203 protein-coding genes (2 of these 203 running past the window's edge) are annotated in these 230,686 nt (G+C 53.9%); 98 read left to right on the top strand and 105 right to left on the bottom strand.

Translation table 11 applies throughout. The features are described 5' to 3' along the window. On the bottom strand, nucleotides 1-983 hold the 5' portion of the coding sequence (gene pspF, locus ACPXSQ_RS06790; RefSeq protein ID WP_426143219.1) for a phage shock protein operon transcriptional activator. Its footprint begins 31 nt before the window's first position; the window shows 983 of its 1,014 coding nt (coding positions 1-983); its start codon is at nucleotides 981-983; the stop codon falls past the left edge of the window. A 162-nt stretch (nucleotides 984-1,145) separates the two neighbouring features. Between pspF and pspA the strand changes: the two genes are divergently transcribed. The 7 genes from pspA (at nucleotide 1,146) to tyrR (ending at nucleotide 6,989) form a co-directional block, all read left to right on the top strand. After that, a complete protein-coding gene (gene pspA / locus ACPXSQ_RS06785; protein ID WP_014605758.1) occupies nucleotides 1,146-1,811 on the top strand; it encodes a phage shock protein PspA in 666 nt (221 codons plus the stop codon). Nucleotides 1,812-1,848: 37 nt separating this feature from the next. Beyond that, the gene (pspB, locus tag ACPXSQ_RS06780; protein ID WP_013025903.1) at nucleotides 1,849-2,076 is read left to right on the top strand and encodes an envelope stress response membrane protein PspB; all 228 of its coding nucleotides are present in this window, start codon (nucleotides 1,849-1,851) and stop codon (nucleotides 2,074-2,076) included. Beyond that, the gene (gene pspC, locus ACPXSQ_RS06775; protein ID WP_013025902.1) at nucleotides 2,073-2,423 is read left to right on the top strand and encodes an envelope stress response membrane protein PspC; all 351 of its coding nucleotides are present in this window, start codon (nucleotides 2,073-2,075) and stop codon (nucleotides 2,421-2,423) included. Before pspB ends, pspC begins: the two co-directional genes overlap by 4 nt. Nucleotides 2,424-2,480: 57 nt before the next feature. Next, on the top strand, nucleotides 2,481-2,729 hold the full coding sequence (gene pspD, locus ACPXSQ_RS06770; protein ID WP_014605759.1) for a phage shock protein PspD: 249 nt from the start codon (nucleotides 2,481-2,483) through the stop codon (nucleotides 2,727-2,729). After that, complete coding sequence (locus ACPXSQ_RS06765; RefSeq protein WP_013025900.1) at nucleotides 2,710-4,107, top strand: YcjX family protein; 1,398 nt, start codon at nucleotides 2,710-2,712, stop codon at nucleotides 4,105-4,107. The genes pspD and ACPXSQ_RS06765 overlap by 20 nt, the downstream gene beginning before the upstream one ends. Further along, complete coding sequence (locus tag ACPXSQ_RS06760; protein WP_013025899.1) at nucleotides 4,104-5,171, top strand: YcjF family protein; 1,068 nt, start codon at nucleotides 4,104-4,106, stop codon at nucleotides 5,169-5,171. Before ACPXSQ_RS06765 ends, ACPXSQ_RS06760 begins: the two co-directional genes overlap by 4 nt. Before the next feature lie 252 nt (nucleotides 5,172-5,423). Continuing rightward, nucleotides 5,424-6,989 (top strand): transcriptional regulator TyrR, encoded by a 1,566-nt coding sequence (gene tyrR / locus ACPXSQ_RS06755; RefSeq protein WP_024471800.1) that lies wholly within the window; start codon nucleotides 5,424-5,426, stop codon nucleotides 6,987-6,989. A gap of 37 nt (nucleotides 6,990-7,026) precedes the next feature. Here the strand turns inward: tyrR and tpx are convergent, their stop codons facing one another. Continuing rightward, complete coding sequence (gene tpx / locus ACPXSQ_RS06750) at nucleotides 7,027-7,530, bottom strand: thiol peroxidase (protein WP_013025896.1); 504 nt, start codon at nucleotides 7,528-7,530, stop codon at nucleotides 7,027-7,029. 150 nt (nucleotides 7,531-7,680) lie between these two features. Here tpx and ycjG point away from each other — a divergent pair, with 150 nt between their 5' ends. Further along, nucleotides 7,681-8,664 (top strand): L-Ala-D/L-Glu epimerase, encoded by a 984-nt coding sequence (gene ycjG / locus ACPXSQ_RS06745; RefSeq protein WP_013025895.1) that lies wholly within the window; start codon nucleotides 7,681-7,683, stop codon nucleotides 8,662-8,664. Here ycjG and mpaA read toward each other — a convergent pair. Further along, complete coding sequence (mpaA, locus tag ACPXSQ_RS06740) at nucleotides 8,615-9,346, bottom strand: murein tripeptide amidase MpaA (protein ID WP_426143213.1); 732 nt, start codon at nucleotides 9,344-9,346, stop codon at nucleotides 8,615-8,617. The genes ycjG and mpaA overlap by 50 nt on opposite strands. A 152-nt stretch (nucleotides 9,347-9,498) precedes the next feature. On the opposite strand from mpaA, the gene ACPXSQ_RS06735 reads away from it, so the two are divergent. From ACPXSQ_RS06735 to ACPXSQ_RS06725, 3 genes are all read left to right on the top strand, one after another. Beyond that, nucleotides 9,499-11,118: a peptide ABC transporter substrate-binding protein gene (locus ACPXSQ_RS06735; protein WP_028715186.1), complete on the top strand. Its 1,620-nt coding sequence runs from the start codon at nucleotides 9,499-9,501 to the stop codon at nucleotides 11,116-11,118. 117 nt (nucleotides 11,119-11,235) lie between these two features. Further along, nucleotides 11,236-12,219 (top strand): zinc transporter ZntB, encoded by a 984-nt coding sequence (gene zntB / locus ACPXSQ_RS06730; protein WP_013025892.1) that lies wholly within the window; start codon nucleotides 11,236-11,238, stop codon nucleotides 12,217-12,219. Between the two features lie 290 nt (nucleotides 12,220-12,509). Next, on the top strand, nucleotides 12,510-12,638 hold the full coding sequence (locus ACPXSQ_RS06725; RefSeq protein ID WP_022623200.1) for a hypothetical protein: 129 nt from the start codon (nucleotides 12,510-12,512) through the stop codon (nucleotides 12,636-12,638). Nucleotides 12,639-12,692: 54 nt separating this feature from the next. Here the strand turns inward: ACPXSQ_RS06725 and ttcA are convergent, their stop codons facing one another. Together ttcA and ACPXSQ_RS06715 are read right to left on the bottom strand one after the other, a co-directional pair. Next, a complete protein-coding gene (ttcA, locus tag ACPXSQ_RS06720; RefSeq protein WP_028715185.1) occupies nucleotides 12,693-13,628 on the bottom strand; it encodes a tRNA 2-thiocytidine(32) synthetase TtcA in 936 nt (311 codons plus the stop codon). A gap of 440 nt (nucleotides 13,629-14,068) precedes the next feature. Further along, a complete protein-coding gene (locus ACPXSQ_RS06715; protein WP_013025890.1) occupies nucleotides 14,069-14,725 on the bottom strand; it encodes an MgtC/SapB family protein in 657 nt (218 codons plus the stop codon). Between the two features lie 182 nt (nucleotides 14,726-14,907). Here ACPXSQ_RS06715 and ACPXSQ_RS06710 point away from each other — a divergent pair, with 182 nt between their 5' ends. Further along, on the top strand, nucleotides 14,908-15,183 hold the full coding sequence (locus tag ACPXSQ_RS06710; protein ID WP_014605765.1) for a putative hemolysin: 276 nt from the start codon (nucleotides 14,908-14,910) through the stop codon (nucleotides 15,181-15,183). Nucleotides 15,184-15,216: 33 nt separating this feature from the next. Here the strand turns inward: ACPXSQ_RS06710 and ACPXSQ_RS06705 are convergent, their stop codons facing one another. Next, nucleotides 15,217-16,209, bottom strand: a complete 993-nt coding sequence (locus ACPXSQ_RS06705; protein ID WP_015700235.1) for a 2-hydroxyacid dehydrogenase — start codon at nucleotides 16,207-16,209, stop codon at nucleotides 15,217-15,219. Nucleotides 16,210-16,351: 142 nt separating this feature from the next. Here ACPXSQ_RS06705 and ACPXSQ_RS06700 point away from each other — a divergent pair, with 142 nt between their 5' ends. From ACPXSQ_RS06700 to ACPXSQ_RS06690, 3 genes are read left to right on the top strand one after another with little or no spacing between them, the layout of a single operon-like run. Beyond that, nucleotides 16,352-18,985 (top strand): YdbH family protein, encoded by a 2,634-nt coding sequence (locus ACPXSQ_RS06700; RefSeq protein WP_105079470.1) that lies wholly within the window; start codon nucleotides 16,352-16,354, stop codon nucleotides 18,983-18,985. Continuing rightward, the gene (locus ACPXSQ_RS06695) at nucleotides 18,982-19,170 is read left to right on the top strand and encodes a YnbE family lipoprotein (RefSeq protein ID WP_014605768.1); all 189 of its coding nucleotides are present in this window, start codon (nucleotides 18,982-18,984) and stop codon (nucleotides 19,168-19,170) included. Before ACPXSQ_RS06700 ends, ACPXSQ_RS06695 begins: the two co-directional genes overlap by 4 nt. An 11-nt stretch (nucleotides 19,171-19,181) precedes the next feature. Next, on the top strand, nucleotides 19,182-19,502 hold the full coding sequence (locus ACPXSQ_RS06690) for a YdbL family protein (protein WP_105079471.1): 321 nt from the start codon (nucleotides 19,182-19,184) through the stop codon (nucleotides 19,500-19,502). Nucleotides 19,503-19,572: 70 nt separating this feature from the next. Here ACPXSQ_RS06690 and azoR read toward each other — a convergent pair whose 3' ends face one another. After that, the gene (gene azoR / locus ACPXSQ_RS06685) at nucleotides 19,573-20,172 is read right to left on the bottom strand and encodes an FMN-dependent NADH-azoreductase (RefSeq protein ID WP_013025884.1); all 600 of its coding nucleotides are present in this window, start codon (nucleotides 20,170-20,172) and stop codon (nucleotides 19,573-19,575) included. 247 nt (nucleotides 20,173-20,419) lie between these two features. Between azoR and hrpA the strand changes: the two genes are divergently transcribed. Then, entirely contained in the window at nucleotides 20,420-24,319 is a 3,900-nt protein-coding gene (hrpA, locus tag ACPXSQ_RS06680) for an ATP-dependent RNA helicase HrpA (protein WP_116219754.1), read from the top strand. An 89-nt stretch (nucleotides 24,320-24,408) separates the two neighbouring features. Here the strand turns inward: hrpA and ACPXSQ_RS06675 are convergent, their stop codons facing one another. From ACPXSQ_RS06675 to rstA, 5 genes are all read right to left on the bottom strand, one after another. Then, nucleotides 24,409-25,218, bottom strand: coding sequence for a trypsin-like serine peptidase (locus tag ACPXSQ_RS06675; protein ID WP_013025882.1), 810 nt, complete (start codon nucleotides 25,216-25,218; stop codon nucleotides 24,409-24,411). A 278-nt stretch (nucleotides 25,219-25,496) separates the two neighbouring features. After that, on the bottom strand, nucleotides 25,497-25,994 hold the full coding sequence (gene asr, locus ACPXSQ_RS06670; protein WP_013025879.1) for an acid resistance repetitive basic protein Asr: 498 nt from the start codon (nucleotides 25,992-25,994) through the stop codon (nucleotides 25,497-25,499). 167 nt (nucleotides 25,995-26,161) lie between these two features. Continuing rightward, complete coding sequence (locus ACPXSQ_RS06665; RefSeq protein ID WP_013025878.1) at nucleotides 26,162-27,649, bottom strand: carboxypeptidase M32; 1,488 nt, start codon at nucleotides 27,647-27,649, stop codon at nucleotides 26,162-26,164. A gap of 18 nt (nucleotides 27,650-27,667) precedes the next feature. Then, the gene (gene rstB, locus ACPXSQ_RS06660; RefSeq protein WP_013025877.1) at nucleotides 27,668-28,969 is read right to left on the bottom strand and encodes a two-component system sensor histidine kinase RstB; all 1,302 of its coding nucleotides are present in this window, start codon (nucleotides 28,967-28,969) and stop codon (nucleotides 27,668-27,670) included. Further along, nucleotides 28,966-29,691, bottom strand: coding sequence for a two-component system response regulator RstA (gene rstA, locus ACPXSQ_RS06655; protein WP_022623195.1), 726 nt, complete (start codon nucleotides 29,689-29,691; stop codon nucleotides 28,966-28,968). The genes rstB and rstA overlap by 4 nt, the downstream gene beginning before the upstream one ends. 174 nt (nucleotides 29,692-29,865) lie before the next feature. On the opposite strand from rstA, the gene ACPXSQ_RS06650 reads away from it, so the two are divergent. Further along, nucleotides 29,866-30,276, top strand: a complete 411-nt coding sequence (locus ACPXSQ_RS06650; RefSeq protein ID WP_013025875.1) for a hypothetical protein — start codon at nucleotides 29,866-29,868, stop codon at nucleotides 30,274-30,276. On the opposite strand, the gene ACPXSQ_RS06645 is transcribed toward ACPXSQ_RS06650, so the two are convergent. Both ACPXSQ_RS06645 and ydgH read right to left on the bottom strand, forming a co-directional pair. Further along, nucleotides 30,273-31,661, bottom strand: a complete 1,389-nt coding sequence (locus tag ACPXSQ_RS06645) for a basic amino acid/polyamine antiporter (protein WP_105076981.1) — start codon at nucleotides 31,659-31,661, stop codon at nucleotides 30,273-30,275. The genes ACPXSQ_RS06650 and ACPXSQ_RS06645 overlap by 4 nt on opposite strands. A gap of 210 nt (nucleotides 31,662-31,871) precedes the next feature. Continuing rightward, a complete protein-coding gene (ydgH, locus tag ACPXSQ_RS06640; protein WP_013025873.1) occupies nucleotides 31,872-32,825 on the bottom strand; it encodes a DUF1471 family protein YdgH in 954 nt (317 codons plus the stop codon). A gap of 533 nt (nucleotides 32,826-33,358) precedes the next feature. Between ydgH and pntA the strand changes: the two genes are divergently transcribed. Both pntA and pntB read left to right on the top strand, forming a co-directional pair. Further along, the gene (gene pntA / locus ACPXSQ_RS06635; protein ID WP_028715180.1) at nucleotides 33,359-34,891 is read left to right on the top strand and encodes a Re/Si-specific NAD(P)(+) transhydrogenase subunit alpha; all 1,533 of its coding nucleotides are present in this window, start codon (nucleotides 33,359-33,361) and stop codon (nucleotides 34,889-34,891) included. Nucleotides 34,892-34,894: 3 nt separating this feature from the next. Beyond that, nucleotides 34,895-36,283 carry a Re/Si-specific NAD(P)(+) transhydrogenase subunit beta gene (gene pntB / locus ACPXSQ_RS06630; RefSeq protein WP_426143199.1) on the top strand — a complete coding sequence of 463 codons (1,389 nt, stop codon included), beginning with the start codon at nucleotides 34,895-34,897 and terminating at the stop codon, nucleotides 36,281-36,283. A 48-nt stretch (nucleotides 36,284-36,331) separates the two neighbouring features. Here pntB and uspE read toward each other — a convergent pair whose 3' ends face one another. Together uspE and ACPXSQ_RS06620 are read right to left on the bottom strand one after the other, a co-directional pair. Then, the gene (uspE, locus tag ACPXSQ_RS06625) at nucleotides 36,332-37,285 is read right to left on the bottom strand and encodes a universal stress protein UspE (protein WP_013025870.1); all 954 of its coding nucleotides are present in this window, start codon (nucleotides 37,283-37,285) and stop codon (nucleotides 36,332-36,334) included. Between the two features lie 119 nt (nucleotides 37,286-37,404). Continuing rightward, a complete protein-coding gene (locus ACPXSQ_RS06620; protein ID WP_013025869.1) occupies nucleotides 37,405-38,145 on the bottom strand; it encodes an FNR family transcription factor in 741 nt (246 codons plus the stop codon). Nucleotides 38,146-38,463: 318 nt separating this feature from the next. On the opposite strand from ACPXSQ_RS06620, the gene smrA reads away from it, so the two are divergent. Beyond that, nucleotides 38,464-39,030 (top strand): DNA endonuclease SmrA, encoded by a 567-nt coding sequence (gene smrA, locus ACPXSQ_RS06615; RefSeq protein WP_014593778.1) that lies wholly within the window; start codon nucleotides 38,464-38,466, stop codon nucleotides 39,028-39,030. Here the strand turns inward: smrA and ACPXSQ_RS06610 are convergent. Further along, complete coding sequence (locus ACPXSQ_RS06610; protein WP_013025867.1) at nucleotides 39,027-39,947, bottom strand: LysR substrate-binding domain-containing protein; 921 nt, start codon at nucleotides 39,945-39,947, stop codon at nucleotides 39,027-39,029. The two genes, smrA and ACPXSQ_RS06610, sit on opposite strands and share 4 nt — an antisense overlap. A 318-nt stretch (nucleotides 39,948-40,265) precedes the next feature. Between ACPXSQ_RS06610 and ACPXSQ_RS06605 the strand changes: the two genes are divergently transcribed. Together ACPXSQ_RS06605 and hglS are read left to right on the top strand one after the other, a co-directional pair. Next, complete coding sequence (locus tag ACPXSQ_RS06605; protein ID WP_013025866.1) at nucleotides 40,266-41,606, top strand: MFS transporter; 1,341 nt, start codon at nucleotides 40,266-40,268, stop codon at nucleotides 41,604-41,606. 67 nt (nucleotides 41,607-41,673) lie between these two features. Beyond that, on the top strand, nucleotides 41,674-43,014 hold the full coding sequence (hglS, locus tag ACPXSQ_RS06600) for a 2-oxoadipate dioxygenase/decarboxylase HglS (protein WP_426143195.1): 1,341 nt from the start codon (nucleotides 41,674-41,676) through the stop codon (nucleotides 43,012-43,014). 33 nt (nucleotides 43,015-43,047) lie between these two features. Here hglS and ACPXSQ_RS06595 read toward each other — a convergent pair whose 3' ends face one another. After that, the gene (locus ACPXSQ_RS06595; RefSeq protein ID WP_022622822.1) at nucleotides 43,048-43,482 is read right to left on the bottom strand and encodes a DoxX family protein; all 435 of its coding nucleotides are present in this window, start codon (nucleotides 43,480-43,482) and stop codon (nucleotides 43,048-43,050) included. A 172-nt stretch (nucleotides 43,483-43,654) separates the two neighbouring features. On the opposite strand from ACPXSQ_RS06595, the gene ACPXSQ_RS06590 reads away from it, so the two are divergent. Both ACPXSQ_RS06590 and ACPXSQ_RS06585 read left to right on the top strand, forming a co-directional pair. Continuing rightward, nucleotides 43,655-45,175: a carboxylesterase/lipase family protein gene (locus ACPXSQ_RS06590; RefSeq protein WP_426143192.1), complete on the top strand. Its 1,521-nt coding sequence runs from the start codon at nucleotides 43,655-43,657 to the stop codon at nucleotides 45,173-45,175. 196 nt (nucleotides 45,176-45,371) lie between these two features. Then, nucleotides 45,372-47,042 (top strand): methyl-accepting chemotaxis protein, encoded by a 1,671-nt coding sequence (locus ACPXSQ_RS06585; protein WP_029568806.1) that lies wholly within the window; start codon nucleotides 45,372-45,374, stop codon nucleotides 47,040-47,042. Between the two features lie 56 nt (nucleotides 47,043-47,098). On the opposite strand, the gene pepT is transcribed toward ACPXSQ_RS06585, so the two are convergent. Then, on the bottom strand, nucleotides 47,099-48,325 hold the full coding sequence (pepT, locus tag ACPXSQ_RS06580) for a peptidase T (protein WP_014605778.1): 1,227 nt from the start codon (nucleotides 48,323-48,325) through the stop codon (nucleotides 47,099-47,101). Between the two features lie 127 nt (nucleotides 48,326-48,452). Between pepT and ACPXSQ_RS06575 the strand changes: the two genes are divergently transcribed. Next, the gene (locus tag ACPXSQ_RS06575) at nucleotides 48,453-50,048 is read left to right on the top strand and encodes an ABC transporter substrate-binding protein (protein WP_013025860.1); all 1,596 of its coding nucleotides are present in this window, start codon (nucleotides 48,453-48,455) and stop codon (nucleotides 50,046-50,048) included. Nucleotides 50,049-50,150: 102 nt separating this feature from the next. Continuing rightward, nucleotides 50,151-50,417, top strand: a complete 267-nt coding sequence (locus ACPXSQ_RS06570; RefSeq protein WP_014605780.1) for a DksA/TraR family C4-type zinc finger protein — start codon at nucleotides 50,151-50,153, stop codon at nucleotides 50,415-50,417. A gap of 1 nt (nucleotide 50,418) precedes the next feature. Here the strand turns inward: ACPXSQ_RS06570 and ACPXSQ_RS06565 are convergent, their stop codons facing one another. The 6 genes from ACPXSQ_RS06565 to ACPXSQ_RS06540 all read right to left on the bottom strand — a co-directional run bounded on the left by ACPXSQ_RS06565 (nucleotide 50,419) and on the right by ACPXSQ_RS06540 (nucleotide 55,092). Next, entirely contained in the window at nucleotides 50,419-50,517 is a 99-nt protein-coding gene (locus ACPXSQ_RS06565; protein WP_146109410.1) for a YoaK family small membrane protein, read from the bottom strand. 26 nt (nucleotides 50,518-50,543) lie between these two features. Then, nucleotides 50,544-50,867 (bottom strand): hypothetical protein, encoded by a 324-nt coding sequence (locus ACPXSQ_RS06560; protein WP_013025858.1) that lies wholly within the window; start codon nucleotides 50,865-50,867, stop codon nucleotides 50,544-50,546. Nucleotides 50,868-51,323: 456 nt separating this feature from the next. Continuing rightward, nucleotides 51,324-52,508: a sugar transporter gene (locus ACPXSQ_RS06555; protein ID WP_014605781.1), complete on the bottom strand. Its 1,185-nt coding sequence runs from the start codon at nucleotides 52,506-52,508 to the stop codon at nucleotides 51,324-51,326. A 165-nt stretch (nucleotides 52,509-52,673) separates the two neighbouring features. After that, nucleotides 52,674-53,219, bottom strand: coding sequence for a cytochrome b561 (gene cybB / locus ACPXSQ_RS06550; protein WP_014593771.1), 546 nt, complete (start codon nucleotides 53,217-53,219; stop codon nucleotides 52,674-52,676). A gap of 202 nt (nucleotides 53,220-53,421) precedes the next feature. Beyond that, nucleotides 53,422-53,679 (bottom strand): hypothetical protein, encoded by a 258-nt coding sequence (locus ACPXSQ_RS06545; protein ID WP_014605782.1) that lies wholly within the window; start codon nucleotides 53,677-53,679, stop codon nucleotides 53,422-53,424. A 165-nt stretch (nucleotides 53,680-53,844) separates the two neighbouring features. After that, nucleotides 53,845-55,092 (bottom strand): MFS transporter, encoded by a 1,248-nt coding sequence (locus ACPXSQ_RS06540; RefSeq protein ID WP_014605783.1) that lies wholly within the window; start codon nucleotides 55,090-55,092, stop codon nucleotides 53,845-53,847. 94 nt (nucleotides 55,093-55,186) lie between these two features. Between ACPXSQ_RS06540 and ACPXSQ_RS06535 the strand changes: the two genes are divergently transcribed. The 3 genes from ACPXSQ_RS06535 (at nucleotide 55,187) to bioD (ending at nucleotide 58,239) form a co-directional block, all read left to right on the top strand. Beyond that, nucleotides 55,187-56,074 (top strand): LysR family transcriptional regulator, encoded by an 888-nt coding sequence (locus tag ACPXSQ_RS06535; protein ID WP_014593769.1) that lies wholly within the window; start codon nucleotides 55,187-55,189, stop codon nucleotides 56,072-56,074. 133 nt (nucleotides 56,075-56,207) lie between these two features. Continuing rightward, on the top strand, nucleotides 56,208-57,425 hold the full coding sequence (gene mlc / locus ACPXSQ_RS06530) for a sugar metabolism global transcriptional regulator Mlc (RefSeq protein WP_015700249.1): 1,218 nt from the start codon (nucleotides 56,208-56,210) through the stop codon (nucleotides 57,423-57,425). Between the two features lie 115 nt (nucleotides 57,426-57,540). After that, nucleotides 57,541-58,239: a dethiobiotin synthase gene (bioD, locus tag ACPXSQ_RS06525; RefSeq protein ID WP_019105177.1), complete on the top strand. Its 699-nt coding sequence runs from the start codon at nucleotides 57,541-57,543 to the stop codon at nucleotides 58,237-58,239. A gap of 124 nt (nucleotides 58,240-58,363) precedes the next feature. On the opposite strand, the gene osmV is transcribed toward bioD, so the two are convergent. The 4 genes from osmV to ACPXSQ_RS06505 form a co-directional block, all read right to left on the bottom strand. Further along, the gene (osmV, locus tag ACPXSQ_RS06520) at nucleotides 58,364-59,500 is read right to left on the bottom strand and encodes an osmoprotectant ABC transporter ATP-binding protein OsmV (RefSeq protein WP_013025850.1); all 1,137 of its coding nucleotides are present in this window, start codon (nucleotides 59,498-59,500) and stop codon (nucleotides 58,364-58,366) included. Beyond that, nucleotides 59,500-60,147 carry an osmoprotectant ABC transporter permease OsmW gene (osmW, locus tag ACPXSQ_RS06515; RefSeq protein WP_013025849.1) on the bottom strand — a complete coding sequence of 216 codons (648 nt, stop codon included), beginning with the start codon at nucleotides 60,145-60,147 and terminating at the stop codon, nucleotides 59,500-59,502. The genes osmV and osmW overlap by 1 nt, the downstream gene beginning before the upstream one ends. A gap of 9 nt (nucleotides 60,148-60,156) precedes the next feature. After that, nucleotides 60,157-61,020 (bottom strand): glycine betaine ABC transporter substrate-binding protein, encoded by an 864-nt coding sequence (locus ACPXSQ_RS06510; protein ID WP_227008738.1) that lies wholly within the window; start codon nucleotides 61,018-61,020, stop codon nucleotides 60,157-60,159. A gap of 64 nt (nucleotides 61,021-61,084) precedes the next feature. Further along, the gene (locus ACPXSQ_RS06505) at nucleotides 61,085-61,801 is read right to left on the bottom strand and encodes an ABC transporter permease (RefSeq protein WP_013025847.1); all 717 of its coding nucleotides are present in this window, start codon (nucleotides 61,799-61,801) and stop codon (nucleotides 61,085-61,087) included. Between the two features lie 377 nt (nucleotides 61,802-62,178). On the opposite strand from ACPXSQ_RS06505, the gene ACPXSQ_RS06500 reads away from it, so the two are divergent. Continuing rightward, nucleotides 62,179-63,642, top strand: coding sequence for an MDR family MFS transporter (locus tag ACPXSQ_RS06500; RefSeq protein ID WP_014605787.1), 1,464 nt, complete (start codon nucleotides 62,179-62,181; stop codon nucleotides 63,640-63,642). A gap of 115 nt (nucleotides 63,643-63,757) precedes the next feature. Here the strand turns inward: ACPXSQ_RS06500 and ACPXSQ_RS06495 are convergent, their stop codons facing one another. Together ACPXSQ_RS06495 and ACPXSQ_RS06490 are read right to left on the bottom strand one after the other, a co-directional pair. After that, nucleotides 63,758-64,054 (bottom strand): DUF1161 domain-containing protein, encoded by a 297-nt coding sequence (locus ACPXSQ_RS06495; protein ID WP_013025845.1) that lies wholly within the window; start codon nucleotides 64,052-64,054, stop codon nucleotides 63,758-63,760. 45 nt (nucleotides 64,055-64,099) lie between these two features. Beyond that, nucleotides 64,100-64,423 carry a DUF1283 family protein gene (locus ACPXSQ_RS06490; protein ID WP_013025844.1) on the bottom strand — a complete coding sequence of 108 codons (324 nt, stop codon included), beginning with the start codon at nucleotides 64,421-64,423 and terminating at the stop codon, nucleotides 64,100-64,102. 132 nt (nucleotides 64,424-64,555) lie between these two features. Between ACPXSQ_RS06490 and ACPXSQ_RS06485 the strand changes: the two genes are divergently transcribed. Continuing rightward, nucleotides 64,556-64,882 (top strand): YnfA family protein, encoded by a 327-nt coding sequence (locus ACPXSQ_RS06485; RefSeq protein ID WP_028715174.1) that lies wholly within the window; start codon nucleotides 64,556-64,558, stop codon nucleotides 64,880-64,882. A gap of 28 nt (nucleotides 64,883-64,910) precedes the next feature. On the opposite strand, the gene ydfG is transcribed toward ACPXSQ_RS06485, so the two are convergent. Continuing rightward, entirely contained in the window at nucleotides 64,911-65,657 is a 747-nt protein-coding gene (gene ydfG / locus ACPXSQ_RS06480; RefSeq protein ID WP_014605789.1) for a bifunctional NADP-dependent 3-hydroxy acid dehydrogenase/3-hydroxypropionate dehydrogenase YdfG, read from the bottom strand. Nucleotides 65,658-66,029: 372 nt separating this feature from the next. Here ydfG and guaD point away from each other — a divergent pair, with 372 nt between their 5' ends. From guaD to dcp, 5 genes are read left to right on the top strand one after another with little or no spacing between them, the layout of a single operon-like run. Next, nucleotides 66,030-67,358, top strand: a complete 1,329-nt coding sequence (gene guaD / locus ACPXSQ_RS06475) for a guanine deaminase (protein WP_426143181.1) — start codon at nucleotides 66,030-66,032, stop codon at nucleotides 67,356-67,358. Beyond that, nucleotides 67,355-68,794, top strand: coding sequence for a xanthine dehydrogenase small subunit (gene xdhA / locus ACPXSQ_RS06470; RefSeq protein ID WP_014593763.1), 1,440 nt, complete (start codon nucleotides 67,355-67,357; stop codon nucleotides 68,792-68,794). The genes guaD and xdhA overlap by 4 nt, the downstream gene beginning before the upstream one ends. Next, the gene (gene xdhB / locus ACPXSQ_RS06465) at nucleotides 68,784-71,150 is read left to right on the top strand and encodes a xanthine dehydrogenase molybdopterin binding subunit (RefSeq protein WP_426143179.1); all 2,367 of its coding nucleotides are present in this window, start codon (nucleotides 68,784-68,786) and stop codon (nucleotides 71,148-71,150) included. The genes xdhA and xdhB overlap by 11 nt, the downstream gene beginning before the upstream one ends. Further along, a complete protein-coding gene (xdhC, locus tag ACPXSQ_RS06460) occupies nucleotides 71,137-71,925 on the top strand; it encodes a xanthine dehydrogenase accessory protein XdhC (protein WP_426143177.1) in 789 nt (262 codons plus the stop codon). Before xdhB ends, xdhC begins: the two co-directional genes overlap by 14 nt. 48 nt (nucleotides 71,926-71,973) lie before the next feature. Continuing rightward, the gene (gene dcp, locus ACPXSQ_RS06455; protein ID WP_426143175.1) at nucleotides 71,974-74,016 is read left to right on the top strand and encodes a peptidyl-dipeptidase Dcp; all 2,043 of its coding nucleotides are present in this window, start codon (nucleotides 71,974-71,976) and stop codon (nucleotides 74,014-74,016) included. Between the two features lie 30 nt (nucleotides 74,017-74,046). On the opposite strand, the gene hpxO is transcribed toward dcp, so the two are convergent. Further along, a complete protein-coding gene (gene hpxO / locus ACPXSQ_RS06450; RefSeq protein ID WP_013025837.1) occupies nucleotides 74,047-75,204 on the bottom strand; it encodes an FAD-dependent urate hydroxylase HpxO in 1,158 nt (385 codons plus the stop codon). A gap of 259 nt (nucleotides 75,205-75,463) precedes the next feature. On the opposite strand from hpxO, the gene ACPXSQ_RS06445 reads away from it, so the two are divergent. Together ACPXSQ_RS06445 and ampC are read left to right on the top strand one after the other, a co-directional pair. Next, a complete protein-coding gene (locus tag ACPXSQ_RS06445; protein ID WP_024471969.1) occupies nucleotides 75,464-76,645 on the top strand; it encodes a glycosyltransferase in 1,182 nt (393 codons plus the stop codon). A 532-nt stretch (nucleotides 76,646-77,177) separates the two neighbouring features. Next, nucleotides 77,178-78,320, top strand: a complete 1,143-nt coding sequence (ampC, locus tag ACPXSQ_RS06440) for a class C beta-lactamase (RefSeq protein WP_426143172.1) — start codon at nucleotides 77,178-77,180, stop codon at nucleotides 78,318-78,320. Nucleotides 78,321-78,379: 59 nt separating this feature from the next. Here the strand turns inward: ampC and ACPXSQ_RS06435 are convergent, their stop codons facing one another. After that, nucleotides 78,380-79,273: an SDR family oxidoreductase gene (locus tag ACPXSQ_RS06435; protein WP_014593760.1), complete on the bottom strand. Its 894-nt coding sequence runs from the start codon at nucleotides 79,271-79,273 to the stop codon at nucleotides 78,380-78,382. Nucleotides 79,274-79,883: 610 nt separating this feature from the next. Between ACPXSQ_RS06435 and ACPXSQ_RS06430 the strand changes: the two genes are divergently transcribed. Beyond that, the gene (locus ACPXSQ_RS06430) at nucleotides 79,884-80,633 is read left to right on the top strand and encodes a helix-turn-helix transcriptional regulator (RefSeq protein WP_013025833.1); all 750 of its coding nucleotides are present in this window, start codon (nucleotides 79,884-79,886) and stop codon (nucleotides 80,631-80,633) included. Here ACPXSQ_RS06430 and ACPXSQ_RS06425 read toward each other — a convergent pair. Further along, nucleotides 80,605-81,237: an acyl-homoserine-lactone synthase gene (locus ACPXSQ_RS06425; protein WP_014593759.1), complete on the bottom strand. Its 633-nt coding sequence runs from the start codon at nucleotides 81,235-81,237 to the stop codon at nucleotides 80,605-80,607. The genes ACPXSQ_RS06430 and ACPXSQ_RS06425 overlap by 29 nt on opposite strands. Before the next feature lie 526 nt (nucleotides 81,238-81,763). Here ACPXSQ_RS06425 and ACPXSQ_RS06420 point away from each other — a divergent pair. Together ACPXSQ_RS06420 and ACPXSQ_RS06415 are read left to right on the top strand one after the other, a co-directional pair. Further along, nucleotides 81,764-83,152 carry an MFS transporter gene (locus tag ACPXSQ_RS06420; RefSeq protein WP_426143168.1) on the top strand — a complete coding sequence of 463 codons (1,389 nt, stop codon included), beginning with the start codon at nucleotides 81,764-81,766 and terminating at the stop codon, nucleotides 83,150-83,152. Between the two features lie 22 nt (nucleotides 83,153-83,174). Further along, nucleotides 83,175-85,550 (top strand): glycoside hydrolase family 3 N-terminal domain-containing protein, encoded by a 2,376-nt coding sequence (locus ACPXSQ_RS06415; protein WP_426143166.1) that lies wholly within the window; start codon nucleotides 83,175-83,177, stop codon nucleotides 85,548-85,550. A gap of 63 nt (nucleotides 85,551-85,613) precedes the next feature. Here ACPXSQ_RS06415 and ACPXSQ_RS06410 read toward each other — a convergent pair whose 3' ends face one another. Then, nucleotides 85,614-86,057, bottom strand: a complete 444-nt coding sequence (locus tag ACPXSQ_RS06410) for a GNAT family N-acetyltransferase (protein WP_072138782.1) — start codon at nucleotides 86,055-86,057, stop codon at nucleotides 85,614-85,616. Between the two features lie 114 nt (nucleotides 86,058-86,171). Between ACPXSQ_RS06410 and hipB the strand changes: the two genes are divergently transcribed. Together hipB and ACPXSQ_RS06400 are read left to right on the top strand one after the other, a co-directional pair. Further along, nucleotides 86,172-86,411: a type II toxin-antitoxin system antitoxin HipB gene (hipB, locus tag ACPXSQ_RS06405; protein ID WP_013025828.1), complete on the top strand. Its 240-nt coding sequence runs from the start codon at nucleotides 86,172-86,174 to the stop codon at nucleotides 86,409-86,411. Beyond that, nucleotides 86,411-87,520 carry a HipA domain-containing protein gene (locus ACPXSQ_RS06400; RefSeq protein ID WP_426143163.1) on the top strand — a complete coding sequence of 370 codons (1,110 nt, stop codon included), beginning with the start codon at nucleotides 86,411-86,413 and terminating at the stop codon, nucleotides 87,518-87,520. Before hipB ends, ACPXSQ_RS06400 begins: the two co-directional genes overlap by 1 nt. Before the next feature lie 45 nt (nucleotides 87,521-87,565). Here the strand turns inward: ACPXSQ_RS06400 and ACPXSQ_RS06395 are convergent, their stop codons facing one another. Together ACPXSQ_RS06395 and kup are read right to left on the bottom strand one after the other, a co-directional pair. Continuing rightward, the gene (locus ACPXSQ_RS06395; protein WP_014605803.1) at nucleotides 87,566-87,982 is read right to left on the bottom strand and encodes a GFA family protein; all 417 of its coding nucleotides are present in this window, start codon (nucleotides 87,980-87,982) and stop codon (nucleotides 87,566-87,568) included. Nucleotides 87,983-88,432: 450 nt separating this feature from the next. Next, nucleotides 88,433-90,301 carry a low affinity potassium transporter Kup gene (kup, locus tag ACPXSQ_RS06390; RefSeq protein WP_013025825.1) on the bottom strand — a complete coding sequence of 623 codons (1,869 nt, stop codon included), beginning with the start codon at nucleotides 90,299-90,301 and terminating at the stop codon, nucleotides 88,433-88,435. A gap of 873 nt (nucleotides 90,302-91,174) precedes the next feature. On the opposite strand from kup, the gene ACPXSQ_RS06385 reads away from it, so the two are divergent. Then, a complete protein-coding gene (locus tag ACPXSQ_RS06385; protein WP_013025824.1) occupies nucleotides 91,175-92,815 on the top strand; it encodes a methyl-accepting chemotaxis protein in 1,641 nt (546 codons plus the stop codon). A gap of 80 nt (nucleotides 92,816-92,895) precedes the next feature. Here ACPXSQ_RS06385 and ACPXSQ_RS06380 read toward each other — a convergent pair whose 3' ends face one another. From ACPXSQ_RS06380 to ACPXSQ_RS06370, 3 genes are read right to left on the bottom strand one after another with little or no spacing between them, the layout of a single operon-like run. Next, nucleotides 92,896-93,543: an anti-sigma factor gene (locus ACPXSQ_RS06380; protein ID WP_014593753.1), complete on the bottom strand. Its 648-nt coding sequence runs from the start codon at nucleotides 93,541-93,543 to the stop codon at nucleotides 92,896-92,898. Continuing rightward, nucleotides 93,540-94,094, bottom strand: a complete 555-nt coding sequence (locus ACPXSQ_RS06375; protein ID WP_013025822.1) for an RNA polymerase sigma factor — start codon at nucleotides 94,092-94,094, stop codon at nucleotides 93,540-93,542. The genes ACPXSQ_RS06380 and ACPXSQ_RS06375 overlap by 4 nt, the downstream gene beginning before the upstream one ends. A gap of 40 nt (nucleotides 94,095-94,134) precedes the next feature. Next, the gene (locus tag ACPXSQ_RS06370; protein ID WP_014593752.1) at nucleotides 94,135-94,698 is read right to left on the bottom strand and encodes a fasciclin domain-containing protein; all 564 of its coding nucleotides are present in this window, start codon (nucleotides 94,696-94,698) and stop codon (nucleotides 94,135-94,137) included. 226 nt (nucleotides 94,699-94,924) lie between these two features. Here ACPXSQ_RS06370 and ACPXSQ_RS06365 point away from each other — a divergent pair, with 226 nt between their 5' ends. After that, entirely contained in the window at nucleotides 94,925-95,320 is a 396-nt protein-coding gene (locus tag ACPXSQ_RS06365; RefSeq protein ID WP_089517339.1) for a (R)-mandelonitrile lyase, read from the top strand. A 36-nt stretch (nucleotides 95,321-95,356) separates the two neighbouring features. Here ACPXSQ_RS06365 and ACPXSQ_RS06360 read toward each other — a convergent pair whose 3' ends face one another. Next, entirely contained in the window at nucleotides 95,357-96,265 is a 909-nt protein-coding gene (locus ACPXSQ_RS06360; protein ID WP_024471217.1) for a LysR family transcriptional regulator, read from the bottom strand. Between the two features lie 92 nt (nucleotides 96,266-96,357). On the opposite strand from ACPXSQ_RS06360, the gene ACPXSQ_RS06355 reads away from it, so the two are divergent. From ACPXSQ_RS06355 to ACPXSQ_RS06340, 4 genes are read left to right on the top strand one after another with little or no spacing between them, the layout of a single operon-like run. After that, on the top strand, nucleotides 96,358-97,488 hold the full coding sequence (locus ACPXSQ_RS06355; protein ID WP_426143157.1) for a DSD1 family PLP-dependent enzyme: 1,131 nt from the start codon (nucleotides 96,358-96,360) through the stop codon (nucleotides 97,486-97,488). Nucleotides 97,489-97,518: 30 nt separating this feature from the next. Continuing rightward, nucleotides 97,519-98,991: an aldehyde dehydrogenase family protein gene (locus ACPXSQ_RS06350; RefSeq protein WP_426143155.1), complete on the top strand. Its 1,473-nt coding sequence runs from the start codon at nucleotides 97,519-97,521 to the stop codon at nucleotides 98,989-98,991. Between the two features lie 24 nt (nucleotides 98,992-99,015). Next, nucleotides 99,016-100,347 carry an NAD(P)/FAD-dependent oxidoreductase gene (locus ACPXSQ_RS06345; protein WP_105091474.1) on the top strand — a complete coding sequence of 444 codons (1,332 nt, stop codon included), beginning with the start codon at nucleotides 99,016-99,018 and terminating at the stop codon, nucleotides 100,345-100,347. A gap of 10 nt (nucleotides 100,348-100,357) precedes the next feature. After that, the gene (locus ACPXSQ_RS06340; RefSeq protein WP_029568788.1) at nucleotides 100,358-100,747 is read left to right on the top strand and encodes a RidA family protein; all 390 of its coding nucleotides are present in this window, start codon (nucleotides 100,358-100,360) and stop codon (nucleotides 100,745-100,747) included. Nucleotides 100,748-100,827: 80 nt separating this feature from the next. Here the strand turns inward: ACPXSQ_RS06340 and ACPXSQ_RS06335 are convergent, their stop codons facing one another. Together ACPXSQ_RS06335 and ACPXSQ_RS06330 are read right to left on the bottom strand one after the other, a co-directional pair. Continuing rightward, on the bottom strand, nucleotides 100,828-102,708 hold the full coding sequence (locus tag ACPXSQ_RS06335) for a M48 family metallopeptidase (protein WP_426143152.1): 1,881 nt from the start codon (nucleotides 102,706-102,708) through the stop codon (nucleotides 100,828-100,830). Between the two features lie 364 nt (nucleotides 102,709-103,072). Further along, entirely contained in the window at nucleotides 103,073-104,119 is a 1,047-nt protein-coding gene (locus tag ACPXSQ_RS06330; RefSeq protein WP_019105199.1) for a GntR family transcriptional regulator, read from the bottom strand. A gap of 284 nt (nucleotides 104,120-104,403) precedes the next feature. On the opposite strand from ACPXSQ_RS06330, the gene ACPXSQ_RS06325 reads away from it, so the two are divergent. The 11 genes from ACPXSQ_RS06325 (at nucleotide 104,404) to ACPXSQ_RS06275 (ending at nucleotide 114,120) form a co-directional block, all read left to right on the top strand. After that, nucleotides 104,404-105,780 (top strand): amidase family protein, encoded by a 1,377-nt coding sequence (locus tag ACPXSQ_RS06325; RefSeq protein ID WP_014605814.1) that lies wholly within the window; start codon nucleotides 104,404-104,406, stop codon nucleotides 105,778-105,780. A gap of 19 nt (nucleotides 105,781-105,799) precedes the next feature. Beyond that, nucleotides 105,800-106,675, top strand: coding sequence for a polysaccharide deacetylase family protein (locus ACPXSQ_RS06320; protein ID WP_013025811.1), 876 nt, complete (start codon nucleotides 105,800-105,802; stop codon nucleotides 106,673-106,675). A gap of 34 nt (nucleotides 106,676-106,709) precedes the next feature. Then, complete coding sequence (locus ACPXSQ_RS06315) at nucleotides 106,710-108,080, top strand: MFS transporter (protein ID WP_072403945.1); 1,371 nt, start codon at nucleotides 106,710-106,712, stop codon at nucleotides 108,078-108,080. 9 nt (nucleotides 108,081-108,089) lie between these two features. Beyond that, nucleotides 108,090-108,863 (top strand): SDR family NAD(P)-dependent oxidoreductase, encoded by a 774-nt coding sequence (locus ACPXSQ_RS06310; RefSeq protein WP_426143149.1) that lies wholly within the window; start codon nucleotides 108,090-108,092, stop codon nucleotides 108,861-108,863. A gap of 9 nt (nucleotides 108,864-108,872) precedes the next feature. After that, nucleotides 108,873-109,619, top strand: a complete 747-nt coding sequence (locus ACPXSQ_RS06305) for an SDR family NAD(P)-dependent oxidoreductase (RefSeq protein ID WP_015700285.1) — start codon at nucleotides 108,873-108,875, stop codon at nucleotides 109,617-109,619. A 10-nt stretch (nucleotides 109,620-109,629) separates the two neighbouring features. Next, nucleotides 109,630-109,914, top strand: a complete 285-nt coding sequence (locus ACPXSQ_RS06300; RefSeq protein WP_014605818.1) for a hypothetical protein — start codon at nucleotides 109,630-109,632, stop codon at nucleotides 109,912-109,914. 23 nt (nucleotides 109,915-109,937) lie between these two features. Then, nucleotides 109,938-110,957, top strand: a complete 1,020-nt coding sequence (locus ACPXSQ_RS06295) for a CobW family GTP-binding protein (protein WP_105087553.1) — start codon at nucleotides 109,938-109,940, stop codon at nucleotides 110,955-110,957. 4 nt (nucleotides 110,958-110,961) lie between these two features. Beyond that, nucleotides 110,962-112,158 (top strand): ABC transporter substrate-binding protein, encoded by a 1,197-nt coding sequence (locus ACPXSQ_RS06290; protein ID WP_013025806.1) that lies wholly within the window; start codon nucleotides 110,962-110,964, stop codon nucleotides 112,156-112,158. 35 nt (nucleotides 112,159-112,193) lie between these two features. Beyond that, nucleotides 112,194-112,655, top strand: coding sequence for an NUDIX hydrolase (locus ACPXSQ_RS06285; RefSeq protein ID WP_426143145.1), 462 nt, complete (start codon nucleotides 112,194-112,196; stop codon nucleotides 112,653-112,655). A gap of 415 nt (nucleotides 112,656-113,070) precedes the next feature. Beyond that, complete coding sequence (locus ACPXSQ_RS06280; protein WP_042676742.1) at nucleotides 113,071-113,481, top strand: VOC family protein; 411 nt, start codon at nucleotides 113,071-113,073, stop codon at nucleotides 113,479-113,481. A 405-nt stretch (nucleotides 113,482-113,886) separates the two neighbouring features. After that, on the top strand, nucleotides 113,887-114,120 hold the full coding sequence (locus ACPXSQ_RS06275; protein ID WP_029570026.1) for a hypothetical protein: 234 nt from the start codon (nucleotides 113,887-113,889) through the stop codon (nucleotides 114,118-114,120). 219 nt (nucleotides 114,121-114,339) lie between these two features. Here the strand turns inward: ACPXSQ_RS06275 and ACPXSQ_RS06270 are convergent, their stop codons facing one another. The 6 genes from ACPXSQ_RS06270 to ACPXSQ_RS06245 form a co-directional block, all read right to left on the bottom strand. Continuing rightward, nucleotides 114,340-114,876: a C40 family peptidase gene (locus tag ACPXSQ_RS06270; RefSeq protein WP_014593738.1), complete on the bottom strand. Its 537-nt coding sequence runs from the start codon at nucleotides 114,874-114,876 to the stop codon at nucleotides 114,340-114,342. Nucleotides 114,877-115,174: 298 nt separating this feature from the next. Then, nucleotides 115,175-116,599, bottom strand: a complete 1,425-nt coding sequence (locus ACPXSQ_RS06265) for a TolC family protein (protein ID WP_028715152.1) — start codon at nucleotides 116,597-116,599, stop codon at nucleotides 115,175-115,177. After that, nucleotides 116,589-118,004, bottom strand: coding sequence for an HlyD family type I secretion periplasmic adaptor subunit (locus ACPXSQ_RS06260; RefSeq protein ID WP_014593736.1), 1,416 nt, complete (start codon nucleotides 118,002-118,004; stop codon nucleotides 116,589-116,591). The genes ACPXSQ_RS06265 and ACPXSQ_RS06260 overlap by 11 nt, the downstream gene beginning before the upstream one ends. A gap of 12 nt (nucleotides 118,005-118,016) precedes the next feature. Then, a complete protein-coding gene (locus tag ACPXSQ_RS06255) occupies nucleotides 118,017-120,149 on the bottom strand; it encodes a type I secretion system permease/ATPase (RefSeq protein ID WP_050442526.1) in 2,133 nt (710 codons plus the stop codon). Between the two features lie 109 nt (nucleotides 120,150-120,258). Beyond that, nucleotides 120,259-127,875, bottom strand: a complete 7,617-nt coding sequence (locus ACPXSQ_RS06250; RefSeq protein ID WP_426143141.1) for a glycoside hydrolase family 113 — start codon at nucleotides 127,873-127,875, stop codon at nucleotides 120,259-120,261. 36 nt (nucleotides 127,876-127,911) lie between these two features. Then, on the bottom strand, nucleotides 127,912-128,610 hold the full coding sequence (locus tag ACPXSQ_RS06245) for a hypothetical protein (RefSeq protein ID WP_242638522.1): 699 nt from the start codon (nucleotides 128,608-128,610) through the stop codon (nucleotides 127,912-127,914). A 1,016-nt stretch (nucleotides 128,611-129,626) separates the two neighbouring features. Between ACPXSQ_RS06245 and ACPXSQ_RS06240 the strand changes: the two genes are divergently transcribed. Further along, nucleotides 129,627-130,217, top strand: a complete 591-nt coding sequence (locus ACPXSQ_RS06240; RefSeq protein ID WP_282472781.1) for a hypothetical protein — start codon at nucleotides 129,627-129,629, stop codon at nucleotides 130,215-130,217. Further along, the gene (locus tag ACPXSQ_RS06235) at nucleotides 130,139-130,477 is read left to right on the top strand and encodes a tyrosine-type recombinase/integrase (RefSeq protein ID WP_246873274.1); all 339 of its coding nucleotides are present in this window, start codon (nucleotides 130,139-130,141) and stop codon (nucleotides 130,475-130,477) included. Before ACPXSQ_RS06240 ends, ACPXSQ_RS06235 begins: the two co-directional genes overlap by 79 nt. A 471-nt stretch (nucleotides 130,478-130,948) precedes the next feature. Here ACPXSQ_RS06235 and ACPXSQ_RS06230 read toward each other — a convergent pair. The 6 genes from ACPXSQ_RS06230 to ACPXSQ_RS06205 form a co-directional block, all read right to left on the bottom strand. Further along, a protein-coding gene (locus ACPXSQ_RS06230; RefSeq protein ID WP_426143138.1) for an IS3 family transposase occupies nucleotides 130,949-132,069 on the bottom strand; the annotation gives its coding sequence in 2 pieces (ribosomal slippage) (nucleotides 130,949-131,811 and nucleotides 131,811-132,069; 1,122 coding nt in all). Nucleotides 132,070-132,266: 197 nt separating this feature from the next. Further along, on the bottom strand, nucleotides 132,267-132,956 hold the full coding sequence (locus ACPXSQ_RS06225; RefSeq protein WP_112900513.1) for a hypothetical protein: 690 nt from the start codon (nucleotides 132,954-132,956) through the stop codon (nucleotides 132,267-132,269). A gap of 92 nt (nucleotides 132,957-133,048) precedes the next feature. Beyond that, on the bottom strand, nucleotides 133,049-133,666 hold the full coding sequence (locus tag ACPXSQ_RS06220; protein ID WP_146109129.1) for a hypothetical protein: 618 nt from the start codon (nucleotides 133,664-133,666) through the stop codon (nucleotides 133,049-133,051). 627 nt (nucleotides 133,667-134,293) lie between these two features. After that, nucleotides 134,294-135,007: an MgtC/SapB family protein gene (locus ACPXSQ_RS06215; RefSeq protein ID WP_014605821.1), complete on the bottom strand. Its 714-nt coding sequence runs from the start codon at nucleotides 135,005-135,007 to the stop codon at nucleotides 134,294-134,296. Nucleotides 135,008-135,316: 309 nt separating this feature from the next. Beyond that, entirely contained in the window at nucleotides 135,317-137,644 is a 2,328-nt protein-coding gene (locus ACPXSQ_RS06210) for an FdhF/YdeP family oxidoreductase (protein WP_029570018.1), read from the bottom strand. Nucleotides 137,645-137,796: 152 nt separating this feature from the next. Continuing rightward, nucleotides 137,797-137,961: a DUF2256 domain-containing protein gene (locus ACPXSQ_RS06205; protein WP_013025800.1), complete on the bottom strand. Its 165-nt coding sequence runs from the start codon at nucleotides 137,959-137,961 to the stop codon at nucleotides 137,797-137,799. Between the two features lie 154 nt (nucleotides 137,962-138,115). Here ACPXSQ_RS06205 and ACPXSQ_RS06200 point away from each other — a divergent pair, with 154 nt between their 5' ends. From ACPXSQ_RS06200 to ACPXSQ_RS06190, 3 genes are all read left to right on the top strand, one after another. After that, complete coding sequence (locus ACPXSQ_RS06200; protein WP_181460504.1) at nucleotides 138,116-139,450, top strand: glycoside hydrolase family 10 protein; 1,335 nt, start codon at nucleotides 138,116-138,118, stop codon at nucleotides 139,448-139,450. Then, nucleotides 139,447-139,884 (top strand): GNAT family N-acetyltransferase, encoded by a 438-nt coding sequence (locus ACPXSQ_RS06195; protein WP_105078645.1) that lies wholly within the window; start codon nucleotides 139,447-139,449, stop codon nucleotides 139,882-139,884. The genes ACPXSQ_RS06200 and ACPXSQ_RS06195 overlap by 4 nt, the downstream gene beginning before the upstream one ends. Before the next feature lie 111 nt (nucleotides 139,885-139,995). Beyond that, nucleotides 139,996-141,225: an MFS transporter gene (locus ACPXSQ_RS06190; protein WP_014593725.1), complete on the top strand. Its 1,230-nt coding sequence runs from the start codon at nucleotides 139,996-139,998 to the stop codon at nucleotides 141,223-141,225. 40 nt (nucleotides 141,226-141,265) lie between these two features. Here the strand turns inward: ACPXSQ_RS06190 and malT are convergent, their stop codons facing one another. Next, the gene (gene malT, locus ACPXSQ_RS06185) at nucleotides 141,266-143,968 is read right to left on the bottom strand and encodes an HTH-type transcriptional regulator MalT (RefSeq protein WP_029570015.1); all 2,703 of its coding nucleotides are present in this window, start codon (nucleotides 143,966-143,968) and stop codon (nucleotides 141,266-141,268) included. 278 nt (nucleotides 143,969-144,246) lie between these two features. Here malT and malP point away from each other — a divergent pair, with 278 nt between their 5' ends. The 3 genes from malP (at nucleotide 144,247) to ACPXSQ_RS06170 (ending at nucleotide 149,936) form a co-directional block, all read left to right on the top strand. Then, a complete protein-coding gene (malP, locus tag ACPXSQ_RS06180) occupies nucleotides 144,247-146,649 on the top strand; it encodes a maltodextrin phosphorylase (RefSeq protein ID WP_014593723.1) in 2,403 nt (800 codons plus the stop codon). 8 nt (nucleotides 146,650-146,657) lie between these two features. Further along, on the top strand, nucleotides 146,658-148,709 hold the full coding sequence (gene malQ, locus ACPXSQ_RS06175; protein ID WP_426143133.1) for a 4-alpha-glucanotransferase: 2,052 nt from the start codon (nucleotides 146,658-146,660) through the stop codon (nucleotides 148,707-148,709). A 339-nt stretch (nucleotides 148,710-149,048) separates the two neighbouring features. Beyond that, entirely contained in the window at nucleotides 149,049-149,936 is an 888-nt protein-coding gene (locus ACPXSQ_RS06170; RefSeq protein ID WP_228225193.1) for a helix-turn-helix domain-containing protein, read from the top strand. Here the strand turns inward: ACPXSQ_RS06170 and ACPXSQ_RS06165 are convergent. From ACPXSQ_RS06165 to malK, 4 genes are all read right to left on the bottom strand, one after another. Then, entirely contained in the window at nucleotides 149,908-150,936 is a 1,029-nt protein-coding gene (locus ACPXSQ_RS06165) for an alpha/beta hydrolase family protein (protein ID WP_014593720.1), read from the bottom strand. The two genes, ACPXSQ_RS06170 and ACPXSQ_RS06165, sit on opposite strands and share 29 nt — an antisense overlap. A gap of 264 nt (nucleotides 150,937-151,200) precedes the next feature. After that, nucleotides 151,201-152,121 carry a maltose operon protein MalM gene (malM, locus tag ACPXSQ_RS06160; protein WP_014593719.1) on the bottom strand — a complete coding sequence of 307 codons (921 nt, stop codon included), beginning with the start codon at nucleotides 152,119-152,121 and terminating at the stop codon, nucleotides 151,201-151,203. A gap of 103 nt (nucleotides 152,122-152,224) precedes the next feature. Next, nucleotides 152,225-153,526 (bottom strand): maltoporin, encoded by a 1,302-nt coding sequence (locus ACPXSQ_RS06155; RefSeq protein ID WP_014593718.1) that lies wholly within the window; start codon nucleotides 153,524-153,526, stop codon nucleotides 152,225-152,227. A 41-nt stretch (nucleotides 153,527-153,567) separates the two neighbouring features. Further along, a complete protein-coding gene (gene malK, locus ACPXSQ_RS06150) occupies nucleotides 153,568-154,677 on the bottom strand; it encodes a maltose/maltodextrin ABC transporter ATP-binding protein MalK (protein ID WP_014593717.1) in 1,110 nt (369 codons plus the stop codon). A gap of 367 nt (nucleotides 154,678-155,044) precedes the next feature. On the opposite strand from malK, the gene malE reads away from it, so the two are divergent. From malE to malG, 3 genes are read left to right on the top strand one after another with little or no spacing between them, the layout of a single operon-like run. Further along, nucleotides 155,045-156,229, top strand: a complete 1,185-nt coding sequence (gene malE / locus ACPXSQ_RS06145; RefSeq protein WP_014593716.1) for a maltose/maltodextrin ABC transporter substrate-binding protein MalE — start codon at nucleotides 155,045-155,047, stop codon at nucleotides 156,227-156,229. Between the two features lie 58 nt (nucleotides 156,230-156,287). Next, nucleotides 156,288-157,826: a maltose ABC transporter permease MalF gene (gene malF, locus ACPXSQ_RS06140; RefSeq protein ID WP_426143129.1), complete on the top strand. Its 1,539-nt coding sequence runs from the start codon at nucleotides 156,288-156,290 to the stop codon at nucleotides 157,824-157,826. 9 nt (nucleotides 157,827-157,835) lie between these two features. Continuing rightward, entirely contained in the window at nucleotides 157,836-158,726 is an 891-nt protein-coding gene (malG, locus tag ACPXSQ_RS06135) for a maltose ABC transporter permease MalG (RefSeq protein WP_014605835.1), read from the top strand. A gap of 66 nt (nucleotides 158,727-158,792) precedes the next feature. Here malG and ACPXSQ_RS06130 read toward each other — a convergent pair whose 3' ends face one another. The 3 genes from ACPXSQ_RS06130 to ACPXSQ_RS06120 all read right to left on the bottom strand — a co-directional run bounded on the left by ACPXSQ_RS06130 (nucleotide 158,793) and on the right by ACPXSQ_RS06120 (nucleotide 161,609). Then, on the bottom strand, nucleotides 158,793-159,353 hold the full coding sequence (locus tag ACPXSQ_RS06130; RefSeq protein ID WP_014593713.1) for an RNA polymerase sigma factor: 561 nt from the start codon (nucleotides 159,351-159,353) through the stop codon (nucleotides 158,793-158,795). 3 nt (nucleotides 159,354-159,356) lie between these two features. Further along, nucleotides 159,357-159,776 carry a hypothetical protein gene (locus tag ACPXSQ_RS06125; protein ID WP_031283805.1) on the bottom strand — a complete coding sequence of 140 codons (420 nt, stop codon included), beginning with the start codon at nucleotides 159,774-159,776 and terminating at the stop codon, nucleotides 159,357-159,359. A gap of 219 nt (nucleotides 159,777-159,995) precedes the next feature. Continuing rightward, nucleotides 159,996-161,609: an alkaline phosphatase gene (locus ACPXSQ_RS06120; RefSeq protein ID WP_426143126.1), complete on the bottom strand. Its 1,614-nt coding sequence runs from the start codon at nucleotides 161,607-161,609 to the stop codon at nucleotides 159,996-159,998. Between the two features lie 582 nt (nucleotides 161,610-162,191). Between ACPXSQ_RS06120 and ACPXSQ_RS06115 the strand changes: the two genes are divergently transcribed. Both ACPXSQ_RS06115 and ACPXSQ_RS06110 read left to right on the top strand, forming a co-directional pair. Then, nucleotides 162,192-162,500 (top strand): DUF1471 domain-containing protein, encoded by a 309-nt coding sequence (locus ACPXSQ_RS06115; protein WP_013025782.1) that lies wholly within the window; start codon nucleotides 162,192-162,194, stop codon nucleotides 162,498-162,500. 286 nt (nucleotides 162,501-162,786) lie between these two features. Beyond that, complete coding sequence (locus ACPXSQ_RS06110; protein ID WP_022622781.1) at nucleotides 162,787-163,887, top strand: NADH:flavin oxidoreductase/NADH oxidase; 1,101 nt, start codon at nucleotides 162,787-162,789, stop codon at nucleotides 163,885-163,887. Between the two features lie 29 nt (nucleotides 163,888-163,916). Here ACPXSQ_RS06110 and ACPXSQ_RS06105 read toward each other — a convergent pair whose 3' ends face one another. Next, entirely contained in the window at nucleotides 163,917-164,591 is a 675-nt protein-coding gene (locus ACPXSQ_RS06105) for a hypothetical protein (RefSeq protein WP_013025780.1), read from the bottom strand. A gap of 142 nt (nucleotides 164,592-164,733) precedes the next feature. After that, nucleotides 164,734-165,126 carry a VOC family protein gene (locus ACPXSQ_RS06100; RefSeq protein ID WP_014605841.1) on the bottom strand — a complete coding sequence of 131 codons (393 nt, stop codon included), beginning with the start codon at nucleotides 165,124-165,126 and terminating at the stop codon, nucleotides 164,734-164,736. A gap of 67 nt (nucleotides 165,127-165,193) precedes the next feature. Here ACPXSQ_RS06100 and ACPXSQ_RS06095 point away from each other — a divergent pair, with 67 nt between their 5' ends. The 4 genes from ACPXSQ_RS06095 to ACPXSQ_RS06080 all read left to right on the top strand — a co-directional run bounded on the left by ACPXSQ_RS06095 (nucleotide 165,194) and on the right by ACPXSQ_RS06080 (nucleotide 168,963). After that, nucleotides 165,194-165,790 (top strand): GNAT family N-acetyltransferase, encoded by a 597-nt coding sequence (locus tag ACPXSQ_RS06095; RefSeq protein ID WP_041930795.1) that lies wholly within the window; start codon nucleotides 165,194-165,196, stop codon nucleotides 165,788-165,790. 475 nt (nucleotides 165,791-166,265) lie between these two features. Further along, nucleotides 166,266-166,721 carry a hypothetical protein gene (locus tag ACPXSQ_RS06090; protein ID WP_014593708.1) on the top strand — a complete coding sequence of 152 codons (456 nt, stop codon included), beginning with the start codon at nucleotides 166,266-166,268 and terminating at the stop codon, nucleotides 166,719-166,721. A 722-nt stretch (nucleotides 166,722-167,443) separates the two neighbouring features. Next, nucleotides 167,444-168,157: a bacteriorhodopsin gene (locus ACPXSQ_RS06085; RefSeq protein ID WP_014593707.1), complete on the top strand. Its 714-nt coding sequence runs from the start codon at nucleotides 167,444-167,446 to the stop codon at nucleotides 168,155-168,157. After that, on the top strand, nucleotides 168,154-168,963 hold the full coding sequence (locus ACPXSQ_RS06080) for a Brp/Blh family beta-carotene 15,15'-dioxygenase (protein ID WP_013025775.1): 810 nt from the start codon (nucleotides 168,154-168,156) through the stop codon (nucleotides 168,961-168,963). The genes ACPXSQ_RS06085 and ACPXSQ_RS06080 overlap by 4 nt, the downstream gene beginning before the upstream one ends. Before the next feature lie 284 nt (nucleotides 168,964-169,247). Here the strand turns inward: ACPXSQ_RS06080 and ycgZ are convergent, their stop codons facing one another. Next, nucleotides 169,248-169,499: a regulatory protein YcgZ gene (ycgZ, locus tag ACPXSQ_RS06075; RefSeq protein ID WP_013025774.1), complete on the bottom strand. Its 252-nt coding sequence runs from the start codon at nucleotides 169,497-169,499 to the stop codon at nucleotides 169,248-169,250. A gap of 310 nt (nucleotides 169,500-169,809) precedes the next feature. Between ycgZ and ACPXSQ_RS06070 the strand changes: the two genes are divergently transcribed. From ACPXSQ_RS06070 to arsC, 3 genes are all read left to right on the top strand, one after another. Then, nucleotides 169,810-170,163 carry a metalloregulator ArsR/SmtB family transcription factor gene (locus tag ACPXSQ_RS06070; RefSeq protein WP_013025773.1) on the top strand — a complete coding sequence of 118 codons (354 nt, stop codon included), beginning with the start codon at nucleotides 169,810-169,812 and terminating at the stop codon, nucleotides 170,161-170,163. 90 nt (nucleotides 170,164-170,253) lie between these two features. Then, the gene (locus ACPXSQ_RS06065; protein ID WP_015700314.1) at nucleotides 170,254-171,537 is read left to right on the top strand and encodes an arsenic transporter; all 1,284 of its coding nucleotides are present in this window, start codon (nucleotides 170,254-170,256) and stop codon (nucleotides 171,535-171,537) included. 49 nt (nucleotides 171,538-171,586) lie between these two features. Next, nucleotides 171,587-172,015, top strand: coding sequence for a glutaredoxin-dependent arsenate reductase (gene arsC / locus ACPXSQ_RS06060; protein ID WP_014593704.1), 429 nt, complete (start codon nucleotides 171,587-171,589; stop codon nucleotides 172,013-172,015). 410 nt (nucleotides 172,016-172,425) lie between these two features. On the opposite strand, the gene ACPXSQ_RS06055 is transcribed toward arsC, so the two are convergent. From ACPXSQ_RS06055 to ACPXSQ_RS06045, 3 genes are read right to left on the bottom strand one after another with little or no spacing between them, the layout of a single operon-like run. Further along, nucleotides 172,426-173,529, bottom strand: a complete 1,104-nt coding sequence (locus ACPXSQ_RS06055; RefSeq protein WP_014605846.1) for a M20 peptidase aminoacylase family protein — start codon at nucleotides 173,527-173,529, stop codon at nucleotides 172,426-172,428. Between the two features lie 17 nt (nucleotides 173,530-173,546). Then, nucleotides 173,547-174,014: a YjiG family protein gene (locus ACPXSQ_RS06050; protein WP_013025769.1), complete on the bottom strand. Its 468-nt coding sequence runs from the start codon at nucleotides 174,012-174,014 to the stop codon at nucleotides 173,547-173,549. Next, nucleotides 174,007-174,690, bottom strand: a complete 684-nt coding sequence (locus tag ACPXSQ_RS06045; RefSeq protein WP_426143119.1) for a nucleoside recognition domain-containing protein — start codon at nucleotides 174,688-174,690, stop codon at nucleotides 174,007-174,009. Before ACPXSQ_RS06045 ends, ACPXSQ_RS06050 begins: the two co-directional genes overlap by 8 nt. A 374-nt stretch (nucleotides 174,691-175,064) precedes the next feature. Between ACPXSQ_RS06045 and ACPXSQ_RS06040 the strand changes: the two genes are divergently transcribed. Continuing rightward, nucleotides 175,065-175,961, top strand: coding sequence for a LysR substrate-binding domain-containing protein (locus tag ACPXSQ_RS06040; protein WP_019105226.1), 897 nt, complete (start codon nucleotides 175,065-175,067; stop codon nucleotides 175,959-175,961). A 190-nt stretch (nucleotides 175,962-176,151) separates the two neighbouring features. Here the strand turns inward: ACPXSQ_RS06040 and ACPXSQ_RS06035 are convergent, their stop codons facing one another. Beyond that, on the bottom strand, nucleotides 176,152-176,874 hold the full coding sequence (locus ACPXSQ_RS06035) for an SDR family oxidoreductase (RefSeq protein WP_019105227.1): 723 nt from the start codon (nucleotides 176,872-176,874) through the stop codon (nucleotides 176,152-176,154). Between the two features lie 98 nt (nucleotides 176,875-176,972). On the opposite strand from ACPXSQ_RS06035, the gene ACPXSQ_RS06030 reads away from it, so the two are divergent. After that, nucleotides 176,973-177,872 carry a LysR family transcriptional regulator gene (locus ACPXSQ_RS06030; protein ID WP_116584504.1) on the top strand — a complete coding sequence of 300 codons (900 nt, stop codon included), beginning with the start codon at nucleotides 176,973-176,975 and terminating at the stop codon, nucleotides 177,870-177,872. Nucleotides 177,873-178,069: 197 nt separating this feature from the next. Further along, nucleotides 178,070-178,543, top strand: a complete 474-nt coding sequence (locus ACPXSQ_RS06025) for a VOC family protein (RefSeq protein ID WP_014605850.1) — start codon at nucleotides 178,070-178,072, stop codon at nucleotides 178,541-178,543. Between the two features lie 137 nt (nucleotides 178,544-178,680). On the opposite strand, the gene ACPXSQ_RS06020 is transcribed toward ACPXSQ_RS06025, so the two are convergent. Beyond that, nucleotides 178,681-179,067, bottom strand: coding sequence for a hypothetical protein (locus tag ACPXSQ_RS06020; protein ID WP_028715127.1), 387 nt, complete (start codon nucleotides 179,065-179,067; stop codon nucleotides 178,681-178,683). A 486-nt stretch (nucleotides 179,068-179,553) separates the two neighbouring features. Here ACPXSQ_RS06020 and ACPXSQ_RS06015 point away from each other — a divergent pair, with 486 nt between their 5' ends. From ACPXSQ_RS06015 to ACPXSQ_RS06000, 4 genes are all read left to right on the top strand, one after another. Further along, nucleotides 179,554-180,159: a sugar O-acetyltransferase gene (locus ACPXSQ_RS06015; protein WP_210523521.1), complete on the top strand. Its 606-nt coding sequence runs from the start codon at nucleotides 179,554-179,556 to the stop codon at nucleotides 180,157-180,159. A 642-nt stretch (nucleotides 180,160-180,801) separates the two neighbouring features. Then, complete coding sequence (fetA, locus tag ACPXSQ_RS06010) at nucleotides 180,802-181,470, top strand: iron efflux ABC transporter ATP-binding subunit FetA (RefSeq protein ID WP_014593695.1); 669 nt, start codon at nucleotides 180,802-180,804, stop codon at nucleotides 181,468-181,470. Continuing rightward, nucleotides 181,457-182,224 carry an iron efflux ABC transporter permease subunit FetB gene (gene fetB, locus ACPXSQ_RS06005; protein ID WP_024471601.1) on the top strand — a complete coding sequence of 256 codons (768 nt, stop codon included), beginning with the start codon at nucleotides 181,457-181,459 and terminating at the stop codon, nucleotides 182,222-182,224. Before fetA ends, fetB begins: the two co-directional genes overlap by 14 nt. Before the next feature lie 222 nt (nucleotides 182,225-182,446). Next, the gene (locus tag ACPXSQ_RS06000) at nucleotides 182,447-183,118 is read left to right on the top strand and encodes a winged helix-turn-helix domain-containing protein (protein WP_014593693.1); all 672 of its coding nucleotides are present in this window, start codon (nucleotides 182,447-182,449) and stop codon (nucleotides 183,116-183,118) included. A gap of 189 nt (nucleotides 183,119-183,307) precedes the next feature. Here ACPXSQ_RS06000 and ACPXSQ_RS05995 read toward each other — a convergent pair whose 3' ends face one another. Continuing rightward, nucleotides 183,308-184,852 (bottom strand): methyl-accepting chemotaxis protein, encoded by a 1,545-nt coding sequence (locus tag ACPXSQ_RS05995; RefSeq protein ID WP_014593692.1) that lies wholly within the window; start codon nucleotides 184,850-184,852, stop codon nucleotides 183,308-183,310. Between the two features lie 727 nt (nucleotides 184,853-185,579). Here ACPXSQ_RS05995 and ACPXSQ_RS05990 point away from each other — a divergent pair. Together ACPXSQ_RS05990 and ACPXSQ_RS05985 are read left to right on the top strand one after the other, a co-directional pair. Further along, entirely contained in the window at nucleotides 185,580-186,194 is a 615-nt protein-coding gene (locus ACPXSQ_RS05990; protein ID WP_426143113.1) for an undecaprenyl-diphosphatase, read from the top strand. A 457-nt stretch (nucleotides 186,195-186,651) separates the two neighbouring features. After that, a complete protein-coding gene (locus ACPXSQ_RS05985; RefSeq protein WP_014593691.1) occupies nucleotides 186,652-187,683 on the top strand; it encodes an NADP-dependent oxidoreductase in 1,032 nt (343 codons plus the stop codon). Nucleotides 187,684-187,732: 49 nt separating this feature from the next. Here ACPXSQ_RS05985 and ACPXSQ_RS05980 read toward each other — a convergent pair whose 3' ends face one another. The 6 genes from ACPXSQ_RS05980 to ACPXSQ_RS05955 form a co-directional block, all read right to left on the bottom strand. Beyond that, nucleotides 187,733-188,590 carry a PfkB family carbohydrate kinase gene (locus tag ACPXSQ_RS05980; protein WP_014593690.1) on the bottom strand — a complete coding sequence of 286 codons (858 nt, stop codon included), beginning with the start codon at nucleotides 188,588-188,590 and terminating at the stop codon, nucleotides 187,733-187,735. A gap of 2 nt (nucleotides 188,591-188,592) precedes the next feature. Next, nucleotides 188,593-189,450: a MurR/RpiR family transcriptional regulator gene (locus tag ACPXSQ_RS05975; RefSeq protein WP_013025753.1), complete on the bottom strand. Its 858-nt coding sequence runs from the start codon at nucleotides 189,448-189,450 to the stop codon at nucleotides 188,593-188,595. Continuing rightward, on the bottom strand, nucleotides 189,450-190,421 hold the full coding sequence (locus ACPXSQ_RS05970) for an ABC transporter permease (RefSeq protein WP_013025752.1): 972 nt from the start codon (nucleotides 190,419-190,421) through the stop codon (nucleotides 189,450-189,452). The genes ACPXSQ_RS05975 and ACPXSQ_RS05970 overlap by 1 nt, the downstream gene beginning before the upstream one ends. A gap of 29 nt (nucleotides 190,422-190,450) precedes the next feature. Beyond that, complete coding sequence (locus ACPXSQ_RS05965; protein WP_014593689.1) at nucleotides 190,451-191,950, bottom strand: sugar ABC transporter ATP-binding protein; 1,500 nt, start codon at nucleotides 191,948-191,950, stop codon at nucleotides 190,451-190,453. Between the two features lie 16 nt (nucleotides 191,951-191,966). Next, nucleotides 191,967-193,007 carry a sugar ABC transporter substrate-binding protein gene (locus tag ACPXSQ_RS05960; RefSeq protein WP_014593688.1) on the bottom strand — a complete coding sequence of 347 codons (1,041 nt, stop codon included), beginning with the start codon at nucleotides 193,005-193,007 and terminating at the stop codon, nucleotides 191,967-191,969. A gap of 65 nt (nucleotides 193,008-193,072) precedes the next feature. Beyond that, nucleotides 193,073-194,053: a TIM barrel protein gene (locus ACPXSQ_RS05955; RefSeq protein WP_014593687.1), complete on the bottom strand. Its 981-nt coding sequence runs from the start codon at nucleotides 194,051-194,053 to the stop codon at nucleotides 193,073-193,075. 321 nt (nucleotides 194,054-194,374) lie between these two features. Between ACPXSQ_RS05955 and ACPXSQ_RS05950 the strand changes: the two genes are divergently transcribed. Further along, nucleotides 194,375-195,841, top strand: coding sequence for a catalase (locus ACPXSQ_RS05950; RefSeq protein ID WP_014605865.1), 1,467 nt, complete (start codon nucleotides 194,375-194,377; stop codon nucleotides 195,839-195,841). 53 nt (nucleotides 195,842-195,894) lie between these two features. Here ACPXSQ_RS05950 and ACPXSQ_RS05945 read toward each other — a convergent pair whose 3' ends face one another. From ACPXSQ_RS05945 to ACPXSQ_RS05855, 19 genes are all read right to left on the bottom strand, one after another. Continuing rightward, entirely contained in the window at nucleotides 195,895-196,524 is a 630-nt protein-coding gene (locus ACPXSQ_RS05945) for a DapH/DapD/GlmU-related protein (protein ID WP_426143108.1), read from the bottom strand. A 626-nt stretch (nucleotides 196,525-197,150) separates the two neighbouring features. Beyond that, a complete protein-coding gene (locus ACPXSQ_RS05940) occupies nucleotides 197,151-198,452 on the bottom strand; it encodes a PQQ-dependent sugar dehydrogenase (protein WP_158150870.1) in 1,302 nt (433 codons plus the stop codon). A 12-nt stretch (nucleotides 198,453-198,464) separates the two neighbouring features. Further along, entirely contained in the window at nucleotides 198,465-198,872 is a 408-nt protein-coding gene (locus ACPXSQ_RS05935) for a hypothetical protein (protein WP_014605867.1), read from the bottom strand. A 115-nt stretch (nucleotides 198,873-198,987) separates the two neighbouring features. Further along, a complete protein-coding gene (locus ACPXSQ_RS05930; RefSeq protein WP_014605868.1) occupies nucleotides 198,988-199,455 on the bottom strand; it encodes a thiol-disulfide oxidoreductase DCC family protein in 468 nt (155 codons plus the stop codon). Then, a complete protein-coding gene (locus ACPXSQ_RS05925; protein ID WP_022622763.1) occupies nucleotides 199,406-200,047 on the bottom strand; it encodes an AAA family ATPase in 642 nt (213 codons plus the stop codon). The genes ACPXSQ_RS05930 and ACPXSQ_RS05925 overlap by 50 nt, the downstream gene beginning before the upstream one ends. Further along, a complete protein-coding gene (locus ACPXSQ_RS05920) occupies nucleotides 200,044-200,481 on the bottom strand; it encodes a PTS sugar transporter subunit IIA (protein WP_013025742.1) in 438 nt (145 codons plus the stop codon). Before ACPXSQ_RS05920 ends, ACPXSQ_RS05925 begins: the two co-directional genes overlap by 4 nt. Nucleotides 200,482-200,490: 9 nt before the next feature. Continuing rightward, complete coding sequence (locus ACPXSQ_RS05915) at nucleotides 200,491-200,760, bottom strand: hypothetical protein (protein ID WP_013025741.1); 270 nt, start codon at nucleotides 200,758-200,760, stop codon at nucleotides 200,491-200,493. A 66-nt stretch (nucleotides 200,761-200,826) separates the two neighbouring features. Then, nucleotides 200,827-201,669 (bottom strand): class II fructose-bisphosphate aldolase, encoded by an 843-nt coding sequence (locus tag ACPXSQ_RS05910; RefSeq protein ID WP_128392116.1) that lies wholly within the window; start codon nucleotides 201,667-201,669, stop codon nucleotides 200,827-200,829. After that, complete coding sequence (locus ACPXSQ_RS05905; RefSeq protein WP_014593681.1) at nucleotides 201,656-203,023, bottom strand: PTS sugar transporter subunit IIC; 1,368 nt, start codon at nucleotides 203,021-203,023, stop codon at nucleotides 201,656-201,658. Before ACPXSQ_RS05905 ends, ACPXSQ_RS05910 begins: the two co-directional genes overlap by 14 nt. Beyond that, nucleotides 203,016-203,330 carry a PTS sugar transporter subunit IIB gene (locus ACPXSQ_RS05900; RefSeq protein ID WP_013025738.1) on the bottom strand — a complete coding sequence of 105 codons (315 nt, stop codon included), beginning with the start codon at nucleotides 203,328-203,330 and terminating at the stop codon, nucleotides 203,016-203,018. The genes ACPXSQ_RS05905 and ACPXSQ_RS05900 overlap by 8 nt, the downstream gene beginning before the upstream one ends. Nucleotides 203,331-203,339: 9 nt before the next feature. Further along, a complete protein-coding gene (locus tag ACPXSQ_RS05895; protein WP_014593680.1) occupies nucleotides 203,340-204,320 on the bottom strand; it encodes a 6-phosphofructokinase in 981 nt (326 codons plus the stop codon). A gap of 522 nt (nucleotides 204,321-204,842) precedes the next feature. Then, complete coding sequence (locus ACPXSQ_RS05890; protein ID WP_022622759.1) at nucleotides 204,843-205,427, bottom strand: YceI family protein; 585 nt, start codon at nucleotides 205,425-205,427, stop codon at nucleotides 204,843-204,845. 118 nt (nucleotides 205,428-205,545) lie between these two features. After that, complete coding sequence (pqqF, locus tag ACPXSQ_RS05885; protein ID WP_426143103.1) at nucleotides 205,546-207,807, bottom strand: pyrroloquinoline quinone biosynthesis protein PqqF; 2,262 nt, start codon at nucleotides 207,805-207,807, stop codon at nucleotides 205,546-205,548. Continuing rightward, the gene (pqqE, locus tag ACPXSQ_RS05880; RefSeq protein ID WP_013025734.1) at nucleotides 207,807-208,949 is read right to left on the bottom strand and encodes a pyrroloquinoline quinone biosynthesis protein PqqE; all 1,143 of its coding nucleotides are present in this window, start codon (nucleotides 208,947-208,949) and stop codon (nucleotides 207,807-207,809) included. Before pqqE ends, pqqF begins: the two co-directional genes overlap by 1 nt. Continuing rightward, nucleotides 208,936-209,214, bottom strand: a complete 279-nt coding sequence (pqqD, locus tag ACPXSQ_RS05875) for a pyrroloquinoline quinone biosynthesis peptide chaperone PqqD (RefSeq protein ID WP_013025733.1) — start codon at nucleotides 209,212-209,214, stop codon at nucleotides 208,936-208,938. The genes pqqE and pqqD overlap by 14 nt, the downstream gene beginning before the upstream one ends. A 2-nt stretch (nucleotides 209,215-209,216) precedes the next feature. Continuing rightward, nucleotides 209,217-209,972: a pyrroloquinoline-quinone synthase PqqC gene (gene pqqC, locus ACPXSQ_RS05870; protein ID WP_013025732.1), complete on the bottom strand. Its 756-nt coding sequence runs from the start codon at nucleotides 209,970-209,972 to the stop codon at nucleotides 209,217-209,219. A gap of 3 nt (nucleotides 209,973-209,975) precedes the next feature. Further along, the gene (gene pqqB, locus ACPXSQ_RS05865; RefSeq protein WP_014593676.1) at nucleotides 209,976-210,893 is read right to left on the bottom strand and encodes a pyrroloquinoline quinone biosynthesis protein PqqB; all 918 of its coding nucleotides are present in this window, start codon (nucleotides 210,891-210,893) and stop codon (nucleotides 209,976-209,978) included. 52 nt (nucleotides 210,894-210,945) lie between these two features. Next, entirely contained in the window at nucleotides 210,946-211,017 is a 72-nt protein-coding gene (gene pqqA, locus ACPXSQ_RS05860) for a pyrroloquinoline quinone precursor peptide PqqA (protein ID WP_009090272.1), read from the bottom strand. Nucleotides 211,018-211,162: 145 nt separating this feature from the next. Continuing rightward, entirely contained in the window at nucleotides 211,163-212,185 is a 1,023-nt protein-coding gene (locus tag ACPXSQ_RS05855) for a dipeptidase (protein ID WP_013025730.1), read from the bottom strand. Nucleotides 212,186-212,371: 186 nt separating this feature from the next. On the opposite strand from ACPXSQ_RS05855, the gene leuA reads away from it, so the two are divergent. Then, nucleotides 212,372-214,087, top strand: coding sequence for a 2-isopropylmalate synthase (gene leuA, locus ACPXSQ_RS05850; protein ID WP_426143099.1), 1,716 nt, complete (start codon nucleotides 212,372-212,374; stop codon nucleotides 214,085-214,087). Here the strand turns inward: leuA and ACPXSQ_RS05845 are convergent. Both ACPXSQ_RS05845 and ACPXSQ_RS05840 read right to left on the bottom strand, forming a co-directional pair. Further along, a complete protein-coding gene (locus ACPXSQ_RS05845; RefSeq protein ID WP_028715115.1) occupies nucleotides 214,008-214,790 on the bottom strand; it encodes an AraC family transcriptional regulator in 783 nt (260 codons plus the stop codon). The two genes, leuA and ACPXSQ_RS05845, sit on opposite strands and share 80 nt — an antisense overlap. After that, nucleotides 214,787-215,647 (bottom strand): NAD(P)-dependent oxidoreductase, encoded by an 861-nt coding sequence (locus ACPXSQ_RS05840; protein WP_210456229.1) that lies wholly within the window; start codon nucleotides 215,645-215,647, stop codon nucleotides 214,787-214,789. Before ACPXSQ_RS05840 ends, ACPXSQ_RS05845 begins: the two co-directional genes overlap by 4 nt. A 385-nt stretch (nucleotides 215,648-216,032) precedes the next feature. Here ACPXSQ_RS05840 and pqqU point away from each other — a divergent pair, with 385 nt between their 5' ends. Both pqqU and ACPXSQ_RS05830 read left to right on the top strand, forming a co-directional pair. Continuing rightward, entirely contained in the window at nucleotides 216,033-218,159 is a 2,127-nt protein-coding gene (gene pqqU, locus ACPXSQ_RS05835; RefSeq protein WP_210456230.1) for a TonB-dependent receptor PqqU, read from the top strand. Between the two features lie 307 nt (nucleotides 218,160-218,466). After that, complete coding sequence (locus tag ACPXSQ_RS05830) at nucleotides 218,467-218,559, top strand: hypothetical protein (RefSeq protein ID WP_336246565.1); 93 nt, start codon at nucleotides 218,467-218,469, stop codon at nucleotides 218,557-218,559. 503 nt (nucleotides 218,560-219,062) lie between these two features. Here ACPXSQ_RS05830 and ACPXSQ_RS05825 read toward each other — a convergent pair. Both ACPXSQ_RS05825 and ACPXSQ_RS05820 read right to left on the bottom strand, forming a co-directional pair. Beyond that, nucleotides 219,063-219,620 (bottom strand): isochorismatase family protein, encoded by a 558-nt coding sequence (locus ACPXSQ_RS05825; protein WP_014605880.1) that lies wholly within the window; start codon nucleotides 219,618-219,620, stop codon nucleotides 219,063-219,065. Between the two features lie 152 nt (nucleotides 219,621-219,772). After that, nucleotides 219,773-220,318 (bottom strand): helix-turn-helix domain-containing protein, encoded by a 546-nt coding sequence (locus ACPXSQ_RS05820; RefSeq protein WP_014605881.1) that lies wholly within the window; start codon nucleotides 220,316-220,318, stop codon nucleotides 219,773-219,775. A 92-nt stretch (nucleotides 220,319-220,410) separates the two neighbouring features. On the opposite strand from ACPXSQ_RS05820, the gene ACPXSQ_RS05815 reads away from it, so the two are divergent. The 4 genes from ACPXSQ_RS05815 to ACPXSQ_RS05800 all read left to right on the top strand — a co-directional run bounded on the left by ACPXSQ_RS05815 (nucleotide 220,411) and on the right by ACPXSQ_RS05800 (nucleotide 228,424). Continuing rightward, nucleotides 220,411-221,586, top strand: coding sequence for a benzoate/H(+) symporter BenE family transporter (locus ACPXSQ_RS05815; protein ID WP_210456231.1), 1,176 nt, complete (start codon nucleotides 220,411-220,413; stop codon nucleotides 221,584-221,586). A gap of 162 nt (nucleotides 221,587-221,748) precedes the next feature. Beyond that, nucleotides 221,749-223,086: an SrfA family protein gene (locus ACPXSQ_RS05810; protein WP_072138746.1), complete on the top strand. Its 1,338-nt coding sequence runs from the start codon at nucleotides 221,749-221,751 to the stop codon at nucleotides 223,084-223,086. 2 nt (nucleotides 223,087-223,088) lie between these two features. Next, nucleotides 223,089-226,052 carry a virulence factor SrfB gene (locus tag ACPXSQ_RS05805; protein ID WP_013025720.1) on the top strand — a complete coding sequence of 988 codons (2,964 nt, stop codon included), beginning with the start codon at nucleotides 223,089-223,091 and terminating at the stop codon, nucleotides 226,050-226,052. Next, nucleotides 226,049-228,424 (top strand): virulence factor SrfC family protein, encoded by a 2,376-nt coding sequence (locus tag ACPXSQ_RS05800; protein WP_014605884.1) that lies wholly within the window; start codon nucleotides 226,049-226,051, stop codon nucleotides 228,422-228,424. The genes ACPXSQ_RS05805 and ACPXSQ_RS05800 overlap by 4 nt, the downstream gene beginning before the upstream one ends. Here ACPXSQ_RS05800 and ACPXSQ_RS05795 read toward each other — a convergent pair. From ACPXSQ_RS05795 to ACPXSQ_RS05785, 3 genes are all read right to left on the bottom strand, one after another. Beyond that, complete coding sequence (locus ACPXSQ_RS05795; protein WP_014605885.1) at nucleotides 228,421-228,684, bottom strand: barstar family protein; 264 nt, start codon at nucleotides 228,682-228,684, stop codon at nucleotides 228,421-228,423. The genes ACPXSQ_RS05800 and ACPXSQ_RS05795 overlap by 4 nt on opposite strands. A 2-nt stretch (nucleotides 228,685-228,686) precedes the next feature. Further along, nucleotides 228,687-229,124 (bottom strand): ribonuclease domain-containing protein, encoded by a 438-nt coding sequence (locus tag ACPXSQ_RS05790; protein ID WP_014605886.1) that lies wholly within the window; start codon nucleotides 229,122-229,124, stop codon nucleotides 228,687-228,689. Nucleotides 229,125-229,220: 96 nt separating this feature from the next. Beyond that, entirely contained in the window at nucleotides 229,221-229,568 is a 348-nt protein-coding gene (locus ACPXSQ_RS05785; RefSeq protein WP_013025716.1) for a helix-turn-helix domain-containing protein, read from the bottom strand. 302 nt (nucleotides 229,569-229,870) lie between these two features. Here ACPXSQ_RS05785 and ACPXSQ_RS05780 point away from each other — a divergent pair, with 302 nt between their 5' ends. Continuing rightward, nucleotides 229,871-230,686, top strand: partial view of an efflux RND transporter periplasmic adaptor subunit gene (locus ACPXSQ_RS05780; RefSeq protein WP_013025715.1) — the 5' portion only. The gene runs 339 nt beyond the window's last position; the window shows 816 of its 1,155 coding nt (coding positions 1-816); the start codon lies at nucleotides 229,871-229,873; its stop codon lies off the right edge, out of view.

The raw sequence follows: 230,686 nt of genomic DNA, 5'->3' as shown, positions 1-230,686 counted from the left end.
TGCTTTTTCATCATCGCTCTGAGCTGGTGGTAGGTCACACCCAGTAAGCTGGCGGCACGACGTTGATTGTACTTCGCCTGTTGTAAGCTGATTTCTACCACATCGTGCTCCTGCTGATTCTGCCACTGACGCAGGTCAAGCGGTAAAGAAGGCAGGGCCGATGCCGCATCCGGCACCAGGGCAGGCGGCGGGGCATCTTCGGGGGCGGTGCGTCGTTCAAACGGGTTGATAATGATGTTATCCAGAGGTTCATCGCTGGTGTTATGGCGATAGACCGACCGCTCAACGACGTTTTTTAGCTCACGCACGTTACCCGGCCACGGGTGTTCCAGTAAGGTTTGCTGAGCCTGCTGAGTAAAACCGGGAAACAGGGGCAAGGTCAACTCCCGGCACATCTGGATGGCGAAATGGTCCGCCATCACCAGAATATCGCTACGGCGCTCGCGGAGCGGCGGCAGTTGAACCACATCGAACGCCAGACGATCGAGCAGATCGGCACGAAACTTCCCGGCGGCGGCCAGCGCGGGCAGGTCTTCATTGGTGGCGCAAATCAGGCGCACATTCACCTGAAAAACGTGATTCCCGCCTACGCGTTCAAGCTGACCGTATTCAATAACCCGCAGGAGTTTTTCCTGAACCAGCATCGGGGCGGTTGCCAGCTCATCAAGGAACAGCGTGCCGCCGTCTGCCCGTTCAAAACGGCCCAGGTGACGCTTTTGCGCGCCGGTAAAGGCGCCTGCCTCATGTCCAAACAGCTCCGAATCCAGCAGGTTTTCATTCAGCGCGCCACAGTTGAGCGAGATAAAAGGGCCCTGCCAGCGATCGGACAGATAGTGCAGACGACTGGCGATCAGCTCTTTACCGGTACCGCGTTCGCCCACGACCAAAACCGGTTTTTCCAGCGGTGCGAGTTTCGATACCTGCTCCAGCACTTCCAGAAAGTTGTTCGATTCGCCCAGCAGGTTATCGTTGTTAGGAGACATGATGAATTTCGCCACTGATTAATCAATTTAACTATCTTAGAACAGATAAAAGAAACTGCAAAGCCAGCAATACAATAAAAATCAATAAGATAAAAGTTGGCACGCATCTTGAATTAATCCGTTCAGCAAGTTGAAACTATGACAATCAAGAGGAACATCATTATGGGTATTTTTTCGCGTTTCGCTGACATCGTTAATGCCAACATTAATTCCCTGCTGGAGCGTGCAGAAGATCCGCAGAAGCTGGTGCGCCTGATGATTCAGGAAATGGAAGATACGCTGGTTGAAGTCCGCTCCACCTCTGCGCGCGCCCTGGCAGAGAAGAAACAGCTGGCACGGCGGATTGAGCAGGCAGAGCTTCAGCAGGCCGAATGGCAGGACAAGGCTGAACTGGCTCTGCGTAAAGACAAAGAGGATCTGGCCCGCTCCGCGCTGATCGAAAAGCAGAAACTCACCGATCTGATCGCCACCCTGAAACAGGAAGTTGACCAGGTTGAAGAGACGCTGGCTCGCATGAAAGGCGAAATCACCGAGCTGGAGAAAAAGCTGAGCGAAACCCGCGCACGCCAGCAGGCTCTTACGCTGCGCCACCAGGCGGCATCGTCTTCACGCGATGTCCGCCGTCAGCTGGACGGCGGTAAAATTGATGAAGCGATGGCGCGTTTTGAATCCTTTGAGCGTCGCATCGATCACATGGAAGCAGAAGCAGAGAGCCACGGTTTTGGCAAACCGAAAACCCTGGATCAGCAGTTTACCGATCTGAAAGCGGATGACGAAATCAGTCAGCAACTGAACGCGCTGAAAGCCAAAATGAACCGCAGCGAATAAGACGCCGCTTTCTGCTGGACAGGATTAAGGAGAGTCAATGAGCGCATTATTTTTAGCCATTCCATTAACGATATTTGTGCTGTTTGTGGCACCCGTCTGGCTATGGCTACACTACAGTAACAAACGCAACGGGGGCACCGATCTGTCGCAGAGTCAGATGCAGCGCCTGCAACAGGTAACCAAAGATGCCCAGCGCATGCGGGAGCGCATTGAAGCGCTTGAAGCCATCCTCGATGCTGAACATCCTAACTGGAGGCAGCCATGATGAAAGGCCGCAAGTTATGGCGTAAGCCTGACGAAGGGAAGCTGATGGGCGTGTGTGCCGGTTTAGCCGAATACCTTGACGTTCCGGTACGACTGCTTCGCATCATCGTCGTCTTGTCACTGTTCTTTGGTCTGTTTGTGTTTACCGTGATCGCCTATTTCGTGTTGGGTTTTGTGCTGGACGTTAAACCGGCCGACGTGGATAACGGGGAATACGCGCCCAGCGCCGGTGAACTGCTGGACCAACTGGAAACGACACTGCAACAGGATGAGCGTAATGTTCGGGATATTGAACGTTACGTCACCTCTGAAACCTTCAGCGTGCGCAGTCGTTTCCGTCAGATTTAATCGTTGTTCTGCAGCGGGCCAGTGTCTGGCCCGTTTGTGAACCGTTTGGAGGAAGTGATGACTGTTTCACGCACTGCGGCTTTTCGTCATCGTGCAACACCTGCGTTGAAGTCCGCCGCTAAATTTATCATTATCAATGCGATAACTTATGGTCCTGCGGGCGTGACCGGCTGGGCGGTGAAATCGGTGGCGCGTCGTCCGTTGCGTATTCTGTTAGGACTGGCGCTTGAGCCACTGCTGAAACGCGTGATGAACACTGTGGCATCACGCTTCATCAAGGAGAAAGATGAAAAGACTGCAAACTGAATTGCTGGCATTGATGAACCGCGGCGTCGATCGCCATCTTCGTCTGGCGGTAACCGGATTAAGCCGCAGTGGTAAAACGGCCTTCATTACCTCGCTGGTTAACCAGCTCCTGTCTGTTCACAGCGGTGCCCGGCTGCCGCTGTTTTCCGTGGTGCGCGATGAGCGCCTGCTGGGCGTGAAACGCGTCCCCCAGCGGGACATGGGCACGGCGCGTTTTACCTACGATGAGGGGCTGGCGCAGCTTTACAACACACCGCCCGCCTGGCCAACCCCGACGCGAGGCGTGAGTGAAATGCGCCTGGCACTGCGTTATCGCCCCAGCGATTCGTTACTCCGCCATCTCAAAGACACCGCCACGCTCTATCTTGAAATCGTCGATTACCCGGGTGAGTGGCTGCTCGATCTGCCTATGCTGGCACAGGATTATCTGACCTGGTCGCGGCAGATGAACGGCTTATTACAGGGCGATCGCGCCAACTGGGCCGCGCCATGGCGTGCACTGAGTCAAACGCTTGATCCTTTTGCTCCGGCGGATGAGAACCGCCTGGCCGACATCGCTGCGGCCTGGACTGACTACCTGCATCGGTGTAAAGCGGAAGGGCTGCACTTCATTCAGCCGGGACGTTTTGTTCTGCCTGGCGATATGGCCGGTGCGCCAGCGCTACAGTTTTTTCCCTGGCCAGCTGACGATGAAGCTCAGGCGGCGAAGCTGGCGCAGGCCGATAAAGGCAGTAACTTTGCCATGCTGCAGCAGCGATTCAATTACTACTGCCAGCATGTCGTAAAAGACTTCTATAAAAATCATTTTCTGCGCTTTGATCGCCAGATCGTGCTGGTGGACTGCCTGCAACCGCTCAACAGCGGGCCGCAGGCGTTTAATGATATGCGGCTGGCATTAACGCAACTGATGCAGAGCTTTCATTATGGGCAGCGTACGCTGTTCCGACGACTGTTTTCACCCGTCATCGATAAGCTGTTATTTGCCGCGACCAAAGCCGATCACATCACCAGCGACCAGCACGGCAATATGGTCTCTTTGCTGCAGCAGCTTGTGCAGGACGCCTGGCAAAACGCCGCGTTCGAAGGCATCAGCATGGACTGTATTGGCCTGGCCTCGGTTCAGGCCACACAAAGCGGGCTGGTCGATCACCGTGGCGAAAAAATCCCGGCACTTCGCGGTCATCGCCTGCAGGATGGCGAGGCATTAACCGTTTATCCGGGTGACGTTCCGCCCCGGCTACCGGGCCGCGCGTTCTGGCAGCAGCAAGGCTTTCAGTTTGAGCAGTTTCGCCCACAGCAGCTGGATATCGATCGCCCACTGCCGCATATCCGCATGGATGCGGCGCTGGAATTTTTACTGGGAGATAAATTGCGATGAGCGATCCGTTAAAACCGCGTATCGATTTTGCCCACCCGCTGGAGGATAAGCCCGAAAGTGTGCTGCGGCCTGCTCAAACGTTTGAAGACGATGCCCAGGCCGCTTTTTTGGCTGTGCAAGACAGCGACGCGACGGTTGAAGAAGAAAGCGCAGGGGAAAGAGCCGTCGAGGCTGCGCTGAAACCTAAACGCAGCCTGTGGCGCAAAATGGTGGGCGCAGGCCTGGCGCTGTTTGGCGTCAGTGTTGTGGCGCAGGGCGTGCAGTGGAGCCACAATGCCTGGCTGGCGCAGGACTGGTTTGCGCTGGGCAGCGGCGTCGCCGGCGGACTGATTGTTCTGGCCGGTGTGGGCGCGCTGACCCAGGAATGGCGCCGCTTATATCAACTGCGGCAGCGTGCGGAAGAGCGCGATCGGGGCCGGGAACTGCTCAACAGCCACGGCGTGGGCCAGGGGCGGGCTTTTTGTGAAAAACTGGCGCGTCAGGCCGAACTGGATCAGGCTCATCCAGCGCTGCAACGCTGGCATGCCTCGCTTCACGAAACCCACAATGATGGTGAAACGGTCCGGCTCTATGCCCAACTGGTGCAGCCGGTTCTTGATCGCCAGGCCCGGCGGGAAATCAGCCGCCATGCTGCCGAATCGGCGCTGATGATCGCCGTCAGCCCGTTGGCACTGGTCGATATGGCCTTTATCGCCTGGCGTAACCTGCGGCTGGTCAACCGCATTGCGGCCATTTACGGTATTGAGCTGGGCTATTTTAGTCGACTGCGCCTGTTCCGACTGGTGCTGCTTAACATGGCGTTTGCCGGGGCCTCAGAGCTGGTGCGCGAGGTCGGAATGGACTGGATGTCGCAGGACATCGCGGCCCGCCTGTCGACGCGTGCCGCGCAGGGCATTGGTGCGGGGCTGCTCACCGCCCGGCTGGGTATCAAAGCGATGGAACTGTGTCGGCCTTTACCCTGGCTGGAAAATGATAAACCTCGTCTCGGCGATTACCGCCGGGAGCTGTTAGGGCAGTTGAAAGACGCGCTACAAAAGGGCGGGAATAAACATCCACAAAACTGACTTTAGATGGGGGCCGTTATTTAACGTCCCCTGTTTAGCGCGCCAAATCTGCGGGGGACCGTTCCGGGATACTGGGAAGATTAACTGCGAAAGACGTCGAAAACTCAAGGTATTATGGCGCGCTGCGCGCGACGGACGTTTAAAAAAAACGCGCTTGCGTTAACACTGTCAACTTTTCCTGACAGCCCCCTTTCTGCGGACGGGCTGTTTAGCGTATTATCGCGACATATCAAACGGATTAAGGCCCACGCAATGCGTTTAGAAGTGTTTTGTCAGGACCGTATCGGACTGGCGCGTGAATTGCTCGACCTGTTGGTGGCGCGCAGTATCGATCTCCGCGGCATTGAAGTCGCCGCCTCAGGCCGTATCTATCTCAATTTCTCCACGCTTGAATTCGAACAGTTCAGTAATCTGATGGCGGAAATCCGTCGTACACCCGGCGTCACCGATGTCCGCACGGTCCCCTATATGCCGTCTGAACGTGAACATCGGGTACTCAGCGCCTTGCTGGTTGCCATGCCAGAGCCGGTATTTTCGGTTGATTTGAGAACGAAGGTTGAGCTGGCGAACCCGGCGGCGCAAAACCTGTTTAATCTTGATGAAAACAAGATCCGCAATTTTACCGCCGACCACCTGATTAACGGTTTTAATTTTGCGCGCTGGCTGGAGAGCGAACGCGTTCAGGCGCAGGCGCAACATGTGGTGATAGAAGGGCGCGACTTCCTGATGGAAGCACACCCGATTTACCTGTCAGAGGACAACGACCAGGCCGACCAGCTCGTCGGCGCAATGGTGATGCTGAAGTCTACTGCCCGTATGGGGCGACAACTGCAGAACCTGGTGGTGACCGATGAAACCGAGTTCGATCATATTGTCGCCGTTACGCCCAGGATGCGGCAGGTCGTGGAACAGGCGCGCAAGCTCGCGATGCACGATGCACCGCTGCTGATTATCGGCGACACCGGCACGGGCAAAGACATGCTGGCGCGGGCCTGTCATTTACGCAGCGCACGCGGAAAGATGCCCTTTCTGGCGCTTAACTGTGCATCGCTGCCGGATGACGTAGCGGAAAGTGAGCTTTTTGGTCACGCAGCCGGGGCCTATCCCAATGCGCTGGAGGGCAAAAAAGGCTTTTTCGAACAGGCAAACGGTGGCTCGGTGCTGCTGGATGAAATTGGCGAGATGTCACCCACCATGCAGACGAAGCTGCTGCGTTTTCTGAACGATGGCACTTTCCGCCGCGTCGGTGAGGAGCATGAGGTACACGTGAATGTCCGCGTGATCTGCGCCACCCAGAAGAACCTGTTTGAGCTGGTTCAGCGCGGCGAGTTCAGGGAAGACCTTTTCTATCGCCTGAATGTGCTTACGCTGAATCTGCCGCCGCTGCGCGAGCGCGTTCAGGACATTATGCCGCTAACGGAAATGTTCGTGGCGCGTTTCGCCGATGAACAGGGCATTCCACGGCCGCGTCTTTCCTCACAGCTGAATGCTTTTCTGATGCGCTATAACTGGCCCGGAAACGTGCGGCAGCTAAAAAATGCCTTGTATCGTGCATTAACCCAGTTGGAAGGCCATGAGTTACGGCCGCAGGATATCGTCTTGCCGGAACAGGCGCTGGATGTGTCACTGGGAGAAGAAGCTATGGAAGGCACGCTGGATCAGATCACCAGCCGCTTTGAACGATCTATTTTGACGCGGTTATATTTGTCTTATCCGAGCACGCGCAAACTGGCAAAACGACTGGGGGTTTCCCATACCGCCATTGCCAATAAACTGCGAGAGTACGGTCTGGGGCAGAAGCGCGGCGACAACGAATAAAACGCAGCGGATAAGTCTGGCTTATCCGCTGTGGCCATTATTTCAGCGCAGCGAGTGCGGCATCATAATCGGGTTCAGTGGTGATCTCATTCACCAGCTGGCTGTAAAGCACTTTGTCATGCTCATCCAGTACGATAACGGCACGGGCCGTCAGACCCTGAAGGGCACCATCAGCAATTTCCACGCCAAAATCTTTTTTGAATTCCCCGCCGCGCAGCGTTGACAGCGTAACCACGTTGTTGAGGTTGTCTGCGCCACAAAAACGCGATTGAGCAAAGGGCAGGTCGGCGGAAATACATAACACCACCGTGTTATTCAGTTCGCCCGCTAACTGGTTAAACTTGCGCACCGAAGAGGCGCACACGCCGGTATCGACGCTGGGAAAAATATTCAGAATCTTGCGTTTTCCTGCATACTCAGAGAGTGAAACGTTAGACAGGTTTTTCGCCACGAGGGTAAAAGCGTTAACGCTATCGCCCGGCTGCGGGAACTGACCTGCAACCGCTACAGGGTTGCCCTGAAAGTGAACAGTCTGAGACATAAGAATTCCTTCTAATGATGTTATCTGACAGAAAAGAAAGCGTCAGTACAGGTATAGCCATTGTTTATGACATAAATTTTAAGGGTTTACGAGAGCATTTGTTGCCTAAAGTTAAATGGCGATGATGAATCCCAGAGAAAAGGAGAGGTAATGAGAACGGTAAAATGTTATCCCGAAGCATGGCCGCTGCATACGCCGTTTGTCATTGCTCGTGGCAGTCGCACCGAAGCCAAGGTCGTTGTCGTCGAAATCGAAGAAGAGGGCGTGAAAGGGATCGGCGAGGCCACGCCTTACACGCGCTACGGCGAAAGCGAAGCCCTGGTGCTGGAACAAATTGCGACCGTTATGCCTCAACTACAGCAAGGGCTGTCGCGTGAAGCCTTGCAGAGCCTGTTGCCTGCCGGTGCGGCAAGAAACGCCATCGACAGTGCTCTCTGGGACCTTGCCGCTCGCCAGCAGCATGTGACGCTGGAGCAGTTAGTGGGCGCGGAACCGACCCAGTCTGTTGTGACTGCACACACGGTGAGCATCGATACGCCGGAAGCGATGGCCAGCAGCGCGCAGGCGTTGTGGCAACATGGCGCAACCCTGCTCAAAATCAAAATGGACAATAACTTTATTACCGAGCGCCTGATGGCGATTCGCGCTGCTGTTCCCGACGCGACATTACTTGTGGATGCGAATGAATCCTGGCATGCCGAAGGGCTGGCAGCCCGTTGCCAGCTGTTAGCCGATCTGGACGTGGCCATGCTGGAACAGCCGTTACCGGCAGGTGAAGACGCGGCGCTGGCGAACTTTATCCATCCTCTTCCGATCTGCGCCGATGAAAGCTGCCACACGCGGGAAAGTTTGCCTGCCCTCCGTGGACGCTATGAGATGGTGAATATCAAGCTTGATAAAGCGGGTGGACTCACTGAAGCGCTTGCCCTGGCACATGCTGCGCTGCAGCAGGGCTTTACGCTGATGTCCGGCTGTATGATCTGTACCTCAAGAGCGATTCGCGCGGCGCTGCCGCTGGTGCCGCTGGTGCGTTTTGCCGATCTTGATGGCGCAACGTGGCTGGCCGTGGATGTTGAACCGGCGCTTAAGGTACATGACGGGGCGTTAATGACGGCTGCCAGCGCAGCAGAGTAAGCATCGTCTCCAGATACGTTTCTGTGGCTTCGTCCACCGAGATAGCCGGCATCTCGGCAGTGACGCAGGGCAGACTCAGGTCGTGGCACCAACTGCCAAAGGAGCCCGGCGTGGCATAGCCCACGCTGCTCACCCGCGGTAATTGGGTCTGCGCCGCCAGCCAGGCGCCAACGTCTGTCTGTTCGGGGTCATCAATGCAGGCCAGAGGCTCGTGCCACGAGACGACCCAGGCCGGTTTAAGCTGATGAATGAGCGCGCACAGCGCCTGGGTTTCCGGCTCCGATGCCGGATGTGTCCCCGTTGACAGCTTAACGTCCCGCGCGTCTGCCGCGCTGTTCCAGCGGTAAACCGTTTCGCCCGACTGCCAGTTGGCGGCCGGAAAGTTTCGGTTCAGATCCACGCCATTCGCATTGGCACGCAGGCCCAGCTGACAGCCGTCGGGGTTCATCGCCAACACCACATGATGCCGACGCTGTGCCTTCGGCAAGGTCCGCAGCGCAGCGGAAAGGGCGGCTATCGCCGCGTTTTCATCACCGTGAGTGCCGGCCAGAATCAGGCCACTGTCGCCGTCCGCCTGCACGGCGGGAAACCAGAGTAGCGGGGCGCCCAGAACAGAGCGGCCATACTGCTGCCAGGAAATAGCCAGTTTGCCGCGCAGCGGTCGCGGATGAATGGATGACATAGTGACGTTCTCCTGAGTTTATTTAAAAGTAGCGGAAAAGCCGGTCGGGGAAAATAGCTATTTATCAATCAGCAATTTGCGATAAAGTGGCCGTTAACAGGCTGAGTCAGTAATGCGCTGATCCAGCGCGTCTTTATTGCAAAGGGGTGATAATGGTAATCCGCTTTTCATTAACGCTAACGGCCCTGAGCCTGCTTAACGCGTTTGTGCCCGCGTTGGCCGCCGAGGTTCCTGCCGGTGCACAGCTCGCCGCGAAACAAGAGATTGTCCGCCATATCAAAGATGAACCCGCTTCCCTCGATCCGGCCAAAGCCGTGGGCCTGCCTGAAATCCAGGTGATGCGCGATTTGTATGAAGGGCTGACCAGTCAGGATGCCCACAGCAAAATTGTGCCCGGTGTCGCGCAGAGCTGGAGCAGCAGTGACAATAAGGTCTGGATACTTACTTTACGTAATAATGCCCGTTGGTCTGATGGCAAACCGGTGACCGCGCAGGATTTTGTGTACAGCTGGCAGCGCGTTGTCGATCCTAAAACCTCATCGCCCCAGGCCTCCTTTATCGCACTGAGCGGCATGAGCAACGCGGGCGCGATTACCAAAGGCGAAATGACACCGGATAAGCTGGGCGTCACCGCCCTGGACAAGAATCGCCTGAAGATTACGCTGACCCGTCCGGTTCCCTGGTTTCCTGCGATGCTCTCTAACGTCGCGTTCTATCCAGTACCGCAGGGCGTGGTTGAAAACGCAGGTGCAGACTGGACCCAGCCGGGCAAACTGGTGGGCAATGGGGCTTATCAACTCAGCCAACGCGTCGTGAATGAAAAAATCGTTCTGGTGCGCAATCCCCATTACTGGGACAACGCCCACTCCGTTTTAACCAAAGTGACCTTTGTGCCCATCAACGAAGAATCGAGCGCAACTAAGCGCTACCGCGCTAACGATGTGGATATCACCGAATCTTTCCCCAAAAACATGTATGCGTTGCTGAAGAAAACGCTGCCCGGCCAGGTTTATACGCCGGATCAGCTCGGCACCTACTATTACGCGTTTAATACCCAGAAAGGGCCAACGGCCGACGTACGCGTGCGCAAGGCGCTGTCGTGGAGTATCGATCGCGCCGTTATCGCCGAAAAAGTCCTGGGCACAGGGGAAAAACCGGCATGGCATTTTACCCCTGACGTCACGGCCGGGTTCACACCGCTGCCCGCCCTACAGCAACAGCACAATCAAAAAGAGATGGATGCGCAGGCCAGAGCCCTGTTGGCAGCCGCAGGTTACAGCCCCGCTAAGCCGTTGAAGCTGACGTTGCTGTACAACACTTCTGAAAGCCATCAGAAAATCGCGATTGCGGTGGCGTCGATGTGGAAGAAAAACCTTGGTGTGGATGTGAAACTGGAAAACCAGGAGTGGAAAACCTATATAGACAGCCGAAACAGTGGCAACTTTGACGTTATCCGCGCCTCCTGGGTAGGGGATTACAACGAACCCTCGACGTTCCTGAATCTGCTCACCTCAGGCAACAGCAGCAACATTCCGCGCTTCAGTAATGCCGAATACGATGCCGTCATTGCCAAGGCAAGTATGGAAACCAGCGATAAGGCGCGCAATGCGGATTATAACCGGGCAGAGCAGATTATCGCTGACCAGGTCCCAATCGCGCCCCTTTATCAGTACACCAATGGCCGGCTCATTAAGCCGTGGGTCAAAGGTTACCCGATTACTAACCCCGAAGACGTTGCCTACAGCCGGGAATTGTGGATTGAGAAACACTAAGTCACAGCGGCCTGACATCAGGCCGTCTTTTGACATCTTTGTACACAGGCTCAGGATTGCAACTCAACAGCGCCACGCTAGACTGTATCGTATTGATTTTGATAGCGGGGTAACGGTGTGGACGGTGTAAAAGGAAAAGCGCTTCAGGTGACAGATGCCATTATTTCCTGCCAGTTGGATGGCAAGGGTGGCATGATCCCCATTGATGAAACGCAGGTGCTGCACGACGAGCATCCCTGCTGGTTGCATCTTAATTATACCCATCCTCGCAGCGCCGAATGGCTGCAGTCTACGCCTCAAATTCCGGATGCCGTGCGCGATGCGCTGGCTGGTGAAAGCATGCGTCCCCGTGTTTCCCGGCTGGGGGACGGTTTTATGATTGTCCTGCGCAGCGTCAACCATAACAGCGATGCACGTCCTGACCAGCTGGTGGCAATGCGGGTGTTCATTAACGATCAGCTCATTGTCTCCACGCGCCGACGCAAAGTGTTTGCCGTGGATGAAGTGCTGACCGATCTCGAAAACGGCAACGGTCCGGTGAACTGTGGCAGCTGGCTGGTTGAAGTCTGCGATGCCTTAACCGGGCACACCAGCGAATTTATCGAAGACCTACACGATAAAATCATTGAGCTGGAAGATGCCTTACTTGATCAACGTATTCCGCCGCGAGGTGAGCTGGGACTGTTACGCAAACAGCTGATCGTAATGCGCCGTTATATGGCACCGCAGCGCGATGTCTTCTCGCGCCTGGCGAGTGAAAAATTGCCGTGGATGGACGACAGCGAGCGCCGCCGTATGCAGGAAATTGCTGACAGACTGGGCCGCGGCCTGGACGATCTGGACGCCGGCGTAGCCAGAACCGCCGTGCTGGCAGACGAAGTGGCCTCGGTCATGGCGGAATCCATGAACCGCCGAACCTACACGATGTCGCTTATGGCCATGATCTTTCTGCCAGCGACCTTTTTGACTGGCCTGTTTGGCGTCAATCTGGGCGGGATCCCCGGCGGCGCATGGCGCTATGGCTTTAGCGTCTTTTGTCTTTTACTCGTGGTACTGGCGTTAGGCGTGGCTGGTTATCTGCGCAAGCGACGCTGGCTGTAAGGCATGGGAGAGGAGCAGGGCGTCAGTCAGGAAAATTCCATTAACAGGACTAAAGCTGATCGACGTCAATATCTTCCAGACGCAAACCGCGCAAAATCTCTCTCGCAGGTGAATGCAACGTCAAGCGATGGGCGTTGCGCTCCATATTGTCTTACTTCCTTTTTTGAATTATTGCATAGCATATTTAATTCGAAATACGCCGGCTAACTAGCCGGCTTTTTTTTTGCCCGCTGGCTGAGATGTCAATTCTTTCCTAAGCTTAAAATCCATTCGCATAAGAGGAGAACGGCATGATGGCGATTCACAACAGCGAGCCCATTCCAACGGATCCGCCCCCCATTCCGCAGCCGCAGCCCGATCCGCCACCGGAACCGGAGTTTCCGCCGGTAATGGATCCGCCCCCTCACCGCAACGTATAAAAAAAGGGCACGCGAGTTAATGCGTGCCCTTTACTTTCATCGAACAGATAAGCGTTACTTAATTTCCAGCACGTTAAGACGTTCGCTGAGGTCAGGCGTTTCTTCTTCCTCGGCGCGCCAGCCAACCGGTGTGACCGGCAGCGTTTCGCGATCAAAGGCCAGATCGCCGCCATCGACCACGGCATCACCGTGTTGAATACCTTTAAAATCAAAGAGTTTGATATCTGCCATGTGAGAGGGCACGACGTTTTGCATGGCGCTGAACATGGTTTCAATACGGCCAGGATAACGTTTATCCCAGTCGCGCAACATGTCTGCGACGACCTGACGTTGCAGATTCGGCTGAGAACCACACAGGTTGCACGGGATAATCGGAAACTGACGGGCTTCTGAGAAACGAATAATATCTTTCTCGCGGCAGTAAGCCAGAGGACGGATCACGATGTGTTTACCATCGTCACTCATCAGCTTGGGCGGCATGCCTTTCATCTTGCCACCGTAAAACATATTCAAAAACAACGTTTGCAGAATATCATCACGATGGTGGCCAAGGGCGATTTTCGTACAGCCCAGCTCCGTAGCGGTGCGATACAAAATTCCCCGACGCAGACGTGAGCACAGAGAGCAGGTCGTTTTACCTTCGGGAATTTTATCTTTAACGATTGAGTAGGTGTCTTCTTCAACGATTTTGTACTCAACACCCTGAGCATCAAGATATTCAGGCAGAATGTGTCCCGGGAATCCCGGCTGTTTCTGGTCAAGATTCACCGCCACCAGGCTGAATGACACCGGCGCGCTTTTTTGCAGGCTACGCAGGATTTCCAGCATGGTATAGCTGTCTTTGCCGCCTGACAGGCAAACCATAATGCGGTCGCCTTCCTCAATCATATTAAAATCGGCGATAGCCTCGCCAACGTTACGGCGTAAACGCTTCTGAAGCTTGTTGAGGTTGTACTGCTCTTTCTTGCTCGTTTCTTGATTTTGTTGCATTACGCGGTTTCTCAGTCATCAAAAGGGAAGTTCACAGAGTCAGTGTGCGGGTTAACCCGGCCCTGGCCCCGTGGGTCAATGCGCACAAACCTTTTACGCACTGCCGCGCCCCTTTGATTGGCTCTCTATGACGGCTTGTCGCCGGCAGTAAAAACCAGCGGACAAAAGTATGCCGCGTATGGTACGGATTACGCGTTCAATTTCCAATATCAATTTCTGCGTGCAGCAGAAAGTTCAAGGCTAACGATTCAGCCACGACAGGTCCGTTAGCCCTGTCTGGCGATAACGATAAACAGGAAGACCTGGCTATTCTGCCTGCAAAGGTCAGGCCACCATCCAGAGGTCTGTCAGGCCTCTGTCATTTTCGATGCTGGCGCGGTTCATCATTCGCCCGGCAGGGCATCTTTATTCCCATAGCGTCCCGTTTATTCAGGCCCTGATCACATCATTTCCAGCGACTGCACGCCTTTGACTTCCATGATTTTGTCATACAGGTGCGCATCGCTGGATTTGCGCGATAAGGTAACCTGCACGCTTAATTCACACTGGCCGCTTTCTTCATCCCGGTTAATCACCGAAATATTGCCGTAGCGGATGCCTTCACGTTGCATCACCAGTAACACCAGCGGCACGCTCTTGGCTTTGAGGTAAACAATCAGCGTATGATGTTTACCAATTAATAAATGGCTCAGGCGGCGGAACACCTCCAGCACCACCAGTGCCAGCACCGTGCCGTAAATCCCAATCTCATACATACCGCTCCCGATCACCAGCCCGATAGCGGCGGTAACCCAGAGTCCGGCCGCCGTGGTCAGGCCTTTTACCACCTGCTTTTGAATCAGGATGGTGCCGGCACCCAGAAAGCCCATGCCGCTTACCACCTGCGCCGCAACGCGGCTGGGATCGAGCGCCACATGATCTTTCATCAGCATGTCGGCAAAACCGTATTTCGAAACCAGCATAAACATGGCGCTGCCGATACCGACCAGGATATGGGTACGTAACCCGGCTTCTTTGGCACGCATCTGGCGTTCCAGGCCAATCAGCCCGCCTAAAATGCCGGCCAGCGCGATACGAATCAGCATATCCATTAACATTGTTTTTCTCCGGTAATCATCATGTTCAGATAAGTGCAGTTACGTGACAGTGTGATAACAGGATAATTCTGCTTGCAATTAGCTGTGAGGTTTTTTGTAAAAAGCTGTTTCTTCTATCGACCCCGCGTCAGGGCTGACATATTCTTGCTAAGCCTTTAACTCACCTTCCCGGAGTCTGATTGATGAAAGCCGCTACTTTTCTGCTGGCTGGTGCCGCGTTGATACTGTCTGCCTGCAGTAGTAACAGCGATGACAACGAGCCACCACAACAAGCTACTGCCGCCCATGTTCAGCCACACGTGGTGATGTCGTCAATGGCAGAGGCAAACTGTGCCAATGCAGGAGGGACACTGGCGTTCTCAAGTCAGCTGGACGGATCGCGCATCGGGATGTGCCAGTTAGTTAACGGCCGCCGCTGCAGCGAACAAGCGCTAATCGGCGGTAACTGCGCACGCTAACGGGTTCAGGCCGGATAACACCGGCCGGATACGTCAGGCGGTAACCCGATTTTGACAGGTTTCGCCGCGGTTTAGCTGGCTGAGGTTTTCCAGCGTGGTGTCTGATATCGCCGTCAGGGCTTCGGCGGTGAGAAACGCCTGATGACCGGTAAACAGCACGTTATGACAGGCTGACAGGCGGCGGAATACATCATCCTGAATCACATCATTAGATTTGTCTTCAAAGAACAGATCCCGCTCGTTTTCATAAACGTCCATGCCCAGCGCGCCTATTTTTTGCTGCTTCAACGCATCAATCGCAGCCTGAGAATCAATTAATCCGCCCCGACTGGTATTAATGATCATGACGCCGTCACGCATCTGCGAAAAAGCCTGTGCGTTGAGTAAATGATGGTTCTCCGCCGTCAGTGGACAGTGCAGACTGATGACGTGCGACTCGGCAAACAGGGTTTTCAGATCGACATACTCCGCGCCGAGCGCTAAAGCCTGCTCGCTGGGATAAGGATCAAACGCCAGTAAACGCATTCCGAACCCTTTTAATATGCGCAGCGTGGCGATGCCGATTTTGCCGGTGCCAATGATACCGGCCGTTTTGTTATGCATGTTAAAACCGGTCAGGCCGTCCAGCGAAAAATTGGCGTCGCGGGTGCGCTGGTAAGCGCGATGAATCCGGCGGTTCAGCGTCATCATCAGCCCCACCGCATGCTCGGCAACGGCCTCCGGGGAGTAGGCAGGCACGCGGACGACCTGAAGCCCCAGCTCGGCTGCCGCGTCGAGATCGACATTGTTAAATCCCGCACAGCGCAGGGCAATGTAGCGGACGCCCAGCCCCGCCAGCTCTTCGAGCACCGGGCGGCTGCCGTCATCATTCACAAAGATACATACCGCATCGCAGTCTACCGCCGTCTTCGCCGTGCTTTCGCTGAGTAAAAAATCAAAAAAGACCAGTTCGAAACCATACTGTTGGTTGACCTGTTCAAGGTACTTCTGGTCATAGTGTTTAGTACTGTATACGGCGATTTTCATCGTTGTGCTCCTGAAAAGGGAATGCAACAAGAATAACGTTTTCTGTTGCTTTTTGCTGGTCGCTGTTTACCTTTCGCGGTGAAACCTTCACCTTCCGGACGTTACGTGCCATCATTATTCTCAGGATAGTGAGAAAAAAAGGATGCTTGTTTTCATGCCGCGGATTTTCCGTCGACGTCTCGCCGCTGTTCTGGCGCTGATTTTATTGCTGCTGGGATTACTACTGACGATCACACAGTGGCTGCCGCGCCTGGTGGGCATTTGGCTGCCTGCAGGTACGCGCGTCGAGCTGGAGGGCGCGCCACGCTGGCGGAACGCGCAGGTGCTGTTTCCCAACATCCATTACCTGGCGGATGACTGTCGTCTGGCGAGTTTCAAAAACGCCGCGCTGGGTTGGCATCACGCGCGCTGGGCGCTCAATGCGGATCAGGTCACGCTGGAAACTGAATGTCTGCAACAGCTACCTGAAACGCAAAACGATACGGCCGCGCCCAAAACTCTGGCCCAGTGGCAGGCAATGTTGCCGGGCGCCGACATTCACATTGGTAAACTGACCGTTTCCCCCTGGCAGGATTATGCTGGCGGGCTGGATCTGACGCTGGATAAATCGCGACAGCAGTTACACTACCGCGGTGATAACCTGCAGCTCGACGCCACATTACAAGGACAGCAGCTCAATATTAGTCAACTGACGGTGACGCATCCCGCTTTACCCGAACCGCTCAGCCTTAATGGCCACTTCGAACTGCCCAAATATGCCAACGGCTTGCCGGTGAACGGTGAAATTACCGGCACGCTGGCGCTGGCGGCATTCCCGCAACCTGTGGACGCTGCGCTCAGTTGGGCGCATCAACGTGGTCTGCTTAATGTCACCACGGGGGGCAGCGATCGTCCTTTACTCCATCTTCCCTGGCAGGCCAGCCGAACCCGTATTGATATCGAAAAAGGTGAATATTACTGGCCACTGGCCTCGCAGCCGCTGTCGGGTTTCGTCAATCTGACGCTGAATAACTGGCAGGACGGGCTGGAGGCGACCCAAATCGTCGGTCGTCTCAATATGCTCACGCAGGGCCGGGGCGGTAAAGGTAACGTGGTGCTGGGGATGGGGCCGGGTCACCTCAGCCTTACGCAAAGCCAGCTGCCTTTGCAACTGACGGGCGAAAGCAAATTCGCGGCGATGCAGCTTTACGGCAGCATTCCCGGCGAGCTGAACGGCTCGTTGCTCAATCCGCAACTGACGATAAAACCCAAAGCACTTTTGCGCCTGCGCGGGCGTTTGCTCTCCACGCTGGAAGTCGATGAAGCGCGCTGGCCGCTGGCCGGCGTGCGCTTATCTTCGCAAGGCATCTCCGGACGCCTGCAGGCCATTCTCCGCGCTCACGATCCCAGCTTTGGCCGCTTTACGCTGCACCTGGATGGCGGCGCGCATAACTTCTGGCCGGATTCAGGCGTCTGGAACTGGCGTTACTGGGGCGAGGGAGAAATGCGTCCCTTACAGGCAAAGTGGGACGTCAATGGCACGGGCGGCTGGCGCGATACGCTGATTCATCTGGATAGCCTGTCTACAGGTTTCAATCAGCTGGAATACGGCAGCGTTCGGGTAGAGAAGCCGCGCTTAACGCTCACGGCGCCGGTGAACTGGCAGCGTGATGCGCACCACCCGTCATTTACCGGCCAATTCAAGATGCAGGCAGGAGAAACGCGCTTCAGCTACGGGGGCAGGCTGGCGGCCTCAACGCTGGACTTCGGTGCGACGGGCAGCGATCCCGGGCATTTCGTCTGGGGCGGACAGCTGAACGCGAGCAAGGTGGGGCCGGTACGTGTTAACGGCCGATGGGACGGCGAGCGTTTACGCGGACAGGCCTGGTGGCCAACGCAGTCGCTGACGGTATTCCAGCCGCTCCTCAGCCCTGAACTTAAAATGAAGATTCAGTCAGGTGAGTTACGCGCTCAGGTGGCTTTTTCTGCCGCCGCCAGACAGGGCTTTCAGGCTGGCGGTCACTGGACGGTGAAAAACGGCAGCGTCTGGACGCCGGACAGCCAGGTCAACGGGGTGGATTTTTCGCTGCCATTCCGACTGCAAAATCAACAGTGGCATTTCGGGTTACGCGGGCCGGTTTCGTTACGTATCGCCGAGATTAAAAATCAGTTTGCGATGCAGAACATTCGGGCCGACCTGCAGGGCGCTTATCCCTGGCGTGAAAACGATCCGCTGTGGTTACAGGATGTCAGTATGGATCTACTGGGCGGACACATTACCCTGCCATCCCTGCGCCTGCCTCAGCACAGCCCGGCGCGCGTTTCGCTCCGTGACATAAGCCTCAGCAAGCTCGTCAGCGCCATTAAACCTAAACAGTTTGCCATGTCTGGAAACGTGAATGGCGAGTTACCGCTGTGGATCAGTAATCCCCACTGGATTATTGAAAATGGCTGGATTGCCAACAGCGGGCCGCTGACTTTCCGTATGGATAAAGATATGGCCGATGCCATTACCCGCAACAATGTCGCCGCCGGTGCGGCGATGGACTGGCTGCGCTACATGGAGATTTCGCGGTCATGGGCCACGCTTAATCTGGACAATCTCGGGGAACTGACGATGGAAGCCCAGGTAAAAGGCACCAGCCGCTTCAGTAATCGTAATCAGACCGTTAATTTAAATTATCGTCATCAGGAAAACCTGTTCCAGCTGTGGCGCAGCCTGCGCTTTGGCGATAATTTGCAATCCTGGGTGGAGCAAAATGCCACCTTGCCGTCAAAAAAGGATCAATCACCATGAGCCTCAGGGCCTTACTGCTGATGGTAGCCTGGCTACCGCTGATGGGTTGTGTGCCACGCATCGAAGTGGCGGCGCCAAAAGACCCCATTACTATTAATATGAATGTGAAAATTGAGCATGAGATCCACATTAAAGTGGACAAGGATGTCGAAGCCTTACTGAAAAACCAGAGCGGCCTGTTCTGAGGAGAGCCAGCATGAAACGCATTGGTCTTGCACTTTTACTGGCGACGACGATGAGCCAGCCGGCCTGGGCTCTGACGCTTGATGAGGCCCGTCAGTCGGGCCGGGTCGGCGAAACCCTGTCCGGTTATATTGCCCCTCGATCAGACGACAGCGAAACCCTCGCACTGGTTAAACGCATCAATGACGGACGGCGCGCAGAGTACCAGCGTCTTGCCGGGCAGAACAACCTGAAAACCGATGAGGTGGCCCGCATCGCTGGACAAAAGCTGGTCACGCGGGCGGGGACGGGGGAATACGTTCAGGGCATTAACGGGCAGTGGTTGCATAAATAGCCCTATTGAGCAGGGCGATGCAGGCATAAAAAAACCGGGCTGATGCCCGGTTCCGCGTCAAACAGCATTATCACGCAGTAGCAATCTGCTTAATCGCGTCTTTGGCTTCGCTGGTTGCTTTCGTGGCTACTTCCGGGCCGTAAGCGATGCCTTCAGCCAACACGAACTCAACGTCGGTGATGCCGATAAAGCCCAGGAACAGCTTGACGTAAGGGGTCAGCAGGTCAGAAGGGCTGTCTTTATGAATGCCACCACGGCTCGACAGAATCACCGCACGTTTACCTTTCACCAGACCTTCCGGGCCCGCTTCGGTATAACGGAAGGTCACGCCAGCACGCGCGATCAGGTCGAAATAGTTCTTCAGCTGAGTCGGGATGTTGAAGTTGTACATTGGGGCCGCCATGACGATAACGTCGTGCGCCTGCAGCTCAGCAATCAGTTCATCAGACAGTGCCAGCGCTTCCTGCTGACGCGGTGACAGTGGCGCATCAGAAGGGCGCAGTGCGCCAACTAACTCACCGTCCAGTACCGGAACCGGGTTAGCAGCCAGATCGCGCACGGTGATCTGGTCGCCCTTAGCCTGTGCCTGCTCGATATAGAAGTCTGCCAGCTGGCTTGACTGAGAATAACCCGCAAGAATGCTTGATTTCAGAACGAGTACTTTGCTCATAGTAGTTTCCTGTCTGTTATGCGGAAGGCTTTCCGCTCAATGGTTTACACTTTACAAACATCGGCCTTAGGGTGAAAGCGCAATATTTCGAGAGCTATATTCGAATTAATTGAACAAGCCGGTTTTGCCAACCATCACGGCGTAAAAGGGAATGTGCTATGCTAGGCGCAATTATTAGCGTTAATCAGCGGGTTATCTTAGCACTGTACGCTGAATCCACACCGTCTGAGTAAGGTACGTCACTACTATGTCTTCTCCGGTTTCATCCCCATTAACGCCGCTCTGGTCGCGGCTTGATGCGTTAATGCTGCGTGACCGTCAACGCTTGCAGCGTCGGTTACATGGCGCCAAAAAAATCAAAAATCCCGACGCTCAGCAAAGCATCGCCGCCGAGCTTGAGCAGGATATCATTGTTGCAGAGCGCCGCGTTGCACAACGTGTTGCGGCGACGCCGCGCATCACGTTTCCGGAAAATCTGCCAGTCAGCCAGAAGCAGCAGGTCATCGCAGAGGCGATTCGTGAACACCAGGTGGTTATCGTCGCGGGTGAAACCGGATCGGGCAAAACCACCCAGTTGCCCAAAATTTGCCTGACGCTGGGTCGCGGTATTACCGGCTTAATTGGTCACACTCAGCCGCGTCGGCTGGCGGCACGTACCGTTGCCAACCGCATCGCCGACGAGCTGGAAACTTCGCTCGGTGGCTGTGTGGGTTACAAAGTGCGGTTTAACGATCAGGTCAGCGAAACGACCCAGATTAAACTCATGACAGACGGAATTCTGCTGGCGGAAATCCAGCAGGACCGCATGCTAATGCAGTATGACACCATCATCATTGATGAGGCTCATGAACGCAGCCTAAATATCGACTTCCTGCTGGGCTACCTGCGGGAGTTACTGCCGCGTCGTCCCGATCTGAAAGTGATTATTACGTCAGCAACCATCGATCCCCAGCGCTTCTCTCGTCATTTCAACAACGCGCCGGTGATTGAGGTGTCGGGCCGCACCTATCCGGTAGAAGTGCGCTACCGTCCGGTGGTGGAAGAGGCGGAGGATGTTGACCGCGATCAACTTCAGGCCATCTTCGACGCGGTCGATGAGCTGGGGCGTGAAGGCCGGGGCGACATCCTGATTTTTATGAGCGGTGAGCGCGAAATTCGCGATACCGCCGACGCGCTGATGAAGCGCGATCTGCCCCATACCGAAGTGTTGCCGCTCTATGCCCGTCTGTCTAACAGCGAGCAGAACCGGGTATTTCAGTCGCACAGCGGGCGGCGTATCGTGCTGGCAACCAACGTCGCCGAAACGTCGCTGACCGTACCGGGCATCAAATACGTTATCGATCCCGGCACGGCGCGTATCAGCCGCTACAGCTATCGCACGAAAGTGCAGCGCCTGCCGATAGAGCCGATTTCGCAGGCCTCCGCGAATCAGCGTAAAGGACGTTGCGGGCGCGTGTCGGAAGGGATCTGCATACGGCTCTATGCCGAAGACGATTTCCTGAGCCGTCCTGCCTTTACCGATCCTGAAATCCTGCGTACCAATCTGGCCTCGGTTATTCTGCAGATGACCGCGCTGGGGCTGGGCGATATCGCGGCCTTCCCGTTCGTGGAAGCACCGGATAAACGTCACATTCAGGATGGCGTAAGGCTCCTGGAGGAGCTGGGGGCATTAACCCTCAATGACGACGGACATTACTCACTCACCGGCTCCGGCCGCCAGCTGGCGCAGTTGCCTGTCGATCCGCGCCTGGCGCGCATGGTGCTGGCAGCACAGCAGTACGGCTGCGTGCGGGAAGTGATGATCATCGCTGCCGGCTTATCGATTCAGGACCCGCGCGAACGTCCCGCCGACAAAAAGCAGGCCTCGGATGAAAAACACCGACGCTTTGCGGATAAAGAGTCAGATTTTGTGGCATTTGTGAACCTGTGGAACTACCTGGGCGAACAGCAGAAAGCGCTGTCCGGTAACCTGTTCCGCCGTCAGTGTAAAACAGACTATTTAAACTATCTGCGCGTGCGCGAATGGCAGGATATCTATACTCAGCTCCGTCAGGTGGTGCGCGAACTGGGCATTCCCGTTAACAGCGAGCCAGCGGAGTACAGAGAGATTCACTGTGCCTTGCTGACCGGCTTACTGTCACATATCGGTCAGAAAGACGCCGATAAACAAGAGTTTACCGGCGCACGCAACGCCCGTTTTGCTATCTTTCCCGGCTCTGGACTGTTTAAAAAGCCGCCTAAATGGACAATGGTCGCTGAACTGGTGGAAACCAGCCGGCTGTGGGGCCGCATGGCGGCGCGCATCGATCCCGAGTGGATTGAGCCGCTGGCGCAGCACCTGATCAAACGCAGCTACAGCGAACCGCACTGGGAGAAATCGCAGGGCGCGGTGATGGCCACCGAAAAGGTTACCCTGTACGGTTTGCCGATTGTGGCTGCGCGCAAGGTGAATTACGGCACCATCGATCCCACGCTCAGCCGCGAGCTGTTTATTCGCCATGCGCTGGTTGAGGGCGACTGGCAGACGCGTCATGCGTTTTTCCGCGCTAACCAGAAACTGCGCAGCGAAGTCGAAGATCTGGAACATAAATCCCGTCGCCGCGATATTCTCGTGGATGATGAAACGCTGTTTGCTTTCTACGATCGGCGCGTGGGCAAGGATGTCGTTTCAGCCCGCCATTTTGACACGTGGTGGAAGCAGGCCAGCAAAACCAATGCTGAACTGCTGAACTTTGATAAGCAGATGCTGATCAAAGAGGGCGCGGATAAGGTCAGCCAGCTCGACTATCCCAACGTCTGGCATCAGGGAAACCTTAAACTCAAGCTGAGTTATCAGTTTGAACCCGGTGCGGATGCCGATGGCGTGACGGTCCATATACCTTTACCGCTGCTTAACCAGGTGGAGGAAGCGGGTTTTGAATGGCAGATCCCCGGCGTGCGGCGCGAGCTGATCATCGCCCTCATCAAATCGTTACCAAAGCCACTGCGCCGCAACCTGGTGCCTGCACCCAACTATGCTGAGGCGTTTCTGGGCCGTGTTACCGCCATGGAGATGCCATTGCTGGATGCGCTGTCGCGGGAATTCCGCCGCATGACCGGCGTGACGCTGGAGCGAGACAACTGGCAGTGGGAACAGGTGCCCGATCATCTGAAAATGACGTTTCGGGTTGTCGATGAGCACAACCGCAAACTTCAGGAAGGCAAAGATCTTGCTGGGCTGAAACGCCTGTTAAAAGGAAAGGTGCAGGAAACGCTCTCTAACGTGGCGGACGATGGCCTGGAGCAGAGCGGTTTGCACCTCTGGAGCTTCGGCGATTTACCGCGCAGTTACCAGCAAAAACGCGGCAGCTATGAGGTAAAAGCCTGGCCTGCTCTGGTTGACGAGAAGGACAGCGTGGGCATCCGCTTGTTTGACAGCGAGCACGAGCAGCAGAAAATGATGTGGCGCGGTCAGCGCCGCCTGTTGTTGCTGAATATTCCGTCCCCCGTGAAGTATCTGCATGAAAAGTTGCCGAACAAAGCCAAGCTGGGGCTGTATTTTAACCCTTACGGCAAGGTCATGGAGCTGATTGATGACTGCATTGCCTGCGGCGTTGACAAGTTAATCGCGGAAGCCGGTGGCCCGGCATGGGAGCAAACGCAGTTTGAAGCGCTAAGGGAAAAAGTGCGCGCCGAACTCAATGATACCGTGGTAGAGATCGCAAAGCAGGTTGAGCAGATTCTGACAGCGGTATTTTCGATTAACAAACGTCTGAAAGGGCGGGTAGATATGACGCTGGCGCTGGCACTGGCGGATATCAAAGCGCAGATGAACGGCCTGGTTTACCGGGGTTTTGTCACCCAGAATGGCTGGCAGCATCTGGCAGATACGCTGCGTTATCTGCACGGCATTGAGCGACGGCTGGAGAAGTTGCCGGTCGATCCTCATAGCGATCGCGCCCGAATGCTCAAAGTGCAGGCCGTCGAGCAAGCGAGGCAGGCATGGTGGAATAAATTGCCGCCGCAGCGTCAGGATGACGCGGACGTGCAGCATATCCGCTGGATGATTGAAGAGCTACGAATCAGCCAGTTTGCGCAACAGCTGGGAACGCCTTATCCGATCTCGGATAAACGCATCCTGCAGGCGATGGAGCAAATCGCAGGCTAGTTGCCGAGACAGCTCGCGTAAAAAAAAGCCCGCACCTTGATGGATGCGGGCTTTTTTATGTGTTCAGATCGTGTAACCCCTCAGGCAACCTACTGGGCCAGCGCTTCAAGCCGGTCTTTAAAGGAGGTCACGGCAATCGCCCGGTTATCCGCAAGATAGCGATCTTTTGCGGCAGGTGCCGAACTCTGCACGGCAATCAGCTGCCAGCCTTTATCGCCTTTCAACAGTAGCGGCGAACCGCTGTCACCCGGCAGCGTATCACACTGGTGCGATAACACGGCACGCTGCGCCCAGCCGGTGATCAGGCAGTCGCTGTGTGAATACAGGCTGTCAAGATGATCGGCAGGGTAGCCAGCCTGAGTCACTTTACGTCCGGCTTCTTTAAGCGCGTCCGTTAAATCACTGCGTGAACCATCAAACAGCGGAATCGGCGTAATGGCAGAAGGGGGATTACGTAAAATAACCAGACCATAGTCGAACGGTGCTGCGCTGCTGGGGACGATCCATCCTTCGCCATCGGCTTTTAGCCTGTGGACCAGAGAAGGTTCAACGCGGGCATCAATGTCGTGGATCTCGTAGCGCCAGCCTTTTTTGGTCGACATAAAGCGCAGCGCGACCGGTTTATCAAACTTGCCCGGTGGCGTCAGTAAACAGTGGCCTGCGGTCAGTGCCAGATGTGGTGAAATAAGCGTTGCGGTGCACAGGTTACCACTTTCGGTTTCCAGTTGACCTATCGCATCCCAGGGCGCGTCGCTGACGTCGGTAATCGCCTGACGATGATCCTTACCAAAAAACAGCATTTTTATTTCGGCAGGCGTCGGTGAATCATCATTATCATCGGCATGAACAACGGCGGTGAAACTGAAAAGTCCAACGATTAACAGGGTAGCCAGGCGCATAGAACTCTCAATAGCGAGAAAAAGAAAACGTTTTTGTTATTACTGAAGTGACATAACTATAGTCAGTGAGCGGTAAAAAAGGGAGTCTTTTCAGTTAATCAGTACGCGACAGCGACTAAATAAAAAAACTGGCCGCGATAACGCCACATAAGATCATCACAATCAGAATAATTTCGAAGCGATAGCGACGGACCATATTAGCCACTCCAGTAAAGAAACACCCGGCAGAACCGGGTGTTTTAATTATTAACGCTTACTCGGAACCCTAAAGGGTGACCTTATTTTTTAGCGGCTTTTTTGTGGTGCTTTTTAGCAGCCTGGGCTTTCTGAGCTGGTTTAGCTTTGTGGTGTTTTTTAGCGGCCTGGGCTTTCTGGGCTGCTTTAGCTTTGTGGTGTTTTTTAGCAGCCTGAGCTTTCTGGGCTGGTTTAGCTTTGTGGTGTTTCTTAGCAGCCTGGGCTTTCTGGGCTGGTTTAGCTTTGTGATGCTTTTTAGCGGCCTGCGCTTTCTGAGCGGTATCTTTCTTAGCGACTTTCTTTTTAGCCGCCTGAGCTTTCTGCGCGGTGTCTTTCTTCACTGCTTTTTTCTTAGCAGCCTGAGCTTTCTGTGCAGCTTTATGGTGCTTCTTGTGAGCGGCAGCTTTGTGTTCGGTCTTAGCAGGTGCAGCGGTAGTAGTAGTGGTAGCAGCAGCGGCTGGAGCAGCAGTTGTCTCGGCAGCGAAAGCAACTGAAGACAGACCCATGGCAGCGGCGATTACCAGTGCAAATAATTTTTTCATTGCAAAACCCTCGGACTATTTTTTCATGTGTAGCCCACTGCGGGGCCGGTGAAATGACTATATGAGAAAATAACAGGCGCGTCCGTGGGTCATTGGTATCGCCGTGTAACCGATTGTACAAAGTGGGCGGGGGGAAGTGAAAGGCGGCCTTCAGACCGCCTGCTACCTTAACTGTTCAGGTAACGCTGCTCAAGATGTTTGCGGAAATAGTCCGGGTTCAGCGCCTCTCCCGTGGCATTAAGCATCAGCTGATCGGTAGAGAAACGGCTGCCGTGTTGCCAGATATTCTGTTGTAGCCAGTCAAAAACGGGCTGCAGTTCGCCATGCAAAATCAGCTCTGCCGACTGTGGAATCGCTTTTTGCAAAGCCTGGAACAACTGAGCCGCGTACATCGCGCCCAACGTATAGGTCGGGAAATAGCCGAACGCGCCATCGGTCCAGTGAATATCCTGCATGCAGCCGTTGCGGTAATTCCCGCGCGTATCGATGCCCAGAGACTGCTGCATTTTCTCATCCCAGAGTGCGGGGATATCCTCGACCTCAATCTCACCTTCGATGAGCGCACGTTCAATTTCATAACGCAGAATCACGTGGGCCGGATAGCTCAGCTCGTCGGCATCCACGCGAATCAATCCGGGTTTTACCTGCTGAGCTAAACGCACAAAGTTATCAGCCTGCAGTGCCGGTTGCGCCCCCATCTTAGCGATCACCTGCGGCAGGATGCGTTGCAGGAACTGCGCGCTGCGGCCCAACTGCATTTCCATAAACAGACTTTGTGATTCATGAATGGCGGTGGAGCGCGCCAGTGCCACCGGCTGGCCCCGCCACTGTTTGGGCAGGTTTTGCTCGTAACGGGCATGGCCGGTTTCATGGATCACGCCCATCATGGCACTCAGAAATTCATCCTGATTGTAACGGGTGGTGATGCGCACATCGTCGGGGACGCCGCCGCAGAAAGGATGCGCACTGATATCCAGCCGACCATGGTTAAAATCAAAGCCCAGCTCGGCCATAATGCTCAGCCCCAGCTCGCGCTGCGCCTCGATGGGGAATGGCCCCTGAGGGGTTAACTTGGGTTCTTGCGCCTGTTTTTCCACCACCTGTTGCAACAGCGCCGGTAGCCAGGTTTTTAACTGTCCAAACGTCTCATCCAGTCGGGCGCTGGTCATCCCCGGCTCAAAAACATCGAGCAGGGCATCGTACCGGGAACAGCCATTGGCTTGCGCGCGCAGTTGCGCTTCCTCACGACTTAAGCGCACCACCTCTTTCAAATTTGTGGCAAAGCCCTGCCAGTCATTGGCGGGACGCTGGCTGCGCCAGGCATGTTCACAGCGCGAACCCGCAATGGATTTTGCTTCGACCAGTTCGGCAGGCAGTAAGGTCGCCTGGGTCCAGGCGCGACGCATCTCGAGCAGGTTGGCGCGCTCTACATCATTGAGAGATTGCTGTTCTGCCTGCTCAAGCCAGTCACCCAGGCGCTTGTCTGTCAGGATCTGGTGCTGCAAAACACTCATCTCCGCCAGCGCTTCACCCCGCGCAGCACTGCCGCCTGGTGGCATCGTGGTCTGCATATCCCATCCGGCGATGGCGCTGACGTGGCTGAAACGCGACAGGCGCTGAAAAGTGGCACAAAGTTGTTGATAAGCTGAAGTCACATAATGCTCCTGAATGAGTTAACGTCGTGGCAGTTCCCGAAAGGGAAGATCCAGCGGCCAGCAAAAGCGAACGCTGGCCCCGCCAAGCGGGCTGGTTTCAATAGAAACCCTGCCACTTAATGCATGGGCAATAGAGTGAACGATGGCAAGGCCAAGCCCACAGCCCCCGGTGGCGCGGTCACGGCTTGGGTCGAGTCGTACAAAAGGTTCAAATACGCGTTCACGTTCATCAAGGGGAATGCCCGGGCCATCATCTTCGACCTGCAGGTTCCCCAGCGCACCATCAAACCACAGGCTAACCCGCAGGCGCTGACCGGCATAACGCAGTGCGTTATTGACCAGGTTATCCAGTACGCGCTCCATCAGTCGGGTATCTGAAATCCCGTAGTTTTCACGCTGGGGTAAATCAAGATCGATCTGTGTCTCCGGGTTTATCGCCCGGAAATCTTCCATGCGCTCACGTAACCAGTTCGCCAGATCCAGCGACTGCAAATTAAGATCGACGCGGGGCCGATCGAGACGGGCATAGGTCAGCAGCTCTTCAATCAGGCTTTCTAACTGGCTGACATCGCGGTTCAATGCCGCTGACTCCGCTTCGGTCAGATTGTCGCTCATCTCCAGACGATAGCGCAAACGTACCAGCGGCGTTCGCAGTTCGTGGGCGATGCCGTCAATCAGCTGTTTTTTACTGGCGACCAGCGTATTAATGTTTTCCGCCATTTGGTTAAAAGCCACGCCGACCCTGAACAGGCTAGAGGTGCTGTCGAAGTGCGTGCGGACATCAAGCTGTCCCTGACCAAAACGCTGAGCCGCGTGCTCCAGCCGCAGCATCTCTTTCCAGTGCGGACGTAGCCAGATAAAAACCGGCAACCCCAGCGACATCCCGATAAACACCACCAGGGCCATATCCAGCAGGCGCATCTGGTGCAGATAAAACAGGTAAGGGATTGGCCCAACGGTCAGAACGTAGTGGCTGCGGGGAATGTGCTGCAGGAAAGTGTATTTATCATCCAGCGCCACGATTTCGCCTGCGCGCAGCCGGCGCAGTTCATTTTCATCCAGTTCAAACTTACTCATTGGCTCAATATGCAGCTCAAACGACAAGCCGAGATCGAGACTCTTAATCGTCTTATTCCAGTCCCGTGGCGGGATCTCACGCAGTTCGCTGCGGATCAGATAGAGCGAACTGGCCATCAGGTCGTTCATTGACTGGCGACCGGCACGCTCGGCGGTAAATTTGTAAACCAGCCCGACCATTAGCGACATCACCAGGAAACAGACAAACAGCAGCAGGTAGAACTGAATAAAAAGTTTTTTCATACCGAACGCGTGTCCCAGGCCTGTGGCGCAAACAGATAGCCTTTATTACGGATGGTTTTAATACGAAATGGCTCGGTGGCGCTGTCGTGCAGCTTTTTGCGCAGGCGCGAAATCGCCACGTCAATGCTGCGATCCATCCCGTCGTAGCTGACGCCGCGCAGCGTTTTTAGTAGCGCGTCACGGTTCAGAATTTGCCCGGCATGGCTCGCCAGCACCCAGAGCAAATCGAAATCTGCGGTAGACAGGGCAATGTTTTCGTCAAACAGCACGACCTGACGATTGAGCGCATCAATCGTCAGAGAGCCAAAGCGTAACATGCGATTGTTTTTCGCTGGCGTCGGGGCTTCTTCGCTCTGGCCCTGCTGGGACTGGCGCAGATGCAGGCGCAGTCGGGCCAGCAACACCGCAGGGGGCGCCGTTTTCAGGATATAATCCTGGGCGCCCATCTCCAGCGCCAGAATATGGTTCATGTCGCTGTCGAGAGACGTGAGCAGGACAATCGGTCCCTGCCAGTTCGCGCGTAAGTCACGACAGATTGACATACCGTCTTTGCCTGGCAGCATGATATCCAGCATGACCAGGTCGGGCTGCTGCTCGACAATAGTGGCTTCCGCCCGATCGCCGCGCGTCTCCACAATCACTTCAATATCATGTCGTCCAAGGTAAGCGGCAATCAGCGAGCCCACTTCCGGTTCATCTTCAACGTAAACGATTTTGTGCATGATGCTTTCTAACGTAAAAAGGAGGGGTAAAGCATAACTTTTCCTGACGCAGAGCTCTATGCAATCACACGAAATATCCTTGAGTAACTGGGATATATTCCGCAAAATAGACAGTCATTAACCCTGCGTTTAACGTGTGTTCCGGATTCATTGTGATCACCTTGAGGAGCCAAAGTGTTTGATAAAGAGCTGGCATCAGCGGTATACCGCGATCGCATCTGCTTTAATTACAGTGATTTCCTGTCGGCATCCTGTAAAAAACGATGGAGCTTTGTGGATGCAATCTACGGCGTACTGCCTATATTTGGCATGGTGACACGCAAATCTGCGCACAGCTTACAGGCGAGTGAAGATCAGCTTAAAGAATTAGCATTACAAATCATTTCAACGCAGGTCAGCGATGAAATCAACATAGCCCGTTTGATCACGCTTGCCGAGCAGCAACACATTTCCCGCTTCGATATTCAGCTTCCGTACCCGCTGTCAGACAAGCAGCTTGAGGCTATTCATGAAGAATACCCTAAGCCTGTAGCACTGACACAGCAGGATGACCTGCTGTGTGTCGTACTGGATCAGGCGCACTAGGCAAGCAGTTCCCACATCGCAGGAAGGGTTGCCGCCACGATCAGCATCATGGCAACCCGTTCGACCGGCTTCAATGCCACCTCATGCCCGCGACGGCGCGCAAAAATAAACAGTAAAATACCCGGCGCATAGAGCACCACTGACGTAAACAGATGCAGCGGGCCTGACGCATACAACAGCCAGATGCCATACAGGCTGGCGCCCACACCGACGGCAAGCGCCCAAGGTTTTTGCTGTCCTTTCACCACTTTAATCAGATAAAGTCCGACCAGCAGATAGGGCACCAGAATCATTTCAGAGGCAATGATGAGCAGCGTGTTGTAATCTGCGCCGGTCAGGGCAATGAGGATCAAGCAAACCTGAATACTGCCGTTTGTCAGCCATAACGAGGCGGCAGGCGCGTTGCGGGCGTTCTGCCGGGCAATACTGCGTGGAAACGCACCCTGCTGTGCGGCAATAAAGGGCACTTCAGCCGCCATGATCGTCCAGCTCAGGTAAGCCCCGCACACGGAAATAATCAGGCCCACCACAATAATGGCGTTACCCCAGCTCCCCGTCAGGCGCGTCATCAGGCCCGCCATGGAAGGATTCCGCATTTCCGCCAGCTCCGCACGGGGAACGATGCCCAGTGACAGCAGCGTCACCAGCAAATAGACCAGCAGGGCAGCCAGCACCGCCAACAGCGTCGCGCGTCCGACATCCTTTTTATGCTTTGCACGAGAGGATACAACCACCGCGCCTTCCACGCCGATAAACACCCACAGCGTGATCAGCATGGTCTGCTTGACCTGTTCCCACAAGGGGACGCCCAAACTGAGTCCGGAAAAATCGAAGTGAAACCGGTCATAATTGAAGGCCAGTACGGCCAGCACAACAAACAGCAACAGTGGAACCAGTTTGCCAAGGGTTGCCAGCAGGTTGATGCTGGCAGCGGTTTGCACCCCGCGCAGCACCAGCCAGTGAACCAGCCACAGCAGCACCGATGCGCCCAGCATCGCCTGCCAGGTGTTACCGTTGCCAAAAATGATCCGATCAGGCGTATCCGTAAAGAAGCTCAGCGCAGAAAAAACGATAACCAGGTAGGAGACGTTAGCGATAACCGCACACAGCCAGTAACCCCACGCGGAACAAAATCCGGTCAGTTCGCCAAATCCGGCGCGGGCATAGGTAAAAATCCCGCCGTCCAGTTCAGGTTTCAGCCGCGTCAGTAACAGCATCGCCAGCGAGAGGAAGATAATCCCCGCGCCCGTGATCAGCCAGCCGATCAACAGCGCCGCCGGACCGGCGACCGCCGCCATATTTTGCGGCAAGCTGAAAACACCTGCGCCCAGCATAGAGCTGAGAACCAGCGCTGTCAGGGCACTGAGGCCTAATTTTTTCTCCAAAACGTTCTTCCTGCTAGCATAAGTGGCTGGATGACCAGCATAAACACAACGTTATATCGTCATTGTGTTACGTATAGCGCGTTAAATACTCTGAAAAACAGGCGGAGGATTTTACGGAGTGCGGTGAAGGATGGCAATGCGTGGCTATGCAAAATCGGGCAGGAATTATGCAAACAGACAACAGGGCGGCGGGCGCCGCCCTGCGGTATTTTATTTGAACAGATCGGCTGTCACGGTCAGGTTGCCACCGCTCTGGTTCTGCCACTGACGCGTCACATGGTAGAATTTAGCCCCTTTCTCGGCAGCGCGTTTCGCGGTTTCCTGTGAAACCTCGGTTGGCGTACCAAAATGTCCGCTAAAGGTTACGGTATCAAACGGCTGCATCTGTGCTGCCGTGACCGCATTCACTTCCTGGATCTCTTTGCCGTCCGGCAAGGTCACCGTATAGCGTTTACCGGTTGAGCTCTGCGTTTCAAAGAAGCGGCCTACCGTGTTGCTAGGGGTTTCTGAAGAGGCGACGCCGGGGATTTCCACTTTCTTAGCGGCTGCACCGCCTGCCGCCAGCGCTGCTTTGCCCGCCTGAGAGTCTGCCGGGATGGTGTCCGGACTCTGCACCACGCGCTGTTTCGCATCGGCCTTATAGATGTACGCGGTAATGAACTGGTTGCCGCCGGTATTGGCATCAACCTGACGCACGATAAAGAAGGAGGCTGCGCCTTTTTCTTTTGCGGCTTTGGAGATCGCGTCATTCACATCAGGCTGGCTCGGGAAGAAGCCGTTGACGGTCACGGTATCGAAGGGTTCCAGGCGATAAGCCTCTGCCTTGGGCAGCTCTTTCAGGCCATTGAACATCCGGTATTCAGTTTCCTGACTGGCTTTAGGCGCGTTGGCCTTGTACAGGTCTGCGGTCACGCGCCAGTTGCCGCTGTTACCGTTGCTGTCGTTAATGCCTTGAATGTAATAAGAATCTGCATTCAGTTCATCAGCACGTTTTGAAACGGCATCGGCCGCATCGCCAATTGCATTGAAACGACCGGTGATATTAATACGTTCGAATGGCTTCAACGCGGCCGCTTGTTCTGGCGTCAGCTCTTTAGCCGCAAATGCATTTGCCGCCAGCAGAGATAACAGGGTAGATGCCAGAATAGTGTTCTTCAGCTTCATAAAAATGATCCTTCGCCTTACGCAAAATGAGTACGAAAACGTGCTGGACTCTTGATGTATAACAGATTAGCCGCTGATTATTACATGTTATAAACACGCTGTCGCAGCCATTTTTTGCGATATATCTCTTGTTGTGAGCCAGATTATTCAATCCTGACCGCGCGCCGCGCGATTTTGCCTTACGCTTAAGACAATAAGATGAAATGCGCTGTGATAACAGTACGAAAATAGTTAATGCATTGTTAATTTTAGCTTTTTTTAAAAGGAATATCAGGGTGAAGCGCGCAACAGTCAGCAGATTGTTTGCTGCTAATGTCCCTATACAGTGAGGTTATGCGGAATTGTGTCACTCCGGCTGGATATTACGGCGAATGTGACATAACTGCGCCTGTGCAGTAGATCGTCCGTAACAATTTCAGTAGCTTTAGAAACGATTAGGTTATTGCTTTTTATCACATTGCCTGATGGTTGGTATCGGCACGGCAATGTGTACCGCAAGGATCATCCTCCTTTAATCGATGAAAGGGAAAACTATGTTAATTGGAATACCCAAAGAGCGATTGGCTAACGAGTCACGTGTGGCTGCAACGCCCAAGACCGTTGAACAGCTAATCAAGCTGGGTTTCAGCGTGGCTGTAGAGCATGATGCAGGTAAGCGCGCCAGCTTTGATGATGACAGCTATCTTGCCGCGGGTGCCTCGCTGACTGACCGCCAGCAGGTCTGGCAGGCCGATATCGTGCTGAAGGTGAACGCACCCGATGATGACGAGACAGGTCTGACCCGCGAGGGCAGCACGCTGGTGAGCTTTATCTGGCCCGCTCAGCATCCCGAACTGCTTGCAAAGCTCGCCGCGCGACATGTCACGGTGATGGCCATGGACGCCGTTCCCCGTATTTCCCGCGCCCAGTCGCTCGACGCGCTCAGTTCCATGGCGAACATTGCCGGTTATCGTGCGATCGTCGAGGCCGCACATGAGTTTGGCCGCTTCTTTACCGGGCAGATCACCGCGGCGGGTAAAGTGCCACCGGCAAAAGTCATGGTCATTGGTGCCGGCGTGGCTGGCCTGGCGGCGATTGGTGCAGCCGGCAGCCTTGGCGCCATTGTGCGCGCTTTTGATACGCGTCCTGAGGTCAAAGAGCAGGTCCAGAGTATGGGCGCGGAATTCCTTGAACTCGATTTTGCAGAGGACGCGGGCAGCGGCGATGGGTACGCCAAAGTGATGTCCGATGCCTTTATTCAAGCTGAAATGGCGCTGTTTGCTCAGCAGGCGCAAGAGGTCGATATCATCGTCACCACGGCGCTGATTCCGGGAAAACCCGCACCAACGCTCATCACCGAAGAGATGGTGGCCAGCATGAAGCCGGGCAGCGTTATTGTGGACCTCGCGGCGCAAACCGGCGGCAACTGTGCGCTGACGGTTGCCGATCAGGTTACCGTCACCGCCAACGGCGTGAAAATCATTGGCTACACCGATTTACCGAGCCGTTTACCCACCCAGTCTTCACAACTTTACGGCACTAACCTCGTTAATCTGATGAAGTTGCTGTGCAAAGAGAAAAACGGTGAAATTGCTATCGATTTCGCCGATGTTGTCATCCGTGGCGTTACCGTCGTGCGCGATGGCGAGGTGACCTGGCCTGCGCCACCGATTCAGGTCTCGGCTGCACCTAAAGCCACAACCACGTCTGCACCGGTGCAGAAAAAGAGTGAGGTTGCGACGGGATCGCCACGACGCAGCTATCTGCTGCTGGCGCTGGCCATCGTGCTTTTTGCCTGCCTGGCGAACGTCGCACCCCGTGAATTCCTGTCACATTTCACCGTCTTCGCGCTCGCCTGCGTAGTGGGTTACTACGTGGTGTGGAACGTGAGCCATGCGTTGCATACACCGCTGATGTCTGTCACCAATGCCATTTCCGGCATTATCGTGGTAGGCGCTGTGCTGCAAATGGGACATGGCGGTTGGGTCAGCTTCCTGTCTTTTATTGCCGTATTGATCGCCAGCATCAATATTTTCGGTGGCTTCACCGTCACGCAGCGCATGCTGAAAATGTTTCGTAAGGGGTAACACATGTCTGGCGGATTAGTGACAGTAGCATACATTGTTGCCGCAATACTTTTTATTATGAGCCTTGCCGGGCTTTCTAAACATGAAAGCTCAAGACAAGGGAATCTCTTTGGCATCAGCGGCATGGCAATTGCGCTCATCGCCTCCATTTTTGGTCCCGATAGTAGCAATGTCGTCTGGATTTTGCTGGCCATGGTGATCGGCGGGGCCATCGGCATCCGGTTAGCCAGACGGGTTGAAATGACAGAAATGCCCGAGCTGGTTGCCATTCTGCACAGCTTTGTCGGGCTGGCTGCGGTATTGGTGGGGATCAACAGCTATATCGATCATGCCCCCGGACTGCCCGCAGTCATGGAAAATATCCATCTCAGCGAAGTGTTTATCGGTATCTTTATTGGTGCGGTCACCTTTACAGGATCGCTGGTTGCGTTCGGTAAGCTGTGCGGGAAACTGTCGTCCAGACCGCTGATGTTGCCTCACCGGCATAAGCTGAATTTGCTGGCGCTGATCGTGTCATTCCTGCTGTTGCTGTGGTTCGTCAACACAGACAGTAGCGGCGCGCAGGGATTTGCCCTGTTTGTCATGATGGTCATTGCACTGGCTTTCGGCTGGCATCTGGTTGCCTCCATCGGCGGGGCAGACATGCCGGTCGTCGTTTCTATGCTGAACTCCTATTCAGGCTGGGCGGCGGCGGCGGCAGGCTTCATGCTCAGCAACGATCTGCTTATCGTAACCGGCGCGCTGGTGGGGTCATCGGGTGCCATCCTCTCCTACATTATGTGTAAGGCGATGAACCGTTCGTTTATCAGCGTCATTGCCGGCGGCTTTGGCAGCGACAGCAGCGCGGTAACGGACAGCGAAGAGGCTGGCGAACACCGCGAGATCAGTGCGGAAGACACCGCAGAAATGCTGAAGTCATCCACGAGCGTCATTATCACGCCCGGCTACGGGATGGCGGTGGCACAGGCACAGTATCCGGTGGCCGAGATCACCGAAAAACTGCGCGCCCGTGGCATCAAGGTACGCTTCGGTATTCATCCGGTCGCTGGGCGTTTACCCGGCCATATGAACGTCCTGCTGGCTGAGGCAAAAGTGCCTTATGACGTGGTACTGGAGATGGACGAAATTAACGATGACTTCAGCGACACGGATACGGTGCTGGTGATCGGTGCCAACGATACGGTCAATCCCGCCGCTCAGGACGATCCCGGCAGCCCGATAGCCGGTATGCCGGTGCTGGAAGTGTGGAAGGCGCAAAACGTGATTGTGTTTAAGCGGTCAATGAATACCGGCTATGCCGGTGTGCAAAACCCGCTGTTCTTCAAAGAAAACACCCAAATGCTGTTTGGTGATGCCAAAGCCAGCGTGGAAAATATTCTTAAAGCGCTGTAATAAACAAGGGCGACACAATGTGTCGCCCTTGTTGCGAACCTCGCCTGATTAGTCGTGCTCGTCATCCTCTTCAAGCGTAATCGGCGAAACAAAGTCATCCGGTTTTATCGCCAGCAGATCGCAGCGCAGGTGATCGATCACCTGTTCCGCCGTGTTGCCCAGGAAAGCGGCCGACAGTCCGGTTCGGCCAATAGTGCCTAGTACCACAATCCCCGCGCCCAGATGCCCTGAAAGTTCGGGTATGACTTCTTCCGGTAAACCTTTCTCGACATGAGTGAATTCTTCACTGATAGAGAACTTCTGCCGTAGCGCTTTCATCGCCACCAGGTGCTGGCCACGAATCGCGTCGTTGTACACACTGGGATCAAAGTCGGGCAGTTCAATGGCAATATTGATCGGTGTGATGGGATAGGCGCCCACCAGATGAACTTCGGTATGGTTTACGCTTTCTGCCAGTTTAACGGTTTCACGAATAAGTTTCTGATTCAGGGCATCGTGGTGAGGTTCTTCGCTGGCGAGGTTAACCGCCACCAGGGCTTTGCCACCTTCGGGCCAGGGCTGATCTTTGACCATCCATACCGGACAAGGACATTTACGCAACAGATGCCAGTCCGTCGGCGTAAAGATCACCGCTTCCAGCCGATCGTGCTGGTGCGCCATCTTAAGCACCAAATCATGCTGATGAGCCAGCACTTCCTGAATGATGGCTTCGTAAGGACGGTTATGCCAGATCACTTTGATATCGATATCCACGCCTGCATCCAGATAGGCCTGGGCCTGTTCGCGTATCCACTCTGAGCGCTGAGAGATCACGCCCTGACGCATTGAGGTGCGCTCATCCGGTGAGAGCAGGGTGGTCATCTCATATGAGAAGTCGTAGATAGGCAGAAAAGCTTTGATTTTGCCGCCGATAAGCTGGTTGAGATATACCGCACGTCGCAGCGCGGGCTGGTCATCCTGTTGAGGATCGATGGCGACCAGAATATTTTGATACTGGGACATAGGCTACTCTCCTTAAACCAAAGCGACTGGATTAAAGATAGCCTATGTTCAACGCAGTAAGAAAGTGAAAAAGATGTAGCCGGATCAATAAAATAACATTTATTAACCCGGCTTAACCATCAGGCTGCCTGATGGCTCTGGCCCGCCAGACCTTCCAGCATGGCGTGGTTCTCAATAGTGATGTATTTCCCTTTCACCGCCAGCATGCCTGATTTCTGAAAACGCCCCAGCAAACGGCTAATGGTTTCAACGGTTAATCCCAGATAGTTGCCGATGTCGCCACGCGTCATGGTCAAACGGAACTCACGCTGTGAGAACCCCCGCTGACCGTAACGGCGGGATAAGTTCCAGATAAAGGCCGCCAGCCGCTCTTCAGCGTTCTTCTTGGACAGCAACAGGATCATATCCTGATCGCCTTTGATTTCGCCGCTCATCAGACGCATCATCTGCTGACGCAGGGCCGGCATTTTGCCCGATAAATCATCCAGCGTATCAAAGGGGATTTCACAGACCATCGCCGTTTCCAGCGCCTGGGCAAAGCTTGGATGGCTGGCATTCATGATGGCGTCAAAACCGACCAGATCACCCGCCAGATGGAACCCGGTAATTTGTTCATCGCCCTGTTCAGTGATGGTATAGCTTTTGATCGTGCCGGAACGGATAGCATAAAGGGAGCGGAGGTCGTCACCGGCTTTAAACAGCGTATGACCTTTCTGAATGGGTTTCTTTCGCTCAATAATGTTATCTAGCTGATCAAGCTCATGTTCGTTCAGTGTGAAAGGGATGCATAACTGGCTAATGCTGCAATCCTGGCAGTGAATCGCACAACCGCCTGACTGTATACGTTTTTCAGGGAACATAGTGGTTTGCTCGACGATAATTGACTGCGGTCAATTTTACCATTTTTCGCTCGCAAAGGAACTCATCCGAGCAGTTTTTAGGCATACAAAAAGTGTGGTCTGTTACACTTCGCTGAAGGCTGTTATTACTGGCTTTCTTGATGTCAAAGTGTAACGGCCGTCAATATATGTTTACGGTTTTATGATTTCAGACAGGATCTTTCTTTATCTTAAGACCGGGAATAAGGGTTAAAAACGGGGTTAGCGCAGACTTTCCCGATTTTGCTACTATTCGGGTTAAGCACTATTTTGCGTCATATCATTTTACAGGGGCGAGCGATGAACCTTGACGATGACAATCTGTTCCGTGACGCGATGAATGACGTTACGCCACTCAGAGATGCGGACAACACGCGGTGGAATCCTCTCTCCGCCAGTAAAAAAGCACGTCAACTGCCGCCAGAACAGGAAGATGAAAACATCTTAACGCGCGGTTATCTGGATATTATCCCGCTGGATCAGCCTCTGGAATACAAAGCAGAGGGCATTCAGCAGGGCGTGTTAGATAAGCTACGCAAGGGACAGTATACGCTGGACGCCAGCCTTAACTTACTGCGTCAGCCTGTAGAGGTCTGTCGCCAGAACCTGTTTAATTTCATTCGTGAGGTGCGGCAAGCCGGGTTTCGCAACCTGCTTATCATTCACGGTAAAGGGCGCGACAGTGAATCCCACGCCAACATCGTACGAAGTTATCTGGATCGTTGGCTACGGGAGCTGGATGAGGTGCAGACCTTCTGTGTGGCGCAAAAGCAGCACGGCGGGGCGGGCGCGCTTTACGTCGGATTACGCAAGACCGAGAAAGCGCGTCAGGACAACTGGGAGCGACATGCAAAACGCAGTCGCTAACTGTGAAATTTACGAATAGTACTCATCAGAACCTCAGCGCTCAGGCTTAAGGTATCGCCGGTCCGGGTGATAATACCGACCGGCTCGCCAGGGCCTGGAGAGGTAATGGGCAGCGAGAAGACGGCGTTGTGACTGAGATCTTCTTTAATGGCGCCTGAAGGCACAAACCAGATGTAGTCATAGCGTAGCGCCAGTTGGCGGGCCAGCGAGGTGGAAGAGGTTTCAACGCAATGTGGCGGTAAACAGCAGCCCTGCTCGTCAAGCATCTGCTGGGCCAGGCGGCGCGGAGCCGTTCCTTCGGGGGAAATCACTACCGGCCACTGCATGGCGCGGGATAAGGTGACGTTGTCACTTAACAGGGGATGTTCCGGCCTGACAACCAGTTTTAATGATTCGAGGAACAGCAGTTCATAGGTTAAGCCGGTCATCATCTCTTTATCAGCCATACGACCAATGCCGATATCAAATTCGCCCGCGCGCAGTCCGGCCAGCAAGACATTGTTGTGCAACGTGGCAACCTGAATGGTGGTGTTAGGACGCAGTTGATGAAAGCGATCGAGAATCTGTGGCAACATGCCCATCGCGGCAGTCGTAAGCGCGCCAAGCCGAATCACGGCAGGACGCTCGTTGATCTGTTCGTTAAAACTCTGACCGGCATGGTTTAGTGCATCCAGCACCTTTACCGCATGCGTCAGAAACTGCTCTCCCATGGTGGTGAGCTGTGCGCCCAGTCGGCCGCGTTCGAACAGCCTGACGCCCGTCAGTTCCTCGAGTTCGTTAAGGGTTTTAGAGAGTGCAGGCTGGCTAAGACTTAACGTCTCGGCTGCACGCCCCAGCGTTCCCTGCTGCGCAACGGCAACAAAGGCATGTAAATGACGCAAGCGAATGCGCTGATTGAAAAGGATATTTTTTTCCATTTCCCAAACTTAATGACATTGCCAGGTAACTGGCAACTATTTAAGCTGGATTTTGTTAACTTTGCTGCAAATTTTTATTAACAATGTGTACTTTTTATCGGGTTTTCATTTAAGTTACTGATAAATAATGCTTGAGGCGCTATCGTGGGATAACGCAGCCGCCAGTCGTGACTGAAAAATCATTAACTTAACTAACCATTTTTTGAATGATTATTATTCTCGTGTAAAATTCACGCGTTTTATCGTTAACGATCGGCTATCATAAGCGCCGTTTTTTTTACCAAAACTGATAGTTATTTCGTTAAGGAGAGTACGTCCGTGAGCAGCGTTGAGTCGGTAGACGTTCGCCGGTTAATCAATCAGGGTGCCCTGAGCGGTGGCCAAATTCGATTGATTGTACTCTGTTTTATCGTCGTGGCGCTTGATGGGATGGATATCGCCATCATGGGGTTTATCGCGCCCTCGCTGAAAGCGTCCTGGAACGTCACGAACCATCAGTTAGGCGTCGTCATCAGTGCGGCGCTTATTGGCCTGGCGCTGGGCGCCATGATCGCCGGTCCACTGGCCGACCGCTTTGGTCGTCGCTTAATGATTATATTCAGCGTGCTGTTTTTTGGCTTATGGACGCTGGTCACCGCGTTTTCGCACAGCATTGAGCAGATGATCCTGTTCCGCTTTTTGACCGGGCTCGGATTGGGCGCAGCCATGCCGAACGTCAGCACCCTGGTCGCAGAATATGCCCCCGAGCGCCGTCGCTCATTCATCATCACCGTGGTTTTCTGCGGCTTTACCTTTGGCGCAGCCAGCGGAGGCTTTGCGGCATCCTGGCTGTTACCGCGTTACGAATGGCATTCTGTTCTGTTGCTGGGCGGTATTTTACCGCTGCTGGTGCTCCCAGTGCTGATACGGCAACTGCCAGAATCAGTGCGTTTCTTAATTAGCCGTGGTGCGCCGGCAGAACGCATCCGAACCATTCTGGAGCGTATGATTCCGGGCAGTACGAACCCGCACAGTCAGTTTCAATCCTCCGAAGCGGACGCCACTCAGCCAGACAAAAACGCAATCGCCACGGTTATCTCTCCCCGCTACCGTACCGGCAGCCTGATGCTGTGGGGCGGCTATTTTATGGGGCTCTTTCTGGTTTATCTGATAGGTAGCTGGCTGCCTTCGCTGGTGAGTAAACAGGGGATGACCGTGACCCAGGCCGCCATTATCACCGCCATGTATCAGGCGGGCGGCACCCTAGGCTCGTTATTTGCCGGCTGGTTGATGGACAGATTTAATGCCAACCTGGCGTTGGCCGTCATCTATTTTTGTGGCGGGATTGCCATTGTGGCATTGGGTTTCTCACCGGCGCAGGTCACCGTCATGAGCAGCATAGCCTTCTGTAGCGGCTTTTGCTTTAACGGTGCTAATACCGGCATGAATGCCTTATCAGCCAGCTATTATCCTACCCATGCCCGCGCGACCGGCTCCAGTTGGATGCATGGCGTGGGCCGAATCGGTGCCATCCTCAGCGCGTTTGTGGGAGCAGAAATGCTGTCGCTCGGCTGGTCTTTTAACCTGATCTTTTTGCTTCTGGCGATTCCGGCCGTCCTCACGACAGCGATGCTGGTGATTAAAAACCGTTATGGTTTTAAGCCGATCACAAATTCATGATTTTTTCCGCTGACGGCAACGCGTTGGATTACAGTAGCTGCAACGCTCATGCTTTCAGGTGGTGATTATGGATAACGTTATCAGTGCGGATGCCATCCGTACGGGCTTTTCAAAGGCAATGTCGGACATGTATCAGCAGGAAGTGCCGCTGTACGGCACGTTGATGCAGTTGGTCAAAGACGTTAATCAGGCCTCGCTGGCGGCGGACAGCGCCCTGCAGCAGCGCCTGGCGCAAGCCGATGAGCTGAGCCGTTTAAGCCTGGAACGCCACGGTGCAATCCGCGTCGGCAGCGCCGAAGAGCTGGCCATGCTGCGTCAGATGTTCGCCGTTATGGGCATGTTCCCGGTCGGCTATTATGACCTTTCTCAGGCGGGCGTACCGGTACACTCAACCGCGTTTCGCCCTGTTGACGACGACGCGTTGCGTCGTAATCCGTTCCGTATTTTTACCTCATTACTGCGGCTTGAATTGGTTGAAGACCCGGCGCTGCGCGATGAAGCTGCCGCAATCCTGGCCTCGCGGGACATTTTCACCGCAGGCTGTCGCGCATTAATTCAACAGCATCAACAGCAGGGCGGTCTGACTGAGACCCAAGCGCAGCGCTTTATTACCGAGGCGTTAGAAACCTTTCGCTGGCACTCGCATAGCCTCGTTGAAAGCCACACCTATCAGGCCCTTAATCAACAACATCGGCTAATTGCGGACGTCGTGTGTTTTCCTGCCTGTCATATCAACCACCTGACACCGAGAACCCTGGACATTGATCGCGTTCAGGCCTTAATGCCCGAACGTGGCATCGATCCCAAAAACGTTATTGAAGGCCCGCCTCGGCGCAAGGTGCCGATTTTATTACGCCAGACCAGTTTTAAAGCGCTGGAGGAACCTGTCGTTTTCAAAGATGGCTATCAGGGCACCCATACGGCAAGATTTGGTGAGATAGAACAGCGCGGCGCAGCCTTAACCCCAGAGGGGCGCGCGCTTTACGATCGGCTGCTGACTGAGGCCGGAAGCGGCGCTGACAATCAACAGCATCAGCAACGGTTGTCTGCTGTATTTCAGGCTTTTCCGGATAACGAAACCGATCTACGCCGGGAGGCTCTGGCCTGGTTTCATTATCGCCTGAGTGATAAAGGCCGGGCTGAACCGCCTCAGCCCGGTGAACCGCTGGACGCCCTGATCGAACAGGGCCGCATTCTGGCCGATCCCATTATTTATGAGGATTTTCTACCGGTCAGCGCGGCGGGGATTTTTCAGTCTAACCTCGGGGATCACACCCAGGCGCGCTCGTCAGGCCAGGCAAGCCGCAGCAGCTTTGAAGCCGCACTGGGCTGCGCAGTACTGGACGAAATGGCGCTGTATGCCCAGCGTCAGGAAGCCTCATTACAACGTTGCGGCCTGGCATGCTAACCCACCGGGGCGTGATTGCCCCGGATTGCGCGACTATTGCAGCCGTGAATCACGTATCAGCGTGAATCTTCCCGCGCCCAGCAGCATGATCACCAGCGCGCCCAGCAGAAACAGCGCTTCGGTCTCCAGCGACCAGGCGCCCACGCCGGTGCGATGCCATAGTGCCCCGGTTTTGACCAGCAGCGTTGCCACCACCATATTCACCGCCACAATGAACGCCGCAGGCCGCGTCATCAGCCCCACAATCAGCATCAGCGGGGCGATAATTTCCCCGATCCAGGCACCCCAGGCAAGAAATCCTGGCAGGCCGTGCTGGTGCAGCAGTTGGGCAATCCAGCCCACCCCATGCACCAGCTTGAACTCACCGTGAAACAGCAGCAGTCCACCCAGTGTCAGACGCAATAACAGCTTGCCCAGGTCAGGATGATCGGTCGTTCGAACAAAAAGTTGATTGATGCCACTGAACATTTTCTATTCCTCTCACGCATTAAACGACATGCAGTACTAAAAACAGGTTCGCCGGGAGCGGTCAATCCCGGCGGACGTGCGCAGCACATTTTCGGTATTTTTACCCGCTGTGTTTCTGGACAATGACAGATGGCCTGAAATAATGACCGCCTACGCAGACAAGGAATAATGCATGAAAAATGAACACGGCCTGAAGATCGCTATCGCGGACGGTGAGCTGCAAGGCGGCATCGATGACGGGATCTTTGTGTTTAAAGGTATTCCTTACGCTGCGCCGCCGGTGGGGGACCAGCGCTGGCGCGCGCCCCAGCCCGTCATCCCCTGGCAGGGCGTGCGAAGCGCACTGCATTTTTCTGCCGCGAGCTGGCAGAACCGCGAATACTGCCTTGCGATTGGCGGCGGCGATCCCGGCGATTTCAGCGAGGACTGTCTTTATCTCAATGTCTGGACGCCTGAACTGCAGCCCGATAAGCCTCTGCCGGTGATGGTATGGCTGCACGGGGGCGGATTTACCCTCGGTTCCGGCGGGCTGGCTCCCTACAACGGCAAACCGCTGGCCTCACGCGGCGCGGTTATCGTCACGATTAACTATCGGCTGGGCCATCTGGGCTTTTTTGCGCATCCGGCCATGGAAAAAGAGCAGTCGGCGACCGGGACGCTTCACAATTTTGCCTTGCTGGATCAGATCGCGGCCTTACGCTGGGTTCAGCGCCATATTCACGCATTCGGCGGCGATGCCCGTAACGTTACGCTGTTTGGCGAGTCATCTGGCGCACGTAGCCTGTTATCGCTGTGCTGTTCGCCCTTGTCAGCCGGTTTGTTCCACAAGGGAATTGTGCAGAGTGCCTATAGTCTGCCAGACGTGACGCGGACCACGGCGCTTGAGAAAGGCGTGAAGGTGGCCAGCCGTTTAGGTTTGCCCGCTGATGCCAGCATGGAACAGCTGCGCGCGCTGCCTGCTGAGGCCTTTTGGTCACTGGACAGCAGCTACGGGCTGGGTCCTGTTGCCATCGCGGGCGATGCGGTCCTTCCCGCGCCGGTACTGGAGACGTTTATGGCCGGACGTCAGCATCGTCTGCCGCTGATGGCCGGAAGCAACAGCGACGAAGCCAGCGTACTGGCGTATTTCGGTGTCGATGCCGCCACGGTGGTAGACCGGCTTCGTCGTCAAAACCGGTTCAGCTATCAGCTGTTGAAATGGATTTATCCGCTTGAGACGGATGCGTTGCTCGGACGTGCCGTGGCACGGGATATGACGTTTAGCCTGCTTCCCTGGCTGGTGATGCGGGCGCAGCAAAAAGTCGCTATGCCGGGCTGGCGCTACTGGTTTGATTACGTATCTGAACATTCGCGGGACCTTTTTCCGCACGGCACCTGGCACGGTAACGAAATCCCCTACGTCATGAATACGCTGCATAACCTGCCCGCTGTCAGCGACGATCGCCGCTTTACGGCCGCCGATTACGCGTTTGCGCAGCAGGTCAGTGACTACTGGTTTCTCTTTGCCCGCGACGTGGACACCAGCACGACGCAACTGGACGGGATCTTGCCCTGGCCTGCCTGGCAGGCGAATAATGACGTGACAATGTCACTCGGGTGCGAGGGAAAAGCGGGGCTCAGACTCATGCCGCGCTTTATGCGTCGGCGGCTGGCGCTGTTTCGCCTGATGATGTCGCGTATGGTTCGCTTGTAGTGCTCCCTTAGCCCTCAGCCCTCGAGCCGGGTGCCATCCTGCGCGCCCTCCAGGCTGATTTTTGCTGGAACGATGATCTGTCGCGGAGGCAGTGCACCAGCATAAAAAAGTTTAACAGCGCTGTTACATTTTCGGCCTTTCTGCCGATATATCCCATACGCCCGGTGTCACGGGTTAACGTTTAAGGGATTTCAGTATGGGTATGCTTAAAAATTTCACAATTCGCGCGGTAATGCTGACAATACTCGGGCTGTTTTGCCTGCTGTGGAGCGGAATCGGGCTGTTCAGTATTCATTCGCTCAATTCGTTGAGTGACGGCAACGATGTCGATCGCCATATCGTGGAGCAGATGACCGCGTTGAGTAAGGGCAACGATCAGTACTTTCGTATGATTACGCGCCTGTCGCGCGTCATGGAGAAAAAAGCGGCAGGCACAGCGCAAAACGATGAGGCTTTCGCGCCCGTACAGCAGGCACTGGACAGTATGTCTCAGCAACTGACCCTGTTCAAACAGCTCTCTCCCGGCCCAATGGATGCAGCCGTTGCCAATGACGTTATTGATAAATGGCAAAAACTGCTCGACCAGGGCGTGACGGTTCAGCTTCAGCGTGCCCGCCAGGATTCGCTGGACAGCTATCGCCAACAGGCAAATGACGTCACCCCTGCGCTGAGCCGTGCCTTTGGTGCCAGTACTGAAAACTTCAATAAAGTGGCAAGTGTCAAACTGGGTCAAACGCGGGTTGAAGTCGATCGCATGACCGCGATGACCAAAACCCTGATTTCAGTCACCGTGGTGATTGGCTTGCTGATTCTGCTGTTTACCGACCGTTATCTGGTAAAAATGTTGGTTAAGCCGCTGGAAAAAATTCGCGAACATTTTTCAGTCATCGCCAAAGGCGATCTCAGCAAGCCGGTTGAAGATATGGGTCGTAACTGCGTCGGCAAACTGGTGCCCTTACTGAGCGCCATGCAGGACAGCCTGCGCGAAGCCGTCAGTGCGATTCGTAGCGGCACGGAAAACATTTCACGCGGAGCCGCTGAGATTTCGATTGGGAATAACGATCTGTCTTCACGCACGGAAGAGCAGGCTGCCGCGCTGGAGCAAACCGCAGCCAGTATGGAACAACTGACGGCGACCGTGAAATTCAATGCGGAAAATGCGCGTCAGGCCAGTACCCTGACCGAAGCCGCAACGATCACGGCCAAACAGGGCGGTAGTCTTGTCGGTGAAGTGGTCACCACGATGAACGGAATCTCTGACAGTTCGAAGAAAATTGCAGAGATTACTAACGTCATCAACAGCATTGCGTTCCAGACCAATATCCTCGCGCTTAACGCCGCAGTAGAAGCCGCCCGCGCCGGGGAACAGGGCCGTGGCTTTGCCGTTGTGGCCAGTGAGGTCAGAAATCTGGCCCAGCGTAGTGCGGGTGCGGCAAAAGAGATCGCTGGCCTGATTGCGGATTCCGTTGAGCGTGTGGAAAAGGGGGCGCAACTGGTTAGCACGACCGGCGGCACCATGAGCGGTATTCTGAAATCGGTGCAGGATGTTGACGCGATCATGAAGCAAATCGCGGCCGCCTCAGAAGAACAAAGCAAAGGCATTTCGCAGGTTGGCACGGCGGTAACGGAAATGGACAGCGTAACCCAACAAAACGCCGCGCTGGTGGAAGAAGTCTCCGCCGCCGCCAGTGCGCTGGCGCTGCAGACGGAAGCCTTGCAGGCCTCTGTCGCACAGTTCCGCCTTTCCAGCGATGCGCCCCTGGCAACGACGTCAACGCGGAAGCCGCCCTCACAGCCGGCCAGCCCAACGACCTCATTCCAGCCTAAAGCCGCGGCGGCGGATAACGGCGATTGGGTAACTTTCTAAACCCGCATCTGATCACCGCCTTCCTCGCGAAGGCGGTTTTTACTGCCTGTATCCCATCACTCCGCCGCCAGATAACACAGCTTCTCTGCCACCTGGTATGACTTCACAAAGGAGGTCACGGGCAGGAACTCAAAGCGCGAATGGAAGTTATGCGCGCCAGTAAAGAAGTTGGGTGTTAACAGACCTTTCGCCGACAAAGCCGCGCCATCGGTGCCGCCGCGCATGGGGATCACCTTAGGCGCAATATCCAGCGCTTGCAGGGCGGCGAAAATCAGATCAACCGCCCGACGATCTTCGCCCATCGCATTGCTGATATTGCTGTAAATATCGCGAAGGGTTAGCTCAACTTTGCCCGTAGGATAGCGCGCGGCGATGATATCTCTGACCGCCTGCAACTGCTGTTTGCGTGCAGCAAAGCCTGCCAGATCAAAATCGCGAATCGAGGCGTTAAGCGTGGCAATGCTGGCGTTGGCCTGCATCTCGTTAAACCAGATATAGCCTTCGCGACCTTCGGTATGTTCCGGCGTCGCCTGCCGGTCGAAGTGGCTGATAAAATCGTGAGCCATCAGTAAGGGATTGACCAGCACGCCTTTGCCCGACATCGGATGCGCCGGCACACCGGTAAAGCGGATTTCTGCTGCGGCCGCGTTGAAGTTCTCATAAACGACTTCGCCCAGCTCGCAGCAATCAATTGTCCAAGCGAAATCCACATTAAAACGGGTTTCGAGATCCAGCGCTTTCGCGCCGCGCAGCCCGATCTCCTCATCCGGCACGAACGCCACCACGACGTCGCCGTGTTTGCCCTGCAAATTCTCCATCAGCGTCATGACGACGCTCACGGCCGCCTTGTTATCGGCGCCCAGCACGCTGGTGCCGTCGCTGAAAATAATCTGCTGGCCGATATAGGGCGCGATCTCCGGGTGCGCATCCCGACGTAACCAGATGTCCTGCTGTGGGTTCAGACAAAGGTCTTCACCCTGCCAGGTGAGGATCTGCGGGTGAATGTCAGGGGACAGCCCCACGTCAACCGTGTCGATATGGGTGATAAACCCCACGCGCGGCGCATCGGGGCAATTTCCTCGTTTCAGCGCCGTTACCGTGGCATGTTCATCAATCACAACCTGCTCAAGGCCAAGGTCACGTAATTCGTCCGCCAGCAGCTGCGCCATCGCGTGCTGGCTGGGGGTGCTGGGTAAGGTGCTGGACTTTGCATCACTTTGGCTGCTTACCGCCAGGTAACGAAAAAAACGCGTAATGAGTTGCGCCTGAAGTTTGTCGGTCATCACTAATCCTTATTAGTTGACGTACTGCGGGGTTCGCTATGGTGGTGATTCATGCTATCTATCAAAGCGCTAAATCATTTATTTAGATATTCAGACTAACGGAAGTCAACAGAAAGCGAGGACAATAATGAGAAACAGGTTTACGACCCTGGCACTGCTTACTGCAGGTGTGGCTCTGGCGGGCGGCGTCCATGCAAAAACGCTGGTGTACTGCTCCGAAGGCTCCCCTGAAAATTTTAATCCGCAACTTTACACCTCGGGAACCAGCGTGGATGCCAGTGCTGTACCGGTATTCAATCGCCTGGTGGACTTCAAACCGGGCACGACCGAACTGATTCCCAGCCTGGCAGAACGTTGGGATATCAGCCCGGACGGCAAGGTTTATACCTTTTATCTTCGGCACAACGTCAAATTTCAGAGCAATAAGCAGTTTACGCCCAGCCGCGATTTTAACGCAGATGACGTGATCTTCTCGTTTATGCGGCAAATGGACAGCAAAAATCCCTATCATGCGGTCTCTGGTGGCAATTATTCCAACTTCGACAGCCTGCAGTTGGCGACGCTTATCACCCATATCGATCGCATCGACGATCACACCGTTCGCTTCACCCTGGCCCATCCGGAGTCGCCGTTTTTGGCCGACCTGGCCTGGTACTTTGCCTCTGTCCATTCAGCGGAATACGCGGACAAGATGCTAAAGGCCGGCACGCCAGAGAAGGTGGATATGGACCCGATAGGCACCGGACCTTTCCAGTTAGTGCAGTATCAAAAAGATTCACGCATTCTCTATAAGGCGTTTCCTGACTACTGGCAGGGGAAAGCCAAACTGGATAGGCTGATTTTCAGCATCACGCCGGATGCCGCCGTGCGCTACGCCAAACTGGAAAAAAATGAGTGTCAGGTGATGCCATTCCCTAATCCGGCCGACCTGGACAAAATGCGACAGAACAAGGCGATCACGCTTAAACAGGCAGCAGGGCTGAATACCGGTTTTCTGGCATTTAACACCACTAAAGCGCCCACCGATAATGTGAAAGTCCGTCAGGCGCTGGCCATGGCGATAAACAAACCCGCCATTATTGAGGCCATTTTTAAAGGCACGGGCACGGTCGCCAAAAATATTCTTCCGCCTGGCGTCTGGAGCGCAGACAAGGATCTCAAAGACTACGATTACGATCCGGAAAAGGCTAAAGCCCTGCTGGCCGAAGCGGGTGTGAAACCGGGAACGGAAATCGCGCTGTGGGCGATGCCGGTTCAGCGCCCCTATAATCCGAATGCGCGCCGGATGGCGGAGATGATTCAGGCCGACTGGGCAAAAGTCGGCATCAAGGCCAACATCGTGAGTTATGAATGGGGCGAATACCTCAAACGCGTGCGCAACGGTGAACATCAGGCTGCTCTGATGGGCTGGACAACGGCGACGGGCGATCCGGATAACTTTTTCGGACCGCTCTATACCTGCACCGCGGCGAAAGGCGGTTCAAACTCATCAAAGTGGTGCTATCAGCCGTTTGAAACCCTGATCACCCAAGCCCGGGCCGAACCGGATCAGCGCAAACGGACTCAAATGTACCTGCAGGCGCAGCAGATCATGCATGACCAGATGCCCGCCGTCATGATTGCCCACTCCACCATTTATGAACCGATACGCACGACGGTCAGCGGTTATGAAGTGGATCCCTTCGGCAAGCATATTTTTTATCAGGTCGATATCAAGCCGTAATCCATGATGCGGCGGCTCACAGGGACGTGTGCCGCCTTGCCTGCAAAATGTCAGATATGTTGTACAGTTAAGAGTGTGTTTGGTGTTCAGAAGGGAAATAACATGGCGAACGGTTGGGCTTCAGAAGGGGCGGTTCAGGAACAGATCGACAGTACCGTTAACGACGGGATTGAACGCGTGCGCCAGTCGATCGGTCAGGGCGAAAGCGCCACGGAATGTGAACTGTGCGGCGAACCGATACCGGCGGCGCGCCGTCAGGCACTGAAAGGCGTGCGCTACTGTGTCACCTGTCAGGAAAAAATCGATAAGCAGCAAAAAGAAACCAGCCTTTACAACCGTCGCGGCAGTAAAGACAGCCAGCTTCGCTGACTTATGATCCCGGTATGGCCAGGCCGCTGCCGATGAACCAGGCGAGAAAACCGATGCCGGCCACGATGATAGCAATGGGGAACAACAGACCAATTCTCATGTTTATCCTGTGAGTCTATTCAGGGATTAAGCCAGCCGTAACACGGCGTGATGGTTCTTCAGCAACGTAAAGAGTTCAAACTGGGTCGCCTCATTTACCGCACGCCGTATCTCGCCTTTGGTGTAAATCATTGTGTGGATATGACCCAGTTGACGCCACACAACAATCGCCGAGGCCACAAGCGCGCAGGTATTCTCTGCCTGCACACATTCTACTGTGGCATGGCAGGCATCGTCTAAGTCATTGAGAAAAATTTTCACCCCATCAGTGGGCAAGATTGCCCGAATATCATCCAGCATGACCCGGCTGACGCTGCGTGACAAATAAAGAGTTAACCACTTCCTCGTCATTATGACACCTGACGTTAACGATTTTCTCCGTTATACGGGGTAAACATAGGTAATGGAAGTGTTGAGAATAGGGTAGTGATATTTAACGAACTTTTTTAGCTTATTAACGGCAGGCGAATTCCCAGACGTTTTTTACCTTAACGATGCGGCTTAAATAACCAATTTACACGTGCCAATTTTATACCGGCCAATACGCTGTCTCAGGTTACGACGTTAAAAACGCAGGGGGCAGCGCGTGTTCCGTTATTTAATGTTTAGGGTTGTCTGTGACCTTAATTCACTGACTCGTGCTGGCTAACGCCGGGCAGGCTGGTGACGCGGCGTGATCGATGACGCAGATAACCGCCAACGCGCGGCGGCATGATCCCGGTGCCGGTAGCCGAGCGGCTGTTTTCACGCATTGTGTCTGTGAGGAATAAACCAGAGCAGGCTCCGTCATCACGAAGCCTGCTGTTGTCATCCGTTGGAACGCAGTTGCGGATAACGTTTGAAAATATAAATACACCATAACAGCGCCGCGAGTCCGATGATCGCTCCCACATTACCCACATCAGACAGGCTCATGTAAGCGCTGACCTGGCTGCCTAATAGCGCGCCCGCACCAATACCGATATTATAAATACCGGACATTAATGACATCGCGACGTCCGTCGCGTCCGAGGCTAAAGACAGCACGCGGATTTGCATCGCCAGGCCAATCATCATCATTGCCATTCCCCAGACCACGCACAGGGTAATGATTGCGCCGGGCCGGACTGCGGCGAAGATTAACAGTCCCATGCACAGCGTCACCAGCGCGATAGCGGCAATCAGCAACGCAGAGGGGAATTTTTTCCCCAGCGAACTGAATAACAGGCTGCCAATAATGCCCGCCGAACCGAACAGCAGCAGCAGTAAGGTGGTGAACCCCTCGCTGGCATTAGCAACGAGCTGCATAAAAGGCTCAATATAGCTGTAGGCCGTATAGTGCGCGGTCACAATTAACGTCACCAGCAGATACATCCCGACCAGCGCCGGTCGGCGGAACAGCAGGGGAACGCTGCTAAGCGAACCCGTGTGCTCGCTGGGCAACCGTGGCAGGATACGCGCCAGCATAATCATCAGCACCAGGGCGGACAGCCCGATCACGCCAAACGTTGTGCGCCAGCCCAGCGCCTGACCGACCACGCGTCCAATCGGCACGCCCAAAACCATTGCCAGCGCGGTGCCGGTTGCCAGCATGCTGAGTGCCTGAGTTTTTTTACCTGCGGGGGCAACACGAATTGCAAGCGATGCTGTAATTGACCAAAACACCGCATGGGACAACGCAATTCCCACACGGGATACGATCAGGGAGGTAAAACTCCACGCAAACGTAGAAAGCACATGACTGGCAATAAAGACGATAAACAGAACCGTTAACAGGAGCCGGCGTTCAATATTCCGCGTCAGCAGCATCAAAGGCAGTGACAGTAAGGCCACCACCCAGGCATAGATCGTCAGCATAATGCCCACTTCAGACGTTTTCATCGAAAAGCCTGCGGCAATATCGGACAGTAAACCGACCGGCACAAATTCGGTGGTATTGAACACAAAAGCGGCGATGGCCAACAGCACCACGCGTAGCCAGGCCGTTTTACGGGAAACAGTTGTTAATGGCATGAGAAGTTAAATCAGTCTGTGCGTCAAAAAGGAGTCAGGGCGATCACCCCATGATAGTGACCTGCGTCACACTTTAGCGGTTATTGTGGAGGAATTACGCGCCGGGTGGAACCACCAGGCGCAGATTAAGATGAAATTTTTTTGCCCGATACGGCCGTATGGCGTTTACGGCTCGCGATGACGCTGCCCGGGCATCATCCGCAGCAGCGTATTGTCCTTCAGGGCGTAATGATGAAACAGCGCCGCCGCCACATGTAAGCCAATCAGCCAGTAGCCAAGTGGGGCCAGCGTTTCGTGCCAGTCGGTCAGCGTATCCGACAGATCAAAGTCAGGTTCGGCCGCCACCGGCATCGGTATACCAAATAACTGCCACTCGCGACCTTTCAGATAACGCGATGCCAGTCCCAGCACCGGAAGCGTGATGAAAAGCGCATAAATCAGCGTATGCGTCAGGTGAGCCAGCCCGGTTTGCCAGCGCGGCACCGGAGGAACAATGGCGGGACTACGATGACGGAGTTTCAACAGTAATCGCGACAGCATCACCACCAGAATCGTCGCCCCGGCGCTGAAATGCGTCACCATCATCGCAAAGCGCTGCCATGAACCCCGCTCGACATAGCCGCGTAACTCCATCGTGGCATAGGCAATGATGAGCAGCAGAACAGTAAGCCAGTGAAGCGCAATTTGAGACGATGCGAATTTATTACGCATGGTAGAGCCCTGTATGAAAGTAAGGGTTCTAAGATAACGGAAAAAAATGAAAAAGCTTAACGAAATGACGACTCTGTGGGATGACAGACCAACCGCAGACAGCAGAATCGGGGGCAGAGAGGGCGAGGATAACCGGCACACGGGCTGGGCTGAGAATGGCGGCCAGCAACCGCCATACTGACGTCAAACGGGCGTTGCGTAATCAGAAATCCACGCCGTGCTTAAGCGCCACACTGTCCTGAGTGTGCACATTTTTACCCGGGGCAACCGGGCAACACGCATCGCACCCTAATGAACCGGGATAGTACTTACGGGCCTGCTGAATGGCTGCGGTTGCGGAATAGAATGTGCCGAGAAACAGCCGACCTTCCAAATCCGGAAGATATTTACAGCCGCTTGCATGAACCACGTGATTATCGTTGTAGCCTGATTGTTTGTTGACGTAATAGTATCGCGCCATTAGGTCTCCCCCTTGCTGTGAATTCAAAGATGACATTAATCTTTGGGATCAAACCGATTATAGCGGGGAAACGCGTGCTTTAGGCAATCATACTGATAATACGGACAATTCTTGTACGGACCGCATTCCGGGCAGTCAAACACCCGGAATATTCATTAAGTTTTGCTAGAGTTTGCGGCGGTGCAGCTGCCAGGCAACCCACAACGCTAAGAGCAGTAAAGCGGAGATAAACAGTGTCAGGCCGCCCCAGCCAAACTGATGCCAGAAAAAGCCGCCAGCCGTACCCGCCACGCTTGAGCCGACGTAATAGCTGAACAGATAGAGCGAAGAAGCCTGACCTTTTGCCCGACGAGCGCGTGGGCCAATCCAGCCGCTCGCCACGGAGTGCGCCGCGAAAAATCCTGCCGTAAACAGCATCATACCAATGAAGATCAGCACGATACCGTTAAATGCCGTCAGCAGTAACCCCATCAGCATAATAAAGGTCGAGCCAAACATAACCGGGCCGCGCCCAAACCGGCTGGTTAACGCGCCGGCTTTAGGGGAACTCCATGACCCGGTCAGATAAACCACCGACAGCAAGCCCACCACAGCCTGACTTAAATGCCACGGCGCGCCCAGCAGGCGATAGCCGATATAGTTGAACAGCGTCACAAAGGCGCCCATCAGCAGCAGGCCTTCGGCAAACAGCAGCGGCAATCCCGCATCGCGCCAGTGCAGACGGAAGTTAATGGTCAGATGGCGCGGGCGCAGCGAGGCCGGACGGAAATGGCGCGATTCCGGTAAGATTTTCCAGAACATCAGGGCAGCGGCGAGGGCAAAACAGCCAATGGCCGCAATGGCTATGCGCCATGAAAAGAAGTCGGTTAATACACCGCTTATCAGGCGGCCGCTCATGCCGCCAATCGAGTTTCCGCTGATGTACAGCCCCATCGAAAAGGCCACCACACTGGGATGAATCTCTTCACTCAGATAGGTCATGCCCACCGCGGCCACACCGCTCAGCGATAAGCCGATCAAGCCCCGCATCAGTAAAATGCCGTGCCAGCTGGTCATAGTGGCAGAGAGCAGGGTACAGATTGCGGCCAGCATGAGCGCCGTTACCATCACGGACTTCCGTCCTATGGCATCGGACAGCGGGCCTGTCACCAGTAATCCCAGGGCCATCATGGCGGTGGAAATGGAAAGCGAAATACTGCTCGCGGCGGGAGAAATGCCAAACTGTGCAGAGAGCACCGGCAGAATAGGCTGCACGCAATACAGCAGGGCAAAGGTGGCCAGCCCGGCAGAAAACAAGGCGAGCGTGACGCGCATAAAAGGCCGGGTGCCGCGCACAATCCAGTCAGACGAGGAAGCCTCAGACTGCGCAGGCATGTCGCTGTCCAGCGGCACCGCAGGTGAAGAGCGATTCACAGGGGATCCTTATGAGTAAAAACAGAGTGTTACTGTAGAAAAGGTCTATTAGGTTGTCTAATATATTAATCATCTTAAATAAGACGTTTAACCTATGAATATTGAACTGCGTCACCTGCGCTATTTTATTGCCGTTGCGGAAGAGCTGCATTTTGGCCGCGCAGCCCAGCGCTTACACATCTCCCAGCCGCCGTTGAGTCAGCAAATCATGCAGCTTGAAGCGGAAACCGGCGCGCAGCTGTTTAACCGCACCAACCGTAGCGTGCAGCTTACGCCGGCCGGCGCGCAGTTTTTACAGGATGCGCGGGCAATCCTGTTACAGGTCGAGCAGGCAACCCAGCGCGCCGCGCGTCTGCATCGCGGTGAAGAAGGAGAGCTGCGCATTGGATTTACCTCCTCTGCGGCTTTTATTGGCGTGATGTCAGATGCGCTTTATGTGTTTCGCCAGCGCTGGCCCAACGTACATGTTCAGATGCAGGAAATTAACACCCGTCAGCAGCTGGCTCCGCTGCATGAGGGCAAGCTGGACCTCGGCGTCATGCGCAACACGCCGCTCCCCGCCGATTTGCATCATCAGCTTTTGCTGCGCGAGCCATTGTGCGCCGTGGTGCATAAAGCCCATCCGCTGGCGACGGCAGGGCGGATCACCTTGCAGGCGCTGGCGCGGGAACCCTTTGTGTTTTTTGATCCTCAGGTGGGAACGGCACTGTACAGCGAAATCCTGGATTTGCTTCAGCGCTATCAGATCCGGCCCTACATTACCCAGGAAGTGGGCGAGGCCATGACTATTCTCGGACTGGTCGCGACCGGGCTGGGTGTATCTATCTTGCCTGCCTCCTTCAGCCACGCGCGTCTGGCGAACGTGGTGTGGTTACCGCTGGAGGAGCCTGATGCGCAGTCGGAGATGTGGCTGGTCTGGTCGGGCGAACGCGAAATGAGTGCGCAGATGGCGCATATGATGGCGTTACTGCGCCGTGAGTGACAATTTATCCGCCAAAGCCGGAAAAATTATGTGTGTTAAATCACATATCTAAGCAAATATTTGCCGCAAAAAGTGAATCTGCCGCACCATAGCGGATATTTATTTAGAAGCGCGAAAATAACCGGAGCAGGGTGTGAGTTCGGACAGTCAACCTGGCCATATTGACCAAATTAAACAAATTAATGCTGGCGTCGTTTACCGGTTAATCGATCAGCATGGGCCAGTCTCGCGTATTGAACTGTCCAAACGGGCCCAGCTGGCGCCTGCCAGTATTACCAAAATCGTGCGGGAAATGCTGGATGCCCACCTGGTTCAGGAAACCGAGTTTCAGGAGCCGGGCGCTCGCGGCCGTCCGGCGATTGGTTTAATCCTTGATACGGACGCCTGGCACTATCTGGCGATTCGTCTGCACCGTGGCATATTGACGCTGACCTTGCGTGACCTCAGCAGCAGGGCGCTTGTCGAAGACAACCTGCCGCTCATTGATGACGCCACGGAGCCGCTGCTGACGCGTTTGACCGACCATGTTGACGCGTTTTTTATCCGTCATCAGAAACGGCTGGAAAGGCTGACCGCCATTGCCATCACCCTACCGGGGCTGATTAATGCCGCATCCGGTGTGGTGCACCGTTTACCCGGCTATACCTGCCATGATATGCCGTTGGGCAGCACCCTGGCGGCGCGGACCGGCCTGCCGGTATTTATCCAGCACGATATCTCCGCCTGGACGCTTGCCGAGTCGCTGTTTGGTGCGTCACGCGGTGCGCAGGACGTGATTCAGATTGTGATCGACGAAACGGTAGGGGCTGGCGTGATCACTGGCGGTCAGCTGTTGCACAAAAGCGGACGCGCGCTGGTGGAAGTCGGCCACACACAGGTCGATCCTTACGGCCAGCAATGCTACTGCGGCAATCACGGCTGTCTTGAAACAGTCGCCAGTACCGGCAGCCTGCTGGCGCTGATTGCGCACCGACTTCCGGGTCAGCCCGACAGCCTGTTACACCATCAGCCCTTAACGCTTTCTGCCGTTTGTGAGGCAGCACAGAGCGGCGACAGGCTGGCGCGGGATGCCATAGCGACAGTGGGGCATCATGTTGGCAGGATCCTCGGCATGATGGTCAATATCTTTAATCCTCAACAAATTCTTATCGGTTCTCCGCTAAATCAGGCGGCAGATGTTCTCTTTCCGGCAGTACAAAATACCATTCACCAGCAGTCTTTACCTGCATACAGCGCAGTGATTCAGCTTGCACCCACTGAATTTACTGAGCCAGGTACGCTGGGTGCGGCCGCGTTGATCAAGGATTCGCTTTACAGCGGCTACCTGTTAATTAAGTTACTGCAAGGTTAAGCAACACTAACCTTGCGCTAACGCAATCTGCTCCCCCTTTTCCTTCCTTAGAATGATCATTCGCATGAAAGCCGAATCGTCAGTGAGCTGACACCGCTTGTGAAGGAGAAGTAGAGTGAAAACGCTATTTATTACCGGAACCGATACCGAAGTGGGGAAAACCGTGGTCGCACGCGCCCTGCTGCAAAGTTTTACCCAGGCGAACGAGCGGGCTGCGGGCTACAAACCTGTTGCCCGCTGGGGCGTCAAAACAGAAGAGGGCCTGAGAAACAAGGATGGGTTGTTTTTGCAGAGCGCCTCTTCCCTTGCGCTGCCTTATCAGGCAGTGAATCCGGTCATTTTTGAGAAAGAAGAAATCTGCGGCTATCCGCCCAATAAGGTCGATTATGCGAAAATCACGCAGGGGCTTCAGCATCTCAATCAGCTTGCCGATCGCGTGGTGGTCGAGGGCACCGGGGGCTGGCGCAGCCTGATGAACGATGCCCAGCCGCTGTCGGCCTGGGTGATCGAGCAGCAACTGCCCGTTATCTTAGTGGTCGGGATTAAGTTAGGTTGTATCAGCCATGCGCTACTGACCGCTCAGGCGATCCAGGCCGACGGATTGCCGCTGGCCGGATGGGTGGCTAATCGTATTAATCCGGGGCTGGCGCACTATGCCGATATCATTTCCGTCCTGCGTGAACAGATTACGGCACCGCTTCTCGGTGAGTTGCCTTATTTGCCCCGCGCAGAGCAGCGCGATCTGTCCCGTTATCTGGATATCTCCCTGCTGAATAGCAATAACCTGCACTACGCTCGGACAAAAACAGCCTGAGAGAACCAGAGCAGGATGGCGCCACGCGCGCGACGGTACCATTCATCAGAGATAACTGACCAACAGTGATACGGAATGAGAGGCAGGATTAAGTGGGCCGCAACCAACGTGCGGCCCTGATTCATTATGGATTCAGGCGGCGACGGGTACGCCCGGAGCTGAGATAATCAGCAATGTAGTCCTGGGAAATCTCGCCACTGTAACGGCCATCTTCGTCCACAATCGGCATCCAGACGGTGTTGTGTTCATAGAGTTTCGACAGAACCACACGCAGGTTTTCTTCTGCTTTGCCGGTCACTTTAAACGTATGCAGCATCTCTTCACAGCGCCCACTCGCGTGACGCGCCTCACGGCGTTTTACAAATCCTAACGGCTTGCCGTCGTCGTCAACCACAGTGATGGAACGCATGTCGTTTTCGTCCATGGTGCCAAAAGCCTCCGTTAACGGCGTCGAGCGTTTTACCGTGATGGTGGGCTGTTGGTCGGTCACGTCGCCTGCCTGTACCAGCAGCAGACGTTTCAACGTACGGTCCTGGCCAACAAAGGAGCCGACAAAATCGTTAGCCGGCGTCGCCAGCAACTCATCGGGGCTGGCGCACTGGACAATTTTGCCCTGGCCGAAGACCGCGATGCGGTCGCCAAGTTTGAGTGCTTCATCAATGTCGTGGCTGACCAGCATCACCGTTTTCTTTAACTGACGCTGCATATCCAGAAACTCATTCTGAATAACTTCCCGGTTAATTGGGTCAACCGCGCCGAAAGGCTCATCCATCAGCAGTACCGGCGGATCAGCCGCCAGCGCGCGAATCACCCCAATGCGCTGCTGTTGTCCACCGGACATTTCACGCGGGTAGCGATGCAGAAACTTATTCGGATCCAACGCCACCATGCTCATTAACTCCGTTGCCCGCTCGCGGCACTGCTTTTTATCCCAGCCCAGCATGCGTGGCACCACGGTGATGTTCTCTTCAATCGTCATATTGGGGAACAGACCAATTTGCTGGATCACGTAACCAATATTGCGACGCAGGGTGGTGGTATCCTGAGTGCTGGTGTCTTCCCCGTTGATGAGAATCCGCCCGCTGGTAGAGGGAATTAAGCGGTTAATCATTTTCAGCGTGGTGGTTTTCCCACAGCCCGAAGGCCCAAGCAGCACGCACATCTCGCCAGCAGGAACCTCAAGACTCACATTGTCCACCGCTTTCATCAGCGTGCCGTTTTTCTGGCTGAAGGTTTTCGTCAGATTTTCAAGTTTTATCATTATCGAATTCCCTTAGGAGTCAGCGCCAGCTGCAAACGGTGCAGCAGCCAGTCAAGAACAATCGCCAGCAGGCAAATCATCAGCGCCCCGGCAATCAGCATACGAATATCACTGCCGCTAATGCCATCCAGCAGCAGCATGCCCAGTCCGCCAGCACCAATCACGGCCGCGATAGCCATCACGCCAACGTTCATGACCACGGCGGTGCGAATACCACCAAAAATCACCGGAAGCGCCATCGGGATCTCAACCCAACGCAGGCGTTGCCAGAACGTCATGCCAATGCCACGACCCGCTTCACGCAGGCCGTCCGGCAGATTTTCCAATGCGGTATGCGTGTTGCGCACAATCGGCAGTAATGAATACAGGAAGACCGCCGTGATAGCCGGTAGCGCACCAATCCCTTTCCCAATCAGCGAGAAAAGCGGAATCATCAGGCCAAACAACGCAATCGTCGGGATGGTCAGTACAACGGTGGCAATGCCGAGCACCGGCGTGGCCAGCCATTTAAAGCGCACAATTAAAATCCCAAGGGGTACGCCAATAACAATCGCGCATCCTACTGCAACCAGCACCAGCCAGGTATGTTGCCAGGTCAGCGTGAGCAGGTTATTCCAGTTATCAATGATGTAATGAAGGGTATCCACGATGCCTCCTTACAGCATGTTTTTGGATTGAAGGAAATCGCGCGCCACCTGTTCAGGCGACTGGTGATCGATGTCCACGCGCTTGTTCATCTCGGTAATGGCCTCATCGGTGATCAGCGGGGAAAGCTGATTCAGGGCGGCTTCAAGACCGGGATGGCTCGCCAGCACGTCTTGACGCACAACCGGCGTCACGTTGTAGCTGGGGAAAAAGTGTTTATCGTCTTCCAGTACCTTGAGATCGAAACCTTTCACGCGCCCGTCCGTGGTGTAGATCAGGCCGGCATCCACAAAACCATCGCGCACGGCGTTATAGACCAGCCCCGGATCCATCTGGCGAATCTGAGGCCTGTCGAGCGTCAGGTTGTAGGTCTTCTGCAGTGGCTTCATGCCGTCTGAACGGCCATAAAATTCCAGGTCCAGCCCGAGTCGCCAGTTATGTTTCGGATCTGTTTTACGCACCTGATCCATTTTGGCCACCAGTTGCGACAGCGTCGAAATACCTTCTTTTTCCGCGCGCGCGCGCTGCATGGCAAAGGCATAGGTGTTATTCATCGGGGCGGGATTGAGCCAGATAAGACCCAGTTTGCCGTCCAGATTTTTCACGGTTTTATAGGCGTCCTCGGAGGACATCGGTTTATTAATATGGTTAAAGATGATCAGTGAGGTACCGGTATATTCCCAGGTCATGTCGATCTGCTTGTTAATCATGGCATTACGACTAATGGTGGTGGCGATGTTGCGTTTCGGGATGACCTCAAAGCCTTTCTTTTGCAGCCACATAACCGTCATGGCCGAAAGAATATGTTGCTCGGTAAAGCTTTTTGTCGCGAGCACCAGCGGCGTGGCCGCCTGTACGCTTTGGCTGAGTGCCATTGAGGCCACCAGTGCCAGGGTAAAGCTCTTAATCCAGCGCGTTAGCATTACAAACCCCTTATCGTTATGCCGCAGCGTGCGGACTAAGGTAGCGCCCTAATGACGCCAGTAGCATATCCAGCACCAGTGCAACCAGCGCCGTAGCAACGGCACCCAGGATAAGCACTGGGAAGTCATTAAGATAAATGCCGGGGAAAATCAGTTCGCCGAAGCTGCTGGCGCCAATCAGGAAAGCGAGTGGGGCGGTGCCCACGTTAATGGCGGTGGCAATGCGCACGCCCGCAAGAATAACCGGCAGGGCGTTAGGAATCTCAACCTGACGTAAGCGCTGCCATTTAGTCATACCGATGCCGTTCGCGGCTTCGATCAACGAAGGCGGTACGGCGCTGAGTCCGGAGTAGGTGTTACGGACGACAGGCAACAGTGATGCCAGAAACAGCGCGACCAGGGCGGGCTTATCACCAATGCCAATGACAACCATCGCCAGCGCCAGAACGGCAAGAGGAGGCAGCGTATTGCCGACGTTAAAGATTTGCATGACATATTCCGCCCAGCGCCGGGCAAAAGGGCGGCTGAGTAGAATACCGCTGGGTATACCGACCAGCAGGGCGAACAGCATCGACCAAAACACCAGAAACAGGTGCTGCTGTCCGAGGTAAATCAGATCGTCTTTGCGGGCGACCAGCGTATCCCAGCCAAGCCCCCATACCAGCGCACCTGCCACTGCGACCACAGCCAGCAGTGCCAGACCGGCACGCCTGGCCAGTGAAGCGTTATGCATACGGTTTCTCCCTGTTTACAGATCTGTTGTTATAGCTACCTAAACCAGCATGACAAAAGTGGCTATCGTCAGCGCCCCTTCCAAAACCATGCCGGTCGCTAAATGCGGCAAACCGCAGTGAATTTCTGCGTAATTTCACCAAGTGCGGAAAATAGCGCTTTATTTCTATAGCAGCGGTAAGCGGAGCGCGCCAGCTTTTATCGGAAAAATCAGGAAGATAGCATGAGCCAAAAAACGCCTCAGCCCTTACAGCAACAGGTTTCAGAGTGAAACGACCTGAAAAGGTCTTTTTTAAGTGACAGTGTCACAATTTGGATTGAATCGGTTCCTGTCTGGTGAAATATGCGCTAGCCTTAGGGAACAAAAAAGGGAGCATCATGACCAACAGCACCTCCGCACCACGCCGTCGCCACTGGATTCTCTTTGCCTGTATGCTTGCCATGTTTATGGCTGCGATTGAAGTCACGATTGTGGCGACCGCAATGCCCACCATTGTGGCCGATCTCGGCGGTTTTTCGCAGTTTGGCTGGGTTTTCTCTGTCTATCTCCTTACCCAGGCGGTGAGCGTGCCGCTCTATGGCAGGCTGGCGGACCTGTGGGGCCGCAAAAAAATGCTGTTTCTGGGCATCGCGATCTTCCTTACCGGGTCGGTGCTCTGCGGTTTCGCCCACACGATGCTCTGGCTGATTGTCTTCCGGGCATTTCAGGGGCTGGGGGCGGGCGCGATCATGCCGCTGAGCTCCACCATCGTGGCAGACATCTATTCCCCCCGGGAACGCGCCAGCGTGCAGGGCTGGTTGTCCAGCGTCTGGGGCGTTGCGGCGATTGTCGGTCCGCTGTCCGGTGCCTGGCTGGTCCAGCACTTTAGCTGGTCCGTCATCTTCTGGGTCAACGTACCGATCGGCATCATCAGCATGCTGATGCTGGCAGCCTTGCTGCCTGCCTATACGCAGACACAACCCTCCCAGTCTTTGAATCTGACCGGGAGCGGCTGGCTCACGCTGTGTATCAGCGCCGTTCTGATTGCGCTGCTGCAGGCGGAACAGCTTGGCTACTGGCTGCTGCTGTTCTTAGCCATTGGCCTGGTGGCTGGCTGGCAGTTAACCCGTCATGAGCAGCGCACCCGCTCGCCGCTGTTCCCGCTCAGCCTGTGGAAAAGCCCACTGATTATCGCGGGCAATCTCGGCAACTTCATCATTGGTGCAACCATGATGGGCGTCAGCGCTTTTCTGCCGACCTGGATTCAGGGCGTAACCGGCGGATCGCCGCTTCAGGCCGGAACTGCGCTGGCCATGATGTCTGTTGGCTGGCCGCTGGCCAGTACGCTAAGTGGCCGTCTGATGCTGTTGACCTCCTACCGTTTTACCGCGCAGCTGGGCGCACTGTTATTAATCGGCGGCAGCGCCTTGCTACTGCTGTTGCACACAGAAAGCACGCTGTTCCAGGCGGGATTCACCGCCTTTGTCATCGGAACCGGCATGGGAATGACCAGCACGACATTTCTGGTATCTGTCCAGAATCATGCCGACTTTAACGTGCAAGGCATTTGTACAGCGTCGGTCATGTTTAGCCGTATGATTGGATCGGCGCTGGGGACAGCGGTGATGGGCGCGGTGCTTAACCTGAACCTGCAATGGCGGTTGCCCCATGCGCAGGATCCGGTTCAGCAAATCATGTCGCAGGAAACGCGCGACCGCCTGGCACCGGACGTGCTTCAGCCTATGCTGCAGGCAATAGCCGCATCGCTACATTGGGTCTTTATTGTGGCACTGGTCATTGCGTTCCTCACCCTGTGGGTGGCGTGGAAGATGCCGCGTCAGCAGCCGCAACAAACGGAATAGTGCGCTGAAACCTCAGGCGTGATGGGCAGAGAAGGGCCAGCAAAAGGCAGGAAAAGACAGGAAAAGACAGGAAAAGACAGGAAAAGACAGGGCGACATCATCGTCGCCCTGAACATTATTGTGTAGAGGAGTCTTGGGAGCTGCCTGCGCTGTCGGGCACGGAGGCGCCCTCATCACGGCCCAGCTTTTTATAAACAATTTTCTGTGTGTCGTTATCACAATGGCCGACGACCTGACCGCCAGCCTGATCAACCTGATCGTTGGCGACCACATCCAGGCTAAAGCCTGATTCAGGCACGCCGTTTTGAATGATTTTCTGGCTGATATCCGCTTTTACAGATTCGCAGGATGCCTGAGCCAGCAGGGGGAAGGCTAAAAACGTCGCTGTCAGTAATGCACTCTTGATCTTCATAACCCTTTCCTTTTGTCATGCGTCAGTCATTACTATAGCCGAAATTTACGGCAATACCGGGCGGCCCGTGCGGCGGTCTAAGCAGCGCAGCGTATTGGGTTCCCAATAGGCATTCAGATTAGCGCTCTGTTCACATTTGTCGCGCGTGTCGAATGCGCGATCGGCTTTATCGAATTCTTTCTCAACCCGGCTGTTCACTTTGTTGCGCAGCATGTGCGTATCATTCCACTGCTCTTTACTCTGACGTGCCGCTTCGTTGCTCAATGCGCTGCTGCCGTTTTCAATAATCACGTGTTCGGTGTTCGCACTGACACGCATCGCGGTGGCAGAAAGCAGGGCCACCATCAGAACCGGAACCAATTTTTTCATCGTAATATCCTTCGGTTAACACTGTTTTACTCTTGGGTAAAACTATTGCATCAAATGAGAATAGTATACCATTGCCGATTACTTGCTCACCAGCTGTGTGCATGTTGTTTACCTGTCAGAGAGATTATTGTGCTGCTTAAAACCACGCTGCTGTTTTTTATCACCGCGCTGGCGGAAATCATCGGCTGTTTTCTGCCGTGGCTGTGGCTAAAGAAGGGGGCGTCCATGTGGCTGTTGTTGCCTGCCGCATTGAGTCTCGGGTTATTTGTCTGGTTGCTGACCTTACATCCTGCGGCCAGCGGCCGGGTTTACGCGGCGTACGGCGGCGTCTATGTGCTGACGGCCATGCTTTGGCTGCGCGTGGTCGAAGGTGTCAAGCTGAGCGCATGGGACTGGAGTGGTGCGCTGATTGCGCTGAGCGGCATGCTGATTATCGTAGCGGGATGGGGCAAAGCGTAAAAGCCAGCCTTTGCGGCTGGCTTATCGGTCAGGGTTTATGCACTTTCAGCCCTGCCAGCGTCTGGCTGACGGGCATCATCTCAAGCGTATTGATGTTGACGTGCTTCGGCAGCGTGGCCACCCAGTAAACGGCTTCGGTAACGTCTTCAGGCGTCAGGGCCGTGGCGCCCTCGTAGACCTGTTCGGCCTTGCCATCGTCCCCTTTAAAGCGCACGTTAGAAAACTCCGTGCCGCCGACCAGGCCCGGCTCAATATCGGTCACACGCAGGGCCGTACCGTGTAAATCGGTGCGTAAGTTAAGGCTGAACTGACGCACAAAGGCTTTGGTGGCGCCATAAACGTTGCCCCCGGCATAAGGCCAGCTGCCGGCAATCGAACCAATGTTGATAATGTGACCGACGTTACGCTCTACCATGGCAGGCAAAACCGCGCGCGTCATATAGACCAGCCCTTTGGTATTGGTGTCGATCATATTTTCCCAGTCGTTCACATCTGCCCGGTGCGCGGGTTCTATGCCCAACGCCAGACCGGCGTTATTCACCAGGACATCAATATTGCGCCACTCGGCAGGTAGCTGTGTGATGGCCTCTTCAATCGATGCCCGGTTACGCACATCTAACTGTACGGTGTACAGATTCTCACCCAGCTCCGTTTTCAGCGCCTTCAGGCGTTCAGCACGACGTCCACTGGCAATCACCTTGTGACCTGTTTCGATGAATCGGCGGGTAATGCTTTGGCCAAAACCGGCTGTGGCTCCCGTAACAAAAATAATCATCTCACTTTTCCCTCTTCCAGTTTCGTGATGTCTCCTCACCTTATCACGGCATTTTAGCCTGTGTCCGCTGAATTCCGCGGGGAGGCGCTTTTGCGCGCTTTTAGCGCACGCTGCCCCGAAATCGTGCAGAGAACGGGGCAGCAAGGTAACGTGGCAGGGGGCATTTTTACTGGCAACCGATTGCGTTGGATGAGCAACCGATTGCGTGGCGATTTTGTCAGCGAAAGCGTTGCGCAACAGGATGATATTCATAAGTGACTGATAATAAAGTGATTTATCAGGCTCTGATCTGGCATGCGTCTTGCAGAGTGTTTAAAGAGAGTAGGAGATGAACAGGGCGACAACATCAGGCGCCCGGTAAGAGGAAACGATATGTCTACATGCCAGGACACGGCGATTCGTGCCAGTTTTTTTGATTTTGCCGCGGTGGCGAACGAGCCTGAGGCTATTCTGTCTCAGGCGCGTTATATCGAAGATGGTCTGCTCATTCTGCGTAAGGGCCGCGTAGTCGGTTTGCACCCCTGGTGTGATGTCAGCAGCAGTCAGGCAGCAGAGCGCGTTATCGATCTGCGCGGTAAGCTGATCCTGCCGGGTTTTGTCGACTGCCACATTCATTACCCGCAAACAGAAATGATCGGCGCCTATGGTGAGCAGCTTCTCGAATGGCTGAATCAGTATACGTTTCCGGTTGAGAGGCAGTACCGCTGTGCCGAGCATGCCGCGCAAATGTCAGCGTTTTTTCTCCATCAGCTACTGGCTAACGGCACCACCAGTGCGTTGGTTTTTGGCACGGTGCATCCGCAGTCGGTAGAGGCGCTTTTTAGCGCGGCCGAAGCGCTTGAGATGCGCATCATCGCCGGTAAAGTCATGATGGATCGCAATGCGCCTGATTACCTCACCGAAACGCCGGAGGAAAGCTATCAACATTCCCGCGATCTGATTGAGCGCTGGCACGGCCGCGGCCGACTGAGCTATGCCCTGACGCCGCGTTTTGCGCCCACCTCGTCACCCGACCTGTTAAAGAAAGTGCAGGCGCTGCGCACGGCTTACCCGGATGTCTGGCTCCACACGCACCTCAGCGAAAACCCACAGGAAGTAGCCTGGGTCAACGCGCTGTTTCCCGAACGCAATGGCTATCTGGACGTTTACCACCACTATCAGCTGACCGGCCGGCGAAGCGTCTTTGCACACTGCCTGCATCTGGAAAATCATGAATGGCAGTGTCTGCACGATACGGATTCCGCCATTGCCTTTTGCCCGACCTCAAACCTGTTTTTGGGAAGCGGCCTGTTTAATATCAAGCGCAGCTGGCAGCAGGGCATCAAAGTGGGCATCGGCACCGATGTTGGCGCCGGAACCACCTTTAATATGCTGCAAACGCTGGGCGAGGCTTACAAGGTCGGCCAGCTACAGCAATACAGGCTGAGTGCTGCAGAAGCCTTTTACCATGCCACGCTGGGCGGGGCCCGTGCGCTGGATCTTGACCAGCACATCGGTAATTTTGCACCAGGTAAAGAAGCTGACTTTGTCGTGCTGGATCCCGCCGTATCGGCGCTGCAAAAGCTGCGTATGGGGAACTGCAAGGATATCTGGGAAAAACTGTTCGTCTTGATGACGCTGGGTGATGACAGAAACATCGTAGAGACGTGGGTTAATGGCCGACCGGTCTGGCAATCCACCACAAAGGAGAATGCCGCATGATTCAGTTTCTGCTTAACGACCAGCTCGTCACAGAAGAACGTATCGATCCCAATCTGACGGTACTCTCTTATCTGCGCACGCATCAGCGTCGCTGTGGCACCAAGGAGGGCTGTGCGTCCGGCGACTGCGGTGCCTGCAGCGTCACGCTGGGGAGCGTGGTGGACGGCAGGTTGCACTATCAGACCGTTAACAGCTGCCTGATGCTGGTCAGTGGATTACAGGGCAGGCAGCTCATCACCGTCGAAGATTTACGTGAGGGGAAAACCCTGCATCCGGCTCAGCAGGCGATGGTGGACTGTCATGGCTCGCAGTGTGGCTTCTGCACGCCGGGCTTTGTGATGTCATTGTTCAGTCTGCAAAAAAATCACAGCGACTGGGACCGGCAGCAGGCAGAGCATGCGCTGGCCGGCAACCTGTGTCGCTGCACCGGTTATCGTTCCATTATGGCGGCGGCCGAACAGTTGGTGACGCAGGCACAGCCGGACAGCTTTGATCGGTGTGAGCAGGGCGTGGTTGAGCGCCTGCGCGCGCTGGAGAATCAGGAGGTCCGGGTAATTCAGGACAAAGGCCGTCACTGTTACCTTCCCACCACCGTCGCGCAGCTCGCTGCGCTCTGTGTCGCGCACCCCGATGCCGCGTTACTGGCGGGCGGCACGGACCTGAGCCTGCTGATTACCCAACGCTACCAGGGCATTCCAGTGATGATTGCGCTGGGGCAGGTGGATGCACTGAAACACTGTTATGAGGACGACGCATCCTATCACTTAGGTGCCGCCGCCTCGCTCGACCAGATCGCAGCGTTTATGGCGACGCGCATTCCGGGAGTAACGGAGATGCTGACGCGTTTTGCCTCGCTGCAAATTCGCCAGCTTGGCACACTGGGCGGTAACCTTGCTAATGCTTCCCCGATTGGCGATGCATCGCCAACGCTGCTGGCATTAAACGCCTCTCTGCTGCTGCAGAAGGGCGACACGCAACGCACTTTGCCACTCAGCGCGTTTTTTACCGGCTACCGGCAGACCGTGCTGCAACCCGGTGAGTTTATCCATACCATCATTATTCCAAAAGTGACGGTGTCACCTGATTTTGTTGCCTGGAAGGTCTCGAAGCGGCTGGATGACGACATTTCAGCCGTGTTTGCCGCTTTCAATATCCAAACCGATAACGGCATTGTGACAGCGGCACACATTGCCTTTGGCGGGATGGCGGCAACGCCGGTGCGCGCCACAGGGTGTGAGCAGGCCATGATTGGATCGGCCTTAACCGCACAAACGATAGCCACGGCCTGTCAGGCGCTGGAAGAGACCTTTGAGCCGCTCAGCGACTTCCGCGCCAGCGCCGGTTATCGCCTGCAGGTGGCGAGCAACCTGCTGCGCCGTTACTTTTACCGTCTCAACGGATTGTCCCTGACTGAGGTAAGCCGCTATGTCCCATAATCGTCCGGCTCTGCCCGATTCAGCATTACCCATTGCTCATGCGCGCGACATCAGCAGCGGCGTGGGGCGCAGCAATAAGCATGAAAGCGCCGATAAACACGTGTCCGGCGAGGCGATATATATCGATGACAAAGCGGAGCAGCCCGGTCTGCTGCATCTCTGTCCTCGCCTGAGCGATCATGCCCATGCCCGTATCACTCACGTTGATGTCCAGCCGTGCTACGACGTTCCCGGTGTCGTCCGCGTCCTCACCTGGCAGGACGTGCCCGGCGTCAACGATGTCGGCCCGCTGCAGCCCGGCGACCCGCTGCTGGCTCAGGACTGCGTCGAATATGTTGGGCAAATTATTATTGCCGTGCTGGCCGACTCGCCGGATGCGGCCCGACAGGGCGCGATGGCAGCGGTGATCGAGTATGAGGTATTACCCGCGCTGCTGGATGTAGAACAGGCACTGCTGCAGGGCAGTTTTGTGCAGGAGCCCCATATCCACCAGCGCGGCGACGTCGAGGCGGCGCTGGCCCGTGCGCCGCACCGCATACAGGGCGCGTTTCATATTGGCGGGCAGGAACACTTCTATCTGGAAACCCAGACGGCCATGGTGATCCCGGGTGAGGACGACGCGCTGCAGGTGTTCTGCTCCACGCAAAACCCCACGGAGGTCCAAAAGCTGGTGGCAGAGGTCATGGGCATCAGCATGAACAAGGTCACGATTGATATGCGCCGAATGGGTGGCGGTTTTGGCGGTAAAGAAACCCAGGCGGCGGGCGTGGCCTGCCTGTGCGCCGTCGCGGCAGGCCTGACCGGCCGGGCGGTTAAAATGCGCCTGGCCCGACGCGATGACATGCGGATAACCGGCAAGCGACATCCTTTTTACGTCCGCTATGATGTGGGCGTTGAAGACGATGGCCGATTGTGTGGGGTAAAAATCGATCTTGCCGGTAACTGCGGCTACTCGCTCGATCTGAGCGGATCGATAGTGGATCGGGCCATGTTTCATGCCGATAACGCCTACTATCTTGGTGATGCGCGCATCACCGGCTACCGCTGTCGCACCAATACCGCGTCAAATACCGCTTTTCGCGGCTTTGGCGGGCCGCAGGGCATGGTGGCGATCGAGCAGATCATGGATCACATCGCCCGCGAGCGCGGTCTGGATCCGCTTACGCTGCGAAAACGCAACTACTACGGCAAGAACGAACGCAATATCACCCATTACCATCAGCAGGTGAAAGACAACCTTCTGGATGAGATTACGGCGCAACTGGAAACCAGCAGTGACTATGATGCGCGCCGCGCGGCGATCGCAGCCTTCAATGCCAGCAGTCCCGTACTGAAACGTGGACTGGCGCTGACGCCGGTTAAATTTGGCATTTCATTTACCTCCAGCTTCCTCAATCAGGCCGGAGCGCTGATTCTGATCTACACCGACGGCACGGTGCAGCTCAACCACGGCGGAACGGAAATGGGTCAGGGGCTTAACACCAAGGTGGCGCAGATTGTGGCGCAGGTGCTGCAAATCGAGGTCGATCGTATTCAAATCACCGCCACCGATACCGGGAAAGTCCCTAACACTTCGCCCACGGCAGCGTCCAGTGGCACAGATCTCAACGGCAAAGCGGCACAAAATGCCGCCGAGATATTACGTGATCGCATGACGACCATGCTGTGTACGCTGCACGGATGCGGGCCAGAGGCGGTGATGTTCAGTAACGGTATCGTTCGGGCTGCCGAGCACTATTACACCTTCGCCCAGGTCGCGCAGCTTGCCTGGCTGAATCAGGTACCGCTATCGGCGACGGGCTATTATCGCGTCCCCGGCATCCATTACGACCGTCAGGCCGGTCGCGGCGAACCTTTTTACTACTTCGCCTATGGCGCGGCCTGTTGTGAAGTCATTGTGGACACGCTGACGGGCGAATACCGGCTGCTGCGGGCGGATATTCTGCACGACGTGGGCGCGTCGCTGAATCCGGCCATCGATATTGGCCAGGTAGAGGGCGGCTTTGTCCAGGGGCTGGGCTGGCTGACCTGTGAGGAACTGGTCTGGAATGACAAGGGCCAGTTGATGACCGACGGCCCCGCCAGCTACAAAATCCCGGCGATTGCTGACGTACCGGCCGATATGCGGGTTACGCTGGTGGAAAACCGCAAAAATCCGCAGGACACGGTGTTTCATTCCAAAGCCGTGGGTGAACCGCCGTTTATGCTGGGGATAGCCGCCTGGTGTGCGTTACAGGATGCGGTAGCCAGCGTCGCCGACTATCGACTGCATCCGGCGCTGGACGCGCCCGCTACGCCGGAGCGAGTATTCTGGGGCGTCCAGCGCATGGCGGGAGGCACCCATGATTTATCATGACTGGATAGCAATTTTGCACGACCTGCGCCAGAAGCGGCAACACTGCGTGCTGGTCACCGTGTTGCGCGATCGGGGTTCAGTCCCGCGTGACGGCGGCGCGAAGATGGTGGTGACGGCCAACAAAAGTTTTCTGACCATCGGTGGCGGCCATCTTGAGTTTCAGTGCATTGCGCAGGCGCGCGCGCTGTTGGAAAGTGGAGAGCGTCGTCCTCATACCGAAGACTACAGCCTGGGCGCCCGGTTAGGCCAGTGCTGCGGCGGGATGACCACCATTCTGTTTGAACCGCTGATGCAGGCGCAGCCGGAAATCCTGGTTTTTGGCGCGGGCCACGTCGGTCAGGCGCTGGTCAGCCTGCTGGCTACGTTACCCTGTCACGTTAACTGGATTGACGGTCGGGACAATCAGTTTGCCTCTGTGCTACCCGGCGTCAGCGTGCAACAGCCCGACGATCCCCTGGACTGCGTGGCCGCGGCGGCGGCGGGGAGCTATTATATTGTGATGACGCACCATCATCCGCTGGATCTTGCGCTGTGTGAGGCTATTCTGCGGCGCGGTGATTTCCGCTACGTGGGCGTGATCGGTTCGCAAACGAAAAGTCAGCGTTTTCGCTACCGGCTGGAAGGCAAAGGCATTGCCGAAGACCGGCTGGCGCGGTTACGCTGCCCCATGGGCCTGCCCGATGTAAAAGGGAAACTGCCTGCCGAAATCGCCGTTGCGATTGCCGGGGAAATCATTGCGGTGTATCAGCAACAACGCGGTCAGGTTGTTCTGTAAGAGGCAACCTGCCACTATGAGACTCTGTGTTGTTCACCAGGAGCGCCTATGAACGCCCGTCAAAATCCTTTTTTTAACGTCAGCAGCTTGCCTTATCACACGCCACCTTTTGATCAGATTCAGGAAACCGACTTTCTGCCCGCGCTTCAGGCCGGAATGGAAGAAAAGCGCCAGGAAGTTCTGGCCATCGCCACCAATCCGGAAGCGGCAACCTTTTTGAATACCTGCGAGGCCCTGGAGAAAAGCGGTCAACTGTTGACCCGTGTGAGCCTGGTGTTCAATGCCATGACCTCCGCCCACACCAGCCCCTATTTACAGCAGGTTGACGAGGATATTGCGCCACAGCTCACCGCGCTCAACGACGAAATAATGTTGAACCGGCCGCTGTTTTCACGCATCGACCAGGTCTATTTGCAGCGCAACCCGCTTGATGCTGAATCGAAACGCCTGGTTGAGGTGCTGTGGCAGCGCTTTCAACTGGCGGGTGCCAACCTGCCGGAAACACAGAAGCAGCAGTTAAAGGCGCTGAATCAGGAGGCTGCACGACTGAGTACGCAATTTACTAATAAGCTGCTTGCTGCAACCAAGGCGGGCGGTTTAGTGGTCAATGACGTGCAGCAGTTAGCGGGGCTGAGCCCGTCCGATCTGGCCGTTGCTCAAGCGGCGGCGGCGGCACGAGGCCTGGAGAATGCCTGGCTGCTGGTGCTGCAAAACACCACGCAGCAGCCTGCACTGCAGTCTCTGGAAGATCGCCCGACGCGCCAGGCGCTGTTCCAGGCCGCCATGACGCGCAGTGAGAAAAATGATGACAACGACACGCGAGCGTTAGTGCTGCGCCTGGCACAGGTGCGGGCAGAGCAGGCGAAGCTATTAGGATTTGCCAGCTTTGCCGCCTGGCAGCTACAGGATCAGATGGCGAAAACCCCCGATGCCGCCTTTGCGTTTATGCGCAATATCGTTCCTGCGGCCCGTGCGCGGGCCGAGCGGGAAGCCACGGCCATTCAGCAAACCATCGACAGCCAGCAGGGGAATTTTATCCTTGGCGCGTGGGACTGGAACTTTTACGCGGAGCAGGTTCGGCGGGCGCAGTACGATCTCGATGAAAGCCAGATTAAACCCTATTTCGAACTGAACAGCGTGCTGGAAAAGGGCGTATTCTGGGCCGCGACTCAACTTTATGGCATCCAGTTTACCCAACGTCACGACCTGCCGGTTTATCACCCCGATGTCCAGGTGTACGAAATCTTTGATACCGACGGCAGCGGAATGGCGCTGTTCTATACCGATTTTTTCAAGCGCGACAGCAAAGGCGGCGGCGCATGGATGAGCAACTTTGTTAACCAGTCCACGCTGCTGGACGAGAAACCGGTGATTTACAACGTCTGTAATTACACCAAACCCGCCAACGGCGAGCCTGCACTGCTGAGCTGGGATGACGTAATTACGCTGTTCCATGAGTTTGGCCATACGTTGCATGGCTTGTTTGCCAGCCAGCGCTATCCCAGCCTCTCCGGCACGGAAACGCCACGTGATTTTGTTGAGTTTCCATCGCAGATCAACGAGCACTGGGCCAGTGAGCCACAGGTGTTTCGTCATTTCGCCCGTCATTATCAGACCGGGGAGGCCATGCCAGCGGCCCTGCATGAAAAAATCATCAGAGCAGGCAAGTTCAATAAAGGTTATGAGATGACCGAGCTGCTGGCGGCCGCGTTACTGGATCTCCACTGGCATAGCCTGGAGGGGAAAACCCCGGTGCAGTCGGTCGACGCGTTCGAACAGCAGGCTTTACGCAGCGATGATATTGATCTGGCCGCCGTACCACCGCGCTACCGTTCCAGCTATTTTCAGCATATCTGGGGCGGGGGGTATTCTGCCGGCTATTATGCCTATATCTGGACCCAGATGTTGGCAGACGATGGCTACCAGTGGTTTGTCGAACACGGCGGATTAACCCGGGAAAATGGCGACATCTTTCGGCAAAAAATCCTGTCGCGGGGCAACAGCAGCGATCTTAAAGCGTTGTATGAGTCCTGGCGCGGCGGGGCGCCTCAACTGGAGCCGATGCTAAAAAATCGCGGCTTAGCCGAATAAGCGAAAGGGCGGTGATACCGCCCTTTTTGACTATCCCAGCGGTCCGCCTTCAATGGTTTCGCACAGTCCCGCCAGCACCCGTTCACCCGTTTCCGTTTTCAGCGACTGATACCATGCCGATGTCAGATGGGGATCTTTAGCATGCGTGATGTCGCAGCGTTTACGCGCTTTCAACACCAGATCCTTAACGCGTTCAACGCGGCGCATCTGGTAACGTAACAGCGCATCCTCAATGCCAAGCGAATGTGCAGACAATGCAGAGGCCAGTACAATCCCGTCTTCCATTGCCGCGCAACCGCCCTGACCAATATCCGGCGTGGTGCTGTGTGCTGCGTCGCCCAGTAAGACCACCCGGCCTTTTACAAAGCGGTGAAAAGGCTCGATGTCGTGAATCTCCACGCGGTTAGTGGTTTCCACATCAATTGCCGCGATGAGCTTCTGAACCGGTTCAGACCAGCCGCTGAAGTAGTGCTGCAAATCGTGCCGCATCGTTGATCGATCCTGCTCCAGCCCGGCGGGTAGCGGCACATCGAAAAAGAAGTAGAAGCGGTTGCCGCTGACCGGCATGAGAGAGACGCGTTTACCCTCGCCTACAAAGGTGGTCCATTGATCGGCAGGCGCGATGGACTCATCAACGCTGACCAGGCCGTTCCAGTTCACATAGCCTGCGTAGCGGCGGGGCAGTTTTTCCCCCAGTACGTAATCACGAATAACCGAATGCGTTCCATCGGCCGCAACCAGAAAGTCACCCTGGGCCTGACTGTTATCTTCGAAGGTCGCGATCACGCCGCTGGCATATTGCTCCACCTGCACGATACGCTTGCCAAAATTCACCCGATGGCGGCCGTAAGCATCCAGCAGCATGGCCTGAAGCTCGGCGCGGGCAATGGGATAGGGAAACTCGCCCACCTGCTGCACCAGGGGGGAAAGGCTGAAACGGGTGAGGGTTTCACCCGAAAAGGCCTCTTTATAGGCCATATAGGCCATGTTGCCGCCCAGGGCGCGCACTTTTTCTTTCAGTCCCAATGCATTAAGGCATTTCACCCCGTTAGGCCAGACGGAAATGGCCGCACCAACGGGACGTATCGTTTTGACCGCCTCAAAAACCTCAGTGTCGAAACCTGCCTGTTCCAGAGCCAGCGCGGCGGTCATGCCACCCATCCCGCCACCAATGACGATCGCTTTCATATGTTATCTCCTGTGCACATATCAGTTATTTGCAACTTTTGTACCAGAAGCGCGACGCGCGGTGTGCGCGTCTGAATGGGGGCATGAAGGGTGAAAATGGCGCAGATGCACGGTCGCTGTGCAACAGGCTGCACCTGTCGGGTGCAGAGAAATCTGTAAACCACAGTAATCACATGTTTTTAAGATGTTACCTATGATCTGTTTCATATTCAGCGTGATATAGATCACGTTCGCACTCACTACGACTTCGGAACCCTTCATGAAAATCGGCATAAGTAATAATCACTATCCGGAGCAGCGCAATATTTTGGTCAATCCGGAAAACGACTACATTAACCTGAAAAAACGTAACGTTTTCTATTTCCTCAATCCGCTGCGTACGCGTTTACTGAAAAAAAATAAACGTTTCGTCTTCTTACCTGTCCCGTTTGCAATGGGGCAGAAGCCCGACATTCTCCATCTGTTCAATGAAGTGGCAATAACGCAAATGAACTGGGTCGCGACGTTTGAAACCGAGCTGCCGCGCGTTCTGCCGGTAGCAGGCGTGGCCAAACACGACAATCCAGAGCTGAAACAGCTGATCCCTTATTTGCTGAAAGATAACTGTTTCGGTCTGATTGCTATTTCAGAGGCGACGCTGCACATCCAGATGAAGCTGTTTAAACCGGATGTGGCGGCAAAAATTCGGGCTAAAACGCTGGTGATGCATCCGCCACAAACGCTGTTTACCCCGCAGAAAAGCGCACGTCACAGCGACAAAATCCGTCTGGTCTTTGTCGGCAATGAGTTTTATCGCAAGGGCGGGGCCGAAATTGTGCTGGCGCTGAGTGAGCTTGTCGAAGCGGGTCAGATCGATGCATCCCAGCTTGACGTGCAGCTTATCGGCGACTTGACTAAGCGTCATAACGTGGCACACCGTAAATTCCAGGACGACGAGACTTTTTACCGAAATATCCAGGATCGTATCTCCCGCCTGAGCTTCGTCACCCATCATGCGCAGATGGCAAACTCGGCACTCCTGAAACTGTTCCAGAACAGTGACCTCGGTTTGTTACCGACCTGGCAGGAAACCTACGGGTTTTCCGTGCTGGAGATGCAGGCGAGCGGCTGTCCGGTGTTAACCAGTAATGTGCGTGCTCTGCCGGAAATCAACCCGGCCAGTGCAGGCTGGACGATCGGCGGCGAGCTGAATGACGATCGTGAATATCAGGTCAACAGCGAAGCCGATAAAGATCGCCTGCGCCGGGCGCTGATCGACGGCATAAAATCGACCCTGCTGGACATTCTGGCACACCCGGCCTGCCTGACGGAAAAGGGAGAAGGGTCAATTTTACGCATTAAACAGCAGCATGATCCGCGTCAGTACGGCGTCCGACTTAACGATATTTATCGTCGCGGCGTTGTGGAATGTGTTGAACATCCGCCCGCGCTCTCAATTTAACAAGATTTATCAGACGTTACGCGTCAGAGTTACCATACTTAACTGACGCGTATCTCTGGAGATCGGTTATGAAATGTCTTTTTGCTTTGCTGCTGTCCTGCCTGATGGCCAGCAGCGCACTGGCACAACCCGCACACAGCTTTCCGGTGCGCGCGCCGCTTCCTCAACTGATGCCCATCGCCGCAAAATGTGATCTCTCCAGCTGTCAGACTCGCTGTTATGTTGAGCAATCTCATTGTAATACGCGTAATTCCGGTGCCTGTAGTACCCAGGCGCAGCTTTGCGTGCAATCATGCGCTGCTCAGTGTCATTGACGGCTCCCCGCCCTGGGCGAGGATTCCCACTTCACCGAGCCGAACCTGAACGGCGTTAAGCGATTTGGAATTTACAGGCTCTCCGTGAGCTAACACTGCCTGCCCGGCAGCTTTTCTATTACGGGCCGCGTTAATGTCGCGATCATGGTCGCGCGCTTATATCTCCGCCCGATTGGGCGAAGTCTTACGCGCAAACTGATGAACTGTCACCTGAATGAGTGCTGATGAAAATATATTTTACTGCATTACTCGTCGCCCTTAGCGCCAGCAGCAGCGCGACGGATTTATCCTCACAGGAGATTGCCTCGCGGGTTAAGGACGTGATTACGCCATTAATGGCGGAGCAGGGGATTCCTGACATGTCTGTCGCGGTCCTGTATAAAGGCCGCCCGCAGTACCTGAACTTTGGCGTAGCGGATACCGCAACCGATCGACGGGTGACGGAAAATACGCTGTTCGAACTTGGTTCCGTCAGCAAAACCTTTACCGGCGTACTGGCTGGCGTGATGATACGTAACAGCGAACTTCGCCTGAACGATCCGGTACAAAAGTACTGGCCCGCGCTAAAAGGCCCGCAGTGGCAGGCGATCAGGATGGTGCACCTCGCCACCTACAGCGCAGGTGGCATGCCGTTACAGCTTCCTGCCAGCGTGGTCGATCAGGATTCCTTACTCCGTTACGCGCAGCAGTGGCAGCCCGGTGTCGCGCCGGGCATTCAGCGGCAATATTCCAATGTCAGCCTCGGCCTGCTGGGTTATCTCATGGTAAAGGGCGAGTTTGAAGAAGCCATGCAGAAGAACGTCTTTACACCGTTGCGGCTCACGCGCACTTTTTATACCGTTCCCGCGTCCATGATGTTCGACTATGCGTGGGGCTATAAAGACGGTCAGCCCGTGCGCGTCTCTCCCGGAATGCTGTCGGCAGAAACCTATGGAGTGAAGTCCACCGCGCGCGACATGATGACCTTTATGCAGGCCAATGCGAATCCCAACGGGTTATCGTCCGGCAATACGGTCTTACGCAACGGCATACTCACCGCACAGTCGCACTATTTAACGGCAGGTCAACTTTCTCAGGGGCTGGGATGGGAAATCTATCCATGGCCGGTGAAGGAGCAAACGCTCATCGACGCCAGCGACACGAAAACCGCGCTGGAGGCTCAGCCTGCCACGCTGGTGAACCCGGTAAAAGCCGCGGACCGCGCCAGCTGGATCCACAAAACCGGCTCCACAAACGGGTTTGGGGCATACATTGCCTTTGTTCCTCAGCTCAACAGCGGCATCGTTATGCTGGCGAATAAAAACTATCCCAATCCGGAACGCATTAAGGCGGCCGTGGCGATTCTCGACGCGTTACAGTAATGCCGAAAAGCAGGCAAAAAAATGGCCGCGCAGTGCGGCCATGGCGTATTAAAAAACGCTTACAAGGTTCCGGTTCCCCCGTCAGAGCACCATACCTGCCCGGAGGCAAAGCTGCACTCGTCCGACGCAAGGGTGACGTAGAGTGGGGCGATCTCTACGGGTTGGCCGGGGCGGCCCAGCGGCGCGTCTGCGCCAAACTGTTCCACTTTCTCCTGCGGCTGACCGCCGCTCGGCTGCAGTGGCGTCCAGTACGGACCCGGTGCGACCGCGTTCACGCGAATCCCTTCCGGGCCGAGCTGTTTAGCCAGCGCTTTGGTAAAGGCGACGTTGCAGGCTTTAGTCTGCGCGTAGTCCAGCAGGATATCGCTGGGTTTAAAGGCCTGCACGGAAGAGGTGTTAATGATACAGGCCCCGCGCGGCAAATACGCCAGCGCGGCTTTCGTTACCCAGAATGGCGCATAGACATTGGTTTTAAAGGTGGCATCGAAATCTTCTGTGCTCAGCGTACGGATGGATTCATTAAACTGCTGACGTCCGGCGTTATTGACAAGAATATCCAGCCCGCCCAGCTTCTCGGCCGCTTCGTTAACCAGCGTCTGGCAAAAGGTTTCAGAACGCAGATCGCCGGGGATGGCCACAGCTTTGCGCCCTTCGGCTTCAATCAGTTTAATCACTTCAACCGCATCGGACTCTTCTTCCGGCAGATAGTTAATGGCCACATCTGCACCTTCACGCGCATAGGCGATTGCAACCGCACGGCCAATACCCGAGTCGCCGCCGGTGATCAGCGCTTTACGGCCGGTAAGGCGACCATGTCCACGATAGCTTTTTTCACCATGATCGGGAGCAGGATCCATTTCACTGGCTAATCCGGGTGCCTGCTGCGGCTGCTGCCTGAACGGCGGCTTCGGAAAGCGATCCGGGTCTTGAATGTGGTTATTTGACGTCGTCATAGTGAACTCCTTGAACAGGGTGGTCAGAGAGTTTAAGCCTGGCACAGATGTGATATTTGTCACATTCAAATGCTTATTTAATCCGTACTGGCAGATGAAAACAGGCTTTATGGCGAGGGTTTGCCGACGATATTGCAGATAAGCGCAGCGGAAGTAGCAGAATATGTTGATTTTTCCTTAAGGGGGAGCGCCATCAGGCCAAAAAGAGCGCATCCTCTTTCCTGGCGACACGCACAGGTGAAGGCTAACGCATTGAATAAAAGGCGCTTATGGCATGAAAGAAGAGGGGAGATCATTGCATATGATAAAGGAGGACAATCAGGTGTGGGAAAGCGAAGGTAAATGTTTGTACAAATGTTTCTGGGATGTTACTCTGAGTGTCCCGGCCAGCATCACTTTATAGTTTGTGAAGTCTGGCCGGAAAGTTTTTCCCTGGTGTTGGCTGTTTCAGCGACCTGGCCTTGCAGGTCAGGTTTTTTTTTACCGCTAAACAACTGAACCCATTGTAACCTCTGGCTGAATCATTGTAAGTTATTCTTAAGTATTATCTTACCTGTACTAAAGTGCAGGTTATGTCATCGTTAAGTAAAAGAAGCAGCATGGAGCCTGAATGTTTTCTTTTTTTCTTGAAAATCAAACAATAACGGATACGCTTCAGACTTACATACAGAGAAAGTTATCTTCGTTTGGCAGTCCTGAGTACGCTTACACTGTTGTGAGCAAAAAAAATCCTTCAAATGTTCTGATTATTTCCAGTTATCCTGACGAATGGGTTAGGTTATACCGCGCCAATAATTTTCAGTTAACCGATCCGGTTATCCTTACCGCCTTTAAACGCACCTCACCCTTTGCCTGGGACGAGAACATCACTTTGATGTCCGATCTCCGGTTTACTAAAATTTTCTCATTATCGAAGCAATACAACATCGTTAATGGCTTTACCTACGTGCTCCACGACCATATGAACAACCTGGCGTTGCTATCGGTCATCATTAAAGGCAACGACCAGGCCGCACTGGAACAGCGTCTTGCCTCAGAGCAGGGCACGATGCAGATGTTGCTGATCGATTTTAATGAGCAGATGTATCGACTGGCTGGCGCAGAAGCGGAAAGAGCACCGACGGTGAATCAAAACGCCGATAAAACCATCTTTTCTTCGCGTGAGAATGAAGTGTTGTACTGGGCGAGTATGGGGAAAACCTACTCTGAGATTGCCGCCATTACCGGTATTTCTGTCAGCACTGTAAAATTTCACATCAAAAATGTGGTGGTTAAACTGGGCGTCAGTAACGCCCGACAGGCTATCAGACTGGGTGTTGAGTTAGATCTTATCAGACCGGCAGCGTCAGCGGCCAGGTAGTTACGGCGACGGGCGCGCAGCCCGTACGTGCAACAATATCCCCACCCAACTGCTGTTTATCGGCTTCCCCGGCTGGCAGCGTCAGCAGATAAATACGCTCTTTTTCCGTCAGAAAAGCTTCTTTGACCACGCTGATTTGCCATCCGGACCGTTTCAGTATTTTCAGCATTGCCCGGCTGACTATCGTGTAGATATGCGTATAAGCATTGTTCTGCGCCCAGTTAACCATAGCCAAAAACAGTACCTGGCTGACAGGATAGTGCTCACCCAGCAGTTCGCGCGCGCGGGCTTTATCAACAAAAAAACGGCTGGACTCGGTGCCGTAAGCGGGCAGGGGAACGTCGTCAAAACAGTGACGAAAGGTGTGGGTAATCATATTGGGGCGATCCAGACAGGTAAAGCGGACACTGCATACTAACTGCCCTTCGCAGATACCCAGAATATAACGCGTTCCTGGGCCATCAAACTCATCTGACTCCATGCCCTGACTGCACACGACTTCCCATCCCAGGCGGTCGCTAAAAGTTTTTTTTCTGAGCTTATAAAGTTCTTCTGAACGTGTGGTTTGCAGCTCTTCATAACTGACGTCAAACAGTTCAAGCATTCCATTTCCTCTAAAAGTTACTGCAGCCCTCACGGCTATCCTGTACTGATTTTACTAACTTTTCACTCTGACGTTCAGCTAAATAACATTTTATTCATCTGAAAATAGGGCTGCTCAGTCGTTCAGTGGGCAGGATAACGCATCTCGGGCGGTAAAATTCTCCCTGAAGAGATATTATTTGCCATAACGCAACAGAAAACAATACAAATAGTAACAAGGCTGTACTATTTCAAGCGTGCATATTCGCCATGTCATAGCGATTTTATATGAGAACATTACAGGCTTATAACAAAGTAACCCCACCTGGTGTCAAAAATATTTCGTCAAAAATGTATTGATCGATAAGTTATCAATATGCACTGCATCACAAACCCGCAAAAAAACTAAATATCATAAATTGGCTGTTAATTTCTGGAATTGTTGCTACTCCTCCAGACTACTAATACTTGAGCCTGGCCTGCCTGTACAGGCAGCGCGTGGAAAGCTGACTGAACAGGTTTTTCACCTAATTATAAGGCTCATAACAATGACTATATCCTCTGTATCCTCTGTGCTCACGACAAAAGATAAAATGGGTTACGGCATCGGTGATGCCGCCAGTTCAATGGTGTGGCAAACCGCCACCTTGTTCCTCGCCTACTTTTACACAGATGTGTTTGGGTTACCGGCCGCCATTATGGGGACGATGTTTTTGGTGGTTCGTCTGGCCGATGCCTTTGTCGATCCCTGTATCGGCGCGCTGGTCGATCGCACCCGAACCAAGCACGGTCGTTTTCGGCCCTGGCTGATGTGGTTTGCGATTCCGTTTGGCGTCAGTTGTCTCATTACCTTTTATGTTCCGGATGTCGGCCCCACGGCGAAGATCGTCTATGCCTGTGTCACTTACACGATTCTCAGCTTTATTTACTCTGCGGTAAACGTCCCTTACTGCGCCATGCCCGGTGCACTGACGCTCGATCCTCGCGAACGCCATTCTTTGCAATCCTGGCGGTTTGCCTGCGCGTTTATCGGCGGGCTGGTGGTGACCGTCATCGGGCTGCCGCTGGTGGATCTGTTAGGTCAGGGTGACAAGGCAAAAGGCTACCTTTTTGCCATGGGCTTCATGGGGTTCTTAGGGGTGGTTTTAATCTACTGCTGCTTCTTTATGACCCGGGAACGTTATTTACCCCGCAGTGACAGCGCAAACTCGATGTGGTCCGACCTCAAGGCGCTGAGTAAAAACAGCCAGTGGTGCATCATTGTTATTTTTAACATCCTGCTGCTCACGGCGGTGGTAACCCGTGGCTCCTCCACCATTTATTACATGAACTACGTTTTATTGCGTCCTGACCTCGTATTCACTTTTATAATTACCGGCATGATAGCGGCATTGTGCGGGGCCTTTTTTTCAGAGCGGTTATTGGGAAAATTTGATCGCGTGCGCACTTATCAGATTTGCCTTGCCAGTTTTGTTTTTTTTGTCACCACGATTTATTTTATTCCGCCTTCTCAGGTCTGGCTGATCATTGCCGTGAATATTGTTTTTGGTTTTGTTCAGAACCTGACCACGCCCATTCAATGGAACATGTTCTCGGATGTGGTGGACTTTGAAGAGCAGCGCAGCGGAAGACGACTGGACGGCCTCGTATTTTCAACGGCGCTGTTTGCCATCAAATTTGGCCTTGCCATGGGCGGGGCTGTCGTGGGCTGGATTCTGGGACTGGTTCATTACCAGCCCGGCGTGGCCGCACAAACACCTCGCGTCATCATCACCATCAACCTGATGCACAACATTATTCCCGGCGTTCTGTTTACCTGCATGTTGCTGCTGCTTTTTCTCTACAAACTGAACAGCGCGCGGGTGAATGCTATCGCCCTTGAGCTGGCCGCGAAGCGCGCCGCTGAAGAGAAAATGGACGCCAGCAAGACTATCTGAAATCTGCATAAAGGAGTGAAACATGACTGCAATCTATAAGGATCCTCATCGTCCGGTCGCTGAACGCGTCGCGGATCTGCTGCCGCGCATGACGGCGGAAGAAAAGTTCGCGCAGATGCATGCTTACTGGCTCATTCTGGATGAAGAGGGCAATCACCAGGAACGCACAGATTTAAGCGATGAGTTTACTGGCGTCAGTGCCCAGACAGCACTGAAAGAAAGATTAACCCGCGGTATAGGTCAGATTACCCGTCCGCTGGGAACGCATATCGTTGACGCGCTGACTGGCGTTCGGGCGGCGAATCGCCTACAGCGCGACGTGACTGAAGGCTCACGCCTGGGCATCCCGGCGCTGCTGCATGAAGAGTGCCTGGTCGGTTTGCTCTGCAAAGGCGCTACGTTGTTTCCCTCATCGCTCAACTATGGATCGACCTGGGATCCTGAACTCATCAGGCGGGCGGCACAGCGCATTGGCACAGAGGCGCGTTCTGTTGGCTGTAAGCAGGGGCTGGCGCCAGTACTGGATGTGTCCCGCGATGTCCGCTGGGGCCGGACGGAAGAAACCTTCGGGGAAGATCCCTGGCTGGTGGGCGTCATGGCCACCGCCTACGTCGAGGGCCTGCAGGGCGACACGCGCGATCTGTTAGCCACGCTGAAGCACTACGTTGGCCACTCATTCAGTGAGGGCGCCCGTAATCACGCGCCGGTACACCTGGGTTTCAGCGAGTTAAACGATATCTTCTTACTGCCGTTTGAAATGGCGGTCAAGCTGGCGAATGCGGGTTCAGTCATGCCGGCATACCATGACATCGATAATCAACCCGGCCACAGCGATCGTTTTTTACTGACGGAGGTCTTGCGGGAGCAGTGGGGATTCGACGGCATTGTCGTCGCTGACTACGGCGGCGTCAGCCTGCTTCATCAGCATCATGGCGTGGCGCAGGATGCGGCAGAATCTGCCGCGCTGGCTTTTAACGCCGGGCTGGACGTCGAACTGCCCAAAGATGACTGCGCTCGCCATCTGGCGGACGCCGTATCACGTAATCTGCTGTCGATGGAGAAGGTGGATGAAATTGTTGGCCGCATCTTAACCGAAAAGTTTCGTCTGGGCCTGTTCGAGCAGCCCTACATTAATGAAGAGACGATTTCACTGCAGGACGAGGAAACCCGTCAGGTCGCCCGGGAGGTTGCCACGCGGTCGATCACGCTACTGGAAAACAACGGCATTCTGCCGCTGCAACAAGCCAGTCGCGTTGCGGTTGTGGGCCCCTGTGCAGACGATCCACTCGCGCTACTGAGTGGCTACAGTTTTCCTGTTCACCTGATCATTAGCGATATGCTGGAGGAAACCTCGCAGGTAACGACGCCGCTCGCCGCGCTGCGCCATACGCTGGGGCAGCAAAACGTCAGCTATGCCAAAGGCTGCCATATTATTGAGAAACGCACGGCAGGCGCTCCCGTTTTCCCCGGAGACAGCGGGGCGAAACCTGTGCAGCAGTCGCCTGTTTCACAGGATACGCATCTGATTGCGGAGGCGGTTCGCGTGGCACAAGAAAGCGATGTCGTTGTTGCCTGCGTAGGCGATCTGGCGGGCCTGTTCCAGAGCGGCACCGTGGGCGAAGGTTCTGATACCGACAGCCTGAATCTGCCAGGCGTGCAGCAGTTATTGCTGGAGGCCCTTGTGGACACCGGAAAACCGGTGATCGTGGTCATGACCGGTGGGCGACCTTATAACCTGCAGGGCCTGGAGAACAAGGTCGCCGCCTTTCTGCTGGCCTGGGCACCGGGACAGGAGGGCGGCTGGGCGATAGCGGATATCCTCACCGGCCGCGCAGAGCCGCAGGGCCGCCTGGTGGTGAGCGTTCCGAAGAACGTCGGTGCGATGCCGTTCTATTACAACCACAAACTGAAAAGCGGCGGCACGCCAATCGCCTTCCATTTTGGCGCACGCTATCCGTTTGGCTACGGTCTGAGCGGGACAACGTTTAGTTGGGGGACGCTCCAGTCCGAGCAGGACAGCGTCGCTATTGACGGCGAAATCCGCCTCAGAATGACGCTAACCAATAGCGGCCAACGGCAGGGCAGTGAAGTGGTTCAGCTTTATATCCGGGACAAGGTCGCCAGCATGGTGCGCCCGCTTCAGGAGCTCAAAGCTTTTCAGCGCGTCACGTTACAACCGGGTGAAACGGCTGAGCTGTGCTTTACGCTCCCCGTCGATATGCTCAACTTTACCCGTCGCGATGGCAAGCGCATTGTTGAGCCGGGCGAGTTTGAGCTCCAGGTCGGGTCGTCCTGTCGCGATATTCATGGCGTCAGCACGGTAACGGTAAGAGGCGAAACGCGTGTTCTGCCTTGCCACTGGCGCATGTTAAGCGACTGCAAGGTCAATATCATCTGATGCCTTAACCCTGTCCATTGAGAGATGGACAGGGGCAACCCTTGCGTTTTTGCAGCGTGAAGATCAGCGCGCTGCGCTTAACGCTTTCGTCAGATAATGACGTTGCATGCCCGGTTGAGGGAAATCCGTTAACGACATCTGTCGGGCATAACCCTGCTTCTGGTAGAAGGGCAGCGCCTGGAAACTAAAGGTATCCACCAGAGCACTTTGGCAACCCGCCGTGACAGCATCCTGTTCGGCTGCATGAACCAGCTGCTGGCCAAGGCCTGAACCGCGCACGGATTCACTCACCCAGAGAAACTCAATACAAAGCCAGTGTCCTTTTTGGCTACCAATCAGTCCGCCTAGCAATTTTCCCTGCGGATCACGACAAAATACCGCCAGCGGCCCCCATGTCGAAGTATCGATGAACGCGTTGTTATAGGCGCGCAGCCCGACCAGTAAATCCTGCTTATCGTTCTCGGTGTAAGACCGCGTGACGGCCAGAGGAAAGTTACATTTGGTCATTGTACCTCCAAAATATCCGCTATCGGGGATAATTAAGTTATCAGGCGAAAGAGCAGCAAGTCTGATAATATCCTCTAACGGGGATAAATCCTCACTTATCAGGGAGCATACCGCATGATTTACAGTCCCCGCCAGTTGGCAAATCAGGTCAGGCTACTGCGGCAGCAAAACGGCTGGACCCAGGTCGAACTGGCGAAAAAAGTGGGCCTGAAACAGGCAACCCTGTCTCACTTCGAAAATGCCCCGGATACAACCTCACTGGCAACGTTGTTCAAAATCTTACAGGCGCTCGATCTTGCTCTGTCGCTTCATGAAAACAGCGCATCCTCAGCCCCGGCTGAGGATGCCTGGTAATGGCAAAGCTCATTGCCTGGATAAACGGCGAGCGTACGGGAACGCTGACGCTGCATCACAACGGCGCGCTGCATTTCCAGTATGACGCCAACTGGCTTCAGCATCCGCTTGCCAGACCTCTCTCGCTTTCGTTGCCCTTACAGCGCGCCGCGATGCATTCTGAGAAAGTCGTGCACTTTTTCGAAAACCTTCTCTTTCCCAGTACGTTGATCGAAAAGGATTTTTACCCGACTCACCCGATAAAATCCTGTGAGGTGTTTGCAACATTGCAGAAAGTGGGACACACATTACCCGGGGCGCTCAGTCTGCTGCCGGCAAAGCGGCAGCCCGTCGCGCCGGACCAGGCAACGCACAGCGTCGTCAGCCCCGCAGATGAGGCACAGCAGTTCGATATCGATAATGCGTATCTGTGTCTGTCCCTGGCCCGGGAGCTGACTATCCCGGTGCCGGATGCCGTGTTAGTTCATGAGAACGGCATCCGTAAATTGAGAACAGAAAGATACGATCGCCGTTGGCGTCACGACGGACAACACCTTTATCATCTTCCTGAAGAAGACGTGTGTCAGGCGCTCGGCGTGCCGCTCTCTGGCCGCGATGAGCAGCAGGGCGGTCCGGGAATTGATGACATCATGGCCTTGCTGATGGGCTCAAGCTCCGCCATGAAAGACCGTGAGGATCTGATGCGCTGTCTGGTATTTCAGTGGCTGACGGGCATCACGCGCGTCAACGCTAAACATCTCTCGCTGCTGATTGCTCGCGGTGGCAGCTTCCGGCTCGCGCCTTTTAAGCATCTCCTTTCCGCCTGCCCGGGCCTTTCTCTGCGCACAACAGACAGACGAGATTTCCAGCTGGGGATGGGCCTGACAGGCCCTGAGGGCAAACAGCATCACATTGACGCGATTGGGCCCGCGCATTTTCTTGCCCTTGCGGGGAGCGTGGGGTTCAGTCAGGCAGCGATGCGGCAGATACTGGCGGCCTTTATTCCGGGCTTGCCTGCCGCGATTATTAAGGTGCGGGACAGCCTGCCCGATGATTATCCCCTGACGCTCGCCGATGCGGTTTTCAGCCACGCAATGATGATGCTGGAAAGGGTGCGCCAGGCGATCTGAGGTTAATGGCCTTCTGGTGCCCGGCGCCAGGGTTTTACTGCAATGTCAGGGTTTTACTGCAACATAGTTAAGATGGCCGACTACGCCGCCTTTGCCGCCATCCCGGGGATGATTATTGCCATCGGTGACGGGCACGGAGGCGAAATCGAAAGGCGAAACGCCCGTCAGACAGGCGGCATTCACGCCGTACTGTTCAGGATTGGACCGGCTTTGATGAAACGTGTAGATGCCACAAATGGAACAGAAGTAGTGGACTGCCTCACCCGAATTAAAACGGTACTCGCTTAGCGTCTCTTTGCCTTTCACCACCTCAAGCCCCGAGACGGGCGCAAACACCACGACCGCGCCGCGCATACGGCAGAAAGAGCAGTTACAGCGCCGGGCCGTGTTCAGGCCATCCAGCAGTTTTACGTTAAACGCTACAGCGCCACAGTGGCACTGAGCCGATGTCGCATCAGACATGATTTGCTCCTTTTTTCATCCTGCAACCTCTGGGGAGGTGACAGGGATGAAGCGTTGGTGGCACAGGTAAAACAGGGGATCCCGGCTGGTATTGTGACGGGTTAAGGTCAAAGACACCAGACGGGATCCCGCAGCCTACAGATTTTTCTTCAGCATCCTGCGTTTGGTGCGCTGATGAGGGCCGTTCTGCAAGTCAGCGTTGAGTTCAACGGGCACTATTGACGGGATAACGCGGCAGGCGGTACTTGCGCCACAGCGGCGCCTGCTGTCCCGTTATGCCTGTATGAGCATACATTTTGCCTGGCAAAGCCTGACGAGATCCACGAGACGCGTGAAGAAGGCCGTTACGACGGGTGGTGAAAGGGTGCAGAACGCGAGCGGGGAACACGCGGGCATCCTGACAAAAGAAAACGGCAGAGCCCGTGACGCGCTCTGCCGCAAACGCCCTTATCAGAACTCTTTTTGCCCGCCCAGTTCGATCACCCGGTTAGCCGGGATTCTGAACTGCTCATGTGCGCGTAGTGCATTGCGCTGGAAGAAGTGGAAGATAACGCCTTTGGCATGGGCCAGACCGCGGCGCTTTTTCATCACCAGCGTGTCGTGCGAGGTAAAAAACGACGCTTCATTTAACGTACAGCCAAAGCCTTCCAGCCCACAAAGATGCAGGACATCCTGCATCGACGGACGCTCATGCCAGCCATAGGTGGCCGTCACCTGCCAGAACGACGGGGACATCTGGCGCAACGCAATGCGCTGCTGATTGTGTACGCGGGGCAGATCGACCGTTTTGATATGCAGTAAGACAGTGCGCTCATGCAGTACCCGGTTATGTTTCAGGTTATGCAGCAGCGCCTGCGGAATTTCATACTCTTTACGCGTCAGGAAGATAGCCGTTCCCCCCACCCGCATCGGCGGAGAGGCTTCCAGGGAGCTAATCAGCGCTTTCAGCCGCACCGGATCGTCAGTGAGACGGCGGATAAGCCGGGAACGCTCACTGCTCCAGATAAGCATCAGCACCAGCATGGTCATCGCCAGCAGCACCGGCACCCAGCCGCCAGACAGGAGCTTCATCAGATTGGCGGCAAACAGCGGCACATCAATTAACAGCATGCAGAGCAGAAAAACCAACGCCACCGGCAATGGCCACTTCCAGTTTTTAAACGCCACAATACCGGCCAGACAGGCCGTCAGCACCATCGTGCCCGTCACCACAATACCGTAAGCGGATGAGAGCGCTGAGGACTGGCGGAAAGCCAGGATGACGACAGTTACCGCGGCAAACAGCAGCCAGTTTACGACCGGGATGTAGATTTGCCCTGATTCCGTAGCAGACGTAAAGATCACTCGCATCGGCGGCAGAAACCCCTGGCGAATGGCCTGATGCGTCAGCGTGTAAACGCCGCTGATGATTGACTGGGCAGCAATGACCGTGGCCAGGGTTGACAGGACAATCAGCGGGATCTGTGCCCAGACGGGCGCGAGAATATAAAACGGATTTTGCACCGCGCTGGGTTCGGCAAGCACCAGGGCGCCCTGACCAAAATAGTTCAGCACCAGAGCGGGCAGGGCAATGATCAACCAGGCCAGCCTGATAGGGGTTTTGCCCAGATGTCCCATATCCGCATACAGGGCTTCAGCACCGGTGACGGCCAGCACCACCATGCCGAGCGCGGCAAATGACAGGGCTTCATGATGAAGCAAAAAGGTCAGGGCAAAGGCCGGATTGAGCGCATGTAAAACGTGCGGATTCATGGCGATGCCGCGCACACCGAGTATCGCCAGGGTAATAAACCACACCAGCATGATCGGGCCAAAAACGCGGCTGACGCGCTCGGTGCCGTGCTTCTGGATCACAAAGAGTACCGCCAGTATGACCATGGCCAGCGGCACAATAAAGCGATCCAGCGCCGGGGCCACGACTTCAATCCCCTCAACGGCGGAAAGCACCGAGATTGCCGGGGTGATAATGCCGTCACCGTAAAAGAAGGCTCCTCCTGTGAGGCCTGCCAGTACGATGATGCGGCTGAGCCGCGCGCCGACATTTTGCCGGGCCAGGGACATCAACGTCAGTATTCCGCCTTCGCCATCATGATCTGCACGCATGATAAAGATGACGTATTTCACCGTCACAATCAGCGTCAGTCCCCAGAATATCAGAGAAAGAAACCCCATGACCGCCTCTTCGGTCACCGCCCCAGAGGGAAGAATAGACAGACACTCTTTTAAGGTATAGAGCGGGCTGGTGCCGATATCACCAAATACGATCCCCGCTGCCGCCAGCATGCCTGCAGGAAGAGACTGTTTTTCAGACTGCGCCATTTAATATCCTGTTTTGCTTCACGTAATTATCCACCTTCGCCGGAAAGGTTATCCGGTCAGCGATCAGCACGAGATTACGCGGTTTAGCGTGAGTTAGGGAGTAGGTGGTTAAGTTATGAACTGCATTTTTACAGGTTTGTACCTTTTTTTTACGACATTTTTACACGACTGTCGATTAACTCAGCAGTTATTTCGCGCGAGAAGTGGCGTAAATCCGCCGTAACGAGCAGGCTGTTTAAAACCGGTTTAGTCAGCGTGTTGCATTAAGCCAAATTATGTCTTTTGCTTTGTCAGCCATGCCGACCCGCGGCGTGAATGCGGCGAATGACAAGGCTGTGTCGCGGCGGATACAGGGAAGCCAGCGCTATGCTGGTTTTTAACGCCCGGCCCGAACGAATGGAGAAGAACGTCCCGGCGTTAACAAAAAAAATAAAAAAATTTTTAAAATAGTCCTTACTTATGATTAATTCGTTCGCGTTTGTTGCAGCGTTAATTTATTTCAAAAACGGCGGCATTAAACAACGGCGCAGCCGGTATATTCAGGCACAATTTTAAGCTGGCCTTAAGCGAAATTTTATTAATTAAACGCGCGCGCCATTTTGAATAAAGATTATTTCCCTCCTCTTAAATAAAAATTGACTTTCCTCCATCCATTAAATCCATTTGTATTTTCTGAGTCATAAATCCCTACGTCTTTATTTATGCATTCAACGGGCTAATGCTTTTTAACGGTAATGCAGCGTCCGCCCCCATTATTCAGCGGATTTACCATTCAGCGCATTAATGCTCATTCACGCCCTGTCGATATCTTTATGGCTAGCGTGCTTCAGCATAACGTAATGAATAACGAACACAGTATTCGGGGAATTTAATATGACTATTACTCAGCGGCTTTTCCTGACGTTTTCACTGCTCTCGGCATCGATGATTGCCATGGTGGTGATCGTCATCATGGTATTGAGCGGCTTCCAGTCGCGCTTTCAATACGTACAAACCAATACGCTGCCTTCACTGGTTGACCTGGATAAAATGGTCAATGGCAGTAACCGGCTTAACGTCTCGCTTTACCGACATTTGAGTGCAAAAGATCAAGGCAAACAGGCCGAGTTCGAAAAGGAAATAACAACGCGGCTGGATACCGTTAAAGCGCTGACTGAATTTTATTTGAAAAATGAAACCACTAACGATCAGGACATCAGGCTGAGTCAGCATGCCTTAGCGCTGATTAAGCAGATGGAAGACCGTTTGCCCGGTTTTATGGCGAATTCCCGTCTGCATGACGACGCTGCGCTGGCCGATCTGCAGGGCAATAGCGGGGTCGGGCAGTCTATTCGCGATTTAATTGAAAGTTACCAGAAACAGTTACAGTTTAATGTGGAGGTAGGGGCGGCATTTGAAAAAGATAACAACCGGGTTTACCGGCAAACGCTGGTGTGGTTAATTGCCGGTTCGGCCGCCATCATTCTGCTGCTGGGCGCGTTCTCCGTCAGAACGATTCTGGGGATCCGCAGGCACCTTAACGGTATGCGAATCACCATGGAACGTGCCAGCGAGCGGCTGGATCTTACCCTGCGTGCGGATGACTCCCGTCAGGATGAAATTGGTCTTACGGCCAAAGCGTTTAACAACCTTATCGGGAATGTGGCCCACTCGCTGTCGTCCGTTGAACGTTCGGCCCATTCTGTCAGTTCTGCCACCTCGCAAATTTCGGCCGGCAACGAAGATCTCTCTTCACGCACCGAGCAGCAGGCGGCCTCGCTGGAACAGACGGCTGCCAGTATGTCAGAGCTGAGTGAAACCGTGCGCCAGACGGCTGAAAACACCCGACTGGCCAGCCAGCTGTCGAAAAACGCCCGGGACATTTCGGACGACAGCGCCACGAAAGTTCACACCATGCTCGGCACCATGACCGACATTAAACAGAGTTCTGAAAAAATCACCGCCATTATTAGCCTGATCGAAGGCGTGGCTTTCCAGACCAATATTCTGGCGCTCAACGCTGCCGTTGAAGCCGCCCGGGCTGGCGAGCAGGGACGAGGTTTTGCCGTTGTCGCCGGTGAGGTGCGTAACCTGGCACAGCGTTCTTCGGCTTCAGCGCGCGAGATTAAAGAACTTATCGAATCCTCGATGCGCTATGTGGAAACCGGCGTTAATCAGGCTGAACAGGTGGGTGACAATATCGGACGAATGAAGGACGCGGTGCGACAGGTAACCGACCTCGTTGACGAAATTGCCGTCGCGTCTCAGGAGCAGTCATTGGGGATTGGTCAGGTGCATCAGGCCGTCAATCAGATGGATGACGTGACACAGCAGAATGCGGCGCTGGTGGAGGAAGCCTCATCGGCATCCCGCTCGCTCATGGATCAGGCCTCAGCACTGAATCAGCTCGTCGCCACGTTCGTGCTGACCGATGCCGCGCCTGTTGCCCAATCCAGCCCCGCACGGGTTTCTTCCGCCTTTGTTCAGGCTCGTGCGGCCTATGCTAAGCAGGAAGATAACTGGCAACGTTTTTAGGGTTGTGCGGCGGGTGGGGCGATAACACGGGATAAAGGCATGCCATCGTCCTACCCGCTCAACCCGCCGCCCGAATGGTTTTATCCTGTCCTGCCACTGTAAAGCACCGGGCCGGTAGGCTGCCCGGTGGGTGAACCGCCCTGGGGCTCGAGGCTGACCGCAATCACCGCGTTTTTCAGCGTATCACGTGCGGCAAGTTTGAGCTGCGTGGTCTCCTGGGCATTCAGCAGCCCCAAGGAAACGGGCTGTTGACCGGCAGGGATGAGCCACAGTTGCAGGCTGTTGTTTGCGCCAATAGCGACCGGCTGCAACGGTGTTACACGCAGCTGCGTCAACGCCTTATCTGCACTGACCACCCATTGCCCCTGTTGCTCCGCGCCCCGCATTACGGTCAGCGGGGTAAAGTCGGGCGTTCTGATAACCTGATACGACACCAGCGTCAGCGCGGCAAGGGCTGCGGCAACCAGCCAGCCTACATAACCGCGCCTGACGCGCGGCGTTATCTTTGTCGGCAGACTTAACGTTATTTTTTTCCAGACGTATTCCGGTGGAATCTGAGGCATCAGACTGCGATCCAGTCCGGCAAGCAAGGTTTGCCATTTGGCTACCTGCTCAGTCAGTTCCGGCTCACTCTGCAGACGCTTCTGAAAGCGTAACCGCGCATTGCCGCGCAGCGTACCCAGCGCGTATTCCGCAGAGAGCGCGTCGTCACGTTGGCGTTTATTCATAGTCCGACACACTCCCGAAGGTGCGCCATCGCCCGGCGGATCCAGCTTTTCACCGATCCAACCGGCTGCTGGAGCCAGTGAGCAATATCGCCGTGGGACATGCCCTGATAGTAGGCCAGCGTGATGCTCTGGCGCTGCTCACTGCTGAGGTTTCCCAGACAGCGCTGTAAGCGTGCGGCTTGTGCATCATCCTGTCTGTTATGCAGTTCGTCATGTTCAGCGGCTAGTAGGTCATCGTTATGGGCTTCTTCCGCGCTGGCAAGGCGTGCCTGTCCGCTGCGGAGCCAGTCGATACACCGATTACGAACAATGTGGGTCATCCAGGTCAACGGGGAGCTCAGCGCGGCATTATAGGTTTCCGCCTTGCTCCAGATGGTGATGTAGCAATCATGCAGCACCTCCTCAGCCCAGGGGCGATGCTGCAACATGCGCAACGCGATGGCAAAAAGGTGAGGCGATGTCAGCCGGTAAAGTTGTTCAAATGCCTGACGATCGCCGTCGGCGATTGCCTGCATCAATTTCACCTGCTCCACTGCCTGCACCTTGTCCATAAGCGTCCCGAATGATCTGTTTCCGTTCGAGTATAAATTATTACTTCGGCATTAATACGGTATCAATCACATCTATCACGCCATTTTTTTGGTTGACGTCATAGGTACTGATATTCGCGACGTTGCCCTGGCCATCTTTCAGCTGAATATTGTGGGGGCCATTGTTCATGATCCATAACGGCTGACCGTTAACGGTCTTCAGCTCGGCATGACCGCCACCTTGTTTGATTTTGGCTTCCAGCGCCTTCATATCGTACTTACCGGCAACCACGTGATAGGTGAGTACGCTGGTCAGTTTCGCTTTATTTTCCGGTTTGAGCAGACTGTCTACGGTGCCTGCAGGGAGCTTAGCGAACGCCGCGTTAGTTGGAGCAAACACGGTAAAAGGGCCTTTACCTTGTAAGGTATCAACCAAACCGGCTGCTTTTACCGCAGCCACCAGGGTGGTGTGATCTTTTGAGTTAACCGCATTTTCAACAATATTTTTTTGCGGGAACATGGCGGCACCGCCTACCATGACAGAACCCGACTCCATAGCGGCAAGAGAGGCAGTGGTAAACAGTAATGCACTTGATACAACAGTCACAGCGATTAGCTTTTTCATCGTAAATCCTCATTAGAGCGTGGAGTAAGTGGCTTTCAATGAGATATACGAGTAGGGGGACGAAAGTGGATGCAGAAAAAATTAAATATTTTTAACCCTGCGCGTAGCCTGCCCAATTCATCAGCCTGCGCGTGTTTTTCGGCCATGTGCGCACAGGCAAGCAGCGGCCAGAATGAGAGACGTCCGTCCCTGTCCTCTGTCACACGACATCAAAGGTAAGCCGATAATGAAAATCATCAAAAATGCCGCCGTTCCCTCAGCGAAAGGTCCTGAGGCGTATTTTACCGGCCAGGTCCGCATTGATTCGCCTTTCAGCACAGCGGCCCCGGCACGGGTTGGCGGCGCTATCGTCACCTTTGAGCCCGGTGCCCGTACGGCCTGGCATACGCATCCACTGGGTCAGACGCTGATCGTCACCGCCGGTCAGGGATGGATTCAGTGTGAAGGCGAAGAGAAGCAGACGATTAATCAGGGCGATATCGTCTGGATACCTGAGGATGTTCGTCACTGGCACGGCGCCACCGACAGCCATGCAATGACGCATATTGCCATCGCGGAATCCCTTAACGGCAGTCCGGTGACCTGGCTTGAGAAGGTCACAGAGCACGAATTTTTATCGTAAGCAACGCCTGTTCAGCCGGTGCAACACCAGGGAGGCCTAATCGATCTCCCACGGCGGTGCGCTGAAGCTGTGTTTCATCAGGTCGATAAAGCCCTGAGTGCGGGGAAGGCGCTTTTTTTCCTGCAGGCTGGTCAGGGCGACGATATCGGCAGACGGCAGGGTAAACGCGGGCAGCAAGGGAACAAGAAGGCCCTGGCGGATCTCGCGGCTGACATCCCAGGCGGAGCGCACCATAATCCCTTTACCGCTCAGCGCCCATTTTTTAATGATACGACCATCATTGCTGGCGAGACGTGGCGTAATCCTTACGGTCGTTTCGTCCCCGTTGTGGCTGAATGTCCAGCGCGTCACATCTTCCGCATTTTCCCGTATCACCAGACAGTGATGGTGCTGCAGCGCATCAGGATGCGTCGGCGTACCCTGCTGCTGCAGATAAGCCGGCGAGGCGCAGAGTAAACGCGGATTGGCGGCGAGCCGGGTGCTGTAGAGCGTGGAGTCGCGCAGATGGCCGATATAGATCACCACATCCCACTTATCGGCCTGCATCCAGTCAGGGTTATCGGAGAGGGTGAGATCGATACTGAGATCGGCATGGCTGTCGGCGTACTCCGCCAGCAGCGGGGCAATGTGTTCGGAACCAAAGCCCAACGGGGCCAGCACTCTCAGCGTTCCGCTGATGCGGTTTCGCGTCTGATCGATCACATCCTGCAACTGGTCTATCTCATGCAAAATCACCCGGGCGCGACCCAGCAGAGCTTCGCCTTCATCGGTCAGAATGATGCGTTTTGCCGGACGCAGGATCAGCTTCACCCCGATCTTTTGTTCAATACTTTGCAGGCGCTGCGTCACGGAAGGCGGCGTGATATCCAGATGGCGCGCCGCCGCCGCCAGCGTCGGATGCAGGGCAATGACCTGAAAAAAACGTAAATCTTCGCTGTTGATCATTAGGTTCAAACCTAATCATTAATTGGGCCTGACGGCATTTTAAACAGATTTAAACGATGAGAGCATCAATAAAACCTTACAGGAATTCGACGATGCTCAATCACTTAACCATAACCACGCCTTATCTGCTGTTAGATAAAGTTAAGTTTGAACGCAATATCAACCGCTTGTATCAGCGAATCGAAGGGCAACGCTGTCAGATTCGCCCGCATCTGAAAACGCTTCGCACTCTCCAGTCTGCGCCTTATCTGCTCAAAGCATCCTCTTCACCTGCCACCGTTTCTACCCTGGCAGAGGCCGAAGCCTTTGTCGCCGCTGGCTTCAGCAATGTGCTTTACGCCGTGGGCATTGCGCCCGCTAAATTGCCGCGTATTGCCGCCCTGCGGTGCAGCGGCAAACAGGTGCATGTGTTGCTGGACAGCATGGCGCAGGCGCAGGCCATCAGCGATTACGCTTTACAGCATCAGGTAACGTTTTCCGTTTTCATTGAGATCGACTGCGATGGCCATCGCGGCGGCATTCGACCTGACGACGGGACGTTGATCGAGATTGCCGGTCATCTGCATCAGCACGGGATGGTGGTGGAAGGGGTAATGACCCACGCGGGCGAGTCCTACCATTGCCGCACGCCGCAAGACATTCAGCGGGCGGCGCAGCAAGAGTGCCAGGCTGCCATTACCGCTGCCCAGCATATCCGTGCCGCAGGGATCCCGTGCCCGGTCGTCAGCGTTGGCTCCACGCCCACAGCGCATGCGGCTAAGGACCTCACGGGCGTAACCGAGGTGAGGGCCGGGGTGTTTTCCACCTTCGATCTGTTTATGCACAATCTGGGCGTCTGCACCCAGGACGACATTGCGCTTTCGGTGGTGACAACGGTGATCGGCCACAACCACGACAAGGGCTGGGTTTTTGTTGATGCCGGCTGGATGGCCATGTCACGCGATCGCGGCACCGCCTCACAGGATACCGATTATGGCTACGGGCTGGTGTGCGACGACGCGGGTTGTCCGTTGGGATTGCTGCTGACAACCACCAATCAGGAGCACGGAATTATTGCGTTGCCGCGCGACAGTGCGTATTCCACCGGAGATTTTCCACTCGGTACCCTGCTGCGCATTCTGCCCAACCACGCCTGCGCGACCGCCGCGATGCATACGCACTATCAGGTGATCGACACCCGAAACGGCGAACATGAGGTCTGGCAACGCATCGTTGGCTGGTAGCGTTTTTTCCATTCATTGTGAGAGGACATCATGTCAGATTTTGATCCTGATAAGGTCCGTCTTTCGACCGGACATTTTATCAACGGCCAGTTTGTTTCGGCATCCGGCAAAACAATGGGGATTAAACGTCCCTCGGATGGCCAGCATTATGCCGACATCAACGAAGCGGGCGCAGAAACGGTCGGCGAGGCGGTAAGCCTCGCGGAAGACGCGCGCATTCGCAGCGGCTGGTCAAGCTGCTCTCCACGCGAACGGGGCGCGGCCATTTCCCGCTGGGCGGATTTGATCGATGCCGACAAAGATTATCTGGCGCAGCTTGAGGCGGTGGGCTCCACGCGTCCGATAACGGACACGATCAATATTGAAGTGCCTTTCACCGCTGCTGCTCTGCGTTTTTATGCAGAATGCGCAGACAAGTACAGCGGAGATGTGTTTCCAACCCAGAACAGTAGCCTGGGAATGCTGGTGCCGGAACCTTATGGCGTGATCGGCGCGATCACGCCGTGGAATTTCCCGCTGTCGATGGCGTCGTGGAAATGCGGCCCGGCGCTGGCTGCGGGAAACGCGGTGGTGCTCAAGCCCTCTGAGCTGACGCCATTCTCCACCGCGCGGCTGGCTGAGCTGGCCGTGCAGGCCGGTATTCCGCCCGGCGTGCTCAACGTCGTTCAGGGCGGCGGACAGGTCACCGGCAATGCACTGGTGACCCATCCTCTGGTCAGAAAGGTGTCCTTTACCGGTTCAACCGCGACCGGGGCGGCGATCATGAGCCAGGCCGCGTTACAGGGTACCAAGCCCGTGACGCTGGAACTGGGCGGAAAAAGCCCGCAGCTGGTTTTTGACGATGCAGGCGATGCGGATGAAATCGCCAAGCGCCTGTTTCTGGGCTTCACCGTCAACGCCGGTCAGGCCTGTGTTTCAGGGACGCGTCTGATCATTCAGAAAGGTATCGCGGAACGGGTCATCGAAAAGCTTATCGCCCTGTGCAAAACACCGCTGCCCGGTATGACCTGGCAGGCCGCCACGCGTTACTGTCCGCTGATTGATCAACGTCAGGGGGAAAAAGTCGCGACGATTATCGCGCAGTCCGTGGCGCAGGGGGCCAGCATTCTGGCCGGCGGCCAGCGTTACGAAAACACCGCGCAGGGCTGGTTCTGGCAACCGACGCTGTTAGCCAATGTGAATCAGGATAACGTCGCGATTCAGGAGGAGATCTTCGGACCGGTGCTGACCATCCAGACGTTTAGCGATGAAGAAGAAGCCCTGGCGCTCGCACAGCATCGCGTTTTTGGCTTATGTGCAGGCGTGCATACGCTCAACATGCCACGTGCGATGCGGCTGATAAAAGCCCTGGACAGCGGTACGGTCTGGATCAACCGCTATCGTCGAACCTGGGACTTTATCATTCCAACCGGCGGCTTTCAGGGGTCCGGTTTTGGCAAAGATCTTGGGCGTCAGGCCTTTGAGTCATGTCAGCGTTACAAGAGTGTTTTAATCGATTTTTAACACCTTTACTGGAGATCACAGACGATGCCCGCACCGCTCAGGCTTGTTCAGGACAGTACGCATTTCCCCGATTCGGTGGATGTGGTGATTATCGGTGCCGGGATTGCAGGTGCAGCGACCTGTTGGGAGCTGACCAAAAAAGGCTATCGGGTTGCCGTGATCGAAAAGGGCCTTGTCGGCGCAGAGCAGTCCAGCCGTAACTGGGGCTGGTGCCGTCAGCTTAACCGCGACGAGCGGGAAATTCCGCTTATTCTGCACGCCCTGCAACGCTGGCATGCGCTGAGCGACGAGATCGGGATGGACGTAGGGTTTCGCGCCAGCGGGCTGGTCTATGCCACGCGAACGGAGAAGGATATTCGCAACTGGGATAACTGGGGCAAGATGGCAAAGCAGTACGGCATTCGCAGTCGAATGCTGAGTGCCGCCGAGGCCAAAACGATGACGCCGGGCAGTACCACAAACTGGCATGGCGGCGTACATTCCCCTGACGACGGTTATGCCGACCCGGCTTTAGCCGCGCCGGGGCTGATGGAAGCCGCGGTGAAAAAGGGCGCGTTTCTGTTTCAGCGCTGTGCGGTTCGCGGGCTGGATATCTCGGCAGGACAGGTCAGTGGGGTGATAACCGAACGCGGCCTGATCAAAACCGCCCGGGTCGTATGCGCCACGGGCGCCTGGACATCGCTGTTTTGCCGCCGCCACGGCATCGATCTGCCCGCCGGTAACGTCATTGGCAGTGCGTTTCGTACCCATCCTGCAGAGCAGCCACTCACTCTGCCTTTCTATACGGATGCCTTTGCCTGTCGTCCACGCCAGGACGGCGGTTATACCATTGCGCTGTCTGGAACCGGACGGCTGGAGCCGGGGTTCCAGGGCTTACGCTATGCCCGAGAGTTTTTCCCCTTATACAAAGCCCGCCGGTTAAATCTGGAAACCAAAATCCGGCTCTCATCGTTTTTGCATGGCCCTGAATCCCGGGCAAGCTGGTCTATGGATGGCCTTTCACCCTTCGAGAAACTTCGGGTGCTGGATCCTCAGGTTTCTGACGGCATCGTTGAAAAGGGGCTGGCGGCGATAGGCAGGGAGTTTCCGGCGCTGGCCGGGCTGCGGGTGACTCAGGCCTGGGGCGGCGTGATTGACTGCATGCCGGACGACATTCCGGTCATTTCTGCCGTACCGCAGCTTCCGGGGCTGATCCTGTCTTGCGGCTACAGCGGCCATGGATTTGGTATTGGCCCCGGTGCGGGACGTCTCACGGCGGACCTGGTCACCGGGGATGCGCCGATTGTCGATCCCACCGCGTTCCGCTATTCCCGTTTCCGCGACGGCACAACGCTGAAAAAGCCGGGCATGATGTAAAGAGGTGAAGATGCAACCATTAATACACACGCGCGATATACAGGACACACCGCATCCGGGCCACTATTCGCACTATGCGCTGACCTCGGGATTGATGTTTATCTCCGGCCTGTTGCCGGTCACGCCAGCCGGAGAAATGCGCAGCACGGCCTCCTTTGCTGAGCAGACGTCGCAGGTGTTGGCCAATCTGGAGGCCTGCCTGCAGCAGGAAGGCCTCAATAAGCATCATCTGGTGATGGTGAGGGTTTATCTGGTGGATGTCGGGCTGTGGGCAGAATTTAACAGGCTATATGCACAATGGCTCGGCGAGTGGAAACCCGCCAGAGCTATCGTGCCGGTGCCGGAACTCCACTACGGCGTGCTGCTGGAGGTTGAAGCAACGGCGGCAACGGGCCGCTAAAACGCCGGACGTGAGCCTGTCCGGCAGCCGTGGTGTGTAAAAAATAAAAACCGTCGCAGGCGCGCCCGTGACGGCAGAGGTCAGGCCGTGCCTTGCGGGCTTTCCGGCTGCACCTGTTCTTTCAGCGCCCGCACCGTCTGATGGCGATGCCAGTAATAGTTGAGCGTGTATTTAACGTGTTCAATCTCTTTTTTCAGACCGGGCAGGCGGATTTTGCTGCGCTTTTTGCCCTGTGCATTGGGCTGAACATGCTGCACATACACACTGTCTCTGCCGAACTGACGCAGCACGTTAATATTTTTGACGTTATCCCACTCAAGCAAACCGGCTGAATGCGGCTGCACGATGCCTTGCCAGGTAATGATCATCTGCGAACCATCTTTGAGCGTGAAAGGCACATCCGGAAAATACTTTAAGACCAGCGCGGTCTCTTCTTCACCCGTCGGTTGGTAACGCCAGGCCAGACTCTCTTCATGTTGCGAGGTGAAGTCTCGCTCATATTTTTGCCAGAGCCGCTGCTCAATCTGATCGGCGACCGGGATCACATCGACCCAACTGTCCGCCGGTGATGTCGCGGCGATGGCGGCGTAATCCGCCTCTTCCACGGCATAGTTAACGTTGCGCATTCTTTCAGACAGGGGGGGATGAGAATCAAAGGGATGGGGGATATTCTGTTCACGCATCGTGCTGACAAAGTCCGCGGAACTCACGTGTTGCGGCAGGCCAACGGCGATGGCCTGACTGATCCCGGGTGCATTTTCATACAGCGTTTTATTTGCAAAAAGCTTACGCTCAACTTCGTAACGATAGCTGGCATAGGCTGAGATTTTGATTAACGATTCAATAATCGCCGCAGAGGAGACGCGTGCGGCGGCGTTCCGGTCGGCGATAAATTCGCGTTCACGGCTGTTACGCTGCCACGCGAGTTCGAAGAACAGGCGATAAAGATAGAGCGGATAAAAGACAATAAGCGTGGACAGATTCTCGCTCATTAACTGCGTATACATATCGAACCGATGGAGCTTTGGACCCAGCAAGGCACCCGATGCCGTATCGCCTTCGTGCAGGTGTGTCAGTTCATGCACCATCACGCTATCAGCCTGCGCGGTACTCAGCTGACGCAGCAGGGGAATGCTGACATACAGTTTTCGGCCTTGCAGTGGCTGGTCGTTCACGCTCAGCGGTGCTTCTGTCACGAAGAAGTTGGTATCGATACCGGCGATGATGTGATCCGGCGGGATGGTGCCCAAGCTGGCCGCCAGCGCGTCAACACGCGCCCAGAGTGCCGGGGCCGCTTCGCGGCTGACCACGTCGCCTTCAATGCTCTCCTCCGGCGGCAGCTTTTTAAAGATGCCTTTGATCATGTAATACATCGCAGCCAACACCAGCAGCGCGACCAGGATCACCAGCTTTGGATAGTATTTTTGCGTGAAAAAGGCGGTGCCCCAGAAAGAAAGCCACACCAACATGGCGCCCTGTACCAGTACCTGCAGCGAGCACGCCAGCATCAGAAAGGGACGCGCCAGGCGGAGGCTGAGTAACTGCCCCCGTCGGCTTTTAAATGCCAGCGCACTGAACAGAAGGATCATCAGCAGAATGACGCCGCTGAAAACCATCGTCCATAGAGCGACTTTGCCGATGAGATAAAATTGCGACAGTTCGGAACCCGGTCCACAGACGGCATTTTTATAGTCAATCAAATTGTCGGCGACCGGTCCGCAGACGCTGGAAGGCGGATTCGCTTGCAGAAACTGCATTAATTTACCCAGACTTTGATTCTGCGCACGCGCATTATCGATAAAAATCTGGGTATATTCCTGATCGAGTTCGTGACTGCCGTAGTGAGCAAAAACCAATGTAATCGCAGGGGTTAAAAACAGCGTGAGCAAAAGCCATAAGAAAACTTTTGCATATCCTTTTTTCAATGCCGTTAATTTATTCACAATAATTCGCTCGCTCATTGTCGGTGGGGGGGACAAGCTGTTTATTATCTGGCGATACTGACAGGGCGTTTCCGACATCAGGAAAATGGCGTGAGATCCGTCTCAGCATGCTTCAGCTTTGTGCGTGTCTTATTTGTGCGTGTCTTAGAAGAGCAAGATGGATTATACGCCAGCAATTACTTTACGTCTTCTTAACACTCGTGGCGTTCAGCGGCAAAAAGCCGATCTGTCAATGCGAGAGGCTCGCGGCGGGGCTTGCAGTAAAACGATCCTGTGGCAGGATGGCCGCATGTTCATCAGTCACGCGATTTTCGTCTGATAATTTATGATTGAACCTGATTAATGCGGCGCGTTTGGTTTTGGATTTTTTCGCTGGAAGGGCTTACTGGCGCTCCATAAAGACCGGCAATTCAGGCACCGGTAACACGGATAAGACTTTCAGGCGCTGTAATGTTCTGACCTGCGCCCGCTCAAGGTGATCGCGCATACAGGCGGCCGCCAGTTCCCAGTTCCTTTTCAGTAAAAATTCATAGACCAGGCTGTGTTCATCCAGCATTGCGCTGTCGACAGGAATGCTGAGCCGCTCGTAAAAGATTCGGGTGACGATAAACGGCGATTGATTTTGCCGTAAAATTTGCATCATCAGCTTATTGCCCGCAGGCTCCAGGCTGCGAATGTGCAGATCTTCTTCCAGCATTTCGAGTTCCGCAGCATTAAGCTGTTTGCCCCGGCAGGTTTGCACGTTATCCAGCCGCGCGTTAAGCCAGGCAACACTTAACCGTTCCCCGGCTTTTCGTAATGCGGCCGGCTCCAGATGCGCCCTGATTTCAAAATGGTCAGCCAGTTCGCGCGCGGTTAACGGGCCTGTCAGCCACTGAGAATAGGGCTCTTTTTCTACCAGCCCCTTGTCGCGCAGGCGCATCAGGCTCTCGCGTATCACCGCGCGGCTGGTGTTATAGTGCTTCGCCGCGCCCGTTTCATCCACCTGGTAGCAGCCGAATACCATCGCGGTAGACAGGATCCCCTGCAGGTTTTCGAGCACTTTTTCACCCGTGCTGCGCGTATCAACCAGCTCGTCGCGCTGTTCAAGGCCGAACAGCTCGCGCGTCAGCGCAATGCGAACCGGCTCAACGTCCTCATTATCGCGCGCAACGATAAATCCCCGACCTTCAAAACGGGCAATCCAGCCTTCATCATGCAGCATGCTTAACGCCCGCCGGACGGGAACACGACTGGTGCCAAACAGCTGCGCCAGCGGACCTTCCAGCAGCACCAGCCCCGCAGGCACGCTATTCTGCTGAAAAACCTTCAGTAAAACCTGGCGAATACTTTCGTAACGCGCAGAGCCTGCATCGTCCATGTCCGTTCCCGTCACCTTGTTTTGCATTGTTTCATCTTCTGCTCTCCGTCCTGCCAGCCACATTAGCATATCTGACAGTACTCCCGGTGCAGGCTATCAACAGCACTGATGTAGTGCACCTTGCCCAATAATGGATCACTTTTAAATTAATACATTTAATGTCTGCGCGCAATTTCATCTGTGACGTGACGAAATACTCGAAAATGCGGCAAATAACCCCTTGATAAATCATCAAATTTAATTATAAGGATCGACATGATCACAATTATGCAACTTAACAGTGCTTTTTATGGCACCGTTATTGCTATCTTCAAATGTACATTGAAACGTAATATACATTTAAAGGTGATGCTGTGCAGGCCGAAAATGTTCGTCAGTTATTCATGGCTGGTCAGATTGATGCGCTGGGAATCAGTGCGCTCTACGCACAACAGCGCCTGTCGCCGCTGGCCTTTACCACAGCCTGTCTAAAAGCGGCTGAAAACGCGCCTTCCGTTTTCATCTCAATGACCGCCGCCCGTGCCCGCGAAGAAGCCGAAGCCTCAACGCTGCGCTGGCAAGCGTGCCGCCCGCTGAGCCCACTGGATGGTATTCCGGTGGCCTGGAAAGATCTGTTCGATATTCAGTCAAGCCAGACCTCCGCCGGGTCGGCCACGCGAAGCAATGTCCCTGTCGCACCACAGGATGCCGCGCTGGTGGCACAGTGTTCGGCAGCAGGACTGGTGACGCTGGGTAAAACCAACCTGAGTGAATTCGCGTTTTCCGGCCTTGGACTCAATCCCAGTTTTGGTACGCCGGCCATCCGGGGCACCACGTCGCAGCTTTTTGCACCCGGAGGATCGTCCAGCGGCGCGGGACGGGCAATTGCGGAAGGTCTCGCCTGTATCGCCTTTGGCACCGACACCGGCGGCTCAATACGGATTCCTGCCGCATTCAGCGGCACGATTGGCTATCGCGCCAGTCGCCAGCGCTATGTGACAACGGGCGTCTATCCTCTGGCGCACTCGCTGGACACGGTGGGGCCGCTATGCCGAAGCGTACGTGATGCTATTGCCCTGGATGACATTCTGTGCGGCGCGCAAAAAATGCGCTTTCCTGCGCCGCACTTTCGTGTCGACGAGGCCTTACTGGCCGCGTGCCAGCCCGCCGTGCGTGAGAACGCTTGTCGCCGGATAGCCCAGTTGACGGCCGCCGGGTTCAGAATTGATCACGCGCCACTTCAGGCCTTTAACCAGGCACTGGCCTGGATTGCCGATAAGGGCTGGCCGGGTGGACGTGAGGCCTGGCTGCTGCATCGCGAACTGTTAGCCTCGCCTGACGCGGCATTGATGGATGCGCGCGTGCGGGAACGCCTGCTTGCCGCCAGCCATCAGGATCCTGCGGTGCTTGAAACGTTTCTGGCACAACGCAAGTCGTGGCAACAGGCACTGGCGGCAGAACTGGACGGGGCGGTGCTGATTACGCCTACCGTTGCCCACACCGCACCGGAACTGGCCCCCTTGATGCAAGACGACGATCTGTTTGCCCAGACCAATCTTGCCACGCTGCGGTTAACCATGCCGGGCAGTCTGCTGGATATGCCGGGAATCGCTTTGCCGACCGGCAAAGACGCAAACGGGCTGTATACCAGCCTGCTTTTTTCTCTTCCTGCTGGCGAGGATCGCCGGCTTCTTCACGCTGCCAGCACGGTCGCAGGCACGTTTACGGCAGACCATTCCGTCTGCGCTTAACTCCTTAGAGGAAAGACTCATGGCTAAAGAAATTTTGTGTGCATTTGGTGTTGATGTGGATGCGGTTGCGGGCTGGCTGGGTTCTTACGGCGGGGAAGACTCGCCGGATGATATCTCACGCGGACTGTTTGCCGGGGAGGTGGGTGCACCGCGCCTGCTGAAAATGTTTGCTGAACACCAGTTGCGTACCACCTGGTTTATTCCCGGTCACTCCATTGAAACCTTTCCTGAGCAGATGAAAGCGGTGGTGGACGCAGGGCATGAAATTGGCGTTCACGGTTACAGCCATGAAAACCCCATCGCCATGACACCCGCGCAGGAAGAAGCCGTACTGGACCGCAGCATTGAGCTGGTCACCCAGCTGTCCGGAAAACGTCCGACAGGCTATGTGGCGCCCTGGTGGGAATTCAGCAACGTGACCAACGAGCTGCTGCTGAAAAAGGGCATCAAATACGATCACAGTCTGATGCACAACGACTTTCATCCTTATTACGTTCGCGTCGGCGACAGCTGGACCAAAATTGATTACAGCCAGCATCCCGACAGCTGGATGAAGCCGCTGACGCGTGGTGAAGAGACCGATTTGGTCGAGATCCCCGCTAACTGGTATCTCGATGATCTGCCGCCAATGATGTTTATCAAAAAATCGCCAAACAGCCACGGCTTTGTGAACCCCCGTCATCTGGAAGAGATCTGGCGCGACCAGTTCGACTGGGTTTACCGCGAAAATGACTACGCGGTGTTTACCATGACCATTCATCCCGACGTTTCAGGTCGTCCGCAGGTGCTGCTGATGCTGGAACGTCTGATCAAGTACATCCAGAGCCACCAGGGTGTGCGATTTGTCACCTTCGACGAAATCGCAGATGACTTCTTAGCGCGCAAACCGCGTTAAGTTTCTTTCCTTTATCTTGCAGAGCGATCACGACATGAGCATCTACAAAAAAAAATCCGTTAACGGCTGGCAGCCACAGCAGTTAACCATCAGGGATGTGAAATTCGCCACATGGATTGCCTTCTTCGCCTGGATTTTTGCCGTTTACGACTTCATTCTTTTCGGCACGTTACTGCCGGAAATCGGCGGCCATTTTGGCTGGAGTGAAGTTGAGCAGTCGGAGATTGCCACCTGGGTCGCTTTCGGCGGGGCGGTCATCGCCCTGGCCATTGGGCCACTGGTCGACCGGCTGGGGCGTCGCATGGGCATCGTGATTACGGTGGGCGGCGCGGCGCTGTGCTCGCTGCTGACCGCAATCGGCGGCCTGTGGGGCAAGGGCGCGTTAACCGCTATTCGCTCCGTCGCTGGCCTGGGCTATGCAGAGCAGACGGTAAACGCCACCTATTTATCTGAGCTTTATACCGCACTCGACGATCCTAAACTCAACAAGCGCAAGGGCTTCGTTTACAGCCTGGTGCAGGGCGGATGGCCGGTGGGTGCGCTGGTCGCATCAGCCCTGACCGCGATTCTGCTGCCGATCATTGGCTGGCAGGGGAGCTTTATTTTCGCCGCGTTCCCCTCGCTGGTCATTGCGCTGCTGGCGCTCAGACTCAAAGAAACGCCACAGTTTGAAGTGCAGAAAAAAATCAAAACGCTGCGCGAGCAGGGCAAAGACAAGGATGCCCGTCAGGTGGCTGCCGACTATCTGGTGCCGTATGAAGATCAGCCTAAATCGGGTTTTGCTTCGGCGTTTCGTGGCACCGCCCTGCGTTCGACCTTAGTGCTCGGCATTGCCATTCTGCTGAACTGGTTCGCAATCCAGATCTTTAGCGTGCTGGGCACGACGGTCATCACCAAAACCCACGATGTGTCGTTCAATAACTCGCTGCTGATCCTGATTCTGTCGAATCTGGTGGGTTACTGCGGTTACCTGGCGCACGGCTGGCTCGGCGATCGGATTGGCCGCCGCAACACCATTGCCGGAGGCTGGATGCTGGGCGGTATTGCCTTTGCCGCCATGCTGTTCTGTCCGGACAACTTTGCCATCATCGTTGCGCTGTACAGCGTCGGTCTGTTCTTCCTGATCGGACCCTATGCCGCTGCCCTGTTTTTTATCAGTGAAAGCTTTCCTACCGCAATCCGCGCGACGGCGGGTGCCCTCATCATGGCTATGGGACCGGTCGGTGCCATCGTAGCCGGTATTGGTACTACCTCGGTGCTGAGTCAGGGCGGCCACTGGCAGGAAGCCGCTCTCTGGTTCGGTGCCGTACCCTGTTTTGTCTCCGGCATCATTATTCTGTTTGCACGACCGGCGGCGCAACTGGATACCCAGATCAGCGCCACCTCGACCCAGCCTCAGGCTTAAGGACAGCATATGCAGAATGAAAACGGAACGCCGGTCGCCGCTATCAGCGGTGCCGCCAGCGGCATTGGTCTGGCGCTGGCCACGCTGTATGCGCAGCGTGGCGTGCGGGTGATTGCGGGTTATTACCCGCAGGATCCGCACGATCCGGCGCAGGCGTCAGCACAGGTTGAAGCCGCGGGCGGAGAGGCACTCTGGCTGCCGCTCAACGTTGGCTCCACCGCCTCCGTCGATGCATTTATCGCCCAAGGCGTTCAGCACTTTGGTCGGCTTGACTACGTGGTGGCCAACGCCGGCATTCTGCGCCGCGCAGGCATTGATGAGATGAGCGATGCGCGCTGGGATGAGATGCTTAATGTCGATCTGACGGGCGTGATGCGGCTGTTCCGCGCTGCCGCCGCGCATCTGCATTCCGGGGCCAGCCTGGTTGCCGTGTCATCGATTGCAGGCGGGGTTTATGGCTGGCAGGACCATGCTCATTACGCGGCGGCGAAAGCCGCCGTACCGGGCATTTGCCGGTCGCTGGCGGTGGAACTGGCACCGCGCGGCGTCCGCTGTAACGCCATTATCCCCGGCCTGATTGAAACGCCGCAGTCGCTGGATAAACACAACTCGCTTGGCCCGGAAGGGCTGGCGAAAGCGGCGCACGCGATTCCCCTTGGGCGAGTCGGCCGGGCGGACGAGGTGGCAAAAACAATCGCGTTTCTCACCAGCGAAGAAAGCAGTTATCTCACCGGACAAAGCCTGATTGTCGACGGCGGGCTGACCGTCCGCTGGCCTGATTAAGGAGAGAGTATGCAGTTAGCAAGCAAACGCTGCGTTGTCAGCGGGGCGGCCAGCGGAATCGGGGCCGCCATCGCTACGCTGTTCGCCCGCGAGGGCGCACACCTGATACTGACCGACCGGAACAGCGAGCACCTGGAGGCCATGGTGACACGCTGTCGCGCCTTAGGTGTGCCCTGTTTTGGCGTGGTAGCGGATGTCGGGGAGGTCGACGGGGCCACGGCGGGCGTGGATGCCTGCCTGGAACGGTTCGATGGGATTGATATTCTGGTTAACAATGCCGGTATGCTCACGCAGGCCCGCTGCACGGATATCACGCTGACCATGTGGGAGCAGATGATGGCGGTGGATTTACGCAGCGTCTTTCTCGCCACCCAACGTGCGCTGCCTTCCATGCTGGCGCAGCGCTGGGGAAGGGTGATCAATATCGCCTCGCAACTGGGAATAAAGGGCGGCGCAGAACTGAGCCATTATGCCGCCGCCAAAGCGGGTGTGATTGGTTTTACCAAGTCTCTGGCGCTGGAAGTCTCTGCCGATAACGTGCTGGTGAACGCGATCGCGCCGGGGCCAATTGAAACCCCGCTGATCGATGGCATCAATCAGGCGTGGAAAACCGCCAAGGCCGCTGAGCTACCGCTGGGGCGTTTCGGCCGGGCAGAAGAAGTGGCACCGGTTGCGCTGCTGTTGGCCAGTGAGCCGGGCGGCAACTTGTTTGTCGGTCAGACGCTGGGGCCGAATTCTGGCGATGTAATGCCCTAAGGAGCACGCGATGTGTGGAATGTGCGGATTGCTGGATAATGGGCCGCAGTGGAGCGATGCGCTGGAAAACAATCTGCCCCAGCGTCAGCTACGCCTGCAGCAGCTGGCGCTGCTTAACCGGGCGCTTAAGCCCTGGCGACTGAGCTTAACCGAGTTTCACACCAGTTGGGTGCTGTCCAGTCCCACGGGGCAGCAGGTCATGGTGAGCTCGCTGGACCTGCTGTGGAAAGAAGCCGAGAAGATGACCCGACGCACTCTCGATCCGCTGGATGAGACCTGGCTGGCGGCGCTTTGATGGCGAGGAACGGAGAGTCCGCGATGCGAAATGAAAAACTGCCGCTGCATATCCTGAGCGGCTTTCTCGGCAGTGGTAAAACCACGTTGCTGAAGGGCTGGCTGACGCACCAGAATCTTAACGATGTTGCGCTGCTGGTGAATGAGTTTGGCGAAGTCGGGATTGATCACCATCTGTTAAATGAAGTGGCACCGGATACGGTGCTGTTACCCAGCGGCTGCGTATGCTGCCAAATTCGCGGTGAACTGAAAACGGCGCTACTGGACCTCTACGAACGCCGTACGCGCGGCGAGCTACCACCGTTTAGTCAGGTGATACTCGAAACCACCGGGCTGGCCGATCCTGCACCCATTCTGTCAACCTTGCTGCACGATCCGCAGCTTAAACACCATTTCAGTCAGGGCACGCTGGTGACGCTGGTCGATGCAGAGCACGCCCGTTTACAGTCGGCCCATCACCCCGAATGGTTAGCCCAGGTGAGCGCGGCTGACAAACTGCTGCTCAGCAAATGCGATCGGATCGATCACGACGGTTTGCTCGCCCTCCAGACATGGCTTGGCGGTTTAAACCCTCTGGCGGAGCCAGGCGATACGCAACACGCGCTGGCCGAACCCGGGCAGTTATTCGCGCTTCGCCTCGCCAAAGGAACACACGCACAGCGGTTTCGCTGGCTTGGTGCCGTGGGCGATGCCCGCTACAATCTGACTCCCGGACAAAAAACGCATCATCACCCTCTAACCCAGACCTGCGTGATCACTCTGGAAGACGAACTGAACTGGCCCGCGTTTGCTATCTGGCTGTCAATGCTGTTACATAGCCATGGGCAATCGGTCTTGAGAATGAAGGGCATTCTGCGTTTTAGCGGCACCAGTGCGCCGGTGGTGATTCACGGCGTTCAGCATACCTTGCATCCGCCCGTACATATGAACGACTGGCCGGGGGATTTAGACACTTCCAAACTGGTTTTTATTCTGCGCGGACTCGACGCAGAGCGGCTGAAACAGGGATTTAACCGCTTCCAGCAGGCGTTAAAGGACAGGTAAAACGATGAATTCTGCAGCGAAGGTCAACGATCAACTCACTTTACGCGTGCTCGGGACCTCCGTCACGTTGCTCGAAATGCTACGCGTCAGCGCCGAGAAAGATCTGGGCATTCGCATTGAATATTTGCTGCACAGTGTGGAAGATGCGCAGCGCATTGCCGTCATGCAGCCTGAGAGCTATGACCTTTACGATCAGTGGTTTCACAATATTGATTTTGTCTGGCCCGCGCAGGCCATTCAGCCGCTGGAGATTAAACGACTCAAATACTGGGACGAGATCACCCCACTGGCTAAAACCGGCAGGCTGCGTCCGGATCTGCCGCTCGCTGACGGCAGCGTGCCCTCTGAACGGCTTTATGTGCAGCGCGACAGGCATCTGGGCAGCCATGCCAGCGATCACATCAGCATGTTGCCGCTGACGCACAACGTTGACAGCTTTGCCTATCACGCCGACAGGCTCCCGGCCGCGTTACAGCAGCAGGAGGAAAGCTGGGGATGGCTGTTGCATCCTTCACTAACGGGCCAGGTTGCCTTACAGGAAGATGCGGCAATGGGCGGCATCGATGCGGCGCTTGCCATGCAGGGCGCAGGTCTGGCGCGCTTTGCCAACACGGGCAATCTTACGCTCGAAGAGATCGACCTGCTGACGCAGCAACTGGCGCGCCTCAATCGTAACGGGCATTTTGCGGCATTCTGGGCCTCCCAGGATGAAGCCTGCGACCTCATTGCCAATCAGCAGGTGGAAGTGCAGAGCCTGTGGGCGCCCATTTATTTCCGACATCACTTTCATCAACGTGGCTACAAAATGGCACGCCCGCGTGAAGGCTACCGCGCCTGGTACGGCGGCATGTCGCTTTCGCGCTGCGCGACCGGCAGAATCAAAGACGCGGCCTACGACTATTTAAACTGGTGGCAGTCCGGCTGGCCTGGCGCAGTGATGGCGCGGCAGGGTTACTATATCTCCAACGCGGAACGCAGCCGGGCGCATCTGTCAGCTGCAGAGTGGGATTTCTGGTACGGCGGCCAGCCTGCGAGAGAGGTGCTACTGGATGCCTGGGGCGCACCGCTGATCCCCCAAGGTGAAGTGCGCGACGGTGGTAGCTACGACGCGCGCATGAGCCATATTGCCGTCTGGAACGCCGTAATGGATGAACATAACTACCTGACGCGCCGCTGGCAGGATTTTTTGCGGGCCAGTTGAAGGACTGCGCCAAGCTAAAACAGAAGGAAGAAGGCATGCGTACGCGCCGCTCGGCCCGACTACTGATCCTCAATGCTTCGCATAACCTATTGTTGTTCCGTTTTGTGCATACACAGGATGCACTTGCAGGCCATGCTTACTGGACAACGCCGGGCGGCGGCGTAGAGGAGGGCGAATCCTTCGAGCAGGCGGCGCTCAGAGAACTTTATGAAGAAACTGGTATTCGCCGAAACGATCCTGGCCCGTCCCGAAGAGAGCGATGCTTTGTCATGACGCTGCCCTCGGGCGAACGCGTTCAGGCACATGAGCGTTTTTTTATCATTAATGTCTCGGGAGACGAGATTGATACCTTGGGTTGGAGTGAAAACGAAAAGTCGGTTATTGCCAGCTATCACTGGTGGTCGATTAGTGCACTTAATGCCACAACCGAAACGGTATATCCAGACAATCTCGTAGAAATGTTGACCAGCATGGATTCAAATTCCTCTGGGAAGTAGAAAAAATAAATGCTGGAAAAAACTGACTAAGCCAGAAGAAGGTCGGTTAACCCGTTTATAGCGATACGATCATGCAATTATCCAGCCCATAAATAAGACATATCGACGATACTTGAAAATTTAAATACATCATCTAATGATGTATTTATTAATTTCACAGGCTAAGCATATAGGATGCTGAAATTACTTTTTATTGATCATAGCGCTAACCCACACAGACATCATCAGGAAAACATCCCTTATTCGCTCTAAGTTTAAGAACATGCTGAAAGGGGGGATGCATCAGAGAATGGGCGCGCTTCTATATTCCATACCCAGTTATGTTAAATCAGAGCTCATGGTGTGCGCATTATTTTGCATCATTGCACGATATGTTCGATGCTGATTCTCTTTATAGGTTGTCATTGAGGTGAAAGTGAACTTAGTTAAAATCGACCACGTCCACATTTATGTGCATGACCTGGATAAGGCCGAGCGCTGGTATAACGACGTACTGGGGTTTTCACGCGATGAGTCGTTGCTGTTCTGGTTTAAGCAAGGTGGCCCTCTGGTTTTAAAAAATAACGCTGCAGCGATTTCGCTGTTTTTAAGAACACATCAGCCGCCCGGCAATACCGTGGCATTCAGTCTTGAAGCCACGAGTTTTTGTCCGTTACTGCACATTCTGGCAGCGCAATCCATATCTTTTATAGTCAGCGATCATCAGGTGTCGATGTCCGTTTATTTTTCCGATCCTGATGGAAATCAGATTGAACTGACGTCTTATCAGTACTCAGAAGCGAAGGAAAACCTGGCAATGTCTCAGGAGAGACTGCGGGAGGGTTAAATTGGACGGTAACAACGTCAGATCATAAGCCATTAGTTCCCATTCACGACAAAGAAGAAAAGGGCAGCGCGGTTATTTAAGGGATATCGTTATGGTGTAAACAGGTGAAAGTATCCGTTGTAAGGTTGTCATTGCAGATGAGCTGACATGTTCCTGAATAATCATACCTATATTAAAGCCAGGGCGAAAAGAGACAGTAATGGCTTGGTATCCGAAAAAGACGGGCTAAACGGCCATATCAAAGTCTACCTGCAAAAGTGCGCATAATGTATATTATGTTAAATAAGACATCCCGCCGCGTACCCGGTTACGCACCGGCACCTCACCTTCGTCCCCTCTGGACCTGAAGCCCGTTAATCACCGGGCGCGCTACGTGAAAACTGGCGCACAGAACCCCTGCGGGTTATGCAGAATTCACGTAGCGTTGCCTGTCATGATCTGACTATTGCCCACTTTCAGCTGCACGGCAGCGTCATCACACTCTGTTGTTTACGCGTCATGCGCTTTGACCGTTCAGGCTGCTCTCGCGCGTACTTCGGCTCGGCATCATTCAGCGCGTTCACGACCACACTCTACTGCAGCGTGAAGCTGCGCGCCTTCTCGAACTCACCGTCCGTCAGGTTCAGCGCGTTATCGTGAACATGGCGCGGCGTCGGTTGTATCAGAACTTCGCGGGCGTCCCGGCAACAACCGTATTCATCAGCAAGCAATCATAACAATGCGATAAGAATAATCATCCGCACACAAACTGCTGCTGCACAGATTTCGGCGTTGTAGTTTCAGCACTGTGTTTTCAGCACTACGGCAGCAAGTTTTCCAGTTACGCACTCGCCAGCAAATCGCTTTGCGTTCTTCGCATCAACTTGTTCGGTTCAACGTCACCTGCGCGCCGTATTCACGCGTCAGCCGGCGCGACTGGTAATAAACGGATTTCCAGTATGGGTTATCCAGTGACGAACGAATCACGCCTTTGCTGGCCGAGGCATGAATAAACTGATGGTCTGTGTCATAGAAGCCGACATGCATACCACCACCGATACGGAAAAACACCAAATCGCCCGGCTGTAAATGTTCCGGTGCTACGCGCACGCCCATATGCAGCAGATCGGCGGTAGTCACGCGGTCCATCGGCAGATTAAAGCGGTCATGCAAAGTACGCCAGACGTAACCAGAGCAGTCCACGCCCGACAGCTGCGTGCCGCCCCATTGGTATGGCGTATCATGCCAGGTGTGCATTTGGTCGTGAAGTGCAGCAACAATGGGAATTAAATCAGGATTTTGAGCTGAATCCGATGCGGAAACGTCCTCTGGAGCTTCGGGACGAGGATGATGGCTGCAGCCGGAAATCAGCAATATAAGGCCGGAAAGTAAAAAGAAAGATGTTCTACGCTTCATCGAGTGATCCGCACAGTAAAGATAAAGAGTCAGCAAAGTTAAGGGCTTTTATAACCTATTCAGAATCTTATAGAAACAACAGTAGTCTGGTTTACTGAAACTTACAATAGCAGGCTGCTTAGATTTTACTCATACTTTGATAGTTACATTTCTTCACATTCCGTTGCAGTTGTTCTTTGATTATTTACCTACCATACTCGCTATTTATCTGAATACACATAATTACAATAATAGATTCCAGTCCATAATATTTATAACCATCTAATAAGTGACTCTGCGACCTTAATAAATTTCTTTTTTAATTATTTAAACCAAGTACACCCAGTTTTCCAGCAAGTTCGAGCCTGCTGTAACGCCAGTCAGTCAGAGCCTGGATCTGCTGCTTCTCTGCATCAGCAAGAGATTTCTGGGCATTGAGCAATTCAATGATATTACCCACGCCATTCTCATAGCGATATTCTGCTACTGAATAGGACTTTCTGGTGTTATCGAAGAGGCTTTCAATTAATGGTAAATTATTTGTGTTAGCTTTAAGAGACTGAAAACTTTTCCATACATCAAGTTCAACGTTATGTCTTACTTCGGAGACAGCCCCCTGCTTCTGCTCAGCCTGAGCAAGACCTTCTTGGATTTTATATTCCCGAGTGAATCCCTCAAACAAAGGGACCGAGACCTGAATGCCTATGTATCTGTCATTGTGAGAGGAGTCAAGATAGGGTTGGCCTATTCCTGCGCTGACTTTCTGATTATCGCGGCTGGCTTTCCCTATGAGACTTAAAGTGGGCATTCCCTCAGCCCTCGTTTGATCGACCTCAGCTTCTGCTGCCTGTAACTGAGCCTGAGCCGCAAGCAGCGCCGGATGTATTTTAATTGCCTCATCGATTAATGCTGAAACTGATTCCTTAAATCTAAAATCAGGTTTTAGACCTTCCTGGACATTTGCCAGATTTATGTAACTGTCTGGGCGTAACCCCATATCGATAGCAATAACACCTAAATCATTCTCAAGCGTATTTTCTGCTTTCTCTTTCTCAGTTTTAGCCTGCAGCCAGGCCGTTCTTGCTTGTAATTCATCACCGACTGAAGCAGCACCATGCCCTTCTTTAGTTACAACCACCTCTACGCTCTTTGAGGCAATTCTTTCCATATCAGCCGCAGCAGCCAGGTTTCCAGCAGCAGCCTGTGCTGCATAATAATCTTTGGCGGTGGCTATCATCACAGACTGCAGAGTTTCCATATGACTGGCTTCAGCAGCAACGAGAAGAGCTTTCGCTTTGTGCAGAGCTGCTGAGCGGGCTCCAAAATCATAGAGCACCCAGTTTAAACTAAAGTCTGCAGAATAATTTGGCGATGAATTGACTGAGCCAAACTCCGGGTGCCCGGCAACATTTGTTTCAGAACGTTCGCTGATTTCTCTTCCGGACAAGGAGAAAGTTGGCAGGTATGCACCTTTAGCTGTGCCGACAGCGGCGCTTTCTGCCTTTATTTCAGCCCAGCTTTGTGCCGTTTTGGGGTTATTACATAAACTGCGCTCCAGTGCATCATTCAAAGCCAGTGGGCTTGGCAATGGACCAAACTCGCATATTGAGTTTCCATATACCGGTGCGGCCTGTGAGGAAGGAACATCAGCTTCAGTGTCAAATATATCAGAAGCATGATTTTTCACTGTATACAGGCCTGAGAGTATTAAGGCCATCACAGGCAATATTTTATTATCTTTCATGCAGACTCTCATTACTCATTCTGATAAGCGGGTCGAAAAAGTATTGCCAGACATTTCTTTTTCCAGTTTTAATCTCAGCGGACACGGTCATGCCCGGCGTCAGTTTAATCCATCTACCTCCTGCCTCAATGCCACTTTTATCAAGGTGTACCCTGGCAGTAAAATTCAAGCCATGATTACGGTCCTGAACGGCGTCATTTGATACTGAAATTACATTCCCTTTGATATAGCCATAGTACGTGTAGGGAAAAGCATCAATTTTAACTGTGGCATTCTGCCCCTCTTTTATAAAACCAATGTCTTTATTCGCTATGTTAACTTCAACTTCCATCGCATCATCAGGTACGATTTCCATCACTTTCTGAGCACTGGTGACCACACCGCCTATCGTATGAACACTGAGTTGCTGAACTGTTCCACTTACAGGCGACACGAGATTGAGCAATTGCTTGCGTGTTTTAGCCTTAACTTCATCTTCGACGCTTTGTTTTAATTTTTGCTCAGCCTGTTCCAGAGCATCGAGCTGTTCCCGTCGGAATTGTGAACCTACTGAGGCTTTTTCTGCAATCTGCGCATCAATAGCAGCTTTGAGTTCATTAGCGTGACTGCGTTTGGCCGTAAGGTCATGCTCCTGCCCCAGCGCCGTCTGCTCTTTGTCAAGGTAGTCATTTCTTGCGACATAATGATCTTTGGCAAGCAGCTTATAACTGTTCGCCTGCTCTCTTGCCAACGGTGCCGTAGATTTTAAGCGTTCAATGTCCTGTAAAGTCGTGGCCAGTTCATCACGATGCTGTGTAAGCTCAGCATCCGCACGGTTAAGCTTATCTTTGTACTCCATGAAAATACCGTCAGCAAAACGGCTCGTGGCGTTAACATCGGCTTGTGAGAGTCCATCACTGACTTTCATCTCAGGGACATGACCAGAGATTTGCGCATCCAGTAAAGCTTTTGCCCTGATTATCGCCAGCATGGACTCCGCTCTTGACGCCTCGGTTTTAGTTAAATCGGCTTCTGCCTGTGTGGAATCCAGAACCATCAAAACGTTACCAGCATTTACACGTTGCCCGTCATCAACGTAAATATGGCGCACCACCCCCGTGATGGCAGGCTGAATTTCTTTTACTCTTGCATCCGGAATAACTTTACCCTTAGCCACAACGACAATATCTAACCTGCCAAAAAGCGAGATGCTGATAAGAACAAGTGTCAAAATAACGATGATCCTCATCGTCCAGTAGGGTGCCGGGTGAACAGGTGCTTCTGCCAGTTCTATATTTGCCGGCAAAAATGCAAGCTCATAAGACTGTCTTTCATAAGCGTTCAGTTGCTTACGCATTTTCCAGTTGGCAAGGAATACATCCTTGTAACGACGCAGCAACTCAGTTAAAGCTATTATCTTCAACATTGAATGTTCCTTTTAAGCATGCTGAAGGGAAACCAAGTGACTGTACAGACCGTTTTCTTCAATTAGTTGAGAATGGTTGCCCTGCTCTACTATCAGGCCTTTCTCCATAACTAAAATGGTGTCAGAATTTCTTACTGCAGTCAGTCGGTGAGCGATGATAATAACTGTTCGGCCCTGACATATGGCCTGCATGTTTTTGTGAATCACCCGTTCTGTTTCAAAATCGAGAGCGCTCGTTGCCTCATCGAAGATGAGAATTCGTGGGTTCGTAATCAACGCGCGTGCAATAGCAATACGCTGACGCTGGCCTCCTGACAGCCCACTTCCGTGTTCTCCGATTCGTGTGTCATAACCCTCAGACATTTCACTGATAAAATCATGAGCGCCAGCAAGTTTGGCGGCGTTTATAACTGATTCTAAAGATATGCCAGGATCAGCCAGCGCTATATTTTCACGAATTGATCTACCAAAAAGTATGTTTTCCTGAAGGACCACTCCAATTTGTCTGCGTAACCATGAGGGGTCAGCCAGGGCTACGTCGGTTCCATCGATCCAGACACGGCCAGATTCGGGAAGATAGAGACGCTGAATTAATTTAGTGAGCGTACTTTTTCCTGATCCTGAACGTCCGACAACGCCAATAACTTTTCCTGGCTCAATATCAAAAGAGATATTATTCAGAACTGCAGGTGCTTCAGGTTTATATCTGAACCTTACATTCTCAAAACGAATGGCACCCTTCAGAGAGGGCTGAGAATTCCGGCCTTGTAAGTTTTCTGTACGGGTATTGAGAATATCACCTAACCGTTGCATCGAAATGCCTACCTGCTGAAAATCCTGCCATAGCTGTGCCAGGCGCAGAATCGGCGCAGAGACGCGTTGAGACATCATATTGAAAGCTATCAGAGCGCCTACGGATAGTGCGCCCGATATGACCAGTTTCGCTCCTAAGAAAAGGGTTAAAATAGTAACTATTTTCCCAACAAACTGAACTAACTGCTGCCCAATATTTCCTAAATTACTGACACGAAATGATGCAGCAACATAACCAGCCAGTAAATTATCCCACTGACGAATAAACAAAGGCTCAACTGCAGATGATTTGACAGTTTCTATTGCGGAAACGGTTTCAACTAAAAATGACTGGTTATCAGCCCCACGCGCGTATTTTTCATTAAGACGTCGTCTGAAAGCCGGGATGATAACTGTTGTAATAATGACATAGACAGGTAAAGACAGCAGCACAATGAGTGTAAGCTTTATGCTGTAAAGGCACATCACGGCGACAAAAACCACCGAAAATATGCTGTCTATTATCGCTGTAAGGGCCTGACCGGTCAGGAAATTGCGGATATTCTCAAGCTCTTTTACGCGTGCGACAGTGTCACCAACCCGGCGCGTTGCGTAATACCCGACAGGTAACGCAAGTATATGTCGGAAAATACGCGAACCCAGTTCAACATCCATGCGGTTAGTGGTATGTGAGAAAACATAATTCCGCAGGCCAGTCAGTAAAACTTCAGCGATACCGCTGACCAACAGCCCTATACAGACCACATTAAGCGTTGAGAGAGCATTATTTACCAGCACTTTATCCATTACAACCTGGAACATAAGTGGTGATACAAGACCAAAGAGTTGTATGAGCGCAGAAACAAAAAAGACTTCTAATAAAATTTTCCTGTACTTGACTATCGCAGGCATAAACCACGTAAAATCGAATTTCGCCAGTTCACCCGTTAAAGATGCTCTGGAAGCAAACAGAAGAAAATCGCCATTGCAGCGCTGCCAGAGCACTTCTGAAAGGATGACTGTAGGTTTTCCAGCATCAGGCTCCAAAACCAATACCCTGTCCCCATCGCATGCCGTAACAATAAAATGGCGACCAAGTCGATCCAGAGCCAGTGCAGGAAAAGGTGTTTTAGCTAAACGTTCAGGCCGCACGGTAACTTTACGGGATTTAAGCCCCATTGTTCGCGCGGCAAGAATGAGGTCACCATCGGTAAGCTGTTTTTTACCTGAACCTGATAAATGTCTGATTTGTTGTGAATCAGCAGCGATTTTATGATACCTGGCTATTAAAACTAAAGCTTCGACACCCGAATCTTGTTCTACTTCTTTTTCCGTATAATGGTTTTCATTCATTTTTTTATTTGAGCTATAAGAGGAACTCATGGAATTACCTGAGTAATTTTACACTGTTGTAATCATATAAAGGCAGGCTTCTACCTGAGTAAAAGCCTGCAGCTAAACGTTAATTCCAGGCTGCGTCTAAGCTTGGTTTTAATTGCGTCATCTGATCCTGGCTAAGTGTCGTCTGACCCATTGCAGGTGGTGTCATCGTCGCCATTGCGTTAATTAAATTATCAAGCTGTGAATTAACCAGTGCATGGCCGTCGCCTGACTTTATTTGTAGTTGATTTGTTCCGCCTTCGAACCAGTTGTTAACATCAATTTCCTGGTGCGTACCTATAACGGATGCCACCAGGGTATTTCCACTCTGGCTGAACCAGAGCTGATCGGTACTTATACCATTCATGAACTGCAAGGCATCGTCCTGTGTTGCGTTTGCAATATTAAGTGACAGCGTACCTGTATTGTTCATGGAAACAATATCAACCGACCCTGTTATTGTCAGCGAGTCACCATTACCGCTTACTGTCACAGTGTCCCCGCTCCCCTGAACGGATGTCTGTATCTGGTTGCCAGCCAGTGACACAGTTGTTACCCCGCTGGTGACGATACTTGAATTATCCCCCGTTACGGTAATACTGTTGTTTTGCCCGGATACGGATATCAACTGGTTTTTACCATCGAGCATGACAGCATTGGAATCCCCTTTGATTACGACAGTATTGCTGTCACCCTCAAGTTTAATAACCGACTGGTTACCGGTGTAAGCCAGAGCGTTATTGTTGCTCAGAGTGTTAACAGCCATTGCTGTCCCGGACACCATAAGGGCCGAGTTATCATTACTGAGCGTTACAGAGGTAGCTGTACCGGCCTGCAGGACGTTACCTTTTCCACTCACATTAACGTTGTCAGTTGTCCCGTTTAACGTAACCAAATCATTGCCCGTCATGGTAACTGTATCCGTGTTTCCGTTAACGGTTAATGTGTCACCCAGTCCCATAAGCACGGAGTTGAAGTCACCATTAAGAATATTGCTGCTGGCAGCGGTCGCTGTTGAGCTTCCACCGTACCAGTGGTCGACAACATTCTGCGCAGGTTTCCCCTGGACGCTGAAATCATCTGCGGCTACACCTGACGGATTGGCTTCCCAGTTCCACAGATAAGCCCCCTCCATCCAGCTGCCTTGCCCACTCCATGCCTCAAAAAAGGCTTCAAGAGCACGTGTCTGTTGCTGGAAATCAACCCAGTGGAAGCCACTCCAGTCACCGTTTAAAGTATTTGTTCCATTTACGCTGCGATAACCGACTTCAGTAAGAAGAACAGGCTTTCCATAAGCAGTCGACAGCGAATGGTAAAAATCAATCGGAGACAAATTATTGAATAGTGATGCTGTAGAGCTATCGCCTGAAACACTGTTCCAGCCGGCAACCATTTGCGCCACGGTGGGATCGGTGATATCGGTCGGGGCCTCATAGGCATTCGCCCCAATAACGTCTACTTTGTTCCAGAAGCTGACACTACCGGTTTCATTCCATGCGGAAGCATAGGTAATGGGTCCGGTATAAACCTGCCGTACGGCGGATATAATATCATCCCAGTAATTTGTATAAGCACTTCCACTCATTGATGTCAGCTCTGTGCCTACACTGAACATACCCACGTGCGTTGCCTGTGCAATCGCCGCGTAGTGCAGAATAAACGTTTTGTAACTGGCAAAAAAATCGTCAACATTGGAAGGTTTCAGTAATGCCCTCCAGGTACCATCTTCAATATCGATATGCGGCTTCAGAAGCACCGACATCCCATCCGCCTGAGCCTGTCCGATTGCGAGCTCAAGATTGGCGTCGGATTCTGTCGCCGCAGTGGCTGCAATGCTGTCGCTTGTCACAGAATCCAGATACTGAGTCACCACAATTTGTGTTGAGTTAGCGCCGGTCTGTTGCATGGCTTTAAGTGATTCAGATGCATTGGCATACTGACCATTTGCAGAGGAGGTAAAACCAAATCCTTTAACCTGGAAACCACTGTTCACATTACTGTTTGACGAAACACTGTCCAGCGTAAGAGACGAGCTGGTCATCTGTAACACGTTACCCGTGCCGGAAATATCAAGTGAACCGTTCGAAGCCGCAGTAACAGTATTGTTGTTACCCGAGAGATTCAGGCTTGCTCCTGCCTCTAAAACAGCATTACCGCTGTTCATCAGAGCATACTGACCATTACCATCAACGGTAAGTTGCCCGCCATTACCGTTAAAGCCGACACCATTTTCACTACCTTTCAGCAAGACTGTGTCTGTTGACTGCGCATTAACCCAGTTATCTCCGCCATCGACTTCAACATTAGCAACTTTGCCCGCGGTGACTATGTTGCCATGGCCCTGAAGAATGAGTTGCGCATCGGCAGCAGCTGTTACACTGCCATTTTCCATGACGACCGTCTGGCCCGTTCCCGTTAAGCTGACTTCTCCACCCGTTCCGTTAACGCTGACATTGTTGCCATTTCCGTTCATCTGGATACTGTCGCTGTTGCCGTTAGCCGTAAACGTATTGCCTGAGCCATTCAGCGTTATGTTACTCCAGTCTCCCTGAAGCGAAGCACTACTCCCTGCTCCGTTGAAATTTAATGAATAACCGCTGCCATTGATTGATATATTATCATTGTCACTCAGGACGACTTTATTTCCCCCGCCATTTAACCATGCCTGGGTATTGTTTTTAACTGATACAGCATTCCCGCTCGTATGGAGGTCGTCCTGGCTGCCATCCAGTGAAATTTCATCCCCCGAACCATTGGCATAAATAACGTTCTGCTGCCCATGAATATCAATATTATTCATATCACCATTGGCCGTGATGCTGTCGTTATTTCCTGAAACAACATTAAAAGAATGTCCGCCATTGGTCGTAAACGTATTTTGATTGCCTTTAACGGTGACTACCTCACGATCACCGTTAGCGACAACAGTGGACTGCTGTCCAGTGAGGTTAATGACAAAGTCACCGCCATTAATGGTGTCGTTATCTCTGTTTCCAAGCGTGACACTGTCATCGACGCCTGACAAGGTTGCCTGAGTATCATCAGAGACAGCAACAGTACCGTCTCCGATTGTCAGTTTACTGTTTTCACCCTGTAACAGGACAATATCACCTGGCCCGTTTGCCACAATATCGTCGTTTTCACCCTGCATCTGAATCCAGGTGGAAGGACCATTCGCTGTCAGCATATTGTTGTTGCCGACAACAGTAACAACAGCTTTTGCACCGTTCAGTGTGATGGTGTTATTTACACCTTTAACGATAGCCACTTCTTTATCACCATTGGCAGTGATATATGATGCGCTTCCTTCTGCAAGCAATGTTGAGCCGCCACCGTTAACAGTGATTAAGTCTGCATTACCAATATGAACAGCATCATTATTGCCGTTGAGAGTGAGCTGGCTGGCATCAGACAAAACTATTTGTGCACCGCCTGTAGTCAGGCTGTCATTCTGTCCGGATATTTCCACATTGCTGTGTTGTCCATTTGCAGTAAAGTTATCATTATTTCCTGATACAAATACTGTTTCGTTGTCGCCGTTACTCGTGACAGACGAATTATCTGCCTGCAGATAGAAATTGTATTCACCGCCGTTTGCTGTGAGTGTTTCATTATTACCTATAGCAACCGTATCATTACCACCATTGATGATCAGTGAATCATTGTCTGCGAGTATGGCAGTACCGCCGGACAGCGTTACATCCTCTCCCTGGCCTTTAATATAGACAGTGTCTCCCTTTCCGTTCGCAGCAAGTGTGTTGCTGTTTCCTTCAACGAAAAATTTCGCGTTGTCACCATTAACGGTTAAGCTGTTGGTATCACCTTCCGTTGTCATCACAGCTCTTCCGCCATTCATGACAAGGGTGTTTTTACTGCCTTTGGTGATGATGTTGTTTCCATCACCATTAGCAATAATTTGGGAGGCAGTCCCGTTTGTGGTGATCGAAAAGCCGCTTCCGTTTACCTGCAGGTTTTCATTACTGCCTGCACGGACAACACCCACACTGCCTTTGACTGTACCCTGACTGTCATTTGCAAAAAATACGCTGCCACCACCAACATTAGCCGTGTCAGCCTGACCATCCATAACGACCACGTCACCACTGCCGTTCGCCCATACGGTATCGTTATTTCCGGTAATCAGAATCTGATTGTTGTTACCATTTGCTGTAAGCGTTGATGAATTACCCTGTATAGCAGAAGTGAAACTGTTGCCGTTCGTTGTGACATTATCATTGTTTCCAAGGCCAACAATATTTGACAGCCCGTTGACCACAGCCTGAGTACTGTTTGCTGTCAGTAATGTACTGTTACTGGTAGTGGCACTGTTATTTGCTCCGTTAATAACAATAATATTTTTATCACCATTAGCAGTAATACTGTTCCCGGATCCCCCTATCGTGACAACTTCAGTGTTGCCATTGGTGGTAATTGCAGAGCCATTACCTTCGAAAGCTAATGCAAAATTTCCACCATTAATTGTACCGCTGTCGCTGTTATGGACAGTTACTGAATTATTGGTACCATTGATATTTACTTTAGTATTGTCATTCAAAACGATACCATTATGCCTTGAGTCGGCGGAGATTCGCGACATAATTGCCGTGTTATCATTACTGGCAACCTGCTGAATCTGACTGGGAGTGCTTGACGCATTAGCGCCGTCTGGCAAGCTTCCGTTATCAATCACGCTATATGCAGAGCTGTTAAACGCCCCATCGATCATGTTCAGAATCTGTTGCCAGACGGGATTGACGGTACCGTTCCATCCTGGCGTAGCGTTACTGCTACCCTGAGCGAAGTTTACGTTTTCAATCGGTTCGATACTGCCATTGCTGAATATCACCGTCGCGACACCAGATACCTGATTGCCTTGCGCATTGACTGACAGTGTTTCGTTTTGCAGACGAATAGACTGAATTCCAAGCTGTGAAAGTGTGTAAGCCTGTGCCTGAGCACTGCCGTTACCTGTCGGATCAGCAAGCACGCGCAACTGGTTAAAGACCACATCAGAGGCATCAATCACGCCGTCTTTGTTAAGGTCATAGCTGGCCAATACTGCCATTGCATCCCCGGCACCGTTAACCAGGGAAGGATTAATTATTTGTGTTCCAGCCGACGTCACGATTGCGAGAACGCCGGTGTCCGAGCCGATCCAGCCCGAAGTTGACGACTGACCAGCAATGTTTACGACTGCATGCGACAGGTTTAAAGGAATAAGCTGTATCGGATGACCGTCAAGACTCATGACTAATGGATCACCGCCGCCGTCCCCGCCGCCATCTCCGCCGCCATCACTGCCATCACCACCACCACCCTGATTGAAATTGTCACCGCCGCCGCCGTTGTCTCCGTCCCCTGAATCACCTCCACTGTCACCATCCCCTGAGTCATTCCCACTGTCACCGTTGTCACCGTCCCCTGAGCCCCCCCCACTGCCACTGTTGTCCCCTTCCCCTGAGTCATCCCCACTATAACCGGGGTCTGTTGAAAGGCCACCGTACAGATCGCTTGTGACAATATCTGGGATGTGAGCATCAAAAGAATACTGCGAAGCATCAGAAATCCAGTTTCCTACTGCCAGACTTTCAGTTTGAAGTGAATCAGCAGTAAAGTTGGTAAATGAATATGACGCTGCTGCACCATTGAGTAAATTATCAGAAAATGAGGGTACTGATACAAAATTGGGAACAGTAAGGTTTGCGGTGTCAAAATTTAACTGGGTACCAGCTGTTCCCCAGTTGTCCCCACTGGGTGTGTAGGATGAGCTGCCAAGGCCTGTTGGCGCGGTATTAAACAAGCTGAGATCTACTGTGCCAGTCGCATTTTGAAGAGAGAAATCCTGAGTAACTGATGTCAGGTTTAAATTTGGGGTCAAATTAAGTTCTGGAGGGAGATTAAAATTTGACGTCGGATTATAATTAACGACCTCAGATGTTCCATCATTGAAGTTGAATTCTGTCGTCGTCAATTCACCCGTACCAAAAGCTTTTGAATATGTATCTTTCATTGAAAACAAGTTCCCTCCCGGCATACCAAAAACAGTATTTGTGGAGGTGCCATCCGCATTGTTTACAAGAGAATTTACTAAGTTGCCAGTATCATTTTTCCCACTGTATTGATCAGTAACGGAAGTCCAATTCCCACCTTGCTGATTGTAGACTGTATCCTCTGAGGTGCCATCGGCATGGTTAACCAATGATTCGGTTAACGTCCCCGTTGCATCATGTGCTCCATAACTGTTAGTGACACTGAAACCACTACCATCGGTGCTGTATGAGGTTAAACTTGACGTGCCGTCATTACGGTCGGTCAATGTGTTTGTCAGTTCTCCTGTTTTATCAGGTCCGCTGTAAGTATTGGTAATTGATTCTACAGTTGCTGAAGGACTGAAAGCAGTATCAGTTGATGTACCATCCGTAAAATTTTTGACAGTTTCAGTTAGCGTACCAGTATCGTTCGTACCACTGTAGTAGTTTGTGCTTGAAAGTATAGGGCCTTGAGACTGGTAACTGGTATCAGTCGAAGTGCCATCGAAATTATTAACTTGATGTTCGGTAATATTTCCAAGAGCATTGAGACCTGTAAATGTGTCAGTAGTAGAACTTACAGAGTCCAGGATATTATTATAGGATGTAACCTGAGATGTCCCTTCAGCGGTGTTTCTTATTGACTCAGTTAATTGAGTCGTATCTGAAGGATTACCGTAGATGCTCACATTAGAGTCAATACCTGCAGAAATAACGTTTCCTACACCTGTTACTTTAACTTCAGAGTAATCTCCAACAGCGATTATATTACCACTGCCGTTTATTGCAATGGTTGACAGGTCCCCGCTTTTTAAAGAACCATCAGCGACATTTATGGCTATCACATCAGGGATTTCATTCTGTCCTTGAGAACCTAATTCGTTTATTTGAATGCCATCAGTAATTTGTGTAACGGAAAAATTTCCTTTCCCTATCAAGTCAGTACTATAGCCTACAATATCTGTAGTGTAAATATCTCCGTCAATTATGGAATTTAAGGTGAAATTACCAATATTAAGTTCACTTTTTAAAATTTCATTACCTAAAGCAAATGCTGCATTTATATTAGCTTCATTAGCTAATGATAATCCATAAATGCCATCAATATTTATCGAGCCTTTGAAAAAGTGATGTAGTTCATTTAACTTTCCACCGGCCCATTCTGCATCTGCGATAGGGATTTCAGCGAGAGTTGTTACCAACCCCAGATGATATGATGCAACGTCAATAAATGCTGGTGCAGTCAGTCCTTCAGCAAGCCCCCAGTTTCTCTGAAGATCCTGAGATCCGTTTTGTACAAATGCGACTGCCATTGCCGCATAGGCATCTATGATATCGGGGCTAACCCCTGCAGTATATAAGTCTGGAGTTAAAGTTGAGCCATCAAGTTTTAACAAAGCTCTAATCGGAGTAGCAAATTCAATAGCATCATTAATTGTGTAATCCAATGGTGCTATTAAATAATTATTAGGGTTTGCTTCTATTCCGGATACTGGTGTGCCATCCTGTGTGTATAGTCTATACTTTTGAGATCCTCCGGGAAGTGGATCTATAATCGGATTACCATTCAAGTCTTTTAAAAAGTGAGCAGGCGCTGCTGCTTCAACAACATTCCCATTTCCGTCAACACCGCCTACATAAAACTCAGAGTTTACATCTATTTCACTCATTTCTTATCCCTTTTACTGATATAAGTTATGATTAAATTATCTATCTTTCACACAGGAAGTATGAAAATTATCCTTATATAGAGGTTGTTCTTCGTTATATTCCAGCTGATAAAACCCACGCCCTAAATCCACCGAATATAATTGTAAAACTGGAGCCAGTGAAGGCGCATCCATGTTATATAACAGACTCGAGTTAGAATTATTTGCGAATTTTACCCATGCAGTCTTCCATGAGCATAAGCGTTTATTATTATTCAAGGGTATTTCATGCCCTGAGTCGTAAAACACATCTCTGTCTACACCTTGTTCTTTTGAATAAGTCCTAAAACAATAAGAAAGTAAGTCTATACCGTTATTATATTTTTCGGATAGACATTTTGATGGGTCGTTGATTAATTCTTTTTGAAAAAAATTGAAACCTTCGCGAACTACAATATTGCTGACATCACTATGAAAGTACTTTCCTACAGTGTACACTGCAAAAAATATTATAAAAAGATCCTTCCATCTTAAGCATATCAAAAGCCATATGAAACAACATAATAATAACAGTGATGCCATTTGAAAGACATTGAAACTATAAGCATCAAAATTAGCATACCTTGTAAATCCAAAATAAATCGCTGACAAAAAATATATAAATGACAATATCAATGATTGTCTTACATCGATGAATAAATTTTTTATATTATTAAAAAAAAATTTAATGAATTTCTTTTTTTTTGTTTTTTGCATCCTGCATGGCCTTTATTTAGGTTGTCATTTTTAATTAATATTCCATAGATAACGAACTCACTTTAAACTAGATTCAATAAAAACCTCCAAATTACAGGTAAACAGCTTTAAGCATTTTGATAACCACAGCCATTACAAGTAGTCATTTCTTATTAATTTACCATTTGAAATAAATCCGCCTAAAATCTCATTTTTTATAAAGATGTATTAGAGAGTAAAACCATCCCAAAATTATATGGTTTATGATATCAATGATCTCAAATGTTAAATTTATGTACACCATAGAGACTTTAATGTGAATAATCCATCTTTTTTTTCGCAAGAAATTTGCGTTTAACTTTCGTTTAACATTTGCCGTTTTAACTTAAAATGCTAACATACATTCTTTTTATGACATTAATATGCATCAATTTTCACAATTAGTTTCAAAATGTAATCATCAAAAACACTATCCAACAAAAAATTCGCGCTGAACATGAAAAACCTTTATATTTCTTTCAAAGAAAAAATAAAAATATGAATTTTATTTATATAAAAAAAATCTTTCTAATATTAAAATCCTTTGATTGATGCATAATTCGGATTTAACTTCTAAAAGTTCCATTGAAAATAGTTTGTCAGCGAGATTTCCAGATGCGTTTTGTTGCCTGAAAGGGACAGTGCTTCCACCTTTTTCGATACCTATCAAAGCTATAATCGATGCGTTTGACTAAACTCTCACAGCCGTCTTTTTCATTAATCCATTTCATGCAGGCATTCCAGCTAAGAGTGCCTGGACGCCCTCGTCCTGCCCGCCTTTTTCAGTTTCTCCTTTACCGGCAGAGAGTTAGCTTCTATGACTGCGCGCGAAACGGTGCTGAGGGGCTGCTTTTTATTTCCGGCCGGCCAGGTTATTCTCCCTATACAGGAGAAAAGCCGAAAAACCGATCCGGCGAGGATCGATTTATTCTCATCGAAAACCCTTTACAGATGCGCGAAAATACGTTTCACACCTGCAGACAACGGAGAGTAAAAGTTTGGGTACTTTTCCCCGCGAAATGACGCAGATTTCACACAGCGACGCCAGTGGTCATAATGTGAACAGTTCAGGCGCTGCACGCTATTTTGATTACGAAAGTGCTGTCGCGCTGAGAAACCTGGCGGCCGCCTACGGCACCGACATGCCGCGCTACCTGCTCGCCCCTAAAGTGGCCGTGCTGCTGTCCAAGGTGACCGATCTCCGTAAACGCCTGTTTATCGATACCCTGTGGAACACAGGCGGCCGGCTCAATGAAATACTGCCGCTGACCCGGGGGGATTTTGTGCTGTACGATCCGCTGAGTGCGGCACCGCTCGTCTCGCCGTTTGTGGTGCTCCGCACGCTCAAGCAGCGCAGGCTGGAAGACTCTGCCGGCAGCCGGTCCCGTCGCCGCGGGCGCCCGACAAAAGAAGAACAGCAGGCTGAGCAGCAGGCGCAGGCGGAGATACGCGATAATCCGCCGCGCGCCGTGCCGCTTACCGATCCGGCCTTTGTCCAGCGGCTCAGAGAATGGTTTACGACCGCGCAGCCACTGCCGGCGCACGGCTCTGGGATATCCGGAGCGAAGATACCGCCCGCAGCTGGATAAGCCAGGCAGTTGAGGCCGCAAATCGTGACGGCGTCACGTTCTCCATCCGGCCGGTCACGCCCAGGACGTTCCGGGATTCGTTTGCGATGCACCTGGTTCAGCACCAGGTACCCCAGAAGGTCATTCAGACCCTGATGGGCCACAAGGACGCGAAGTCGACCGAATGGTATACGCGGGTGTTTGCGCTGGACGTGACACGCCAGCTCGGCGTGCGGTTCAGCATGGATGCAGCTCGGGCAAGGGACCTTCTCGGGCAATGATCTGCGCGAATCACTGACACTGCCGCCACGGAAAGGCTTTTACGCAACAGTTATTTTCGGTTTTGTAATGCTGTCGCCCGGACAGTTGCAGTAATGTTTAGCCTCGCAAAGAATAAGAGACGGTGACTTATCCCTCATCAGACGGTTAAGAGGATATTTTTGCAGAACCAACAGGCGCCAGTTAATCTGGTAATTTAACTTAGCTTAACCAGAGTGAAAAGACATCCTGGCCTCGTTGTCAGTCAAGATGCGTGGCCAGACTACAAAGTGCGTAATAGTCACGCATGATCATTCCAGTCTCCAGATGTCTCAGTATCAGTATCTGAAAAGCTTCGTGATGATGTTTATTGCTATCCAGGTCTCCGTGGACTGATGTAGTAGTGGGTGGTCGTCCCTGACTGTAATTATCAAAACTTTTTTTCAAAAATTGAATTGCAGCCTCTGACCAGCCCCCAGTATTAGATACAACCTTCAGTTAGTAATGTCGGTGGGTTTTTCTTCATGTTTCCCGTTTCGCCAGCCTGCTGCAAATTCAGATGGCGTCTGATAATTCAGCGATGAATGAGGTCTGGACTCGTTATAGTCCTGCCGCCAGTCATTAATGATTTTCCGGGCATGAAGAACATCGCTGAACCAGTGCTCATTCAGGCATTCATCCCGAAAGCGACCGTTAAAACTCTCAATAAATCCGTTTTGAGTTGGCTTGCCTGGCTGGATTAAGCGCAGCTCAACACTATGTTCAAAGGCCCATTGATCCAGCGCGCGGCAGGTAAATTCCGGACCATGATCGGTTCTTATTGTCGCAGGATATCCACGAAACAGCGCAATGCTGTCCAGAATCCGCGTGACCTGAACACCTGAAATCCCGAAAGCGGCTGTGATCGTCAGACACTCTTTCGTGAAATCATCCACACAGGTCAGGCACTTAATCCGGCGGCCGCTGGCAAGTGCATCCATGACAAAATCCATTGACCATGTCATGTTCGGCGCATCCGGGCGGAGAAGCGGAAGCCGTTCAGTCGCCAGACCCTTACGGCGGCACCTGCGTTTTACACACAGACCGTTAAGGTGATAGATGCGGTAAACCCGCTTATGGTTGACGTGAAGGCCCTCCCGGCGCAATAACTGCCAGATCCGCCGGTAACCAAATCGCCGGCGTTCAAGTGCCAGCTCTGTGATCCGTAGAGACAGTTGCGCGTCAGCAGCAGGACGCTGGGCCGAATAACGGCAGGTTGAAAGTGACAGACCAGCCAGACTGCAGGCACGGCGTTGCGACAGACCCATTGCCTCACACATGACCTCCACGGCTTCCCGCTTCTGGTCTGTCGTCAGTACTTTCGCCCCAGAGCCACCTGAAGTGCCTCCTTATCCAGCATGGCTTCGGCAAGGAGCTTCCTGAGGCGGGCGTTCTCCTCTTCAAGCGACTTGAGCCGCTTCACTTCGGGAACTTCCATGCCGCCGAACTTCTTGCGCCAGGAGTAAAAGGTGGCATCTGAAATGGCATGCTTGCGACAGAGTTCCCGGGCCGAAACCCCGTCTTCTGCCTCGCGGAGAATACTGATGATCTGTTCGTCGGAAAATCGCTTCTTCATGGGGATGTCCTCATGTGGCTTATGAAGACATTACTAACATCACGGTGTATTAATCAACGGGGAGCAGGTCATATCAACTATGAAATGTGCGTCTACAACTGGATGTCCTACATTGTTAGCATCGAAGCCTGACACTGTAAAAATTGATGTGGCACCTAGTTTTTCCATTATTTTTCCTTAAGATTGCTGTTAATTTTTTATTTTATGGCGCAGTGATAGCTGGGGTAATAATTGAAATTTTTATCAAACAAATCATATTCAACAGCGTAAAAAGAATGACCAACATCAGATGTTTTAAAGAGTATTGAAGGCATACTTATTTCTTTAGCAACACCGTAGAGTATGCTGTCATTCTTTTCTCTGGCAATTGAGTACCAGGCTTTATACCACGAGCAAGAACGACTATCTTCCGGTAACATCAATTCTCCACCAGTATCATAAAAAACATCATAATTCCCCCCCTCTATTTCAGGGTATGTTCTAAAACAATAGGCGAGTGTTTGCTCCTGATTTTTACCATAATGTTCCAGAGCACAGTGTGATAAGTTTTTATAAAACTGACCTCTAAGTGTATAAAATCCTTTATGAATAATTAAATCTTTCAAACCTGAATAAGGATAAATAACGACCATGGTAACTGACAACACAAGAACAAATAAATAATGCCACTTCATTTTTATTAAGCTAAAAAAGAAAATCAGTACATATAAAATAATAATAATGAATTCTGTTGTTGAGTTTAAATGGCCAAGAGCGCTGTATTTTGTGAAGTCAAAATATATATAAGCACCAGGAAGTGACAGGAGTAAAACCAATGTAAACATAGTTGGCTTTACTTTTTTTCTGAATTTATAATTACTTTCTTTTTTTTCCTTACAAAATCCCATTTTTTCCTCATCATTGACTTAACGGCATAATCGGTTTAAGTAATCCTTAATTCACTCTTAATTTAAAATGCACTCGCTTACAAATTAAATGATTACTTCGGCCATGATCCCCATAGATCATACATTTTATCTTCATGCAATTCTGGATTATCTTTTTGTTCTTTTTCAAAAAAAGCATTGAATTTAATATGCCAGAGATTTACCAGATCATCTTCACCTTGTTTCGATTTAATAATATATGTAGGGGTTCGATATGTTCTCTGGTCGTGGATGCATGCGAAAGCGACCTTTCCGTTCAGAGTCACCACTCCTGGATAATTTTCATCTGAATCTGAAGAATTTTCATCAAGATAAAATCGAAATAAGCCTTTTCCTGTTTCAGCTTGCAATATGGTAGATGGTCCATTTGACGGGCTATCCATAGCCCGTTGGATGCTGTTCAGCTGAATGCTTTTCTTTATTCGATGCTGCCGGTAGACAAAGCTTATCAATTCATCTTTTCTAGTCATGCACAATGCAATAGTGTGCCGTGATTTATCAGGGCATGAGAATAATTCAATCTGATGTTTATCACAGAGCGTTGGATAGGCAGTTTCCTTTGTCTCTCTCCACGCTGAGGCGCTGATATGATCAGAGGAATAGGCTTTGGTAGCCAGAGTACTCAATGCGAATGTAGAACAGAAAATGAATGAATGTATAAAGTGCGACATTCCGTATCCTTTATAATGATGAAGCCGTGGCGGAAAAACTTCCTTTTTTTAACATCAAACCTATAATTTATTAAAAACATAAACCGCTCTCATGAGTCGTAAATTTAAAACGCTCAAAAACTTGACTGGTAAATGTTAAACTAAAACATGGTTAATTTGAGCATGTTCAAAATAAATAAAATCATAATGAATTTCTTATTAGATAATTTTTTTCCTACCCTTTGTTTACACTCTGTTTAAATACGGAAATCCATTAGCCTCTTGAATTGAATTGCGCAATTACACCCCAATGACGGAAATTTATTGACACAACATCCAACATTAAAATATAAAAATATACATCTAGTAACACAAGCACATCTCTTTAATGTATTAAGAAAGAAAAACATTAGCGAGATTAACACCCCCCCCGAGGTTGTTAACTCTTTATTTTATGTTCAGATATCTCATGCCAAAATAAGATATACTTAAAGGCGTTTTCCTCAGCATTTTATTTTACATAAAAATTAAATTTTGGATGTCTTTAGCTAAGTATTTTAAAAGCAGGATAGCGACGCTACGCCAATTCTGACCCATACTTCCCCTGCCCGTTCCTCAGAATTCACGTAGCGACGCCTGTTTTTTGTTCTATCCGTTTTCACTCGGATCCAACCCGCACACCTGCCAGCGCACGGAACTGACACCTTTCTCCAGGCTGATGCGGCTCACCAGACTTTCCAGCTGTCCGGTCATGCTGGGCTGTCCCATCACTTCAGCATTCACTTCCATACGATGTGGCGGATCCATATCTTCGCTATGGAGCGACTGCAGGCGCAAGCCGCTGTTGCCCAGGCTGTGCAGCATCAGGCTGCGTACCTGAACTTCATCCTGAGCCAGACAGACAATTTGTACTTTATAATGTTGCACCGCTTCGTCGGCGGAGACGATGGACTGACGATTAATGCCCAGCGCCAGCTCGCGCAGCAGGATATTGGCGCACAGAATCACCATGCAGCCAATCGCGGCTTCAAGCAATAATCCCATGCTGCACAGCACCCCAACGGCCGCGGTACACCACAAGGTGGCGGCAGTGTTCAGGCCACGAACGTTTAATCCGTCGCGCATAATCACCCCGCCGCCGAGAAAACCAATACCAGAAACCACATAGGCGGCAACGCGCGTCGCGTCGCTGGCAATGCCCGGCACACATTGGGTCATAAGAACAAACAAGCAGGCGCCGGTGCTCACCAGCGCATTCGTACGCAAGCCGGTCATACGTTGGCGCAGTTGGCGTTCGCTGCCAATCAGCGCGCCAAGAATCAGCGCAGCCGACACGCGCAGTAAAAAGATTTTCCAGTCCATGATAAACCTCTCTCCGCCACGCACGTATGCGCAGTACGGAAAAATAAAGATGAATAAAATGGATTACAGCGGGCGCTGATGCACAGAGCACATCACGTTATGGAGGGAAGATTGAGCCGCCATCTTAACGCGCAGTTAAGACAGCCAGAAGACTATCTTACTGCAGAAGCCAGGTGTAATCGTTCGGGACTTGTGTCCAAGGTTGATTGCCTCATGAGTAAAATTCCCGGCGATTGTATAGCCATCTGAGTAGAGATTTCCACTCAGATGGCCGTTCGTTAAGGTTTGGTTTAGACCAGCAGAAAACCCTTAGCGGCGCGTTGCGCTATCCGCTGGCGCCTCTGTCTGGGCCAGTTCCATCATTACCGGGGTGCTTTTATAGGAAGGAATACCGCTTTTCGTGTCGTAGCTGTCCAGCGGTATGAGTACGTTAGCCTCGGGATAATAAGCTGCGACCGAACCTTCAGCCATGTCGTGTACGGCAATGGTGAGATTATCAATACGACGATGCGTTGGGTTTCCGTCAGGATCCAGCGCAATCACATTCACCCGATCGCCCATGCGGACACCGTTTTTTTCCGCCTCATTTTCACTGATAAACAACACATCACGGCGTCCTTTGATTCCGCGATAGCGGTCGTCAAGGCCGTACAGCGTGGTGTTATATTGGTCGTGGCTGCGCAATGTCGTCAACACCAGGTCGTGGCACTTCAGCGAGCGCGGATCTTCATTGATGCCTTCCATGACCAGGAACTGCGCTTTGCCCGACGACGTGTGCCAGACTCGCTCGGAGGCGCCGTTGGGTAAACGAAACCCGCCAGGCTGCTGGAGGCGCTCATTAAAGTTTTCAAAGCCCGGCACCACTTTCTCGATGGCGTCGCGAATGAGGCTGTAATCGGCGATCATGCTGTCCCAGTCCACTACCGTGCCCGGCAGTGTGGCTTTCGCCAGGCCGGCAACCAGCGCGGGTTCGGATTTCAGATGCGGTGAGGCAGGATCAAGGGTACCGCGTGATGCGTGCACCATCGACATGGAGTCTTCAACCGTGACGCTCTGCGCGCCGGATTGCTGCCGATCGATCTCTGTGCGGCCTAACACCGGGAACAGATAGCTGTGTTTTGCCAGAAGCAAATGTGACCGGTTCAGCTTGGTGGCCATATGCACGACCATGTCCAGCTTGCGCATGGCAGGAAACGTCACCTGAGGATCGGACATCGCTTCGGCCAGGTTACCGCCGAGGCAGAGCAACGCGTTGATTTTGCCATCCCGTATCGCCTGAACGGCCTGTACCGCACTGTGACCATGTTTGGCCGGTGGCTTGAAGCCAAAAACCTTTTCAAGACTGTTCAACAGGCTTTCGGAGGGAATCTCAGTGATGCCAACGGTACGATCGCCCTGCACGTTAGAGTGACCGCGCAAAGGGCAGATTCCAGCGCCCTTCTTGCCCATATTGCCGCGCAACAGTAGCAGATTGGCAATCTGCTGAACATTTTGCGTTCCATACTGGTGCTGGGTAATCCCCATGCCGTAGCAAATGATTGTGCGTTCAGCATTGGCATAAAGGTGAGCAATATGCTGGATTTGCTCGCGCGTCATACCGGACACTTTCAGGATATGATCCCAGTCTGTCGCAGCCAAATCGGCCTTTAACGCGTCAATGCCTTGCGTATGTTGTTCAATAAAGGTCTCATCGAAGATGCCAGGGTTGCCGTTCGCTTTAGCTTCATCATCCATCGCCAACAAACATTTCATCACGCCTTTCAGCATCGCGGCATCGCCGCCTACCCGAATTTTATAATAGGTTGAGGCGAGTTCCGTTGAGCTGAGGGTTATCATCTGAACCGGACTCTGTGGCGCGGTAAAACGTTCAAGACCGCGCTCGCGCAGTGGGTTGATGGCGACGATTTTGGCACCGCGTTTTGACACCTCCTGCAGGGTTGCCAGCATGCGGGGATGGTTGGTTCCAGGATTGTGACCGATGCAAATCACCAGATCACAGTGGTCAAAATCATCCAGCTCCACCGTGCCTTTGCCGATGCCAATGGATTCGGGTAAGCCTACGCTGGTTGGCTCATGGCACATGTTTGAGCAGTCGGGGAAATTGTTGGTCCCAAACTCGCGGGCAAACAGCTGCCAGAGAAACGCCGCTTCGTTAGAGGCGCGGCCGGAGGTGTAAAACTCCACGCTGTCGGGATCCTGATAACTCCGCAGTCGCTCGCCAATTTCGTTAAAGGCCGTTTCCCATGCAATGGGCTGATAGGTATCGCTGGCGGGATCATACTTCATCGGATGCGTCAGTCTGCCCTCGCCTTCAAGCTCATGGGCATTGCGCCCCCATAGCTCGGTAACGGTATGCGCCGCAAAAAATTCAGGTGTGGTGCGTTTGCTGGTTGCTTCCCAGGAAACCGCTTTTGCGCCGTTTTCACAGAACTCAAACGATGAAGTATGCTTGGGATCGGGCCAGGCGCAGCCCGGACAGTCAAACCCTTCAGGTTGGTTGACCTTGAACAGCGCAATGACATCCTGGGTTACCGCCATCTGTCCGCGAATGGCACCGGCCACTGCTTTTAACGCGCCCCAGCCGCCCGCCGCACCGTCATAGGTATGAATGCCTGATGTGCTCTCTTGCTCTTTCATATTGCTCCACAATCACTGTTATTGGCTTTTCTTTAAGCCTGGTACAGTAATTGCGTTGGTGCGTGGGAACAGTGATGTAAAAGCCAGGATAACTTTTGCTAAATGTTACATGGCGGGTTATCGCAGGCAAAACCACAGGATTTTACCGGCTTTCAGGCATCGGCATTTGTGGCTCGCCGCTGCCGGCGGCAGCGCTCGGAGCAATATTGCACCTCTTCCCAGCACTTTTCCCACTTTTTACGCCATGTCATCGGTTTCTGGCACTGTTTGCAATAGCGAACCGGCAATGACTGTTTATTGCCTTTAAATGTTTTCATTTATCGCTCCTTTGCTCAGGTTACGCCTCAGCATAAAAAGTTCAGGCGCCGGGTAAGGCAAACTGCGTGACCTGATGCTGGCAGGGCTGATTGACTTTGCGGCAAATAGGATCAGAATAGCCTGCATCAAGGACTGCGCTACACGGAGTTTATCATCATCAGCCTTCGCGATCTTTTCCGCCTTAACGCGGCGGTAAAACCCGGCCTGTTAGCCTCGGCTTTACTGCTGGTCAGCTGTGCCTCGACGCCGCCTAAGTCACTGGTTACGCCTTTTCCGCCTATCAGTAAACCTGCGCAGCCTTCTCAACCGGTGCCGCATAACGCACCCATGCGCGGCGTCTGGCTCACCACGGTTTCACGCCTCGACTGGCCGCCGCTCGCCTCGGTGAATATCAGCAGCGACGACGTGCGCATCCGGGTGCAGAAAAAAGCGTTGACGGATAAGCTGGATAAACTGAAAAGTCTGGGAATCAACACGGTGTTCTTCCAGGTTAAACCTGACGGAACCGCGCTCTGGGACTCAAAAATCCTGCCCTGGTCAGACATGATGACCGGGAGAATTGGGCAGAATCCGGGCTTTGACCCGCTGCAGTTCATGCTCGATGAAGCGCACCGGCGCGGTATGCGGGTACATGCCTGGTTCAATCCCTACCGTGTATCGGTGAATACCAAACCTTCAACAGTAGCCGAGCTAAACCGCACGCTGTCGCAACATCCTGCCAGCGTATTTGTGCTCCATCGTGACTGGATTCGTACCGCGGGGGATCGCTATGTGCTCGATCCGGGCATTCCTGATGCCCGTGACTGGATAACCAGTATTGTGGCTGAGGTGGTCAAGCGTTATGACATCGATGGTGTGCAGTTTGACGATTACTTCTATGCCGAGTCTCCCGGCTCTGCCCTGAACGACAGCCAGACCTTTATTAAATACGGTCAGGGCTTTGCGTCCAAAGCAGACTGGCGCAGACATAATACACAGTTGTTAATCGAGCAGGTTTCCCACACCATCAAGCAGCTCAAGCCGAATGTAGAATTTGGCGTCAGCCCTGCGGGCGTCTGGCGCAACCGCTCACATGATGCGGCAGGCTCAGACACGCGCGGCGCGGCCGCTTACGATGAATCTTACGCGGATACGCGCCGTTGGGTGCAGGAAGGGTTGCTGGACTATATCGCGCCGCAAATCTACTGGCCCTTCTCGCGCAGCGCTGCCCGCTATGATGTGCTGGCAAACTGGTGGGCTAACGTCGTCAAGCCGACCAAAACTCGCCTGTATATCGGTATCGCCTTATATAAAGTTGGCGTGCCGGCCAAAAATGAGCCTGAATGGACGATTAACGGTGGCGTGCCGGAGCTGAAAAGACAGCTGGATCTTAACGATTCCCTCCCGCAGATTGATGGCACTATCTTGTTTCGTGAAGATTTCCTGAATCAGCCGCAAACGCAGGATGCCGTGAATTATCTGCGCAGCCGTTGGGGGCAGACTCGATGATTCATACCGACATCGTCCCCGGCAGCGCACCCGCGCTACAGACGCTGACGGCCCGCCTGTCAGCCGAGCTGTTGGCAATAACCGGCGACAACGGAACCCATCACTTTACGCCATCAGACGGGGCGCTGTGGATACTTGCCACCGATGAAGTGGGTAACGCTGTTGGCTGCGGCGCACTCGTGCATGTTTCCGCTGAAACCGCCGAACTGAAACGCATGTTTTCAACCCGACAGCACGCGGGAACCGGCGCGGCGCTGCTGTCAGCCCTAGAGCAGCTTGCCCGGGCGCGCGGCTACAAGGCAATTCGCCTTTCTACCCGCGTCGTTAATACCCGTGCGGTAGCGTTTTATCAGCGTCACGGCTATCAACAAACCGCGCGCTATGGTGTGTACAAGGATAAGCATGTGTCGGTTTGTCTGAGTAAAACGTTATGAGCATTAACAATTATTTTACTAATTTGCCATAAATAGCACGTTTGTCAGCACCGCCATTTTTTCGTGGAGTAAGATACGTCAATAAACGTAAAGCCTTAAGCGGAAATCTTCATGTCTGATTACACCAGTGACGTAAAATCAAGCCAGCCGGATCTGCCCCCCACCGTTGACGACAGCCAGAAGATTCTGGTGTCGATTCTTGGCGCGGTCGCATTTTCCCACTGCTGTAACGATTTTATCCAGGCCATGCTGCCATCGATTTATCCCTTGCTGAAAACCAACTTTACGCTGAGCTACGCGCAGATTGGTTTGATCACGCTGATCTATCAGATGACGGCGTCGCTGTTGCAGCCCTGGATCGGCCTGTACACCGACAAACATCCCAAACCCTGGCTGCTGCCGTCTGGCATGGTTTCGACCCTGATTGGCATCGGACTCCTGGCGATGGCCCCGCACTTCTCCGTGGTGTTGGTTGCTTCGGCGCTGATTGGCGTTGGCTCTGCAACCTTTCACCCGGAAGCCTCGCGGGTTGCAAGAATGGCATCGGGCGGCCGCTTTGGTACGGCACAGTCAACGTTTCAGGTCGGCGGTTATATTGGCACGGCGTTTGCGCCTTTAGTGGCGGCGATGCTGATTATTCCGCATGGACAGATAGCGGTCGGCTGGCTGATGATCATTGCGCTGTTTGCGGTCATTATTCTTTCCGGCATCAGCCGCTGGACGGTGAAACACGGCCATGCGCACATGAAAAAACACAACCTTCAGGCGCTGCGGTCGCTTTCTTCGCGGGATGTCAAAGTGGCGTTGTCCGTGGTTGGCGTGCTGCTGCTGGCAAAATTTACCTATATTGCCTCAATCAGTAACTACTACATTTTTTACCTGGTTGAGCGCTTTCAGCTCCCGATTCCGCAGGCGCAGATCTACCTGTTTACCTTTCTGGCCGCCGTCGCGGTTGGCACGCTGGCCGGCGGACCGATTGGCGATCGCATTGGCCGCAAAGCGGTTGTCTGGATCTCGTTTCTGGGTGTTATCCCGTTCTCGCTGCTGATGCCGCATGCCAATTTGTTCTGGACCGTGGTGCTGACCGTTTGTATCGGCCTGGTCTTTTCATCAGCATTTGCCGCGCTGGTTGTGTACGCGCAGGAAGTGTTGCCCGGCCGTACCGGGATGGTGGCCGGGATTATGTTCGGCACCATGTTTGGCATTGGCGGTATCGCCGCGGCGGCGCTGGGGAAACTGGCTGACGGGTACGGTATCACTACCGTGTATAACGCCTGTGGCTTTCTTCCGCTGCTGGGATTTGCCACGTTACTGATGCCTGATACACGTCGGGTTAACTAAACCGCGCGAACAGGCAGCGCGTCGCTGCCTGTTGCCTTTCTCAGACGTAACCCATCATTTTCAGCATCGACTGCGCCTGAGTCATCGCCTCAGCCCGATGCGTAATCCCCAGCTTCTGATAAAGATTCCGGATATGGGTTTTGATCGTGGTTGAGGCTACATCCAGCTCCGCCGCAATCTGCTCGTTGCTGTAGCCGGAATAGATCAGCCCCAGCACCTGCCATTCACGCTGCGTTAGCGGACTGGTACGAATCAGCTCGGGCACGTCAGGATGATTCAGCAAACGACTGACAAAGCCTTCATCAAAATGGGCAAATTTGTGACGATGATACTTATTGATCTCGTTAAGGATGCGGCGCGCGCGGTGGTTATCCAGCTCATCAAGGGTATTCAACTGCAATAACTGACGCAGCTGTTGCGCCATGGATTCGCCCTGCACCACAAAGTGGCTAATGAACCCCGTGCTGCGGGCCAGCCGGAGCGCATCCAGCAACGCATGCTGCGCTTTTGCACGCTGATCGGTTTCCCAGTAAATCTGGTTCAGCAGCAGTACATTACGGTTGAGATCGCTCATCAACTGCAAGGGGCGCGCATTTTCATTAAGCTCGTCGAGAATCACTTCTGCCTGCGTGTAATGCCCGAGCAAAATCTGTGCCCGTGCCACGTTTCGCCACTGGCCCTGCAAAAAATGGTTATTGGCGCAGGCCGGTTTAGGTGTCTGACGCAGCCACTCACTGGCGCTTTGCGTATCGCCGGTCATTTGCCAGTACAGCACTCTGACCTTATCGGCATTGGCGAGCCAGTCATTGTGCCAGCGGCCGTTGTTTAGCAGGTTTTCCAGCCGGTTCAACAGGCTGCGTGCGTTGTCCAGGTTGCCCCGGGCAATTGCGCTTTGCACCAATAAGCCCAGGCACTGTATTTGCTGCTGAGGCTGATAACCCTGCAGCACTTTCATGCCCTCGCGTGCCGCCTGCTCGGCTTCATCCAGCCTGCCCCAGGCCCACAGCAGCTGGGCGCGGATACGCAACAGAAACTCATGCAGCGGAAAGTGTGAAAGATGCTGCTCTTTGACCAGCACGAAGGCCCGCTGCTGAGTCTCGTACGCCGTTTGCAGAAAGCCTTGAGCAAACAAAATTTCGCTTTGCTGGATCAGGCTCCAGAGCACATAGTGCCAGGCTTCATCCCGCCGCGCCATTTGCTCTGTCTGGCGCATCAACTCCAGCGAGTTACTCAGCTCGCCTTTACAGTGCATGACTTCGCCATGTACCGAGGTTGCCACGATACGGCTGTAGTGGCGGCTCTCAGGCAGCGTATTCAGCGCCAGCATCGCCAGGCGTTCCGCCTCATCGGCATTGCCATCGTTAATGGCGACCTGTGCCAGTAACGCGTTAAATTCACCGCGTAATACCGCATCAATTTCGCACTGGCTTTCCTGCTCAAATCGGGCCAGCAGGCTGTTCACCTCTGCGTAGCGGTGTTGGCTTTGCATCAGCCAGGCCTGTAACAACACCAGGCTGGGATTATCGAGCCGCATCGCCCAGGGCAGTGCATTCAGCGAGGACTCCAGTAAAGGCAGCTCGCTTTGATTAAACAGCGACCATGCGTGCTCGGTTAACACATCACGCAGCATCTCCGCGTCACCGGAAGCACGCGCATGATGAATCGCCTCGCTCGGGAAGCCCTGCGCCATCCAGCTGGTTGCCGCCGCCCGATGCAGCGCCGGAAGTTCGGCAGCCAGTTCCCACTGGCAACGCTGTTGCAGGAAACTGCCAAACAGAGGGTGATAGCTAAACCACTGGCCGGAGTCATCCATCCGCTGCAGAAACAGCCCCTGCCGCTCAATGTCTTCCAGCCAGCACTGGCCGTTATCCTCGCCTGTCACCTGGGTAATCAGCGGCGCGTTAAGTGAACGCAGCAGCGAACTTTTCAGCAGAAAATGGCGCGTGGTCAGACTGACGTTATCCAGCACTTCCTCAACCAGATAATCGGTTAAGTGGCTGGCATTGATCCCTGACAGGCGACGCGCGGAGTGCTGGGCCGCGCCCGCCCCCTGTCGGGCCGAGAGCGCGATAAGCTGCAGCGCCGTGGCCCAGCCTGCAACGTCATCACACAGGCGTCCCGCATCTTCGGACTCCAGCGGCGCAGGCAGGCGGGCATCGAAAAACTGCTGCGCCTCCTGATGGGTAAACGCCAGTTGCTGACTGCTCAATTCCATCAACTGCTCGCGAACGCGCAGGTTGGCGATCCCCAACTGGGGAAGATTACGCGAAAGCACCACCAGGGTAACGTTTTCAGGTTGATGGCGTAAAAAGAAACGCATCGCTTCATGAATCACCGGATTGGTGATGTGATGGTAATCATCGATAATCAGCCACAGCGGTTGATGCCAGGCATGAAGCTCATTGAAAATCTGCGTAAACAGCGCATTCAGATTCACGTACTGCCGTTTGTTTGCCAGCGCTTCGCTCCGGCTACAGCTGCCGTGCGTGGCCTGCTGCAGGGCGGCAATTAAATAGTCCGCAAAACGCTCTGGCTGATTGTCACTTTCATCCAGGGAGTACCAGCCCAAATCGGCTTTGTCTGCAGCCCACTGCGATATCAGGGTGGTTTTGCCATAGCCTGCAGGACTGGTTACCAGCACCAGGCGGTAGTTACCTGCAGCGGAAAGTTTTCGTATCAGCCGCTCCCGTTTCACCGTGGCTTCATGGCGGACAGGACGGCTGAGTTTAGAGGGGATTAACATGTACGCACGCTTCTCCGTTAACGTCTGGCGCATCATTTTTTTACGCTTCGTAATTATTCCTCACACGTTCAGCTATCCCTCCTGATAAAGCAAGCGGACGCTTTAGCGAATCTTCACAAAAGCGAGTCTAATCACACTTAAGTGAAATTTTCAGACTTGCCTCACCGTCTCCTCCCTTGCCCTCATCCTGACGGAACTTTTGCCAGGAGGATGAGCGATTCCGCGCGCAAGGGCAGACTCATCCTCATTCCCATTCTTTGTCGACAGGACACCCGGCTATGACACAGCACCCTTTTGATCGTTCCCGTTTTGACGCTGCGCTGACGCGCCAGTGGCAACGCTTTGGCCTGCATGATGCAGGAGAAATGACGCCATATCAGTGGTGGCAGGCTCTGAGCGGCGCGCTGGCAGAAATGCTCAACGCGCTGCCCGCCCGACCGGCATCCGGCGATTTGCGCCATGTGAATTACCTCTCTATGGAGTTTCTCACCGGGCGACTGACCGGCAACAACCTGCTCAACTTAGGGTGGTTCGACGGCGTTAATACGGCACTGAAGCAGTGGGATGTTTCGCTGAGCGAGGTGCTGGAAAGCGAGAGCGATCCGGCGCTGGGCAATGGCGGACTGGGCAGGCTGGCGGCCTGTTTTCTGGACGCGATGGCCACGGTGGGTCAGCCCGCAACAGGCTATGGCCTGAACTACCAATATGGCCTGTTTCGTCAGCGCTTTGTCGAAGGTGAACAGGATGAACTGCCCGACGACTGGCAGCGCGACCGCTATCCCTGGTTTACACATAATGCTGCGCTAACGGTGCAGGTAGGCCTGGGCGGCAAAGTCGTGGCAGAGAATGGTAAAACGCACTGGCAGCCTGCGTTTCAACTGGAGGGCGAAGCCTGGGATCTGCCGGTCGTGGGCTTTGAGAATGGCCTCACGCAGCCTCTGCGGCTGTGGCAGGCAAAACATGCGCACCCTTTCGATCTCAAAACGTTTAACGGCGGCGCTTTTTTACGAGCGGAAAAGCAAGGCATTAATGCGGAAAAACTGACCAAAGTGCTTTACCCCAACGACAACCATCAGGCAGGAAAAAAACTGCGCCTGATGCAGCAGTATTTTCAGTGCGCCTGTTCGCTGGCAGACATCCTTCGTCGTCACCGTCTGGCGGGCCGTGCCATTGAAACCCTACCGGATCATGAGGTGATCCAGCTGAATGATACGCACCCAACGCTGGCTATTCCTGAACTGATGCGGCTATTGCTGGATGACCATCAGCTCAGTTGGCAGGACGCCTGGCACCTTACCCAGCGCACCTTTGCCTACACCAACCATACGCTGATGCCGGAAGCGCTGGAGTGTTGGGATACTCACATCGTGCGCAGCCTGCTTCCGCGGCACATGGAGATTGTTAACGCCATCAATACCCAGCTCAAAGAGGCGGTTAACCGGCAGTGGCCTGGGAACAAGGCCGTCTGGTCGAAACTGGCCATCGTGCACGGTAAGCAGCTGCGCATGGCCAATTTATGCGTGGTGACCTGCTTTGCGGTAAACGGCGTGGCCGCCCTGCACTCGCGGCTGGTAAAAGACGATCTGTTCCCGGAATACGTCACCCTGTGGCCGGAAAAATTCCACAACGTCACCAATGGCATCACGCCACGCCGCTGGATTCATCAGTGTAATCCCCGACTGGCGGCGCTTATCGGAAAAACGCTTAATCAGCCCTGGCTCAACGATTTGGATGCGCTTCAGGGGCTGGAAAAACAGGTGGATAATCCGGAGTTTTGCACGGCGTACCGCGAGATTAAACAGCGCAATAAAGTGGATTTGGCCTGCTGGATTGCGCAACGCACCGGGATTAAGGTGAATCCCGAGGCCCTGTTTGATGTGCAAATCAAACGGCTGCACGAGTACAAACGTCAGCATCTCAGCTTGCTGCATACCATCGCCCTATGGCAAACCCTGGTGAGCGATCCTCAGGCGAACCGCTGTCCTCGCGTCGTGATCTTCGGCGCGAAAGCGGCACCGGGCTATGCGTTGGCTAAAAATATCATTTTTGCCATCAACAAGGTGGCCGACGTCATCAACACCGATCCGCGCGTGGCCGATCGCCTCAAAGTGGTGTTTATTCCCGACTACAACGTCTCTGTGGCAGAACGGCTTATCCCGGCCGCAGACCTGTCAGAGCAGATTTCACTGGCGGGCAAAGAGGCCTCGGGCACCGGCAACATGAAGCTGGCCCTGAACGGCGCACTGACCATTGGCACGCTCGATGGTGCGAACGTGGAGATTTCTGAACAGGTCGGCGATGAGAATATCTTTATTTTTGGTCATACGGTAGAACAGGTTAACGCCCTCAAGGCCGCTGGCTATGCTCCGTCAAAATGGCGCGAAAAAGACGCCCAGCTCGACCAGGCGCTAACGTCACTAGAGGATGGTACGTTCAGCGCAGGCGACCGGCACGCTTTTGATCTGCTGTTGCACAGTCTGGGGGCTAAAAACGGCGATCCTTATCTGGTGCTGGCCGACTTCCGGCATTACCTCAACGCTCAGCAGCGCGTTGAAGCACTGTGGTCTGATAAAGCGGCCTGGACGCGCGCCACGATACTCAACACCGCTCGCTGCGGCATGTTCAGCGCCGACCGGTCGATTCGTCACTATCAGCAACGTATCTGGCAGCGTAAACGCTAAGGATCAGCATGAAACCACTTCATTATCCGGCCGGGATCGGCAGGGTAGCCACTGAATATGTTGATGCGCATGGGGCGGTCCGGCAGGTTTCTGCATCGACCCGCGATCGCTTGCTGGCGGCGATGCAGCCGGGCCCTGGCCCTGGCGTTATCCCACCGGTCGCCGTCTTTACCCAGGGTTTGCCCATCCGTTTAACGCCCTCTCTGGCTGGCCCGGCACGCTGGCACCTGGAGGGCGAATCGGGTGAACGCTGGTCAGGGCACTGCGAGCCTGAGGCGTCTTTGACGCTCCCGGCGCTGCCTGAAGGTTACCATCTTCTGACGATAAACGCGGATGCACAGCAATCGAGGTGCCAGATAATAGTGACACCGTCACGTTGCTATGAGCCGGAGGCCTTGCTACGGGGCGAGAGACGCTGGGGAACCTGTGTCCAGCTCTACGCTTTACGATCGGATCAGAACTGGGGAATCGGCGATTTTGCTGACCTGCGGGACATGGTGAAGGCGGTTGGCATGCGCGGCGGCGCTTTTGTGGGGCTGAATCCCCTGCATGCGCTTTTTCCTGCGTTACCTGATGATGCCAGCCCCTATAGCCCGTCTTCCCGGCGCTGGCTCAACGTGCTCTATATCAGCGTTCCTGAGGTTGAGGACTTTAACCTGAGTGCCGCTGCGCAGTGCTGGTGGCAGTCGGATGAAACGCAACACAGGCTGCACCAGGCGCGTCACGCGCCCTGGGTCGATTATTCGACGGTGGCATCACTTAAGCTGGATGCCCTGCGGTTTGCCTGGCAGCAGTTTATGCAGCGTGATAAAGAGGATAGTCAGGTCGAGGCATTTGAGGCGTTTGTGGCTGAGGGCGGTGAAAGTCTGCTGCATCAGGGATTGTTCGATGCCCTGCAGGCCTGGCTTCGCGAAGAAGATCCCCTGCGTCACGGCTGGCAAACGTGGCCCACTGCCTATCAACAACCCGATACGGCCGCCGTACACGCGTTTCGGATTGAAAATGGCGATGAGATTCGTTTCTATCTCTGGCTGCAATGGCTGGCGGCGCGTCAGTTTGCCGCCTGTTGGCACCTGTGCCAGCAGCACCAGATGGCACCTGGACTTTATCGCGATTTGGCCGTTGGCGTCGCCGCAGGGGGATCGGAAACCTGGAGCCAACGCGGGCTTTACTGTTTAGCGGCCAGCACAGGCGCCCCGCCGGATATTCTGGGCCCACTTGGCCAGAACTGGGGGCTGCCGCCAATGGACCCGCAATCTTTGTATGATCGGGCATATGAACCCTGGATTACGTTGCTGCGTGCGAATATGCGCGATTGTGGGGCGTTACGTATCGATCATGTCATGGCTTTGCTGCGACTGTGGTGGATTCCGCAAGGAGAAACGGCCGCCGCAGGCGCGTATGTCGCCTATCCCATTGACGACCTGCTCGCTATTCTGGCGCTGGAAAGTCAGCGCCAGCGCTGCATGGTGATTGGTGAGGATTTAGGCACGGTGCCGGAGGCGATTGTCGATAAACTCCACAATGCTGGCGTCTACTCGTATAAGGTGCTCTATTTTGAGCAAAACTCGCACAAGGGCTTTCGCCCACCTGCGGCATGGCCGCGTCAGGCAATGGCTGTAGCCACCACTCACGATATGCCAACGCTCCGTGGCTGGTGGCAAAGTGACGATCTGACACTGGGGAGCCAACTGGGGTTGTATCCTGATAAAGCGGTGCTTGCCGGGCTGTATCATCAGCGCCGGGCAGCCCGATCGGCGCTGCTTCAGACCCTGACGCGCCACGGTTACCTCAAGCCCAAAGGGCGGGTTCAGGCAAACAGTCCGCGCATGAGTCTGTTACTTAACCAGGTTATCCATCAGTATCTCGCGGACTGCACCAGCGCCCTGCTGGGTTTACAACCCGAAGACTGGCTGGATATGGCCTCGCCGGTTAATGTGCCGGGCACGGTAGAGGCTTATCCGAACTGGCGGCGTAAGCTAAACCTGTCGCTGGAGGCGATGTTTGCAGATAAGCGTATCACGGCATTGCTGGAGGAGATTTCCCGGCGTTATTCGTGATTTATCAGGCGATCCAGGGATAAGTTTCAGGCGTGATCCCGGATCGCTGAAATCGTTGTCGCAGAGGCTGTTCAATGCGGTCAGCATGAAGAGCAGTACACCAAAATGGACTGGCGTGAGAAAACACAGGCAGAACATAAGGTTTGCGTTTAGCTATCGATTCGTGTTTTTTACTCTGTAAAATGGACGCCATTCTGGCTTTTGAGTTAGCGTATGTTTTCGATTCCCTTTCCTGCTTTGACGTTATTTGCACTACTGATATTAATGATGATGCTCATTCGTTCTGGTAAGCGCGAATACCGTGGGGCAATGATGTTTATTGCAGCGTCAGCAGGACTAATGGCCTTGAGTATAATTAGGTGGGAATGGCATTTCTCTCTTCTTAAACCCCTGCAGGCTATACTGGCAACACTCTTACCCGCAGTGGCCTGGTCGTGCTTTAGCGGCCTTACGCATCAATCCCGTGCGCGTCGCCTTAAGCTGGCTGTTATCCCTGTTTATACTGCCATCATCGTCCAGTTGTGCCTGCCCGTTCTGACCGATGCTCTGTTGTTTCTGATTTATGCAGGTTATGGCATCGCACTACTACGTGCAGCGACAAACGGAGCTGATTTTTTTGTCGAATCACGCTTTAGAGAAGCCTCCATAACGCAGAAAATGACCTTTTTTGCGGGCTGTTTTCTTTGCTTCTCGGCACTCACCGACGCGGTTATCAGCAGAATGATGAATATTGCCCCGCAATTAATTGCCCTGTTTCAGGGAATGACGCTACCGTTACTTTGTATTGCCATTGTCCGGGCAGTAAAGAGCGTTCCTGCGGGTGAAACTCACGCCGAAGAAACGTCATCCCTTACCGATGATGAGGCAAAGGATGCGACGCTTGAGCCCTTATGCCTGCACATCGAAAACCTTGTCCGCGCACACGCTTACTATCTTGATACCGATCTTACGCTGAACAAGCTTGCACGCAAACTCGATATTCCAGCACGGCATATTTCTCGCGCGGTAAACGCTACACGGCAGTGCAACGTTTCGCAGTGGCTCAATGGGTTTCGTATAGAAAAGGCGCAGGACATGCTGCGCCAGCCACAGCTAAAAATTACCGACATCATGCTTGAAACCGGGTTTATCAGTAAGTCGAACTTCAACCGGGAATTTATGCGCATTACGGGGAAAACCCCCACCGCATTTCGTCAGGCTATGGATGATAGTGCAGCGCGGTGTTGAGAAACGCACTGATTTTACCGATCAACATGTTGTGAAGTGCGTTTCTGTTCATGCCCTGTCCATCCCGGCAGACTTCCCCTTCGCCCGGCGCGCTTTGCTCAATCAGCGCCTCCCCCTGCGGTTTGCATTGCTGCATAAAGCTAAAATGGGTCGCGCCAGGGATAACACCATAAGTGACAACGTCACTCGACAGTGCCTTTGCCAGATACTGCGATTCAAGCGAGGCAGGCAGCGCCGGCGAATCTACACCTGCCGCTAAGATCAGCACGGGCAGCCGAATATGCCCCAGACTCTGCGTCGTGAGTCCGCGAGCTAACCCTAAATCCAGCGCCACTACCGCCTTAATGCGCCGGTCTTGCAGGTCTGAGCTCAGGTGGCTGGCCCCTTGCCTGTTATCAAGGCCCAGTGTTGTCATTAGCCGACAGCTGGACAACTCAGCATGTTGGATGCAGTCATGAGCAAATTGTTGCGGGTCAAAACGCGCCCCCGCTAATTCCATTACCGTCCAGCCGCCAAGAGAATGCCCGACAGCGGCGATTCGTTTCACGTCAGCACGCCCTGCCAGCAGGGGATCGTACAGAATCCGCTCCAGTGCCATGATTAAATCCTGCGGACGCCGCCAGAGCTGTCTGGCGTGTGCCGATGTTAAATCCGACGTCGTGGTACCGGGATGATTGGTCGCAATCACGATATATCCCTGCTCAGCCATCGCGTCGGCCAGCCATGCAAGGTTGCGCCAACTCCCGCCATAACCATGAGATAACAGTAATACAGGATGTAAGCCGGGCAAGGGTTTAGCATTTCGCACCACGCTGACACCTGTAAACGCGGGATTATCCGCAATGTTTTCCTTGGGCGACGACGCTGCACTGGGATACCACACGGCAACCTCAACCGGGCGTTGCTGCTCGCCTGCTATGAACTGGCGAAAGCCGTTGCTGGCCATCGCAGAATGACTAAATACGATGAGTGAAAAAGAGATTATCAGACGTATTAACATGATGAAGGCTCCAGTTGTGATAGAGCCTTTTTTGTATCAGTGCCGACGGTTACGCGCGTCCTGGAACGCGATCGGGTACCTTAATAACATCATTCAGGCTGAGGATTGCGCAAAGCCTGACCAAAAGTATCAGCGTCTTTGAAAGAGAAAGACGCGAATTTACGCCAGAACGGAACAGGTTAAGCGCGAGGGACAGGTCACTGACCTCATAAAAAAGGTGCGCCTCAGCGCACCAGATGGAACAAATCAGCACTGCCGGAGTGATTACCCCTTGCCTTTAACACTGCTGATAAAGGTTTGTCGCGCAGACGTCGAGCCGAGCCGTTCGGCCTCATCCAGCAGTCTGAGCGCTTTATCAATATTGCCCTGCGCCGACGCCTGGCGAATGGCATCGTTAAAATAGCCTTCGGTATCCTGAACAATAGGCTGTGTTTTCGCTGCAGGAGCCGCAGTGGGCGCACGACTGTCTGCCGCCGGTTGACTGTTTCCGACCGTAACCGGAGCCGGGCCAGAGGATCCAAACAACGGCCCGACCAGTATTGAGGAATCCGAGCGGGTACTCAGTTTTATTTTTACTGTGCCAGATGTTGTATGACGGGCAACCGGATCGGGAATATCGGGAACGGCATGGCCGGTGCCTTTGGCATAGGCTTTTGCCGGATCAACCAGCGTTGTGGTCTGAGCAAGATCCGTCTCTGTGGTGAATACCAACAGATAAATTTTTTGCTGTCCGGGAACCGGGGTCAACTTCATCACGCCTTCCAACCGGTCAGCGGCCATCACGCCAGGTTGCTGATAAGAAAACCAGCGGCTGGGGAACCAGGCGGCCGGACGCAGGTTTTCGTCCAGAATGAGCACGTTGGGCGCAAAGACCTGGTTCTGCTGTACCTCACTGCTTAAGGTGATTGTCAGCTCGCCCAGCGTGGCAGGCAGGCTGTAAGCGGCGACCGGCCCGGTGATACCGGCAACGTTTAGCGGACTATGCCCGGCCGTTAACGTCGTTACCTGCGGCCGTGCGGTATCCAGGGGTTGCCAGTGCATGCTCTGCAGGCTGGTAAGCGGAATGTCGGGCGCTGCAGAGACATCCTGCGGCATCAGATTGATCGCGGCCCGTGCAGGCAGACTGTGTCCTGCCAGCAGGAGCGCGCTCAGGCAAAGTGCGGTGAATGTTTTATACGTTTTCATTTTTAACCTCGAGAAACGGGCAGGCCGCGGCAACGCAGGCAATAGCCGCCGCGGCCTGAAACACAGTGCGAAACGGTCTACAGCGGTTTATCCAGAAAAGAGATCACCACCAGATTTCCATTTGCGCGCCAAAGGTCCACTCATCATTGTTGCCGCGGCTGTTGGTAAACAGGCCGTTTCCGGTGCTGTCCTGTGACGCGAAAGTGGTGATATCACCGGCCGCGTCTTTGTTATAACCCCACTTCTCATCCCATTTGGCATAGGTCGCGAAGAGCCGCAGCGCAGGACGTGACCAGATGCTGTCTCCAGCCTGCCACTGCTGCGCCAGCGTGATTTTGTACTGACCATTGCGTTCGCCGACCTGCTGTGACTTCACGTTGTCATAGCCCACTTCCAACAGGGTGCTCATGATCGGCGTCCATTTGTACATGGGCCGCACGCCAACGGTGTACCACTCATTACCCCGGTTGTTATCCAGATCGGTGTTTTGGTACATCGCGACGTACATCATGTCCCAGCGTTCCGCCAGGGTGATCGCCCCGTGGTCCAGAACCCGATACATCTTGCCGTTGTTATTGATATTCGTGCCCTGTGCCAGCCCTTTCCCCTGGGACGTCAACGCATCGGTCGCGTACTGCAGCACAAATTTGTTGTAGCCTTTGAGCATGCTCTGCGTATGCTCAGCGGTGAACAGCCAGCCGTCTCGGGATGCGCCATCTTCTAAGCGGTAGCCGTCACGCGCATTGGCACGGCCGTAATCCACACCCAGTTCCAGGACGCCATTTGGGTTGGTTTCCAGCCCTGCCAGACGGACGTCAAAAACATCATCTGCGGTACTGGTGGCGTAATTGCGAATGCGATCGTTAGAAAAGGTGTAAGAGCCGCCCGCTTCCGATGAGCGCGTTGCGGCAAACGACAGCTTACCAAATCCCAGATCGACATCTTCCAGACCCGCACCCGGGCCGGAAATATCCCAGTAGTAGAAATCGATCATGTGAACGTCATGGCGCTGGTAGAAACGTTTACCGGCCCAGATAGTGGAACCCGGCAGGGCGTCGATCAGGTTTTTACCCTTGACGTTGGCTTCACGAAAAGCCGGTGAAGTGGATTCCCAGTCGTTTTGCTGAGAAACCGAGTACGCCACGTTGGTGTCGAAGTAGAAGCTCTTGTCGCCCTCTTTCCACACTTCCTGACCCAGCTTAAGTTCAGCATAGGTTTCGCACTCGTTACCCAGACGGTATTTACTTTGAGCACCGGTTGCCTGGAAGCATTGCTGCTCGCCGCCGCTGCCCGTCCAGCCAATGCCGGAGCGAGCATAACCGGTAAAATCCACCGCCATCAGCGGTGAAGACAGCGTGCCTGTCGCTACCGCTACGGCAAGGGAAAGTTTGCGCAGAGTTAACATTTTCTATCTCCTGAGGTCATTGCTTTTATTGTTTTGCTGGATTAAACGCCGGGCTCCTGATGCAGCCTGCGACACGCGCTTCCGTCCTCTCGGAACAGATGACAACGCTCGGGTGGCAAGCCAATGCCCATCATGGCGCCCTCTTTTACCAACACCACGTCCTCCTGGCGGTACACCAGGTTTTGACGGATGGCGGGGATTTGGATGTGAATTTGAGTTTCGTGTCCCAGTTGCTCAACGACCTGCACTTCCCCCTCAAGGGTGACGTCAGCGATGTCACTGGACAGCAGATGTTCCGGCCGGATACCCAACGACATATTGCTGCCGACCTGCACGTTGGCGCTGTCTACCGGTAGCCAGACCAGCTGATTATTGGGCAGGCGTACCTGCACCTGTTCAATCGCGGTGGCGGTGACCTTAACGGGGAGGAAGTTCATTTTTGGCGAGCCAATAAAGCCTGCAACAAAGCGGTTTGCCGGATAGTGATAGAGCTCCAGCGGCCGCCCAACCTGCGCCACACGACCGGCGTCCAGTACCACAATTTTATCGGCCAGGGTCATGGCTTCGATCTGGTCGTGGGTTACGTAGATCATGGTGCGCCTGAGTCGCTTATGCAGGCGGGAGATCTCGATGCGCATCTGCACCCGCAGTGCGGCATCGAGATTAGAAAGGGGTTCGTCCAGCAGGAAGACTCGGGGTTCGGCGACCAGCGTGCGGCCGATGGCAACGCGCTGGCGCTGTCCGCCAGAGAGCGCCTTTGGGCGGCGATCAAGCAGATGCGCCAACTGCAGCACCTCAGCAACCTGGGTTACGCGCTGCTCTCTTTCCGCTTTTTTAACGCCGGCCAGCTTCAGGCCAAAAGACATGTTTTCTGCCACCGAGAGATGGGGATACAGCGCGTAAGACTGAAATACCATGCCAATGCCGCGTTCGGCAGGCGGCACCTCATTCATCCGTTTATCGCCAATCAACAATTCACCGCGGGTAATCGTCTCCAGGCCAGCAATCATCCGCAGCAGCGTTGATTTACCGCATCCAGAAGGCCCGACAAATACGACAAACTCACCTTCACCAATCTCCAAATTGATATCGTTCGACACGACCGTGTCGCCCCAGGCTTTGGTGACATTGCGTAACACGACGCTCGCCATAGTGCTTTCCTCTCCACTCGCTAATGCGGCCCGCACGTCAGCGGACAAATTCTGGCGTTCACTATGCGTAGCGTGATTCGTCGCCACATCCTCCACCGACGCGCTTTATCTGGGGGAGGAGACGGGAGGAGGAGAAAACATCAGCACACGAGAGCGGTCGCGCGCTGCACTGATTTTTGTGATCGGTAACGCAGTCTGGCACCCACCTTAGTGTGAGCCAGACCGTGATAATCCTGTCACTTTGTAACAGCGATCACACCTCGACGGCGGCAGGCGTAGAGGCCAGGAGGATGAGAAGCCGGTAAGAACACGCAGAATGTGCGGCAAGCAACATGTTCGTTTCCGCTAACAGGATGGAGTGTTAAAGATGAAAACTGGCGCAAAAATTTTGGCTCTGTCAGCCCTCTCGGCGGTGCTGTTCTCCGCTTCCGCAGTCGCAAAGATTGAAGAAGGAAAACTGGTTATCTGGATCAACGGTGACAAAGGCTATAACGGTCTGGCCGAGGTGGGAAAAAAGTTTGAACAGGAAACCGGTATTCACGTTACGGTCGAGCACCCGGATAAAATGGAAGAAAAATACCCGCAGGTGGCCGCGACCGGTGACGGTCCGGACATTATCTTCTGGGCGCACGACCGTTTTGGCGGTTACGCCCAGTCCGGCCTGTTAGCCGAGGTGTCACCGGACAGCAGTTTCCAGCAAAAAATCTTTCCTTTCACCTGGGACGCCGTGCGCTTCGACGGCAAGCTCATTGGCTATCCGGTTTCGGTTGAGTCGCTGTCGCTAATCTACAACAAAGACCTGCTCCCCACGCCGCCGAAAACGTGGGAAGAGATGGCCGCCCTGGATAAGTCGCTGCGCGAGAAAGGCAAAAGCGCCATCATGTTTAATCTGCAGGAGCCCTACTTTACCTGGCCGCTGCTGGCAGCCGGCGGCGCTTATGCCTATCAGTTGACGGACGGACACTATGATGTCAAAAACACCGGCGTTGATAATGCCGGAGCCAAAGCCGGCATGCAGTTCCTGGTCGATCAGGTCAAAGCCAAGGTCCTGAACGCCGATACGGATTACTCCATTGCCGAAGCCGCTTTTAATAAAGGCCAGACGGCAATGACCATTAACGGCCCCTGGGCCTGGAGCAATATCGATAAGAGCGGTATTCACTACGGCGTCGCGCCGCTGCCGACGTTAAACGGCAAGCCCACCAAACCTTTTGTTGGCGTACTCAGCGCCGGGATCAATGCGGCCAGCCCGAACAAAGAGCTGGCTAAAGAGTTTCTGGAAAACTATCTGTTAACGGATGCCGGCCTTGAGGCCGTGAACAAAGATAAACCGCTGGGTGCGGTGGCGCTGAAGTCCTTCCAGCAAAAGCTGGAGAAAGACTCGCGTATTGCCGCCACCATGAACAATGCACAACGCGGTGACATTATGCCCAACATCCCACAGATGGCCGCGTTCTGGTACGCCATGCGCACCGCCACCCTTAACGCGCTGAGCGGCCGTCAGTCCGTTGATGCCGCGCTCAAGGATGCGCAGTCACGTATAAGCAAGTAAATCGTTCAGCGCAGGCCAGTTTGCTGGCCTGCAAACCTGCCGTTAAGGAAATCGGGTCATGTCAGAAAAACCGCAAACGGGACGGCATCGTTCTGTGTTGAAAGGCGCACTGGTGGGCATCTGTTGTTTGCTGGTCGGTTATTTACTGGTGCTGATGTATGCTCAGGGGGAATACCTGTTTGCCCTGCTGGCGCTGGTCATAAGCGGGCTGGGCATCGGGATTTATGCCAATCGCAGGGCCTACGCCTGGCGTTATGTTTATCCCGGCATGGCTGGAATGATGTTATTTGTCTTGTTCCCTTTGGCCTGTACCGTGGGCATTGCCTTTACCAACTACAGCAGCACCAATCAGTTGACCCAGGAGCGGGCTCAGCAGGTTTTACTCAGCAGACAATATCAGGACGGCGCAGGCCTGAATTTCAGCCTGCTTCCCGAAGGCGATCGCTGGCGGCTGGTGCTTAGCGAGGGATCGAACAGTCAGACCTGGGTGTCACCGCTCTTCTCCTTCGACACTGCGGGCCCATTAAAGATGGTGAGCGCACCTGCTCCAGAGGGAGAACGGGCAAACTTACGCGTCATCACCACACATCGCCAGGCACTGGCAAAACTCCGCGCCGTGCTGCCTGACGAACGTGAACTGGTCATGAGTTCCTTGCGTCAGTTTTCAGGAACGCGCCCGCTCTATGTGGTAACGGATCATCAGACGTTAAGAAACCAGCAAAGCGGCGTGAGCTATCGCGCCAATCCGGATACCGGCTTTTATCAGGTGATTGACGCAAAGGGCCAGTGGGGAGAAGAACGTCTGAGTCCCGGATTTACCGTGGGCGCGGGCTGGCAGAACTTTATTCGCGTGTTCACCGACGAGGGGATTCAAAAGCCGTTCCTGGCCATCTTTGGCTGGACGATGATTTTCTCTTTGCTGACCGTGGTGTTAACGGTGGCGGTGGGCATGGTGCTGGCCTGCCTGGTGCAGTGGGAGGCGTTAAAAGGCAAAGCCGTTTATCGGGTAATGCTGATCCTGCCTTATGCCGTGCCCGCCTTTATCTCCATCTTGATCTTCAAGGGATTATTCAACCAGAGCTTTGGCGAAATCAACGTCATGCTCAACGCCCTGTTTGGCAGTAAACCGGCGTGGTTCAGCGATCCTACGCTGGCGCGTGCCATGCTGATCATCGTGAATACCTGGCTGGGTTATCCCTACATGATGATTTTGTGCATGGGGCTGCTGAAAGCGATTCCCGAGGATTTGTACGAAGCCTCTGCGATGGACGGTGCCGGGCCGCTACAAAACTTTTTCCTGATTACGGTACCGCTGCTGTTAAAACCGCTGACGCCGCTGATGATTGCCAGTTTTGCCTTCAATTTTAATAACTTTGTGCTGGTGCAGCTACTGACGAATGGTGCACCCGACAGGCTCGGCACGACCACGCCTGCGGGTTACACCGACCTGCTGGTGAACTACACCTGGCGTATTGCTTTTGAAGGCGGTGGCGGGCAGGACTTTGGTCTGGCAGCGGCTATCGCCACGCTGATTTTCCTGCTGGTTGGCGCACTGGCGGTGATCAATCTGAAAGCCGTGCGGATGAAATTCGACTAAGGAGTCATGATGGCGATGGTACAACCCAAATCGCAGAAGTTACGTCTGTTTATGACGCATCTGCTGCTGCTGGCGTTTATTGCGGCAATATTGTTTCCCTTACTGATGGTGGTGGCGATTTCGCTGCGCGCGGGAAATTTTGCCACCGGCAGTATCATTCCGGAACATATCTCCTGGGAACACTGGCGGCTGGCGCTGGGCTTCAGCGTTCAGCATGCTGACGGCTCAGTCACGCCGCCGCCCTTTCCTGTTTTGCTGTGGCTGTGGAACTCGGTCAAGATCGCGGCTATCAGCGCAATGGGCATTGTGGCGCTGTCCACCACCTGCGCCTATGCCTTTGCCCGGATGCGCTTTAAAGGGCGTGAGAGCCTGTTAAAAGGGATGCTGATTTTTCAGATGTTCCCGGCGGTGCTGTCGCTGGTTGCACTTTATGCCCTGTTCGACCGTCTCGGGCAATATCTGCCGTTTGTTGGTTTAAATACCCATGGCGGCGTGATCTTTGCCTATCTTGGCGGCATCGCGCTGCATGTCTGGACGATAAAAGGCTATTTCGAAACGATTGATAGCTCGCTGGAGGAAGCGGCGGCGCTGGATGGTGCAACGCCCTGGCAGGCTTTCCGGCTGGTTTTACTCCCGTTATCGGTGCCCATTTTAGCCGTGGTGTTTATTTTGGCGTTTATCGCTGCAGTAACGGAAGTCCCGGTGGCCTCACTGCTGCTGCGTGACGTCAACAGTTACACGCTAGCCGTGGGCATGCAGCAATATCTTAATCCGCAAAACTATCTGTGGGGCGATTTTGCCGCAGCCGCCGTTCTCTCTGCCATTCCTATTACCCTGGTGTTCCTGCTGGCGCAACGCTGGCTGGTTAACGGACTGACCGCCGGCGGCGTGAAGGGCTGATTGCGTCATCCGTCCCCTTTCAAGGTGATAATGCGAATATTGGCGGCCCGTCATGGCCGCCTTTTTTCAATCTTCACTAACCAGATCGTCGTAGACCGCCCGCAAGCGCATGCGCAGATACAGTACGGCTTTATGCTTGCGCGACAGCAAGGTCTGAACACTGACGCCGGTTAATTCTGACAGCGCTTTATAGCTGATTCCCTGCAGCTCCGTTTGGTCAAACACCTCATACTGCGCGGGCGGAAGTTCGGCTAGCGCCGCCTCCAGCGCATCCCAGAGTAGCGCTCTGAGGTAATCATCTTCAGGGGTTTGCGGAATGCCAAACAGGGTTTCAGCCAGTTCGCTTTCAACCCCATCCTCCTCGTCGTTTTTCATGTAGCTGGCAAGTGGCAACTCCCGCTTCTTACGCGCCCGATCCGTCATTTCATTGCGTGCCGCCCGAAACAGCCAGGCGGAGATATTCTCAACCGGCTGTTCCACGCCGATCAGCTGACAGGTAATTTCCTGCAAAATATCTTCAGCCTCCTCCCGTGCTGGGGTACGGGCACGAATAAATCGCTGGAGTTTCGTTCTGCAGAGCGTAAGCGCTTTGACCCACGATGAGGCTTGCGATGCGCTGGCCTTCATCGTCTACTCAGTCCGGGCAGCATGGTTGTCATCTGACGACGGAGGCTGTTCGTCCCGGCGTTTATCACGGCAGTGTTGCCCCCGATGGCCAAAACCTTCCCGACGTTGCTTCATAAATGCGTCTCGTTGTTCCGGTGTCATCTGCATCCAGCGTTCATGCATACGACGCCGGGCATGGCCAAACATTCCCGGCCTGATACCCAAGCCGCCAAACAGAATCCGGCACAGTAGCAACAACCCTGCGGCCTGCCAGAAACCGATCGTTTTAACCCCGATAAGCGCGGGCAGCAAGGCATTCCACAGTGACATGACCAGCAGACACAGTGCGACAATAAAAACGGCGCCCACTATCAACGGCTTCGCCAGTCGGTTTCTGCCCCTGCCACGGGCATGGCGGAACGAAGGGTGATCAAAATCTCTCATATCAGGATGACCTCATCAGTGATAAACACACGTTTGTGATGAGGTAGACGAATGAGCCAGCAGAATATTGCTGACGGCGGAAAAAAAGTGAAGGCATTGACGTGTTGTGCGGGTGACGGAGATAACACAGCGGTGCCGGTGAGCGAATATTCACCGGCACCGAGTACCTGATGCGGTCAGGAAGGCATCACGCGCCCTCTTTATTGTGACATTGTCACGTCAGGATTTACTGGCCTGCCCGGGCATAATTTTTTCAACGGCCTTTCCCTCCAGCGCGGCCTTTACGACGGTGTAAACGTCGGTATTATCAATGTAATCACCCTGATTGTAACCGACATATTTGGCATAGCCCGCGTCGTTACCGCGCACGCGTTCGGCGAAGGCTTCAGCGCCCACACCTTTTGCCCACAGCGGAACCAACGCGTTAGCGTGATTGCCGGTGGGACGGAAAGACACGCCTGGCATGGCGCCTTTGCCGTTATTGATGACGGGTTCAAATGCGCGAGTCTGCGCATCCGGCCCCATCGGCATGCCGTTATCATGATCCGTGGTAACAATCAGCAAGGTCTCGTTCCAGTTGCTGTTTGTCTCGACCCATTCAATGACAGAGGCCACGGCGTGATTAAAATCGGCGCTTTCTTCAATCAGACGGCCGTATTCAACGCCCACACAGTTGGGGTTATACGTGTTGCCCCAGTCTCCTTTACCACTGCAGGCATTGCTGGTATGGGCAGACCAGTCGGTTGCCCCACCTTCGACCATCATAAAGAAGCCGTTCGGGTTTTTGCTCAGATGCTGAATCGCGCCACGGGTCATCAGGTTCAGCGTTGGCACCGTGGTAATAAATGCATCGCCTGATGGATTCGCCGCATCTTTACCAACAAATTCACCCTGCCGGCCCTGCTGTAACGTTCCGTTGGGGGCGACGTTGGGCGATCCCAGCAGCGGGCCATCATAGTTCAGCGAGCCGTTAGCCAACTGGGTAAACGCCTCCGTGCTGCGCACAATTTTCCACGGCTGACCGCCCGCTGGCGCCAGCTTACCCGCGCGGAGTAAATCCCATTCGGTTTGCGCCAGATAAAGGTTCGCATCTTTGCCACAGCCGGCGGTGGACTCATTTTTCGCCAGATGCTGACAATCCGTTCCATTCACGTTGAAGCCCGGCAGTCCGGTTCCCATAATCACGTCGAGCTTACCGGCGGTGAGCATTTGTCTGGCGATCGCGTGATAATCGTTACGGGAAGCATTCTGCGCACCAAAGGCCGCTGGCGTGGCGTGCGAGAACGGCACACTGGTGACGACGCCCGTGGCCTTCCCCTGTGCCCTGGCTGTCAGAGTAATAAAGTCGACCGGTTTACCCTCGTTATCGACGTTGATGGCGTTGTTATAGGTTTTTACCCCGGATGCCAGCGCGGTGCCCGCCGCCGCACTGTCAGTAGGATTGATGGCCAGATATTCGTAACCCTTAAAGGGCAGTTCTTTGCTCTCGGTTTTTGTCGTGTCCCAGGCTTTCTGCGGGTCATAATTAACAAGGGATTCATCGCTGTGTGTGGCTTTTTTCGAGGCGTTGAGTGGATAGGTTGTCATGGCATACTTTACCGGGAATCCAGCATAAGGCGTTTTATTGCGCCCACCGTACTGCCAGTATGCGGTGGCATCCCATGTTCCCCAGCCTGCACCATCGTTAATCATGACAATGACGTTTTTCGCTTTGATGGCGTCGGCAAACGCAGAGGCACTGAGGGTCAGACCGCCCAGAGCCAGCAGGCACAGAGGAAGTTGACGCAGGGAAAACACAGTAGAGGAAGGGTGAAGACGAGGTTGACGTGGCATAAAACTCTCCATAATGATGACAGCGACCGCCTGAACAAAGAAACAGGTTTCAAAGGATGTCGAAAGATGTCTTTTTGTTACTCCGTGGCTGTGCAGTATTGGGATGCGTTGTGACAGTTTTATGAAAATCCTGTGCCGATGGACGAGAGAATTCCCTAAGGCAAATTTCATCACGGGTAAGCCTGTTACTTATCAACCTGTTACCCGAACAATGCGGCTGATTTCAATTTTTTCAATTAATGTAAACGTCTGTCAGCCCGACGCCGCGCGCCCTTTTATCCCACTTTGCTGTTCTTGCCGGCTTGATTGTTAAGTTCGCGTTGGCATTTTGTATCCAGATTTCACAACCTGTAAGCAGACACAAAAAACCTTCCATATTTCAGCTCAAGTGTGGCTGAAGCTTTCATAAGCATCTGATTAGCAAGAAAAGCCAAATTCGTTAACCGGAAAAGGTATTTTATAACTTTTGCCGACAGTCCTTAACATGACCGCGTTAATCGAACTCATGGCGAATGAATTAAAAAATCGATGGCGCTCAACAGGCGCGTGATGCCGTAATTTCAGATACTCAGGAGCACGAAAATGAAAGCACTTGTTCAGGATATTTTGTCTATCTTCTCTCCTCAGACCGTTAGCCCTGTGTTTATCCGTACAGGTTTGTCTCAGGATGAAAAAAATGCCATCAAGCCGATGGGCGTGACAACCGTCACCTGGGCGACATCGATGGAAGAAATCACGGATGCCCTGCTGCGCAAAGCAACGGAGGCCGGTGCTGTGGGCTATCACATTACCCACGTTGATTCCCATAAACCGGGTAACGATCAGCAGCATATTCTGGAAGCCACCGCGACGCTGTATGCGCTTGACGAGAAGGCGTTGCAGAGAGCCTGATTGTGACCGATCACTCTTCGCAATGCGTTATTAGCCACCCTGAACCCTGCTGTTATCTTCGGCAATAACAGCAGGGGTTCCCGTTTTCCCCTGCTTACGCAACGTTATCTCATCTTTTTCAGGCCGTGATCGCTTTACATATTCTGCCTGTTCTTCCTGTTTTATATGTATGCTGTAACTAAATAAGGCTGTTCAATAAATTGTTACGCTGTCAGAAGTACGCGTTTGCTCATCAGCCACTATAGTTTTCAACACACTTTCCCCCTGCGCCGACAATGAGGTTTTTATGAGCAAGCTCTTTTCCCCTTTCTCTCTGGGTGAGTTAACCCTGGATAACAGGATAGTCATTGCGCCAATGTGTCAGTATTCGGCTGATGAAGGCAGTGCGACCGCCTGGCATCGTATTCACCTGGGCCATCTTGCCTTATCGGGTGCAGGCTTGTTGATTATTGAAGCTACCGCCGTTGAGGACATCGGCCGGATCACCTATGGCGATTTAGGCTTATGGGACGATGAAACAGAAACGGCGCTGAGCGAGGTTCTGCAGGATATTCGTCAGTACTCCGATATGCCGATCGGCATTCAGCTCGGCCATGCCGGGCGTAAAGCATCCTGCACCGTTCCCTGGGAAGGTGGCGAACAGATTGCGCCTCAGGATGGCGGCTGGCAAACCCTGGCCCCTTCTGCCCTGTCGTTCAGTGATGGCGAGCATCTTCCGCTAGAGATGCAGGCCAGCGATCTCGAGCGCGTTAAAAATGCTTTTGTCGCAACGGCAAAACGCGCGGTTCGTCTGGGAATAGAATTAATTGAAGTTCACGCCGCGCATGGCTACCTGCTCCACCAGTTTCTCTCTCCCTTATCCAACAAGCGAAGTGATGAATACGGCGGCTCGCTGGAAAACAGAATGCGTTATCCCCTGGAAGTGTTTCATGCGGTACGTGAAGCCGTACCCGCAGAGATTCCGGTTGGGGTGCGTATTTCGGCCAGCGACTGGGTAGAAGGCGGATGGGATGTCGGCCAGTCCATTGCCTTCTCTAAGCAGCTTGAATCCCTGAACTGTGCCTACATCCACGTATCCAGCGGCGGATTGTCGGAACAACAGCAGATTAAGGTCGGGCCAAATTACCAGGTTCCTTTTGCACGCGACATCCGCCAGCAGATTGGCATTCCGGTGATTGCGGTAGGCTTAATTACCGAGCCACAGCAGGCTGAAGAGATTTTGCAACAGGAGGAAGCCGACCTGGTCGCCCTGGCACGCGGCATGTTGTATAACCCACGCTGGCCATGGCACGCCGCGGCCGAATTCAATGCCAATGTCAAAGCACCGCCGCAGTATCTGCGCTCAGAACCCCATGGCGCGAAAGGAACGCTGACGCAGGACGAATAACTGACTCTGGCCGCAACCAGGTTGCGGCCTTAACGGTTAGCCTGCTGGTGACACTGCAGCAGCGCCAGATGCGGACCTGACAGGGGCTGACGTTCAGGCGGAAACTGCTGCGCAACCGGTGCCATCGAACTCTGTGCCAATACCACCCGCTCTGCGCCCTGCTGCCAGGCATGTTCCACCGCTGTACGTACGCAGTGAAAATATCCCGCTCCATCTCCCGCTTTAAAGCGTTGCCAGGCTTCGGGAATCAGGCGGATGTCCGGCGTTTGCCCGTCGGTACAGAACAGCGCACGCGTTGCGCCAAGCGTGGATTCTGCCGCACAGAGCACCACCGTTTTCTTTGCGCTCTGATGCACGGCTTTTGCCAACATGCCGTCGGTACGCCAGACAGCGCAGGGTTGTCGGGATGAGGTAAAGGCTTCGGAAACCGGCCCTAATGTCGAGCAGGTGATCAGAATGACATCGAAGTGCGGTTGCAGATCCCGTAACAGAGCAACCAGCCGCTCGTGCAGTCCTGCGGTCAGGCCGCCGCTGGCTTCAGCTTCAGCCAGCAGGTGCGGCATGACCAGATGGCTGAGCTGCAGATGGTCCAGCTCAAGCTGACGGGCAGCATCGTCAAAAATGGCGATATTGCTGGCGGCGGTATGTAAGCAGGCAATATTGATCACGTGTTGGCTCTTACGCTGAAAGATGTCCCTCATCATGCCACGCGTTTACCCGGCCACCAAGCCCTTGCCAGCCTGACATATTTGGCGGTTTTGCGTCAGTCGTTCACGTTAACCGCACGCTCACTACTTGCCCCCTGTGACGTCAGGCAGGTTCAAGGGATGAGGCTGAAAAAGAGGACTACAATCGCCAGGTGCCGTGCTGAAGCACCGTACGATAACCGTCTTTATCCTGGAAGGTAGCGCCGTTTTCCGCCCAGTAGGGATTAAACGATGTTACGCGCGTAAAACCTGCGCGGGTCAGGCTGAGGCAGCGTTGCTGCCAGTCCGCTTCACTGGGCAAATACAGCACCAGAAGATCCTCGGCTGTTGAAGCCGGTTTGACGGGATGGTGATGGCAGTGGGTAAATTCCAGATGCCAGGACAGGGTTTCGTCGCCAAGCATCACCCCACTAAATCCCTCGTGATCGGTGAATTCCCCAATGGGCATCAGGCCCAGGCCCGAACAGTACATTGCGCTGCTCTCGGCTAAATCCGTAACGGGTCGGGCAATACGCAATTGCTGAATCGTCATCTCTTTTCCTCGTCGGGTAAACGCGCTAATAATATGCCATTCAGATGGCCTTACACTGAGGTTTATAGTGCATCTTCAGACCCCGCGTTTATTGCTCAGAGCTATGCGCCCTTCCGATGACAAGGATCTGTTCAGGATTTACGGTGATCCCGCGACCAATACGTTTAACCCGGCAGGCCCTTATCCTGACCTGGCTCACGCGCAAAAGGTGCTGGCCGACAGACTGCGATCGTACCAGCGTTATGGCTATGACAGCTGGGCGATAGCAACCCAGGATGCACCGGATACCCTTATCGGTTTCGGTGGGCTGAGCGTTCGCATTCACGGTGACGAAACCATTCATAATCTTGGCTATCGGTTTGCCACCACCGCATGGGGTAAGGGCTACGCTACGGAGCTGTCGCGCTTCGCGCTGGAGTATGGTTTTCGCGAACTGGGGTTGGATACGATATCAGCCCGGGTAAGAAGCCATCATCACGCCTCTATCCACGTGCTGGAAAAAACCGGGTTGCGATTTCTTAAAGAGATTCATGATGTGGATAATGCGCCGCCCAGCCTGTTTTATTCGATCACACAACAAGCATGGCAGGCGCTGGTGGCAGCAGATAATGCGGCTGATATTCACGCTCGTTGCCTATGCAATGATGCACAGCGCCTTCCCTGACCATCAGGCTCAAAGCGGCCCGTCCTGATAAAGCCTTTCTTTTTGTTAAAGGCAACCGCCTGATGATTCTGTTCATCAACATCAAGTTGATGAACGCCCTGATCATGACTGGCCTGTTGCAGGAGTAATGTGGCTCTCCCCCGCGGGATGGCATCGACAAAGCGCATCTCTGTAAAATTTCCACTGGCTCTGGTAAACCCGATGATTGAGCCGTCATGACTACAGACGGAATACTCACTGACCCGAACCATAAAGGACTGGCTGGACAGAACGACAGATATGAAGTGGGCCAGTATAGATGCGGAGCGGCAGGTATCGTGATGATAAAGCCGAAGGAAAACGCAGGATGATTAAATCTCGCTAATTATAATTAAGAAAAACTTAACTTTTTCGACCCCTTAGCGCCCTTTTATATGGAATTTTGCGCCGTAACTCCATATAATTTATTAATAATGGTTAAGTGTAAGGGTCTCTGATGCAACTTATAAAAACTGAATACTCTCTCAATTCCGGTTATCCGATTGTCAGGCGCACGCTGGAGGACAAAAAGAAACGAGTGGAACAACCTGGTTTCGGTCCTGAGTCTTGCTGTGCAGTAGTCGAGTACAGGCTTCGGGGGAATATTCGTTATGCGTTCGGAAACAGTCGGATGCAGGTAAGCATGCCACCAGGAATCTATACCCATAACTGGGTCAGGCTACATGGCGAAATGGCGGCGCTAGTTGCCGCGATAGACCGCATCGAGCGCTATTCCACCGATGATGTAATACCCATCACGGCTGCCTATATTGAATTGCGGCCCTGCGAGGCCAATTGTATGCAGGCACTGCGTAATATTCTGCCTGAGGATGCTCGCGTCTATTACTCTTTTGAACATCCCACTCAGCTTGACGAATGGAAAGTAAGGGCCAACGAGCTTTGTCGCGTTTGAAATTTTCCACCAAAACATTTTCCGGGCAAATCAGAAACGATATCCCCAAAATTTAGGTGATGTGCTGGGTGAATGAAAACGCAGACATTTCCATTAAGAGCTACCCCGCTGGTTGCTCTCAGCCAAAATTGCACTGAATTCATGTCCGCTCTGTGTCAAAAGCGGACATGACTAAAATCGCGATGTATTGATCAATGAGAGTAGGTCACGACCGCCATATTAAGTCAGCTGGTTTCTTTTAGAAAATCACGCCAGCGACGTAGTAACGACCTGTTATTATATAAAGTTCCAATTAACACAGCGCCATTGACCTGTTTAGAAACCTTATCCTTTACTTAGTACAGTGTTTTATTTTCTCTAGCGAATAATATAATTTTTTCTCTTTCATATTATTTACCTTCAAATTCCCTAAGACCACAAAAAAATTTAACTTAATAATATTAAAAGAAAAAATAAAATTCCCCTATTTTTTCATTGGATACAAATTGTTAAAAATGAAAATTGGTGAAACAGATTTTTACATTTACCCCTCCGGACTCGACGAATAAAGAATCACTTATTCAATGTATTTCGCCGAAGTTTCCGTCCACACTGTTGCATCATTAGCAATTTGAACGGCACGTCATATACTTTATGCATATTCTCATTCGGAATATAAAACAATTTCAATTTATGGCAGCGCAAACGGCCCTGTGAGGGCGTCTGTGCAAGGAGAAAGTATTATGGATCAAACCGCATTTTTGATCGGGTTTTCGGTCATGGCACTTGCGTCATTGGTGATTTATGCCTCAGGCAAAAAAATATTCCCCCTCCGGCATCATACGTTAATGCATGCCTCGGTCCCTTTTATTGCGGCAACCGCTTATCTGGCAATGGCATTTGGTTTCGGTAATCTGGCGACCGAAAGTGGCAGCATCGTTTATCTCGCCCGCTATGCTGACTGGTCCGTCACTACACCTGTATTACTGGCGGGGCTGGTTATGGTCGCCTTTCATGAACAGAGTAAACCGGGTGAGATGGGTGGTTTTTTAACGGCTATCATCATTCTGGATGTGATGATGATTATTACCGGTCTGGTCTCTGCACTGGCGACAACGTTCGCCGCAAAATGGGTGTGGTATCTCTGGTCCTGTGCTGCGTTTCTTGGCGTGGTTTACCTCCTGTGGGGACCGCTGCGTACGATTGCCGCTGGACGCGGCAGGGCGATGGCGGTCGCTTACAACAAAAACGTCGCATTGCTGACGGTGGTCTGGTTTATCTACCCTATCGTTTTCCTTGTCGGTCCGGAAGGATTAAAAGTCATCACCGACCCTGCGTCCGTATGGGCATTCCTGGTTCTTGATATCATCGCCAAGGTGTTTTACGCCTTTTACGCTGCATCCAGTCTTGAAAAAGCGCTGCGCCATTCCACATCAGATGGTGCTGTGCGGGTATGAGTCTGCGGCAAACTGCCAGCTGGACAGGACTGTGGGGGGCAGCGCTGGCTGCCTCTTTCAGTCCGCTGCGCGTACAGTTAATGTTTGCCATAGTAGCAATAGGTGTGATTGGCATGGCACACGGTGCCAGCGATCTGGCAATAGTAAAACGCGGGCGTAAGTTGCCATTCCTGGCGGCTTATGGCGTGATCATCCTGCTTTGCCTGTTCTGGTGGCACTGGTCGCCGGCACTGGCATTACCCGGTTTCTTGCTGGCATCTGCGCTGCATTTTGCCCTTGAGGATGCGCCAAAGGGAGGGATGTCAGAGCGCCTTGCCAGAGGAGTCAGCATGATAGCGACCCCAGCCTTCTTCCACCTGCGAGAATACAACATCATCCTTCACCAGGCAGGACTGACACCCTCACTGCTCAGTTCCGTGACGTTTTTCATGGCTAACGCGGGCGCACTTTGTACCCTTAGCCTGGTTATCACCGGATTGATTCGTCACGATGTGCGGCTCATTACCGGAACGCTGGCCTTGCTGATCCTTCCACCTTTTGTCGGCTTTTCCATGGGTTTTTTAATTCTGCATGCCCTGCCGCAAACCCGGTTACGTCGAATTCAGTTGGGTTATGCTCATTACACAGGTTACCTTTATGCGACCTGGCCGGTGCTTTTAGCGGCAATTCTGCTGGCGGCCGTGACAACCTGTATTATGTACCCCTCTAGTGACGCAGACATTAAATCGCTATTTGCTGCGCTCGCTTCTCTCGCTATTCCTCATATGCTGATTACTCCGTACTTTGAGCCAGGTAACAGTGAATAATCTCAGAAGTAACAGGTACGCTTCGCAGTAAGCAGAGAGTTAACTGGCGTCAGCATATAAATGTCCGGTTTTGAGACATGATAACCAGGGGGTATCACTTTTCGATGTAACCACTGCGCGCGTTTCAGCGTTCCCCTGAATATCTCCAGGCCACGGCTCTGAACATGTGAGTAATGACGGCGTAAGATTATGCCTCAGGAATTATGCAGCGGCAAAAGCGGTCAACGTGAGGGAGATGAGTGGGAAAAACGAGTATTGGGGTTCAGCCTGGCAGTCGTAGGGCATCAGTTCCCGGCTTTAGGGCCGAATAAAATACGAAGGAGTTCACAGTAGTGCTGCTCTTCTTCTGCACTTCCTGCCAGTTCCAGGCGACGGACAAGCTTGCTACAAATGGCCGTGCGGTTCAGGCTTTTTCCTGCGCGAAGGATTTCTGACGCAATGCTTCCCAGCGTTTCCTGCTGAGTAGGCAGTGACGCACTGTCGAAGTAGCGTGCAATGGCGCTCATGGCGTCGGGCTTGGAGGCGTTTTTGTACAATGTCAGCTCTGGGAACGCGATTTAAGGGTTTACTGTTACTTGTTTATAAAGTTGTAGGCTTGATATCAGCTGTTGAAGTGTATTTTAGGAAACGATCGTTCTCTTTAGCAAAACGTGCCTTTACGCAATATGATTTAATCCCCTTTACCGAATCGTAAATGATCCCTGGCTTTACTGTGCAGGTAAACCCTGGACGGAATATCCGAAGATGAGCCATGAGTGAGTCAATACATATGAATTAGCAAATATGTTATTGACTCGCCGTAGACAGACAGCAACAATGTCTTCTGTTCCGTAATCAGGAGTCAGCATGCCTCAACTTCAGCCTCTTCAGCTTTTCAAAAATTTTTCGGATGAAACACGCCTCAGTCTGGTACTGCTGTTGCGTGAAAAAGGCGAGCTTTGCGTCTGTGAACTCACGTCAATCCTGAGGCAAAGTCAGCCTAAAATTTCACGGCATCTGGCACTGCTCAGAGACAGTGGTCTGCTTATTGACAGGCGTGACGGCAAATGGATTCATTATCGGTTGTCACCACACATGCCCGCATGGGCTGCTATGGTGATCGAGCAGGCTTACCTGTGTCAGCGCGATGACATTCTGCAACTCAGCCAGCAGGCTGAAAGGAATAACGCGACCACCAACGGCAAGCCTGTCTGCATTTAAAAATTTACTCAAACACATATGATTTTTCATATCTGTTTGCAGGGCTGTCTTACGTCCTGTTTACCAGACTTTGTATTAAAAGGAAAAAGTATGTTTCTGGCAGGCGCTATATTCGTCCTGACACTGGTACTGGTTATCTGGCAGCCAAAAGGGCTGAGTATTGGCTGGAGTGCTGTTATCGGGGCTGCGCTGGCCCTGCTGACGGGCGTAGTGCATTTCGGCGATATTACGGCCGTCTGGCAGATCGTTTGGAACGCGACGGCCACGTTTATCGCGGTGATTATCATCAGCCTGCTGCTCGATGAATCTGGTTTTTTTGAGTGGGCTGCCCTGCACGTTTCCCGATGGGGTGGCGGTAAAGGCAGGCTGCTGTTCACGTATAGTGTTCTGCTGGGTGCGGCAGTGGCGGCCTTGTTTGCGAATGACGGGGCGGCACTGATCCTGACGCCTGTTGTCATTGCCATGCTGTTGGCGCTGGGCTTCAGCCCCGGCGCAACGCTGGCGTTTGTGATGGCGGCAGGTTTTATCGCTGACACATCCAGCCTGCCACTCATCGTATCGAACCTGGTTAACATCGTGACGGCGGACTTTTTTAAGCTGGGATTCAGCGAATACGCGTCTGTCATGATGCCGGTCAACATGGCATCCGTGGCGGCCACGCTGGTTATGCTTCACTTCTTCTTCCGTAAAGACATCCCGGTCGCCTATGACATGGCAAAACTAAAGGTACCACGGGAAGCCATTCGTGACGTGCGAACCTTTAAAGCCGGATGGCTGGTTCTGTGTCTGTTGCTGACCGGTTTTTTTGCTCTGGAGCCGCTCGGCGTTCCGGTCAGTCTGGTTGCTGCGGTCGCGGCATTTATTCTGTGGCTGGTTGCCCGTAAAGGACAGGTGATTGATACCCGTAAAGTCCTGAAAGGCGCGCCCTGGCAGATCGTCACCTTCTCGCTGGGTATGTATCTGGTGGTTTATGGCCTGCGTAACGCCGGACTGACGGATTACCTCTCGTCCGCCCTGAACGGGTTTGCAGAGCATGGTGTATGGGGAGCCACATTCGCTACCGGTTTTCTGACGGCCTTTCTGTCATCGGTGATGAACAACATGCCTACCGTCCTGGTCGGTGCCCTTTCCATTGATGGCAGCACGGCTGAGGGTGTGGTGAAAGAGGCGATGATTTACGCCAATATCATCGGTTGCGATCTTGGTCCGAAAATCACCCCCATCGGCAGCCTGGCGACCCTGCTGTGGCTACACGTTCTGGCGCAGAAAAATATCACCATCAGCTGGAGCAACTACTTCCGCGTGGGCGTTGTGATGACCCTGCCGGTACTTTTTGTCACGCTGGCGGCGCTGGCCCTGCGTCTTTCTGTTTAACCTTTACAACGTGACTGCGCCAGCGTAGCCCCGTAACGGAGTGCCATTTATGACTAACATCATCATTTACCACAACCCGGCCTGTGGGACGTCGCGTAACGCCCTGGCGCTTATCCGCAACAGTGGCGTGGAGCCAACAGTGATTTTATATCTGGAGACGCCACCCTCCCGCGACGAGCTTAAAAAACGGATAGCGGATATGGGGATCCGCGTGCGCGATCTGCTGCGCAAAAACACAGAGCCGTATGAACATCTGGGGCTGGCCGAAGATCGGTTCAATGATGATGAACTGCTGGATGCTATGCTGGCTCATCCTGTCCTCATCAACCGTCCGATAGTCGTGACGCCGCTCGGCACAAGGCTCTGTCGTCCGTCTGAGGCCGTTCTGGGCATTCTGCCTGAGTCACAGAAGGGAGCCTTTACGAAAGAGGATGGCGAAAAAGTTATTGATGAGTACGGCAACCGGACCGGTCACTGATTTTTCAGCGTTTTGCCGACAAGCAGCAAAAAACATAGCCGACGCTTTGTCCCGTTTTTACCCTGTGGCGCACGACAAAACAACCCGATTCGCCATTTCAGGCAGAGGCGTTCGGTTAGGCATTCGTCGCCATCTGTGCCACCAGCCCATCCGGTAACCGATATCGCTAAAGAGGGTGAAATTGGCCCCCCGTGACGGTGACGGATACCGGTGACCTCCTCCCCGGCAGACAGCAAAGCCCGGCGAAAAGCAACGTTTACGCTTGGGTACAAGTCACAGGGCCACTCACCTGAAAAGGATGCCCGTAACGGCTTCACGATGATGGCCGCGAACGTCGGACAGCATTGTCGGCCCTCTCTTCTGCAATACTGATATCCGACGAGCACGGCACGTCACTGTAATGCTGATCGTCAGCCCAGCACATCCTCCACACAGGCCTTAAACACTTTCACTCCCAGCGCCAGCGCATCGCGGTCAAAATGCATCTCCGGATGATGCAGGCCGGGCGTCAGGTTGGCGCCCAGTCCCCAGAAGCCGCCTTTGATTTGAGGCCGAAGACGCAGATAGTGGAAGAAATCTTCACTGCCAGGTGTCGATTTAGCCGCGGTGAGGCCGGTTTCACCAAACACACTGCGGATAGCACGTGTGATGACCGCTGTTGCCTCGTCATGGATAATCGCGGCGGGCATCTCTTTCAGAATGCGAATTTCCGCGCGCGCACCATACGCGGCGGCGCTGCTCTCAATCGCGCGTATTACCTGAGGTTTGAGGCTATCCATCGCTTCGTTCTCTGCGGCGCGCAGATCCCAGCACACCTGCGCGCGATCAGGAATCGAGTTGGTCACGCCCGCATCGCAGAGAAAACGCGTCGCTTTCGCGCTCCATGTCAGCGAGGGCGCAAGATGAATGCCGTTTACCGCCTGCACCGCATGGGCGGCGGCATCCAGCGCGTTAACGCCTAAGTGCGGGCGCGCAGCGTGCGCCGCTTTGCCATGAAACATCACTTCCACCGTGGCGGACGCGGAGTAGTACATTGCCGGCACGGCCTGGCCCATCGGGCACTCCTCCAGCGGGCGCAGATGAAAGCCAAGCAACATATCAACATCATCCAACACGCCGCCTTCGGTCAGGGCTATCGCGCCGGTGCCTAACTCCTCAGCAGGCTGGAAGATCAGCTTCAGCCTGCCCTTTTTCACCCGCTCCTCAGCCATCACCTCCTGGGCCGTGGTCAATACGACGGTGGAGTGACCATCGTGCCCGCAGGTGTGGCGCGCCACATGTTTGCCGTCAATGATATGCCCCAGCGCATCCATATCGGCGCGCAGCGCTAAGGTCGGGCCGGGCTTACCGCTGTCCAGCACCGCGACAATACCGGTGGTGTTATTAACCTGGCGCGTGACCTGGTAGCCTGCCGCCTCCAGCACGCCCGCGATGTAGGCGGACGTCTTGTACTCTTCGAACCCCAGTTCCGGGATCTGGTGCAGGTAATTAAAGTGCTCAAGTGTAGGTGACACGTCTTACTCCTTAATGCTCAGGCAATAACGCGCATAATCAACATGGCGATTACGGCATTGAGAATGCTGACCGCCATCAGTAGCGGCCAGTACTTTTTCGGTACATCGGCCACGCCCAGCAGGCGCCCCATGTACTGGAGTTGCGAACCCATCAAAAAGATGGCGGGCGCAAGAATCGTGATCTGCCCTATATCAAGCTGGCCTTTGCTCAGCAGGCTGATGGCAACGCCGGTTCCGGCAGATGACGAGAGCCAGGCGGTTAACAACACGGTGATCGCCTCACCGGGCAGGCCGAATAGCCCCATCAACGGTGCGCACACGTGGCCAATAATCTGCATCACCCCTAACAAATTAAGCATTTCGGCGATCACGTAGGCCATTAATACATTCGGCATCAAATTATTAATGGCAATATTAAAACCCTTGCGCGCACCAATTACGAAAATATCAAACGGATTACTGGAGACTTTTGCCTGATTACTCATTGTCGAAATCTCGCTTATAAACAGTATTTAATGCCAGTCGCACCACGGCTGCGCCAACGAATTTAAGCACAAACATTAAAACCAACGGAATAATAATCGGGATGGTGAGTGAAGCGAACATCGCCGAGCCGATAGAAAAATAGTTATTAATCAACCCGGCGCCGGAGTATTGCCAGGATCCCATAATCACCAAGTCTTTGCGGGTGATCTTTTTGCTGTCATAGAGCTCTTTCGTTAATGCCGCGCCGGCATCGGTACTTTGCAGGTCGGTAATCAGCGCAAGGCCGGTATAACCCGGAAGGCCGAGCAGTGGTTTTAACAGCGGCGTGAGTAATTTATGTGCTGCGCGGATCGCGCCATAATGGGTGAAGATTTCCAGCAGGCCAAGTGCCAGCATCACCGTGGGCACCAGCGAAAGCGCGAAGAGGAAACCCGCTTTGGCACTGATGCCGCCGCTGCCGATAAAGGTGTTGGTTTCCGGCGTCTTCATGGTGCCGAACGCGCCGCCAAGCGTGGTGAAATCAAACGCGCCCAGCCATGCCATGCCGTCAACCTTGAAAAAGAAGCCTGAAAAGACAAGCAGCACAATGACCAGTGAGATCCACGCGCCGGGCCCGACGTTCCACGCCTCTGTGGCCTCTTTTTCTGGCTCATTCAGTGTTTTTGGTTCGCTCATATCATCTCTCTTTACATCTGTAAGGGAAAAGTCCTGATACTAAGCAGGATCCATGCCTGAATAGCCCAGCCGTAAAATAAATGCCTTTTATTAAGATTAATGGCGCAATAAAACCCCCTCGCTAAAACTCGCAAGAAATTTATTTTTTTGCCGGGAATTGCTATTTCATTACGCCTGCTTCGAATCGCAACAAAGTATTCCCTCACCCTTTTGGGGCGCATTGTTGGTGCAATAAGAGCACTTTTACTTTTTTATTTACGCTCTCTCAACGCCTGGCCATTAATTTGATTATCACTATTTAAACGGCTTGATAAATAGCCATCAAATGATGTTATTGTTGCTCTCTGGTCAACAGTAACGAGGAAGTGTGGCAGATGTTCCAGGATAAACAGGTGGGTTATCTGTATGAAGTCGGTAACCAGGGCGGCATTCGCCGCGCGGCAGATATCCTCGGCGTTAACGCATCCGTGGTCAGCCGGCAGATTGCCCAGCTTGAACGTTCGCTGCAGCTTCCCCTGCTGGAACGGCGCGGGCGTAATGTGGTGTTGACCGAAGCGGGACGCCTGCTGGCGGCGGATTATTTTACCAGCCGTCAGCGGCGCGAAAAGCTGGAGAGTCAGCTTAAAGATCTGCGCCATATGCGCGGCGGGACGATTTCGGTGCGCATCGGCGGCGGATTGATCACGGCGTTTATTGAGGGCGTCATGCGTGAGTTTGCCCAGTGTTACCCGCAGGTGTTTGTCGATATTGTCGTGGGCAGCATGCAGGAGATGATGAACGATATCGTGAGCGGCGAAGCGGATATGGCGCTGGCCTTTGGCCCGATCGGCACACCGGAACTCAAGCGCCACAGCTTTCAGTGGGGGCCGATTTGTGCCGTCGTCGCGCCGCAGCACCCCATTGCCAATCGCGCCAGCATTACCATTGAAGAGTTGACCGCTCACCCGCTTATTGCCCTGACGGAGAACTTCGGCCTGCAGCGGCACATGAATGCGATGTTCAAAAGCCAGGGTTTGCAATTTCACCCGGCCTACCGATGCAACCTCTTCTCCACCGCCATGCACCTCAGCCAGGCGGGGCTCGGCGTCTCGTTTATGACGGCCTACGCCGCTGCCGATCCTATTCGCCAGGGCGCGCTTGTCGCCGTTCCACTCGACCACCCGATCGCCAGTAGCGCCCAGTGTCACCTGCTACGGAACTCGGACAGGCGCTTTACGCCAGCAGCTCATCATATGTGGCGACTTCTGCACAATGCGTTTCGTGACAAATAAATATTGAGATCCCTGTCTTTACTGAAGGCCACATTTTTTGAGATGCGTTCATGCTGATGCATGCCTGTTGATAACAGAGATGTGCTTAACACCCAGCATCCACAGCGTCAGATAACAGACAGAACGTTACCCTGTAAATGTTGCTCCCGATGTATTGAATGAAAAGTGCACATGACAGTTAACTCACGCTTCAGTTTGGCGACGCTGTGGGTCTGATAGTTATTTCTGTTGTGTCAACGTTTTCAGGCGCTTCAATAATGTGCCTTACGGCACGGGCAATATCCGCGGGTTTAAGGGCAACAGAACGGTAAGCGTCCATTGCCGCCATCGTTTCCGCATGGGTAATCGTCGACGCCAGTTCACTTTCTACCACCCCTGGATTGACACAGGTCACGCGGATTTTTGAGCTTTCCTGCCGCAGGCCATCAGAAATAGCCCGTACGGCGAACTTGGAGGCACAGTAGACCGCGGCGGTGGGTACGACAGAAAGGGCGCCAATCGAGCCAATATTGATTATCTGTCCGGAACCCTGCGCTTCCATCAACGGAAGTACGGCACCCATTCCCCACAGCACGCCCTTGATATTTACGTCAATGATGCGTTCCCATTCGTCCTGTTTTCCGGCTGCAAGCGGTGAAAGCGGCATAACGCCCGCATTATTGATGAGAACATCAACCCTGCCCCAGTTATCCAGCGCGGCCTGAACAAAAGCGGCCATAGATACCCGGTCTGTGACATCCAACAAATGTGCTTGCGCGATACCGCCTGCGCTGCAGATTTCCGCTGCAATGGCTTCAATACGCGCCAGTCTGCGTGCTCCCAGTAACACCTTCGCGCCTGTCGCCCCTAACTCTCTGGCAATACCTTCCCCAATACCACTGGATGCGCCGGTAATTAATATAACCTTATTCATAACGTTCTCCTTCAAATGGGTTCGGAGAGAGAATAGGACGTTACGATAAGTTCAGGTATCCTGCTTTCAATGTACTCAGTGGTTAGCAGCATTAAACAATGAAAATCGATCTTAACCTTTTGCCCGTTTTTATCGCGGTAGCAGAAGAAGGTAATTTCAGTAAAGCCGCCGCACGGCTGGGTGTGACTCGTTCGGCGGTCAGTCAGGGAATGAGACGGCTTGAAGATACTTTCGGGACGATGCTTGTCATGCGCACCACCCGCGCGGTTAATTTAACGGAAGCGGGAGAACGACTGCATAAATCGCTGTCATTACCTTTAACCGGAATTAACGCTGCGTTCGAAGAGATCGTTTCTGACCCTGCGCCACGTGGACTTCTCAGAATCGCGGTGACATCGATAGCGGAAGAATTCCTGTCAGGTCCGTTGATCGCTTCGTTTGCAGCGGCCAATCCGGCCGTGACGCTCGATATTGTTGTGACGGACGAAGAGTTTGATATCGTGGCTGCAGGTTACGATGCCGGCGTAAGGCTTGGAGAAGTCATTGAAAAAGACATGATTGCGGTTCCCCTGACCGGTGAGCAACGCGAAATGGTGGTCGCATCCCCTTCCTACTTCACTGCCAACGGCCTGCCTGTTCATCCGCGCGATCTTGTACATCACCAGTGTATCGGCTGGCGCCAGTCCCCGCATATTCCGCCTTATCGCTGGCCATTTGAAGAGAACGGAAGCGCGTTCGACCTTGCGATTGAGCCGCAAATTACCACTAATGATCTGCGTCTGATGTTGAGGCTGGCTCTAACCGGCGGAGGCATCACACTGGCCACTCAGGAAACGTTCAGGCCCTATATTGAGAGCGGTGAGCTTGTATCCGTACTTGATGACTTTCTGCCAACATTTCCAGGCTTCTATCTGTATTTCCCTCAGCGTCGCAATATGGCCCCAAAGCTTCGCGCCCTGATTGACCACGTCAGGAAATGGCGGCAACAATCGACGTAAATTCCTGCACAGGTTCTGTTTCATATCAGACCCGCGTGTTGAAGAAGGGGCGGTGTTGGAGGTGGGTTGAATAACCCTTTACAGGGATGATGCTTCCGCAACGGCACCATAACAGGACGCAGTTTGTCCCATTCGAATATTTTCAGCGGCTCAAACCGGTCTTTAAGCTTGACCTAAACTTAACCTGAGCTTTTAGAATGCATGTTTTGCTACGCATTGGGCGGATTGGGTATATGAAAATAGTCGATGTTGGTTTTACGCACGTGGCATTCGCTGTCAGAGACTTAGATAAGAGCATTGCTTTTTATGAACGCTATGCCGGTATGGTTGTTGTCCACCGTCGCGAACCCAACGTTCCGGATGCACGTAAAGTGGCATGGCTCAGTGATCACAGCCGTCCATTTGCGCTGGTTTTGGTTCAGTCAGACAAGGTCACAGACACGCCCTTAGGTCACTTTGGGCATCTCGGCGTGGCATGTGCCAGCCGGGAAGAAATGGATAAGAAAATTAAAATGGCGCGCGCTGAAGGTGTTTTGCGTAAAGAGCCTGAAAATGCGGGTGATCCTGTGGGTTATTACGTTTTCTTCGCTGATCCTGATGGCAATACGCTGGAGCTTTCTTACGGACAGCGAGTGGGGCTTGAGGCCATTGGCAGCATGGCTTCTGATTAAAAGCCCGTGAACAAAAGCGATATTATTTCAGCAGGATGCGTGCCACCTGCTGTCCGGTATCGTTCTCTGTCCACTAACGGTATTTGATGACCATGCTGAACGGATCATAAAGCCTGCATTCCCGGTGCTCAACATCGTTATTTTGCCAAAGAACGTCGCGCCATGATGTTTTGTGCATAACCTTCAATACCAATATGGTGATCATGACTGATCTGAGAGATAAAGCTCTGCAGGAATTCGGGTGTTGAGTGAAGCGTGTCGGCAACGAGGTTATCGAAATCGCGCTGGGTTAAGCGGTCATTTCCTTTTAGCGTCGAATGCTGAAGCACTGTATGCGCAGTAATTTCGAGAACGGCGCGTCGGTAATTATCAGTCAGCAGGACATCAAGATCTTCCCGCTTAATCTCAAATGCAAATTCATAGGTGATAAATCCCGAATCGACAGGGAGTGAGTAGACCAGTTTGCCCCCTTCCTGATCGACATGAGGTTCATAGCCTTCTCCCATAAGATGCACTGACTGCATATCTCGCTCCTTTTTTGTCCTAAACTATTGAAGATGACTCGCTGAAATAACAACGCTTTTATGTCTTATCGGCTTGATGGCAGGCGGCAAGGTGCTCTGCATCCGTGCCCTTCACGCCCATAATGACACAGGTCTCCCGCAGCGTCGCGACACGAAGTCGCTACGCTTCATACGTCGAAGTGGAAACGGCTGTTCAGGCCTGCATTTCCCCCTGCCCATGAGTATCAGCATCTCAAACGTAAGGCATGACGTTGTTAATGATTAAATGATTTCTTTGAATGAAATACCGATAAATGCGCGGGGATTTAACGAAATGATTTTCGCACAATAGATTATGGATGGGGCATAACATGCAGATTTTAAAAACGTTGCGGTGCAACGTTATATCATTGGTGCTGCCAGGGTAGCCATTTCGTCCCTGAGGCAATAAAAATCGAATACACTGTCTTCTGGACAACGATCTTCAAAAAAATGATAAGGAAGCCGATGAACGATGTAACCTGTGTACCTGATGGTGATCTCTACGATGCCACTCACGATGAGCGCATTCTTCATCTCCGGGATCAGGCTAAGGCACTCTGTTATGACTATAACCTGAGTCGACCCGACAATAAGGAAGCGCGCCTGGCTATTCTGCAGCGGCTTCTTAAAAAGTGCGGCAACAACCCTGTTATTGAACCGCCTTTCTACTGTGACTATGGCGCTAACATCAGGGTTGGCGACAATTTTTATGCTAACCATCATCTTGTTATTCTTGATGGGGCGGACGTGGTGATCGGGGATAATGTTTTTCTCGCCCCAAACGTCGGTATTTATACCGCAGGCCATCCTCTGGATTCTGAACGCCGTAATCAGGGACTTGAATATGCGCTTCCCGTGACCATCGGCAATAATGTCTGGATCGGCGCAGGTGTCAGCATTGTTCCGGGCATTACCATCGGCAATGACGTTGTCATCGGGGCGGGAAGCGTCGTGGTCAAAGATATTCCGTCAGGCGTACTTGCTGCAGGCAACCCTTGTCGTATTATTCGCGAAATCAATGATGAAGACCGCGCCCGCACGGCATTTTGCCCCAGGAAAGCCCCAAGGTGAGATCGGCATTTTGCGTGATCGAACAGGAAATATTGCTATGGCCGAACAGGTCAGTCAGGCCGGGAAGTCAAAACCAGGGCAGGCTATTGCCGGTATTGCACCAGCGTCCTGAGCAGCGACACTGGAGAGGGCTTACTGGCGAGCCTGGGCCAGAAGATAAGCGAGGCTGCCGCAGTGCTTTCTGTACGCTGTGGCTATTCACCGCCGCGTTATAAGACGATTCTTCAGATTAACGTTAAGCAATTTAAAAAGTGATGGCTTTTATTGCTGCTGTACAAGCCCGCAAGGAAAGCCATGCCCCTCCGGAGAGAAGATCTGGAGAACGATCGCCGTCAGAGGTGGGTAACGTCAAGCAACGTCGACCATCAGGAGTCACGGTTATCGTGTTAACGGAAAGACATAAAAAATTTCTGCTCCGAAGGGGAGATTCGTGATTACAATTCCTCGCAATGTTATTCACTTCAACTAGCTTTCACACTAATACTGACGCAGGCAAAAGGGGTTATCGGGCAAAGGCCGAACGTCTGGAATCTGTCACCTGATGGGCAGTGTGCATCGGCGTCATAAACGAAATTATCTTGTTATGGATTTAAGACCGAAAATCATTTATCCCTGCTGGTTATTATTCTTTGAGGATGCGTTATGACCCCATTTTTACCTCTGCTTGACGTACAGGATGTGACGCTTTCAAGCCAGGGACGCACGCGACTCCTCCCCGTTTCTTTACAGATTCATCACGCAGACTCGCTTGTCCTGACCGGCCCTTCCGGCAGCGGCAAAAGCACACTTCTCAAAATTATGGCTTTATTATTAAACCCAACCGCTGGGCAAATTCGCTTCAGGGGGCAGGATATCACTGCGCTTAACACCGAAGAATATCGCCAGCGGGTGTCTTATTGCTTTCAGACCCCACAGCTATTCGGTAACACGGTCTATGAAAATCTGGCACTGCCGTGGCAACTTCGCCAGCAGAAGCCCCAGCGCGACCACCTTGTGGCAGCCCTGGAAAGCGTGAATCTGTCACCGGAGATGCTGAATAAACCGGTTGAGCAACTTTCAGGTGGGGAAAAGCAGCGTGTCGCACTGCTTTGTCATCTGCAATTTGTGCCTGATGTCCTGTTACTCGACGAGGTGACCAGCGCGCTGGATGAAGATAATAAACGGGTGGTTCATGCGTTGATTAACAGCTTTGTCACCAGCGATCAGATGGCGGTTGTGTGGGTCAGCCATGATGTTAATGAAATACAGCACGCCACACGTCTGTTACGTTTGGCGCCGTCAGAAAAGGAGAATAATGTTGAGTCAGCATAATATTACTGACACCTCGCTACTGCTGTCCCTGATCCTGGTGGCCGTGGCAATGCTGATCAGCCAAAAAGAGAAACTGGGTATGGGGAAAGACATCCTCTGGAGCGTAACCCGGGCCATCATTCAGTTGGTCATTATCGGTTATGTTTTGACGTCGATTTTTGCTGTCAACAATAGCTGGCTGACGGTGTTGATGGTGCTGTTTATTTGCGTGAATGCCGCCATTAACGCGGGAAAACGCAGCCGTAATATTGAGCATGCCGTTGTGATCTCCTTTGTAGCGATCGTCAGCGGAACGGTCATGACGCTGGCTATTTTGGTGTTGAGCGGTGCGATCGCGTTTCTGCCCATGCAGGTTATCCCCCTTTCGGGAATGATTGCCAGTAATGCCATGATTGCGGTGGGCCTGTGTTACAGCAATCTGAACCAGCGCTTTAGCGATAACCGCCAAAAAATTTTGGAAATGCTCAGTCTTGGGGCACCGGTAAAGCTGGCTTCTGCGCGCATCATTAGTGAAAGTATCCGGGCTGCCATGATCCCAACAGTGGATGCGGCTAAAACGGTCGGTCTGGTGAGTTTGCCTGGCATGATGTCTGGATTGATTTTCGCAGGCATTGATCCATTAAAAGCGATTAAGTACCAAATGATGGTTACGTTTATGCTTATTGGCACGGCCAGCTTGTCGACCATCATTGCAGCCTACCTGTCCTATCGGCGATTTTATACTGCCCGTGCACAGCTCAAAATGACCTTGTAGGCGATTTTTAACGCGAGTCTGGCTGTGCTCGCCTTTGCTCGTGGCAGTAACATCGCTGCGCAACGCGTGAGCCTGTTAAATTCACCTCTGTCGTCCTGTTGTTATCGCTTATTTTCAACACAACGAGGTAAAACACATTCATTAAATTTATGCTTAACCATTGGCAAAAAATGCTTTTTTTGTTAATTTTTGTTCATCGTTATCTGTCGGGCATCACAATAAATGCGCGTTTTAATTGTCGAAAAAGAGCAATCCTGTGGTCACGAGCTGGCATCCCGGTTGTCCTGCCAGGGCATGGTGGCCGACATCGCTTTTGAAGGCAATGACGTAGTCCGTCTTATCAAAAAGAACCCGCCTGACCTGTTTCTCTTCCGGTGTCATCAATTAACGGATCAACACTGCGCGTTGATAGCGCGTTACCGTAAAAGAGGCATAGACGTACCTGTCCTGATTGCGGCGGCGGAGAGCACTAAAGCACTCAGGATTAAGGTCCTGGGCGCAGGCGCGGATGATTTTATTGACGATGATACGGATACAGAAGAGCTGGCAGCGCGTATGCATGCCATCGTTCGCCGTGGTCAGGGCAAGGCCTCATCGCTGATCCAATTGCCCCCCTATGAGCTTGATACCTTTTCCCGACAATTGATGAAAAATGGAACTGACGTCGCGCTGACCTGCTTCGAATATATTATTATTGAGACGCTGATGAAGAATGCCGGAAAAATCGTCACTAAAGAGCGATTGATGCATCAGCTCTATGCCGATGCTGACTATCGAAATCAGGACGTGATCAACGTTCTGGTGTGCAGACTAAACAAAAAGCTGAGCATCGAACCCGACAACCAGATTCGAAGCGTCCGCCGGCTGGGTTATACTTTTCAGCAGCCAGCATGATCTCATTAGCAACCTTAGGGGGAAACCCTTATCTACGCGCTTTTTTTACGCATTATGTACCACGGCGTAAAATGTGTCTTCGCGGTCAGGCGCGACGTAATAACAGCTTGTGAGCAAGTGCCCGCGCGTTGCGATGGCCAAAAGGCCCGGAACACCGGGCCAGCCGAATGAATGAATCCGGAGATGACGTCAGACTCGAAAAGCCTCAACCATTCCGCGCAGCGCATGCGCCTGTTCAGAGAGTGACTGCGAGGCAGAAGAGGATTCCTCAACCAGTGCGGCGTTATTCTGCGTCACCCCATCCATTTGATTCACGGCTACACTAACCTGAGAAATACCTTGCATCTGTTCGGACGAGGCAAGGGAAATGGTATCCATTGTCTCAGCCAGTTCACTCACCATGCCAACCACTTTCAGGATACTCTCGCCTGTTGTTGAGGCGACAACCACACCGCTTTCGACCTGATGAACGGCCTCTTCAATCAACACTTTGATATCTCGTGCCGCATTGGCACTTCGCTGCGCCAGCGTTCTGACCTCGCCAGCCACAACAGCAAAGCCCCGCCCGTCCTCACCCGCCCGTGCCGCCTCAACCGCCGCATTCAGAGCCAGAATATTGGTCTGAAACGCGATACTTTCGATGACGGAGGTGATGTCGCGCACTTTGGTAGCACTCACCGAGATATCGTGCATGGTTTCTGACATTCGCTTAACGTCTTCCTCGCCCGAGCGTGCCAGACTGGCGGTCTCGCGGGCTGATTCAGCCGTCTGCCGGGCGCTCATCGCGTTCGTCTTAACCGTGGCAGTCAACTGTTCCATGCTGGCAGCCGTCTCCTGAAGCGCGGCTGCCTGCTGCTCGGTCCGGGATGACAGTTCCGTGTTGCCTTGAGAGATCTCATCAGCAGCGAGTGCAACGGAGGAGGACGTATCCCTGATATGGGTCACCATGCTGCGCAGATTCGTCTGCATGGCATTGAGCGAAGCCAGCAGGCTGGACGTATCATTACGTCGCAGTACGACAGGCGATGTCAGATTACCCGAAGCGATAGCCGCTGCCAGAACCTGCGCCTGCACCGGCTCTCCGCCAAGCTGGCGCATTAACGTGCGGGTAATAATCCAGCACGCCGCGATGGCGATGCCAAAAGAGAGAGCCACCAGCACCGACATCAGAACTGCAGTCTGGGATACCGTTTCCCTCGCATCTTTGACCGTTTTTTCACTGACCTGCATCTGGATTTCAGAAAGTTTATCCAGTGCGTTTAACATCTTACGTTGTACCGGCCTCACTGCTTTCATCAGGTAATCGATCGTTCCCGACGGCGATTTGTTCATGGCTGTTTTACCCGCGAGGGTAAGCATATCCAGGGCTGTATCATCCGTTGCCCGCAGATTTTCAAGGGCGTTTTTTCCTTCTTCTGAAACGTTCACTGCCATGCTGGTAGCCAGCTTGTCTCGGTTCAGTATGTATTTTTCCTTTTGCGCCATCAGCCTGTCCCATTCCGGCTGTTTTTCCTTTTCGTCGGTTAACAGTGCGATGTTTCTTACCGCCACCGAGATGTCCCTGGCCGAGTTGCGCATATCCTGAATCAGGTTGTATCGATACATTTTATTGTTTACCGCATTATCCATGTCATCGCGCGCCTTAAGGAGTGCGTGAAGTGCAATCCCTGTGCAGAGTAGAAACAGGATAATCAGCAGACTAAAACCGGCTGCGAGACGGGTGGCTATTTTCATATTATTTTCCTTTATGGTTCTATACGTTGCTGTGTCGTACTGGCATTGCTGAAAGTATTCGCAGGTAAGCAGGCTACGAATGAAGTTTTTCTCGTCTTAGTACGTTTAACGGCGAACCGGGCATTATTTATAGATCAGAATTGTTAATTTATAGCGGACAAAACGGACGAGACGATAAACCAGGGACGCAAAGCCCAGTACTAATGCGGTTCTGACCATAACGAAGGCAGGCTGAATATATTGTTATAAAAAGTTTCATAACTTCCAAGGACAATTTCAGCAAACGTTTTTTCTTTCTGCCATGCGTTCCATATTAAAATTGAGAGCAGGCAATACGATAAATCAGGTCGCCATCGTCTTCATTATTATCCGGGTGCGATGACCTTTCCAAACCGATAAAAATCGTCCCATTTTTTAATTTATCACTTTGATATAAATATCTTTTTCACACTCACTGTAAACGCCCAATACCTTTCTCCTGAAGATGGCGCTTCTGATGCTGCCTGTAAACTTTAACTTCATGTATTGCTAAAACAGGCGCGCGTACAATGTTTATCAAGTAATGGTTACCATACCGACTTAACACAATTTTTTTCTGTGAAGGATTTCTGAGCGAAGGTAACAGTAAAATGCTTTTTTAAAGTAAACAAAAATAATGACGTTAAGGTTTCTTTAATGTCTTGACCGGAAAATAGGCCTTTTATTCTCCCAACGGACACATACCTAAATGGGCAATGCTCTTGAGACATATAATCAGGCTTTATTCCTGAAAATCAACGCCCTTCCCGGGACGCCTGAATGGCTGATCGATTTTGGCATTTTCTGCGCTCAATACCTGATTTTTTTGCTGCCGCTTATTCTGCTTATCTACTGGTTTGCCGGTGGACGAGAGGAACGTGGAACCGCCTTGTTTGCTGCAGCAACGGTATTTACCGGACTGTCCCTGGGCTTCCTGTGCTCTGCTGTCTGGTTCCATCCGCGCCCGTTTATGATTCGGCTGGGTCATCTCTGGATTGATCACGTGGCGAACTCGTCTTTTCCCAGCGACCACGGTACGCTTTTTTTGAGTATCACACTGGCGTTATTTGCACGACGCAGCTGGCTCGGCGGCATCGCAATGGCACTGATGTCAGCGCTGGTCGCCTGGGCACGTATTTTTCTGGGCGTTCATTTTCCATTAGACATGGTAGGATCACTTGCGATGGCAGTTATAGCCGTGTTGATGACTCAACGCATGTGGCTACACAAGGGCGCATTGCTGCTCTCTCTTTTTGAAGCACTATTACTGTTACTCCTTAGCTTTTTACCCTTTAAGTTTGTTCGCTCGAGCAACAGAAGATGACAGGCGCAGACGCAGAGCGCGCGTGAAGCAGGCCGTTGAAGCGTATCCAGTGCTGGGATTGTTCTCGTAAGATGCGTGTTCGGCAGCGTCCTGCATTAACGTCAGCGTCAGAGGAAGGCCATACTGACCTGTTTTCAGATCTGCTGACATCATCCAAAGCAGGCTTTTGTCATGTCGCTGCGTTTAAACAGTCAGGCTAAACCTGAAACGGGCGACGCCGGGTGCTCAGCCCGCATCCGATTAACCGGGACATCCTCTTCCCTACTCCGCGCCGTGGATTCAGAGCAATCCGAATGCCCCGTAAAAGAGGCGCTGCGCTTAGTGGCGCGCCCTTCTGACCCTTTCCCGCCGGCAGGTTAACAGCCAGCAGGGTTAAGCATGCTTTTTTCACTCATCTACACTTTAGCCATTCATTCCCGGCAAGCCTCAGCGGTTTGCCCATGCAAAGGACGACACTATGACTGAACAATCGACAACAAATCACGCCTGGCTTTTGGCTTCACGCCCACAGGGTGAACCAACGGAAGATAATTTCCGTTATGTTGCGCAGCCAACGCCTGAGATCAAAGAGGGCGAGATCTTACTGCGGACGATTTATCTGTCACTCGACCCTTACATGCGTGGACGCATGGACGAGGGAAAATCTTACGCGCCACCGGCAGAGCTGGATCAGCCGATGGTAGGCGGTACGGTCTGTCAGGTCGTCGCATCAAAAAACGGTGAGTTTAAAGAAGGCGACTGGGTTCTTTCACAGAGCGGCTGGCAGGAATATGCCGTTTCCAGAGGTGACGATGTTGCCCGCCTTGATAACGATCTGCCCCATCCTTCCTGGGCGCTGGGTATTCTCGGTATGCCCGGCTTTACGGCCTATATGGGGTTAATGGATATCGGTCAGCCGAAAGAAGGTGAAACCCTTGTGGTTGCCGCCGCAACGGGTCCTGTGGGCGCCACCGTGGGCCAGTTAGGTAAAATGAAAGGCTGCCGCGTGGTCGGCGTGGCTGGTGGTGAAGAGAAATGCCGCCATGCCGTTGAAAATCTGGGGTTCGATGCCTGTATCGATCACCACAGTCAGGACTTCGAAGAGCAGCTGAAAAACGCCTGCCCAAACGGTATTGATATCTATTTCGAAAACGTGGGCGGTAAAGTGTTCGATGCCGTGTTCCCGCTGTTGAACACTGCCGCGCGCGTTCCGGTCTGTGGGCTGGTTTCCGCCTATAGCCAGAAAGAGCTGCCTGCCGGTCCGGACAGAACCTCGCTGATTATGGCAGGCATTCTGAAACGCCGTATTCGCATGCAGGGTTTCATTATTTTCCAGGACTACGGCGATCGCTACCCGGAGTTCCTGAAAGCCATGACCCCGCTGGTGGAGAGCAAGAAAATTCAGTATCGCGAGCACGTCATTGAGGGCCTGGAAAATGCCCCTAAAGCCTTTATTGATATGCTGAACGGCAAAAACTTTGGGAAAACGGTCGTTAAAGTGGCCTCGTAATCCCGCTCTGGCTGGCAAAATGCAACGTCACTGACGTTGCATTTTTTTATCAGGCCGGGCGGGAAACGTGATCTGCCGCCGCATTGTTGGCTTTAGCGACCGCGCCCGCGAGTTTATCGCCAGCGTTAAGCGCCTGACACAGCACGCCCATGAAGCAGTCGCCCGCGCCATGGGTGCTGACCAGGGTGACCTGACGGGCAGGAAAAGCCTGCGTTTCCCCTGCTTCACTGAAGGCCACGCCGTGCTCTCCGGCAGTTACCACCACGCGGTCAAAACGCAGTGCCAGCTCTGCTGCAGCCTGCCTGGCTGAGGCCAGATCGGTCACCGCGATGCCGGTCATGTCCCGGGCTTCAACCCCATTCACCACCAGCAAATCAATGCAGCGCGCAAATTCGGGAGAGAGTGGCCGGGCCGGTGCCGCATTAATGCACACCGGGATCTGCTGCTGCCGCGCCGCCTGCGCCGCGACCAGATTAATGGCTTCCGGCACCTCATTCTGCAGCACCAGCATCGACACATCCTGCCAGAAACCGGCCTGCATGAACGGCTCGGCAGCGATATGTTGATTGGCGTTGGACACCACCACCGCGCCGTAATCGCCTTCAGCATCGGTAATGGCAACGCTCATGCCAGACGCAATATCGTCAATCCTCGTGACCGCGTCGGTATTCACCCCTGCCTGGCGCAGCGTTTTCAGCAAAAACGCGCCCTGCTCATCGGCCCCTACCGCACCAATAAAACGGACATCTGCACCTGCTTTTGCGGCCGCTATCGCCTGATTGCCGCCCTTGCCCCCAAACTTGAAGTGGCAGGCGGTTCCCATAACCGTTTCGCCTTTTTCAGGCCGATGATGTGCATCCAGCATAATGTCGTAGTGAAGACTGCCGGTAACTGCAATTTTACTCATGCTCAGAATTCCCGCAGATCCTGAACCGCATGCTGGGTTTTCATCAGGTTTTTCTCCGCACGCGTTAAATCCTTTTTCGCGATGGCCACGAACAGCGCATCCAGTATATTCAGCTGGGCAATTCGTGATGCGGCATTTTCACCTAACAGATGCGATCCCTGAGAAGTTGAATTAAGTACCACATGCGCATGACGCGCAATAGGCGACTCGACGTAATTCGTAATCACAATCACTCTGGCACCGTTACGTCCGGCTAATTTAACCGGATCGTTAACAGCACGCGTTGCACCGGAGTGACTAATCGCAATCACGACATCATCGTCAGATAACACGGCGGCAGACATCAGCATAATATGGGCGTCATCGTAGGCGGTGGACTTAATGCCGATCTTCAGCATCTTGTGGGAGAGATCGCGGGCAACCGTGGCCGATCCCCCTACCGCATATAGATCAATATGACGCGCTTTAAAAATAATATCTGCTGCGCGGTTAAATTCAGATACATCTAAAATCGACAACGTTTCTTCAATAGCCTGAATAGATGTTCTGAAGACTTTTGCCAGTAATTGTTCCGATGAATCATCGGGCTCAATTTCCGCATGTAAACCTGCCACTTCAGAGGCGTTATAATAAATTAAACTGCTTCTGAAATTCCTGAACCCCGTGAAGTTAAGCTTTTTAGTGATCTTAACTATCATGGCTTCCGATACGCCGTTTTCCTGCGCAATCTCTTTTAAAGACGTGTGTTCGGTGATATCCGTTCTGGCAATGATTGCCTCAATGACTCGCCGTTCTAACGGCGTCAGTTGGGGTAATCGCATACGAATTTGAGCGCCAATGGCTCGCGGATCTTGCTTCATTACTTGCCTCGGGTCGCTCGGTCAATCAACATCGCTATGATAATAATAAGACCCGTAGCGAGCAATTGATAAAACGCCTGAATATTAAGCAAGGTCAGGCCGTTACGTAACGCCCCGAGAATAATCACGCCAATCAGGGTGCCAAAGATACTGCCTTTGCCGCCCATCAGTGACGCACCGCCGATGGCAGCGGCCGCAATGGCATCCAGCTCCCACAGGTTGCCGATGGTGGGTTCCGCCGCACCCAGACGGCCAATCAGAATCAGCGACGCCAGAGAGGCCAGCATGCCAGAGATCACGTAAACCGTGACTTTGGTGCGTTTAACCGGCACACCTGCCACGCGGGCCGCTTCTTCATTACCGCCAATCGCCAGAATGTACTCTCCCAGCGGGGTTTTATTCATGACCGTCCAGAGGCACAGCGCAATCACGGCGACCACGACGATCGGCGTGGGCACGCCGAACACCGTGCTGTTGATCAGGCTACGGAACGACATGGGAATACCGAATACGGGATTACCGCCGGTGTAGATCAGCGCAATAGCACGAAACAGCGACAGGCCACCCAGCGTGACGATAAAGGGTTGCAGCCCAGCATAAGCGATAAGCGTCCCGCTAAATATCCCGCTGACTGCGCCGACGCAAAGCGTGGCCATGATGGCCAGCGGCACCGGCACGCCAGACACCATCAGCGTGGCGCCCAACACGGCAGAGAGCGCAGCCGTTGGCCCAACCGATAAATCAATTCCGCCTGAAATGATCACCAGCGTCATGCCCAGCGCAATTAAGGCATTAATGGAGGACTGCTGCAGAATATTGAGCAGATTCGGAACGGTAAAAAATACCGGCGACAGAAAAGAAAATGTCACCACAATAATCAGTAATCCAATTAACGTGCCGGCATCGCGCAGATTAAATTTTAACAGCGGAGAGGCGCGGCTCACCGGCTGCATGTTCGTTTCAGTCGTCATGGTTATCGCCTTTATATACAGGTATGAGATCAGGCAGTTTCAACATCTTTAATGGCAAAACGGGCAATATTGTCTTCGGTGATAGCCTCGCCCTTTAACTCTTTGGTTATTTTCCCTTCACGCATCACCAGTACACGATCGGAGATACGAATGATTTCCGTCATTTCCGATGAGACAACAATAATGGCTTTACCTGCCTTCGCCAGTCGTTCAATTAAATTATAGATTTCTGACTTGGCACCAATATCAATGCCGCGCGTGGGTTCATCGAATAAAAAGACTTTTGCGTCAGCGGCTACCCAGCGTCCGATAATGACTTTTTGTTGATTACCGCCACTGAGCGTACCGATGGTTTTCTCAATATCCATGGGGCGCAGTTTAAGATCGCTCATCACCTCATGTGCTGCCCTGTTTAACCGCTGCTTATTGATTACGCCGCCCAGGGTGAACTGACGCATGGACGGCAGCGCCATATTCATTTTCACCGGGCGGGCTTTAATGATCCCCTCTTTTTTACGATCTTCCGGCACCAGACCAATCCCCGCTTTTATGGCCGCGCTGATATTATGGTTTGGAACGGAATACCCATTGACCTTCACCGTGCCGCTGCTGCGCCTGTCGATACCGGCAATCAGCTTAAGCAACTCGGTACGTCCTGCGCCGACCAGCCCCGCAATGCCCAACACTTCCCCGGCGTTGACGCTAAAATTAGCGGGCGATATTTCATTGCCACGCGCCAGATTTTCGACGCGTAATACTTCCTGAGCGGTGACAAAGGCGTTGTGATCGAGCCGTTCTATTTTGCGCCCGACCATTTTAGCCACGATGCTTTCTTCATCTTCATCGCAGATGTTCACCACCCCAACCTGTTTGCCATCGCGCATGATCGTCGCCCGGTCACAGACTCTGAAAATCTCGTTCATCTTATGTGATACATAGATTAAAGAGACGCCCAGCGATTTGAGGTCGGCGATCAGTTCAGCCAGCCGGTCAAACTCGCGCGGCGTCAGACTGGAAGTCGGCTCATCCATCGCGATGATTTTGGCGTCATCCAGCAACGCACGGGCTATTTCGACAATCTGCTGCTGCGAAACCTTAAGATGTTTAATCGGGCTGTTGGGATCGATCGTCGGATCGAGCCGTTTCAGAATCAGCGCGGCACGCGACAGCTGGGCTTTTTTATCCACCCACCAGCCTTTTGCTTTGGTCAGTGGGCGGCCCAGAAACATATTCTGCGCGACCGAGAGCTCAGGAACATGCTGCAGTTCCTGATGGATCATCGCGATCCCCGCATGACGCGCGCTGAGTGGGCTTTTCATCTGCACCGTCTGGCCGTTGACGCTGATTTCGCCACTGTCCGCGCCGCGCACGCCGGAGAGAATGTTTAGCAGCGTAGATTTGCCCGCGCCATTCTCACCGATCAAGGCATGCACTTCACCGGGCTTCACAAAAAAGTCGACATTTTGTAAAGCTGCGGCGCTGCCGTAGGTTTTGTTGATGCCGCGCATCATTAAACGATACTGTTCCATACGCTCTCCGCCAGGCTTACTGTTTAGCTAACAGTTGACGCAGCTTTTCCATGTCTTGAGTGGAAAACGCATCCGCATTCTCTTTGGTGATGAGCGCCTGCGGTGTGGACACCACGCGTGAGATTTTCTGGCCGTTAATCAAGCGCAGCATCACATCCATCGCCACTTCACCCGTCAGCACCGGGAAGCTGTCCACGGTACCGGTCAGTTCGCCGCGCTTGATGGAGGCATAGGCATCGGAGATCCCATCGGTTCCGAATACGGCCACCTGTTTGGCTTTGTCCATGGCGCGTACCGCTTCCACCACGCCCAGCGCCATCGTGTCGTTATTGGCATAAAAACCGATCAGGTCAGGATGCTGTTGCAGGATAGTGCTCGCCGCATTAAAGGCCTGCTCACGACTCCAGTTAGCCGGTACGCTGGCCACCACATTGAATTTGCCGTTGGCCTTGAGCGTTTCTTTAAAGCCGCTGGTGCGCTGACTGGCAGCATAGACGCCAGGCTGTCCTTCGATCACCGCAACCTTGCCGCCCTGCGGATGGTGCTCAATAAACCATTTCGCTACGCGCACGCCGTTGTCTTTCTGGACATTACCGACGTAGTGTTCCGCATTCGGCATCACCGCGTCATTGACGTTCACAACCGGGATTTTTTTACTGTTGGCGCTTTCCAGTGCAGGCTCAAGGTTAATGTCGGTTTGCGGAGAGACCAGCAGGCCGTTATAGCCCTGAGAAATCATGGTTTCGGCAATCGACAACTGGCCCAGTTGATCGTCTTCATTTGCCGCGGCCTGATAAGCAACGGTGATGCCATATTTTTTGGCGGCGTTCTGGTAGCCCTCGCCCAGCAAACGCCAGTATTCATTGGTCAGGGTTTTGGATACGCCACCGATTTTGAGCGATTTATCGACTTTCGGCATCGCGCCATAGCGACTGTCGAGCGTTGACCAGTCGGTGCGGTCCTGTTCCGTATCGGACTTAAGCGGTGCCAGATCGGCAGCATAAACGCTGGCACACAAGAGCGACGAAGCGATAACGGCGAGTAAACGTTTTTTCATTTTTTCAGCCTTTTATTCTGCGTTTGTAGGGTAAGAAATTGCTGTTCTGCAGCCGGCGTCGTGTGTTAACGCGCCAGCATAATGTCGTTGACGATTTGCTGTGAGGCGACCGCATCCTGACGGCTGATCGCCTCTGCCAGCGCCGGATTATCATTAAGCTGGTCGCAAAGCTTGAGTAATCGCGTCACGGTGGCAATGTTGGTTTCGGCTTCACGTACTGGATCCAGTCCGCTGGCATCCGGGAAGGTGTCAAAATAGTAGGCGCCCTGATAACCATCACGCTGCATCTGCCACAGAAACTCCAACGTGGCGCGCGGATTAACCGATGCCGCCATCAGTCCGTCGTCACGTTTGCCCCAGCCGTCGTTTAAATCCAGCCCCAGCAGCCGGGAACGACGCGCCACCATGGCCGCCGCCCAGGCAGGAATTTCATTGGCGAACAGGACATGGGCGAAATCCAGCGTGATGCCGAGATTCGGGCTTCCGGCCTCTTCGACGGCCAGCAGGCAGGTGGTCACGTTGGGAAAAATGCTGTAGGCACGCGGCTCGTTGGGTTTGTATTCAATGCTCACATCCACGTCCGGCGCGTAGTCGGCGATTTCACGTACCGCGCTGACGGCGTCTTCCCAGATTTTTTTGTAATCGACCTGGAAGCAGTAGTCGAAACCGTCCTGACCCATCCATAACGTCATTAAGCGGGAGCCAAATTCCCGTCCGGTATCGATTCCCCGCTTGGTCAGGTCAATCGCCTCACGGCGAATTTTTGGATCCGGATGGGTAAATGCGCCAATTTTGAACTGCGGTGCATCCCACCGCATCTGCATGCCGTTGACCGCCAGCCCGGCATCCTCAATAGCCTGGCGCAGCGTTTTACTGTCACTGGTGAGGTGCTGGGGATAGTTGAGATCCAAATGCGTTAAGCCTTTAACCTTGCCCGCGCGCGCCACCATTTGCAGTACAGAGGGCTTGCCCTGCAAATCTGGCCAGTAGAGATGTGCCCCCGAAGCAAAGGAGTTAAGACGAGTAGCAAACTTTAAATCTGACATGAGGCTCAATCCTTAGTAACAGGGTTGTAATGTACTTTCCTTTTTCACAACTAACTGTGAAGTTATATTATAATTTACACTTCTCGCTTGAACACGCAATCCTTGTTGCCGCTGAAATAACCAAAATGCGAGAGCGGTCACGGATTAATCAGCGCGGGCAACGATCTGCGGGAGAAGCCAGTAAAACGTGGACGACTGCGCCAGGTCAGCCATGGCCGGCAGCAGTAAATGTGAAAACCCGGGAGGATTAGCCGATGCAATGGCCAGATATGCGCTACGCTTACTCCATGCATTACCCTTATAAAAATGGAGACTATTTCGATGAGTCATGATGAGCGTAAACCCACCACAACCGATGCCGGTATTCCGGTGGCCAGCGATGAGCATTCCCTTTCCGTCGGTCCCGATGGCCCCCTGGTGCTTCACGACCATTACCTGATTGAGCAGATGGCCAACTTCAACCGGGAACGCATTCCCGAGCGGCAGCCCCATGCGAAAGGAAGCGGCGCATTTGGCTTTTTTGAGGTGACTGAAGATGTGAGTCGCTACACCAAAGCCAACGTTTTTCAGCCGGGCACGAAAACTGACGTGGTGATGCGTTTTTCAACGGTGGCTGGCGAGCGCGGCAGCCCGGATACCTGGCGCGATCCGCGCGGATTTTCCATTAAGTTTTATACCCGCGAAGGCAATTACGACATGGTGGGCAACAATACACCGGTGTTCTTTATTCGCGATCCCATGAAGTTTCAGCACTTTATTCGCTCACAAAAGCGCCGCGCCGATAACAATCTGCGTGACAATGATATGCAGTGGGATTTCTGGACGCTGTCACCCGAATCCTCGCATCAGGTCACCTGGCTAATGGGCGACCGTGGGATTCCCAAAAACTGGCGTCATATGAATGGGTATTCCAGCCACACTTATATGTGGGTCAATGAACAGGGTGAAAAGTTCTGGGTGAAATATCATTTCCACACCGACCAGGGCATTGAATACCTGACGCAGGAGCAAGCCGATAAACTGGCAGGCGAAGATGGCGATTACCATACGCGTGACCTGTTTATGTCGATCAAAAACGGCCAATTCCCGAGCTGGACCCTGTACATGCAGATCATGCCGTTTGCTGAGGCTGACAGCTATCGTTTCAATCCTTTCGATTTGACCAAGGTGTGGCCGCACAGTGATTATCCACTGATCAAAGTTGGCAAGCTGACGCTGAACCGCAACCCGACGGACAACCATGCGCAGATTGAACAAGCCGCATTTGAACCGAATAATCTGGTCCCCGGCATCGGGCTCAGCCCGGATAAGATGCTGATTGGTCGCGTGTTTGCCTATGCGGACGCCCATCGCGCACGGCTTGGAGTGAACTATAAACAGATCCCGGTTAATGCCCCGCAGTCGCCGGTGAACAGCTACAGCAAAGACGGGGCGATGCGGATGAATCCGGTATCCGACCCGGTTTACGCCCCCAACAGCAAAGGCGGCCCGGTGGCAGATGGCGACCGCTATCCCACCGACTCGGTCTGGTCAGCCAGCGGCGACATGGTTCGTGCCCCTTACTCACTGCGTCAGGACGATGACGACGTGGGCCAGGCAAATACCCTGATCAACAAGGTAATGGATGATGCCGCGCGCGACAGGCTGGTCAACAACGTTAGCGGTCATCTGCTGAACGGGGTTGAAGAGCCGGTGCTTTCGCGAGCGTTTCAGTACTGGCGCAACATCGACCAGACCATTGGCGATCGTATCGCCAGCAAGGTGCAGGAAGCACGCGCTAAGCGATAACCCGCACATCTGACGGTGGCGTAAGCCACCGTTACTCTTTTGCGCAAACGCGCTCAGCCATGTCTGGCACAAAACTGCTTAATATCCCCTGACTGAAAATCGGCCAGGTTAGCCATGATTTTTTCCAGCGGCCAGTTCCACCAGGCAATGTGCTGTAGCCGGGTTGCAATCGCCGGATGAAAACGAACGCGGATCGGTTTAGCCGGCACGCCACCCACGACGGTATAGGGCGCCACATCTTTGGTCACCACCGCACCTGCCGCCAGCACCGCACCATCGCCTACCGTCACGCCAGGCAGGACAATCACGCCATGACCTATCCAGACATCGTTGCCAATGATCACCCGGTCTTCGCGGCGGGCGCTAAAAAAACCGTGGTCGCGCGTGGCCGTAGCATCGTAATACTCCGGACAATAAGTAAAGCGGTGTTGCGACGCCCGATCCATCGGATGGTTAGGTGCACCGATGCGTACCTGATTGGCAATGGCGGTGAAGCGGCCTATTGCGCTGTCTGCGATGCAGCAGTGTTCACCGACGTAAGAGAAGTCGCCAAGGGTGCTGTATTCAAGGTAACTGTGCGCCAGAATTTCACACTGTGAGCCAATCTGGGTTTCGCGCATACGTACGCTGGCGTCAATTTCGGTCTGCTGGAGTTTGGCGGGTTTGACAATGGCAAGTGACATGAAAAGGCTCCCGGAACTGGTCTGATGTCTGGATAAGTTGTGCCTTTGAGGCACCCGATTGCCGCGCCACTGTAGCTGGGAAAGATGACAGGCAATTGACAACGAAAAAGGCGGAGTGGTTAGCTCCGCCTTGGTCAAAGTTCCGGTTAATTTGCATGACCGGTCAGTTGCATAAGGGCAACGATGATCTGCAAGATGATCCGGATGATTTCCAGAATCAGCTTCGTCAGTTCCATCACTTTCCTTCTCCCGCAACAGGAGCGCGCTGTTCAGCAGCCAGGGCCTTACCGTTACCCGCCAGGTGCCTGAGCACAACTTTGTGGAGAGGGCTGAGCGGCACTCGGGGTTTAAGCCACAGGTCAGCACCACCTGTTACCTGCCGGGATTTGCATTACCGAGCTCCCCTGGAAGCAATCAGTTAACCCTGCGGCGATACCCAACACTCAACACATGTATAAATATACAGTATTTTCGCCAAACTTGAAGTCTTGCGCAGCCCTCTTTACAATCAATTTGTGGAGAGTGCTGAGCACCTCGTTCGCCATCCGGTTACCCGCCGGGCAACGAACGCATAAAAAAAGGATTTGGCGTAATGCCAAATCCTTTTTTGTGTCTGCAGTCTAGCCTTAGTTCGCCGAACTGACGCGCCAGATCGTATCACCGGCGTCATCCGCAATGATCAGACCGCCCTGTTTGTCGCTGGCCAGACCGACCGGTAAGCCACGCACCTGTTTCTCGTCTTCGGTTAAGAAGCCGGATACCACGGTTTGCGGTTGCCCTACCGGTTTGCCGTTCTCAAACTTCACCCAAATCACTTTGTAACCGTTGAGGGGTTTGCGGTTCCAACTGCCGTGCTCACTGATAAACGCGCCACCGCGATACTGCGGCATGTTCTCAGCGCCGTAGAACAGCAGTCCGAGCGGTGCGACATGCGAACTCAGCGCATAGTCAGGCTTAATCGCCTTTTCAACCAGGTCCGGCCGCTGTGGCTGCGCCCGCACGTCAACATGCTGACCGAAATAGCTGTAAGGCCAGCCATAGAAGCCGTTCTCTTTAACCGAGGTCAGGTAATCAGGCACCAGGTCAGAGCCGATTTCATCACGCTCATTAATCACCGCCCATAGCTGCTTCGTCTGGGGTTCCCAGTCAAGGCCGGTGGGATTACGCAGCCCGCTGGCATAGATCCGGCTGGCGCCGCTGGCGGCATCCACTTCCAGAATCGCGGCGCGGCGATATTCGGCGCCAATGCCGTTCTCGGTAATGTTGCTGTTGGAACCGACGCCGACATAGAGCTTGCTGCCGTCCGGGCTGGCCAACAGCGCTTTCGTCCAGTGGTGGTTAATGGGCCCGCCAGGTAACTCGGTGACCCACTGGGGCGCGGTGCGAATTTCGGTTTGCCCTTCGCTGTAGGGGAATTTCACCAGACTGTCTGCGTTAGCCACGTACAGCGTGTTCCCCACCAGCTGCATACCAAAGGGGGCACTCAGGTTTTCAATAAAGCGATGCTGTTCCCATTTACCGTTTACGTTGCGCAGCAGCGTGATGCGGTTGCCGCCCTTGCCCCCTTTGCCCGAGGCATTTTTGACCAGCCCGGTGATCAGCTCTTTGGGCTTGGTGGTCGGTTTTGGCATGCCGTTCGATTCGGCGATCAGGATGTCGTTATTCGGCAGAACATAAACCTGACGAGGATGCTGAAGATGGTCGGCAATCTTTTCAATTTTCAGCCCCTGCGCCACGGTTGGCTTTTCACCGTTCTTCCAGGGTGCGCCTTCCGGTACCTGCATGGGCGGCACCATAAAGTTTTTGGCTTCCGGTAACTCGGGATTGGCACCGATTTGCTTTTGCGGATCGATCGTCGCCCCGGTATCACAACCCGCCAGCAGGGCCATCATCGTCAGCGCAATAAGGGATTGTTGCGGCATTTTCATTATGGCTTCTCCTTAAGCAGTACGTTGACGTAGCGCAAGTTGCACGTTCGCCAGCAGCAGCAGTATCACGACCAGGGTCGACAGAATCGCCGCCGTTGGCACCACCGCATACGCATCACGGCTGTGAATAAAGGCATTGGCAATGGCCAGAATGATGGCGACCAGAGAGAGCCAGAAATGGGTTTTCTCTGGCGCAGTGCTGCCGCGAAACATATAAATCAGACTAATTATTCTGGGCAGGATGGCAATCACAAGGCCAATGGCGATTAACCAGCTGGCACTGATTGACCAGAGAATGATAAAGGTTTTCATATAGATGATATCGAACAGCCAGGCCGCCACGAAAAAGCCAAGCGGTACAGGCTCCAGAAGAGCATACAGCGTCACGGCGACGGCCGAACGTCCAGAGGTATTGCGCATGTTTTTCTCCATTTTGAATAATATTACAGCTCAAGCACAGCGCATTACTTTTCCATCACGCCGTAAACCTGCCTGTAAAATATTAGTAAATCTGAAGAAAAATGACGGTTTTAATTCACATTATCGCGGATTTAACCTGACCCGCACCGCTGTCAGGCGGCGATGAGAGAAAACGTCCCGGATAATCGGCCGTAATCGCCTGTTCCAGGGTATGGCGCCCGAACAGCCTGTAGCGGTTGAGCGCGATACCGTTGTAGAAAAAATTACTGATGGGGTCGGGAAACGCGCGCAGGACGCTCAGCGCCCGCCACGGCAGCGGTAACTGCTGCATCACCCGCAGCACCGCCTGGGCACGCAGCCAATGACCATCGTTACGGATGTAGACGATCGTATTGATATTATCCTCGGGCAGGCCGGCCCACTTCAGCAGCCCTTTGCCCTGTTCACTTTGCACGGACGCAAAACGAACCTGCCGCGCCAGCCGATGGCGCAGCAGAAAACGCACCCAGCCCGTACAGAGTTTACATACGCCATCATAAAGCACGACGCTCTCGCCCGTTTGCAGATAGGGTGGCTGTGGCATGCTGCTCTTCCTCTGTTTCATCCTTAACAGAAGCAGTATAGCCTGCCCTTCTCAGATGTTGAGCCAGCCACTGGCCCACCGCGTGCTCGTCAATGGCACTGGCATTGACTTTCAACATCGGCCCCAGCGCCATCGGCTGCGCCTCCTCCGCCAGGCGACGCAGTTCGGGAAGGTACTCGGCGCCCGGATGGCCCGGCATGCGCTGCGTGAGCCGTGACTGATAGCGCGCGACGGCGGCGTCCGGTGCTATCTGCATCCAGACCTCCAGCACCTCGCTCACGCCAGCCCGCTTTAATCCCTGCTCCAGTACGCTTTTGGGCTGAAACCCAAACCATGCATCGATCAGGAAGACGCAATCAGCCGGCGACTGAGCGACAATGTTCCAGATAGCCTGGTACGCTGCACAGCCCAACTGCCGGTTACGCTGGCGATCGACCGGCGCAAAGCTGGACATAAAAGGCTCCTTCAGGCTGTCCAGCGTGAGAACCGGCAGGGAAAAACGCCGTGACAGCGCACGGGCCAGCGTGCTTTTGCCTGAGGCGGGAATGCCGTTAACCAACACCACCCGCTTGGTGACAGTTTCACTGGTCATAGGATCTCCATCACTTCCGCGACGCTGCTGGCCTGACGTAACCTGACCAACGTTTCTTCATCCTCTAGCAGGGTGACAATCGCGCGAATCCCCTCCTCTATGTGGGCATTACTGTCACGGGCGCCAAACATGATCACAATATCCGCCTTGTCGCTGCCGTCAAACGAGACCGGCTCCGAAAGCAGGACCATGCTGAAGCAGTCGCGAATCACGCCCGTTTCCGGGCGGGCATGCGGGATGGCGATACCTTCTTCAAACACGTAATAGGCACCGTGAGTCAGCGTATTCTCGATCACCGCCTGAGGATAAGAGGCCTGGATATAGCCGCCCTCCACCAGCGGCCTGGCCGCCATGGCGATAACCTGCTGCCAGTCCCTGGCGGCAATACCTACCTGAACAGCATTGGCTTCCTGTAATAACTGTTTAATGGTCATTACTGCTCCTTAAACTGATTTACGCACCAGATTGCGTAATTCATCAATTTTCACAAAAAGAGGATCAATGTCATCCCGGTAAAGGCGACTTTTCGCAAACAATGATAATGCACGGTTATATTCCAGCATTAATTGTTTTTGCGTTTCAGTGTCGCCTGAATTCGCTGCCAGCTTTGCTTCCAGCGCCGTTATTTTTTGACTGACCTGCTCTGCCTGACGATCGCGTTCTGCATCCTCTGAGGCCGTATTTTCCACTTTCTTTTTCATGAATCCAAACATAGCGTCTCCTGCCCCGAAAAGCGCCAGGGCACTTCAGGTTTATTCACGTCGGGATAATAAAAGTGCTTAACGGAACAGCTGCATTTTTTCTACTAATACATTGGTCACTGCATTATTCGCAGGCACGAGGAAATTACGCACGCTGTCGTTAACTTTGCCTTTTTCAAACGTTGCCTTGCATTGGGCGACCCACTGCACATTCATTTCCGTTCCCACGTTCACTTTTTCGATACCGCTGCCCACCGCCAGGCGCATGTCCTCGTCACTGACCCCGGTACCACCGTGCAGAACCAGCGGCGTAGCCGTGGCAGCCGTAATCTCCGCCAGCCGTTGATGCTGAATATGGGCTTTGCCGGTGTAGAGCCCGTGAACCGTGCCGATGGAAATGGCCAGCATATCTACGCCGGTTTCATTCACAAAACGTTTGGCATCCTCTACCGTGGTGAACGCAATATCGCTCATTTCCACACATTTCCCGTCTTCAGAGCCGCCAATTGCGCCCAGCTCCGCTTCCACAGAGACATTTACGGGGCGGGCCATATCAATCACCCTGCGGGTATTGGCAATATTCTCATCAAGCGGTAAATGTGACCCGTCATACATGACCGAACTGAACCCGGCTTGAATTGCCGTCTGAATCGCGTCTAAATCGGAACAGTGATCCAGGTGCAAACAGGTCGGAATATTTTTACTCTTTGACAGCGATATAATTGCATCCACCAGTAATTCATGCCCCAAATATTTCGCTGTACCGGTTGAAATTTGAATCATCAATGGGCTGTTGGTATTTTCGGCGGCTTTAAAAAAAGCCGGTAACATTTCCAGGCAGTGTAAATTAAATGACCCTACCGCTTTAAATTGGCGTTCTTTGGCAATTTTCAGCAATTCGGTAAAGTTATAAAGTTTCATGCACGTTTTCCTCACGGGGTTTAGTGGATTTTCCGTTAACAAACCAGGCGATAGCGGTAACAAAAGCAATGAACACGGCAACGAACAGCCAGTTATTCTGGAAAGCATGTCCCAGCACCAGGCCGGTACTGATGACATCGGAATCGCTGAAGGTCACGCCGGTAAAGCCGTAGCTTTCCAGCATCGGCACCAGAATGGCGGGCAGGAAGGTGATAAACAGGCCGTGGACGAATCCGCCGATCATCGCCCCGCGTCGTCCGCCCAGCGCGTTACCGAACACGCCTGCCGTTCCGCCGGCAAAAAAGTTAGTCAGCAGACCGGGCAGAATCATCGCCAGACCAAACATCGGGAAAACCAGCATCCCCACCACAGAGCCCAGCGTTGTCGCGAGAAAGCCGACGATGACCGCGTTTGGCGCATAAGGGAACATAACGGGACAGTCGAGGGCGGGTTTCGCATCCGGCACCAGCCGCATGGCAATACCGCGGAAAGCCGGCACCAGTTCGTTCAGCAGCAGTCGCACGCCGCTGTAGAGCACAAACACGCCTGCCACAAACTGGATGGATTGCATAAAGGCATACATCAGGTAGTTGGTGCCGCTGCTGTACTGGGCGATAAAAGCCGGGCCTGCCGCCACGGCAGGAATCAGGTACATCGGCACCATCACCACCGCCATGGACAGATAGGTGTCCTGCAGAAACTTAAAGTTATCGGGCAGCTTTAAGTCTTCCGTCGAGCGTGAGCCTTTTCCGACCACCTTCGCCACTGCCGCAGTGAGCAGGTAACCAATGGTGCAGAAGTGACCGAGCGCGACATCGTCCGAGTCGGTGATACGACGCACCACCGGCTGCGCCAGCGCTGGCATCACGACTGCCATCACGCCGCCAAAAATACCGCCGGTTAAAATGAGCGGTAATCCGGTGAGGCCGGCTTTATAGCCGATAACCGCGCCAATGGTGGCCATCCACAGTAGCGCCTGGCCGGTCAGGAAGATGTATTTGAAGGGTGTCAGGCGGGCAATGATGATGTTGACGATGAAGATCACCAGCAGCGTCATGGCCACTTCCGATCCCAACTCGCGGTTTGCCAGTCCGGCAATCGCCGCCACGTCGGTGATGTAGCCCTGCATCCCAAAACCATGGGTGAAGATGCTGTTAAGGAAGGTCAGCGCGCCCACGATGATGTTGATGCCGGCCATCATGATTAAGAACCCCAACAGGGTTTTAAACGTGCCTTCTACCACCTTGCCGGCAGATTTTTTTTGCAGGACCAGTCCGATCAGCGCAATAAACGCGATCAGAATGGATGCCTGCCCCAGTAAGTCTTTAACCAGAAAATTAATTACACTATTCATGATTAGCAACCTTCACATTACGCTCTTTTAAGAAAGCCACGATTTTTTGCTCAATTTCAGCTTTATCGGTGAGTTTATTTAATATAATTACGCGTTTAATCTGTTCTGGTGTGGCGTCGGCATTTAAGACATCCGCAAAGGCTTTTTGCGTCAGGATCATGTCGGATTTAAATGCGTTAGCTTCTGAAATCGTGGTGTGATCGATGTCGGCGTCAATCTCCAGTTTTTTTAAAACGGCTTTCGCACTCATTTCGATAGCGAAACTTGACCCCAGACCACAACCACAGACACATAAAATTTTCAGCATGTTTTCTCCTCACAATATATGCAGTTGTTTAGCGAGTTTATAATGATGCCCTTCTGTATCGACCAGGCGTTTTTTCATGCTTATTAAGTCAATCGGAATAGGCTTATTACTGCCGTTAATAATCACGGCTTTATTGCGCATTCCGGATTGAATACAACGAACCACTTCACTTGCCATAATGGTGCCCTGATAAATTTCCTCACAGGTGGGATCGCCATTTCGCAGTCCATAGCCGACGATCGTTTTGCGAATGCGCACGCCGATCAACGGTTCAAGCTGCTTAATTAATGTGTCAATCGCCCCCTGAAAGCCCGGTGAATATTCCCGTGTGTAACCTTCTGAGCAGAGGATTACCACGCTGTTTTGTTCGCTGAGGCGCTGAGTGATGCGTTCTGCCAGCACGTTTGTGGGGATCTGGCATTCCGGGATCAGCGCAAAGTCGGCGTTGGATTTGAGCGCTGACTGGAGCGTCAATTCGCCACAGTAGCCGCCGAGCAGTTCCACCATAAATACCCGGCCCGTTAATGCCCGACCGGTGTTTCTGAGCTTTGCCACCTCTTTTAATACCTGCTCACAGGCGGTGGAAAAGCCCACGGTGTAATCACTGCCGTAGACATCGTTGTCAATCGTCATGCCGATGCCAAAACAGTTCACACCAAATTCACTGAGCGTATGCAGAAATTGCAGCGATCCATCGCCTCCAGCCAGAATTAATACGTCGATGCGTAATGCTTTTAACTGCCGGGCGATCGTTTCATATTCGCTACGAATTAATTTTCGCGCGGTTCGGCCTGACTGCATTACCGGAAGAGAAGTAATGGAAAAATCCACTAAATCGCGCTGAGAAATTTCCTGGCAGACATTATCCAGCAAGCCTGGAATGCCACCGTTAAATAATATCATCTCCGCCTGCGTCATCCTGGCTATCTGGAAAATGAAATTATTAATGCCGGTGACGTCGCCGCCGCTAATGACCATTCCGATTCTCATCCTGACATCCTTCTGGCTTAATGCGTCTGAAGCTATTGTTTCGGGATATCAGCCTGGTATTTGCAAGTGAGATCACAAAAACGAGAGGAATTTATGCAGGCAATATATTGACAGCCCCTTGAACCAGCTTATTTATGTGAAACAAATCACATTTACTGATTCAGGAAAGACGATTAGCTTCACGTTATAAAACAACAGGTTAAATATAGGGATCGGAATAACTTTTCTGTCAATACGGCATCACGCCGTTGCCAATAAAATCTCGATGTGAATTTGTGATTCTGACCTCATTTTTTTAGGTTCGGCAGGCGATCTGTTATTTCCGAAACAGACGATGGCGTGGTGAATCCGCAGGAACACCATGATGAGATGCATTTTTTTGCTCGCACTGTCGCAGGGCGAAAGGATGCCGAGGAATGAGTGGAAGGACGACGAATGGCGCTTAGCCTGGCCGGCGGCGGCGTAATCTGCTGCAAAAAAAAGCCCGACACCTGGGTGCCGGGCCGGAAAAGTAAACGGAATTTACTTGGCGTACGCTTCCGTAGAAATAGTCAGTGTCACGTCATCACTGACTGCTGGGACATATTTGTCCAGTTTGAAGTCAGAACGCTTAATGGTACCGGTGGCGTCAAAACCAATCGCCTGCTTCTTGACCATCGGATGCTCACCCTGCTTATTCAGCGTGGCATGCAGCGTCACAGGTTTGGTAATGCCTTTCAGAGTGAGGTTCCCTTCAACATCAAATTTGTTATCGCCTTTGGCAATAACTTTGGTGCTGCGGAAGGTTGCACTGGGATACTTCGCCACGTCGAAATACTCCGCGCCTTTGAATTCCTTGGTCAGGGCAGGAACATGGCTGTCGATTTTGCTAACCGGTAACGTGACGTCAACGCGCGACTGCTCAGGCTTGCTGCTGTCAAAAACCAGAGAACCTGTCGTGTCTGGAATGTCAGCAGTCGGATGGGAGAAGCCGAAGTGCTCCCAACTTACCACAACAGAGGTATGTTGCGGGTCGAGTTGATAATGCATGGCTTCAGCCTGAGAAACCGGAACATACAGTGCAGCAGCTGCGAGCAGTGGCAGCGTGAAACGTTTTACATTCTTCACTTTTACTTCCTTATTTTATGACATCACCTTGAGTCTGAGCCATATAAGCAGGAAGTAAAAGTGAACAGATTTGGCGTAAACAATCAAAATTATTCAGCAATATCAGTGTGTGATTATTCTAATTCTTACCTTTAGCATACAGGATCTGCCAGCGGTGCCGATCGGTCAGTAACTGTTGCTGTAACTGCTTCACCTCTCCCTCAGTGAGTGCGGCTATCTTCTCCGCCTCCAGGTTTGGCAACCCATTCGCCTGGCGTAACGCCACTTCACGTGCATCTTCTTTCACCTGCAAAAGCGGCGTTTTGAGCGGATCGATTGCCTGCTGGGCGATGTAGATCGCTATGTCACGCAGAAAGTCTTCGCAGTATTGGATCAGGGTCGATGCCGGACAATCCGGTGACTGAAGCGCAAAGAGAAGACCATCGCTATCCGTACTGCGATGGTAGCGGCAACTGACGACGTAGCCGATCGGCTGTTCTACCCGGTAGCGCTGATAAAAGCGCGGCTCACAGATCAGCGCCAGCGCGCGAAGTGCGGCTACCTGCTGCGGGTCGCCCAGGGGAATAAACAGCAGTACGGCACTGTCATCGCTGGGATGGGGAATACAGGTTTCACCGCCTACGCAGCGGTACTCAGGGCGCGTGGGGGAATTGACCGTCAGCACACTCAACTGCCGGGACACGAGCCGATGCTGTTCGGCATTGCCCCCTAGCAGGACGGCACGCCAGCATTGCGGATTGAGTGACGTCGCCAGCCGCTGCGGCAGCTGGCGCAGCAGTTCGCGTATCGCAATGCCCGGTATCACCGGCGTGGATACGCTGTGTGTCTGCATCAGGCATTGCACAAGCTGCCCCAGTGCCGCACTGAGCAGTGTCTTGTCTGACGGCAGGCGCAGGGTGAGTTGCCAGACGCCCTGCACCTCACGCCACTCTCCGCTGCCGGAAAAATGCCGCAGCACCGCAAACACGGGGCGTAACTCAGGCTCGCAGGCCGCGCCGGCTGCCCATGTTGTATAAAGTTCAGGACGCAGCACCAGCGTGCCCTGCGTCTCATCCGGTGTGATATGGGGTAACACGGCCTGACCGGTCGGCTCTGCACGCAGCGGCAAGAGATTCGGCTGCGGGTAAAATGTCCACCTGACGGGCGGGCAATTCATCACGGGCTTTTGCCAGGCTGTCAGTGACAGGTCATAACCCTGAACCCTGTGCGTTTCACCTTTAACCTCGGCGGCGCACATCAGCGTGGTCGCTGTGGCGGCGTGCATTTCGTTCAGTAAGGCGTCCAGGTCGGGACAGTCGCCCACGGCCGCAAAGCCCAGCGCGCGCGACTGAAGTTGCTGCAGGGGGGACTGTGCGGCCAGGCGCTGCTGCGCCAGCTGCCAGTAGTGCTGCCGCTGCACCGGCGTGGTATGGCGCAGCGCCTCAAGAAAGGACGCGATCAGGGGCGGAACAGCGGCCGGATCCTCCGTGACGAACGTGACCGCCACCCACATGTCCGCGTCCGACTGATAAAGCCATTTCACGTCAGGCTGGCTGGCCCGCGTGCGTGCATACAGCGTTTCCAGCAGCCCGCCTGGGGCATCATCAAGGAAAAACTCGCGCAGTAAAGTGACACTGTCACGAAGTTGCGCGGGTAAAATCCAGCTTTGCCAGAGTGCTGATGGCCCTTCCTGCTGTAACGCCAGCGCCCTGTTGGGCGAAAGCGTTACCGGGGCATCGGGCCGCCTGGCACTGTTGCGTGGCTGAAACGCAGCGGCAAACGCCTTCGCCAACGCGGTGAGCTGTTCCAGCGACTGTGGGCCCTGCAGCCACAGCGTCAGGTTGTCTGACTGAAAGAAGCGCTGATGAAAAGCCCGCAGCGCCGCCTGCAAATTAGTGACGTTGTCACCGAACGACATCCTGTTCCCGACATGAAAGCGTTTAAACTGCGCCGGAGACGTCACTGGCGTAAACATGGCGGCTTCCGCGCGGGCCGCAGCATGGCGCTGCAGCAGGCGGTACTCTGCATCAATCACCGCGATTTCCTGGCTGATGGCCTCGCGGGTCAGGCTCGGCGCACTCAGCATATCCTGCAGGCGCAACAGGCCTTCACTGAAGTTGTCGGGGGTGACCTCAAAAAACCAGGCGCTTTCGCGTGCCCGGGTGGTAGCATTCACCTGTCCGCCGTTCGCCTGAACCCAACTCATCAGCCGCCCATCATGCGGCCAGCGCTGACTGCCGGTAAAAAGCAGGTGCTCCAGCAAATGCGCGAGTCCAGGCCAGCGCTCTGGCTCGTCATGGCTGCCTGCCGCCACTTTGACCAGCGCCGCCGCCTGGGTGGCGTCCGGCTGGTGGCACAGCGTTACGTTCAGTCCATTGAGTTGCAGGCAGCGTGAATGCATTACAGAATCCGCGTTTTATAGATCAGCTGAGAATTGCTGCGATTGCGGAACTGAAGCTGACCAATTTTAATGTCGCTGCAGTCGGCTTCACGGCGGGCATCAAGGATTTTGCCATGGTGCGGCGATTTGCTGCAGACCGGATCGGCATTGTCTGCATCGCCGGTAAGCATAAAGGCCTGACAGCGACAGCCGCCAAAATCTTTCTCTTTTTCGTCACAGGAGCGACAGGGTTCCGGCATCCAGTCATAGCCGCGATAGCGGTTGAAGCCAAACGAGTGGTACCAGATATCCTCCAGGCTCTGTTCAAGCACAGAGGGAAAAGCCACCGGCAGCTGGCGTGCGCTGTGGCACGGAAGCGCGGTGCCATCGGGCGTGACGCTCAGGAAGATCGCGCCCCAACCGCCCATGCAGGGCTTGGGACGTTCTTCATAATAGTCAGGCGTCACGAACAGCAGATTGGTGAGGCTACCGCTGTCGCTCATGCGCGCACGGTACTGATTCACGATGCCTTCGGCCCGGGCGATCTGCTCACGGGTAGGCAGCAATCCCTCACGGTTTAACTGCGCCCAGCCGTAAAACTGACAGGTCGCCAGCTCCACATCATCGGCTTCAAGCTCGATGCACAGGTCGATAATCTTATCGATCTGATCGATATTGTGACGATGCAGCACGAAGTTCAGCACCATGGGATAGCCGTGGGCTTTGACCGCGCGCGCCATCTCCAGCTTCTGCTGAAACGCCTTCTTAGAGCCGGCCAGCGCCGCGTTAAGGGTTTCATCACTGGCCTGGAAACTGATCTGAATATGATCCAGTCCCGCGTCGCTGAAAGCCTCAAGCTTTTTCTCCGTCAGGCCAATCCCGGAGGTAATCAGATTGGTATAAAAACCTAAGTCACGTGCCGCTTTGATCAGGTCGGGCAGGTCTTTGCGCGTTAACGGCTCCCCGCCGGAAAAGCCGAGCTGAACGCTGCCCATGGCGCGTGCCTGGCGAAAGACGTCGATCCACTGTTCAGTGCTCAGCTCTTTTTCCTGCTGGGCAAAATCCAGTGGATTTGAGCAGTACGGGCACTGGAGCGGACAGCGGTACGTCAGCTCGGCCAGCAGCCACAGGGGCGGATTGACGCCGGGTTTATGCTGGTTCACGGAACTGTATCCACTTCTGTTCATAGGCTGACTGCAGGAATTCTTTGACATCCTCGCCCACACCGCCTGCCTCGGGGAAACGCGCATCCAGAATGGCAATGATCGCGGCGATATCCTGCTTGCCGTCAACCAGCTCCAGAATGGCGGCGGCGGTTTCATTGAGTTTCGCCATGCCTTCCGGGTAAAGCACGACGTGGCTGTCCTGTGCCGCTTCCCATTGCATACGGTAGCCCCGGCGAAAGGCGGCAATTGTGTGTTCGTTCATCGTTATACCAGTCGGGTTGTGTGCCAGGCCGCTTTATCCGTCACGCTATGATAAGGCGGGCGTTGAAGTTCGTAAGCCATAGTCATGGCATCCAGCATGGTCCACAGAATGTCCAGCTTGAACTGCAGGATCTCCAGCATGCGGTTCTGTTTTTCGGCGGTGTCGCAAAACGCCAGCGCCAGCGCCAGGCCGTGCTCCACGTCGCGGTTGGCCTGACTCAGGCGGCTACGGAAATAGAAGTAACCTTCTTCTTTGATCCACGGATAGTGCTGCGGCCAGCTGTCGAGCCGCGACTGATGTATCTGAGGCGCAAACAGCTCGGTCAGCGAGCTACAGGCCGCTTCCTGCCAGTTCGCGCGACGGGCAAAACTGACATAGGCATCAACCGCAAACCGGACACCCGGCAGAACATGCTGCTCCGAGACCAGTTCATCCCGGCTTAAGCCCACCGCTTCGCCCAGGCGTAACCAGGCCTCAATGCCGCCATCTTCGCCCTGGCTGCCATCATGATCCAGGATGCGTTGTACCCATTTACGTCGGGTTGCCGGATCGGGGCAGTTGGCCATGATCGCCGCGTCTTTCAGCGGAATGCTGGTCTGGTAGTAAAAGCGATTCGCCACCCATCCCTGAATCTGCTCAGGCGTGGCCTGACCGTTATGCATCGCAATATGGTACGGGTGATGAATATGGTAGTAGGCGCCTTTATCACGCAGCGCCTGTTCAAAGGCCTGCGGCGACAGGGTTTCCGTAATCAGCATCGTTTAGTCCTGAAGATGTATCGCCATCCCGTCGTGACTCACCTCAATGCCCTGTTGTGTCAGGTACTGCCGCTGAGGTGACTGTTCGTTGAGAACGGGATTCGTGTTGTTAATATGGATTAAAATCTTTCGTTTTGCTGGCAGACGGGCGAGCAGTGCCATCAGCCCCTGCTCTTCGGCAAGCGCCAAGTGGCCCATGGCCTTGCCGGTATTTTTACCCACGCCCGCGGTCAGTAATTCATCATCCTGCCATACCGTACCATCAATCAGCAGGCAGTCGGCCTGCTCAAGCCAGGGCAGGATCACCGCATCCGGCTCCCCAAGCCCCGGGGCATACAGGAGCGTCTGGCCGTTGGCGCGGTTTTCAATAAACAGCGCGACGTTGTGGCCCGGTAACGGACGGTCACGGTAAGGTGAATACGGCGGTGCATTGCTGAGGATCGGGATAGCGGTAAACTGGAGATCCGGACACACATCCACGTTAAACGGCGTTAACGGACGAATGGGCCGGTGTTGAAGTCCGCCATTCCAGTGTTTCAGCATGGTAAACACCGGGAAACCGGTCGTCAGATCGTCATGCACTTCGGGTGTACACCACACCTGATGCGGGCAGCCCTCACGCAGGCTGAGCAGCCCGGTGGTGTGGTCAATCTGACTGTCGGTAAGAATAATGCCGCCGATCGCGGTCCCGCGCAGAACGCCCTTTTTCACTAATTCAGGCGTGTGCAGTATTTGCTGGCTGATGTCAGGTGAGGCATTGCAGAGAACCCAGTCTTCACCGTTATCACTGATGATGATGGAGGACTGGGTGCGCGGGCTGGCCTGCAGAGTCCCGTTACGCACACCATCACAGTTGGGGCAGTTGCAATTCCACTGAGGGAATCCACCGCCTGCAGCCGATCCAAGGACTTTAATAAACATGAAAGGAACCAGGTGTTGAAACAAAATGCCCGCACAGACGGCGGGCAAGTGATTAGCGGTTGGAGATGTACAGCGTCACTTCCAGACCGAGGCGCAGGTCAACAAACGTTGGTTTTTTCCACATAACTTTCTTCCTTATAGATTGAGATAAACAGACAAATGAATGACTGCAAGACAGCATTGTGACAGGGGTTAAAATGCGAACCTTGTCACACTATTTTCACGCAGACGGCCAGGTGAAATCAATGAAAAGCCCGTAAGAAAACATGTTAGTGCAGTCCGGTGTGTTGCAAAACCCGCAGCCAGTTTCCCCACGTTAATTTTTCCAGCATGCGTTGATCATAGCCCGAGTCGCGAAAAACGGCGAGCAATCGCGGCAGACCGCGGACGTCACCTAACGCCTCAGGCGGCGAGATCCCGTCAAAGTCTGAACCGAATGCCACGTGATCTTCGCCCATTATGTTAATTAAGTGATCGCAATGTTTGACGATTTCTGTCAGATCGGTATCGCTGTCGCGTTTTCCATCAGCACGAAGGAACGCATTGCCAAAGTTTATGCCAACCAGCCCACCGCTGGCATGCATCGCCTTAAGCTGGTTATCGGTCAGGTTGCGCGGCTGAGCACATAAAACGTGAGCATTAGAGTGGCTGGCCACCAGCGGCGCAGCGGAAAGCCGGGCCGTATCCCAGAAGGCTTTTTCATTCATATGCGACACATCAATCATCATGTTTAAGGCAGCGGCCTGCCTGATAAGCGCTTCCCCTTCTGCCGTCAGGCCTGGCCCCGTATCCGGCGAACCTGGAAAACTGCCGTTAACCCCTTCGCCGAAGCGATTTTTCAGATTCCAGAATGGGCCGATAGAGCGAACACCTGCCTGGTAGAAGGCGTTTAGCGTTTCGCCCTCCGCATCCAGCGCGTCGGCCCCTTCAATATGCGCCACCAGCGCCAACACGCCCTCAGCACGGCAGGCTTCAATCTCTGCAGCGCTGTGGCATAGCCTGGCACGGCCCGCTGACTGCGCAGCGATCTGCTGCAGTATCGCCAGCTGCTGCCACATGATTGTCAGCGGATCATAGGGTTCTTGCGCGGCGCGAGCCGGGGCGACCTGAGCGAGATAGTCCTGCGGCGGCACAAAAACAGCAAACAGCCCACCGGCAAAACCGCCCTGCTGCATACGAGGAAAGTCGAGGTGACCTTTTGGCACGCCCGCATAGAAAGCCTCTGCGGGCGCATCGCGATGGTACAGCCACAGATTGAGTAACAGATCGTTGTGCCCGTCGAAAACCAGCATAGGGGAACCACCTTGAGAAACATCAGGTTATGCTACCGCTCTCTTTCCCCTTCAGCAAACGCCTGCGCACTCAGCGCCACAAGGCGTCAACAAAATTGTCACTTTTGCGCTTCAGGTTGTCAGTTTTCCGCGCGCGGCGGGCGTAACGCCACGCCACACTGGATTAACACCTACAAGGAGATGACTATGTTGATGCATCCGGCTGAGAAATATCGTCCGTTCCCGTCCGTTGATCTGGCCTCTCGCCAGTGGCCTTCACAGCAGATCACCCGCGCGCCGCGCTGGCTGTCTACCGACCTGCGGGATGGCAATCAGGCCCTGGCAGGGCCGATGAATCGTGCGCAGAAACTGCAGTTCTGGCAATTATTACTGGACTGCGGCGTTAAAGAGATTGAAGCCGCCTTTCCTTCTGCCTCGCAAACGGATTTTGACTTTGTGCGGGATCTTATCGAACAAAAGCGCATTCCTGATGACGTGACGTTGCAGGTGTTAACGCCAGCACGTCACGACCTGATTGACAGAACATTCTGCGCACTGGAGGGCGCACCGCGCGCCATTGTGCATTTGTATAATGCCACCGCCCCCTTATTTCGCGAACGCGTGTTTAATCAGAGTAAAACACAGATCGTGGCGCTGGCGACCACGAGCGCAAGACAGATTCGTGCTGCATGTGAGGCCGCGCCTGACACACAGTGGAGCTTTGAATATTCACCCGAAACCTTCTGTTTTACAGAGCCGGCCTTCGCGCTGGAGATATGTGAGGCGGTAGCAGAGGTCTGGCAACCCAGCCCGGAACGTCCCATGATCATCAACCTGCCCGCCACTGTTGAAGTGAATACGCCCAACGTCTATGCCGATCAGATAGAGTTTTTCTGCCGTCATTTTAGCCGACGCGACGCGGTATGTATCAGCGTTCATCCTCATAACGACAGAGGAACGGGCGTCGCCTGCGCGGAACTGGCCCTGCTGGCAGGCGCGGATCGGATTGAAGGCTGCCTGTTTGGCAATGGTGAACGTACAGGTAACGTTGATTTGGTGACGTTGGCGTTAAATCTTTATACCCAGGGCATTGCGCCGGGACTGGACTTTAGTGATATGGCCCGGGTTATTGAGGTGGTGACCGACTGCAATAAACTGCCGGTCCATCCCCGTCATCCCTATGCCGGTGAGCTGGTATTTACCGCTTTTTCCGGCTCGCATCAGGATGCGATTAAGAAGGGATTCGCTTACCGCCGCCAGCATAAGGAAACGCAGTGGCAGATCCCCTATTTGCCGCTCGATCCTGCCGATATCGGCTGCAGTTACGAAGCTGTGATTCGGGTAAACAGCCAGTCGGGTAAAAGCGGGGCCGCCTGGTTGCTGGAGCAAAATCATGGCCTGCAACTTCCCCGCCCTCTGCAGCAGGATTTCAGCCGTTGCGTTCAGCAGGAGAGCGATCTGCACGGTAAAGAAATGACGCAGCACGCTGTCTGGCAGCTTTTCTGCCGTCACTATCAGATTGAGCAGCCCGCTCTGCGCCTGATGGAAGCGCACAGTCAAAGCGAGTCGGGCGAGCAGACGCAACTGCGTGCCCACGTCCATCATCAGGGCCGCACTCTGCGTCTGACAGGCCGCGGTAATGGCCTGCTTTCCGCCGCTGTGACGGCACTCCGTCAGTCCCTCGACCTGGCGCTGACCATTGAAGATTATCATGAACATACGCTGGGAAAACGTAGCGACAGCCGCTCAGTTGCCTATGTCAGCTGCATCAACCTTCAGGGCGAACGCCACTGGGGCGTCAGCATCGACAATGATACGTCGCGCGCCGCACTGCAGGCGTTGCTTAACGCGGCAAGCCACTTTCTGCCGCAGGAAAATAGTCCGTTGGCGATACACCCAGCAGACGGCGAAACATGGCGCTAAAGGCACTCGGGCTTTCATAGCCCAGATCCAAAGCCACGCGCAATACGCTGTCGCCCTGCGCCAGACGCGTCAGGGCAACAGCCACGCGCGCCCGCCGGACCCAGTCACTGAACTGCAGGCCGGTTTCACGCACGAAATGGCGAGCCAGCGTCCGGCCAGACAGGTTGAGCCTGGCGCTGGCCGCCGCCAGAGACCAGTCGCCCGCCAGATCGGCCTGAATCTGCATGCACAGCGCCCGTAAACGTGGGCTCTGTGGCAGGGGCAACGCATAAGGCAGCGCATCCATGCCGCGAATTTCATCCAGAATCAATTCATAAATCCGTTCGCTACGGCTGGCTGGCGCATAGGACACGGGCAAATCGATGGCGTGGATGATCAGCTCGCGCAGCAGCGCTGAAATCTGCACGACCTGGCAGTTGGCGGGAAGATCGGCCCTGGCAAGGGGATCGATAAACAGCGTGCGTGCGGCGACTGCGCCGGTAATGTACAAGCGATGACGGGTTAAAGCGGGCAGCCAGACGCCACGACTTGGCGGTACGGTCCAGCTGCCCTGTTCTGTTTCCACGCGCACGACGCCGCTCAGCGTATGAATAAGCTGCGCGCAGCTGTGATGGTGCCAGGGTTCTGTCGCACCATGCGAATAGTCGTGCGCCAGCGGCACCAGCGGGCGCGTGCTGAAATCAAAACTGACCCTTGAACTCATTGCGACTTAAGATATTTATAGATCACGGCTAAGTCCTCTTCACCGTGCCCAGCTTCCACGGCCTGCTGCCAGACGCTGGCGATATTTTCCAGCGCGGGCAGTGAACTGTCTGAGGCGTCCAGTGCCAGCTTCGCGTCTTTAAGCGCCCATTGCAGATGCATCTGCGGGGTATAATCATCGCTGGCCATCATGCCCAGCTTCATTTTGGCATAAGGCGCCGCCAGCGGGCCACCGTCCAGCACCTGCCACAGATCGTCGGTTGAGAAACCAAACTGGTCGGCAAGCCGGGTACTTTCGGCCAGGCTCTGCATCAGACCAATCAGCCAGCTGTTGATGACCAGCTTCATGCGCGAGCTCTTGCCCGCCTCACCCAGCCACTGCGTGCCTTTACCTATCGCGTCGAAGACGGCCTCTGCGGCCTGAGCACGGGACCGATCGCCACTGGCCATCACCAGAATCTGGGCGTTCTCTGCGGGCGCCTTGGTGCCGGAAACCGGCGCGTCGATAAACACCACATCGGGACGAGCCTGAGCAAAGAAAGTCATCAGCGCATCCGTTTTTTCAACGCCGATCGTGCCCATCTGGCACAGCGTTGCGCCCTGTTTCAGCGCCGCTTTCGCCTCGTGCAGGACCTGCTCTGTGGTCTCGCCGTCGGACAACATGGCAATTACCACGTCCGCCTTCTGAACGGCTTCCGCTGCGGAATCGGTTAACGTCAGCCCCGCCGCAATCAAATCTTCCCCCCGCGCACGGGTGCGGTTCCAGCCGTACACCCTGAACCCCTTTTTCAGTAAATTAGCGGCAAAGGCATGCCCCATCGCCCCTAATCCCAGTACTGCAACATCAGGTTGTTTCATGCTGATTTCCTTCGTTCTGATTATGGGTATCCGTCTTCTGATTACCTGACGGCGCAGGCTCAAATGTAGCATCTGTTACCCGGCGAGTCCCGTCGGCACGCCGTGACCCGCGCGTAACGGGCCATGAAGACACCGTGGCCCGACAGGCCTCTTCGCGGGGGCGAGCCGGTCAGAGAATAACAAAGTTGGCGACGATGCGATCACATAAACCGGCCAATCATTTACGCTTTCCAAACCTCTGACAAAACCAGTAACATGTGTCGCGATTGTTCCAGTTGGTTCATTTAGTACCACCATTTTCGCGACCTGCCGATAGCCACCGTTGTTTTCGTCACTCTGGCAGGCGACATATACCCAGGGATCCACGCTTTCAGGCCAAATACCGATGAATATTAAGCGATCACGCCAGGCAAGCCTGCCGTTATTAGTGCTGCCTGCACTCTTTCCACTGCCGCTGTTTGCGGCAGATGGCGGTAATACCCTTGTTGTCAGCGCCGCGCCGCCAGAAAAAGGCCTTAATGAACTTGATACGCCTGCCGCCGTGAGCGTGGTAAACGGCGACGATATGCGTCAGGCCGCCCCGCGCGTTAACCTGTCAGAAAACCTGACCAGCGTACCGGGGTTGCAGATCCAAAACAGACAAAATTATGCACAGGACCTGCAGTTGTCCGTGCGCGGCTTTGGTTCCCGTTCGACTTACGGGGTCCGTGGCCTGCGCATTTATGTCGATGGCATTCCGGCCACCATGCCGGATGGTCAGGGACAAACGTCCAATATTGATATCGGTTCGGTCGATCGGGTGGAGGTGCTGCGTGGGCCGTTTTCTGCGCTGTATGGCAATGCCTCCGGCGGCCTCATTAACGTTACCACTCAGACCGGTCAGCAGCCCCCCACGGTTGAAGCAGGCAGTTGGTTTGGCAGCTACGGTAGCTGGCGCAACAGCGTGAAAGTCAGCGGCGCCACCGGCGACGGCACAAAAGCCGGCGATGTTAATTACACGCTTTCCGCCTCGCGCTTTACCACTCACGGTTATCGCGACCACAGCGCCGCGCAAAAAAATCTGGGTAACGCAAAGCTGGGCGTACGCATTGATGACGTCAGCACCCTGACCTTACTGTTTAATAGCGTACATATCGACGCGCAGGACCCGGGTGGGTTGACGCCTGACCAGTGGCGCGCGAATCCCCGTCAGGTTGTCAGTAATGTCTCACTTTACAACACCCGCAAAACCGTCGATCAAACCCAGGGCGGCCTGCACTATCAGCGTCGGATGAGCGAAAACGACGACCTGAGCGTGATGATATATGCCGGGATGCGTGAAACGACGCAGTTCCAGTCCATTCCTGCCAACTTTCAGCAAAGCCCATCGCATCCCGGCGGCGTGATCGCGTTGACCCGCCACTATCAGGGCATTGATACCCGCTGGACACACCGTGATGATCTGTTTTCGGTTCCGGTCACGCTGACTGCCGGGCTGGATTACGAAACCATGAGCGAACAGCGCAAAGGTTTTGAGAATTTCACTACGGCCAACGGCGTGACGCAGTTCGGTGAGCAGGGAAATATGCGGCGCAACGAACGTAACCTGATGTGGAATCTTGATCCCTATTTGCAGACCACCTGGCAGCTCAGTCAAAAATGGTCGCTGGATGCAGGCGTCCGTTTCAGTACGGTCAGTTTTGACTCCAACGACTTTTACATCACGCCAGGCAACGGCGATGACAGTGGCGATGCCCGTTATCACAAATGGCTGCCCGCCGCCGCGCTGAAGTATGCGTTTGACGACAGCTGGAATGCCTATTTATCTGCCGGCCGTGGATTTGAAACCCCGACGATTAATGAGCTGTCCTATCGTTCAGACGATCAGTCCGGCCTGAATCTGGGGCTGAAACCCGCGACCAGCGACACGGTTGAGTTAGGCAGCAAAAAACGTCTGGGCAATGGCCTGCTCAGCGCTGCCGTTTTCCAGACCGATACTCAGGATGAAATTGTTGTCGACAGCAGCAGCGGCGGACGCACCACTTACAAAAATGCCGGAGAAACCCGTCGGCGTGGCCTCGAACTGGCGTTCGATCAGCAGGTTAACTACGACTGGCGACTGAAAATGGCCTATACGCTGCTGGATGCGCGCTACCGCAGTAATGCCTGCGGCAACGCCAGCTGCGACGGCAACCGTATTCCGGGCATTGCGCGCAATGTGCTGTATACCGGGCTGGCTTATGCACCTGAAGAAGGCTTTTATGCCGGAGCGGAATGGCGTTATATGAGCAACATCGCAGCGGATGACAGCAATGCGGTCCGTGCGCCTTCCTATGCCATCACCTCGGTCAACAGCGGCTATAAGTGGCTTGTCGATGCCTGGACGCTGGATTTGTTTGGTCGGGTGGATAACCTGTTTGACCGCAACTACGTTGGCTCGGTGATCGTCAATGAAAGCAACGGTCGCTACTTTGAACCCGCTCCGGGGCGCAACTACAGCGTGGGCCTGACGGTCAGTTACGCTTTCCAGTAGTGAACATGGCCGCCGCGTGAGCACAACGCGGCGGCGCAGCGTGGCGACCTCTCAGGTTATTCTCGTCGCGCCTGGCACAATCCCCTGACGCATTACCCTCTTTCGCCGTCAACGTCGGCCTCCAGAATACCTATTTGCGAAAGCGCTCGAATTTTTGTTCAAAACTCGCTCAAACAAAGTCCACGCCCCTAAAATTCATGTAGTAACGACATCATAAGGAGCACGCACGTTGAGCAGCAAAATCTGTTTCAGTCGTGCCTTTAATCAGGATGTTACCAAGGCGAAAAAAAGGGCGGAGGAAGGTCCAGTGTACATCACCGATCACGATAAACCCGCTCATGTCCTGTTAACGGTTGAGGCATATCCGAGGTTAACGGGCGGTAAAAAAATCTGGCCATGACGCTGGCAATGCCTGAAACGGCAGATACTGATTTCGAACCTGAACGGCCTGTCATCACCGGCCGAGATGCCGGCTTCTGATGCGTTATCCGCTGGATAACCCGATCCTTTCTGAGTTGCGTAAGGCAGGCACGCCGCGTGTTGATCCCCATGTCCTGGCATGGGCTAATGCTATTGACCTTGACAGCACGTTCATTTCAGCCCTGACGCGGCTGGAACAGAGACAGGTATTTTGCGTCTTGAAGGGCGGGATGGGTAGCAGGCATAACGTTTGCACCACGAGTATCAGACGCAGGAGCTTGAGGCGGATCGCCAGAGAAGGTTGCCGATGGTCCGTTCGCAGGCCGGTGCGCCATGCTGCACCTGCCCGACTGACGTTCCGCAACCGATGCGCTCATTGCGGCAACGGCGCTACAGCACGATGTCATTCAGGTCACGCGTCACCTGAACGATTTCCAGGGACTGGGCGTGATGCTGCTCAATCCCAGGCCTGCCTGACAGGGTTTACAGCGCGTTCAGTTTGGCAATCACATCATTATAGCTGCCCGTTTCACCCAGGCGGGGAAAGACGCGCTTGATGCTGTTTTCGTGCGTATCACTATTGAGATCGGTCATCGCATCCACTGCAAGCGTGACGTTGTAACCTGATGCGTACGCCTCACGCGCCGTCGATTCCACGCCAATACTGGTTGCAATGCCGCAAATGACCACCTGGGTAATGCCACGCTTTTGCAGTTCATCATGCAGCGCGGTGTCATGAAACGCGCCCCAGGTTTTTTTGGTGATGGTCAGATCGTTATGCTGCGGTGTCATGGCGGGCACCAGGGTCGCCCAGTTTGCAGGCAGCTCGCCTTCGTGACGCGGCTGTTCATTGCGACCAGGCGCACCGCCTGCCACGTTGACGAGCACGACGGGCAGATCCTTTTCACGGAAGGCGCTGGCAAGCCGCGCGCAGCGTTCAATCACCGGCTGTGGCTCGTGCACAACTGGCAGCGCAACAATCCCCTCTTGCAGATCGATGACGATCAGAGCGGTTTTCGCATCAAGTGTGGTTATAGCCATAGTCATTCCTCACAAATCGGTAACAGATAAAGCGTCAGTATGGCGCAGACGGCGGGCGTTGATACCGCCTGCAAAGCGCGCCATACAAGGGAAACGAAGTATACAAATGCCGGTCGGGCCTGAACAGACGCGGCTGGTTTCAATTTGTAAGCTCAGGTTCGGCCCAGATAGTGGATCAGGCTGTGAAACCGCAGGCGGCGGTCAAGGGGATTACGATAGCTGTGGGCGACGTCGGCCCGGAACTGAAAGGCTTCGCCCTGTTTAAGCCGTCGCCAGGTCTCTTCCACGCCTAACAACAGTTCCCCTTCCAGTACCACCACCTGCTCAATCACCCCTTTCTCATGGGCAGTGGAGTCGCTTTGCGCACCCGCTGCCAGCTCAACCGCCAGTAAATCAAAACGCAACCGGGCGTCGTAAGGCAGCAGCGGCGTAACCGCCATCTGCGCATTCTGCTGCCGGTAACAGGTCACCTCGCCTGCGGAATGTGTCCCGGAATGAACAAAAAATGAGAACGGAACGTTGAAGCCGGTCGCTATTTTCCACAAGGTCGCGACCGTGGGGCTGGACTCGCCGCGTTCAATCTGGCCCAGCATCGCCTTACTGACGCCCGTTTTTTCTGCGGTTAAGCTCAGGCTCCAGCCATTGGCCTGGCGCAATTGTTTTAGCCCATCGCCAAGATATTGATGCAAATTTTCCATGTTATCTCCTGCTTTACCGCTTCAGTGTAACACTTGTGCGTTATAACGCCCTGTGCGAGGATGTGCGCTATAACGCACAAGAGGGTTACACCATGTCAGCACGCCACGCACCCTTTCCCGTTACCCTGCCCATGGCCGTTTCCGGCCTGGTGGCGGTATTAGTCGGCTACAGCAGTACCGGTGCGATTATTTATCAGGTTGCCCTGTCCGCGGGCGCCTCATCCGCGCAAATTGCCGGCTGGCTTTCCGTCATTGGCCTGGCGATGGGCATTGCTTCAGCGGGGCTCTCTCTGGCGTACCGGATGCCGATCTTAGCCGCCTGGTCCACGCCGGGCGCGGCATTACTCGCCACCAGCCTTCAGGGCGCATCGATACACGAAGCCGTCGGCGTGTTTGTTTTTGCCAATGCCCTGATTGTGTTGTGCGGGGTGACGGGCCTGTTTGCCCGACTAATGAACTATATCCCTGCCTCGCTGGCCGCCGCCATGCTGGCTGGAATTTTGCTGCGCTTTGGCCTGCAGATGTTTAGCGATTTAGCGGTAAATTTTACCCTGGCGGGCGCAATGTGCTGTGTTTGGTTACTGGCACGCCGGTGGTTGGCTCGCTACGCCATTCTGATCGCGCTGCTGGCAGGCCTGGCTGTCGCATACGGGCAAAACAGCCTTCATTTTCCCGCGCATGCGGCGAGTTTTAGCCTTCCCGGCCCTGTCTGGCCGACCTTTTCATGGCCTGTGCTTATCGGTGTGGGTCTTCCCTATTTTCTGGTGACCATGGCGTCACAAAATGCACCTGGCATCGCCACATTGCACGCCCATGGCTACCGCCCCCCGGTCTCCGCGTTGATGAGCTGGACAGGACTGCTGGCCCTGGTCTTGTCACCGTTTGGCGGGTTTTCGGTCTGTGTGGCGGCGATTACGGCGGCCATTTGCATGGGAGAAGATGTGGATGTCGATCCCCGTCGCCGCTGGATAGCTGCCGCGCTGGCCGGTTTTTTTTATCTGCTGGCTGGCTTTTCCGGCGCGTTAATTGCCGTGTTGTTCAGCGCACTGCCTGCGGTAATGGTGCAGGTGCTGGCGGGGCTGGCACTGCTTGCCGCGCTCGGCGGCAGTCTGCAACGGGCGCTTGAGCAGCCCGAGGAGCGGGACAGCGCCCTGATAGCCTTTTTGATCACCGCATCCGGGGTAACACTCTGCGGCATCGGCGCGGCGTTCTGGGGCCTGGTCGGCGGTGTGGTTGCACATCTGTTATTAAAGCGTAAAACAGCGTAACATCATCTGAGCATTGGTTATTTTCCCGCCAGCGGGTCAAAAAACCACGCATTTATCCCCTTTTTCAGCGGTTTGATTTGCCATTGTCCCACGTAAAATCACCGTAATCGACGATAACACGCGATCTTCTGCCTCAGACAACGACCGATAAGGGCTTAACAGGTGGCAAAAACTTTTCTGCGCAGCGGCAATCTGGATGCGGTTCTGGCTTTGGGCGAGAACGGCCAGCCTGTATATGCGTCCGCCCTGCAAATCCGTGAAACCCTGCGTTTGCGCCGTCAGAGCGCGCTGGCAAATTGCCTGGCGATTCCACAAACGAACGAACGTGGCGACCGGCTTGACTGGTACTCGCCCTTCCCGGGCAAGGTTAAGTCCTGGATGGGCGCCAGCGATTATGAACGCCGCCAGGCTTTACAACATCTCACAGCCTGTCAGCAGGATCTGCAAGCCATCAGCGCCAGCGCAAGCGGTGCGGCCAATCCGGCAATGCGCCTGTTCGGCGCGCTGTTAGGCAAAAGCTTGCAGTTTCCCAATCAGCAATATGTTTATCTGGTCAACGGCAAACCCGTCATTACCTTTTGGGGATTTGTTGACGCGCAGGAGCGGAATCGCGACGATGCGCTGGCCTGCCTGCGAGACAGTCTTGAAGAGTCGCTGCCAACCGTGCTGGTTGAACCGCCGCCCGAACCGGTGACGATCCCTGCCGCCTCCGAACCCGAACCTGTTATCGCACCGGAGCCGGAGATCGTGACGCCGCCGGTCCAGGAAAGCGCGGTTCAGGCCCCAGAACCTACGCCCACGGCGACAGCGCGTCGTCGGCCTTTCCGCCTGTGGTATTTACTTCCAACCCTGGCGGTTGCCGCCGCGGCAGCGACCGCTGTGATCTTGCATCTGCCTCAGTCAGAACCGGTGACGGTCACGCAACCGGTCGCGCAAAACACCCCGGTTACCGCCACTAAGCCACCGGCGGTCGTCGCGTCTGCTGAAAAACTGTCTGCCACGCTGCCGCAGAAACCGGCGGCGGTGGTCGCAAATGCATCAACTGCGGCTGCACCGACTTCCGCTGCGCCCGCGCCCTCATCAACCCTTTCAAATGTGGTGGTGCCTGCTGTGCCCGCCAAACCCGACGATCTGGTGGTGACGCCGGATGCCGTGCGCGATGGACAGGTACAGGTCATTGATGGCCGCTGGCGTGTGGATATTGAACAGATCAAAACCCCGACCGGTAAACCGCCGGTGATGCGTTTCCAGTTCAATAAAGGGAAAGGCATCGTGCAGATCAGCCAGGGCAATACCACCTGTAAGGCCGACGTAACGGCCGCGATGACCAGCGCAGGAAACCTGGTGATTGAGAGCCGCTTTACTGCCCGGTGCGCGGACAAATCCCGTTACCGTATGCCATTGTTAGTGTGTCATTCCAGCATTGGCGCGGCCGTCTGTGAAGCGCAGTACAGTGCGGATCGTGTGTATCCCATTACGATTAAGCGTGAGAGTAAGTAACTATGTTGGCTCCCCTGATCGATGATAAGCAGAAAATTTCTCTGATTGAGAACAGCGGCGTGCAGTTCCTGGATTTTGGTCTGCAGCTTTCCGCGCCCCAGGCACGACGCCAGTTTGTGCGCCAGACGGCAAACGGCCCATTGCTGCGACTGAACGTGGACGGCAACAGCGGCAAATTTTTACTTTACCCACAGGACGGTGGCGCGCCTGAAGTGGTTCGTCCTGAAACCGACATCGCCCTGTCAGACTCGCTGACGCTGCTGGAAGCCTGCTGGTTGCCCCTGCCGATGCTGCGTTGCGCATCGGGCCGCCGCTTTATTGGCGGCCCTGAAAACTGGGCGCGCATGCGTCTGGTGGCCCTGGATAAACCCGACAGTACCGGCAATACGCACCGCGTCACGCTGGCTTTCGATACCCGCTGCGTCGCTGATGAAGACGGCGGCGAGCAACTCGGACTCACGCCTTCCGATGCGCAGAACGGCGTGACCTTTGCGCTGGCCTGGCATAACTACGAGCTGGGCGAATTCCTTGACCATACCTGGGTTGATGGCTGGTTGCGTGAGTCCTTCACCGACCGCGTAGCCGATCGCCGGGAGCAGGCAATCAGCCAGGCACTGCGCGAGTTTGAATATCAGGCGCATTACCTTAACCTGCTGGAATTACTGGGCGAGCAGCTTAACCTGACCGAGATCCACATTCAGGCCGCCACGCTGCAAACCCCGGCGGTCAACGTCGATATTATTCTCGACGTAGGGAATTCCCACACCTGCGGCATTCTGGTGGAAGACCATCCGGAAGAGAGCAACGGCCTGAAGCAGACCTATGAACTGCAAATGCGCGACCTGTCTCAGCCGCATCGGGTGTATAACGAACTGTTCGACAGCCGGCTGGAATTTGCCGAAGCGCGTTTTGGTAAAGCCAATTTTTCACTGGAAAGCGGCCGCGAGCAGGCTTTTATGTGGCCCTCGTTAACCCGCGTCGGGCGTGAAGCCAGTCGCCTGGCCCTGCAACGCGCCGGTCTGGAAGGCAGTACCGGCCTGTCCAGTCCACGCCGTTACCTGTGGGATGAGGCACGCTATCAGCCGGGCTGGCGCTTTAATCAGCAGAGCCCGCAGGGGGAACCTCAGGCCTGCGCCGCGCCGTTTACCTCGTTAATGAATGATGAAGGTCAGCCGCTGTACGCCCTGCCCGTGGATGAACGCTTACCGGTGTTCTCCGCCCACTACAGCCGCAGTTCGCTGATGACCTTTATGTTGTGTGAGTTGCTGGCTCAGGCGCTAATGCAAATGAACAGTGCGGCACAGCGCCAACGTATGCCGCAAAGCCATGCCCCGCGTCAGCTGCGCCACGTTATTTTGACCCTGCCGTCCGCCATGCCAAAACCTGAACGGGAGATCTTCCGCCGCCGCATGCAGGAAGCCATCGCGCTGGTGTGGAAAGCCGAGGGCTGGCACCCGGCCGATGAGGATTTTACCGAGCAGAGCCAGGCCCAGAGCAGCAAGCCCGTACCGGATGTGCAGATGGAGTGGGACGAAGCCACCTGTGGCCAGATGGTGTGGCTGTTTAATGAAACACAGGTGAACTTTGCCGGACGGGCAGAAGATTTCTTTAGCAGCATGGCACGTCCCGACCGCCCGCGTGAGGTGGATGAACTGCCGGGCAAGAGCCTGCGTATTGCCTCTATTGATATAGGCGGCGGCACCACCGATTTAGCGATTACCCAGTATCGTCTTGACGACGGCCAGGGTAATAACGTCAAGATCACCCCGCGCCTGCTGTTCCGTGAAGGCTTCAAAGTCGCCGGTGACGATATTCTGCTGGACGTGATCCAGCTGTGGATTTTACCCGCTCTGCAACAGAGCCTGCAAAAAGCCGGGCTGACCCTGGCGGAGCCGCTGATCAACAAGCTGTTTGGTCACGACAGCCGCATGGACGGACAGGCCACGTTACGCCAGCAGGCGACGCTGCAGCTGTTTATCCCGCTGGCTCAGGCGGTGCTGGAGCGCTACGAAAACTGGGATCCGCTGGAAAGCCACGCCGAGATCAATGCGCTGTTCGGTGAACTGGTCGATCAGCGCCCTGCCGATGCGGTGCTGGCGTTTGTTAACGGTGAAATTCAGCGTGAACTCGGCGGCAACAGCCGTTTTGATCTGCTTGAGGTGCCGCTGGTGGTCAGCATGGCTCAGTTGCACGGTGAGTTTATGCAACATCGCATGGCAATCATTCCGGCGCTGCGCTCTATGTGTGAAGTGGTGTCACTCTACCAGTGTGACGTCCTGTTGCTGACCGGACGTCCTTCGCGCTTCCCCGGCATTCAGGCGCTGGTACGTCATCTGCAGCCGCTACCGGGCAGCCGTATTTTATCGCTTGAGGGCTATCACACCAGCGACTGGTATCCGTTTAATAAACATGGTCGCATTGATAACCCCAAATCGACCGCCGCGGTCGGCGCAATGCTGTGCCTGCTGGCGCTGGATTTGCGCCTGAGCAGCTTTTGGTTCCGTGCAGGCGACTTTGAGCCTTATTCAACCATTCGTTATCTCGGTATGCTGGACGAAAATCAGGCGCTGACGGACGAAAACCTGTGCTACAGCGAAATCGACCTCGACGATCAGCAGTTTTCGCTGGATCGCAAAACCAGCTTTCGTATTCGCGGCAACGTGTGCCTGGGATTCCGCCAGTTAGATAATGAGCGCTGGCCTGCCTCGCCACTCTACAGCCTGACGCTCAATGATGCAGCGCTGGCGCGTAAGGTTGCGGGGGAAAGTGTCCTGCGCGTCAAGCTCGCCGTGAAGGCCGGTCCGGGTGCGCCCGGCCCTGAAAATCTGGTGTTAAGCGAGGCTAAACTGGATGATGGCACGCGTGTTCCGCTTGAACATCTGAGCCTCAAACTCAATACTCTCTCCGCCACGGGCAATGCCAATGCGCAATACTGGATTGACAGCGGGAGTGTGTGTAAACGATGAGATCGGTAAAACCCCGCCAGCCGCAGACGCTGGCAAAACGCCTGAGTTTATTGCAGGACGCCCTGAACGGCAGCCTGGCCTGGATTGAGAATACCCGCGAGCAGTCGCCCCGTCTGGCTCTGGAAGCCGAAACCCTGACCCTGCAGCTACGGCAGGCTCGTGTACAGGCCCAGGCCCTGGCGCAGCAGGTTGCGCGCCCGGTGACGCTGGCGCTGTTTGGCCAGTCCCAGGCGGGTAAAGCCTGGCTGTTGACGGAAATGGTGGCCGATGCACAGGGCCAGTTGATCACCGCGTTAAGTGATAAACCGGTGAATTATTTTCAGAATGTGAATCCCGGCAATCTCGACTTCGCCACCGCAACGCGTTTTACCCACCAGCGGGAACCCCTCTCTTCAGAGTGGCCCGTTGAGCTGACGCTGCTAAGCGAGGCCGACGTGCTGCGCCTGGCCATCTCCTGTGGTGGAGGTGTCACCCAGCCCGACACCGCAAAAATTGACAGCGTGTTGCAACGCCTGCAACGCCATCGCTTAACCACGCCACTGCCGGGCCTGGAGAGCGACGCGCTGGTCACGCTCTGGTCCTGGTGCCGTCGTCATCACCTGTATGACGCACAGCTTGATCGCCACTTCTGGCCACAGGCTGTTGAACTGGCACCCTGGCTGAGCGTTGACGACCGCGTGCAGCTGTTTTCACTGCTGTGGCCAGCCGAGCCCGCCCTGAATGAGCTGGTGCGGAGTTTACTGCATCTGCGCCATCAGCTTCGTAACAGCACACGGGTACTGGCTCCGCTTAGCCTGCTGACGGATAACGCCCTGTTGCCCGCGGAGCAGCTGATTGTTCCCGCCAGCGAGCAGGATCAGTCGCTGCCGATCGAGGTTTGCCCGTTAAACGGTAACCGTCTGGGTAAACCGCAGAACGTGGCGTTGGGATTACTTGCCCTGCTCACGCTTGAGGTCACTATTCCCCTTAGCTCCACCCCGCGCACCGCGCTCTATGATGACGCAGACATGCTGGAGCTGCCCGCACCGGGTACGCCCAGCGATCCGGCCCTGCGTGAAGAGCGCCAGCGCCTGCAGCAGCAGGATGCATTACGCGCACGCCTGCTGGAGCACAAACGTACACTGATACCGGGCATTTATGCCGCCCGCCAGAGTATCGATTTGCTGTTAATCTGCACCGCCGCCAGCCAGCGTCAGGATGTTGACGTCGCCAGTCAGGCGTTACGGGAATGGCAGCGTCACCAGCCGGTCAATGAGGCGGGCGAGAAACCCCGTCTGATTTGGGCTATTACCCCTTACGATGCGCGGCATCAGCAGATCAACGTCGACGAGGCAGTGCAGCGTCAGGTGGGGCAGCCGGGTCAGCAATGGGGTTCCATGCTGGCACTGGATCGCGCAGGCGTGGACCGGATGTCTGACTGGCTACAGGAAGAAATGCAGCCTGAAGCCCGTCGCGATATGCTGATCGCTCAACTGGCACAAATTCAGCACACCGTTGTCGAGCGTCGCCTTCAGCCCTGGACGGAAGCGGGTGCATCGCCCGACCAGGCGGCACGCAAGCAAAGCATCGCCGATACACTGCTGAAGTGTTTACAACACCGCACCGGTTTACATGGCGAACTGCTTGAGCGCTTACAGCCCTCCCGCGAGGCCCTGCGTCAGCTCTGGCTTAACCAGTCCACCTCATCCGTTCCGGCGGCGACGTCCAGCATTCAGGCCCCGGAAAATCAGTTTGGTATTGGCTTTGAATTTGATTTGTTCAGCGATAACGAAGTTGAACAGCCCGCCCCGAAGCAGACCAGCTTCGGTCAGGGCTCGGCACAGTTCCCGCGTCAGGTGTTTAGCCTGTGGCTTAACCACCTGCGTCAGCTGCCGGAAAATCAGAGCCTGCTGGCTTTACTGAATATTGATAAAGCCACGATGGAGTGGTTGATCGAAGAGTTGATCACGGCCAGCTTTCGTACCGGTATTCTGCAGTCCCTGCAGCAGGCGCTGCATGAACCCGATGCGCAGAGCATGACGCATGAATCACGTGCTGACCGTCAGGTCACGCGCGCGATGACGGTGCTGGGGGATTTTGTGGCCTGGCTGGGCTTCCTGCAGCGTCCGGAATCGGAACGTCCTGGCAGCCGGGTCAATCGCGGGCAGCCTGTTTTCTCGCGCCCGCCGGCACCCAGCGTTAATTTCAGCGCAGGACAGCGCCTGACGAAACTTTCCGCCGCGCCAGCAAACCATACGGCCTATTATATTTACGACTGGCTGGTGGGGCTAAACACCGTGATTATCGAAAACAATGGCTATACCGGTGGGGGCGACCTGCCGGTTGCAGCGCGAGAGTCACTTACAGCCCTGCTTAAGCCACTGCGCCACTAACCGTAAATCAGGCGCAGCTCGCCCGCCAGCGACTGCGCCGCCTCTTCCAGCAACGCCACCACGGGGGCCAGTTCCTCATTGCGCCGTTCTGCATGCAGCAGATGAATCGTGGCGGGCAACGCCATTCCTCCGGTCAGCCAGTCCCATAGCGCATCCAGATTATTGCCAAATCCGGCAGGACAATCGCTCTGCGCCGCAAACGCATGATAGAAAGCCTCGCGATCGATGAGCTGGCGCAGATCAAAGCTTAAGGTCAGCATGGTTACTGAACCGGCTTAAAGGTGCGATAGTGGTCGGTCGAGAGGAAAACCAGACCATCAGAGGAGTAGACCAGCCTGTCAGCCTCACGGTGACCACAGCGGTAGTTCACATCCGCCTCGAACCACTGGCGATCGGCGCGTTCAGGCAATTTTCGTTCCCGGTTGGAAAAGCGATCGCCGCCGATGGCCCGCCCCGGCAATACCTCACACAAGTCCCCTTTCGCTGGATTCCAGCCAAGGCGACGCGCCTGCTTTTTGGTAATGTAGTAATCGGGCAGTTGCTGATGCTGCAGCACCCAACGGGCGACCGTTCGCACATCCGTTAAGGCAGCGATATCCGAGGCCGACGTTTTGGCTGGTGCAGACGTCAGATAAGGTCTTAACCCCACCCAACAGAGAACAAGGATCAGAACCAGTCCAACCCACAGTTTTTTTGACATGATGGCATCCCTTTAAACAGGATGCAGATGATAACAGCTTTAGCGGGCGATAAAAAAGCGCGGGCCAGATTGCCTGGCCCTGGCGGTAAACTGCTTTTACTGCATGGCTGACTGCGAAGGCACAGTGTGACGGCGCCATGCACCCGGGGCAACACCGTACTGACGCTTAAAGCTGCGGTTAAAAGACTGTTGCGAGTCAAATCCCAGCGATATCGCTACATTCAGGATAGGCTCGTTGGTGCTGGTCAAACGGTCGGCCGATTTTTTCAGCTTCTTCATGCGAATGTATTCACCCAGTGGATAGCCGGTGTGCTCTTTAAACATCCGTTGCAGGTGCCATTTTGAATAGCCAGCGCGCTCAGAAACGGTATCGAGATCGAGACGTGCTTCGATATTGTTATCGATCCAGCTAATCAGGTCGTGAATAAAAGCGTTACTCATCATGTTTATTCTCCCGTCGCGGCGCGAACAGTATTAGTATCAGTTGCAGTTACACTTAAAGCGTGGCTGACAATGCCATTTAATGCAAGTTTAATTAATACATTAAATGCCGCACTTTTTATGGGGCTTATTTTTGGCTGCTGTCAGGCACCGATCGCGGCGTTGAAAACCGCACATAAAGTGTATCAGTAATTCTTGCAGTTCTTAGTCGCACAAGCCTACACTCCTCGCGATAAATTGCAACCATAGAAGTTGCAAATATTGGCCTTCGGGCCTTATTTCACTGTCATCGCGGGATCACAAAAATGATTACTCACTGGGTTCGTCAGGGATCTTCCCTGCTGGGAATGGGGCTGCTGGTTAGTCTGCTAAGCGGTTGTGACACGGGCCAGGCTAAAAATGCCCCGCCGCCGCCGCCCGACGTCAGCGTTGCGGATGTGTTGGTGAAGCCTGTCAGTCAATGGGACAGCTTCAACGGGCGCGTTGAAGCTGTAGAAAGCGTGCAGCTCCGGCCTCGCGTTTCGGGTTATATCGACAGCGTTAATTATCATGAAGGCGACGAGGTCAGGAAAGGTCAGGTCCTGTTTACCATCGACGATCGCAGCTACCGTGCCGCACTGGAACAGGCAAAAGCGACGCTGGCCCGCGCGCGCAGTCAGGCCAGCCTGACACGCAGCGAATCGGCACGCACCGAGAAGCTGGTGGGTACACAGGCGGTGTCACGCGAGATGTGGGAACAGCGACGTTCAACAGCCAGTCAGGCTCAGGCTGATGTCCTGGCCGCCGAATCCTCTGTCGACATGGCTCAACTCAATCTGGATTTCACCCGCGTCACCGCGCCGATCGACGGACGGGCCAGCCGGGCCATGATTACTGCCGGTAATCTTGTCACCGCTGGCGACAGCGCCAGCGTACTGACCACATTGGTTTCGCAGGACAAGATGTTTGTCTATTTCGACGTCGATGAGACCACCTTCCTGCACTATCAGGCTATGGCACGTCAGGGACAACAGCGGCATGCCCTGCCCGTTGAAATCGGCCTGGCCGGCGAACAAGGTTATCCACATCGCGGCAACGTCGATTTTCTTGATAACCAACTTAATGCCAGCACCGGTACGATC

It is taken from the genome of Pantoea sp. EEL5, assembly GCF_049892805.1.
GTDB classification, from domain to species: domain Bacteria; phylum Pseudomonadota; class Gammaproteobacteria; order Enterobacterales; family Enterobacteriaceae; genus Pantoea; species Pantoea ananatis.
This window is presented reverse-complemented; position numbering and strand designations above follow the sequence as displayed.

Bases quoted from the DNA above. Each gene is read 5' to 3' on its own strand.
- pspA (WP_014605758.1), top strand. From the start codon at position 1,146: ATGGGTATTTTTTCGCGTTTCGCTGACATCGTTAATGCCAACATTAAT.
- pspB (WP_013025903.1), top strand. From the start codon at position 1,849: ATGAGCGCATTATTTTTAGCCATTCCATTAACGATATTTGTGCTGTTT.
- pspC (WP_013025902.1), top strand. From the start codon at position 2,073: ATGATGAAAGGCCGCAAGTTATGGCGTAAGCCTGACGAAGGGAAGCTG.
- pspD (WP_014605759.1), top strand. From the start codon at position 2,481: ATGACTGTTTCACGCACTGCGGCTTTTCGTCATCGTGCAACACCTGCG.
- ACPXSQ_RS06765 (WP_013025900.1), top strand. From the start codon at position 2,710: ATGAAAAGACTGCAAACTGAATTGCTGGCATTGATGAACCGCGGCGTC.
- ACPXSQ_RS06760 (WP_013025899.1), top strand. From the start codon at position 4,104: ATGAGCGATCCGTTAAAACCGCGTATCGATTTTGCCCACCCGCTGGAG.
- tyrR (WP_024471800.1), top strand. From the start codon at position 5,424: ATGCGTTTAGAAGTGTTTTGTCAGGACCGTATCGGACTGGCGCGTGAA.
- tpx (WP_013025896.1), bottom strand. From the start codon at position 7,530: ATGTCTCAGACTGTTCACTTTCAGGGCAACCCTGTAGCGGTTGCAGGT.
- ycjG (WP_013025895.1), top strand. From the start codon at position 7,681: ATGAGAACGGTAAAATGTTATCCCGAAGCATGGCCGCTGCATACGCCG.
- mpaA (WP_426143213.1), bottom strand. From the start codon at position 9,346: ATGTCATCCATTCATCCGCGACCGCTGCGCGGCAAACTGGCTATTTCC.
- ACPXSQ_RS06735 (WP_028715186.1), top strand. From the start codon at position 9,499: ATGGTAATCCGCTTTTCATTAACGCTAACGGCCCTGAGCCTGCTTAAC.
- ACPXSQ_RS06725 (WP_022623200.1), top strand. From the start codon at position 12,510: ATGATGGCGATTCACAACAGCGAGCCCATTCCAACGGATCCGCCCCCC.
- ttcA (WP_028715185.1), bottom strand. From the start codon at position 13,628: ATGCAACAAAATCAAGAAACGAGCAAGAAAGAGCAGTACAACCTCAAC.
- ACPXSQ_RS06715 (WP_013025890.1), bottom strand. From the start codon at position 14,725: ATGTTAATGGATATGCTGATTCGTATCGCGCTGGCCGGCATTTTAGGC.
- ACPXSQ_RS06710 (WP_014605765.1), top strand. From the start codon at position 14,908: ATGAAAGCCGCTACTTTTCTGCTGGCTGGTGCCGCGTTGATACTGTCT.
- ACPXSQ_RS06705 (WP_015700235.1), bottom strand. From the start codon at position 16,209: ATGAAAATCGCCGTATACAGTACTAAACACTATGACCAGAAGTACCTT.
- ACPXSQ_RS06700 (WP_105079470.1), top strand. From the start codon at position 16,352: ATGCTTGTTTTCATGCCGCGGATTTTCCGTCGACGTCTCGCCGCTGTT.
- ACPXSQ_RS06695 (WP_014605768.1), top strand. From the start codon at position 18,982: ATGAGCCTCAGGGCCTTACTGCTGATGGTAGCCTGGCTACCGCTGATG.
- ACPXSQ_RS06690 (WP_105079471.1), top strand. From the start codon at position 19,182: ATGAAACGCATTGGTCTTGCACTTTTACTGGCGACGACGATGAGCCAG.
- azoR (WP_013025884.1), bottom strand. From the start codon at position 20,172: ATGAGCAAAGTACTCGTTCTGAAATCAAGCATTCTTGCGGGTTATTCT.
- hrpA (WP_116219754.1), top strand. From the start codon at position 20,420: ATGTCTTCTCCGGTTTCATCCCCATTAACGCCGCTCTGGTCGCGGCTT.
- ACPXSQ_RS06675 (WP_013025882.1), bottom strand. From the start codon at position 25,218: ATGCGCCTGGCTACCCTGTTAATCGTTGGACTTTTCAGTTTCACCGCC.
- asr (WP_013025879.1), bottom strand. From the start codon at position 25,994: ATGAAAAAATTATTTGCACTGGTAATCGCCGCTGCCATGGGTCTGTCT.
- rstB (WP_013025877.1), bottom strand. From the start codon at position 28,969: ATGAAAAAACTTTTTATTCAGTTCTACCTGCTGCTGTTTGTCTGTTTC.
- rstA (WP_022623195.1), bottom strand. From the start codon at position 29,691: ATGCACAAAATCGTTTACGTTGAAGATGAACCGGAAGTGGGCTCGCTG.
- ydgH (WP_013025873.1), bottom strand. From the start codon at position 32,825: ATGAAGCTGAAGAACACTATTCTGGCATCTACCCTGTTATCTCTGCTG.
- pntA (WP_028715180.1), top strand. From the start codon at position 33,359: ATGTTAATTGGAATACCCAAAGAGCGATTGGCTAACGAGTCACGTGTG.
- pntB (WP_426143199.1), top strand. From the start codon at position 34,895: ATGTCTGGCGGATTAGTGACAGTAGCATACATTGTTGCCGCAATACTT.
- uspE (WP_013025870.1), bottom strand. From the start codon at position 37,285: ATGTCCCAGTATCAAAATATTCTGGTCGCCATCGATCCTCAACAGGAT.
- ACPXSQ_RS06620 (WP_013025869.1), bottom strand. From the start codon at position 38,145: ATGTTCCCTGAAAAACGTATACAGTCAGGCGGTTGTGCGATTCACTGC.
- smrA (WP_014593778.1), top strand. From the start codon at position 38,464: ATGAACCTTGACGATGACAATCTGTTCCGTGACGCGATGAATGACGTT.
- ACPXSQ_RS06610 (WP_013025867.1), bottom strand. From the start codon at position 39,947: ATGGAAAAAAATATCCTTTTCAATCAGCGCATTCGCTTGCGTCATTTA.
- hglS (WP_426143195.1), top strand. From the start codon at position 41,674: ATGGATAACGTTATCAGTGCGGATGCCATCCGTACGGGCTTTTCAAAG.
- ACPXSQ_RS06595 (WP_022622822.1), bottom strand. From the start codon at position 43,482: ATGTTCAGTGGCATCAATCAACTTTTTGTTCGAACGACCGATCATCCT.
- ACPXSQ_RS06590 (WP_426143192.1), top strand. From the start codon at position 43,655: ATGAAAAATGAACACGGCCTGAAGATCGCTATCGCGGACGGTGAGCTG.
- ACPXSQ_RS06585 (WP_029568806.1), top strand. From the start codon at position 45,372: ATGGGTATGCTTAAAAATTTCACAATTCGCGCGGTAATGCTGACAATA.
- pepT (WP_014605778.1), bottom strand. From the start codon at position 48,325: ATGACCGACAAACTTCAGGCGCAACTCATTACGCGTTTTTTTCGTTAC.
- ACPXSQ_RS06575 (WP_013025860.1), top strand. From the start codon at position 48,453: ATGAGAAACAGGTTTACGACCCTGGCACTGCTTACTGCAGGTGTGGCT.
- ACPXSQ_RS06570 (WP_014605780.1), top strand. From the start codon at position 50,151: ATGGCGAACGGTTGGGCTTCAGAAGGGGCGGTTCAGGAACAGATCGAC.
- ACPXSQ_RS06565 (WP_146109410.1), bottom strand. From the start codon at position 50,517: ATGAGAATTGGTCTGTTGTTCCCCATTGCTATCATCGTGGCCGGCATC.
- ACPXSQ_RS06560 (WP_013025858.1), bottom strand. From the start codon at position 50,867: ATGACGAGGAAGTGGTTAACTCTTTATTTGTCACGCAGCGTCAGCCGG.
- ACPXSQ_RS06555 (WP_014605781.1), bottom strand. From the start codon at position 52,508: ATGCCATTAACAACTGTTTCCCGTAAAACGGCCTGGCTACGCGTGGTG.
- cybB (WP_014593771.1), bottom strand. From the start codon at position 53,219: ATGCGTAATAAATTCGCATCGTCTCAAATTGCGCTTCACTGGCTTACT.
- ACPXSQ_RS06545 (WP_014605782.1), bottom strand. From the start codon at position 53,679: ATGGCGCGATACTATTACGTCAACAAACAATCAGGCTACAACGATAAT.
- ACPXSQ_RS06535 (WP_014593769.1), top strand. From the start codon at position 55,187: ATGAATATTGAACTGCGTCACCTGCGCTATTTTATTGCCGTTGCGGAA.
- osmV (WP_013025850.1), bottom strand. From the start codon at position 59,500: ATGATAAAACTTGAAAATCTGACGAAAACCTTCAGCCAGAAAAACGGC.
- ACPXSQ_RS06510 (WP_227008738.1), bottom strand. From the start codon at position 61,020: ATGGCACTCAGCCAAAGCGTACAGGCGGCCACGCCGCTGGTGCTCGCG.
- ACPXSQ_RS06505 (WP_013025847.1), bottom strand. From the start codon at position 61,801: ATGCATAACGCTTCACTGGCCAGGCGTGCCGGTCTGGCACTGCTGGCT.
- ACPXSQ_RS06500 (WP_014605787.1), top strand. From the start codon at position 62,179: ATGACCAACAGCACCTCCGCACCACGCCGTCGCCACTGGATTCTCTTT.
- ACPXSQ_RS06495 (WP_013025845.1), bottom strand. From the start codon at position 64,054: ATGAAGATCAAGAGTGCATTACTGACAGCGACGTTTTTAGCCTTCCCC.
- ACPXSQ_RS06490 (WP_013025844.1), bottom strand. From the start codon at position 64,423: ATGAAAAAATTGGTTCCGGTTCTGATGGTGGCCCTGCTTTCTGCCACC.
- ydfG (WP_014605789.1), bottom strand. From the start codon at position 65,657: ATGATTATTTTTGTTACGGGAGCCACAGCCGGTTTTGGCCAAAGCATT.
- guaD (WP_426143181.1), top strand. From the start codon at position 66,030: ATGTCTACATGCCAGGACACGGCGATTCGTGCCAGTTTTTTTGATTTT.
- xdhA (WP_014593763.1), top strand. From the start codon at position 67,355: ATGATTCAGTTTCTGCTTAACGACCAGCTCGTCACAGAAGAACGTATC.
- xdhB (WP_426143179.1), top strand. From the start codon at position 68,784: ATGTCCCATAATCGTCCGGCTCTGCCCGATTCAGCATTACCCATTGCT.
- xdhC (WP_426143177.1), top strand. From the start codon at position 71,137: ATGATTTATCATGACTGGATAGCAATTTTGCACGACCTGCGCCAGAAG.
- dcp (WP_426143175.1), top strand. From the start codon at position 71,974: ATGAACGCCCGTCAAAATCCTTTTTTTAACGTCAGCAGCTTGCCTTAT.
- hpxO (WP_013025837.1), bottom strand. From the start codon at position 75,204: ATGAAAGCGATCGTCATTGGTGGCGGGATGGGTGGCATGACCGCCGCG.
- ACPXSQ_RS06445 (WP_024471969.1), top strand. From the start codon at position 75,464: ATGAAAATCGGCATAAGTAATAATCACTATCCGGAGCAGCGCAATATT.
- ACPXSQ_RS06435 (WP_014593760.1), bottom strand. From the start codon at position 79,273: ATGACGACGTCAAATAACCACATTCAAGACCCGGATCGCTTTCCGAAG.
- ACPXSQ_RS06430 (WP_013025833.1), top strand. From the start codon at position 79,884: ATGTTTTCTTTTTTTCTTGAAAATCAAACAATAACGGATACGCTTCAG.
- ACPXSQ_RS06425 (WP_014593759.1), bottom strand. From the start codon at position 81,237: ATGCTTGAACTGTTTGACGTCAGTTATGAAGAGCTGCAAACCACACGT.
- ACPXSQ_RS06420 (WP_426143168.1), top strand. From the start codon at position 81,764: ATGACTATATCCTCTGTATCCTCTGTGCTCACGACAAAAGATAAAATG.
- ACPXSQ_RS06415 (WP_426143166.1), top strand. From the start codon at position 83,175: ATGACTGCAATCTATAAGGATCCTCATCGTCCGGTCGCTGAACGCGTC.
- ACPXSQ_RS06410 (WP_072138782.1), bottom strand. From the start codon at position 86,057: ATGACCAAATGTAACTTTCCTCTGGCCGTCACGCGGTCTTACACCGAG.
- hipB (WP_013025828.1), top strand. From the start codon at position 86,172: ATGATTTACAGTCCCCGCCAGTTGGCAAATCAGGTCAGGCTACTGCGG.
- ACPXSQ_RS06400 (WP_426143163.1), top strand. From the start codon at position 86,411: ATGGCAAAGCTCATTGCCTGGATAAACGGCGAGCGTACGGGAACGCTG.
- ACPXSQ_RS06395 (WP_014605803.1), bottom strand. From the start codon at position 87,982: ATGTCTGATGCGACATCGGCTCAGTGCCACTGTGGCGCTGTAGCGTTT.
- kup (WP_013025825.1), bottom strand. From the start codon at position 90,301: ATGGCGCAGTCTGAAAAACAGTCTCTTCCTGCAGGCATGCTGGCGGCA.
- ACPXSQ_RS06385 (WP_013025824.1), top strand. From the start codon at position 91,175: ATGACTATTACTCAGCGGCTTTTCCTGACGTTTTCACTGCTCTCGGCA.
- ACPXSQ_RS06380 (WP_014593753.1), bottom strand. From the start codon at position 93,543: ATGAATAAACGCCAACGTGACGACGCGCTCTCTGCGGAATACGCGCTG.
- ACPXSQ_RS06375 (WP_013025822.1), bottom strand. From the start codon at position 94,094: ATGGACAAGGTGCAGGCAGTGGAGCAGGTGAAATTGATGCAGGCAATC.
- ACPXSQ_RS06370 (WP_014593752.1), bottom strand. From the start codon at position 94,698: ATGAAAAAGCTAATCGCTGTGACTGTTGTATCAAGTGCATTACTGTTT.
- ACPXSQ_RS06365 (WP_089517339.1), top strand. From the start codon at position 94,925: ATGAAAATCATCAAAAATGCCGCCGTTCCCTCAGCGAAAGGTCCTGAG.
- ACPXSQ_RS06360 (WP_024471217.1), bottom strand. From the start codon at position 96,265: ATGATCAACAGCGAAGATTTACGTTTTTTTCAGGTCATTGCCCTGCAT.
- ACPXSQ_RS06355 (WP_426143157.1), top strand. From the start codon at position 96,358: ATGCTCAATCACTTAACCATAACCACGCCTTATCTGCTGTTAGATAAA.
- ACPXSQ_RS06350 (WP_426143155.1), top strand. From the start codon at position 97,519: ATGTCAGATTTTGATCCTGATAAGGTCCGTCTTTCGACCGGACATTTT.
- ACPXSQ_RS06345 (WP_105091474.1), top strand. From the start codon at position 99,016: ATGCCCGCACCGCTCAGGCTTGTTCAGGACAGTACGCATTTCCCCGAT.
- ACPXSQ_RS06340 (WP_029568788.1), top strand. From the start codon at position 100,358: ATGCAACCATTAATACACACGCGCGATATACAGGACACACCGCATCCG.
- ACPXSQ_RS06335 (WP_426143152.1), bottom strand. From the start codon at position 102,708: ATGAGCGAGCGAATTATTGTGAATAAATTAACGGCATTGAAAAAAGGA.
- ACPXSQ_RS06330 (WP_019105199.1), bottom strand. From the start codon at position 104,119: ATGCTAATGTGGCTGGCAGGACGGAGAGCAGAAGATGAAACAATGCAA.
- ACPXSQ_RS06320 (WP_013025811.1), top strand. From the start codon at position 105,800: ATGGCTAAAGAAATTTTGTGTGCATTTGGTGTTGATGTGGATGCGGTT.
- ACPXSQ_RS06315 (WP_072403945.1), top strand. From the start codon at position 106,710: ATGAGCATCTACAAAAAAAAATCCGTTAACGGCTGGCAGCCACAGCAG.
- ACPXSQ_RS06310 (WP_426143149.1), top strand. From the start codon at position 108,090: ATGCAGAATGAAAACGGAACGCCGGTCGCCGCTATCAGCGGTGCCGCC.
- ACPXSQ_RS06305 (WP_015700285.1), top strand. From the start codon at position 108,873: ATGCAGTTAGCAAGCAAACGCTGCGTTGTCAGCGGGGCGGCCAGCGGA.
- ACPXSQ_RS06300 (WP_014605818.1), top strand. From the start codon at position 109,630: ATGTGTGGAATGTGCGGATTGCTGGATAATGGGCCGCAGTGGAGCGAT.
- ACPXSQ_RS06295 (WP_105087553.1), top strand. From the start codon at position 109,938: ATGCGAAATGAAAAACTGCCGCTGCATATCCTGAGCGGCTTTCTCGGC.
- ACPXSQ_RS06290 (WP_013025806.1), top strand. From the start codon at position 110,962: ATGAATTCTGCAGCGAAGGTCAACGATCAACTCACTTTACGCGTGCTC.
- ACPXSQ_RS06285 (WP_426143145.1), top strand. From the start codon at position 112,194: ATGCGTACGCGCCGCTCGGCCCGACTACTGATCCTCAATGCTTCGCAT.
- ACPXSQ_RS06275 (WP_029570026.1), top strand. From the start codon at position 113,887: ATGCAGAATTCACGTAGCGTTGCCTGTCATGATCTGACTATTGCCCAC.
- ACPXSQ_RS06270 (WP_014593738.1), bottom strand. From the start codon at position 114,876: ATGAAGCGTAGAACATCTTTCTTTTTACTTTCCGGCCTTATATTGCTG.
- ACPXSQ_RS06265 (WP_028715152.1), bottom strand. From the start codon at position 116,599: ATGAAAGATAATAAAATATTGCCTGTGATGGCCTTAATACTCTCAGGC.
- ACPXSQ_RS06260 (WP_014593736.1), bottom strand. From the start codon at position 118,004: ATGTTGAAGATAATAGCTTTAACTGAGTTGCTGCGTCGTTACAAGGAT.
- ACPXSQ_RS06255 (WP_050442526.1), bottom strand. From the start codon at position 120,149: ATGAATGAAAACCATTATACGGAAAAAGAAGTAGAACAAGATTCGGGT.
- ACPXSQ_RS06250 (WP_426143141.1), bottom strand. From the start codon at position 127,875: ATGAGTGAAATAGATGTAAACTCTGAGTTTTATGTAGGCGGTGTTGAC.
- ACPXSQ_RS06245 (WP_242638522.1), bottom strand. From the start codon at position 128,610: ATGCAAAAAACAAAAAAAAAGAAATTCATTAAATTTTTTTTTAATAAT.
- ACPXSQ_RS06235 (WP_246873274.1), top strand. From the start codon at position 130,139: ATGGTTTACGACCGCGCAGCCACTGCCGGCGCACGGCTCTGGGATATC.
- ACPXSQ_RS06225 (WP_112900513.1), bottom strand. From the start codon at position 132,956: ATGGGATTTTGTAAGGAAAAAAAAGAAAGTAATTATAAATTCAGAAAA.
- ACPXSQ_RS06220 (WP_146109129.1), bottom strand. From the start codon at position 133,666: ATGTCGCACTTTATACATTCATTCATTTTCTGTTCTACATTCGCATTG.
- ACPXSQ_RS06215 (WP_014605821.1), bottom strand. From the start codon at position 135,007: ATGGACTGGAAAATCTTTTTACTGCGCGTGTCGGCTGCGCTGATTCTT.
- ACPXSQ_RS06210 (WP_029570018.1), bottom strand. From the start codon at position 137,644: ATGAAAGAGCAAGAGAGCACATCAGGCATTCATACCTATGACGGTGCG.
- ACPXSQ_RS06205 (WP_013025800.1), bottom strand. From the start codon at position 137,961: ATGAAAACATTTAAAGGCAATAAACAGTCATTGCCGGTTCGCTATTGC.
- ACPXSQ_RS06195 (WP_105078645.1), top strand. From the start codon at position 139,447: ATGATTCATACCGACATCGTCCCCGGCAGCGCACCCGCGCTACAGACG.
- ACPXSQ_RS06190 (WP_014593725.1), top strand. From the start codon at position 139,996: ATGTCTGATTACACCAGTGACGTAAAATCAAGCCAGCCGGATCTGCCC.
- malT (WP_029570015.1), bottom strand. From the start codon at position 143,968: ATGTTAATCCCCTCTAAACTCAGCCGTCCTGTCCGCCATGAAGCCACG.
- malP (WP_014593723.1), top strand. From the start codon at position 144,247: ATGACACAGCACCCTTTTGATCGTTCCCGTTTTGACGCTGCGCTGACG.
- malQ (WP_426143133.1), top strand. From the start codon at position 146,658: ATGAAACCACTTCATTATCCGGCCGGGATCGGCAGGGTAGCCACTGAA.
- ACPXSQ_RS06170 (WP_228225193.1), top strand. From the start codon at position 149,049: ATGGCCTTGAGTATAATTAGGTGGGAATGGCATTTCTCTCTTCTTAAA.
- ACPXSQ_RS06165 (WP_014593720.1), bottom strand. From the start codon at position 150,936: ATGTTAATACGTCTGATAATCTCTTTTTCACTCATCGTATTTAGTCAT.
- malM (WP_014593719.1), bottom strand. From the start codon at position 152,121: ATGAAAACGTATAAAACATTCACCGCACTTTGCCTGAGCGCGCTCCTG.
- ACPXSQ_RS06155 (WP_014593718.1), bottom strand. From the start codon at position 153,526: ATGTTAACTCTGCGCAAACTTTCCCTTGCCGTAGCGGTAGCGACAGGC.
- malK (WP_014593717.1), bottom strand. From the start codon at position 154,677: ATGGCGAGCGTCGTGTTACGCAATGTCACCAAAGCCTGGGGCGACACG.
- malE (WP_014593716.1), top strand. From the start codon at position 155,045: ATGAAAACTGGCGCAAAAATTTTGGCTCTGTCAGCCCTCTCGGCGGTG.
- malF (WP_426143129.1), top strand. From the start codon at position 156,288: ATGTCAGAAAAACCGCAAACGGGACGGCATCGTTCTGTGTTGAAAGGC.
- malG (WP_014605835.1), top strand. From the start codon at position 157,836: ATGGCGATGGTACAACCCAAATCGCAGAAGTTACGTCTGTTTATGACG.
- ACPXSQ_RS06130 (WP_014593713.1), bottom strand. From the start codon at position 159,353: ATGAAGGCCAGCGCATCGCAAGCCTCATCGTGGGTCAAAGCGCTTACG.
- ACPXSQ_RS06125 (WP_031283805.1), bottom strand. From the start codon at position 159,776: ATGAGAGATTTTGATCACCCTTCGTTCCGCCATGCCCGTGGCAGGGGC.
- ACPXSQ_RS06120 (WP_426143126.1), bottom strand. From the start codon at position 161,609: ATGCCACGTCAACCTCGTCTTCACCCTTCCTCTACTGTGTTTTCCCTG.
- ACPXSQ_RS06115 (WP_013025782.1), top strand. From the start codon at position 162,192: ATGAAAGCACTTGTTCAGGATATTTTGTCTATCTTCTCTCCTCAGACC.
- ACPXSQ_RS06110 (WP_022622781.1), top strand. From the start codon at position 162,787: ATGAGCAAGCTCTTTTCCCCTTTCTCTCTGGGTGAGTTAACCCTGGAT.
- ACPXSQ_RS06105 (WP_013025780.1), bottom strand. From the start codon at position 164,591: ATGATGAGGGACATCTTTCAGCGTAAGAGCCAACACGTGATCAATATT.
- ACPXSQ_RS06100 (WP_014605841.1), bottom strand. From the start codon at position 165,126: ATGACGATTCAGCAATTGCGTATTGCCCGACCCGTTACGGATTTAGCC.
- ACPXSQ_RS06090 (WP_014593708.1), top strand. From the start codon at position 166,266: ATGCAACTTATAAAAACTGAATACTCTCTCAATTCCGGTTATCCGATT.
- ACPXSQ_RS06085 (WP_014593707.1), top strand. From the start codon at position 167,444: ATGGATCAAACCGCATTTTTGATCGGGTTTTCGGTCATGGCACTTGCG.
- ACPXSQ_RS06080 (WP_013025775.1), top strand. From the start codon at position 168,154: ATGAGTCTGCGGCAAACTGCCAGCTGGACAGGACTGTGGGGGGCAGCG.
- ACPXSQ_RS06070 (WP_013025773.1), top strand. From the start codon at position 169,810: ATGCCTCAACTTCAGCCTCTTCAGCTTTTCAAAAATTTTTCGGATGAA.
- ACPXSQ_RS06065 (WP_015700314.1), top strand. From the start codon at position 170,254: ATGTTTCTGGCAGGCGCTATATTCGTCCTGACACTGGTACTGGTTATC.
- arsC (WP_014593704.1), top strand. From the start codon at position 171,587: ATGACTAACATCATCATTTACCACAACCCGGCCTGTGGGACGTCGCGT.
- ACPXSQ_RS06050 (WP_013025769.1), bottom strand. From the start codon at position 174,014: ATGAGTAATCAGGCAAAAGTCTCCAGTAATCCGTTTGATATTTTCGTA.
- ACPXSQ_RS06045 (WP_426143119.1), bottom strand. From the start codon at position 174,690: ATGAGCGAACCAAAAACACTGAATGAGCCAGAAAAAGAGGCCACAGAG.
- ACPXSQ_RS06040 (WP_019105226.1), top strand. From the start codon at position 175,065: ATGTTCCAGGATAAACAGGTGGGTTATCTGTATGAAGTCGGTAACCAG.
- ACPXSQ_RS06035 (WP_019105227.1), bottom strand. From the start codon at position 176,874: ATGAATAAGGTTATATTAATTACCGGCGCATCCAGTGGTATTGGGGAA.
- ACPXSQ_RS06030 (WP_116584504.1), top strand. From the start codon at position 176,973: ATGAAAATCGATCTTAACCTTTTGCCCGTTTTTATCGCGGTAGCAGAA.
- ACPXSQ_RS06025 (WP_014605850.1), top strand. From the start codon at position 178,070: ATGCATGTTTTGCTACGCATTGGGCGGATTGGGTATATGAAAATAGTC.
- ACPXSQ_RS06020 (WP_028715127.1), bottom strand. From the start codon at position 179,067: ATGCAGTCAGTGCATCTTATGGGAGAAGGCTATGAACCTCATGTCGAT.
- ACPXSQ_RS06015 (WP_210523521.1), top strand. From the start codon at position 179,554: ATGAACGATGTAACCTGTGTACCTGATGGTGATCTCTACGATGCCACT.
- fetA (WP_014593695.1), top strand. From the start codon at position 180,802: ATGACCCCATTTTTACCTCTGCTTGACGTACAGGATGTGACGCTTTCA.
- ACPXSQ_RS06000 (WP_014593693.1), top strand. From the start codon at position 182,447: ATGCGCGTTTTAATTGTCGAAAAAGAGCAATCCTGTGGTCACGAGCTG.
- ACPXSQ_RS05995 (WP_014593692.1), bottom strand. From the start codon at position 184,852: ATGAAAATAGCCACCCGTCTCGCAGCCGGTTTTAGTCTGCTGATTATC.
- ACPXSQ_RS05990 (WP_426143113.1), top strand. From the start codon at position 185,580: ATGGGCAATGCTCTTGAGACATATAATCAGGCTTTATTCCTGAAAATC.
- ACPXSQ_RS05985 (WP_014593691.1), top strand. From the start codon at position 186,652: ATGACTGAACAATCGACAACAAATCACGCCTGGCTTTTGGCTTCACGC.
- ACPXSQ_RS05980 (WP_014593690.1), bottom strand. From the start codon at position 188,590: ATGAGTAAAATTGCAGTTACCGGCAGTCTTCACTACGACATTATGCTG.
- ACPXSQ_RS05975 (WP_013025753.1), bottom strand. From the start codon at position 189,450: ATGAAGCAAGATCCGCGAGCCATTGGCGCTCAAATTCGTATGCGATTA.
- ACPXSQ_RS05970 (WP_013025752.1), bottom strand. From the start codon at position 190,421: ATGACGACTGAAACGAACATGCAGCCGGTGAGCCGCGCCTCTCCGCTG.
- ACPXSQ_RS05965 (WP_014593689.1), bottom strand. From the start codon at position 191,950: ATGGAACAGTATCGTTTAATGATGCGCGGCATCAACAAAACCTACGGC.
- ACPXSQ_RS05960 (WP_014593688.1), bottom strand. From the start codon at position 193,007: ATGAAAAAACGTTTACTCGCCGTTATCGCTTCGTCGCTCTTGTGTGCC.
- ACPXSQ_RS05955 (WP_014593687.1), bottom strand. From the start codon at position 194,053: ATGTCAGATTTAAAGTTTGCTACTCGTCTTAACTCCTTTGCTTCGGGG.
- ACPXSQ_RS05950 (WP_014605865.1), top strand. From the start codon at position 194,375: ATGAGTCATGATGAGCGTAAACCCACCACAACCGATGCCGGTATTCCG.
- ACPXSQ_RS05945 (WP_426143108.1), bottom strand. From the start codon at position 196,524: ATGTCACTTGCCATTGTCAAACCCGCCAAACTCCAGCAGACCGAAATT.
- ACPXSQ_RS05940 (WP_158150870.1), bottom strand. From the start codon at position 198,452: ATGAAAATGCCGCAACAATCCCTTATTGCGCTGACGATGATGGCCCTG.
- ACPXSQ_RS05935 (WP_014605867.1), bottom strand. From the start codon at position 198,872: ATGCGCAATACCTCTGGACGTTCGGCCGTCGCCGTGACGCTGTATGCT.
- ACPXSQ_RS05930 (WP_014605868.1), bottom strand. From the start codon at position 199,455: ATGCCACAGCCACCCTATCTGCAAACGGGCGAGAGCGTCGTGCTTTAT.
- ACPXSQ_RS05925 (WP_022622763.1), bottom strand. From the start codon at position 200,047: ATGACCAGTGAAACTGTCACCAAGCGGGTGGTGTTGGTTAACGGCATT.
- ACPXSQ_RS05920 (WP_013025742.1), bottom strand. From the start codon at position 200,481: ATGACCATTAAACAGTTATTACAGGAAGCCAATGCTGTTCAGGTAGGT.
- ACPXSQ_RS05915 (WP_013025741.1), bottom strand. From the start codon at position 200,760: ATGTTTGGATTCATGAAAAAGAAAGTGGAAAATACGGCCTCAGAGGAT.
- ACPXSQ_RS05910 (WP_128392116.1), bottom strand. From the start codon at position 201,669: ATGAAACTTTATAACTTTACCGAATTGCTGAAAATTGCCAAAGAACGC.
- ACPXSQ_RS05905 (WP_014593681.1), bottom strand. From the start codon at position 203,023: ATGAATAGTGTAATTAATTTTCTGGTTAAAGACTTACTGGGGCAGGCA.
- ACPXSQ_RS05900 (WP_013025738.1), bottom strand. From the start codon at position 203,330: ATGCTGAAAATTTTATGTGTCTGTGGTTGTGGTCTGGGGTCAAGTTTC.
- ACPXSQ_RS05895 (WP_014593680.1), bottom strand. From the start codon at position 204,320: ATGAGAATCGGAATGGTCATTAGCGGCGGCGACGTCACCGGCATTAAT.
- pqqF (WP_426143103.1), bottom strand. From the start codon at position 207,807: ATGCATTCACGCTGCCTGCAACTCAATGGACTGAACGTAACGCTGTGC.
- pqqD (WP_013025733.1), bottom strand. From the start codon at position 209,214: ATGAACGAACACACAATTGCCGCCTTTCGCCGGGGCTACCGTATGCAA.
- pqqC (WP_013025732.1), bottom strand. From the start codon at position 209,972: ATGCTGATTACGGAAACCCTGTCGCCGCAGGCCTTTGAACAGGCGCTG.
- pqqB (WP_014593676.1), bottom strand. From the start codon at position 210,893: ATGTTTATTAAAGTCCTTGGATCGGCTGCAGGCGGTGGATTCCCTCAG.
- ACPXSQ_RS05855 (WP_013025730.1), bottom strand. From the start codon at position 212,185: ATGCTGGTTTTCGACGGGCACAACGATCTGTTACTCAATCTGTGGCTG.
- leuA (WP_426143099.1), top strand. From the start codon at position 212,372: ATGTTGATGCATCCGGCTGAGAAATATCGTCCGTTCCCGTCCGTTGAT.
- ACPXSQ_RS05845 (WP_028715115.1), bottom strand. From the start codon at position 214,790: ATGAGTTCAAGGGTCAGTTTTGATTTCAGCACGCGCCCGCTGGTGCCG.
- ACPXSQ_RS05840 (WP_210456229.1), bottom strand. From the start codon at position 215,647: ATGAAACAACCTGATGTTGCAGTACTGGGATTAGGGGCGATGGGGCAT.
- pqqU (WP_210456230.1), top strand. From the start codon at position 216,033: ATGAATATTAAGCGATCACGCCAGGCAAGCCTGCCGTTATTAGTGCTG.
- ACPXSQ_RS05825 (WP_014605880.1), bottom strand. From the start codon at position 219,620: ATGGCTATAACCACACTTGATGCGAAAACCGCTCTGATCGTCATCGAT.
- ACPXSQ_RS05820 (WP_014605881.1), bottom strand. From the start codon at position 220,318: ATGGAAAATTTGCATCAATATCTTGGCGATGGGCTAAAACAATTGCGC.
- ACPXSQ_RS05815 (WP_210456231.1), top strand. From the start codon at position 220,411: ATGTCAGCACGCCACGCACCCTTTCCCGTTACCCTGCCCATGGCCGTT.
- ACPXSQ_RS05805 (WP_013025720.1), top strand. From the start codon at position 223,089: ATGTTGGCTCCCCTGATCGATGATAAGCAGAAAATTTCTCTGATTGAG.
- ACPXSQ_RS05800 (WP_014605884.1), top strand. From the start codon at position 226,049: ATGAGATCGGTAAAACCCCGCCAGCCGCAGACGCTGGCAAAACGCCTG.
- ACPXSQ_RS05795 (WP_014605885.1), bottom strand. From the start codon at position 228,684: ATGCTGACCTTAAGCTTTGATCTGCGCCAGCTCATCGATCGCGAGGCT.
- ACPXSQ_RS05790 (WP_014605886.1), bottom strand. From the start codon at position 229,124: ATGTCAAAAAAACTGTGGGTTGGACTGGTTCTGATCCTTGTTCTCTGT.
- ACPXSQ_RS05785 (WP_013025716.1), bottom strand. From the start codon at position 229,568: ATGATGAGTAACGCTTTTATTCACGACCTGATTAGCTGGATCGATAAC.